This window comes from Pedobacter sp., from assembly GCF_037719805.1.
Lineage (GTDB): Bacteria > Bacteroidota > Bacteroidia > Sphingobacteriales > Sphingobacteriaceae > Pedobacter.
The window spans coordinates 692058-922743 of the sequence record NZ_JBBJLZ010000001.1; the positions used below are offsets into that span (position 1 = coordinate 692058).

Below are 230686 nucleotides of genomic sequence, written 5' to 3' on the forward strand. Positions count from 1 at the left end.
CTAACCAAGCTTTGATCAACAGAGAAAATCTTTTTGTCGATACCCATTTGGATAGTTGATTTGGGCGCAGTGATGGTCACCTCATTTAAAGCCGTCCCTTTCGAGGGCTTCATATTGATAGTTCCGAACTTAATTTCTTTGTTGGTGTCAGATATAGAGATCGAATCTCTTACCATTGTTTGATAGCCTAAATAACTTACTTTGAAACTGAAAACGCCTTTTGGTAAACCAGTAATTACCAGGTTGCCATCTACATCCGTTTGTGCGCCTTTTACTACAGCCTTAGTTTTTCTATCGATTACAATTGCCGAGGCAAAAGGAACAGTTTGGTTATTGGAGGCATCTACAACTTTTGCGGTAATTTTACCCTCACCGGTACTTGTTTGTGCGTATCCTGTGACTGCATTGATACAAATAGCAAGTGTTAAAAGCACGGCATTGCGTACGGAATTCTTCATCTCAGATCTTTAATTTTCGTAATTATAATGGAGGGACAAAGAAACGGCCAGTTGGTTTAATAAAATAGGGCGTAACTATTTTATTACAGGTTCATTCCCTAAATGGAAGTAAAATGTTTGTGGTACTAATCTACTGATACCGTAAGACCTTCTTGCTGAAGAATTTTTCGATAGATCTCCATCTCGGTGAATGATCCTTCTAATACAGGACATTTCCCCTTGTTGTGAACCTCCCAGGCTATTTTCTCCGCCTGGTGCTCTGTATAGTCAAAGTATTTCATCATGCAATGGATCACATGTTCAAAAGTGTTTACATCATCATTCCAAAGTATCAATCGGTGAATCGTTTTCAACGAGCTCATGATTTCTTCCAATGTGAATGTTTCTTCTTTCGTTTCTGTTGACATACCGCAAAAATAGGGTTATTTCAAAATAATGTTGTAGTTAAAGTTATTTTTGACTAAAATTAATAAATTCGATTATGATGCAGCGTTCTAAAATTGCCGGTATCGGTTATTACGTTCCAAAAAATGTGTACACGAACACTGATCTTTCCCAATTTATGGAAACCAGTGACGAATGGATTCAAGAGCGGACAGGTATTAAAGAACGCAGGTTTGCTGACCGACTCGAAGAAACCACCACCACAATGGGAGTTGAGGCTGCCAAAATTGCTATCGAGCGTGCAGGTATTACCGCCCAGGATGTGGACTTCATCATATTTGCGACCTTAAGTCCCGATTATTACTTCCCCGGCTGCGGTGTTTTGCTACAGCGGGAAATGGGGATGAAAGAAGTTGGCGCGCTTGACATCAGAAATCAGTGCTCTGGGTTTATTTATGCGCTTTCTGTAGCCGATCAATTTATTAAAACGGGTATGTATAAGAACATACTGGTCGTAGGCAGTGAAAAACATTCTTTCGCCATGGACTTCGAAACCAGAAGCCGGAACGTTTCCGTAATATTCGGGGACGGGGCTGGAGCAGTAGTGCTCCAGCCTACTTCAAAAGAAGGTCAGGGTATTTTGAGCACCCACTTGCATAGCGATGGGGCAGATGCAGAATTGCTTGCGATGTTCTATCCAGGATCTAATGCGAATAAATGGCTTAAGGATAAACCTCCTTACCCAGATCAGGAACTTGGGGGATTATTTTTAACTAGAGAGCAGCTAGAAGGTGGCGCAGCGCTACCCTACATGGATGGTCCTGCCGTATTTAAAAAAGCAGTAGTTAAGTTTCCGGAAGTAATTAAAGAAGCTCTTGTGGCGAATGGTAAGAGCGAGAAAGACATTGACCTCTTAGTTCCACACCAGGCAAACTTGAGGATCAGCCAATATGTGCAACAACTGCTTGGGCTGCCAGATGAGAAGGTTTTTAATAACATTCAGAAGTATGGCAACACAACTGCGGCATCAATTCCAATAGCACTTTGCGAAGCCTGGGAAGCGGGAAAGATTCAAGAAGGTGATCTGGTTTGTCTTGCCGCGTTTGGTTCAGGCTTTACATGGGCCAGCGCGTTGATCGAATGGTAGGGGAATTGAAAAGTTTAACTTCCTTTCGCTGATCTTGTCATCTGTTCAAAAGCATCCCACATGTCATCGTCAATGGCTTCCATTCCATTAAACTGGCCTGCACCCTGCAACCATTCACCGCCATCAATCGTAATGACCTCACCATTAATATAACCAGAAAAATCACTGACAAGGAATGCTGCTAGATTCGCGAGCTCCTGGTGTTCGCCAACTCGTTTTAGTGGAACCCTATTTTTGAAGTTAAATTTTTCTGCTAGATCGCCAGGCAACAATCTTTCCCACGCACCTTTCGTAGGAAAAGGTCCGGGTGCAATCGCATTAGTTCTAATGCCGTACTTTCCCCATTCCACAGCCAATGAACGGGTCATGGCCAGTACTCCACCCTTTGCACACGCAGAAGGCACAACATATGCAGATCCAGTAAAGGCATAGGTCGTAATGATATTTAAAACACTTGCCGCTTGTTTTTCCTTAATCCAATGCTTACCAAAAGCCAGTGTACAATTTACCGAACCTTTCAAGACAATATCAATAACTGATGAAAATGCGTTTGCAGACAAACGTTCAGTTGGCGAAATAAAATTACCTGCCGCATTGTTCAATAACGCATCTACCTTACCGAAAACCTTTAGACTTTCAGCTAATACCTCTTCAACCTGGCTGTATTCGCGAACGTCACATGCCATCGCCAGAACTTTCCCTCCGGTTTCCTTCTCCAGTTCTTCCGCTGTCTTTTGCAGCACTTCAAGCTTCCTGCTCGTGATTACCAAATTTGCACCCAATTTTAAGAAGTAGGTGCCCATTGCCTTACCAAGGCCTGTCCCGCCGCCGGTGATAACTATAGTTTTTCCTTTTAGTGCATCATCACGCAACATTGGCTCATTATACATCGCTATTTTCTTTGGAGGTTATCAATGATAGTTTTTAAAATACTTCTGGTGGACGGTGACCACCATTGCGTCAGCATTTGAGCAAGTGCTTCACTTTGATCTGCACTGGTCGCGGCTATTAGACTTTTTCGGATGTTCAATTTGCTTTGCTCCCAGGTATTCCTCTCCATCGCCATGTATTTTCTGATCTTACGTTCTGCTGCCGTAAGTATACTTGCCGGATTAACAACTTCATCTATCAGGCCTATGCTCAAAGCTTCTTCCGGATTAAATAATCTGCCTTCCAATAAGCTTCGTGAAGCGTTTGCCTGACCAATCCAAAAGGAGTAAAGAACAAATATACTTTCTGGAACTATGATGCCAACAGGTACTTCATTTAAGCCAATAATGTACTTCCCTTCAGCCATAATGCGATAGTCGCATGCCAATGCAATCACACAGCCCCCAGCCGGACTATGACCATTGATCGCAGCAACCAGAGGTTTTTTAAACGAAGTGATCGTTGACGTAAAATTCAAAAATTTATGCCAAAAAGCCGCCGCCTCTTCCTGCGAATAATTGTAGAGCTCGATCAGGTCCAGGCCAGCTGAAAAGAAGTGCTCCTTTCCCGTAATGATCGCGCCGGCAATGTTCGAATCACCAGCTATATTTTTAAGAATGTCATCCAGCTCGGTAATCATCTCCCCATTCATAGCATTTGACTTACCACGGTCAAGGGTGATGATCGACAGGTGATCTTTAATGGTGACTTTAATTGTATTCATAATTCGCTTGCAGCTTACTTAACAGTATAGGTGTAAACTGTTCTGGAAAGGTTCCCAAACATATCTATACCTTCCAAAACAATACGATGTGTGCCAGGTTCATCAGAGCAATAATAGGTAAACTGGCTATTACCTGTCTTGTTAGTGGCAATCAATGGATCCCAGAAAATAGTAGATCTAAAGTCAGCAGCGCTGTCAGTAGACTCCGGACTGTATTTTGGAGAATAGAATACTCTGCTTACATTGTATCCCTTAGGGACAAACGTCGTAATTCCCTCAACAGACACTGGGGAATTAAATGCACTTCCTCCACCGCGTTTGGTAGTAATAATTAATACCCCACCACCGCCTCTTGAGCCATATATTGCCGTATTTCCAATGCTTTTCAAAATCTCTACGGTTTCAACATCATTGGGAATAATATTGTCTAAAAAGTCGGCTTCCATATACATACCATCAACTATAAGTTGCATTGGAGCCCCGTTATTTCTCATAAGCGAAGGCACGCCATTTCTAAACATCAAACCTGCTACCCTTCCCTGTAAACATTGAGACAAGGTCACGCAACTTTGCAATTGCTCTGCAGTGATTACTGCGTCCGCATTCCCGCCACCATTTAAATTTGCAGAATTCTTTACCTTGGTTCTCGTATCAGTGATTTTTACTTCTTTTAGCGTCAGACTCCTTTCAAGCAGACCTCGTCTGGTCAGTTCGTCAAAATAGTTTTTGCTTTGTTGCAGGTAACCTGAGAGTGCATCGTTGACATTGACAATCACATCGCCAGTGTTTTTATTTTTAGTTACAATTTCTCCGCTTACCACATCCATTTTGAAATCAACATTGCGTTTGCCCTTTAACGTACGGGCCTGGATAATAAACTTGGTGCTGTCTCTAAAAGCCAAACTGTCAAAATTGAACCTACCATTATTATCTGTAAGCGTATCCAATGACAAGAATCCTCCGCTTGTAGAAAATAAAGAAACCTTAGTTTTCGGAATCATTTGGCCTCCCGTAGTAGCAATTGCACCAGAAACAGCCAAACTACTTTCACGCTTATAACGGATATTAGGCGACAAATTACTAATGACATTATTCCAGATGATACGTCTCCAACCTTGAGTAAGCAGGAGGTTATCTAAATTGGAACGGGTTTCCGCATCGTTGTTATTTAAGTAATAGTTTGGTTTTTCGACGTAACCAACCAGATCGGAAGTAAGGAGTAGGGTAGTAAAAATGTTGCTTTCATTGAGTTCATCAGGCGTAACAGATTTAGTGTTTGTCACTGAAACAGAAAAACTTCCTTGTACAGGCTTTGCCTGAAACTGAGCGTTTATGTCAACAGTAACCTTTTCTCTGGGACTATAACTTTCTTTGTCTGTCTTTATCGTGCTGACAATTTTATCTGAATCGTTGTTAACAAACATCAGACGTTCACCAACAGGTTTGTTCTCTCCATCGAATAACGTAAGCTGAACAATGCCCGTCGGCAGGTCTTCTTTCTTGATCACGGTGGAAATCACCGGCTTTGTCGAATTAGATCTGGTTGCAAAATAGACATTGCCATTGTGCTGAGTGACTAATTTCAACTCACCTTTATTTAGCAAGCCCTGTGAAACCAGTATTTTTACCTGAAGATTATCTGCATTATTTACAGCAGATATCACATAACCCTGAGGGAGTGCTTTAGGCAACTCAAATGTTTTTTCTGAGCCATCCTTAAAGGTGATCTTTGCCTTATAAACTTTTCCAGGTTGCGGATTAACGACGAAATTGCCCATACCAAGGTGCGTGCTTTTTAAGCTGTTTACTTCCTGCCCATCATTATCTATAATTACGCCAGTGATGTCCTCGCCAAGGCCATCTGAATTTACTGCTTTAAAGCCTACTTTACTTGGTAATTCTTCGACAAGGTTTCCGCTTTCAGGGAAAAACTGTACATCAACCTCATTACTGGTTGATTTAATTAAAATATCTTTAATAGCCTTTTTGCCATCAGGTAAGGTCAGCGTAGCAGTGATCTTACCTGATTTATAAATACCAGGTTGTGCATTTACAAACGTAAGATTAATTTCGCCTTGTTCATTTGTCGTCGCTTTCCCTTTCAAGATACTTCTAAAACTTAACTGGACATCGTAGTTTAGATTGGCTAATGCATAGGGCTTGCCATCCTTATCGGTAAATTTCACCAAGGCATTTACCTGTTGGGCCGCATTCTTTTTTTCAAAAGTGTAGCTTGCATTAGTAAACACCTTGTTCGACCATGAATTTCCAATTTTGATTGTCTTATCAAAGAAAAAGTCTGTTCCGGCGTTTCTCATCCATTGCGTATAAGCTCTGATCCTGTAGTTACCTTCGGTGAAAGATTCAGGTAACTTGAAGTCTCCAGCCCCAATCCCTGAGACAAGAGGCAACTTCAATGATTGTTTAACAGAATCTTTTTCATTGAGCAGCTCAACGTACAGCGCTCCGCTGATTTCAGAAGGCTTTGAGGTTTGTGCGTTCACGACGTAAGCTTTAAACCATATGTCGTCCCCAACCGCATAATAGGGTTTGTCAAGGTGAAGATAAACTTTTTCCTGCTGATATCCATTTGCATAGACCTCCATCTTTTTAAGGATAGCACTAAATGGATCATCCTGGTAACGAAAAGCAAACACTGCCACCAGACTCAAAGTCAGTAGCGAGAAGAGGGATAATTTATACTTCATATGGGGGGCTTTAAAACTTATTCTTCCACATCATACTCTCAACAGGTTTTGTGGTTTTATTACTGTATTTCGCATTTGCTTTATTGTTATACATGGTTTCAATGTCACCTTCCACCATAAAATAGATCAATTGGCCAATAGGCATCCCCGCATAGATCTTCACTGGCTGTGTGCAGGAAATCTCTAAAGTCCAGGTGTTGCAAAAACCAACATCACCCTTTCCGGCGGTAGCATGAATATCGATACCTAATCTTCCTGTACTCGACTTACCCTCTAAAAATGGAATATGCGCATGAGTTTCTGTATATTCTAACGTGACACCAAGATATAAAGTGCCTGGATGAAGAATGTATCCATCTTTCGGAATTTCAAAGTGTTCAATTTGATTGTGTGCCTTTGCATCAAGGATCCGGTCTTTATAAGTTGCAAGGTATTTTCCAAGGTGCACATCATAGGAATTAGTGCCAAGGGAGCTTTCGGTAAATGGCTCAATTATAATCGTTCCCTTCTCAATTTCCTCAAGAATTCGTTTGTCTGACAGGATCATTTGTAAAGTATTTGGACTAAATTATGATTATTTTAAGATACTTTTGCATTGTATTCTAAAAAGAAGATGCCCATAGTTTTTAATAAAAGAATTGACGACGACACCGTTCTTGCTGTTTGGAAGATTGAAGAAACTGAAGAGCAACTGATGTCAGGCTTACAACTAAAACAGCATGAGCTGGATGTGATCGCTTCTTTAAACAATGGCAAGCGATTGCTCCATTGGTTAAGCACCAGGCTGTTGCTTCGAATGATGCTGAACACATCAGAATATATCGACTGTCAGATTGATGAGCATGGCAAACCATACCTGCCTAACTCCGGCTATCACATCTCCTTAAGTCACTCTTACGACTATGCTGCAGTGATTATTGGAAAGACACGAAAGGTAGGCGTAGATATTGAACTGATCAAACACAAAATAAAAACTATAAAACATAAGTTTCTCTCTGATCTTGAGCTTGCACAAAAGCAAATTGGCGACAATGTCAATGGTCTATACGTATGCTGGTGTGCCAAAGAAGCTATATTTAAATGGAACGGCAGAAAAGGCCTTGAGTTTAAGCAGCACATACATATAAAGCAATTTAAACTGAAAGATGAGGGAGAACTAACAGCCCTTGTGGAGCTCCCTGAAGGAACTCAGGAGTTGAATATTAAATACTTCAAAACCGCTGACGGTTATATGCTTGGTTACGTAGTGGCATAATCCCAATGAATAAAAACGTAAAATTTCTCGACTGGGGCCTGCTGGATTATCAAAGTGCCTGGGATCAACAAGACGCTATCTTCGAGAGCACTGTTGCGCTTAAGACACAAAACAGAACCAACGGAACTACATTCGCCACCCCTAATTACCTTGTCTTTTGCGAACATCGTCACGTTTATACATTAGGTAAAAGCGGTAAGCCGGAGAATTTACTGTTGGATGAGCGGGGACTTAACGACAAGCAAGCTACTTTCTATAAAATTAATCGAGGAGGTGATATTACCTATCATGGGCCAGGGCAAATCGTAGGTTACCCAATTCTTGATCTGGATAATTTCTTCACTGACATCCATCTCTATTTACGAACCCTAGAAGAGGCAGTAATTCTTACTTTAAAAGATTACAGCATCAATGCCGGTCGCTATCCCGGCTTTACGGGTGTATGGATTGATGCAGATAATGATAAAGCGCGTAAAATATGTGCGCTGGGAGTACGCTGCAGTAGATGGGTAACCATGCATGGCTTTGCCTTTAACATCAATACAGATCTCGAATATTTTAATAATATTGTGCCATGCGGTATTGACGATAAGGATGTGACTTCCATGAAGCGGGAACTGGGGTATGACCTGAATATGGATGAAGTCAAAGATAAATTGAAGAACCATATCGCTGTACTTTTTCAAATGAAGCTTATCTAAATCTTGACAACTGGTTTTCACGTATATCCTGCGTAATGAAAACATTGTATTTTATTCTTGGATTTTTGTTGATATTGGCTTGTAAGAAAGTTGCGGTCGTTGACGTAGAGACCCCGGTGACTATTACGCCTGTGAAACCTACTGATACACCGGTAAAACCAATTGATACTTCAAAAAAGCCTGTGGATACCGCAAAAACACAACCTCAAAATCCCAATAAAGGTAAACAACTAAACTACCTCGCTCTTGGCGATTCTTACACCATTGGCGAATCGGTTCCAGCTTATGAAAGCTTTCCACTTCAGTTGTCCGCTCAACTTAAAACTAGCGGCTTAATTGTCAATCCTCCGACAATCATCGCAAGAACGGGCTGGACAACAGCTGAGCTTCAGGAAGCAATAAAAAGCTCTGGCGTCATCCAGAAATTTGATTTTGTAACTCTGTTAATCGGGGTTAATAATCAATACCGAAATCAATCTAAAGACGTATATAGAAAAGAATTCAAGGAACTACTAAAAATTGCGATAGATTATGCCAAAGGTAACAAGGCGCATGTGTTTGTGGTGTCGATTCCGGATTGGGGAGTAACGCCTTTCGGTAAAAACAGCGGCAAAAGTCAGCAAGAGATCTCCGTTCAGATTGATGCCTTCAACACCATTTGTAAGGAGGAAACCCTCGCCTTGGATGTCAGTTACACGGATATCACCCCCGCTTCCAGAAATGCCGACACAGATTTAAGTCTGGTAGCAAAGGATGGATTGCACCCTTCTGGTAAAATGTACAATAGCTGGGCTCTAAATGTTACCCCGATTATTGTTAAGGCATTTAAGCCTTAAAGGAGGTTAAATGATTGTAGTCCTTTACGACAGCATTTAAAAACTCAAGCTCATTCATGTCCTGTGGCTTGCTAACACCTATCAATTGAGCAGTTTTAGGACCCATAGTAAGTATCAATTCTCTATTTCCTGTTTTATAAAATGTTCCAATAACCTCATAGATCAACTCCACATCACGGTCAGTTAATTGCTGAACAGTCGGAAACATTGGTATATAGTTTGGATCAACTTCATGCGGATGAAAGGCAATGTGTTCCATTGTAGTTCTCGGAACCATCTTGATCACTGTCGTTCCAGCAACAACATCGCCAATCCGCTGTTTATTTTCTGTGACTGCAATGGAGATCAATCCTCCGGTTTGAAGAGTAAAGACGAAGTCAATTAGTCGGAACAGCCACCGGATAAAATATTGCCCAAGAGTCGGCTGACTTCCATCAAGGCTTATCACCTTAATTTTCAAAAATCTTTTCCCAATACTCTGTCCATTAAAAAAGATCTCAAAGATGAGATTATAAAAAATGTATCCTGCAAAATAGGCAATCATCAATACTAAAATCACGACTTCGCCTTTAATGGCAGCAGAGATTAGACCCATCAAAATGAATAGTATGTATAGGATAAGGAAAAACAAAAGATCAATCAATCGTGCTGCAATTCTCTCGCCCAATCCAGCAACGGGATAATCGATAGCCACATTCTGACTAGTGTTTACTTTTATGGTATCCATACTCAAACATAATAATTACTAATATGGAATTTATTATAGGGTTAAATTAGTTTTTGTTAATTTGACAAAAAATTACTCCTTACGCTCAATATGAGAGAAGCACTGTTCGTCAAGCAAAATTCTGCAAAGTGGAAGGCCTATGAGCAACTTCAAACCAACAACCCGGACGACATAGCGGATCGGTTTATTGATATTACCAACGACCTGGCCTACGCCAAAACCTTTTACCCAACGTCTAAAACAACTGCCTATCTAAATGGGGTAGCCTCTGTGCTACACCAATCTATCTACAAGAACAAAAAAGAGAAGACCAGTAGGTTCATTACTTTTTGGAAGCTGGAGCTTCCCACTCTTTTCTATACCTACAGGAGACAACTGTTATACGCGTTCTTATTCTTTGTAACCTTTGCTTTGATCGGAGCACTGTCGGCTAAATATGACGATACGTTTATACGTCTGATCCTTGGTGAAGGGTATGTAAACATGACAAACGAAAACATTGCGAAAGGAAATCCTTTTGGCGTATACAAACAATCCGGCGAGTTTGAAATGTTTTTTAGGATAGCTGCGAATAATACGTATGTCACGCTGGTTACTTTTGTGACTGGAATTTTCCTTGCCATTGGACCAGTCTTCGCCATGATGCGAAACGGTGTTATGTTAGGCTCTTTTGAATACTACTTTTTCAGCAAAGGCCTGGGGATGGAGTCTATACTCGTCATCTGGATACATGGCACCCTGGAGATTTCCGCAATAATCGTTGCCGGAGCCGCAGGCCTGGTGCTAGGACACGGTTTATTGTTCCCAAAAACATATACGCGGGCACAGGCATTTATATCAAGTGCCAAAGACGGAACAAAAATAGCTGCAGGGATCATCCCCATTATAATAGTGGCCGCATTTCTGGAAGGCTTCATAACCCGGCATACCGGCATGCCGGTCTGGCTTAGTGTAAGCATTCTTACCCTCTCCTTAACTTTTATGATCTGGTACGTGATCATCTATCCAAATAAACTAAATAAACGCAATCAAAAGTCAACCCATGAGTAACCATTTAGAATTTAGAAAACAGAGAGAATTCGGCGAGATTATCAGTGACACTTTTCTTTTTATTAAACAGAATTTTAAACCATTATTGAAAGTTTTCTTTTATTTATGTGGCTTTTTTATCCTGGCATCAATACTTTCTGCAGTCACACACCTAATAAATGTAAGTGATGTTCTTATTGACAGCTCCCGGCGGCCACAGCAGGCCTTTAGCAAAATGTTTTCCTGGAGTTATTTCCTGGTAATTCTGTTATACCTTATTACTTACTCAGCAATTACGGTTACTACTTTGAGTTACATAGCTGTATACATTCAAAAGGAGAATGTTCCGCCTTCTCCAGAAGAAGTTTGGACATACTTTAAATACTACTTTTTGAGAGTTTTAGGCAGTACTATCCCTATAACTTTATTAATGATTGTAGGTTTTATTTGCTGTATAATACCTGGAGTCTACATATTTCCTGCATTGTCATTGTTCTTTGCAGTAATGGTTCTTGAAAACGGCAGCTTTGCCTATTCTTTTGGAAGAGCCTTCAAGCTCTCTCATAAGGATTGGTGGGCTACAGCAGGTGCAATGTTCATTATATGGATCATCACTTACGCGGCATTTTTAATACCAAGTCTGCCAGGCATTATACTTGGTATGATTATCGGATTCACACAAGGTGCTGCCTCTATATCAAAAGTCTGGTTAGTTATTGCAACAGTAGTTCAGTACCTCTCTTATGTGTTCATGATGATACCGTTAATAGGCGTGGCGCTTTGCTATTTCAATCTTGCAGAACGCTTAGAAAGTGGTGGATTGCTAGCGAGAATTGATACCTTAGGTAAGCAAAGCACTTCCTCGGATACCCCGGAAGAATATTGATATGTCTATAGCGTTCTCAAAAGTTGATACCGCCATTGTGGTCCAGTTAAGACACTTTGACGCCCGGAAGCTGAAAAGCTATACGGCCGATAGTGACTTTAAGTATGACGATGCTCCTGTAAACACCGATTGGTGGGGCAGGTTTTGGAGGTGGTTCTGGCAGCTTCTTGAAGACGCGCTTGGCAATGGCCCTTCAAGCAGGATTGTAGGATATTTAGCTTTATCAATCCTAATTGCATTTGCGTTGTTTATTGTTTTTAGAATCTTGGGCGTTGATCTTAAGATCTTTTCAGGAAAGTCAAAAACAGTCGATGTTCCATACATGGAGGTTCAAGACAATATTCATGAAATGGACTTTACACTGGAAATAGAAAAGGCAATCGCAGCAAATAACTTCAGGCTTGCAGTTCGTTTATTCTACCTGCGTATTTTGAAGCAGTTAAGTGATGCGGATCAAATACATTGGCAACCCGAAAAGACAAATCAAGCCTATATATCAGAGATTACTGATCCTTCCAGAAAGCATGCTTTTAAATATTTGACTGATCAGTTCGAATACGTTTGGTATGGTGAATTTGCTATCAACAAGCAACAGTTTGATCAGATGAAAACAGGATTTGAAAACTTTAAATCTAAGTCTGCATGAAGGGGTTAAAGTTGTACCTGGTGATTAGTGCGGTTTTTGTCGTTGTGTACGTCGTTGCCCAATATTACAAGCCCAAACCTACGGACTGGACTCCGACTTATTTAAAAGAAGACAAACTCCCGTTCGGGCTTTTTATATTAAATAAGGAAATTGGATCTTTATTTCCGAATGCAGTAGTACGGTCCTCAAGAGAGCCGGTTTACAATACTTTGAAAGGTGTGAATTACCGCAACTCTAATTACCTGCTTATTGCAGGTAGTTTGAATCTTGATAAGCTCGACTATAGAGAATTGGATCGCTACTTAAGAAATGGTAACGATGTATTCATTGCGACCTTTGAGTTGGGTAAGGTTTTGAGAGGCAGGTTAAAAATTCAAACTGATGTGGTTTATGGAATTGCAGAGAAAGAGAGTGTCCCTATAAACTTTGTGAATCCCTCGCTTAAGAGCAAGAAGGCCTATAGGTTCAATAAAGGCTTGGGCGATCAATTTTTTAGCCACTTTGACAGCACCCGAGTGACTATACTTGGTAAAAACAGAAATGGGCAGGCTAACTTTATTAAGTATTCCTTCGGTAAAGGCAGTCTTTATCTTCTTCCAAATCCTCAACTCTAAACGAACTATAACTTAATCAGGCCAGATGGGGCAGATTATGCAGCTAAAGCATTGTCTTATCTTAAGCCTGTACCCACCGTAATCTGGGATGAGCGCTATACTAAAGGCAATATTGAGGACGCTTCATTACTTCGGGTGATCTTTAAGAATGATAAACTTCGTTGGGCTTACTATATTGCGTTGATCAGCCTGGTCGTATTTGTTCTGTTTGAAATTAAGCGGCGACAAAGAATCATTCCTATAATCCCAGCCCTGACAAATTCATCCGTTGAATTTGTAAAGGTTGTTGGTAGCGTCTACTACGAACAACGCGACAATACAGATATCTCGCAAAAGAAAATCAGTTATTTCCTGGAGTTCATCAGGAGCAATTTCCGTTTAAAAACACAGGAGCTCGATGAGGAGTTCAGTGCAGCCTTGGTTCACAAGACAGGTTTGCCAGATGAGGCGGTACGTTCAATGATTCAGCTCATTAATGGCATCATGGCTTCAAAGAAAGTAACAGATCAACAACTCATATCGCTCAACAAAAGCATCGAACATTTTTATAAACAAGTCCAATAAATATGGAATCAGAATTATACAATACACGTACTGACCTCACAGAGCTAAACACTGCAGTTACACAGATCAGAGCATCACTGGCTAAGATCATCGTTGGACAAACAGAGACAATAGATTTTCTTATTGCAGGCTTGTTGGCTGGAGGGCACATTCTGATCGAAGGTGTCCCGGGAGTGGCAAAAACGCTGACGGCAAAACTTGTAGCGAAAAGTATTGATGCAACGTTCTCAAGAATACAGTTTACACCAGATCTGATGCCATCAGATGTCATTGGTACTTCCATATTCGATCCAAGATCTTCATCTTTCGAATACAGGAAAGGGCCAATATTCGGGCATATTATTTTAATTGATGAGATCAATCGGGCTCCTGCTAAAACCCAGTCGGCATTGTTTGAAGTCATGGAAGAGCGGCAGATTACTGTTGATGGCCACACTTACCCTATGGAGGAACCTTTTATGGTTTTGGCTACACAGAATCCCATTGAACAAGAAGGTACTTACAGACTTCCGGAAGCCCAATTGGATCGTTTTCTGTTCAAAATAGAGGTTGGTTATCCTACCTTGGAAGAAGAAACTCAAATACTCGTCAACCAACATCAGCAGCATTTGGGTGCTGAGATTGATCACATACTGCCTATTCTAAGCATAGCGCAGGTTAAAGCCTGTAGAAATGTGATCAAGGCCCTACATGTCGAGCCGAAGTTGCTTGCCTATGCTGCACGAATTACTCATGAAACACGGAACAGCAAATCACTATATCTGGGAGCTTCTCCAAGGGCTTCGTTGGCAATGATAAATGGAGCGAAGGCAATGGCGGCCATGGCTGGGCGCGACTTCGTAACACCTGATGACATTATCAAGGTCGCTGCACCAGTGCTCGCTCACCGGATTATGCTCACGCCAGATAAGGAAATGGAAGGGCTTACCGCAAAAGATATTGTTGCTCAGATTATTCAAACGATAGAAGTACCAAGGTAAATTGAAAGCGTTCTTCAAAACATATTATACTAATCTCTTCATTGGAAAAGCAACTTTTGCGGGTTTGGCTATTTGCGCAGTACTTTTTCTATTCTCCTTTTTCTTGCCATGGCTTGGGGATCTTCCTTATTTCGTCTTATCGCTACTAGTTATATTGATCATCGCTGATTTGATCCTTTTATTCAGAATCAAGCGAGGCGTTTTTCTCCGCAGAGATCTTCCTGAAAGGCTAAGTAATGGCGACGATAATGAGATCCGCATTTACATCGAAAATTATTACCCCTTCGACTTGAACGTGGGCATCATTGACGAAATACCTTTTCAGTTTCAGAAACGGGATCTGTGGTTCAAAGCCCGACTGAAGCCAGGCTCGCACAAAGACCTTATTTATAAGCTTCGTCCTACAAAACGAGGTGAATACCTTTTCGGTTCCGTCCATGTTTATGCAGCCTCGCCACTCCGGCTGCTTAGCAGAAGATTTAAATTTTGTGAAGAAACCTCTGTCGCCGTCTACCCATCGTTTCTGCAGCTACGCAGGTATGAACTGATGGCGATTTCCAATCGTCTAACTGAGATCGGTATCAAGAAAATTCGTCGCATCGGCCATAGCCTGGAATTTGAACAGGTAAAGAATTATGTGGTGGGCGATGATTACCGAACGGTCAACTGGAAAGCTACCGCAAGAAAAGGGGAGTTAATGGTCAATTCCTATACGGATGAGAAGGCACAACATGTTTACTGCATCATCGATAAATCAAGATCCATGAAGATGCCATTTGAAGGCCTAAGCTTATTGGATTATGCCATCAATGCAAGCCTGATCCTTTCCAGCGTTGCCCTGCTTAAGGAAGATAAGGCTGGGTTAATTACCGCGGCAGAAAAAATTGCAACCATTGTGCCTGCTGATCGACGTCCCGCGCAGTTGGGGAAGATAATGGCCGCGCTCTACAAGGAGAAAACCAGATATCTGGAACTCAATATGGAAGCGGTATATAGCGGAGTGCGTAATGTGATGAAGCAACGCAGCCTGATTGTATTTTTTAGCAATTTTGAAAGTATGTCCGCACTACAGCGACAAATGCCTTTCCTTAATAGGATTGCCAAATACCACCTGCTACTGGTCGTATTCTTTGAAAATACAGAACTAAAATCCCTAACTGATACGCCTGCTGCGGACGTTGAGGGAATCTACATCAAGACTATTGCAGAGAAGTTTAGCTATGAAAAAAAACTAATGGTTAAAGAGCTAACAAAACATGGGATCCTTAGTGTGCTAACTCCACCAGATAAATTAACGATCAATGTAGTGAACAGTTATCTGGCTATCAAAGCGCAGCAAAAAATCTAACACTCCGGTAAACTGATTGGAATGTTTGTGGCCAGTCCGCCATCCGACGTCTCTTTGTATTTTGAGTTCATATCAAGTGCAGTTTCCCACATTGTGTTTACAACCGCATCTAAACTTACCTTTGCCTTATCAGGATTGCTTTGCAAAGCTAGCTGACTGGCGGTGATTGCTTTAATTGCTCCCATTGTATTTCGTTCGATGCAGGGAATTTGAACTAAGCCACCTATAGGGTCGCAGGTTAACCCCAAATGATGTTCCATGGCAATTTCTGCAGCCATTAATACTTGCCGCTGAGAACCACCAAGACACTCCGTTAGCGCTGCTGCCGCCATTGCAGAGGAAACTCCGATTTCTGCCTGGCAGCCGCCCATTGCTGCAGAAATTGTTGCGCCTTTTTTAAATATGCTTCCAATCTCAGAAGCACAAGTAATAAACTGGATAATTTTGTCTTCAGAATTGCCATCGCAAAAGATAATGAAGTACTGCAATACCGCAGGAATAACGCCAGCTGCACCATTAGTAGGTGCAGTAACTACGCGGCCAAATGAAGCATTCTCCTCATTCACAGCCAGAGCAAAACAGCTCACCCAATCTAAGATATAGTTAAAACCATTTCCACCCTTTCTGATCGCTTCAATCCAGCTGTTGTAGTCGGAATAATCGCAGGCCGCGACTAATCTTTTATTCAAAGCAGCAGCTCGTCTGCCTACATTCAATCCTCCAGGTAAATATCCCCCAGTATGACAACCACGGTAAATACATTCCTGCATCACTTTATAATGCTGTAAAATACCTTTCTTCGTTTCCGTTTCCGTTCTCCAGGCCGATTCGTTCTCCAAAACGACCTCTGAAACTTTCAGGCCAGTACTTAAGCACCAATGCAACAGATCGCTTGCTTTTTCAATTGGGAAAGGAAGATCGACCATTTCTTTTTCGCTGCCTGTTTCTCCCTCTTTCACCACAAAGCCTCCGCCAATAGAATAATAGGTCTCCGAAAAAGCTTTACCCGTATTCAAAAATGCCTGAAAAGTAACGGCATTGGGGTGAAAGGGTAGGCTCTCAAAATATAGAAAGGTCAGGTCGTTGTCGTACGTAAAAGATATCAGCTGTGCGCCACCTAGCTTTATAAGCTCTTCTTGCTTAATGGTTGCAATGGTATCATCTATCGCATTAACATCGAATGTTACCGGATCAGCGCCCGATAGGCCAAGTAATATGGCCACATCTGTACCGTGACCAACTCCAGTTTTAGCCAGCGATCCGTACAAGAGAATTTTTACTTGTTCTACAGACTCCATTAACCCTTTCGCAGTTAGTGATGCTGTGAATTGTTGCGCAGCTCTCCATGGGCCAAGGGTATGTGAACTCGACGGGCCGATGCCTATCTTAAATATATCAAAAACTGAGATCTGTTCGCGCTGCATATTTACAAAGCTAGTTAAATGATGGCTAAGAAAAGCCATGCCCGTGACATTCTAAACGCAAAAAACCCGCTACTGGAGCGGGTTTTCTTAAGCTATAGCGCAAATGATATTACATCATTCCGCCCATACCGCCGCCACCCATTGGAGGCATACCTGCACCTGCAGGAGCATCATCCGGATCATCAGCCAATACACATTCTGTTGTTAATAACATTGCTGCGATTGAAGCTGCATTTTCCAAAGCTACACGACCAACTTTCGTAGGGTCAATAACTCCGGCAGCGATTAGGTTTTCATATACATCAGTACGTGCGTTGTAACCGAAGTCACCAGTACCTTCTTTAACTTTTTGAACAACGATAGAACCTTCGATACCAGCATTTTGGCAAATTTGACGTAAAGGCTCTTCTACTGCACGTTTAACGATTGCAATACCAGTAGTCTCATCATCATTTAAGCCTTTCATACCTTCCAATGCTTCAATAGCACGGATGAAAGCTACACCACCACCAGCAACGATACCTTCTTCAACAGCCGCACGGGTTGCATGTAAAGCATCATCAACACGGTCTTTTTTCTCTTTCATTTCTACTTCAGAAGCAGCACCTACGTAAAGAACAGCAACACCGCCAGCTAATTTAGCCAAACGCTCTTGTAATTTTTCTTTATCATAATCAGATGTAGTAGTCTCGATTTGAGCTTTGATCTGGTTAACGCGGGCTTTGATATCTTCAGAAACACCAGCACCATTGATGATCGTAGTATTGTCTTTATCAACAAGTACTTTCTCAGCAGTACCTAAGTAAGAAAGGTCAGCATTTTCTAATTTGAAACCTCTCTCTTCAGAGATCACAGTACCACCAGTTAAGATAGCGATGTCTTCTAACATTGCTTTTCTTCTGTCACCGAATCCTGGTGCTTTAACAGCAACTACTTTCAGAGATCCACGGATCTTGTTTACTACCAATGTAGCAAGAGCTTCACCATCTAAATCTTCAGCAATGATCAATAACGGTTTACCAGTTTGAACTTGTTTCTCCAAAACAGGCAACAATTCTTTCATGTTGCTGATCTTTTTGTCATAGATCAAAATGTAAGGGTTTTCTAATTCCGCTTCCATTTTGTCAGCATTAGTCACAAAGTATGGAGATAAGTAACCACGGTCGAATTGCATACCTTCTACTGTTTTGACTTCAGTTTCAGTTCCTTTTGCTTCTTCAACAGTAATTACACCATCTTTACCTACTTTACCCATTGCTTCAGCGATCAAAGCACCAATAACTTCGTCATTGTTTGCAGAGATAGATGCTACTTGTTTGATTTTGTTGTTGTCTTCTCCAACAGTTTGTGATTGAGCTTTAAGGTTCTCAACAATAGCTGCAACAGCTTTATCGATACCACGTTTCAAGTCCATTGGATTTGCACCAGCAGCTACGTTTTTGATACCTGCAGTTACAATTGCCTGAGCCAATACAGTTGCAGTTGTTGTTCCGTCACCTGCAATATCAGCAGTTTTAGAGGCAACTTCTTTAACCATTTGAGCACCCATGTTTTCAATTGGGTCTTTTAACTCTATTTCTTTAGCTACCGTAACACCATCTTTCGTGATGGAAGGTGAGCCGAATTTTTTGTCGATAATTACGTTACGACCTTTAGGTCCTAAAGTTACTTTAACTGCATTAGCCAAAATGTCTACACCTCTTTTCAGGGCGTCACGGGCTTCTACGTTATATTTTACTTGCTTTGCCATTTTATTTTAGTTGATTCTTTGTTTTAAGATTTAAGAGACCGGCCTTAACCTGTCAGTTCAGAAGATTAAAGGGAATTAAAGAGTTCCTAAAATATCAGATTCTCTCATAATTAAATACTCTTTACCTTCGATGGTAATTTCTGTACCACCGTATTTGCTATAAAGCACTAAATCGCCAACTTGAACAGTGGGTACGATCAAAGCTCCAGTGTTGTCCGCAAATTTACCAGGACCAACAGCAACTACTGTTCCTTGTTGAGGTTTCTCTTTAGCGGTATCCGGAATGTAAAGACCAGATGCTGTTCTTTCTTCTGCAGCGGAAGTTTCAACAACCACTCTGTCTGCATTAGGTTTAAAGTTTAAAGCCATAACTTGTTATTGTTTTTATTTAGTTTTTGTAAAATATTTATTTAATTACGCCAAGTAGGAACTATCAGTTTTTATGCCAAGCCACAATTGCTTGACAAATTTTCACAGCATTGTCAGCTAATGAATAGGGGACGCACCAATTGTGTCAGAGTGGCAGAATGCTAAAAGCCCGGTAAGTTTTACCTTACCGGGCTTTTAGCATTTCTGTTAAACAGAATTATTTTTTTGTAGTATCAGCAGAAGGTGTTGCAGGTGCAGGAGCTGGTGTAGCATTCTGACCTCCTAGAATAGAAGGAGAAGCAGTTTTATCCAGTTGTTCCTGAATTTTCGAACCTGTTCCAGTAGATGAATCACCAGATTTAGCCATAGTAGTGATTGATAACGTAACCACAACGATCAGCGCAAGTAATACCCAGGTGCCTTTCTCAAGTACGTCCCCTGTACGTTGTACACCAAACATACTGCTGCCAGCACCGCCAGTAGCTAAGCCACCGCCTTTTGGGTTTTGTATCAAAACAAATAATGCAAGCGCGATGCAAATAATGATTAATAGAATAATTAAAAACAGCATAGTATGTTATGGTATTAGATTTTCTTTTTGATCGATTGAATAAGGTCGGCAAAGTAACGGCTTTTTTCTGGAAACTTCAAACTTAATTTTTCGTAAGTCTGTATCGCCTTATCATAAAGCATTTGCTCAATATATATCTTTGCTAAGGTTTCGGTAACCATGTCGTTATGGTCTTCAGCACTCTTTCTGGCCTTATTATCGTTGTTAATTTGCTCTGCCCTCGGCGTCCGGATCTGAGGCTCATTCTTAATGAATTTCTCAATGATATCACTTCCTCTGTGCAACTCCCTTTCATGCATTGGTCCACCAAGTAATTCCTCCGCATTAAAAGGTGTTTGTAGATGAAAAATATGCTCTACATATTGCTGTTGTAGTTCACTGGGCTTTACAGACGTGGAGGGTTGCTGTGCTGTTTGCGGCGATACCTTGCCTTGTTTAGGTGAGGCATAAGGCTGGAAGATCTGCTGATGTTCCTTTCGGGTCTTAGCCAGCCACCATAAAAAGGTGTAAGGTAATTTATCATCATCATACTTACTGATAATCGTATCTTCTGGAGCCGCCAGTGCCAAAGCTTCAGCCTCTGCAGATTCCTGTTCTTCAATTTCAGGAATAGATTCCACCTGGAAGTTTTCCTGAAAGGCGAAAAAATCTGTAGCAACAATGTTTTCTAAAACCAGGTCTTGTTCCAGTTTATCTTCTAAAGAAATCGCTGGCTTGTAATCTTCAATATTAATTTCACCAATTTCATCGAAGACTTCCTGTTCGTCAACCTCATTGATCAATGCTTCGTCCAGCTCAATCGGCTGCTCGGTTTCTGGATCCCCAACCGTTACTGGTAATTCGTAGACAAAAGAAGTCCTTAAAAGCCCTTTCGGTTGATGAAGGAGCGTATGCAAAATCTGTCCGTTCGTATACAAAGCGGCCGATGCCAGCGATTCAACTTCTGTCTCGGTACCAAGACTGGCTTTCGCAAGTAATAACCTCAAAGGCTGAAAGTAAGGATACTCCGCTATCAGATCCCTTAGTGCAGGGACGTCGTTGGCGCCGATCTTTTCAGGCTCCGCAAGGAAGGCCGTTATGTTAAAAACACCTACCACTGCGCAAAGGCTCTGTTAAAAACGTCTTCAATAAGTTGCTGCGTAACTATTCTAATCAAGGCGGGCTCTTGCGCTTGAAGATTTCCGGTAAGCCTGAACTCGGTAAAGCGTTCAAATGGTTCTTCAAAGCTTTTTGTGGGATCTAGATTGTTAACGTATTTGACATTTATCCGTATTGTCAATCTGTTCGCGCCAGCAACATTCTGCCTGTTGGCATTGTCTTGAAGGGCAACCGGTCTGATGTCATACCCGGTAATGTTTCCCGAAAAAGTAGCCTCAGGATCATTATTGGTAAGGCTCAGTTTAGTTTGGTTTCTAATCCTTGTCTTAAACTCTTCCGTAAGCTGGGTGCTCAAAGTGGACACCACCAAAGGTGCATTGTTTTCAAAAACAGTAACGTTAACTGTTTTCATGCCGGGCGGTATAGATATTCCTTCTAAGCTAACCTTACAGCCGCTGATCAGAAACAAAAACATAACGATATATATATATCTCATCATTATAGGTTAAGTTCTTTAATTTTTCTATAAAGTGTGCGCTCCGAAATGCCTAGCTCCTGTGCAGCGAATTTACGTTTTCCCTTATGCTTTTTTAAAGCTTTTTTGATCAAGTCAGACTCTTTATCTATCAATGATAACGATTCTTCGACCTCCTCGGCATCATGGGTATAGTTGTAATCTACCGGTGCATTCTGAGATGGTTTTTTAATCGTGAGCTGTGGCGGCTGCGGATCATGGTTCATCGTTTGGTCCACATCCTGATAGAGCTGGTTAATGTAGTGCGTGTTATCCTCCATGATATGGGAAGTATTTCCTCCATTCTGTAGGATTTCAGCAACCAGTTTTTTCAACTCCATCATGTCCTTTTTCATGTCGAAAAGAACCTTGTACAGGATGTCGCGCTCGGTGTAATCTTCCTTGTTGTTATTGCCGTTAATCGCCATCGGCAAGTTGCTGCCGCTCTCATTGGGTATGTAGTTCAGGATGGCTGCAGCAGAAACATTTCGCTCCTTCTCTAACACACAAATTTGCTCCGCTATATTCTTAAGCTGGCGCACGTTTCCCGGCCAGCTATAATTACTTAAAATCTGAATGGCATCGGGTTCCAGCTGAATCCCCGGACTCCGGTATTTATCACTAAAATCCGCAGAAAACTTTCTGAAAAGCAAGAATATATCCTCTTTACGTTCATGTAAAGCCGGTATCCGCAGGGGAACCGTATTTAATCTATAATAAAGATCTTCTCTAAATTTTCCTGATTTTACCCTATTGTACACATCAACATTAGTCGCCGCAATAATTCTTACGTCTGTTTTTTGTACTTTGGAAGAGCCAACCCTCAGGTACTCTCCACTCTCCAGGATACGAAGCAGCCGGGCTTGAGTTCCTAAAGGAAGTTCTGCTACTTCATCAAGAAATATAGTTCCGCCGTTGGCAACTTCAAAGTAACCCTTACGTGCCTCATGAGCGCCTGTGAAAGACCCTTTTTCATGGCCAAATAATTCTGAATCAATAGTGCCTTCAGGAATTGCCCCACAGTTCACCGCGATAAAAGCACCATGCTTTCTAGTGCTCATCTGATGTATGATGTGAGAAAAAACCTCTTTACCACTCCCACTTTCACCAGTAATGAGAACTGACATGTCCGTAGGGGAAACCTGTCTCGCAATATCGATAGCCCGGTTCAAAAGGGGCGATCCCCCGATTATACCAAAGCGATTCTTTATATCTTGTATATCCAATGTCTCAATTGTTAAATTAAACCATTTCAGGCTCCTCCACGATCACTGTGCCCAGTAATGTGGCAGATGTACACCTGTCAACGAAAACGGTAACATATTGTCCCGCCACTACACCCGCTACTGCCGGAAAAACAACCATCGCATTTTGGTCATTCCGGCCACAAAAGTCTTTGTCAGATTTTTTAGAGGTTCCTTCCACTAAAATTCTCATGGTTCTTCCAACAAACTTTTCTAAACGGTATAACGACGACTCTTGTTGCTTCAATAAGATTTCTGCAAGTCTCCGTTTTTTCACTTCTTCAGGAATATCATCAGCAAATTTCCGCGCGGCAAGTGTTCCTGGCCGTTCAGAGTAGCTAAATGTGAATGCGAAGTCGTAACCCACATAGTCCATCATGCTCAAGGTTTCCTGATGTTCTTCTTCCGTTTCTGTGCAGAAACCAGCAATAATGTCCGAAGAAATTGCACAGTCGGGAATGATGTTTCTAATTGAATCTATGCGATTGATGTACCATTCCCTAGTATAAGTACGGTTCATCAGCTCTAAAATTCTGCTGCTCCCCGATTGAACAGGAAGGTGAATGTAGTTGCAGATGTTATCATGCTTAGCGATGGTGTACAACACCTCGTCTGTAATGTCTTTCGGATGTGAGGTAGAAAAACGGATTCTTAAGTCAGAACTGATCAAAGCCACCTGTTCTAGCAGCTGAGCGAAATTAACTTCAATATCAGCATTTTCCAGAGCATCCTTGCCTTTCCATTTATAAGAATCAACATTTTGTCCCAGAAGCGTCACTTCCTTGTAACCACGGTTGTGTAGATCCTGAGCTTCCGCTAGAATAGAATGCGGATCGCGACTGCGTTCTCTTCCACGAGTGAAGGGTACCACACAGAAAGAACACATGTTGTCACAGCCCCTCATGATGGAGATAAATGCGGTAATGCCATTTCCATTCAGACGTACAGGACTAATATCGGCGTAGGTTTCTTCCCGTGACAAAAGCACGTTAATTGCTTTATGACCACTTTCTACCTCTTCAAGGAGCTGTGGTAATTCGCGGTAAGCATCTGGTCCGACCACCACATCTACCAACTTTTCTTCTTCTAAAAATTTAGATTTTAAGCGTTCTGCCATGCAACCTAAAACGCCGACTATCAATTTTGGGTTGCGTCGTTTCTCTGCGCCAAACTGCGACAAGCGATTGCGTACTCTTTGCTCCGCATTTTCTCTAATTGAACAGGTATTTATGAATACAACGTCAGCTTCTTTATAGTCCTTAGTGGTTTCGAAGCCCTGATCAAATAATATAGAGGCAACGATTTCACTGTCTGCGAAGTTCATCTGACAACCGTAGCTTTCAATATAGAGCTTTCTTCCGTTCCTTACTTTTGGTCCATCGATTACCAAAGCCTCTCCCTGGCGCTCTTCATTATGTGTCTTATCGTTCGGCTGCAAATCAATCATCATATCTTAACTTATATCGGGTCTCAAAAATACGGAAATTTTTACAAATGACAATGTGGCAGATTGCCTTTTTCATATTTGGTTCTCTTTCGGTTTTCGCTGTAGGTTGAAGCGGCGTTGGTCCGGTGTTGAGCCGGGGTTGGTCCGGCGTTGGTTCGTCCTAGGCCGGATCAACACCTTGCCAATAACGAAGCAATACCTAGTCAAGTATCAAGGAATATTAAAAGGAGCTAAAATAGCAATCCATCATTTGTTGATAGTACACTAGTTGAGTTGTGGTTTGATCAAGTGCATATTAAAAGGGAGTTTAATCAAATGCGAGTCCAATTTTTACCGGTGTAGATTGGACTTGTAATGCTTTTACATTGGACTCACATTGGACTTGCCCAAACTTCATCTAGACTAGTGACCTAATATTTAGGTTCCGTCTATCTGTATCTTTCCGGAATCTTTCTTGGTAGTTTTTGTGCATCCGTAGTCCGTCAGCGCATTCGATGGAAGAATTTTGATCTAAAGTCGCGTAGCCTAATTTCACGTCAATTTATTATCAAATACTTATTATCAGAAACAGCAAAACTATTTTGATTAGTGGAATGGGTTTATGATAATCAGCAAAAAGAAAAAAGATATGTACAGCTTGATAGGCAAAGATTTGCTTGGTTGAAAGGATGAACCTTCGGTTACAATAAACTACCAACAAATGAGGAATAGTGATAGAGTTCCAATCTACTTAGGTTGGGTGACTGCAGATTCTTTTAGTAAATTACAGTAGATCAAATTTTGAAAAGCCATGGACAGTTTCATTCTTTTCAAATACTTAGGGACATATTATTATAAGTCCTATTTAGGAAAGGTCATTTAGCACGTAACTTAGATTTTTATTATCTCGTCAAACCCGTAAATTTATTACATGAAGCATTTGTATCTTTTAGTTTTCGCCCTTTTATTTCCGCTTTTGACTAAATCACAACACCTCCAGACATCACTAATTTATACATCGGATATCGACCGTTTTTGGATAGCCTATGATAGTGTAAAGACCACTATTGACACAGCCATTCAGAGAAATTATATGCAAAAGCTATATATAGATAAAGGATCTGAAGGACTACAAGCTTTTATGAAGGCGCGTGATTATGACGCAGAACTTTGGGTTCACATTATAAATAAATATCCTAAGTTTTGGACTAGCATAAGAAAAAACACTTTGCAAGCTAAAAGGGATGCTAAGCGCATTGAAGTAAGCATTAATCAATTTAGAAAACTTTATCCAGAATTACGTCCTGCTAAGATGTATTTCACTATTGGAGGATTGCGGTCTGGTGGCACAACAACAAATGATATGGTTTTGGTGGGAGCCGAAATTGCGACAGCCGACCAAACAACTGATGCTGCAGAATTAAGCGATTGGTTAAAAAATGTTTTTAAAAATCAGCAGGGAGCCAATTTAGTTAGCGTAAATGTTCACGAGTACGTTCATACTCAACAACAACCAAAAGGACAGACTTTACTTGCCCAGAGTATCAGAGAGGGTTCTGCAGACTTTATTAGCGAAGTAGTAACCGGAAAAATAGATAGCAGTGCTTATACTGTGTATGGAAGACAACATGAAGCCCGATTAAGGGAATTGTTCAAACTAGAAATGTTCAGTACTGAAACGTCTAATTGGTTGTATAATGGCTCTAATGCACCACATGCCGACTTAGGTTACTTTATGGGATATGCTATTTGCCAATCTTACTACAAAAACCAGCCAGATAAGAGAAAGGCCATAAAAGATATTATTGAGCTGAACTACCAGAATTTGCAGCTTTTGAACGATTTTTTGACGGCTTCTAAATATTATGACAAGCCTTTGAACCCAACCGAATTGCTTAAAGATTTTGAAGCCCTGAAACCCTCTGTTGTAAACCTCTCACCCGACATTAATTTAAAAACTGACGTGGATACAACTTTAACTGAATTAACATTCAATTTTTCTCAAACGATGGGAGAAGGAAAATCTATCACTTTTGGTAAAGGAGGTAAAGATCACTTCCCACTTACTAGTATTATTGGCTTCAGCGAGGATCGAAAATCTTTCAAAGTTAAGCTTGCCTTAGTGCCAGACAAAGATTATAATTTTGTAATTACTGGTAAAGGATTTAAGTCCAAAACTGGACACCCGCTTAAAGAATATACTGTTCAGTTCAACACGAAGAAGGCTAGATAATTCTGCATATACAGCTTCCCTCATTCCTCAGTTCAGGCGTTTAGTTAAATCAACATGCCTGTCAAGTAGCCGACTATTCATTTTTTTCCATACATGACTAATGAGGTGTCGATTTTAGGAATGGACAAAAATTAATTTCTAGGACCCTATAGGACTATTCATAATTCCCATTGTCTTGTATGCAGAAATTGGGATAAATAGATGTTCAACAACTTGTTTACTAAGCGCGCAAATAATACTTCTGGATGGTTCGGGGATTATCCCACATGGGCTTCTGCGAGTGCTGTTGCAGGCGGTTATGATTCAAACGTCATCTTGAATACAACTAAAGAAGCCATTTTAAAAGTTAAGAATGGTGAAGCTGTTTATGAGCGCGATTCGGTCATCTTCGATAAAAAACAATGTCCTTATTCTCTTTTGGCTTATTTGCAATTGAGTGCTGCTTTAAAAAAGACCGCTATACATGTGCTTGACTTCGGAGGTTCCCTTGGCAGTACTTACTATCAGATCAAGGAATACCTTACAAAAGAAGTTTGTGCTAGCTGGAATGTAGTAGAACAAGCGCATTATGTAATCTGCGGAAAAGACTTTTTCGAAGATGAAATACTGAAGTTTTATCCAAGTATCGAAGCCTGTAAAGCGGCAAAAAAGATAAGTCTGGTTGTGCTCTCCGGTGTCGTTCAATATCTGGAGAAACCACATGAATTTTTGAAACAACTGGTTAATCATGGCTTTGACTTCCTGATTTTTGATAGAACAGCTTTTAATAATAAGAACAATGATAGGTTGACCCTACAAATTGTGCCGTCTGAAATATACCCTGCATCTTACCCTTCCTGGTTCTTTGACCAGAAGCTTTTCCTAAGTCACTTTACAGAAAACTACAGTACCGTTGCTGAATTTCCTTCTTATGTTGAAGGGGAGCAAGTAATGAAAATAAACAATAAGCCCGCGGGCAGCGATAGTGGTTTTTACTTCATTAACCGATCGTTCCATGCTTAATTTCTGCACACTATTCAACACGACGTATTTATCTCGTGGACTAGCAATGTACCAGTCACTCGAGAAACATTCCGCTAGCTTTCACCTGTATATCGTAGCTTTCGATGACCATTGTTTTGATCTTTTGAACAGGCTTGGTCTGGAGTGTGCGACGATCATCAGCTTGAAACAGTTTGAAAATGAACGGCTGCTGGAAGCAAAAAAGGGAAGGACTACTGGCGAGTATTGCTGGACCTGCGGCTCATCAAGCATAAAATATTGCATAGAAACATACAATCTTGACCACTGCACTTATGTTGATGCAGATCTTTTGTTCTTTAAAGATCCATCTGTATTAATTGAGGAAATGGGAGAGAAATCCGTCTTAATCACTGAACACCGATTTTCGTCCCGTTACGAGCAGTCTGCGAACAATGGGAAATATTGCGTTCAATTTATGACATTTAGAAATACCTGGGGGGGTATGGAAGTGCTTAACTGGTGGGTTGATGCCTGTATTACATGGTGTTATGACCGCATTGAAGATGGTAAATTTGGAGATCAAAAATACCTTGACGATTGGACCACCAGATTTAGTACTGTCCACGTGCTGCAACATCTGGGGGGTGGCGTTGCCCCCTGGAATGTTCAGCAATACGACTTCAGACCAAAGGGCACACAGGTGCTTGGCAGGGAAACTGCAACCAAAGAGAAATTCGATCTTGTATTTTATCACTATCACGATTTCCATTATACGACAAACAATACCTACAGTCTATCCAATAACGCTTACCAGTTGGGACGAAATCATGTGAGGTATATATACCGTGCTTATGGTACAGCTTTATCTGAAGCAGAGAAAATAATCAGTGCGTATAACAAACAAATTGTCTCTCACGAAATCACTGACGATATCCGCTGGGTTAAAAAAGGTCCAGCCAGATCCCTACTCTTCTTTTTAAGGGGGTACTATAAAAATATCTACAAAAAAAATGCACTAGAATATGGCTTCCTTAGTTGATCTAAAAACATTTACTGACAATAGGGGAAACCTCACGGTGATTGAAAAGGTAGTGCCTTTCGACATCAAAAGGATCTTTTACATCTACGGCGTTGACGATTCAGCGCGCGGTGGCCACAGACATTACGAAACAAGGCAGGCGGCGATCTGCATTCGTGGAAATTGTACGATCTACAATGACAACGGAACAGAGGATTCTTCTATCTTACTAGACAGTCCTGACAAGTGCCTACTCATTGAGCCGGAAGACTGGCATACTATGCACAGTTTTAGCGACGATGCGATTTTGATGGTGCTTGCTTCGGAGTACTTTGCTGCAACTGATTACATCTATACGCCTTATCAAATTAAATGCGCAATATGATAGAGTACGAGAATTTGTTTCTACTGAACGCGCCTTTTATGGAGAGCTACAAAGAAAGCTTCTCCGATAGCCTAAACAAAGGCTGGTTTGTGCTGGGAAACAAAGTAAGTACTTTTGAACAAGAGTTTGCGGCCTACTGCGGAAGCAAATATGGAGCGGGTTTAGCATCGGGCCTGGATGCGTTAGTGCTTGCGCTAAAATACTTTGATTTTCCAGAAGGATCAGAGGTTATTGTTCCTTCAAACACTTACATTGCTACAATTTTAGCTATCTATAATAATGGTTTGGTTCCAGTATTGGTTGAGCCAGATTTAAATACCTATAACATTGATCCCTCAAAAATTGAGGAAAGAATTACGGCTCGTACTAAGGTCATTATGGTGGTGCACTTGTATGGTAAATCTTGTGAGATGCATCCAATTATGGATCTTGCCCATAAGTTTGAGCTTAGAGTAATCGAGGACTGCGCACAGTCACACGGAGCCAGTTACAAGAGGAAAAAAACAGGGACTTTCGGTGAATTTGGTGCCTTTAGTTTTTACCCTACGAAAAATCTTGGCGCTTTAGGCGATGGTGGAGCATTACTCTCCAACGACCTTGAAGCGATCACTAAAGTGAAGGCTTTGCGCAACTACGGTTGTCATGAAAAGTACTACAACAATTACATTGGCATCAATTCAAGATTAGACGAGATACAAGCCGGTTTCTTGTCTGTTAAACTAGCGCATTTGGATGCGATTAATTCACACAAGAAGAAACTTGCCGCACTTTATCAGCAAGGCTTGAAGTCTGATTTCATATTACCAGTTGTTAATGAAGACCACGAGGACGTATTTCATATTTACGCAATCAGACATGCAAAAAGGGATAAATTACGAGCGCATTTGCTTGCAAACAATATTCGTACAGAAATACATTATCCAGTTCCACCACACCAACAAAATGCGTTAAAGAGCAAGCTTCTTAAAGGGGCTTACCCAATTTCAGAATTAATACACCAAACAACACTAAGTTTACCCATTTCGTTCTACCACACCACAACACAGGTAGAAGAAGTCATAGAAACGATGAACGCCTTTTAAGGGGCGTTCATTTTCTATTGAAAATTAGTATTTTAGCCCTTAGGTAAAATACTGAAATGATACAAAGTTGGATTAAGGGAGTGGTAAGGCTATGTTTAGCGATTCTGCTCTTATTTTTAGGAGCGTGTAAAAAGGAATCGAGTGCAGAATCGGCAAAGGTAAAGCCTCCGGTTCGAATATACGTAGTTACCGCACGTGCGGATAAGAAAGGTACCAATAGCAGCTCTGCAGGCACTGCCGTGCTCAAAGGCCAATATGATGAAGAGACAAAGGTGCTGAGTTACAGCATTGAATATACCGATATTGAACCTCAAGTGATGACTTTGAGGTATGGACCAAAGGGTTCAGCAGGAACATTTGTTAAAGAACTATATAATATAAACAGAGGAAAATTAAGTGTAATCAACGGAGGGTTTGAATTAACACCCTTGCAGGAAAGAAACTTGTTAAAGGGACTTTGGTTTGTTGCGGTAAATACAGCGATAATGACGCCTGAAATATCTGGAGTACTAACTTATAAACAGCAATAAGTTGGGCACATGGTAAGGCAAATATCCGTAGTAACAGACGAAGATCTGGATGTAATTGATACGCTCAAAACGCGTGACAAAAGGCGGTTTGAAGTGTTTTATAAAAAGTATTACAGGCCGCTATTTACTGTTGCCTACCGGTATGTTGGGCATACAGAAGTGGCTGAGGAAATAGTGCATGACGTGTTCATAAATATTTGGAACAAAGCCGATCAACTAAACATTCAGACTTCCATGAAAAGTTATCTGTTCAGGTCTATCATCAACTCCTCCTTAAACTATATTAAGAAGGAAAAGGCGCAATTGGAAAAGCAATCGGCATATAAAATTGTTCATGATCAAGAGCTGGCAACCCAGGAGGATGATGTTACAGAGTCAGAGGAGGCGTTATTTAAGGGACTGGAGGACGCCCTTGCGCTCTTACCCGACAAGTGTAAACAGGTGATGTACCTGAGCAGGTTCGGTAAATTGAAACAGCAGGAAATAGCCGATCAACTGGAGATTTCGATTAAGACAGTAAAAAATCACTTAACCTATGGATTCAAAAAGTTAAGGGAGCATTTGGAAAAACATAAGCAACTTACAATCTGGGTAGTATTGCTTTTAAATTTATAACGCGTTAATCTCAGTGAAATGGCAGAGTATCAAAACAGTGAAGAATTAATTTACGAACTAATCATAGAAGACCTGGACGAGACCATTTCTATGACCGATAAACTGATCCTACAGCAGTGGAGAGCGGCTGATGTCGCAAATGAACAGACTTATCTTGAGTTTCTAAATGTGCAGAAGGGTATTGATAAACTTTATGGCGTCCATGGTAATGCTGATGCTTCCTGGGAATCGCTTGAGAAAAAGCTATCTGTAGCAGATAATGATACTTATGAGCCGAAAGTAACGAGAGGCAATTTTGGATTTTATTTACGAATTGCAGCAGTTCTTTTGTTAATATCTTCACTAGGTTACTATTTTGTGTCTCAGGGAAAATATGCAGTAGTAAGCACATCGGAGAGCGCTGGCGTAACCCGTATTGTATTGCCTGATGAGACTGTTTTAAACCTGAATGCAGGTACCAAAATTAGATATGACAAAGAAAATTTCTTGTTGAATAGGAATCTAGAAGTGCTGGATGGAGAGGTTTTTATTCAAGTCGTAAAACATGAGGGTGCGCAATTTAGGGTTGTAGCCGGGGATCTTGAGGCAGAAGATATAGGCACCAGTTTCAATGTTGAAAATAGAAAGGATAATGTTTCTGTAACCGTTGAAGAAGGCAAGGTCGCTCTAAGGCATAAGGATACGAAGCAAGAATTAATATTGATTGCAGGTACGGTGGGGACATTTAATGCCAATAGCAAACGGTTGGCTATGAACAACAATGCAGATCCTAATTATAAATCATGGCTTGATAAGCGCTTTACCTTCAATGGTATGGCACTTTCTAAAGTAGCTTTACAATTAGAAGAGGTTTATCAGGTGCCTGTTCTCGTTAAAGGAAATGTGTTAAATAATAGGAAATTTACTGTAGCCAACCTTCATTATCAAACAATTGATAGTGCATTAGCTGTTATTTCTGCATCTTTGCGGTGTAAAATAACCAGCGAAAACGGCACTTATGTTCTATCGGATAATTAAACGAGTTAGTTTCTTAATTACTCTTCTATTATTCTTATGTACTTCAGAACTAATTGCACAGGTCAAAAGCTCGTTAAGGCAACCTATTACGCTCCAAATAACGCCTGATTCATTGATCAAGACCCTTTTAAAGCTTGAACAACACACCGGATTCAATTTTGCATTTGAACCTGATCAGCTACAAGAAAAAAAAGCAGCATCTTATAATTTTGTGCAAACTCCACTGGAAACAGTATTGACCAAAATACTTTTTGGTACTGGCCTAAGGTTTTCTATCATAGGAAATGACATCGTTATTGCTCCGGGCCGGATTTTCCAACGTACGATCAGTGGTCGTGTACGGGATCAGGCAAATGGAGAAGAACTCATTGGGGCCACCGTTCAGATCCAGGAACTCCGTGTAGGAATTGCAACGAACCAATATGGTTTCTACTCGCTTTCAGTTCCTGAAGGAGACTACAAAATGCTCATCTCTTATGCAGGATATCAAACACAGCAATTAAGCCTGCATCTTGATAGGGATGTACATGATGACATTGAATTGTTTCTTCAGAATAATAGGCTGGAGGAGGTCGTAATCAATAAGTCGACGCAGACGCCCAATCCGATTCTAATGAATGAGCAGAACTTCAGCATTAAACAGTTAAACAGTGCTCCTTATTATTTAGGCGAAACAGATGTGCTGAAAAGATTACAGATGCAAAATGGAATAAAGGCAATCTCAGAGGGAAGTTCGGGTCTTTTTGTCCGTGGTGGTAATGCAGACCAGAATTTGATTTTATTGGATGAAGCAATCGTTTACAATCCTTCTCATCTGTATGGGCTCGTATCAGTTTTTAATTCAGACGCCGTCAATAATGTCCAGCTTTATCGGGATTATATGCCTGCTAATTATGGTGGACGGCTTTCTTCCGTCATTGTAAATCGTATGACCGAAGGGAACAGCAAAGAACATCACGTAACCGGGGGAATCAACTTGATGTCTGCCAGGCTATCGGCCGAAGGGCCCTTGGTTGCGGACAAAGGATCGTTCTTAGTGGCCTATCGAAGAAGCCTTCTGGATGTGTTTCAAAACAAGTTTAAGCTTTTCAATCCGCGGTCGGTATATTATGATATAAACGCAAAAGCCAATTACAAAATAAATACCTCGAATAGCCTGTTCTACTCTATTTATTATGGTAAAGATCACTTGCTGTCTGAAGAATCGTTCGCTAATGATTGGGGGAATGTCACTTCTACACTTCGCTGGAATCACCTGTTGAATTCAAGTGTTTTCCTTAACGTTTCTGCAATTTACAGCAATTACAACAATCTGCTGGACTTAAATGCAGACACCTTATCTCAAAAAAGTCAGTGGAGCACAGCAGTGAAAGACTTGACTTTAAAAGCAGATTATACCTATTACAGGACGCCTAATAACCAGATTAAATTCGGAGCCGCAGCGACCTACCATCGTTTTATGCCAGGCGAGTCTTACCGCCTGCAAGAACCGGAGTACAACATACCGCGAGACAAGTCAGTAGAATCGGCGCTATATTTTACGCAGCAACTGAATTTTAAAGATGCTTTTGAGATAAACTATGGATTGCGGCTAGGGGGATTCTATAATGTTCAGGAGCGGCGAAATGTATATGATCAGACAGGAAATCAAATAAAGGCGGATGAAACCTCTGTCTTTGTAAATCCTGAGCCGCGCATTAATATCAGTTATTTACCTGCAAATAACCAGCGGGTTTTTGTCAGTTATAACTTAAATTATCAATATCTGCAACTTATCCAGACAAGTACCCTCGCCTTTTCTTCCTTAGAACCTTGGGTGCCTGCTTCTAGGAAAAATAGGCCACAACGGTCTAATCACGTTTCGTTAGGTTACCGTTTTGCGCCTGAAAAATACATTTTTTCTGCAACTGGTTATGTAAAAAGGCTGGACCATCAACCAGAATTACTTGGACATGCGCAAATTATACGCAATCCAGATGTGAAGAGTCAGATCAGGTCTGGATCGTCTGATGCGTACGGATTAGAATTTGAGGTAAACAAGACGGAGGGTAAATTGTCAGGAACTGTTGCATACAGCTATTCCCGTGTGTACAGAAAAATTCCCGAGATCAATTCTGGAAACAGATTCGTTGCTAATTATGATATTCCACATGAGCTAAAGCTTACTGCTAATTATGAATGGAGTGAAAAACTGTCTTTCCAAAGCTTTTTCATTTATTCAACGGGCAGGCCACTCACAATGCCAGTCGGCTATTATCAGCATGACGGACTGAATGTCCCTATTTTTGAAGGAAGAAATACGAGTCGCTTTCCTGATTTTAGCAGGGTAGATATTTCGGCAAAATATAAGTTTGAAAGCACGCTCTCGAAGAAACGTGCCATGGATCATGTTGTTTCTATTGGAATCTATAATTTATATAATCAGAAAAACCCTTTATATTACCGTTTAACTTCCTCGTCAATTGAAACAAGAAAGACAGCTGTTGAGTACGGTTTCGGCTTCTACCCCTGGATCGCTTACAGCTTTAAAATTTAATATGAAAGGACTGCGTTGCCTGTGGTGTTTGTTTTTGGCGCTGGCTCTTGCTGGTAGCGCCTGTAAGAAAAGTAATCTGGAAGAAGAGTTTTTTCTGGGACCAGGGAAGCGGTATGATCTCGCTTTAGAGGGAGGATTTAATACGCTTACAATAAATCAATATATACGGCTAACTAAACCTTCCATGCACCCGGATTCTATACCTACGCCGATTCGTAATGCCTCTGTTGTCGTGAACGACGGCCGGGTAGATATTGTGTATAAAGAATCGGCTATTCCAGGGACTTATGTTGCTGCTTTTCGCGGTGATCCTAACTATAATAATGCCTATAAGCTCACCTTGAAGTATGATGGAAAGACATATACAGCAGTAGATACCCTTAGGCAGGTAGTTAATGTTGTGGATGACTTTCTGCCACTATCTACCCGTATCAATGAGGCGCAAAATGTGGAGGGAAATATTCCTAAACATACCTTTGGATATCTGAATCCGAACAAGTGGTACATCTCCTACAAGGACATACCATTCTGGAATCCATCACAATTTGATCAAAGCAAATACTACAGTTATACCCATTTTTTGGGCTCACCCAATTCACTGTATCCGTTAAATAATTTAAAGCGGGCGTTTACCCTTGGTCCTGAAGAATACATCTATATCTATAAGATCTCGCTTTCGGCGAAATATTCACAGTACCTGTATTCCGTCTTTATGGAGACCGATTGGAACGGACTGTTTTCGGGTGTACCAGTAAATGGAGAGGGCAATGTATCTGGAAATGTTCAGGGTTTTTTCTCCGTAACTGATGTCGATTCCAGGCGCTATCGGGCTAAGGAATTATAGCTCAAATTGTGGCCTTGATATTGTATGCGTAATGAACATTATGGAGCAGAATAAATCAGGTAAGTATAAAGTTTTAAAGTGGGTTGCCGGTATATTAGGATTGCTGATCGTGTTGGTTGGAATAGTAGCAATCTACCTAAGTGCCAGATGGAAACCTCTGGTTACTGAGAAGTTGAAAGAAGGCGTTTACAACGGTTCTAAAGGTTTATATAAGCTGAACTTTGAGGATATTAATCTAAACCTGATCACCGGTAGTGCTACACTACATCAAGTATCTTTAACACCTGATACGGCGACTTATAATCAGTTAAGATCAAGAAAAGCTGCTCCTGCAAATTTATACGAACTCAGGCTGGAGAATCTACAGATCAACAGGGTAGCCATCCTGAACGCTTATTTCAAAAAGAAATTAGAGCTGAATTCAATCATCTTTGATCATCCATCCATCAATATACTTCACTTTAATGTTCCTAAAAAGGCCGATCCATTGAAGGAAGAAAAAACGCTCTATGAGCAGATTGCTAAGTCACTGAAATCAGTTCATGTAAGAGCGATCAGAATTGTAGATGCTGATCTGGACTATATGAACGGGGAAACCGGGAAAGTCTTAAATTCAGTGAAGCATTTGGACATCAACGTTAACGATTTTTTAGTGGACTCCTTATCTCAATATGATTCCACCCGTTTCTACCACACGAAAGACATCAGCTTTGTGTTAAAGGGCTACAAGAGTACCGGGAAAGATAAGATGTATACGACAAAGGTAGATACGATCACCGGGTCGACTGAAAAGAAGAACATAAGGGTTGTTGGGTTACAAATGATTCCACTTCATCCTGATCTGGAATTCAGCAGGATGTATAAGTATGGAAAAGACAGGTATGACTTGAAACTCGACCACATAACTTTTGCAGGAGTTGACTTTCTGAGGCTTGATACGGATGGGAGTCTTCATGCCAGTTCCTTAAGTATTGGGCCGGCTAAAATAAATATCTTTGTAAACCGTGAACTTCCACCTCCACCAGGTTTGGACAAAGCCCGTAACTTCCCTCACGTCGCTTTGAAACGCTTACCCATTCCTGCAGTGATTGATACACTTAAACTAAGAGATCTAGATGTTGCGTACACGGAGTATAATCCAATGAGTTTAAAGAAGGGCACTATATTCTTCGAAAACTTTGGGGGAAACATTTACAATCTGACCAATGACTCTTTACAACTCACAAAAAACAACCATGCTTTAGCCAAGTTGCATGCAATGGTTATGAAAACGAGCCGGCTTGACATTATTATAGATCTCAACCTTACCGCAAAGGATGCTGCCTTTACTTATAAGGGGAGCGTTGGCGCAATGGACATGAAGGTTTTGAACACAGTGGCCAAGAATATGGGATTGGTAGAAATTGAGAGCGGCAAGATGCAGAAGACGACGTTTGACATCAAGGCTAACAAGAGCGGTTCGTCTGGGACTGTTGCATTTTACTATACCGATTTAAAAGTCAAGTTGCTGAAAGATGGTGAGCTGGGCCAACCTGCTAAAAAGAAAGGTTTGTTGTCCTTCATTGCTAATACTATTTTGATCAAAGACGACAATCCTACTAAAAATGACCCTCCAAGGATCGCTAGTATCACGTTCCAGCGAACACCAGCTGCATCATTCTTTAATCTACTTTGGAAGGGTGTGTTTATAGGAATGCGGGAAACCATAGGACTAGGAATCGTACCTATAAAGACTCCTGAGCAGGCAATGAAAAAAGTGATCGAGAAGAAAGAGGATCGAAAGATTAAGCGTCAAAAGCTAAGAGAAGCGCGTAAAAGAGACAGAGCGCGTAATAATAAGCGTTAAAAAGCAGAATTGGGCGTTAATAATGTATATTGTATGCAACGTTTGCGCCTATGCGGGGGAAAAGCCGAAAGAGTTTTAATACAATAAAATGGGTAATAGGACTTCTGATAGTTCTTGTTTCTGCTGTAATTCTCACTGCGAATTATTTTGCGAATAAGCTACAGCCAATTATCAAGGCTGAACTAAAGGATCTTGTTCTTAATGCTACAGACAGTCTCTATAGTGTTGAGTTCTCAGATCTTAGCCTCAATCTGCTAACTAAGGGGGCTTCCATAAGTGATGTGAAATTCATACCAGATACTAATGTTTTCAAGCGGCTGATTGCCTTAAAGCGCGCACCAAACAATGTTTACTATATCCGGCTGAAGACCCTGTCTATCAAAAATTTCAAGCCAAAGAACCTCTTCAAATTTAAAAGGCTGAATGTAGATCTGCTACTCTTCGACAACCCGGACGTAGTAATGGTAAATACACAGTTTGATTTCAATGAGAATAAGCCCTCTTATTTACAGAAGTCCCCTTACGACTATATCTCTAAATATCTTCATGAACTAAGGGTAAATGAAATCTCTTTCCGCAATGTGAAATTCAAGTACATTGACAACAATGGCAAAGTGCCGGAAATTGATTCGGTCAACAATTTAAACGTTAACTTACAGGGTTGGTTGATTAACAAGAATTCGGATAAGGATCCTGGCCGACTCTACGCATTGGAAAATGTAATGATTGATCTGAATAACTACTCTTATGCCACGCCCGACAGCCTATATCAGGTAAAGTGGGATCATTTCAATTTTAGCTCTGCTTCTGGAAAGCTGAACATCAGCAATTTTAATGTCGAACCCCGGCTATCTGAGATGAACTTTGCAAAAACGATAGGTTATGCTAGAGAGCGCTACCGCATCTCTATGAGCAACATTGATCTGGAGGGGATAGATTTTCCGTTGTACATCAAAAAGAGAGAGTTATATGCGACACAAATGAGTATTAAAGATGGCGCGTTAGATGTGTTCAACAATAATGAACTTTCCAGTAAAATTAAGATCAAAAACGGCAAATATCCGCATCAATTGCTTCAGCAGTTGAAAGCTGCGATCACCGTAAAAATGTTAACTCTTGCAAATGTTGATATCAGCTATGCAGAATTTGATAGAGATAGTAAGAAAAAAGGAACAATATTCTTCAAAAGGACTTCTGGAACGATAACTAACATTACTAACGTTCAAAGGGTCAAAACAAAGAGTCCATATCTGTTTGCAAAAATGACCACGCATATGATGGGTAAGGGTAAACTGGATGTGAATTTTAGATTTGACCTGGATGCTAAAGACGGTGCGTTTTCTTACTCGGGTGAGTTGGGTAATTTGGATGGAAGGGTATTAAACGGAGTTACTATGCCGCTTGGAATGGTACAGGTCAAGCGTGGAACGGCCAAAAAACTGACTTTTAAAGTGAAAGCCAATGATGAGACGGCCAATGGATCCATAAAGTTTGCCTATAATGATTTGTCGGTCGCTCTGCTCAAACGGGATAAGGACGAAAACAAGTTGGTGAAGCAGGGACTGATATCACTTTTAGCAAATGCAATGGTGATCAATTCTGACAACCCTGGCAGGGACGGAGTCTTGATTGTTGCTCCTATAAGTTATCGGAGGCCAGAAACTGCATCCTTCTTCAGCTTTATTTGGCGAACGCTATTTGTAGGAATCAAATACAGCGTGGGTATTACTCCAAAAAAAGAGCAAGAGATCACAAGGAAGATTGAGAAGTTTGAGCAGATTAAGATTGACCGTGATAAACGACGGAGTATCAAAGAAAAAAGAAGAAGAGGCAATAATTACCGTTAGTCTTTAATCAATTTGAAAACCCTTACATAGTCCACATAATATTTCTGCGGAAAGATACTGTCATCAATTACTCCACCCCATTCTCCTCCTACAGCAGTATTAATAAGGAGATATAATGGTCCTTTAAAGGAGTTTTTAAAGGCGGTTTCCGGTGCCTTAACTTTTAAATAAACCTGATCGTCAACAAAGACACTTATAGAATCACCGCGGCGCTCCAGTCCGTAAACATGATAGTTAGTATGCAGATCAGAAAAATTAATGGTACTTCCCTTAGAGGATTTGTTACTGGGTTGTGAGGAAGCTGAATCCCACCAGTGAAGATTAGCATGTACCGTGTTTTCGGTGTGACCAACGAATTCCATGATGTCAAATTCTACACATTTTGGCCATCCTACGTCATTGATGTTTGTTCCCATCATCCAAAGGGCAGGCCAGATCCCTTTACCGGCAGGTAGCTTTGCTTTAATTTCCACTCGGAAATTACCCTCAAAACTTTGCTTGCCTAAGGTATTGATGCTAGCAGAAGTATACGCGGCTCCCTGATAATCTTCTTTGAGGGAAGTAATGATAAGATTTCCGTCCTTTACTTCTGCATTTTCCAGCCTGTCTTTTGTATAATATTGCTTTTCAGAGTTTCTGACCAAACCGGTCTCATAGCCCCACTTCTTTGGGTTCGCTAGCCCTTTATAATTAAATTCTTCGCTCCAAATTAACTTTCTTTTAGGCGATTGGGAATATGCGTGTAGCGTCGTTACCGCTAAAAGTATTACTCCGATTGCTGCTTTACTTAGAATACGGCTCATATTATTTTAATAATTCCTCAGGAATGGGTTTATTAAGCAGATTTTGATAGTAGAATCTGATCCTTTCCGCCTTGTCATGAGGTGCTTTGATTATCCCGAAACCATGCCGACTGCCTGGATAGATCATCAATTCAAAGTGCTTATTTGCGTTCTGCAGTTTGTCGATCAGTTGTATTGTATTTTGAACATGAACGTTGTCATCCATATCGCCATGCATAATTCTCAGCAGGCCTTTGTATTTATCGACATAAGTTAATACTGATCCATTCTTATAACCTTCGGGGTTCTCCTGGGGAGTATCCATAAAGCGCTCCGCATAATGTGTGTCGTACAGTTCCCAACTGGTTACTGGTGCTCCTGCGTAACCAAAATCAAAATCATCGGCTCCCATAGTCAGGGCCATGCAAGTAATGTAGCCGCCGTAACTATGACCGGTGATCAGTAGTTTTTTGTTGTCTACCCAAGGCTTTGATTTTAGCCACCTTGCGGCAGTGGTATAATCTTTCATCTCCCATTTACCAAGGCTACGATGCATTAGAGCAACACCTTCTTTGCCAAATTGCCCAGAAGCGCGATGGTCAACCGCAATCTGTATGACCCCTTCGTTTGCCCACCATTGGTTGCCTGTTCCTTTCCAGGAATCTGTCACCGTTCCAGCATTTGGGCCGCCGTAAATACTCATTACCACAGGATAGCGTTTGGTCTGATCAAAGTCTGTAGGGTAGGTGATCACCGCAGGAAGGTTATAGCCATCATCTGTTGGGATGGTGATCATTTCCGTCTTGCCGAAGGTAAATGTTGCAAAGTCGGACGACTTACTATCACTAAGCTCTTTAATGATCTTGCCTTTGTTGTCAACCAGCGTCCGTTTTGGTGGCGTAGAAACATTGGAATAAGTGGCAATAAACTTAGAGCCATCCGGGGACATTTGAATAGAATTTGTATAATCACCAAAAGTAAGTCGCTTAAGGTTTTTACCGTTATAGTCTACGCTGTAAAAGTCTGTTCTAGTTGACGCCTCTTTACGAGCGGTAAAATAAACCTTCTTATTTTTTTCGTCAACTTTCACAAGCTTAGTAACCTGCCATTTTCCACTGGTAATCGGGTTAACAAGTTTGCCTGCCAGGGTATACAGGTAATAATGAGCCCAACCCGTCTTATCGCTTCGAAGAATATAATGTTTTTTATCTTCCAGATATTCAATTCTTTCATCAAAATCCAGGTCAACCCATGAGGATTGCTTCTCGTCATAAATCTCTTTTTTCACACCTGTAACAGGGTTAACCGAATAGAACTTAAGGTTGTCTTGTCCACGGTTCATCCATTGCACCATAAGGTTGCTTCCATCAAAGCTCCAATACGGTGTGCCGAAATATTGATCGTCTTTCTCGTTAAAATCCGCCCAGGTAACTGCTCCGCCTAGTGTTGGTACAAATCCTACTTTCACTTCTGGATTTGGATCGCCAGCTTTAGGGTACCTGGTTTTCTCCGTATAACCATGCTGGCCTGTTGAGCCATTGATTGGAAACATTGGAACTTTAGTATCATCAAATCGCATAAATGCCAGGTGCTTGCTGTCAGGTGCCCACCAGAACGCTTTGTAGTTGGTGGCGCGACCAAGGATCTCCTCAAAGTACACCCATGAAGACCAGCCGTTATAAATTACATCAGTAGCATCTGTAGTATATCTTAACTCCTTTAGCGTTTCTACCTCCACTGCATAAAGGTCATTGTTGCGTGTAAAGGCCACAAACTTGCCATCAGGCGACAAGGTGGGGTTCTTTTCTTCGTCTTTATTACTGGTTAGTCTCTTTGGGGCTTCTACACCGTATTGAATGTATACGTCGGTTTCTTTGCTAAATACTTTAACGTTGCTTGTTGGAGGTGGCGTGTAAGGAGATTTGTTTCCGCTTATAATGTCTACAGCAAATCTAGCTCTTGCTTTATCCAGTTCTATGTAATGGCTGTTGTCACTCCACCCGGTGATATCATTTACAGGTTGAGTCAATGATGGGATGTTGTCATAAATTTGCTGTTTACTCAGCTTTTTCAGCTGTGCCTGTACAGCGGCATTGAGAGATAGAGACATCATTAAACAGAGGATAAAAGATTTTTTCATGAGAAAAGTTGGAGTTTTTTGATCTTAAGAAGAAGGGTGGAAGGTACAAAAAAGGCGCCTTTGAACAAAGGCGCCTTTTTAAAACTAGTATATAAAGTATGTTACAATACCCAGTTCCAACCAAACTCATCAGGGATTAAGCCGTAACGGATATCGTTTAGTGTTTTCGCTATCTCCATCGAGACAGTTCTGGTAGAAGGATCTGTCAGGGTGTAGATCTTACCGTGGTATCCGATCTCTCCAATTGGTGTAACCGTAGCTGCGGTACCGGCGGCGAAAGCGTCTGTAACACTTCCATTTTCAATACCATCTAATATTTCTTTAACGCTCACACGTCTTTCTTCAACTTCGATACCTGCATTTTTTGCAAGGGTAATAATGGTGTCTCTGGTAACGCCATCTAACACGGTGCTTCTTATCGATGGTGTAACTAATTTACCATCTATTACAAAAATAAGATTAGCGGTTCCAGCTTCCTCAATGTACTCATGTGAAACAGCGTCCGTCCAAATCAATTGGTCGTAACCTTCTTTTTGTGCTTCAGCAAAAGGGTAAAGAGACCTGGCATAATTACCAGCAGTCTTTGCAAAACCAACTCCACCTTCATCAGCTCTTGTAAATTCAGTTTCTATCTTCACCTTCAAAGCCTTACTATAATATGGTCCTGTTGGTGTGGTTAAAATTGCAAAAGTATATTTGTCAGACGGCTTTACTCCAAGATAAGGGTCAGTCGCAAACATCACAGGACGAATATAAAGGGAGTATCCATCCTGAGCCGGCACCCATTTCTCATCGATCTCAATCAGCGAAGCAATGCCCTGCATAAACACATCAACTGGTATCGAGGGCATCGACATACGTGTTGCCGACTTGTTGAAACGTTCAAAATTCTTATCTCCGCGAAAAACACTTATTTTTCCGTTGTCCTGACGATATGCCTTCATGCCTTCAAAAATTGCCTGACCATAATGCAGCGCGGATATTGCAGGACTCATCAAAATAGGTCCGAACGGCAGCACTTGCAGGTTGCCCCACTCGCCATTGTCGTATTCAGCAATAAACATGTGGTCTGAAAATACTTTGCCAAATGGCAATTGCGAGAAATCCGTTACTGTTAATTTACTCTCCTGTGCTTTAGTTATCGTTATATCTAATGTTTCGTTCATCTGGTAATGCTTTACTGCAAATCTAAGTATAATTAGTTTTATTTAAGACCTCTATGACCCAACCCTTACCCCATTCCTCTTTTTGCTGGTCTGTCCACAGAAAGGGGTAAAATATTCTTTTTTGAAAGCGCGGAGGCAGATATTTCTGCCAATTCGTACCCCCTGTTGCAGCGATGTCTATTGGATCGCGCTCCAGGTAACGGACGGCAGATTTGTAATGAGACAATGGCCATTCTACATTGACATGCAAGTCCAGTTTTCTCAATTCCTCTGCAAGCCCGGTAACATCCTGACCCTCTAACTCAAGTTTATGGTACAACGCGGTAAAATTGCTGTACTGCCTTTCTTTGATTAAGCTGAGAAATTGATCTGCATATTTTGTAATGAATTGTTTGAGCGTTAATGTTTGCTTCCCACTTGCAAGTTCTGTTGCCCCAAACTTCCAATAGATATGTTCAAACTGCTCCTCGATCGAAGCATGTTTTAATTCCTCTCTTTTGCTTTTATCAACGAGCCTGATGAAATCAGTAGCGCAGATCTCAATCATTCTATACTGGCCTGACTGGAAGCCACTGGCAGGTAAAAGGGACATTCTGAATTTTAAGAACTGCTCTCGTTCCATCCCGTTGACCATAACCTCAAAGGATGAAACCAGCGCGCTGAAGTAGGCGTTGATCCGTTTAACCCGGTTGCTAAAAAACGCGGCTGTCAGTTCCTTGTGGGTAGCGATCTGCTCACATTCGTGAAGAGAAAGCTTGAAATATAGTTCCGTGATCTGGTGATACATGATAAAGATCTCTTCATCAGGAAACGGTGTTTTCGGACTTTGCAAGCTAAGAAGTGTGTCCAAATGAATATAATCCCAGTAGGTCAAAAAGTCTGCATATAACAAGCCATCCAGGTATGCCGACATATCCTGCCCCATTGCAGCATACTTCTCTTGTAGTTTGTCTAATTTATCTTTAATCTCCGGGGTGAGTTCCATAATAAGGGCTAATAAAGTACACGAAACTTGATGGTATGTTCAATCTTTTTCAAAGACTTAAACAACTGATCATCATACTGTGCGTTAATATCTGTGATGGCATAACCTATAACAGGATTTGTCATTAGAAATTGTCCTACTATGTTTATATTATGTTCCGCGAAAACGGTATTGATCTGAGCCATGATGCCGGGTACATTCTTATGGATATGAATTAAGCGATGTGACTTGTCAATGCGTGGCAATTGCAAATTAGGGAAATTGTTACTGAGGTGTGTAGTTCCCGTGTTCATGAAATCGATCATTCTTTTAGGAATAAAATTTGAATGGCGTGGATTTCCTTTGCCGTCATCGAAAACAACAATTCCTTTCTGCGTGCAGGCTTTGATGTCAAGCTTGTTCTTCGCATTCCCAAGATAGCCGATCGTCTTTAATTTAACTGCCCGATCCAATTGCTCTAATTCAATTTTTTCTCCTTCTGCAAGGAGCATCATATGCACGTCGGCGACATACTTTTCCTCAAAGCTGATTTTATGTCTTATGGAGAAGCCATCTTTTTTTAACATCTCAACACTTTCCGTTGGCGCATCACCAATTACGAGGCAAAGAATTCTGTTTTTGGGATAAGAAATCGCCCTCGGAAGATTGTTTACATACAGGAATTCATCAAAACTGGGTGTAACGTGATCGGCCTTTTCCACAATACTTGCCCGGGAAATATTTTCTGTGAAGGCGTAGAACTTTTTAATTAAGCCGCTCTCCCTAAGTTGGAAGTCCGAATATCCATCTCCAATCCCGTATAGGTTACCTTCAAGGTTCATCTGACTTACCAGCTTGACTTTACCGCCTTCTTCGCTAAGCGGATTAGCATGGTCATAGTCGATGATATTACCATCACCCGTAGTAACGAAGGTGTTTGCATATATGTTTTCTTTTTTGATATGATACTGGCTTACAACGGGTGTAATAAACTCTTTAAAACCGCCTGAGACGATTAGTACTTCATCAGCATGTGCTTTAAAAAACGCTGCATTTCTAGAGAAAGAAGCAGAAACTTTCTTTTTTAAGCGGGTAACCAACTGTTTTAAATGGTCTTCATTTGCTTCTAAAAGTTTCACTCGCTGCGCAAGGCTTTCGCTGAAAGATAGCTTTCCTTCCATTGCGAGATTGGTGTAGTCTTCAATTTTCTTGAAAATAGCTTCTTTATCTGGATGCTTTTTTAAAGATATGCGTGCGAGTTCATCTAATGCCTCCACTTGTGTGAAGGTACTGTCGAAGTCAATGATGTAGTAGTTTTTTTGGTTCATTTTAAATGGTTTTTAACGTCTCACAAGTTTCCTTTATAGATTGCTTAAGAGATTTAAATTGTATTCCGGTTGTAAGTTTGATTTTTGCATTGTCATAGAGACTTTCGTTCATGCTGCTCCTTGCCGCATCACTCGTAAGTGCTGGCGGTTTAGAGCTAAACAAAGCAGCAATTTTAGCTGCTCTCCAGGCGACGCCTAACATCCAAGGCTTCGCCTCTTTGACCGGAGGCTTCACTTCGAAACCATCGGCGATCTCTTTAAAAAACTCTTTATAGTAATAATTTTCTGCTGAAATGGTAAAGCGTTCGCCTTGCACAGTGCTTTCCATGAGTAAAACCATACATTTTACGACATCTTTTACCTCTACAATTCCTGTGGCACCCTTGGTATAATAGGAAAGTCCCTCTTTAACCAATTTGAAGATTGCTCCACTGCCTAGATAGCCTGAGTTGGCACCTATGATCACCGAAGGATTGACAATAACTGCTTCAAGACCTTCGGCGATGCCCCGCCAAACTTCCATTTCTCCTTCATACTTTGAAATGGCATAACTGTGAACTTTAGAGTCATATTCCCAGAAGTCTTTCTCCGTAATAAGCTGACCTTTTTTAGCATTTCCTAAAGCAGCTACCGAACTGACATGAACAAGTCTAGCCTGGTTGGTCAGACATAGGTTTACAATGTTGCTCGTTCCCTCGATGTTAATAGTTAAAAGTCTTTTTTTGTCCTTTGGATCAAATGATACTAATGCCGCACAGTGATAAACTTCTTGGATATCCTCAAAAGCATCTTCTAGTGTAGCAAGATCCAGGATGTCGCCGACAAACCACTCGATTTTGTTATTATTTTGAAGGAGCGCTGGTATTGCTGAGTGTTCGCGCTTCATCGCGCGCACCAGTTTGCCTTGGGTGGTAAGCTGATGAACTAATTCTGATCCTAAAAATCCAGTAGCCCCGGTTATTAATATCATTTCATTTTTTTTAGGACTGTTATTCAAAAGTATGAGCTCAAAAATAGATATTTGAGGCCATACATTTAAGTGCTATATGTCTTTATCCGATTTTTTCTCCCCAGTAAACCTTGAGAAATTCACCCCAAAAAGGGGTTTTTACACGAGTCAGCTAGGCTTGAAAGCAATGTTTTTTCAGGACGTTTTTCCTGATTTACAGGAGGGAAAATATGACATCGCTATAGTCGGAGTTCTGGACGACAGAGCTGCAGTTAATAATGAAGGATGTGCTTTAGCACCTGATTACTTTCGGGAGCAGTTTTATACGCTGCATGAGGGCCCATACACTACACGGCTGGTAGATCTTGGGAACATTAAGGCTGGCGCATCCTTGTCGGACACCTATGTAGCGCTAAAAATGGTGGTTTCTGAATTGGTGAAGCTGAATATTCTCCCTGTGATTATTGGTGGTGGGCAAGACCTTACTTATGCACAATACCTTGCCTACGAATCGCTTGAACAGAAAGTAGATTTGGTTGTAGTTGACAGCAAGTTCGATCTTGACGAAGAGGATCAGGAGGGTTTAGCAGCTAAATCTGATACCTATTTGAATAAGATACTCTTGCATCAGCCAAACTACCTTTTCAATTTTAGCAATATTGGATACCAAACCTATTTTGTGAATCAGGATAGTCTTAAAGTAATGAGTAAACTTTATTTTGACGTCCATAGGTTAGGGGAATTTAGCGATGATATGGCTTTGGCTGAACCTATTGTACGCAATGCGAACATGATCAGTTTTGATATTGGGGCGATCCGTTCCTCAGATGCCGGTGCTAATGCCAACGCCAGTCCAAACGGTTTTTATGGTGAACAGGCTTGTCGCATTTCACGTTATGCGGGAATGAGTGATAAGCTAAGTTCTATAGGGTTTTATGAGTTCAATCCTGCCTTTGATCAAAACGGCCAAACTGCGATGTTGCTTGCGCAGATTGTATGGTACTTCATGGATGGCTTTTACAACAGAAAGAAAGATTTTCCGTTAACGCCGAAGTCGCAGTACATCACCTACAGAGCAAGCTTGAATGACGGATCTGGCGAGATGCTATTTGTTAAAAGTAAGAAGTCGGACCGCTGGTGGATGCAGGTTCCTTATCCTACCGGGATATCTAAGAACGAGCGCTTTCACCTTGTTCCGTGTCGTTATGAAGATTACGCGACGGCTGTCACAGGTGAAATGCCTGATCTTTGGTGGAGAACGTTCCAAAAACTACTTTAATTTTACACTTATCCCTTACCTTTAATACGTTAACTAGTTATATTTGAGTTATTACTACTGAACCACAGTTGTAGTTACAAATTAGTCTTAAAATTATATGAAAAAGATTGTTCTTAGTGCGATGTGCTTACTGCCCCTCGCCTCATTTGCGCAAAAGGAATTTACCTTAAATGGAAAAGTTGGGACGCTAAATGCTCCTGCAAAAGCATATCTGAGTTATAGAGCAGGTGCAGAGCAGGTTCTTGATTCTGCTGTTTTAAAGAATGGTGAATTTACCTTCAGAGGTAAGCTTACCTCTCCAACATCTGCAAACATTAGAATCAAACATGATGCTACCCCAGCTGATCCAACCAAGAGAACAGTGATTGACGGGCTAGCTTTATATCTTGAAGATGCGGCGATTAGCCTTTCCTCTCCTGATTCGGTTAAAAATGCAAAGATCACTGGGTCTAAAATTAATGCAGATAACGAGCGACTTAAAGAAAGCTTAAAACCATATACATTGCAAATGAACGCTTTGAATGTGGAGTATATGAGTAAAAGTCCTGAGGAGCGTAAGGATAAAGCCTATATGGATGGTTTGAATGCTCGTGCGGAAGCGATTGGCGTTAAAACAACTGAAGTTAATCGTGAGTTCGCGTTCGGCAATACCAAATCTTATATGGGGTTGGTTGCTTTTAGAAATTACATGGGTTATGATATTGATGCCGCTAAGTTAAGCCCCGAGTTTGACCGCTTCGCAGCGAACCTGAAGAGTACGACATTAGGAAAAGCGATTGCTGAGCAGTTAAACGCTGCAAAGATGAGCGGTATTGGATCGATGGCAATGGATTTCACTCAAAATGATGTGAATGATAAGCCAGTGAAACTGTCTGATTTCAAAGGGAAATATGTATTACTTGATTTCTGGGCGTCATGGTGCGGACCATGTAGAGCAGAGAATCCTAATGTAGTTCTTGCCTATAATACATATAAGGATAAGAACTTCACGGTATTAGGTGTTTCTTTGGATCAACCGGGTAAGAAAGACCTTTGGTTAAAAGCTATAGAAAAAGACGGACTGACCTGGACGCACGTTTCGGATCTTAAATTCTGGGATAATGCAGTAGCCAAAAAATACGGAATACAGTCGATACCTGCGAACTATTTAATCGATCCTACTGGAAAGATAGTTGCGAAAAATATCAGAGGTGAAGAGTTGCAAAGTAAGTTAGCGGAGCTCCTCAACAAAGGAACAAAATAACCGTTCTCTTCATCCGCTAGAATCTTTGGCCCTGAAGAAGGGCAAACATTCTGAGGCGTCTTCAGAGAAGGTAATTTTGTCTCTGGAAATGGTAAAGTGATAGATAAAGAACTATATAAGAGATAAAGGGATAGATAACGGAAAATATTATATAAGGCAAATTGCCTTAATTTTAAAAGGAGGGTACTAGATGTATCCTCCTTTTTTAGTATAATCATTTTCTGCTTTCTACTTTGGCATTTCGGTACATCTTGTTCAGGGTAAAATTTAGTGGCTGAAAGAGGGCCTAGCGTTGTTTCGCTTCTTCAGCGAAATCATGCAGCCCGATAGCAGATCACTCAATTTTAATTTCTTGATATTTCAACCCTTCTGTTCAACACTCTTCCAGCCTCAGTTGTATTATCTGCAACTGGTTTAGACTCTCCGTTACCATTGATAGTGAAATTACTTCCATCTAGGCCTCCATTCACAAGGTAGGTTTTTACAGAGTTCGCACGGTCGATAGAAAGGGACATATTGCGCTCTGGAGATCCTTCGGCAGATGAGTTACCGTTTAATGTAAACTTAGCGGTGGGCTCTTTCTTGATCTCAGCAATCACTTTGTCTAGTATTGCATAAGACGAAGTTTTCAAAACATCAGAATTGAATTCAAATTGAACCTTCTGAAAATTGAAGTCTGGTTTAGCTACTGGTGCTGGTTTTTCTACTTCTTGTACAGGTGGTTTCTCAGGTTGTTTTGTTTCTACAGGAACTTCTTTAACGACTGGTGCAGGTGCTGGTTTAGCTGCTAATTTCTTTGTTTTACATGAAAAGAGCGAGATGCTCAATAGGGTAAATAGTAAGGGTAATAAAATGCTTTTTGTTAATTTCATTTTGTGTGTTTGTTTAGATTAATTGATTTACAGCGTGTAATGTACGCCGATAAGTGGGTGATAAAAATTGTAACATTATAATGATATAACGGACTTGGGTGTATTTTCTTACATATTGGTATGTTGGTTTTCCTTATATCCTATTCTTCGAAATTAATATATATTCTTAGGAAGCGATTGAGATGGCTGTTTTTTTAAATAATTATTCTTAGGTTTAAGAAGCCGAATAATAGACTAATGACCAGATTTCTAATTGTATGCATCATCGCCATTTACTCAAATGTTGCTTATGATAACACTAATGTTTATGGTGTAGGGGCTTTTTTACTTGCTGTCAGCGAATTGTATCAATTGAATAAAAAATAAAGTCATTTATGCCTCTTCTTAAAATCTCGAAAGCCCTCCTGTTTTGCGCCACATTTCTTAGCAGTCTAACCTTTACCAATGCATTTGCTCAAATTACTGCTAAGCCTGTATTGGAACCAACGGTTAAAGAACGGATTCATCCGGTACGGATCGTATGGAAAAGTGAGACAGGTAATCGCATTGCGAACGCTGAGAGTTTATTGAAAAAAGGCAATGGTCAGGCTGATTTGAACTCAGCGAACCTGTGTGTCCTAAGGAGCGACAAAACTAATAAACCAGGCCTTTTGTTAGATTTTGGAAAGGAGCTTCATGGAGCAATTCAGCTCGTTACTGGCATTTGGCCAGGAAATAAGCCCGTTCGTGTTAGAATCAGACTTGGCGAATCCGTAAGTGAGGCGATGTCGGACGTCAATTCCTCAAGCGCAACAAATGATCATGCACTTCGTGACTTTGTGACCGCTTTACCCTGGCTTGGAAAGCTTGAGTTTGGTAATTCAGGGTTCAGATTTGCTAGAATAGATGTAGTGGATACTAATACCACCGTTATACTAAAAGAGGTAAATGCATTGGCGGTATACCGAGATATCCCTTACCTGGGATCCTTCAATAGCAGTGATACCCTACTTAACAAGATTTGGAAGACAGGTGCTTATACTGTGCATCTGAACATGCAGGATTACCTCTGGGATGGTATTAAACGCGACCGGTTAGTTTGGGTTGGAGACATGCATCCTGAGGTAACCACGATCAATGCTGTTTTTGGGGATAATGAAGTGGTGGCAAAGAGCCTGGACCTTTCACGGGACATTACACCACTTCCACAATGGATGAACGGAATCAGTGCCTACTCCATGTGGTGGATCATTATCCACAGGGATCTTTATAAGAATAATGGCAACCTGGCTTATTTAAAAGAACAAAAGGAGTATATGGTAAAGTTGCTCGATCTGCTGGTAACTAAGATAGGGGACGACAATACAGAAAATTTAGAAGGGAAGTTTCTGGACTGGCCATCCAGTGAAAATAAACCAGCTATCCATGCTGGCTTACAGGCACTCATGGTGATGTCGTTGAGCGCCGGAGCGGAACTGTGTGTGGTTTTGAAAGAGGAAGCTTCTGCAACTAAATACAAAGCGGCAGTTGAGCGATTAAAGAAAAACATTCCGGACATTAACGGTTCAAAGCAAGCGGCAGCCTTGTACGCTTTGGCTGGACTTATGTCTAACGAAGATGCGAACAAGGTGTTATTAGATGGTGGAGCTAAAAACTTCTCGACATTTTACGGATACTATATGCTGCAAGCCATGGCTAAAGGAGGCAATTACCAACAAGCAATGGATGTTATTCGCACTTACTGGGGAGCGATGCTGAAGTTGGGGGCTACTACATTTTGGGAAGATTTTAATATGGATTGGCTTCCAAACGCAGCGGGGATTGATCAACTGGTGCCTGCCGGGATGAAAGATATACATGGGGACTTTGGCGCCTATTGTTACGTTGGCTTTAGACATAGCTTGGCGCACGGTTGGGCATCAGGGCCAACGCCATGGCTGACGGAGCATGTGTTAGGCATAACCGTTGTAGAAGCAGGGGGAAAAGCGATCAGAATAGTTCCTCATTTGGGAGACTTAAAGTTTGCGGAAGGAACGTTTCCAACAAAATACGGAATAGTTAAGGTTAAGCATACCAAACAGTCGAACGGAAAGGTACAGTCTGACATCACTGCTCCGAAAGAAGTTCGAATTATTAGAAACTAGATTAAACACGCGCTCCGGTTCATATTTCTGGTGCCCCTGAGTTTACCACGCATTCTGAAGGGATCAGGGTCAGTGTAAAATAGATGTGGATTGATAGCTCTTGGAAATACGAAGCGGCATTTTGTGTTTACTTATCTCATTATTCCTATATATTTGCTTCATGAATATCTTAATTTTAGGTTCGGGAGGAAGAGAAAGTGCTTTCGCATGGAAAATATCACAATCCGATCTATGTACGCAGCTATTTATCGCTCCGGGTAACGGGGGGACAGGTGTATATGGCAAGAACATAAAACTAAATCCGAATGACTTTGAAGCTGTCAAGGCTTTGGTTCTCAAAGAAAACATCGAAATGGTTATTGTAGGTCCTGAAGAGCCGCTGGTTAATGGAATCCACGACTTCTTTTTAGCAGACATAGCATTAGCTCATATACCGGTGATCGGACCAAAAAAAGAAGGTGCTATATTGGAGGGAAGTAAAGACTTCTCTAAACAATTCATGGCCCGTCATGGAATTCCAACTCCCGGTTCGCAATCTTTCACTAATCAAACATTGCAGCAAGGGTTAGATTATCTAAGTAACCATAGTCTTCCTATAGTACTTAAAGCTGATGGACTTGCTGCGGGTAAAGGAGTAGTGATCTGCCAGACAGTTCAAGAAGCCCAGGAAGAGTTGAAACTAATGCTTGGAGGAAAGTTCGGTGCTGCTGGCTCGTTAGTGGTTATTGAAGAATACCTGACAGGAATAGAGCTGTCTGTTTTCGTTTTAACAGATGGCGAAAACTATGTGATCCTGCCTGAAGCGAAAGATTATAAGAAAATCGGTCAGGGAGATAGTGGTTTGAATACAGGGGGCATGGGCTCGGTTTCTCCGGTGCCCTTTGCAGATGAAGCTTTTTTAAAAGAAGTGGAAAACAGCATCATCATTCCAACTGTTGAGGGTTTAAAAAAAGACAATATTGACTACAGCGGTTTCATCTTCTTTGGCTTATTTAAAGTAGGGGATAAACCTTTGATCATAGAATACAATTGCCGTATGGGTGACCCGGAAACTGAGAGTGTAATCCTGCGAATAGAGAACGACCTTGTGGAAATGTTTAAGGCGGTGGCCGATAAAAAATTGAAGGACTATAAACTGAATATCAGTACTAAACATGCCGCTACAGTGATGGTAGTTGCAGGTGGTTATCCGGGAGACTATGAAAAAGGTAAAGCCATCACAGGCATTGATAACATCCGTCAATCTACTGCTTTTCACGCCGGTACAACGCTGGAGGGCGGTGTAATAAAAACAAACGGAGGTCGTGTGATTGCGATCTCAAGTCTGCAAGACACTCAGTTTGATGCATTGCAGTCTGCAACTGCGGATGCCGCGCGAATTTATTTCGACGGTAAATATTTTAGAGAAGACATTGGCTTTGACCTTATTTAACAACGTTATGAAAAAACTTTTAACTATTGCACTCACCTTTTTGACATTCACTGCTATGCAATCTTATGCTGCTGCTAAAGACTTTTATCAAATCAAGATTTACCATCTGAAGAACGCTGAACAAGAACAAATAGTAGAGAACTATTTGGAAAAAGCGTATTTACCTGCACTTCATAGAGCAGGTATCTCGAAAGCAGGTGTCTTTAAAAATATCAAATCTAAAAACGCAGATAAAAAGGACGAGCTTTTGATCTATGTTTTTGTGCCTTACAAATCTGTCGGTGACCTTTCTAAAATTGAAACCAAGTTGTCAAAAGACAAAGTGTATAGTCAAGATGGTTCGGCTTATTTAGATGCAGCTTATAATAAAACACCATATGACCGGATAGAAACCATTCTGATTTCCGCATTTGAAATGGCACCGCATTTTGCACTTTCAGCCGTTACTGCTCCAAAAGCAGAGCGCGTATATGAATTGAGAAGCTATGAAGGGCCTACAGAAAAATTGTACCTGAGTAAAGTAAAGATGTTTAATACAGGAGATGAAATCGGTCTTTTCAAGCGTCTGGGTTTCAATGCTGTTTTCTACGGAACTGTCATCGCAGGTTCAAGAATGCCGAACTTGATGTATATGACCACCTTCGCGAACAAAGCAGATAGAGATAAACATTGGGACGCTTTTAGTAATGATAGTCAGTGGAAAACCCTTTCTGCCCTGCAAGAATACAAGAACACGGTATCTAATAGTACGACAACCTTCTTATACCCAACCCACTACTCTGACATCTAACCGGCTTCTTTTTTCTAGCCGCAGATTTCAATATGTAAAAGATTACAGGTAGATTTGCGGCTTAGATGAGACACATAGTAACTTTATCCCTCGTTTTTTTTAGCCTTACGCAATTGGCAAGGGCAGAGCGTGTCGAAGGGTTACGGATTCTGACCAGGCAATACTGCGATAAGCAGCAAACCAGTACAGTCACACCTTCTTTCAGTCAGTGTCATCCTGATGACCCAAGGTTTCCTTTTTTTCTTTCTTATAGTGAGTTGACAATCATTGGTGTTGCTCCTCAGCAATGCGCAATAAGCTACACTATCGACAATCAGAACATCGCTGATCTTGCAGTAAAGGAAACCCCGAAGAACAATAGTCCTTAGCTCTTTTTTTCAAACATAGGCAGTCGCACACCTTACAACTGACATTCCAGGCTTTTAAGCGGAGTGATGTAGTTGTAATAAATTCCATTTTGATCATCATACATTAAACACAAAATATAGAACATGTTAGGATTTTTAACCAAGATTTTTGGAAGCAAATCAGAAAGAGATATTAAGGTTATACAACCTATAGTAACTAAAATAAATGAAGAATATGCTAAGTTATCATCGCTCAGCAATGACGAATTGCGAAGCAAGACAGGATATTTTAAAGAAGTAATTGGTAAAGCACTGGCGGAAATTGACGGTAAGATCAGCGACTTAAAAGCTGAAGGTGAAAACCAAGAGTTAGCTTTATCAGAAAAGACTGGTATTTACGATCAGATAGATGCCCTGATTAAAGACCGAGATAAGGAACTGGAAGTAGTTTTGATGGAAATCCTGCCCGAAGCGTTCGCTGTGGTAAAGGAGACCTCGAGACGTTTTGCAGAAAACGAGTCATTGGCAGTAACGGCTACACCGTTTGACAGAGATTACGCGGCTAGAAAAGCGAACGTTGTTATTAAAGGCGATCAGGCATTATGGGCAAACAGATGGGATGCTGCAGGTACTGAGGTGCTTTGGAACATGGTTCACTATGACGTTCAGCTAATTGGCGGTGCAGTTCTACATAATGGTAAGATCGCTGAGATGGCTACTGGTGAGGGTAAAACCCTTGTAAGTACATTGCCGGCTTACTTAAATGCGTTAGCCGGACAAGGAGTTCACATTGTAACAGTGAATGATTACCTGGCACGACGTGACTCTGAGTGGAACGGTCCTATATTCGAGTTCCACGGATTAAAAGTAGATTGTATTGATCGACATGAGCCGAACTCCCAGGAGCGTAGAGATGCCTATCTTGCCGATATCACTTACGGTACCAATAACGAGTTTGGTTTCGATTACCTGAGAGATAATATGTCGCAAACACCTGATCAACTGGTTCAGCGCAAGCTGCACTTTGCCATGGTGGATGAGGTCGATTCAGTACTAATTGATGATGCGCGGACTCCGTTGATCATCTCGGGACCTGTGCCTTTTGGAGATCAGCATGAATTCCATGAATTAAAACCACGTATCGAAAGACTAGTTACTGCACAGAGAGAGTACGTGACCAGAGCTTTAAACGAGGCTAAGAAATTAATGAATGATGGTAAGGCTGGAACCGAAGAAGGTGAAGGTGGTTTAGCGTTATTGCGTGCTCACCGTGGTTTGCCGAAGAATAAAGCATTAATCAAATTCTTAAGTGAAGGTGGTAACAAGCAGACATTATTGAAAACTGAGAACCATTACATGGCTGATCAGTCCAAAAATATGCCTAAGGTTGACAGCGAGTTGTTCTTTTATATTGATGAAAAAAACAACCAGGTTGAGCTTACCGAAAAAGGAATTGAGCTGATCACTAAATCTGGTGAAGACGCAAATTTCTTCGTATTACCTGACGTAGGTACATCAATTGCCGATATCGAGAAGTCTGACTTAAGTAGTGAAGATAAAATCGCTCAGAAAGATGCCTTGATGCGTGATTATTCAATAAAAGCAGAAAGAATTCACTCGGTGAATCAACTACTGAAAGCATATACTCTATTTGAAGTCGATGTCGAATATATCATTGATGAAGGGAAGATTAAGATTGTTGATGAGCAAACAGGTCGTATCATGGACGGTCGCCGTTACTCAGACGGTCTGCATCAGGCAATAGAAGCAAAAGAGAATGTGAAAGTAGAAGATGCTTCACAGACCTATGCTACTGTTACATTGCAAAACTTCTTTAGAATGTACCACAAACTATGTGGTATGACGGGGACAGCAACAACTGAGGCTGGTGAATTCTGGTCTATCTACAAATTAGACGTGGTGGAGATTCCAACAAACCGTGCTATTTCGAGAACAGATCATCAGGATTACGTGTATAGAACAGTACGTGAAAAGTACAATGCGGTTGCAGAAGAGATCGTTAAGCTAACACAAGCAGGAAGACCAGTTCTAGTAGGTACAACATCTGTTGAGATCTCTGAATTGTTAAGCCGGATGCTAAAATTAAGAGGCATCAAGCATAATGTGCTAAATGCTAAAATGCACCAGAAGGAAGCTGATATCGTTGCAGAAGCAGGCCAACCCGGACAAGTTACCATCGCTACCAACATGGCCGGTCGTGGTACAGATATTAAATTAGGTGCCGGTGTTAAAGAAGTCGGTGGTCTAGCCATCGTCGGTACAGAGCGCCATGAGTCTCGTCGCGTCGACAGACAGTTGCGTGGTCGTGCTGGTCGCCAGGGTGACCCTGGATCTTCACAGTTCTTTGTTTCATTGGAAGACAACCTGATGAGGTTATTTGGTTCTGAACGAATCTCTAATGTGATGGTGAGAATGGGTATTGAAGAAGGAGAAGTAATCCAGCATTCCATGATCACCAAATCTATTGAGCGTGCCCAGAAGAAAGTGGAAGAGAACAACTTTGGTATCCGTAAACGTTTATTGGAGTATGATGATGTCATGAACTCACAACGTTCTGTAATCTATGCAAAACGTAAAAATGCATTGTTTGGCGAGCGTCTTGATGTAGACATGAGCAATATGGTGTTCGACGTTGCAGAAGATATTGTAACAGAATACAAAGAAGATGGAAATTACGAAGGCTTTAAGCTAGAGGTTATTAAGAACTTCTCTGCAAATACAACCATTGATGAAGCTGAATTTGCATCAAGAAATATACATACCCTAACTGATAAATTGTTTGATGAGGTTACTGCTTTCTATGCGAGAAAGTCTGATGCAATCATCAATCAGGCAATGCCGGTATTGGTACAGGTGTATGATGAAAGAGGTGAGCAGATTGAGCAGATCCTGGTTCCTTTTACTGATGGTATCAGAAGCGTTCAGGTTCCTGTAGGGCTTAAGAAAGCAATTGACAACAAAGGCAGAGAAATCACTAAATCTTTTGAGAAAACGATTGTACTTGCGCTAATCGATGAGACCTGGAAAGAACACTTGCGTGAAATGGATGAGCTGAAACAATCGGTTCAGAATGCCGTTTATGAGCAAAAAGATCCTTTGATCATCTATAAGATGGAGGCCTTCAACTTGTTCAAGAATATGTTGAATGCGGTAAATAAAGAAGTGGTGAGTTTCTTGTTTAAAGGAGGTATTCCGGTACAGACAGATCCAGAGGACGTTAGGGAAGTACAAGCTCCAAAGCCTACTCCAAATAAGCTTAAAATGTCTAAGCCTGAATTCGCACAGACAAGCAGTACAGGTATGCCCGAAATGGAAGATACCCGTGAGGCAGTTCCTCAACAACCGATTCGTAAGGAAGTAACTATTGGAAGAAATGAACCATGTCCTTGTGGAAGTGGTAAAAAATATAAAAACTGCCACGGTGCAGGAATGTAAATTATAGATTGCTGATGAAGATTAGACTTGTTGTTGTTTGCTGTTTTGTCTCTGCTGGCTTGTCTGCACAAACCAGAGGTAGGGTTACCATTGAGAAAGATCCGCTTATCGATAGTCTGATTGCCAAAAGACTGGAATTAAGTATAGCGCCCCCAAAAGCCACGGTTAGCGGGGTGCTGCCTTCAAAACCTGGAGTCATTGTTGCCCAGATGGGCTACAGGGTCCAGGTTTTTTATGGCTCGGACAGGCGACAAGTGTTTAGTCAGCAGGCAATGTTTAACGGACTTTATCCTGCTCACAATACCTATATTACCTATAAACAGCCTAACTATTACCTTAGGGTTGGTGATTTCAGAACCCGGCTTGATGCACAAAGGTTTATGAATGAACTTCGCCCAACCTTTCCAACGCTTTTCATATTTAGAGAGAAAATTAACGCTCCTAGTTTAGATTACAGCAATGATAGATAAAGAAAAGATTCAGGCGCTCTCCGGTGAGATCTTCGAAAAGGTAGTTGGTTTTCGCCAGCACATACATGCAAATCCGGAACTTTCCTATAAGGAGTTTGAAACCTCTGCTTACATTAAAAGTCATTTAACAGAATGGGGCATTCCTTTTTCTGACATGGCAAATACAGGAGTCGTTGGCCTGATTACTGGGCATCTTGCTTCAGATCAAGTTGTAGCTTTGAGAGCCGATATGGATGCCCTTCCTATTCTGGAAGAAAATGATAAGCCTTATACATCGAAAAATCCAGGCGTAATGCATGCTTGTGGACACGATGTTCATAGCTCGTCGTTACTAGGTGCAGCGTTTATATTAAACAGTCTGAAAGCAGAGTTTGGCGGAACCGTGAAGTTGATCTTTCAACCTGCGGAAGAACTACTGCCAGGGGGAGCAAGCATCATGATTAAGGAAGGCGTTTTAGAGAATCCAAAGCCACATGCGATCATCGGACAGCATGTAATGCCTATGATTGAAAGTGGTAAAGTAGGTTTTCGTTCCGGGGTCTATATGGCCTCAACCGATGAGCTCTATGTTACCGTGCATGGTAAAGGTGGTCATGGCGCACAGCCACATCAAAACATTGATCCGGTATTGATTACTGCTCATATCATTGTTGCGCTACAACAGATTGTTAGTCGCAATGCAGACCCAAGGTTACCATCGGTACTTTCGTTCGGCAAAGTGCAGGCTAACGGTGCTACCAACATTATACCAAATGAGGTAAAGATGGAAGGGACCTTTAGAACGTTAAATGAAGACTGGAGAAAAGAGGCTAAGCGTTTGATGAAGAAAATGGCAGAAGGCATCGCCGAGAGTATGGGCGGAAGTTGTGATTTCAGAATCGTGGATGGTTACCCATTCCTGATCAACGAAGAAATACTAACGGCAAAGACACGTGCTCATGCGGAAGACTATTTAGGTAAAGAAAACGTTTTAGACTTAGATATCTGGATGGCTGCGGAAGACTTTGCTTATTATTCTCAGGTAACCGATGCCTGTTTTTATAGATTGGGAACTGGCAATAAAGAAAAAGATACCATGTATTCTGTGCATACTCCAAAGTTTGATGTTGATGAAGATGCATTGAGAATTTCAACAGGGCTGATGGCGTATGTGGCATTAAAACAATTGGGTAATTGAAAAAAATCGCACTTTCCGCGCTACTAGCCATGCTGATGCTTCAGGGCTTTGGGCAAGCTATAGATCGTTTCAACCCGGATACGATCCAGACGATCGAACTTGATTCTACGGTCAAGATTACCGCCAGAAAATTTGGAATAGAGACTTTCATCGATGCGATCATTACTGATGAGACTTTCTATCAGGCCTTCCGCAATATGAAGAAATATACCTTCACTGCCGAGAACCGCATCTACACTTATGATAAGAAAGATAAGGTTGAAGGTAAGGTCTACCGGAAGATCAGGCACAATAACGATGGGCCATATAAGATGGAATATCTTGCTAAGGAAGATGCCGGAAAGCTTTACAAGAAAAACGGCAAATACCAATTGTATACGGTAGAGATGTTCGATTACATTTTCATGAATCCATACAATTCTGATTTGCTAACAGAAGGTCCGATGACCACCGGTGCTAAAGGAAAAGGTGCGAATGAAAGCTATAAAGACAAGCTGAAAACATTAATATTTACCCCCGGACGACCGATAAAAGGTTTGCCGTTTATTGGTGATAAAACACAGATCTTTAGTGCCAACATGCGCCAATACTACGACTATTCATACGACAGTGGGACCTATCTTGATTCTATTCCTGTATACCGCTTTAAGGTAGCCGTTAAGAAAGACATTACCGGCGGTACAAGAGATGGCTTAATGATTAAGACTTTAACTACCATTTTCGATAAGCGAAACTTCGCCATCTTAGGCAGGTATGTTGATATGAAATACAGCAATATGATCTTTGATTTTGATGTGCAAATGAATATTGAGATGAGCTATTTTGCTGGAGAAAAATTGCCAACTAAGATTACCTATCAGGGAAATTGGGACTATCCTTTTAAGAAAGAAGAACGCGCCAGCTTTCTGATTGTTCATAAGGATTACCGCCTTGGAAAAGGCAAGTAATTTTATAACTTCGTGTACACTGCTAATCGGCAGCCTTAAATAAAATTAAAACCTTGTCAAATGAAAACGTTATTCAAATCGATGGCATTCCTGTCTGCATCATTAGTTGTTGTTCTTTTTACGGCGATGAATTTTAAGCCTAAAAAAATCATATTCTTTGGTGATTCCATTACTCAGGCGGGTGTTCAACCGGGTGGTTATGTAGACCTGATTAAAAAGGCGCTTGATCCTACCAAATATGAAGTGATCGGAGCAGGAATAGGTGGAAATAAGGTCTATGATCTTTTCTTTAGGATGGAAGATGATGTATTGACAAAGAAGCCTGACCTAGTAGTGATCTATATCGGTGTGAACGACGTGTGGCACAAAGCTTCCAGCAGAACAGGAACTGATTACGACAAGTTCTCCAAATTCTATCAGGGCCTGATCACCAAGATCCAGAACAATGGTGCTAAGGTGGTTTTGTGTACACCTGCCGTTATTGGAGAGAAAAAGGACGGTGGTAATGAAATGGATGCTGATCTTGACAAGTACTCAGGTGCAATCCGCGAATTGGCGACTAAAAATAGCTTGCCTTTATGTGATTTGAGAACAATGTTCAAAGAATATGATGCTGCGAATAATCCAGACAATAAAGAAAAAGGGATATTGACAACTGATGGTGTGCATTTGAACGCATTGGGAAACCAAACATTGGCAGATAAATTATTGCCCTTAGTAAAATAGTATTACGTGTTGTAATACCAGTAATCTCAAGAATACACCCTATGATTAATCAGGATACCATAAACAAGATCATGGACACTGCCCGGATCGAGGAAGTGGTTGGTGATTTTGTGGCCTTAAAAAAGCGCGGTACAAGCCTGATTGGCAATTGTCCTTTTCACAATGAGAAAACCCCTTCTTTCCATGTCTCGGTAACGAAGGGTATTTACAAGTGCTTTGGCTGCGGTAAGGGCGGCGACTCCGTCCATTTCGTAATGGATCATGAGAAGTACTCCTATCCTGAGGCACTTAAATTCCTCGCCAATAAGTATAATATTGAAGTCGAGGAGACGCTGCAGTCGCCTCAAAACATTGAAGCACAGAATGCCAGGGAAAGTTTGTACATCGTTTCTGAATACGCAGCTAACTATTTTGCGAATGAGCTTTTCACTGGCGATGAAGGTCGTGCTATTGGCCTTAGCTACTTCAAAGAACGCGGTTTCAGGGAAGACATTGTAAAGAAGTTCCAGCTCGGTTATTCACCAGATGTATGGGATGCTTTGATTCAAAATGCGCTTGCTGCAGGGCACAAAGAAGAATACCTGGAGAAAGCCGGCTTAGCGATACGAAATGACAAGGGCAAAGTCTACGACCGTTTCAGAGGTCGTGTGATGTTTCCTATCCACAACTTTACCGGCCGGATAATTGGTTTCGGTGGGCGGACTTTAAAGACAGACAAAAACGTTCCCAAATATGTCAATTCTCCCGAGAGTGACATTTATCATAAATCGAACGTTTTGTATGGCCTCTTTCATGCAAAGAAGGCGATCAGAGATACTGATAATTGTTACCTGGTCGAGGGTTATGCCGATGTGCTCGCTGTTCATCAGGCCGGCATCGAGAACGTAGTGGCTTCGTCAGGAACCTCATTAACAGTGGAACAGATCAGGATGATCGGTCGTTTTACTGAAAATGTGACTATTTTGTATGATGGAGATGCAGCGGGAATAAAAGCTTCTCTAAGAGGATCAGACATGATCCTGGAAGAAGGCTTGAACGTTAAAGTTGTTTCCTTTCCGGATGGGCATGATCCCGATTCTTATATGCACCATATGGGTGCTGCTGCTTTCAAGAACTATATAGAGAATTCAAGAAAAGACTTTATTCTATATAAGGCAAATATCCTCTTAAAGGAAGCCGGCAACGATCCCATTAAGCGGGCTGGAATTATAAAGGATATAGTTGAAAGCATTTCGAAGATACCTGACGATATCAAGGCTTCCATATTCATTAGAGAATGTAGCAGTTTGTTGCAGATAGAGGAAAGGATTTTACTTTCTGAACTCAACAAAATGAGGGCTGCGAAGTTTAAGAAAGCGAGCAACAACAACAATGCTGCACCTTCTTATAATCCAAATCAGGAAGGCCCTCCAGATAATCTCTTTGAAAGTCCGGATTCATCAACATCTTTAGTTGCCACAGAGACAGCAACAGATAATGATTCTATCCAAGAGCAGGAGATCGTGAGGTTACTGCTTGCTTTCGGTCATGAGCTTGTTAATTGGGATAAGATTGACAACATGTATATTGGTTCGTTCATTATGCAAAACCTTTCGGATGTGACGTTTGAAGATGCCTTATGCGGTCGTGTTATCGAAACCTATCGGGAGGAGATTGAGAATGGACACCTTCCGGTTGCAAATCAGTTTATAAAGAGCGAAAACAGGGAGATAGCGGATCTCGCTATTACCTTATCTACTTCGCCATATATGCTCAGCGACAACTGGTACAATAAGCATAAGATTTATGTGCGCGACGAGACGGTCAACTTGAAAGCGACTATTCTTGGGGGCATTTATCATTTAAAAAAGCGTAAGGTAGACCGTATGTTATTTCAGCTTTTGCAGGAAATAAAGACAGAGGAAGATCCAGTGAATCAAGAGATCTTGATGTCACGTTATTCTTTCATTAAAGGAGTTGAAAAAGAGATCTCCAAATTCCTGGGGTCGGTTATCCTTAAATAATGGCCAGCCACAATGAACTTGGTAAGAGAGGTGAGGAGATCGCAAAAGAATATCTGGAAAACAAAGGTTACCAAATCTTAAAGATGAATTGGCGTCACAAACGTGCGGAGATTGATTTGATAGCAAAGCACGATGGCACGTTAGTTTTTGTAGAAGTCAAAACAAGAAGCTCTGCTAACTTTGGAAACCCTGAAGAGTTTGTAGACTGGAAAAAGGAAAAGCAGCTTGAGTTTGCTTCTCTATTTTATATTGAACAAAGTAATCATGAAGGAGAAATACGCTTTGATATCGTGGCAATCACCATGGATACTAAGAAAAGCTATAGTGTTCATCACATTGAAGATGCGTTCTGGCCAAGTTAATACCGCTAGTTCTGGTGAAAGAACTAGCGGTATGGAAGATCTTATTTTGAAGCAAGCGTCGCAGGGTCGCTAATATAACCCGTATAAGTGATGGTTTGTCTGTTATTGCTGATCACACTTAAGGAAGCGTAACCCTTTTGACTGATATTCAACGTCATAGATAACACATCAGATTTTGTGTCCGCAGGCCTGATCGTAACTATATAGTTTCCTTTTTTCTTTTTGTCAGCTTTATAGCTAAACTCTTTCGTATTGAACTTTATTCCACCTTCATTAGGGTTTCTTGGAGCCATATAAGACCGGCCATAATATGGCAGATAAGCATCTACATTGTCCTTTGCTACCGTAAGTTGATACACATCACCTCTCAATGGAACTACTCCTGCACCAACTGATCCCGGCATTTTGCTTAGTATTGCGTTGATCTCCGAAGAATTCATCGGCTGCGCACTTGTTGCATTAAAAATGAAGTTCTTGCCCTCTACCAATTTTATTGTAGTGGCTTTATCTGTTTGAGCTGATACTTGAACTGTAAAGAACAGTATCGCGATTAATAACATGTTTTTTAGCGTTTTCATAATACTTGGTTGTTTATGTGAATATACGGAATTCTTTTGACTTCTAATAAGAGAACAAATTAGAAGTCAAAAGGTTACGCTACTGTGAGATTATTCGCGGAAGACAAAACTTATCTCCAGTTCTTGTATTGATTGATCAGACCATTGGTAGAACCGTCATGACTGGTTACCTCAGCATCGTCTGCTAATTCCGGTAAAATACTTTTGGCAAGTTGCTTTCCAAGCTCGACACCCCATTGGTCAAAGCTGAAGATATTCCAGATAACGCCCTGTACAAAGATCTTATGCTCATAGATCGCGATAAGGTTCCCTAAACTAAACGGAGTGACTTTTTTAAGTATAATCGAGTTCGTTGGTCTGTTGCCTTCAAAAACTTTAAACGGCGCCAATTTCTCGATCTCTTCGGCAGACTTGCCATCTTTCTCTAATTCCGCTGTTACCTGCTCCTTCGTCTTACCGTTCATCAGCGCTTCTGTTTGTGCAAAGAAGTTAGATAGTAGAATTTGGTGGTGATCTCCAAGTGGATTTAGACTTTGCGCAGGGGCGATAAAGTCGCAGGGTATTAATCTTGTACCTTGATGTATCAGTTGATAAAAAGCGTGCTGACCGTTAGTACCAGGTTCGCCCCAGATAATCGGGCCAGTTTCATAACTCACCTCGTCGCCATTTCTGTCCACATGTTTACCGTTACTTTCCATGTCTCCCTGTTGGAAATAGGCTGCAAAACGATGCATATATTGGTCATATGGTAGGATAGCCTGTGTTTCTGCACCGAAGAAGTTGATGTACCATACGCCGATCAACCCCAGGATAACCGGTATGTTAATCTCAAACTCCGTTACTTCAAAATGTTGATCTGCAGCGTGTGCACCCGCAAGCAGCTGTTTGAAATTATCGAAACCAATACTCAAGGCGATAGGTAAGCCGATTGCACTCCATAAGGAGTATCTTCCGCCGACCCAATCCCAAAACTCAAACATATTTTCAGTATCAATACCAAAAGCAGCAACGTCTTTTGCGTTTGTAGACAAAGCGGCAAAGTGTTTTGCAATATCTGCTTCTTCAGCGCCATGATCCAGGAACCAGCTGCGTGCAGTATTTGCGTTAGTCATCGTCTCCTGGGTAGTGAAAGTCTTTGATGCTACTAAGAACAAAGTAGTTTCCGGATCTACAAGCTTCAAAGTTTCTGCAATATGGGTTCCGTCGATGTTAGAAACAAAGTGGAGTTTCAAGTGGTTTTTATAGGCTTTAAGTGCTTCTGTTACCATCACCGGACCAAGGTCTGACCCTCCGATACCGATATTAACAACGTCGGTGATTGGCTTGCCTGTGTAACCTTTCCAATTTCCTGAAATGATCTCCCCAGTAAACTTTTCCATCTTGACGAGCACTGAATGGACATCCGTCACTACATTTTTGCCATCTACTTTAATCTCCCCATTTGCCGGTTCCCTAAGAGCTACATGAAGTACTTGCCTACCTTCAGTCTCATTTATCTTTTCACCACTAAACATGGCCTTTATCGCTTCGTCCAGCTTGCACTCTCTCGCCAGCTGAATTAAAAGCGCCAGGGTAGTATCGTCAATCCGATTCTTCGAATAGTCAACGAGGATATCTTCAAAAAGAAGGGAGTATTTCTCAAACCTTGCACTGTCTTCTTCGAAGAGCTGCTTCAGGTTTTTTTCGTTGATGCTGATGAAATGGTCAGCAAGATATTTATAGGCTTCTGTCTCTGTAAAATTTATAGTTGGGAACATATGGTATTGTGTTTTTTGTAAATGTAATGGTTTATTTTATTTGCTAAAGTTGAATCCTGATAATTACTACTTAACGAAATTACCCGCCTATAAATACTATATTTAAAATATAAACATCAGACAATGAAGAAACTTTACTTTATGTTGCTTGTGCTCAGTTCTGTTAACGCCTTAGGACAAAAGAATGTTTTAAGAAAGGCGATCTCCAGTAAGGCTTTAAGTATTGAGCAAAAGGTAATTGCATGGAGGAGGGACCTTCATGAACACCCTGAGTTGGGGAATAATGAAGTGCGGACTGCTGCCATCATTGCCAAGCATTTGCAGTCGCTCGGGATAGCCGTAAAAACAGGCGTAGCAAAAACTGGAGTAGTGGGTATATTGAAAGGGGGAAAGCCCGGTCCTGTTGTTGCCTTAAGGGCAGATATGGATGGTTTACCGGTTACCGAACGGGTTAATTTACCCTTCGCCTCTAAAGTTAAAACGACTTACAACGGTCAGGAAGTAGGCGTAATGCATGCTTGTGGACACGACACGCACGTCGCAATTCTGATGGGCGTTGCTGAGGTACTGGCCTCCATGAAAAATGACATTTCGGGAACGGTTAAGTTTATATTCCAGCCTGCGGAAGAGGGCGCTCCGGTGGGCGAAGAAGGTGGGGCGGAACTCATGGTGAAAGAAGGCGTGCTGGAGAACCCTAAAGTAGAAGCCGTGTTTGGCTTGCATATCAATTCTCAAACCCCTGTTGGAGATATTACTTATAGGCCCGGTGGAACCATGGCTGCAGTAAACGATCTGAAGATCACAGTTACGGGCAGACAGGCGCATGGTGCTTATCCATGGAGCAGTATAGATCCAATTGTAATTTCATCACAGATTGTAGGCAACCTGCAGACCATCGTTAGCAGAAATTTGAACGTTACGGAAAACCCCGGTGTGGTAACCATAGGTGCTATAAATGGAGGCGTAAGATCTAACATTATCCCAGAAAAGGTGGAGATGCTGGGCACCATAAGAAATTTCAGTAAAGAAGATGAGACGATGTTCATAGAACGTGTTAAAACCATTGCAACCAAAACCGCCGAAGCTGGTGGCGGCAAGGCTGAAGTTCTCTTACCTTACAGCTCACATTATCCGGTTACCTTTAACGATGTTGCGCTTACGGAAAAGATGCTCCCCAGCCTGGAAGCGACTGCGGGAAAGGCCCATGTTAAATTGAAGCCACCGGTTACTGGTGCAGAAGACTTTTCGTTTTACCAGGAAAAAGTTCCAGGCTTGTTCATCTTCCTGGGAGGAATGCCGTTAAATGGTAATCCTAAAACGGCGCCTTCACACCATACACCAGATTTCTTCATTGATGAAAGTGGTTTTACACTCGGCGTCAACGCCCTTTGTAACCTGGCAATTGATTATATGGTGTTGAAAAAGTAGGCCTGTTCGACACTTCAATCAGGTATTAATTAACAATTTTAGTTAAGTTTGTGACTATGACAAAAGAACAAATTCAGGATTTAAGGGACAGAATAACGTCGCTGAGGAGGCATCTTTGACGTCGAAACACGTTTAGAAGATATATATGTTGAGCAGCAAATGACACTGCAGCCCAACTTTTGGGATGATCCCAAAAAAGCAGAACAGCACATCGCACAGATCAATTCAAAAAAGGTCTGGACGGATGCCTGGCAGGAAGCGAATACTTTACTGGAAGATACACAGGTAATGTTTGAATTCTTTCAGGGCGGAGATGCTTCGGCGGAAGAGATGGAGGAGCAGTTTGATCTGTGTAAAGAAGCTGTTGAAACTTTGGAGCTGAAGAATATGCTCAAAAACAAAGAGGATCAGTTGCCTGCTGTAATGCAAATTACCGCTGGTGCCGGGGGTACGGAGAGCTGCGACTGGGCTTATATGCTCATGCGTATGTACATGATGTGGGGTGAAAAGAACGGTTATAAGATCTCTGAGCAGGATTATCAGGAAGGTGAGGTAGCCGGACTTAAATCTGTGACCATTCAGTTTGTAGGTGAGTTTGCTTATGGGTATTTGAAAGGAGAAAATGGGGTGCATCGATTGGTAAGAATATCGCCATTTGATTCAAACGCCCGCAGACATACCTCCTTTGCATCTGTTTACGTTTACCCACTCGTTGATGATACGATTGAGATTGAAGTTAAAGACTCTGAGATCGAATTTGAGACGTTCCGCTCAGGTGGTGCCGGTGGTCAGAATGTAAATAAAGTGGAGACCGCTGTTCGTTTGTATCACAAGCCTTCAGGTATTGTGATCAAGAACCAGGAGTCCCGTTCACAATTGCAAAATAAAGAAAACGCGATCAGGTTATTGAAATCGCAGTTGTATGAAGCAGAAATGCGCAAACGAATGGAAGCAACTGCATTAATTGAAGGGAACAAGAAGAAGATTGAGTGGGGTTCACAGATCAGGAGTTACGTGCTGGACGATAGGAGGGTGAAGGATCACCGAACCAATTTCCAAACTTCCAATCCGCAGGCCGTACTGGATGGGGATATCAATGACTTTTTAAAAGCATACTTAATGGAATTCTAATATGAAATACTTCATTGCTGTACTTATGATCGTTGGCTTATTTAGTACCTTAAAGGGACAGGAAGTGATCAAACTTTATAAAGGTACGGTACCGGGCTCAAAGCCTGCACCGGCAGATTATAAAGAAGAATCGCCGGTTGGCGGAGATAAGATCACCCGGACAGCAAAGGTGACGGAGCCTACTATGATCGTCTACAAACCTGAAAAGGGGAAAGCGACGGGTGCCGCTGTAATCATCTGCCCAGGCGGAGGTTATGGTATCTTAGCAATCGATCATGAAGGGTTTAACGTGGCCAAGCGCTTCACTGAGATGGGAGTCACTGCTTTCGTGTTGAAATACCGCTTACCAAGTGATGCCATCATGGTTGATAAATCTTTCGGGCCGTTAATGGATGCAGAACAGGCGATATATCTGGTTAGAAAGGATGCAGTTAAATGGGGCGTTAACCCTAAAAAAATAGGCATTATGGGCTTCTCTGCAGGGGGGCACCTTGCAGCCACACTTACCGTCCATTATAACGATAGTAAGATAGAGAACAAGGAAACGATTAGTCTTAGGCCTGACTTCTCTATTTTAGTATATCCCGTAATTACTTTTGGCAAGTATACCCATGGGGGCTCAATGGCCAATTTACTTGGCCCAAATCCTACGGATGCTCAAAAAGAATATTTCTCTAATGAGAAGCATGTTACCTCAGACACACCTCCAACATTTTTAGTACATGCAAACGATGATGGCGCAGTTCCAGTCCAGAATAGCATGGATTTCAATGCAGCACTGGTTGCGCACAAAGTGAAAGGCGAGATGCACATTTACCAGGGTGGCGAACATGGATTTGGTTTAGACAACAAAACTACGTCGGACGATTGGTTTGAGCGACTGCACAACTGGATGACCAGTAATCAATTTTTATAGGTCAGTATTCACTAAAATGTCCTGAAGCTGCTTAAGCTCTTCTACCTTTTCCTTTGAGCCTGCGTTCTCATATGCGGAAATTAAATTCCTAATCACACGCCGTATGATCTCTACATTGCTACAGGGGGCATAAAAGCCCGGCTGAGGATCAAGGTTAAGCTGACGAAGAAACTGGTCTACGTCGTGCTTTCCAAATATCGCACCTTTATTAAATGCGTTGATGTAAAACAGCACACCAAATTCATGTTCCTCCCTTTTGCTTTCATCGATATACCCTAGTATAAAATGTTGTGGCAAGTTGACGCCATAAACAGGGATATCAAGCTTCTGCGCGAGTGTGGAATAAATAATGGCCAGGGAGATCTGATTTCCTTTTTTACTTTCCATAACCTGGCTAATAAAAGAGTTTTGCGGATCAAGGTGATTTTTTGTGTTACCTCCGAAGCCAAATACGTTATAGAAAATATGGTTGATCAGCTTAATTTTCTCAATGGAACTCATCTCATATTGTAAACCAAGCCATATTTCGCGCTTAATCTCTTCAATCTGTAAGATGATCTTCTCCTCATTTAAATCCGGATACTGATAACGGTTGATTACTAATGCGCCCTGAAGTAAATCAAACGCTCCACTTTGATACCAAAGATTTAAATCTTCCTTTACGGTATTGAATTGAATTTTATGAACAATGTTTTCAATCCTTTGTTGTAGCAGTGCATCTAACGAATGTTCCCAAGTGTCTTCTAGAAAATCAACGACCTCATTGCCGTATTCCAGTAACTTTTCTTCCACATGCTGGAAAACCTCTTGGTCCGGGTCATCTAACAGTTTGACTAATGCACTTATTTCTTTAACGTTTTCCATTAAACATCCAATTTTGAATCCCTACTTTTGCGATTATGGTCTTTAATTTTATTAGCGATTACGTTAAGCATCGCCTGACTTCAAAAAGCAGGCATGGAACCCACTCTCCGTTTGTTTATAAATTGACTGATGAGGTAATTTACGATTTTAAGTCTAAAGATGATTACAAAACCATAGAGGCTCAGCGAAAAAAACTTTTGAATGACGATTCCATGGTTAAGGTAACTGACTTGGGTGCCGGCTCACATTTAAATAAGAATCGGACCAAGAAGGTGCGTCAAATCGCAAAAAATGCATTGAAGAGTCCCAGACTTGCCCAGTTAATTTATCGCCTCGCGAAGGATAACGATCCAAAGAGCATTATCGAGTTGGGAACATGTTTGGGTATCACAACTGCATATCTTTCTAAAGCTTGTCCGGATGCCGATATTATTACCATTGAAGGGTGCCCAGAAACGGCTAAAGTGGCTTACAATAACTTTCGCCAGTTAGACCTTGACAACGTAGAGCTGCAGGTAGGAAACTTTGACCATTTGCTTCCACATGTTATTGCAGAGCAGCCTCAACTTGACTTTGTGTACGTGGATGGTAACCACCGGAAGGATGCAACCATTAATTATTTCAATTGGTGCCTTCCTAAGGTGCATGAGGGATCATTACTGATCTTCGACGATATTTACTGGAGTGAGGGAATGAAAGAAGCATGGGAAGAGATTAAGGCAAATCCCCAGGTTACTGTTACGATTGATCTCTTTTGGATCGGTTTGGTGTTTTTCAGGAAGGGCCAGGTTAAAGAGCACTTTAAAATTAAATATTGAGCTTCCGGCATTGCCTAAAGCGTTTCATGCGAGCATCATCTGTGCGCTAGTATAGTTAAGGAATCAGGAACATTCCGAGATACTGACTAGTGCTTCTTTGCTTTCGGTCTTCGGTTACAAAGCCGAGATAAACGTGAACTTCTGCTCCTTCGAAATCTTCTCCGAGTTGCAGCATTGCTTTACCCTCTACTCTTTTTGCTAAACTGACGTCATAATTGGCTTGTTTGCCATTGATGTCGTAAGCTACAGCAATCGCGCGATCGTTATAGGCGAAAGGACCTGTTGTATCCCAACTGAAATTTACGATTCTCTCCGCTGTTACCTCCGCTTTGAGTCCAGTTCCTGAATAAAGAGAGCCATGGCTGATACATGCCAGAGCCGGATCTACATAATGAAATGGATCCAGGCCGAAGACGGCATTTTTGCTCAAGAACGATTTGGCGCCATTAAAGCCGTGACAATTTTCCATGTAGCCGGCAAAGCCGATTCTTAAGACTTCAGTTAATGGCTGTAACCAAGTCTGGGAAGTCTTGAATTTCCATCGGTTAGCTGTTTCTTTCTTTGTAGGTTCGGTGGACCTCAACTCGGAGATGCCTCGCATGATATCTTGTTCCATCAGGCGATACCCCACAACGGCTCCTGCTTTTCCTTTGAATCCTCCAAGAATCCCCTTTTTAATTACTGCCATATCGACTTTATATTTGGTTATAGGTGAAATACTAGCAAGCTTTTAATAGGCCCGGACTTAACAGGCATTTACCTGGGAGTTAAAAGGGAGTTGATAGGCGCAACCTCCCTATTAAGTCCCTGTCACCTCCCTGTTATGTCCCTGTCGGGTCCTTGTCAATCCAGACCCTATCCTAGCCTTATTAACTGCCTTGTTAATCAGTGGTTTAAAAACGTTATACGTAAAGTTAAACATTTTTAATGAGTTGTTTCATTTTTGTTTAACACATCATCTTCCTGAATTTATTTCAGAACCTCGGCATAGTATTTATAGCAAGTCCGAGGTCCCGGCATCCGCCGGGAGGACGATGGTCAAGACTTTTAAAACGCTTCCGCAAGACTGATATAAAAGCCGGTTTGGCGCTTTTCGTTTGCACGTTTTTCTCCTATACCGTAATCAACCCTTACGCTTAAGCCTTTTTCAGGGTCGAAGAAATACCTTCCACCACCACCGTAAGATGGCTTAAAGCTTTTCATTGCGAAGTCTTTGTTATCGAAAACCTGACCAGTTCCTGCAAATAGGACCAATCCAAACCGGTTGTTGTAGCGATAACGAAGTTCTGTCTGGGCCGCCAGCAAATTGCGGTCCCTGTATCGCCCGGTATAATAGCCCCTCATGATCTCATCATTACCCAATTGTGGAAGGAGATAAAATGGAGTGTTTTTCCCCTGGATGGAATGAAACAATCCGTTTACACCCAAAACGAACTTACGAGACAAAGGCCAGAAATTACGGACATTTACCTTGAACAAACTTCCGTTGAAATTATCCCCTCCAAAGAAATCCGGCGCATATTGATAAGTGATCCTGCCCATAAAACCTTTGGTTGTATAATTGTTTGAATTTCTAGTGTCGTAGCTTTGGGATAAACCGGCATAAAAAACCGATCCACCCACTTTGTGTAGCAATGACTGGTCAGTTGTAAAGATTCCCCCAACAACCTTGTCGTCAAAATGATAGTTTTCAAATCCTAAAGAGAATCCTGTGTAGGCATTCCTTAGAAGCATCTTTTCGGCTTCAAATACCACTTTTACGGAACCTTGAACTAGTCTGTCTTCTTCACTCTCCAGGGTTTTGTTCCCGATGCCGTAAAAATCAAAGGGCATCTTTCTGAAGCGTGTTTCTGCTATGTAATGGTGCTTGTTGCCCTTTGTCCATATGTCGCTTTTGAGCGAAACATTGTATTGCCCTTTTGTAGAGACAGAAACAACGCTTGAAAAGTTGGAGCTCCTGTTAGTCAGGTCTTCCCGATCCAGATAAGTAGAAAACAAGGCTCCAAGACCGAACTCCATTCCTATTTCCTGGGTGTATCTAAAAACGGGTACCGGCATAAAACTGGCCTTCCTTGACGAATCAGTTTTGTCGGATAAGTAGCGTTCGATTAATTTCTTTTGCCCAAAGACGTTTGCAACGATAACAACTAATAAGGTGCAAAGCGAAATTTTCTTCATTGGCCTAAAATAATGGAAAGTTTTAACAACTACAGCCGTTTAACAACTTTGAGGCCAATAATAGCAATTAGAGACTTAATCAGAAATATGCTATTTTTGCGGCAAGAAAATTGGAAATGATGAGTACAACAAGAGGACCTATATCTCAATTCATGGAGCGTAACTACCTCCATTTTAACGCTGCGGCTATGATGGATGCAGCTAAAGGATACGAAACTCATTTGGATGAGGGTGGTAAAATGATGATTACGCTAGCAGGAGCAATGAGTACTGCAGAGCTGGGAATCTCGTTAGCAGAAATGATCCGTCAGGATAAAGTTGCAATAATTTCATGTACAGGAGCAAATCTTGAAGAAGACATCATGAACCTGGTTGCTCATTCACACTATAAAAGAGTACCTAATTACAGAGATTTAAGTCCGCAGGATGAGTGGGATCTTTTGGAGAACCACTATAATCGTGTTACTGATACCTGTATTCCAGAGGAAGAAGCCTTCAGAAGGTTGCAAAAACACATTCATAAGATCTGGAAAGATGCTGATACAGCAGGAGAACGGTATTTCCCTCATGAATTCATGTATAAAATGCTACTAAGCGGAGACTTGGAACAGTATTATGAAATAGACCCTAAAAATTCATGGATGCTAGCAGCAGCGGAGAAGAATCTTCCGATTGTTGTTCCAGGATGGGAAGATTCTACAATGGGCAACATTTTCGCTTCTTACGTAATGAAATCTGAGTTGAAAGCAACTACCATGAAAAGCGGTATCGAGTACATGGGCTGGCTGGCTAACTGGTACATTGCTAATAGCGACGGTAAAGGGATTGGGTTCTTTCAGATTGGCGGCGGTATTGCGGGAGATTTTCCGATTTGTGTTGTTCCTATGCTTTATCAGGACATGGAAATGGAGAACATTCCATTTTGGAGTTACTTTTGTCAGATTTCTGATTCGACAACTTCCTATGGATCGTACTCTGGAGCAGTGCCTAATGAGAAAATTACCTGGGGTAAACTTGACATTCATACCCCTAAATTCATTGTAGAATCAGACGCAACGATCGTTGCTCCACTGATGTTTGCATGGATATTAAAAATGTAATTCATAATAACAAATACATCTTAACGGATGCGTAAATGAGAATCAGCAAATTTGAGAAAATTGCTGATTTTCGCTGTTTAAAGGCCGTTAGGAGAACTATTTAGATTGATTATAAATTGTATTTACTGTCATTTCTTTGTCACTGGTAAGTTATTAAATTTTACTTTTGTGGACGTTTTGGTGGGGAGCTTCACTTCTGTCCTCAATCGTGTCAAACAGATTTTTTAAAAAAAAGCATAAAATACTCATTATGAGGAATATCTCATTGATCGTTAAAAGAGTTATGAAGTCTGCATTCGTTATTGCGGCTCTCTCTGTTTTAACTGTTTCTGCAACACAGGCGCAAGATGTAGCTGAAGGCAGGAAACTTTTTAAAGAGAATTGCAGCTCTTGTCACCAGTTAACCAGCAATAGTGTAGGCCCTGCGCTTACACCTAAGCTTACTGAGCTAGATGAGGCGTATGCAATTAAGTGGATTAGGAACTGGAAGGCTCTAGTTGATGCTGGCGATAAGCAAGCGATTGAAGCTTCAAAGTTCTCGCCGGCGGAAATGACAACCTTCCCAAGGTTGAAAGACGAACAGATCAAAAGCATTATTGCTTATGCGAAAGCAGGTGAGCCTAAGAAAGCTGCTGAAGCGGGTGCTGGTTCTGGAGAAACTACCTCTGAAACTCCATCTACGTTTTCGATAGCAGGTATCGTAGCCATCATTTTGATTTCAATTTTAGTGCTGGTAATATTAGGCCGTGCGGCTAAAATGTTAGAGCGTCTGATCTTACAAAAGCAAGGTGTTGTTATTGTAGAGGAGGAAACGATTCCATTCAGTACAGGAATTAAGGCACTGTTCAAAAACAAGAAATTTGTAGGGTTTGTAGTCCTTCTATTGTTAATCAGTTTAGGATCGTTTGGTTGGATGGGTATGTGGAATACAGGTGTACATACAGGTTATCAACCAGCACAGCCGATCAAATTCTCTCATGAGTTGCACGCAGGAACAAATCAGATTGATTGTCAGTATTGTCACCAGGGTGCATTCAAGTCAAAGAATTCAACTATTCCATCAATGAATGTTTGTATGAACTGTCATAAGTCGGTCCAGGCAACAGAGAAGTACGATGGTCAGATCTCTCCTGAGATTCAGAAAATTTATGCAGCCTTAGGATACAATCCGGAGACTCAAACTTACGATCAATCTAAACAGAAGCCTGTAGAGTGGGTACGTGTTCACAAACTTCCTGATTTTGCATATTTCAACCATTCGCAGCACGTTGTTGTTGGTGGGGAAGCAATCAGAAAAGAAAAAGGATTAAAGCCTGAAGAACCTGTTTGTTTTGCTTGCCATGGTCCGGTAAACACTATGGAAGAGATCTATCAATATTCTCCTTTAACCATGAAATGGTGTATCAACTGTCACAAAGACACAGAATTGGTAGATGCCAAAGGAAATGCATTCTATGATAAGATCATTGAGGCACATGATAAGATCAAGAAGGGCGAGAAAATAACCCCTGCTGCTTTAGGTGGTTTGGAGTGTGGCAAATGTCACTATTAATAGTTTATTAGAAAGAACGTTCGATAAAAGTAATAGAGCTTAAATGGAAAGCAATAAAAAATACTGGAAAGGCTTGGAAGAGTATAAAAATACTCCCGATTTTGCTGAGGTCAGCAAAAACGAATTCTCAGAGCCACTTCCTATAGAAGATGTTTTAAACGAGGCAGGGTTAAGTACAGTTACTCCGCGCCGTGACTTTCTAAAAGCTTTAGGCTTTGGATTAGGAGCGGTGACTTTAGCAGCTTGTCAGACTGCCCCTGTTCACAAATCTATACCTTACTTAGTTAGGCCTGAAGAAGTAGTTCCTGGAATTCCAAATTTCTATGTTTCTAGCTTCAACGGCCAGAGTGTTATTGTTAAGACAAGAGAAGGTAGACCCATTAAAATTGAACCTAATCTTAATGCCGGTCCTTTCAACCGCGGTACTGATGCACTAGCACAGGCATCTGTACTTGATCTTTATGACGTCTCGAAATTAAGAGATCCGATCATCAACAAAAATGAGAAGGCCAGCTGGTCTGAGATCGATACTTTCGTAAAAGCTGAGCTTACTAAAGCACAGGCATCGGGAAAGAAGATAAGGATCATATCCTCATCGATCACTAGTCCGTCATCCTTAGCTGTTGTTGCAGACTTTACAGCCGCTTACCCTGCCACTCAATTGGTTCAATATGATGCTGTGTCTTATACAGGAATCATCAGAGCAAATGAGAATAGCTTTGGTAAAGCGGTAGTTCCAAAATACAATTTTGATAAGGCTGATCTGGTAGTAAGTTTTGCTGCAGATTTCTTAGGTACCTGGTTAAGCGGAGAAGAATTCACTGCACAGTACGTATCAAACAGAGATTATAAATCTCTGAGTAAAGGAAAAATGTCACGTCACTTCCAATTCGAAGCTGGGATGAGCATGACAGGTACTAATGCGGATACAAGAGTACCTATTAAGCTTTCTGAAGAAGGACCCGCGTTAATCACTTTATATAATGCAATAACAGGGGCTAATTTAGCTGGTGCTTCACTACCAAACAATGTAACTGCCGATAAGGCATTGAAATTGATTGCTAAAGAATTAGTACAAAATAGAGGTAAAGGCCTTGTTGTTAGTGGATCTAATGACGTTTCTACTCAGATTTTGGTCAATGCGATCAACTCTGCCATTGGAAGTTACGGTACTACCATTGATCTTGATAATCCTTGCAAACGTTACTCAGGAAACGATGCTCAGTTTACAGAACTGATCAACGAGATGAATCGCGGTGAGGTTGCTGCGGTTATGTTCTTGAACAGCAATCCGGCTTATGATGTTGCTAATACTAAAGCCTTTAAAGATGCTTTAAGTAAAGTGGCTTTAAGATTGTCGTTCTCAGACAGATTGGATGAGACCGCTGCATTGTGTAATGTAATTGCTATTAACCATAACTATTTAGAGTCATGGGGTGATGCCAGTGCTTACGAAGGTTACTACTCTATCGTTCAACCAACTATCAATCCGGTTTTCAATACCCGCCAGGCTGAAGAAAGTTTATTGATCTGGGCTAATGCACCAGTGAAAGAATACTATCAGTATGTGCGCAACAATTGGGAAGCAACAGTACTGCCTGCTTTAGGTAAAACATGGAAAGATGTTTTACAAACAGGAGTATTTATTGCTGCACCTAGACCTGCTGGAGCTTATACCTTCAGTTTATCTCTTGCCGCAGTTATTCCGTCCATCCTGGCAAACAGTAAAGCTTTGGCTAAGGACATTGAGCTTCAGGTTTACGAAAGTGTACCTATGCGCGACGGAAAGCATGCAAACAATGCATTTTTACAGGAATTACCTGATCCGGTATCGAAAGTTACCTGGGATAATTACATCGCCCTTGCGCCTAAGTTTGCTGAAAAGTTAGGCTTCAAAGAATTCGACGTCGTATCTATTAAGGACGAGAGAGGTTATACGATTGAATTACCAGTGCTTATCCAACCAGGACAAGCTCAGGGTACTGCTTCTATTGCGTTAGGTTATGGGCGTACTATGGTTGGTAAAGCAGGAAATAACGTTGGTCAGAATGCTTTCCCTTTTGTAAGCTTTACTAACGGTACCAACAAGTATGCTACTACGGTTAAATTAGAAGGTACCGGCAAAAGAGAAGAACTGGCGCAAACACAAACGCACCACTCTTTTGAAGGAAGAAATATTATTCGTGAAGCTTCCTTCACGGAATACAAAAAGAATCCTGCAGCAGGATCTGGAAACGAGCATGCGAAACATAAAACTTATGATTTATGGGACACTTACGAGAAGCCAGGCAATAACTGGGTAATGGCAATTGATTTAAATGCCTGTACTGGTTGCGGATCTTGTATTGTAGCATGTAATGTAGAGAATAACATCCCTGTAGTAGGGAAAGATGAGGTTCGCAGGCGAAGAGAAATGCACTGGATCCGTATCGATAGATACTATAGCTTTAATACAGAGGGTGGAGAACATGCAGAAGAAGCTCATGGTGAACATAGCACTGGCATCAGCTCTGTAAGTAAAGAAGATGACATCGCTCATCTGGAAAATCTTGATAACGTATCTGTTGTGCATCAGCCGATGTTGTGTCAGCACTGTGATCACGCACCATGCGAGACGGTATGTCCGGTATTGGCGACTGTTCACTCCTCAGATGGCTTAAACCACATGGCTTATAACCGTTGTGTTGGTACACGTTACTGCGCAAATAACTGCCCATATAGAGTTCGTCGTTTCAACTGGTTCAATTACTGGAATGATTCACGTTTCGATAACTACTTGAACAATGAGTTCACTCAGTTGATGTTGAATCCGGATGTAACTGCTCGTTCAAGAGGTGTTATGGAGAAATGTACAATGTGTATCCAACGTATTCAAGGAGGTAAGTTAAAAGCAAAGCTAGAGCGACGTCCACTAAAAGACGGTGAGATCAAAATGGCTTGTCAGGAAGCTTGTTCTGCAAATGCGATCATCTTCGGTGATGGAAATGATCCTAACTCGGAAGTTTCGAAAGCACTACGTAGTGAACGTGTTTACTATGTATTAGAAGAGATCAACACACAACCAGGTATTGGTTATATGACAAAAATTAGGAACACAGGTACTACAGTACAAGCGTAAGCTGATATTAAAAGAAATATAAATTATGTCAGGACATAAGGAATCAATTTTAAGAGAACCATTAATCACCGGTAGTGATATCACGTATGCAAAGATTACGAATGATATTTTATTGCCAGTAGAGAATAAGCCAAACAAGGCTTGGTGGATCGGATTTATACTTTCACTTTGCGGTGCTACTCTTTGGGTGGTTGCTGTGAGTTACACCTTCTGGTTCGGAATTGGAGCCTGGGGTTTGAATAAGACGGTAGGATGGGCATGGGATATCACCGGTTTCGTATGGTGGGTTGGTATTGGTCATGCTGGAACACTAATTTCCGCAGTACTTTTACTCTTCCGTCAGAACTGGCGAAACTCTATTAACAGGTCTGCAGAGGCGATGACTATCTTCGCCGTTATCTGTGCAGCTACCTACGTAGTCTCACACATGGGAAGACCATGGTTAGCGTATTGGGTATTGCCATTGCCGAATCAGTTTGGTTCACTATGGGTAAACTTTAACTCACCGCTGGTTTGGGATATGTTTGCGATCTCCACTTATTTCTCGGTATCACTGTTGTTCTGGTATACAGGCCTTTTGCCTGATATTGCTTCTATCCGTGACCGTGCGACTGGAATGAGACGTAAAGTATATTCTATCTTTTCTTTTGGCTGGACTGGTAACGTTAAAACCTGGCAGCGATTTGAGACGGTATCGTTAATTCTTGCAGGTATCTCGACACCTCTTGTACTTTCTGTACACACGATTGTATCGATGGACTTTGCAACATCTGTAATACCTGGATGGCATACAACAATCTTCCCTCCATACTTTGTGGCTGGAGCGATCTTCTCTGGATTTGCGATGGTGCTTACTTTATTATTGGTTGCACGTAAAGTATTGGGTCTGGAAAACTACATCACCATGTTCCACATCGAATCTATGAATAAGATCATCATTCTAACAGGATCTATTGTGGGTGTAGCTTATATCACTGAGTTCTTTATTGCCTGGTATTCTGGTTCTGAATACGAACAATACGCATTTATCAACCGTTCAACAGGACCGTACTGGTGGGCGTACTGGATGATGATGACTTGTAACGTAATCTCTCCACAGTTGTTATGGTTCAAAAAGATCCGTACCAGTATTCCTGCTACCTGGATACTTTCAATTGTAGTAAATATCGGGATGTGGTTTGAGCGATTTGTAATTATCGTTACTTCACTACACCGTGACTATCTTCCTTCAAGTTGGGCGATGTTCTATCCGACCTGGGTGGATGTGAGCGTATTTGTTGGTTCAATCGGACTATTCTTTACTTTATTCCTATTGTTCTTAAGAGTACTTCCTTCGATTGCGATTGCAGAGGTGAAACTATTGTTGAAGAGCGCAAGTGAGCAAGCTAAGTTAGAGCAAATTAAAGATGGTCATTTGGATAAAGAACAGGTTACGGAGTACGTAGAGTCTTTAGAGAAGTTTGATAGTGTTAAACAAGAACAATACGCAAAAATATAACAATGGGTAATATCAAATATATTTTAGGCAGCTTTGGTGATCCTGATGAAATGATGCATGGCATCGAAAAGCTTCAGGAAAAGAACATCTCCATCCATGATGTCTATACGCCAATGCCTATTCACGGCATAGAAGCTAAGTTAGGATTGAAAAGGTCGAGGTTAGATATACTTGCATTCTTTTGCGGTATTGCTGGAACGGCCTCCGCTTTTGCATTGATCTACTTAACATCAGTAGTGGACTGGAAACATAACATTGGTGGTAAACCAGCACTGGCGCTTCCAGACTTTATTCCAATCATGTTTGAGGTGACTATTCTGTTTACCGCGTTTAGTCTTGTCGGTGCTTATTATGCATCAACCCATCTTTTTCCAGGAAGAGCTCCAAGGGTGATGGATTTAAGAGCGACTGACGACAGGTTTATCATAGCTATCGATGCGCAACAAAATGTTGAGCATACAGTGATTGATGGTTTATTAAAAGATGCAGGTGCTTTGGAAGTGAAGTACAATGAAAGGAAGTATGTTAGCTATGAATAAGAATAGAGTTGTTTTGGCATCATTTTGTATTCTTGCAGGTGCTGTAACGTTTTCAGCATGCAGGGATAAGCAAAGCACGGGATTGGAATATGCAAGAAATATGTATGATCCGATTGCACCCGATTATGATACGCCTATATCTACAGATAACGAGCTGTTAAAAAGTTTTAATGGCCATACTGCACAAACCCCTCCTCGAAATACATCGCCGATTGGCTTCGTTGAAGAGGATACGTATTCAAATACTAAAGAGGGTTATGAGGCAGCTGGCGTAAATCTTACCAATACAGTGGTTCAGGCAACAACAGATGAACTTTTGGAAGGTAAACACTTATATAGAGTGATGTGTGGTCCTTGTCATGGTGAGAAGGGCGATGGACAAGGACATCTTGTTAAAATAGAGAAGTTCAATGGTGTGCCATCTTTTAATGATCCGGAAAAAACTTCTTCGAGAGGCGGTTTGATGAAGGACCTTCCTGCAGGAAAGATCTATCACACTATAAAATATGGACTGAATGCAATGGGATCATATGCGTCCCAATTGACTCCAAAAGAGAGATGGAAAGTGGTAATGTATGTTCAACAATTACAAAAAGGAAAACAGTAAAGAAGAAATAAATGGGAACTCATAATTATAATTTAACTGAGCAGTTTGAGTTTACAGGTAAAGCAAAGACCTTAAGTATCGTCGCCATTGTATTAGGCGTACTTTCTATAGGATATGGCTTTTCTGCAGAGGCGCTTCATGAGCGTACTTTTGCAAACTTGTTACTTATGGCTTATTATTTCGCTTGCGTTTGTATGTCCGGCGCTTTCTTTCTGGCTGTTCAATTTGTAGCACAGGCAGGTTGGTCGGCATCTATTCTTCGCGTACCTCAGGCTATGGCAAAAACACTTCCTATCGCGGTTGTCATTTTGTTAGTAGTTATAGGCGCTGGTCTTTACACACATAATTTGTATCATCATTGGAATGCACCTGGTCTGACCGTTAAAGGTGATCCAAACTACGATAGTTTAATTGAAGGTAAATCTGCCTTCTTGAATGTGCCTTTTTTCATGGCACGTCAGGTCGTGTTCCTTGGAGTATATAGCTTCTTTGCATTGCTTTTAAGCAAGCTTTCCAGCAACGAAGATTTGGCAGGAGGCTTAACCTCCTACACAAAGAGTTTTAAATATTCTTGTATATTCCTTGTGATCTATGGTTTCACTACGCCAATATTTGCTTTCGATACGATAATGTCTTTAGAGGCACATTGGTTTTCAACGATGTTCGGTTGGTATAATTTCGCTGCAATGTGGGTTAGTAGTTTGGCTACGATAGCAATCATCATCATCCTTTTAAGGAAAGCAGGATATATGGGCTGGGTAAACAACAGTCACTTACACAACTTAGGACAATTCATATTTGGTTTCTCTATATTCTGGACTTACGTTTGGTTTGCTCAGTTTATGTTGATCTACTATGCGAACATGCCTGAGGAAACGGTATACTTTTATAAAAGATGGGAGAGCTTTGAGTTCTGGTGGTATCTGAACTTGGTATTAAACTTCTTAGCTCCTGTTTTATTGTTAATGGATAGGGATAATAAAAGACACGAAAATATACTGCTGACGGTATCTATTATTGTTTTGTGTGGTCACTGGGTAGATTACTACCAAATGATTATGCCAGGTACAGTAGAAGAGCACCATGGATTTGGCATCATTGAGATTGGTACTGCTATTGGTTTCGTTGGATTGTTTACCTTTACGGTATTGCGCTCTCTAAGTAAAACGCCTTTAATAGCGAAGAACCATCCGTTTTTACAAGAAAGTTTAAATCACCATTTGTAATTGGTGATTAGATAGATAAATAACTAATAGTATAGTAGAAATACAGTGTTACTACTTTTAAAGAAATGAGTTTAAGAAAATATATACATAGTAAAACAATAGCGGCACTAGCAGTGATTGTAACAGCCTTTGCTAACACGTCTGCTTTTGCGCAGGAAGCTGCAGCCGGTGCTGCTGCTGCCACCGCTGATAAGCCAGTTGATATGGGCCCGGTTTACAAAACGGCTGCCTTTTATGTTCTGGGATTTTTAACGCTATGTCTTTTTATCGCGATTGTTGGAAAAGCACTTAAGGTATATGAGTTAACGCGTGAGGCTCAGGATAAACCAGAAGGGATCAACTGGAATGTTGTTAACGGTACCTTGTTCGTAATCTTCCTTGTGGTAGGTTTATACGGTGTTTACTGGGAATATACAGTACATGGTAACATGATCTTGCCAGAAGCGGCTTCAGAACATGGTAAGAAGATTGATAGCATGTTCAACATCACATTGATCATTACTACTATTGTTTTTATTGCTACACATATCGTTTTATTCGCTTTTGCTTACTTCTACAAAAACACAGGCAAAAGAAAGGCTTATTACTATCCACATAACAATGCGTTAGAAAGAATCTGGACGATTGTTCCGGCTTTAGTTCTTACAGTGTTGGTTTTGATGGGTTTCTTAACCTGGAGATCCATATTTTATAAGATTAAAGATCCTAACAACAAGCCTTTGAGCATTGAGGTTACTTCTTCACAATTTGCCTGGGCAATTCGTTATCCAGGAGCGGATGGTATTGTAGGGATTAAAAACTATAAACTAATTGATGGTAACAACGCGTTGGGTGTTGATTTAAAGGATGCGAATGCTTTAGATGATCAGATTGCTGACGAGGTTGTCCTTCCAGTTAACAAACCGGTTCGTTTCATTCTGACCAGTAAAGATGTTCTTCATAGTTTTTACATGCCGCACTTCAGGGTTCAGCTGAACACTGTTCCTGGTATGACTTCATTCTTTGAATTTACGCCGACGATCACATCTGCTGATATGAAAGTAAAGACGAATGATCCGAAATTTGAATACGTTCTTCTTTGTGCTAAGATTTGTGGCGCAGGACACTATAACATGCAGAGAAAAGTAAGAGTTGTATCTCAGGAAGAGTATAATGCCTGGATAACAGAACAAGGCACTTATGTTACTGACGATCTTAGAAAGCAATTTAATCTGCCTGTGGCAACCCCTGCTCCGGCCGCTACGCCCGCTGACACAACTGCAACAACAAATCAAATAGCTTCAAACTAACTACAATACTGGAATAGCACATTATGTCAACTATATCATTACACGATACACATAACCACGATAACCATGATGATCATGGACATCACAAAGAGACTTTTATAACGAAGTACGTCTTTAGCCAGGATCATAAAATGATTGCTAAGCAATTCCTTATTACGGGAATTATTATGGCTGTAATTGCAATGGGACTGTCAATTTTGTTCCGTATGCAACTTGCGTGGCCTGATAAAAGTTTCCCATTACTAGAAACATTTCTAGGAAAGTGGGCCGCTGGCGGAAGGATTCAACCAGATTTTTACCTTGCATTGGTTACTATACATGGTACCATTATGGTATTCTTTGTACTTACAGCGGGTTTAAGCGGTACTTTTAGTAATTTACTTATTCCACTTCAACTTGGTGCACGTGATATGGCTTCGCCATTTTTGAACATGCTATCCTACTGGTTTTTCTTTTCTGCCTGCGTGATCATGATGAGTTCCTTCTTTATTCAAACGGGGCCTGCAAGTGCTGGTTGGACTATTTATCCGCCATTATCTGCACTACCAACTGCGATTAAAGGATCCGGACTAGGTATGACACTTTGGTTGATCAGTATGGTTCTTTTTGTTGCCTCTTCTTTGATGGGGGGTATCAATTACGTGAGTACTGTGTTAAATATGCGTACAAAAGGTATGGATCTGTGGAAAATGCCATTGACCATCTGGGCTTTCTTCCTAACAGCTATTTTAGGTATTCTATCTTTCCCTGTATTAGTTGCAGGAGTAGTGTTATTGGTATTTGACCGTAGTTTTGGTACCAGTTTCTATTTATCCGATATTGTTATTGGTACTCAAGTTCTTCCTAATGAAGGTGGATCTCCAATACTTTGGCAACATTTATTCTGGTTCCTGGGTCACCCCGAAGTGTATATTGTAATTATGCCAGCTCTGGGTATTTCTTCCGAAATTATCTCAGTGAACTCGAGGAAGCCTATTTTCGGTTACCATGCCATGATCTACTCCTTGATAGGTATAACCATCTTGTCCTTCATTGTATGGGGTCACCATATGTTTGTTACGGGAATGAATCCATTGCTGGGAGGTGTATTTATGATCACCACATTGATTATTGCTGTACCATCCGCAGTAAAAACTTTCAATTATTTGGCTACACTGTGGAGAGGTAATATCAGGTTTACTCCTGCAATGTTGTTCGCTATTGGCTTGGTTTCGTTCTTTATTTCCGGTGGTTTAACCGGGATCTTCTTAGGGAATGCAGCTTTAGATATTAACTTACATGATACCTACTTTGTAGTTGCCCACTTCCACTTGGTAATGGGCTCTGCAGCAATATTTGGTATGCTTGCCGGTGTTTACCATTGGTATCCTAAAATGTTTGGAAGAATGATGAACGCCAAACTGGGTTACCTTCACTTTTGGTTAACCTTCATCTCTGCCTATCTTGTGTTCTTCCCGTTACACTTCTTAGGTTTAGATGGTGTACCACGTCGTTACTATGCCTTTACTGAATTTGAGTTTATGCAGAAATGGCTTACCGTGAATGTGTTTGTAACATGGGCTGCAATTATGGGTGCATTGGCACAAGTGGCATTCTTATTTAACTTCTTCTATTCTATATTTAAAGGTAAGGTAGCTCCTCAAAATCCATGGGAAGCAAATACCTTAGAATGGACTACTCCAGTTGAGCATTTACATGGTAACTGGCCAGGCGAGATTCCAACAGTTTATCGTTGGCCATATGACTATAGCAAGCCAGGTGCTGAAGAAGACTTCATTCCTCAAACCATACCTTTCTCTCAAACGATGACCTCGAACATGCCTCATGACTTTGAAGGAAACTCTGAATCAGAACGTATCCAAAGAGATTGGGAAGAGAATCATGCTGTAGAGACAGCAAATGGAACAAAAATCGACTAGTTAACAGTTATAATAAGGTAAGGTATCTGCGGTAGGTGAATACTTACACCAGATACCTTATTTTTTTAACCAAGAACACCCATGGTTTCTAAATCTGAAAAGAGATTTATCAGGCTTAACCTTCTTACTATCGTGGTCACCCTATTGCTCATATTAGCAGGGGGTATCGTCCGAAGTACCGGTTCCGGTATGGGTTGTCCGGATTGGCCAAAGTGTTTTGATCAGTATGTCCCGCCGACTTCAGTTTCTGAATTACCTACAAACTACAAAGAAAAGTATGTTGCAGAACGGATAGCTAAAAACGAACGTTTTGCGAAGGTTCTTGACCGTATGGGTAAAGTTGAAATAGCGGATAGCATTCGCCATGACCAATCTATTTTAGTACCAGAGACTTTCAACGTCGCCAAGACGTGGACGGAATACCTAAATAGATTAATGGGGGCGATTACTGGTGCGCTTTTGCTCTTACTGGTGATCTTCTCTTTTGTGTACAAGAGGTCTGCAACCAGAATCATCATCTTGAGTGTGGTTAACCTAATCGTTGTTGGTTTTCAAGCTTGGTTGGGATCAATAGTAGTTTCAACGAATTTATTAGCCTGGGTGGTGACCATTCATATGCTGTTGGCCCTGGTAATTTTAGCAATACTGATCTATACCTATCATTACGCGGTTTCACTCGGCACTAAACCGGCTATTGTGGTGGCGAATATAGGCTGGTTGAAACTATTAACACTGTCTACTATTGCAGTAAGTATTCTGCAGATTGTATTAGGAACGGAAGTTAGAGAAGCTGTAGATGCGATATCTAAGCGGCTTGCATTTGCCCAGAGGGAGACGTGGTTAGCAGAAGTTGGAAAGGTTTTTTCTTATCATAGGGATTTAGCCATATTAGTATTGGCATTGAATGTTTGGGTATACAAGGAGGTTAAAGATAAGTTTAGCGGTAAGCAGGCCTTACTGATCGGAAACTCTGTCGGCATAGTATTGCTTATTCAGGTTGGAACAGGACTGATATTATCTAACTTTGCTCTGCCTCCATATGCACAAGCACTGCATATTTTATTTTCGACCACCTTATTTAGTCTTCAGTATTACTTGTATTTGCTGATTTATCGCACAAGTACTTATGAACAAAGGACATAATTAACATCATATTGAAACAGTTTTTAACAGATTTTTCGAAGCTCATAAAATTCAGATTAACCTTTCTGGTCGTTTTCTCTGCGTCTGTTACGTTCCTGATTGGATCTAAGGTTCCGATTGAGGGAGTAATGTATGGCATAGACTGGTCGAAATGGTTGATTCTCATTGCTGGAGGATTCCTGGTTACTTCCGCAGCAAATTGTTTTAATGAAGTAATTGAGGTCGATCTCGATAAATTGATGACGAGAACTAAAGACAGGCCCATGCCTGCAGGTCATATGACGACCGGGCAAGGATTGGTATCTGGTTTGGTAATGGGATTAGTTGGCACCTGGCTACTAGGCAAGTTGAATATTGAAACTGGGTTACTATCTGTTTTCTCGATATTTTTATACGCCTTTGCGTATACGCCGCTGAAGCGTAAGTCGCCCATTGCGGTCTTTGTGGGTGCAATACCAGGTGCATTGCCACCACTGATTGGTTATGTGGCAGCTCATGGCCGGATTGACAAGATAGCGGTTATATTATTTCTTATCCAGTTTGTGTGGCAGTTTCCACATTTCTGGGCAATAGCCTGGGTGTTGGATGACGACTATAAAAAAGCAGGTTTTAGGTTGTTACCGACAACAAAACGGGATACTATTAGTGCCTGGTTTGTTTTTCTAAGCACATTAATTCTAATTCCTGTTAGTTTATTACCAGTTTGGTATGGTTTCGGTGGGTATTACATTGCTGCTGTTTCTATCCTTGCAGGTGTGCTTTTTAGTTACTATGCTTTAGTATTGGTGGCAAAGCAAGATATTCCAAGTGCAAGAAAAGTGATGTTCTGCTCTTTCTTTTATTTGCCTTTGGTTCAATTGGTTTTATTTTTTGATTTTATTAAATAGATAGTTATGGTTCAATCCATTAAACAAGAAGGAATGGGTCTTGAGTTTAAGGCCAAAAAGTTCGTCATCTGGCTTTTCGTGGTTTCTTCCACGATTATGTTTGGTGGCTGGACGAGTTACTATATTGTATTCTCTGCATCAAAGGGTAAGGGACATGGACTGGTACTACCGGAAATGTTCATTTACAGCACAATAATTCTGCTTTTGAGCAGTGTGATGTTATTTTTAGCATCTAGAGCTTTTAAGGCTGGGAATGTTTCATTACAAAGAATTTTGCTTGGAGCAACAATCCTGGCAGGAATCGTATTTGGTGTGATGCAAGTGGATGCCTGGTCAAGCATGGTGCAAACCGGCGCTTTTTTTAGCAACAACAACGCAGCGATATCTTTAATTTATGTGGTTTCAGGTTTCCATGTGCTGCACATTTTCGCAGGTATTTGTATCCTCTTAAATGCATTGTATGGGACTTACATAACGGCGTCATTAGAGAAGCGGAGTTACCAGATGGAAATCGCTTCAATTTTCTGGCATTTTATAGATATATTATGGATATATCTGTATGTTTTTTTACTTTTGAACAGTTAGATTTTTTAACAAACTATTACTATTTACGAAATGAGTTCATTATCACAATTAGATCAGGTAAAAACTACTCCCTGGAGTGGTGGTCGCTCACCATGGTCGTTAGAATATGGTAAAATCATGATGTGGTTTTTCCTGGTTTCTGATGCTTTCACTTTTTCTTCGTTATTGATCTACTACGGGGCACAACGTTTTTCGAAAGGCGCATGGCCAGCACCAGATAAGGTTTTTCAATCTATTCCGGGCGTAATGGAACATGGAGCACCCTTGGTGTTCGTAGGTATCATGACCTTTATTCTAATTATGAGTTCTGTTACTATGGTGTTAGCTGTTGAGGCAGGACATAGAAGGTCAAAGAAAGAAGTAATTGGATGGATGATAGCAACTATCATTGGAGGTTTTATGTTCCTTGGCTGTCAGGCTATTGAATGGACTCACCTTTTCCACGAAGGCTTTCATTGGGGAGAAATTCCTGAAAAAGCAGAATTGGCACAGTTTTTCAACGGACCAGTATCTGAGGTTTCTGCGCAGCAGTTCGCTAACTTGTTCTTTACCATCACAGGATTCCACGGGTTCCACGTATTTAGCGGTGTAATCATCAACATCATCATTTTGTGTATGACTATAAATGGGACTTTCGAAAAAAGAGGACACTATTTAATGGTTGAAAAAGTTGGTTTGTATTGGCACTTTGTGGATTTAGTATGGGTGTTTGTATTTACATTCTTCTATCTAGTTTAATTACCATTTTATAATATATCATATCATGTCAGAAAATCATTCACATACCATTGAAGGACACGAACACGACGATCATGCAGGTTTATCAGTAGGTAGAATTTGGCAGGTCTTCGGGATTCTTTTGTTGATTACCGTTGTTGAATTTATCATCGCGCTATGGCTTATTCCTAACGGGTATTTAACTCAAAAAGTAGGTAACTATATTTATATCGCATTAACCTTATTGAAAGCATTTTACATCGTTGCTTACTTTATGCACCTTAAGTTTGAGAAAAAAGGACTTCAGATTACACTGATTGTTTCCTTTGTCTTCATCTGCTACTTTATTGTCCTAATGATGATCGAAGGTGGCTACCTTAATGACCACATGCCTAAGGTTTAATGAAGGGCAAAAGTACTTCTATAAAAAAGATTTTAATCCTGGTCACCATATTAGCGGTACCAGGATTTTTATATTATCTACTGCAGGAAAAAGGTAAGAATCGCTACAGGCCTCTTCACATTTACGGTCCAAAGCAAGTGGCTGCTACCTTCCATTCCGTTCGTGGTAAGCAAATTCCTGATACCATTTATCACGAAGTAAAGGATTTCAAGCTAGTAAATCAGGCAGGAGATTCGATAAGCTTTGCAAGCTATAAGGGTAAGCTTTTAATACTGAACTTATTTTACACGCAGGGAAATAATTATGCAGTGAATTTCGCTAATAAAGCCATGCATGCATTCGACTTTACTTACGAGAAAAACAAGGCAATACACTTCCTTAGTTTAAGTATTGATCCTGTAACGGACCGACCAGATGTACTTGCCGACTACGCTAAAAAGCAACAAGCGGTGGCCGGCAAATGGGATATGGCAACTGGCGATAGCACTCAGATCTACGACCTCATTAATAAAGGATTACTAGTTGACGCGCTACAAGAAAAGGTGGCAGGTAAGAAAAAGTTTACCTATAGCAATTTGTTTGTGTTGCTGGATACGCATCATAGGATTCGTGGATACTACGAAGCCACTACACAAGAAGCGTTGTCTAAGCTTGACGATGAGATTAAAGTTCTTCTGGCAGAAGAATTAAGAAACATACATGACGGGCGTTAATTGCCTAATACTAAACTATGACTTTGAACGATAAGTTTTTTCTAAAATTAATTTGGGGTGTTACTGCATTTGTATTACTAGTCGTAATCGCGCTAAAAGTAGTTCCTCCTCCACAACCAACACCTTCATTCATCTATTTATTTCCTCACATTATTGGCGGAATAAATGCTATTTGCTCAGTATTACTGATCATCTCTTTAATCTTTATTAAACGTAAGAATATACAGGCGCATAAGATCACTAACATTATCACCTTCATATTATCCGCAATATTTCTGATTTTCTACATTGTGTTTCACTTGTATGAGAAAGACACGAAGTTTGGAGATATGGACCATAATGGCGTACTCTCTCAGGTAGAGCTGGCAGCTGTTGGAACCACCAGATATATCTATTTCTTCATACTTGCTACTCACATCCTGTGTGCGATAATTGTGTTGCCGTTGATACTTATTAGTTTTTTAAGAGGTTTTAGCATGCAGATCGAGCGTCATAAAAAGATTGTTCGTTGGGCATATCCTGTTTGGCTATATGTAGCTGTAACCGGTGTGATTGTTTATGTGATGATATCTCCTTACTATAATTTTTAACGAATCACCGCGTTAATAATGACAAGAGCATTGCACCTTGAAAACCATTTAAGTATGCAAATTGTTATCTTTGTGTCCGGTATTTAAATCTAAGAATGAAAAAGCTAGCTTTTATTATCCTACTATTAGTAATCTGTGCGGTATCGATGCCTGCACAAGTTTCAGCCCAGTGCTCGATGTGTTCGATTAGTGCCGATCAAAGTGTTAAAAACGGCAATACTCAAGGCGTAGGGCTTAACACCGGTATTATTTATCTTCTGGTGATACCTTACTTGCTGATTTCTGGAATTGGCGCCCTATGGTACTTCAAATTCCGCAAAAAGGCACCTGCATATGCAGCGCATAGCTAATCACTTCAAGCAAAATGGCAGGTGATCACATCGCATACAGAAGTGACTTTTCTTACCCCCTAGCATGATAAAAGCAGAAACACTACAATTTATTAAGGATGTTGCAGCAAACAATGACAGGGATTGGTTTGCGGAGAATAAAGACAGATACGAGACTTCCCGAACGGACCTGTTTGAATTTATAGCCGAGTTAATACCCTTGCTTGCAGCAGCAGATCCGGCCTTTCCTATAGAAGCTTCTGCTAAGAAATGTTTAATGAGGATCTACCGAGATGTAAGGTTCAGTAAAAACAAAGATCCGTACAAGAATAACTTTGGGATATCCTTTAATGGAAAATCTAACGGCATTCCTAACCCTGAGTACTATTTGCACCTTCAACCTGGAAAAAGTTTTTTCGGCGTAGGTTTCTGGATGCCAGACGCAGCTATCTTAAAAAAGATTAGAGAAGAGATTGACTACAATACGGAAGAAATAGTAGAGATTCTGAACGCCGATAGCTTTAGCAAGAGCTTTGCTTTAAGTAAAGAGGATACCTTGAAGAATGCGCCCAAAGGCTATGAAATCACCCATTCTCAAATAGAGTTGCTGAAATTAAAAAGTTTTATTGCCATCTACCCACTGACAGATAAGGAGATCTTAAATTCCACAATTGTAGAGAAGTTGAAAAGTGCTTTCGAAAATATACAGCCATTTGTGTTATTTTTGAGAAATGCTGTTGCGCAATAAATAAGCTAGCGCTGTTTTTATTCAGCCTGGAACAACACCCTTAATTAACATCATGAAAAAGATATTTCTATTTATATTCGTTGGAATGCTTGCAAGTGCATTCAGTTCTTGCGTGGTCCTATCACCTAAAAAATATAAGGCGTTGCTTTCCCGGCAGGATTCCCTAAGTAAGGGATTAAGTGAATCGCAATTGATTAATAATGATCTTCAAAACCTGATCGCAAGATTAAGGAAAGATACTACAGGTCTCAGCTCTGCATTAGGTGACCTTAAAAACAGGTATTCGGAGATAGATAGCAATTATACCAAGCTTAGAAGTAATAGCTCCACAGAAATTAATAAGTTGTCTGCCGACTTGAAAAAGCGTGAACAACGACTCAAAGAAGTTGAAGAAGTTCTACGTAAGCGTGATGAGGCGACCAATCAATTGAAAGAAAAACTTCAACAGGCATTGTTGGGCTTTACAAAGAATGGTTTAACGGTTGAGATTAGGAATGGCAAAGTGTATGTGTCTTTAACAGATAAATTGCTATTTCCGTCAGGGAGTATCATAATTGATGAGAAAGGCAAACAGGCCTTAACGCAGCTTGCTGAAGTATTGAAGCAACAGCCTGAAATTAACATCGCAGTTGAAGGACATACCGACTCGCAGAAAATTACTAACCTGGGTCAAATTAAAGACAACTGGGATCTAAGCGTACTGCGGTCTACCTCCGTTGTTCGTTACTTAACAGAAGTAACCAAAGTAGAGAGTATTCGTATGACTGCGACAGGGAGAGGAGAATTTCAGCCACTAGGACCCAATACAAATGCAGATTCCAGAAGCAAGAACAGAAGGATAGAAATCGTTCTGTCGCCGAAACTGGATGAACTGTATGATTTAATCAAGCAATAAAAGAGTAGGGTTTCTTATTTGCTGTCTACGTATTCCATTAAGGTTCTAAAGGCGACAAATTTATTAGCAAATTTCTCGTTTAGATCTGCCTGAAGTACTGGAGCAAAATCATCCTGGTACTTATTGTAATTCTCCATGTTTTCAGCCACATACTGGGCGCAAAAGGTCACCCCTTCGTTGGGTGAATCAACCACTTTTAGAAGGCGTGAGGATACAAACATACCGGTCTCCATTACTTGTGGTATATGTATTTCCTGCATCCAGTCCAGCCATTTATTGGCCACTTCATCTTCAATAATAAGGGTTACATTGTATAAAAGCATTTGGCAAAGATAAGAATTAGGTGCCAATATTATCGCCGCGTAATGTTCTGAAGCGCTTACGGGCCTCCGCTGAAAACATACTGCCAGGATGGTCGTTGATTAACTTCTGATAAAAGGTTTTAGCCTGCTCCATGTCTTTGACATTTTTCTCATATAATTCTCCCAACGTAAATAGCGCATCATCATTCCAAATGCTGCTATTGTATGTTTCAACCAGTTCCTTGAGCATCCCTATTGCATTTGTGATGTCGCCGGCTTTAGTATAGATCCTGGATTTAGACAGAAGTATATCATCAGCCAGCGTATTATTGGGAAAGGCGATGTTAATGCTGTCGAGTTTCTTTAAGGCAGCGGGAGACTGGTTCCTAAATTCAAGCATTTCTGCGTCTGCATACATTTTCAATGCATTGCTATCTAGTGGCGTTTGCAGATTGTCTTGAATGATCAGGCTTAGATTTAATGCGTCATTCGCGATAAGCTGAGTGGTGGAGGCTTTGAGTACATCAGCCTGCGACTTTGCATAGGCAAAGTTTCCCTGATAAAAGGAAAGTTTTGCAGACCGGTAATGCGCTTCATTACCTATCGCCTGGCTTTCGAATTGCTTGGCAACCTGTTCATAGATTAAAAATGCCTCCCAGGGTTGTTCTGTAAGTATATAAATGTCGCCAAGATCTAATTTAATCTGGCCCAGGTCTACTGCAGCAAGTCCGGGGATAAGTAATGCAGACTCCAGCGCTTGTTCTGCCTTGGGAAGATCGTTTAAATAGAAAGCCTGTAGATTTGCCCAGCGCCTCAATGCAAACACGGTTCGTGCTGTTTTGCCAAATTCTTCCAGTATTGAATTGTATTCATTGGCAAGCTCCGAAATTTTCGTTTTATCGAACTGATTAGAGACTACGAGTTGGTATTTCGCATTGATCATTTCTACTTTAGCCTGCAGGAAATAAGGATGGTCCTTACCTTTGCTTACAATGTACTCAAACGCTTTGATAGCGGTAGTATATGCTTTGTTCTCTAAAAATGTGTTTGCAGAGGTATAGAGTATAGATCCGTCGTCTTTAATTCTTTTATCCTGGGCGATGAGCTGCCTTAAGGCCATCTCGTATTCCTGTTGCTGAAGGTATTGCCAGATCAACAGTTTCGTGTAGACTTCAACCTCCGGTTCTTTCTGGATCTTTTTTAACAAAGCAGTCTGAAGGATGCTGTAGTCGGACTTTTCTTCAAACAGGGTGGCCAACACACTTTGGGCTTGAAGCAATAATTCAGGGGTTGAGGCTAAGGCTGATATATATTCCTGTACCAGCATATTCTTATCTTTCTTATACCTGTAAATGCTCAGGAGCTCATAGGTGAATAGTTTGTCATTGTTCAGGATCTTTCTTCCTTCAATAAAAGTTGATATTGCAAGTTCATAAGCTTGGAATCCATAGAAACGGTTGGCTACATCACGGATCTTAAATTCATCTGCCGGAAGGTTACTCAGTACTTCAGCGTATTTTTTAGTGGCTGCTTCCGGTTGCCCCCTTTCCTGATAGATGCGTGCAAGCCCGATACTAAAACTCAGGTTTTTAGGGTTGTCTTTTGCCAGCTTTTTAACCACCTTTTCCGCCTCGTCGAACTTTTTAATCTTTAAAAGTGAGTTTAAGTACATGTCGAAGTAAGCATCGTTCTTTGTTCTGGTAAAGATTTTTTCCAATAAAACACTTGCTTCCTGATATTGCCCTTGTTGATAATACTGATAAGCCAGGGCGTCATCCATCGTGTTTTGCGCAACAGAAACGCTGCTTGCTAAACTCAGTAATAAAATGATTAGTAGATTCTTCATCTGGGCTTGACCTCTTGATGTTCTAAATTAAGAAATTAGACTGTAACTCCGGGAGTTTTGCCACAAGATAAATATAGAAGCGTATTTTAAATGTTACCAAAATTAATTAGTCATGTACCCTAAAATAACTAATTTCATTGCAATCATCATTGTTGCTGTCAAGGTAACAATGTTAGTGAATATTAATTTTAGAGCAGGGGTTATCTAACTTTGTAGCCTCAAAGAGCATGATGTTATACAAGAAATATTTCTTTTGTTTATTGATGTTGTTTTGTGTGGCTGCCTGTAATCAGGATAAAGCTGGCAAGATCATACCGGTAAACGATTTTTTCAAGTCACAGGAGCGGATGACCTATAGGATATCTCCTGATGGAAAAAACATATCATACCTGATGCTTGATGGAAAAGATCAAAATCTTTATCTCGAAGATGTCAACACGGGCAAGAGTTCGCAGATCACCAGCATGGCAGGTAAAAAGATTAATTTCTATTTCTGGGTAAACAGCAATGAGCTTATTTATTACAGAGACATTGACCCGGTTTTAAAGAGATCTGATATTTTCATTATCAATAAAGACGGAAGCAATGAACGCCAGTTGACTAACAATGAAAAGAGTAGAATCCGGGTGCTGGAAGATCAACTCATTGAGGATAGGTATCTGATGGTTTCTTCGAATAAACGAGATTCTACTGTATTTGACGTTTATAGATTGAATGTGAGAGACGGAAAGATGGAGATGGCTGCACGCAACCCAGGAAACATTACCAACTGGATCACCGATGGAGATGGAAAACTAAGGTTAGCTACTAGTAGCGATGGTGTGAATGAAACCTTGCTTTATCGGACTGCCGAGAATGAAAACTTCAGGCCTATTGTTACAAATAATTTCAAGACCACCTTGCGGGCTATTGCCTTTGCCCCTGAACGTCAGAACATCATATATGCAATTTCTGATGTCAATAGAGACAAAAGTGCCCTGGTGGAACTGGATTGTAATACAGGGAAGGAGTTGAAGGTTTTGTATGGCAATGATAGCGTCAATGTCACAGACGCTCAGTATTCCCGTAAGAAGAAGAAAATGTCCTTCGTGGTTTATGAGTCTCAGAAGAAGGAGAAATTCTTTCTGGATGATTCCACGAGAATGCTTTATAAAGATCTGGATAAACTTTTGCCCAATACGGAATGCAGAATAATCGACAGAGACAAAGCTGAGGATATTTTCATTGTGCGAACCTTTACTGATCGCAATCCCGGCTCCATTTACCTCTACTTCTACAGGACGGGCAAACTCAAAAAGCTTAACGACCTCAACCCGGGTATTAAAGAAGAAGAAATGAGTCCTTTGAGGCCTATATCTTATACCACAAGAGATAGTCTTACTATTCACGGTTACCTGACCCTTCCATTGAACAAGAAGGCAGAACGGCTCCCTGTGGTTGTATTGCCGCATGATGGTCCAGGTGCCAGAAACAACTGGGGATACAATCCTGAGGTTCAATTTCTTGCAAATAGGGGATATGCGGTACTGCAGGTTAATTATAGGGGCTCTGCTGGTTATGGCAAGGCATTCGCCGCCGCTGGGTTCCGGCAATGGGGCTGCAAGATTCAAAATGACATTACAGACGGGGTGAACTGGTTAATTGCAAAGAAGATTGCAGATCCTAAACGCATCGCGATTTATGGTACCGGATTTGGAGGCAATATTGCATTGAATGCCCTGTATGCAAAGGACCACAATTACGTTTGTGCGGCATCAAACTCGGGAGTAATAAATCTGTTTACCTACCTCAAATCAATACCTCCCTACATGAAGCCTAACCTTCAGATGTATTATGAAGTAATTGGCAATCCATTGACCGATGTGGAACGGATGAGGCATTCCTCTCCATTATTCCAGGTAGATAAAATCAATAAGCCTGTGTTTATCACTCAAAACATTAAGGACCCTGTCATCAATTCTGGAGAGACAGTACAATTTGTTAAGAACCTTCAGAAAAAGAATGTACCGGTAACTTACTTAGAGAATGATGGAGACTTCTCGTTTGGCAAAAACATGGAGCAGCGGCAAGAACTTTACACTGCTTTGGAGCAATTCCTTGAAGTAAACTTAAAAAAGAAGTAAATTCATAGAATGCCTGCAGAGAAAAAGAGCGGTTACCGTAAGAATTTTCCTTTGATCCTTACTTTCCTGGTTATGATGACGGTTCTCTTTGGGTTATCATTGTTACTTGCCTATCGGTTTAGTACCAAGTTCATAGAAAATCAGTTCGTCTCTGAGAAAGTAAACGTCCTGGAGAAAAGCATTAAGCCTTATAACGATTTTTTTCAAAAGAAGTTGCCGGAAGTGTCTTATTACAACGGGTACCTGGACTCCGCCACTGCTTCTAATTTCGTAGACACTTTGCTTCTGGAATACCCCTTCGTTTCGAAAGTTATATTCTATGACTCGGAAGTTAGAAATTCACCTGTTCGTGACGGACTTAATACTGGGAAGTTTTCCTTCGGCCCTAAAAGCATCTATCAATTTGGCACAACGGTTCCGATAGACTCCGTTGAACTTTTCTCAAGGGATAATACTAAGAACTTCATTGTGGGCGATGATTTTAATTCGCTTGCCTTGAAGCTTGCTACCTACATCGAGAGTCTGGACACGAGTAGAACACCAAGTCAGGATGAACTGTTCAGCAATTTCAGCAATGTCCGCTCCAATAAGATCACTTACCTGAACATTCCCAGGCTGGAGGACCTAAAGACGTATAAGATGATGATCAGGAAGGGGCTGAAGGCGCAGGCGGTTTACCAGCAGGATATGCTCTCTTTTCAACTCGATCCCTACAAAATACAGATCATCAACTCCCGTCCGTTACTCTACCAGCATATCCGTATAGAACCACTTACCTATGATCCTCTTGAAACGGGCGCCGCTTATATCACCACAGAAATAACACTCCCGGGACCATTCTCAGATTATAAGTTGTATTTCATTTCTTCACAGTCATTTATCGACAAGGAAATCTTTAACTACTTTTTGCCCCTTGCACTCGGGATATTAGGCTTTTATAGCATTGTGGTGTTGGTAGCTTATTTAATTTACCGAAATCTGAATATCAACGAAAAGATGTTTAAGCTACAGTATGACTTCATGAATAACCTGACACATGAGTTTAAAACGCCGGTAAGTGTGATAAAGATTGCGGGTAATAATATAAAAAGCGCCGCGTCACTGACGGAAAAGGAGCAGAAGATGTACGGAAAAATACTGGATGAGGAAGCCGATAAACTTAATGGCTTAATGAACAAATTGCTTGCATTTACTCAAATTGAGAACAAAGCAATTAAGCTCAATGAAGATGAGGTAAATATTATAGACTTTATAGAAAGTACGATCGACTCTCACCGGTTAAAGCATCCGGACTTCAATTTTACTTATGAAGTTAGTGGGTTCACAACTTTCATAACCGATCCAGTACTTTTAGGCAGCTTGTTTGATAATCTTGCAGAGAATGCTTACAAATATTCTCCACCTGAAAGGAAGATGTTACACATTAGTGCAAAGCTTATTAAAGGAAAAGTTGTTTTAAGGTTTACGGATCAGGGAATAGGGATTCCCGCTTCAGAAATAAATAATATATTTAAGAAGTTTTTCCGCATTCAGAATCAATATAACCAAAATGGTAGTGTAGGCCTCGGTCTGGCATTTTGTAAAGAGCTTGTTAATTATATGGATGGCGAAATAACCGTGAAGAGTAAAGTGGATAAAGGCACGGAGTTTAAAATAGTATTACCCTATAACGATTAAAGATATGCCTAAAGAGATTAAGATACTGATAGTTGAGGATGATGAGAACCTTCGTTTCCTGGTTGCGCATCGATTAAAAGCAGAAGGTTACGATATCTTAGAAGTTGGCGATGGTGATGCTGCAGAAAAAGCAATACTCGAAGAAAAACCAGATATCGTACTTTTGGACTGGATGCTTCCCGGCAAAGAAGGCTCGCAGGTTTGTGAAGACGTGCGTAAGCAGGGTTTTGAAAACCTGATTATAATGATGACGGCCAAAGCCCAGGACGTAGACAAAATAGATGCGTACAACTTTGGAGTATCAGACTATGTTACCAAGCCATTCAATATGGATGTCCTTGTTGCCATGATTGAGAATAAGGTAAAATTTCTTGTCAATAATGACCGTTCTGAGATCCATCGGTTCGGAGATATGGAACACCACCCTAATGTGCATACTTTATTCAGGAATGGTAAGAAAATAGAGTTGACGATCTTAGAAAATAGAATTCTATTGTATTTCTTGAGGAACCCGAATAAAGTGATTAACCGCGATGAGCTGATGCTTGTGGTCTGGGGATATAATTCAGACGTAAACACAAGGACGCTAGATATGCATATCGTTAGATTACGCAAGAAAATTGAACTGAACCCAGATAACCCACAGTTATTGCAAACGGTTAGAGGGATTGGGTACAGATTTAATCCAGGAACCTAGAGCGTAAAGAGGATACTAAACAATACTAATAAAAGGTATTGAAGCAGCATCGTTCCGTCCAGGTATAAGAAGTAGTAATACTCGTTTTTCTTAATGTTCGACTTAAAAATCAGCCAGCCTGTTACCGCTAAGTTCAATACCACGGCGGCAATGTCGGGATAGGTTGCTTGTCTGAACAATAGCAATAACAAGAGATAACCCAGCAGTAAAAACTGACAGAATAAATAGGCACGTTTTTCACCGAGTATCACCGGTATTGTTTTCAGTGCATATAACTTATCCTGGAAAAGGTCTCTGATATCGAATGGAACTGTTATTGCCGCAACAAACAAAAACCTTTTGATAACTAGTAGCAGGGTATCCCCGGGCTTGATGTTAACCTGATGACTATGCTGCAATTCCATAATCGGCAAAAGAACGCAACTTACTGCCCAGACCATAGCAATTAAAAAAAGCTTTATGCCTGGAATGTTTCTCAGACCAATATTCTGATTGTTCAGCGTTAGAAAAGGAATATTGTAGCCAACAGCCACTAATCCCGTAAAAATCATTAGTAATTTCGATTCGATGCTCAGGTAGAGAAGAAACAGGGGGATCAGGCATAGCATCGAAATCAAGGTAATGGAGATGATCATCCGATGGTGCGAGAAGATCCATCTCACCCTCTTATAAGGCGATTCTTCTGGCTTTTTGGGCTTCGCCAGGAGCATACTAAAATTGTACAATCCAATCGTGGCAAAAAATACAAAAGCTAATACATATTTGTCGGGCGGAACCTTTAAAAGGTGATAAGTGATCAAACCTTGTGCTACAGCGCAAACCGCAATAAACAGATTGCTAAAAAGCAAGAAGTCGAGGACGGAATAAAATACCTTTTTGAGCACTTTGTCAGGCGGGTTTTATGCTCGCCTTAACTCAAATATCGTTATTTCCGGTAAAATTCCAACTCTCCCGGGATACCCTAAAAAGCCGTAACCCACGTTGACGTAGAGCTGCTGTTTATTTTCAGTATAAAGCCCGGCCCATTCGTTATAAATGTATTCAACAGGGCTCCATTGGAAATCTTTAGTTCTTACGCCGAACTGCATTCCATGCGTATGTCCGCTGAACATGGCATCAATCTGAGGATACTTCTGTAGTACTTCGGCCCTCCAGTGTGAAGGGTCATGAGAAAGCAGCAGCTTTACTGGTAAGTCGTCGGTGTCTTTCGTTGCCAGATCCATCCTGCCATATTTAGGAAATCTACCCATGCCCCAGTTTTCAATTCCTAGGACACCAATTTCCTGACCGTCCACTTTCAACCTACGATGCTCATTCATCAATAAATCCCAACCCATGCGCTCATGAGTTTTGATTACATTTTGTAAGTTTCTGGCCTTTTCCGGTGATCCTTCTTTTCCAAAATGATAATCACCATAATCGTGGTTGCCTAAGGATGAATAAACACCTAAAGGTGCTTTCACTTTTGCGAAGATATCCTGATAGTCCCGCATTTCTGTGGCCATATCATTAACAAGGTCGCCTGTAAAAAAGATAAGATCAGGTTTCTCTGCCAGTAGCATATCTACACCCCCTTTAACAGCCCTGGGGTTATAAAAACTGCCAGAATGTATATCGGAGATCTGGCCTAACTTCATGCCTTCAAATGCTGAAGGAAGGTTAGGCAGGATCAGCGGCTTTCGTACCACTTTGTAATCGTATGCTCCGGTAGCTATGCCCCAGGTAAGAGAAGTTAGCGGTACAGCAGCTGTAATAAGTCCTGCTTTAATAAGGAATGCGGACCGGCTGATAGGGTCAGCAGGCGAGACAGCGTGTTCTGTTCTAGTTTTATCTCTGATAACTAAGTTTCTGACTTTCAACAACAGGCGCCTGAGATCGTCAATCAAAAGAAAGGGCAGAAACACAATCTTACAGGCCAATGTTAAAAAGAAAGCCACTAAAATGACGGATCTAATCCCTAAATATGCACTTGGAATGGTGATAAAAATGGATACAAAAACACCAATAATAAGAAAGGCGGAGTAACTCCACCATACTATTGCAAATAGACGTCTTGTTCGTGACGTCCATCCTTTGAATACCGCTAAGATTGCCTTGAAACAGTAGTAGTCAAATGCAAGAATGAAAACAGATAATAAGATCAGTACAGGGAGTCTGCCCATTTAAACTTGAAAGTTATAACTATCTGAAATCAATATCATCTTCATCATCTTCAACTCCGGTGTTAAACAAACTTTCAAACATGTCTGAAAATCCAAAGCCACCATCAAGGTATTTTTTGCTTAATTGTGAATGCTCTGCTAGACCATGCAAGACAAACTCCATAAGCAATAAGGTCTGGTTCTCACTTAGTTTTGGGTGGAACTTCTTAACAAGGTCGAATAGCCCTGTAACGCGCATCAACTCTTTTTTATACTTTACACCACTTAGGGCGTCAGATAAATCAAGTGTATTGCCCTCGGTAAACCATTCCGTGATTAAATTGTAAGGGTTTGCTGTTTTGCTTTTTTTAGATTTCTCAGGATCCGGAAAGTACCTGACAAATAATGTTTTTATAGCCTTGCCGATCAGCGTATTTGCAACTTTCGCAGGACCCTCCAATTCACCTTCATAAACCAACTCAATTTTCCCGGTAACTGCAGGGATAATTCCTACAAGATCAGATAGTCTTACAGAGGTCGTTTTCTCACCGTTAATCAGCATTCGTCTTTCAGCACTACTGATTAAATTTTCATAAGCTGATATCGTTAGCCTTGCAGAAACACCAGATTTCTGATCGATGAACTCACTTTGGCGCGCTTCAAATGCAACTTGTTCAACAAGATCTTTCACCAGACCGTCCGACTCAATAGCTTTTTGCTCTTCGGTAAGTTTAGCCTCCTGAAAAGTGATCTTTCTTGAAATGCTGATGGTCTTTGGATAGTGAGTCAATATTTGACTTTCGATCCTGTCTTTCAATGGAGTAACAATTGAACCTCTATTGGTATAGTCTTCTGGATTTGCTGTAAATACAAATTGTATATCTAAAGGTAAGCGTAGTTTGAATCCTCGAATTTGAATGTCTTTTTCCTGAAGCATATTGAACAATGCTACCTGAATTCTTGCCTGAAGATCTGGCAATTCATTGATCACGAAAATACTTCTATGTGCTCTCGGAATTAACCCAAAGTGGATCACTCGCTCATCATTATAAGTTAACTTCAACGTAGCGGCTTTAATTGGGTCCACATCGCCAATTAAATCAGCGACTGTTACGTCTGGCGTAGCCAATTTCTCCGTATAACGCTCAGATCGGTGCTGCCAGCTAATTGGAGTTTCATCTCCATGAATAGAGATCTGGTTGTTAGCAAACCAAGAAATCGGATTCAATGGATCATCGAAAATCTCACTGTCTGAAACATATGGAATATATTCATCTAACAAGTTACCCAATAAACGGGCGATTCTTGTCTTTGCCTGACCCCTTAACCCAAGCAATAAAATATTATGACGAGAAAGGATCGCAGTCTGCAGCTCCGGAATTACCGTTTCATCGTAGCCCAGAATTCCTTCAAATCCCTCCTCTTTGTTTCTTAACTGCTTAATTAAGTTTTTTCTTAACTCATCTTTTACAGACAAGCTTTTATAGTTAGAAGCTTTTAAGGCTCCAAGTGTTTTTATATTGATGTGATCCATTTAATTGTTGAGTTATCGTACTGTCTTTCTTCTGTTCTTAATGTAGTCTTCAAAAATGTATTCTCCGAGGCCTGTAAGGGAGCTATAGAACGCTCTTCCACCGTTAACCTGGGTAAATTCGCGCACAAATTGTTGTAAATATGGATCTTGAGCGATCATAAAAGTGGTAATTGGAATATTCAGCCTTTTGCATTGAGCGGCCATGTTTAGCGTTTTGCTAATCACTTTTCTGTCCAGTCCCATACTGTTTTTGTAGTACCTTCCATTCTCTTTCAGACACGTTGGCTTACCATCAGTGATCATGAAGATTTGTTTATTATGAGTCTTGCGTCTGCGTAAAAGATCCGTAGCAAGCTCCAGTCCGGCAAAGGTATTGGTGTGATAAGGGCCTACCTGAAGATAGGGGAGGTCCTTTACGGATATTGGCCAGGCATCATTGCCAAATACAACAATGTCAAGGGTGTCTTTCGGGTATCTTGTCTTGATCAACTCCGCTAAAGCCATCGCAACTTTTTTAGCAGGTGTAATGCGATCTTCCCCATACAAAATCATAGAGTGCGAGATGTCGATCATTAATACGGTCGAGGTAAGCGTCTTATAATCTTTTTCCTCCACCTCAAGGTCGCGCTCCGTCAAGGTAAAGTCTCCAAGCCCATGGTTGATCAAGGAGTTTTGAATAGAAGCAGTCATGTCGATTTGATCCAAACTGTCGCCGAAATTAAACTCTCTTCGGTCTGCATTCTTTTCTTCACCAATACCAGAAAGATTGCTGTTGTGGTTTCCTTTACCGGCTTTCTTAAGCTGACCGAAGATTTCCTCTAAAGCAGACTTTCTGATGGTCTGCTCCGTTTTGCTGGTAATTTTTAAGTCGCCATTCTTAGGGTCCTCCTTGATATATCCTTTTTCCTTCAGATCTTCAAAGAAGTCACCAACGCCATAAGTGTTATTAGTAAATTTGTATTGCTTGTCGAGTTCAGTCATCCAGGCAATTGCTTCCCCTGCGTCCCCCGCTGTATAATTGAGTAGTTGTGTAAAAATTTTTAGTAGTTCGTCAAACCCACCTTTTGGCAGATCATCAGGCACAAAATCGGAAAACTGGAAGCCTCTCATATATGAAGATAAACGAATTATCGAAGGTAAAAGTTTAAGGTTTCTCGAATGTTATCCTGTTGTAAAAATAGCCCCTACTTTGGTGAGCCGCTGGCTAAAGCACTATTTGCCCTTTTTACTGCCAGTCGCTCCCTCCATTTGGCATAAGGAGCTTTGAAAACCATCTTTAATACGCTGTCAACAGCACCTTTCAGCGCCAGATTGGATACGCTTTGGATTTTTCTGCCGATTGATGCATCCCAGGCTCTCAAGCTTAAGGAAAATGATCCATCCAGGTACTTCATCCAATGCCACATACCAGTTGGCATAAACAAGGTGTCACCATGTTCAAGAAATACTTCGTAGCCTTCTACGCCCTTTAAGGCAGGAAACTTTTCAAAATCAGGGTTCGCAACGTCATAATCTTCTAGCGCATAGGTCGCATTCGGAATACAGTATAATCTCTTTTTCCACTTGTTGTCAAACAGAATGATGTGTTTACGACCGCCAAAATGGGTGTGAAAAAGATGAGGCAGGTCAATATCGTAATGTAGAAAAGTGACTGAGTTTGATCCTCCAAAAAACATCGCTGGCATGCTCTCTATAAAGCCACCCATCAGGTCCTTCGGAATGACGATATCATTTACCAATCCAGGAACATGCTTAAACAGGTTAAAGAAAAATATTCGCAGTTCAGTAGGCTTGGATTTAATCAGGTCAAGATAGTCGCCAAAACGCATAGTGGCAACTGAAGCATTGATCGGTTTAGAGGGGTCTGCTTTCGAATTGTCCATCAGGCTTACAGTTACGTCACCTGCAATCTCTTTCAAATAATCAGTTGTCCATTTTTCCCTTGCCGGCCATGTTTTGGTTAATCCTTTAATGATCAGAGGACGCCTGGCGTCGAGGTAATTCTTTTTGAAATCAGCAGGGCTAATCTGCTCTACGGTATCAACCGGCTTTAAAATAAAGCTCATAAGCTAAACTAGGATACTAGAGAATGACGATATGCCATCAAACCGATCCTATATCGCACAAACATATAAAATTTCCAGCATTTATTGTGGAATGGCTTTCGAGGGCTTAGATTTGAATTATGAACAGAAAAAATCTATTCTTGTCATGCCTGCTCTTTGTCTTGCTGTTCTGCAGTTGCAAAGAGCGATTCGATAGGCGCAACGGACAAGAACAGTGGTCCGAATATCTGGGGGGACCTGATCGTAATCATTATTCCTCCTTGTCTCAGATAAATGTTTCTAACGTCGGTAAACTAGCGAAGGTTTGGGAGTACAAATCGGGTGATTCTGGTCAGGTTCAATGTAACCCCATCATCATAGACGGGATACTTTTTGGCGTTACTGCCTCTAACCAGGTTTTCGCGCTCAATGCAGCAACCGGACAACAGATATGGAGATATATTCAACCTGGTGAAGGGACATCGAACGTAAACCGAGGGGTTACTTACTGGCAGGAGGGCACTGATAAGCGGATATTATACGATTACAATTCAGACCTATATGCGCTTAATGCAGAGACCGGAGGACTGATTAAAACTTTTGGAGACAGTGGAAAAGTCAGTTTAAGGCTAGGACTGGAATCCAACGCCAAAGATAAATTCGTTGGTTCAACCACTCCAGGTACCCTGTTTGAGGATTTGATCGTCATGCCTATTCGAGTAGGGGAAGGTAACGGTGCTGCAATCGGATATATCCAAGCATTTAATGTTAAAACGGGCAAGCTCGCCTGGGTCTTTAAAACGATCCCTGATAAGGGTATGCCTGGGGCAGAAACCTGGCCAAACACTATCAAAGAGAATGACGAGGTAGGGGCTGCGAACAATTGGGCCGGAATGGCGATTGATAGAAAGCGTGAAATAATTTATATTCCAACAGGATCAGCGGCGTCTGATTTCTATGGCGGCAATCGGCTTGGGCAAAACTTGTATGCCAACTGCCTGATCGCCCTGAATGCCAGGACAGGGAAATATATCTGGCACTATCAAATGGTACATCATGACATCTGGGATAAGGATTTACCTGCACCACCTAATTTAATCACAGTACGGCGCGAGGGCAAATTGATCGATGCAGTCGCGCAAATCACCAAGCAGGGCCTTGTGTTCTTATTTAATAGAGAAACAGGTACGCCGCTTTTCCCTATTGAGGAGAAGCCATTTCCAGCCTCCATACTTCCGGGCGAGCAAGCCTGGCCTACTCAGCCGATACCAAAGTTACCAGCCCCTTTTGCAAGACAAACAATTACAGAAGGGCAGATTAGCACGATTGCAGAGAATCATAAAGAGTTACTGGAAACGTTTCGAAAGTCGCAAAAGGGTCTTTTTCAACCTTTGGGCTTAACACCAACCATCGTATTACCTGGCGCAGACGGCGGCGCAGAATGGGGTGGTGCTGCTGCAGATCCAAACGGGATTCTTTATATCAACGCCAATGAGATGCCATGGCTCTTTAGCTTAAGTCCGACAGATGACCTCGCTTCATCTTCAAAAAACCTTACGCAAGGTCATTCACTGTACAATACCAGGTGCATTACTTGTCACGGACCAGAACTTAAAGGGAATCCAGCAAGTGGTTATCCTTCGCTCTTGAATGTAAAGGAACGGCTTGGCAGAAAGGAGATATCCAGACTTATTACCAGTGGCAAAGGGATGATGCCCGGTTTCAGTAACATTACCGAGTTGCAAAAGCAAAATATCATAAACTTTCTATATGGCGAAGAGAAAGTTGAAGCAGCTTCTCTATTAGCAGGTGCCAGAAACAAAAATCCTGAGGGGCCTTACAAGTTCGACGGTTATAATAAGTTTCTCGACAACAATGGTTATCCTGGAATCACTCCACCCTGGGGAACGCTAACCGCAATAGATATGAACACAGGGAAACATCTTTGGCAGAAGACCTTAGGTGAATTTAAAGAACTAACCGCAAAAGGTATCCCTCAAACCGGTACCGAAAATTATGGCGGACCGGTTGTTACGGCCGGTAATCTTCTTTTTATCGCAGCTACCAAGGATGGCATGTTTAGAGCATATAATAAATCTACAGGCGAACTGCTGTTTGAAACTGCGCTGCCTGCAGCGGGTTTTGCGACGCCAAGTACCTATCAGATCAATGGCAAACAATACGTTGTAATTGCTTGTGGCGGCACCAAACTTAGCACAAAAAGTGGCGATAGCTACGTGGCGTTCGCTTTGGCAAATTAATCTATTCGTAGATATCCGGCTGTATAACCGTCATTGATATTGTCTGCTAACAAAAGCGTGTCCCCGGTTATAGTCAAAATATTTCCCGTTTCGGTGGAGTTGACTTTAGGATCAAATTTGATGGCATTGTCAATCTTACCAGTATAAATGCTTTTTGCTTTGCATAACGCGTAGACGCCTTGAAACATAGGCTCACCATTGGTATAACGCACATACTTTCCTCCCTTAATAAATTCAATAACGCTTACCATGTTATGCTTTGCCGTTTCAGTACGCCCGGCAGAGCCGCCGCTTTGGCCTGTATATTTCCACCTCCCAATTAATTGTTTATCAAGCTCATTACCGGTAACATTTTTAGTCGCCGCTTCAGAAGTAAACAGTAGTAAGGTCAATGCTGCGTAGACGAGTGCTTTCATAACAATGGGTTTTCTTTATAAACGCTGTCCATGCCAAAAGTGCTACATTTACAAGCTAAAGGACCGAAGGATATTGCATGAAACATTTGATTAGCATACTCAGCCTATTTTTTACACTCCAGCAAAGCTCCGCTCAGAACGTAGACTCGCTTCATCGGAAAATGGTGGGAACCTGGGAGCTGATTAATTATCTTTCAACAAACAATGGCACAGGGAACGAAAGTCCCGACAAAATCAAACGGGTTAAAGTAATGACGCTATCGAACTTTTCACTGAGCCTGTACGATGTGAAGAGCAAAAAGTTGAGTGGTAAAATTACAGGAAGCTATGGCCTGTCAGCCGCTAAAATAAATGATTTTACCTATCAGGAGAAAGTAATTAGCGCAACGCCCGAACTTGACCCAACACAATCGAAGCTGATTAAAAAGTCGGTTTCTATTGATGAAGCTGATCGCATGATATTCATTTGGACTAATAACTTTATCACGTATACTGAAATCTGGTCGAGGCTTCCTGAAGAAAAGCACCAGGCCGCTTCTAAAGCAAATTGACTGTTGATTCTATTGTTAAGCTTTTGTTAACCCGGGCATTTGATTAATCTTTTTGGCGTTTAATAGGTCATACCCCTATAACACTAATTTGAAAAAATATGAAAGCATCAGTTAAGATCATTATTACTTGCTTATCAGTGCTCTCCCTCACCCTTTTGGTTTCATCGTTCAAAAACGATAGCATTCCATATAAATTGTCGTTTCCTTATAAAACGGCAGGATTAACTGAGCGGCAGGCGGCAGCCCATCTCCTTAGTAGATTTACATACGGCGCAAAGTCTGGTGATGTCGATGCGGTGGTTAAGGAGGGACTGGAAAAATGGTTTCAAAGACAGGTTGGTGGCGACATGTCTGATCAGGAGCTGGAAACAATGCTAGCGCCTTATGAGGATATCAACCTCAGCAATGAAGAAGTAGAAAACAAGTATCCAAGACAGCCAAAAGTGCTCCGCATGGCGATAAAGGAGGGCGTAATTAATAAGGACTCTGTCGGCAAAAGCGATAAGAGCGTATACAGACGACAGCTTCAGGATTTCAGGAAGTCCAAAGGATATGGACAAGAGCAAGACCTGATACGTCAGTTTATCAATCAAAAGGTACTTAGAGCAACCTACACTAATAACCAGCTTCATGAGCTTCTTACGGATTTCTGGTTCAACCACTTCAATGTTTCTCTTACTAAAAATCAGTGTGCCGCCTATGTGCCAGCGTTTGAAAGGGACGTCATCCGTCCGAACGTCACGGGTAAATTTTCTGAATTACTTATGGCTACTGCTAAGTCTCCAGCAATGCTAATCTACCTGGATAATTATACCAGTTCAGGAAAGCCTCTTGCAAATACAGACATGAATGGAATGCAAATGGGCATGTCTACCTTAAAGCCAAAACAAACTAAAGGCCTGCAGCCTAAAAAACAAGGCTCCGGCTTAAATGAAAATTACGCTCGCGAGGTAATGGAACTGCATACTTTGGGTGTAGATGGCGGATATACACAAAGTGACGTTACCCAGGCAGCCAGGGTTTTGACTGGTTGGACTCTTGCTCCTCTTGGCGAAGACGGTGCCTACGGTGCTGCCTATAAAAAAGTAATAGAGCGGATCGGAGAAGCCAATCTTGCTAAAAATGGGTTTGTGAAAGATGGCGATTTTCTTTTTGTACCGACCAGGCACGACAATGAGCAGAAAACGGTACTGGGGAAGACCTTTGCTGCTAACGGCGGTTATGAAGAAGGTGTAGAATTATTAAACATGCTAGCCCATCACCAGGCTACGGCAAAATTCATTTCCAGGAAGCTAGCTACCCGATTTGTGAACGATCAGCCAGATCCAAGACTGGTTGATAAAATGGCTAAAGCCTTTTTAAGTACAGACGGTGACATTAAACAAGTTTTGATCACCATGGTATCCGCTCCGGAGTTTTGGTCCTCCAAATCGCTTCGTGAGAAGACTAAATCACCCTTTGAACTCGCTATTAGCGCTGTTAGAGGATTGGATGCGCAAATCACTCAGCCGTATCAATTGTATAATTGGATCAATAAAATGGGCCAGAAAATGTACTATTATCAAGCTCCTACTGGCTTTCCAGATCGCGGTCAGTACTGGATCAACACAGGTGCATTACTTAATAGAATGAACTTTGGACTGGCTCTGGCAGCTCAGAGAATTCCAGGAGTGAAGATTAATTTGTTGGCGCTAAACAATAATCATGAGCCAGAAAGTTCGGAAGCTGCATTGAGTACCTATAGCACGCTGATCATGCCCGAGCGAGACTTGTCGAAAACGATAGAAAGATTAAAGCCACTACTTAACGATCCGGAATTAACGGTTAAAGTGGCTAAAGCTGCGGACAAAACCATTGCACCTCAGTCAATGGGCAATTCAACCATGGCTACAACAAATACTAATATGCTGGCGCAAGTAGTCGGCGTAATTATCGGCTCTCCAGAATTTCAACGTAAATAAAATCATCATGACATCAAGAAGAGGATTTGTTAAAGGAGGTGGCCTTGCCTTATTTGGAATAGGCATGGGGGGAATACCTGGGTTTTTAGCGGATGCAGTGGCAGGTACCCAAGACCCGGGGCTTTTTAAGCGTAAGAAAATTATGGTCTGTATCTTTCAACGCGGTGCGATGGATGGTCTAATGGCCGTTACGCCGTTTACGGATGAGTATCTGAAAGCAGCGCGGCCAACATTATTTATGTCGGCAGCAAAAGGTTCTTCGGATAAACCATTAATTGATCTTGATGGAAAGTTCGGTTTGCATCCGTCAATGGCTGCTTTCGAGCCTATGTTTAGGGATAAGCGAATGGCCATTGTTCATGGTATCGGATCACCAAATAATACCCGCTCACATTTTGATGCGCAGGACTATATGGAATCAGGAACTCCTTTCAAGAAAGGTACAGAAAGCGGTTGGCTGAATAGAGCGGTCGGCTTGCTTGGTCATGAGGCTGCAACTCCGTTTCAAGGCGTGAGTTTAACTACTTCTCTGCCCAGATCATTTTACGGTAACAACGCTGCGGTGGCGATAAATAATTTGCAAGACTTCAACTTGCAAATGAAAGGAAATCCATCTTCAGTGAATATGGCGGCTAAAAGCTTTGAAGACCTTTATGATCAAACCTCCTCTAACTTATTGAAGGATACTGGTAAAGAGAGCTTTGATGCCATTAAAATGCTTAAAAAAGCAGACATTAAAAACTATAAACCCTCAAATGAAGCTGTATACCCCAATACAGCACTTGGCAACTCGTTGAAGCAGATCGCTCAGTTAATTAAGATGGATGTTGGGCTTGAAGTTGCGTTTACAGAATCAGGCGGCTGGGATACCCATTTCAATCAGGGAAAAGAAACTGGCATTTTTGCTAGAAATGTCAATGACCTTAGCGAAAGCATGATGGCTTTTTGGACCGACATGGGGACTTTACAGGATGATGTGACCGTGATGACGATGACCGAGTTTGGTCGGACTGTTAAACAAAATGGAACTGGAGGAACGGATCATGGAAGAGCATCCTGTAATTTTATACTTGGCGCAGGCGTTAATGGCGGCATTGTACATGGTACCGTAAACCCGCTTTCTGTGGAGAATCTCGAGGATGGTCGGGATCTGGCAGTAACAACAGATTTTAGAAGTGTTTTCAGTGAAGTAGCCGACAAGCACCTGGGTATCCATAATGATAAGGTTCTATTTCCTGAGTGGACTGGAAAAACTATTGGGGTGATGACGTAGATTTATCTGTGATCCTCAGCCGATAAGAATAGTTCTGACGCAATATAATCCGCAAACAGTTTTCCGTCATTGGTTAACTTTAGGTGATTATCTTCATTCACTAACCATTGTCGTTCAATGAAACTCCCTATGGTTTTCAGTGTGTCAGCTAAAAAGAACTTTCCAAAGTCCTGTTCAATTTTATTGAGGCTTGTTCCCCACATTGTTCTTAAGGAGGTCATCACATATTCATTAAATCGATCGTACAAATCCAGTTCCTCTATGGTTTCAGGGACTTTTCCCAACTCCATACTACTTAAATATGCGGCGTTGTTGGCAACATTGAGATACCGGACATTCCCATTAAACCCATGCGCCGACGGTCCTATGCCCAGATAAGTTATGCCACGCCAATAATTGGTATTGTGTACGGCATATTTACCAGGCTTACTAAAATTGGAAATCTCATAATGTTCGAAGCCACCTTCTTTTAGTTTGTCGATCAGCGTAATAAACTGGGAAGCGCTTTGTTCATCGTTCATTGGAATATCTTTTCCGTGTTTGATCGAAGACGCTAATGCCGTTCTAGGTTCAACCGTTAGAGAATAGGCGGAGATATGGGGGGTCTCGAATCCTATTGCTTTGTTAATATTCTGAATCCATTTGCTGTCTGTAAGAAGCGGATACCCGTAAATCAGGTCTATACTTAAGTTTTCAAAGCCGGCATCCTGGCTTCGTTTAATACAGGTCTCTGCTTCTACAGCGTTGTGCGCCCTGTTCATCCAAATTAAATCCTCTTCAAAAAACGATTGAACGCCTATACTAAAACGATTTACAGGTAAATGCCTTAATTCTGAAATCTTCGCTGCGGTTAGATCGTCCGGATTGGCTTCAATAGTAATTTCTGCATTTGAAGAAACAGAATAGTTTTTAGTGATCGTATCAAAGATCTTTACAAAATGTTTCACAGGTAACACCGATGGCGTACCGCCGCCAAAATAAATCGTCTCTACCTGATCTGTGATTCTGTCTTTCTTCTTTACAATTTCCAGGCATATCGCATCAACCATCTCGTCGACATATTTTAAGGAAGTGCTAAAATGGAAATCACAATAGGTGCAAGCTTTTTTACAAAATGGTATGTGGATATAAATCCCTGACATGCGGTAGGTATTGGTTAATAAAGTAATCGGTTTTTGAGAAGCAGCTTCGCAAAGGTAATGCAATTATGGATTTTACGATTAATGAGAAACGTTATCTTTATTGTGCTTTTTTACCCAGGATTTCGGGGAGACGCCTTTAAAGAGACAACAAGTCATATATGCATGTTAAAATAGCACACGAATTTGCAGAAATACTGAAGACAGGATAGGATTGGATTTAGTATTTTGCAGTCTAACCAAATATTCATTATGCTAAGAACATCCCAGTTTCCTTCCGGTGTTTATTTAACACTCTTTTCATTACTATGTTTTTTTTATTGGTTATGACTTAATATTTTTTCTAACCAAATCTCCCGTTATGAAAGCCGTATTAAAAAAATCAACGACTACCCCGGATCACTCCTTTAATATTCATAAGGATGTTGGTATTCAAATGCTTAGTCCCTGGCATTACCACCCCGAAATTGAATTACTGCTTGTCAAAAGAAGTGCAGGGAATTGTCTTGTAGGGGACTATGCAGGACCATTTAGTAACGGCGACACCTTCTTGTTCGGCGCCAACCTGCCTCATACTTTCCGTCATGAAAAGAAGTACATGGAAAGAGCAGATGATAAAATAGGTGAGTCCATTGTGGTCCTCTTTCAGCAAGAACTTTTAGGAGCTCATTTTCTAAACCTGCCGGAAATGAATGCAGTAACCAGGCTGCTGGAAACTGCCAAGCTTGGCTTACGGATCAATGGGGCAACAAGGAAAAGGATCGCACCCTTGATTGAAGAGATGCTAGTGGTTTCTCCGGCAAGGCGGCTTATATTGTTACTATTAGCGCTTGAAATTATTGCTGCCAGTCAGGAATACGACAAAGTATCCAGCCACGGCTTTTTCCCCGATATCAATTTACTCGACAGGACACGTATGAACAAAGTCTTCGAGTACACCTTCAATAATTTTAAGCAGAAAATTCTAGTTGAAGATGTTGCTGGCCTCATATCTATGGGAAGCCATTCCTTTTGTAGATTCTTTAAAACCAAGACTAAAAAAACCTACGTAGACTTCTTGATTGAAGTCCGCATTGGCCATGCTTGCAGGCTGCTTGTGGAAAGGGATTTGAACGTTGGTGAGGTTGCCTATGAATGTGGTTATAATAACATATCTCATTTTTACCATCAATTTAAGGCCATTACCGAGAAGCATCCTCTGGAATACAGAGCCAGCTATTTAGTCAGCAATACCGTCTAGGGACCTAATAGAGCATTCGTTGTTAATATACCACACAGTTTTGCAGAAATACTGAAAGTTTAGAATTCTTCGCTTCAGTAATTTGCGGAATAACAATATTCATCCAATAACCAAATTAACTCTATGCAACGAAGGTTTACACTATCCAGAAGGGGTATTCTTTTTCTGATGATGATTTTAGGGCTCTCTTTTGAAGTTGCCGCACAATCAGCCATTACCGGTAAGGTCATCGCCGGTGATGATAACATGCCCATCATTGGTGCCACCGTTAAGAAGAGGAGTGGTGCCGGAGGAGCTACCACAGACGCCAACGGTAATTTCGCAATCTCCGCACTCCCTACAGACGTATTAATTTTTTCATTTGTTGGCTATACAACCAAGGAGGTTACTGTAGGGCAACAACGAACCCTTCAGGTTACACTTGAGGCCAGCCAGAACAGCTTAACAGAAGTTGTCGTAACTGGTTACACCGCCCAGCGTAAAAAAGACCTTACAGGGGCTGTATCCGTGGTAAATGTCGCCCAGCTCAAGTCACAGCCTGCGGCGAGTGCCGTCGAATCCTTACAAGGTAGAGCACCGGGCGTTCAAATTGTAAATGATGGTGCTCCAGGATCTACGCCACAAATCAGAATTCGCGGAACGAGCACTATAGGAAACAATGATCCGCTGTTCATTGTGGATGGCGTACCGTTTGAGGGCAATCTTTCCTGGCTGAATCAAAATGACATCGAAAGCATGCAGGTACTGAAAGACGGGTCTTCTGCATCCATATACGGAGCCAGAGCCAACAACGGCGTAGTCATAATTACAACCAAGAGGGGGGTGGAAGGACCTCCCAAAATTACCCTCGATACCTACTATGGTATTCAAGCGCCCAGAAAGGACAATTTTCCAAAAATGATGAATCCTCAGCAATACGCTCAGTATTTGTTTGACGGTTACAGAAACGCAGGATTACCACCATCAACAGGTACAAATTATGGTACCGGAACAAATCCTACATTGCCGGAATATCTACTTGCTGGATCAGTAACTGGTCAGAATATTACACCCGCAGATGCAGATCCTTCTAAGTATAATTATTCCCGTGACCCGGCAACTTTCTACCAAATTACAAGAGCAAATCAGGCAGGTACCGATTGGTTCGATGAAATCACTGAATCCGCGGCCATTCAGAATTATCAGCTTAGCGCAACCGGTGGTGGTGAAAATGCTACTTATGCTTTCTCAGGTGGATTTCTTGATCAGAAAGGAACAGTAAAACACACAGGCTTTACACGTTACAACTTGCGAAATAACTCGCAGTTTGCTGCGCTAAATAAAAAAGTGAGGTTCGGAGAGAACGTCCAATACAGCTATTCTGAAGGGTATGGCCTTGGTGTAAATCCACAGGTGGCCGGAGAATATCAGGATGAAGGAAGTGCAATCAGCTGGGCCTACCGGATTCCTACGATCGTACCAGTGTACGATATCAACGGTAACTTTGCTGGTTCCCGTGGTAGCGGACTCGGAAATGCCGAGAATCCTTTAGCCGTGTTATACAGGGCTAAGGATAACAAGAATAAAAGTAATTTCTTTTTCGGCAATGTCTTCGGTGAGGTTGATGTCATACCAGGCTTGGTTGCCCGCACAAGTTTCGGTTTGCGTTACGAGAACTATAATGGGTTGTCTATGCGGTATCCAAATCTTGAGTTCCTGGAAGGAAACAACTCGAACAACTTGAATGAATATCAAGGATACAGAACGGAATGGACCTGGACCAATACCTTGAACTACGCAAAAGTAATGGATAAACACCGGATAAATCTACTTGCTGGTGCAGAGGCCATTCGATCCAGAACAAGGGAGCTCAACGGAGGTAGAAACGACTTTTTCGTTCTTGGAAACCCCGATTATTACTACCTGGGAGTTGGCGCATCCAACATTAGCAACAACAGCACCGGTAACATCGGCTCCATTTTCTCCCTTTTTGCAAAGGCCGACTATTCCTATAATGACCGTTACCTTGCCAGCATCACCATTCGTCGTGATGGATCTTCGAACTTTGGTGATGAAAATAAATATGGCTATTTCCCAGCAGCAAGTATTGCCTGGAGATTGTCAGAGGAAGACTTCTTAAAGGATTCCGAGTTGTTTAGCGACTTGAAAATTCGTGCAGCTTATGGTGAAACCGGAAACCAAAGGATCAGCAGATTTCAGTATGTGAACAGATTTCAGAGTTCATTAGTAAATGCAGGTTATCCGATTAATGGTGGAAACAATGTGGCTTCAGGAGTATATCAAAATGCGTACGGGAATACTGAAGTTAAATGGGAATCCCTTCGCTCCATCAATCTTGGTTTAGACTTTACGTTGAAAAGTGGCGCTCTGGATGGATCCCTGGATTGGTATAGTCGTAAAACAAGTGATATGCTTTATCCTGTTCCTCGCCCTTCCACTGCCGTTGGTCTGGGCACATCGCCCTTTGTTAACGCTGGAGATATGAGCAACAAAGGTGTGGAATTAACCCTTGGGTACCACTACGGACTAGCTAGCGATAGTGAGTTTAAGTTTGATGCGGTTGTGAATCTTTCCAGAAATGTAAATAAAATCTTAACACTTGCTCCAGGCATTTCTCAACAACCGTACGGCGCATTCAGAAGTTTAACAACTAGTATTCTTAAAGAAGGAGAGGCTTTTGGCTCATTTTACGGGTACCGCGTTGCTGGTATCTATCAAAATGCGGGTGACATCAGCAGTCGACCTTCTTATACTGGGGCAAGGGTTGGAGGATTTGTGTACCAGGATATAGATGGCGATGGAGCAATCACTCCAGCAGATAGAACGATTATCGGCAATCCAAACCCTGATTTTCTATATTCTTTTAATTTAAACGCATCTTATAAAAACTTCGACATCATCACCTTCTTCAACGGCGTACAAGGCAATGATCTTTATGAATCTACGCGTTACTTTACTGATTTTCCAACTTTCGATGGTGCCCGAAGCGTGAGGTTGCTCGATGCTTGGAGCCCCTCTAATCCTGGTAGTATGGTTCCATCTTCTTATGTTGGGGTTTCTGATCTGGAGTATGCTTCGTCGAGCTATTATGTGCAAAGCGGTAGTTTCTTCCGGATGAAAAATCTGCAGATCGGTTATACTTTGCCTGCAAAGGTGTTTAAGTCAAGCGCAGCGATCAGCAAAGTGAGATTCTATGTAAGCGCAACAAACATTTTTACCATTACTAAATACACAGGACTGGATCCAGAAGTCAGCCAGGAGACAGAAACTTTCTCTGCCCTGGGCGTAGACAGAGGGATTTATCCTTCGCCGCGTCAGTTCTTATTAGGTCTAAGTGTTGGCTTTTAATTTAATGATATAACGATATGAAAACTTTTAGATATATAATCCTACTGCTAGTTCTATGCAATGTTACAGCTTGCAAAAGAGAATTTATTGAAGGAAATCCCCAGGGAGAATTAACCATTGATCAACTCACGTCTCAGCAGGGAGTTGACGCACTGCTCACAGGGGCTTACGGCTTATTAAACGGAAATGTTAACGGTACCTGGGGTAACTATGGTGCGGCGCCAAGTCAATGGCTTTTTGGCGAGGTAGCGTCCGACAATGCCCACAAAGGCAGTAGCAACGGGGATCAGCCAAATATGAACCTCATTGAACAGCACTCGCCAACCAGCACAAATGATAACCTTGCTAACTTATGGGACAGGTGCTTTGAAGGCATTAAGCGCTGTAACAATACGCTTAAGGTCCTTTCAGCTTTGCAAGCCGGTGCTCAGGCATCAAGGTTCCCAGATCAGCGTGCCCGCGAAATTGAAGGTGAAGCTAAGCTGTTAAGGGCCCACTACTATTTCTTCCTTGTCCGGGTGTTTAAGGCTGTTCCTTTTATTGATGAAACCACCACGGAAGATGGCGTAGCAAATGATAAGGATATCTATCCTAACATTGTTGCCGATCTCCAGGTCGCAGTAGCTAATCTTGGGACCACCAAGCCGGCTTCTCAGGTAGGCCGGGTTGATAAATATATTGCTCAGGCTTATCTTGGTAAGGCCCTGTTATACCAGAAAAAGTATGCGGAAGCTTATCTGCAGCTCAATGCTGTGATCACAGCAAAACCTGATCTTGTGACGCTTCCATTTAATGACAACTTTGACATTTCAAAGGAAAATGGCCCAGAATCTATATTCGCTGTTCAACATGCTGTTGGAACGGATGGAACCGGAGGTGATAATGGTAATGTAGGCGATATGCTTAACTTTCCTTATGCAGTAGCTTGCTGTGGCTTTTTCCAGCCAACAATAGACTTAGCAAATGCGTTTAAAGTTGACGCTTCTGGCCTGCCATTACTTGATGGCTCCTATCGTACAAATCCATATGTTTCCGACTTCGCACTCACAGATACAGCGAAAACAAACTACAAAGTAGACACCAAACTTAGCTTTGATCCTAGGATAGACTATACCCTAGGAAGAAGAGGAGTGGATTACCGCAAGGGCTACGGACCTATGCCGGGCGATGCCTGGATCCGTGATGCCAGCAATGCAGGTCCCTTTGTTGTCGTCAAAAATGTGCTTGATGCAGATCAGGTTACTACGGGCACGGCTCCTGGTAGCACCAACGTCTCTGGTCTGAACACCAACTTAATCCGGCTTGCCGATATTTACTTAATGGCTGCGGAGTGTGCCATAGAACAAAGCGATTTACCCAGGGCTTTATTTTTAGTAAATAAGGTAAGGGCAAGGGCTGCTTTATTGCCACCTAAGACGGTAGCAGGCGGAGCTGTAGCTGCCAGATATAATGTAGGATTATACCCTGTTTTCTCAAGTCCGGAATATGCAAGGAATGCCGTAAGGTTTGAGCGAAGACTGGAACTTGCGCTTGAGGGACATCGGTTCTTTGACCTGGTAAGATGGGGCACCGTGAAAACTACCATGGAAGGGTACTTCGGTTTTGAAGGTGGATTCTTCCAATATTTAAAAGGGATAACAATTGAGCCAAGAGACTCTTATTTCCCACTTCCTCAAGACCAAATTGATAGAAGTCAGGGTATACTAAAACAAAGCCCTGAGTATTAAAAAACTTGTTTATCGATAGATGGAATAAGGAAGCTGAACTCTTTTCAGTTATACTTATTTCATCTATCTTATTTTCAGGTCCTAACCGGTTACTTATTTCCAAATAGATTTTACAGAGTATACCTCAAGATCTTTCACTTCTATGTTATTACCCCAAAAATGCAGTCCTTCTTTGTTGTACTTATCAGGTTTGCGTTCCATTGAATAAGAATATTTACCTCCATCGATAAATACTTCGATCGATGTTCTATCGACATAAATGTCTGCAGTGAGCTCCATCCCCACAATACTTTCTGGCGAATAAAACACGCCATTGATAGTATTATTATTCATGTCATAATCCAATACCCGTTGTGCGAAAAGATTAAAGCCTCCACTGGTGGCATGGGATAATTTGATAGTAGCTTTTACCCTGAACCGGTCCAAGCTATAAAATTCCTTAAGGTTTTTATTTGCTTCATCAGAGCTCAAGCTCGACCAGGATTTTACTTTTTCAAAGAGCTGCTGCATTTCTTTTACTGGCACCGAAAATAACCTTGGTCCGTCTTTCGTCGTTCGCAAAGTTAATTCAGTGGGCATTAACATCATGTTATTGAAAGGCATGCCCGGTTGTTGCACCCGTCCCCAACCTATTTGAATCCTCCGGGGATCTGTTGTCGGCATATTCGTAAAGGTCTGCGCAGCATAAATCGTTCCTGTTACATAATAGAATTTTCCGGCCTCAGGTGTGAACTTTTTCCCGTCGAAGGAGCCAATCATGTAGCTGTTCGAAGCCCCATACATCACCCATTTAGTATGATGTTCATCACCATCTATCGGGAGTTCAAATAAATCCGGACATTCCCAGAATCCTGTGGTATGGCTTTGATAAGTCCATTCTTTGAGGTTCCCGGAAGTATAGATGGAATGACCGTCCCGTTCATTAAGCACCATTACCCAGTGCTTTCCGGGTTTATACCAGAATACCCGGGGGTCACGCGTGTCCACACTGTTCCATTTTGCCTTTGAATCGATCACCGGATTCTTTTCATATTTTGTCCAGGTACGGCCTTTATCAAGACTATAAGCCACGCACTGGACTTGCCTTTCTTGCGTAAAGGCAGTATATAGCGCAACCATTGCAGGAGTTTTGCCTTTATTAAAGCCGGCAGTATTGTCGTAATCGATCACTGTAGATCCAGAGAACATTGTTCCTAAGTAGTCCGGACTAAGTGCTACCGGCAGCTCGTTCCAATGAACCATGTCTGGACTAACTGCATGACCCCATGACATATTTTCCCATTCTCTTTCATAGGGATTATGCTGATAGAACAAATGATATTCCCCTTCGAAAAATATCATACCATTCGGATCATTAATCCAACCCCGCCTGGAAGTAAAGTGGAATTGAGGTCGATTTATTTCATGATACAAGGAATCTTGACCATTAATCTGATCATCCTGATAAATCTTCGCCAGACCATCTTCTTTTCCGTCATAGCTGATCTGAATTGTTTTGCCTTTGAGTGCAGAGACGTCCGTGAAAACCCAATATTCCGGATCAGCTGCCAATCTGATTTTAAATGACCGCTCTGATTTGCCTGCAATATCAAATTTCATTGTGCCTTGATCTTGTTTCTGTGACACAGGAAGGTTCAAGTATCTTTTGTTAATTTTTATGGTTAAATCGGCAGAAAATACCTGGCCAACTATTGTTAACATAAAAACAGAAGTAGACAGGCCTTTGATAAGTGTGCTCATCATGTAGTTTATTTTGGTTATTGGTATCTATTGTTTGCTTCGGAAATGTACAGCTTTTATTTGTCTATTTTCAATTTACAACGCCGAGCTAAGGCCGTGCTGGATGAACATTTGCTAGCCAACGCATCATTGGTTATTATTCATTGTTCACATTGTTGATTGCTGAATATCAATACACTACCTTTAATTAACCAAATATAAAACTTATGCGCCTTCAATTTACATGGCTCCTATTTGTGATAGCTGTTGCAATGCTACTCGGTTGTAAAAAAGATGCGGATGTGAAAACGGAACCCAATGTCCCTTTGAAAATGTTGTCAAGGATCATTGAGCTTGATAATGATAATAAAGTAACTTTTACAACCTTTCAGTACGATGAGGAAAAAAGGCTAATAGGGAGAATAAAAGGGTCAGAGCAGCGGGTGTCATTAAGTTACAATGGGGGTAAACTTTATTCATCAGAATCTATTTTTGGGGCCTCCAAGAATCAATACACCGTCACTTATACGGGGGATAGGCCAAGTCTTGAAGTGCTTAAAACCTATACAAACGGTACGCTGATAAAAGAATATATGTTCAGTCCAATTTATAACGGCGATAAAGTTACCGAGATGCATTCGAAGCTTGACGGAGTAGTCTTTTCCATACAAAAATTTCAGTATGAAGGAGATCATATGATTAGAAGCGAGACTACTCAAGAGGGAACATTGATCATATCTGAGAAGAGTTATGATGATAAAAAGAACAAGTTTTATAATGCGCCATTGCACTATTTCCTATATCTCGACAATGGAGAAAGATATATTAAGAACAATGTGCTCAAGGAAAGACTCATTTATGATAATGGCACTTATGTAGACATCATAAATACTTATACTTATGATAAAGATGGCTTTCCAGTTACTCATGTGAGAAAATCGATAGGTTCCACTGGAAACGATCATGGAACCTTTAAATACACTTACGAATACGTTGAACTTTAGCCATGGGTATACATACGCTCGGGTCTGGCTTTGGGTGAGGCCACCATGCGGCCGCAGTGAGGCCACGGTGAGGCCGCCTTTTGCTAGAGAAAAGGTGGCCTCATGGTGGAATTACTATTCGAGAACAGCGGCCTGAACCAAAGCCAGACCCGAGCGTGAACAACACTAAGGCCTTAGCAAGAATACAAGTTGTTGATGTCCTTGTGAAAATCGACAGGTTTGAAAACAAAAGATACTTTTAAAAATATTTTAATTGCTTGTCCCCAATCAATGTTCTTCAATTGCCTTTACTATTATATAGCCAAATATAAGACCTTCAAGATACGGAAGCGCTCTCTTCTCAGCATGCTGTCATCACAGTATGACGCAATTAGATTTGTTCCAAAGGATGACGATCCTTTGGAACATCTGGTTGCTGTAAACTAGCTTAATGCTTCCTTTTACTAAAAAATGCAAATCCTGCGGTTACTACTAGTAGGAACGAGGCGAACATAGAAATCTTATCCCCAATCAAGTAGGATTTCGGTTCAAATTTGAACTGCACCTGATGCGCTCCTGCAGGAAGCTTCATCGCCCGAAGAATATAATTTGCCCTGAAGTAAGGCACTTTCTTTCCATCAAGATAAGCATTCCATCCCTTATCGTACCAGATCTCTGCGAACACTGCAACTGCCTCCTCACTATTAGTATACTTATAAAGTAAGTCGTCCGGATGGTATTTTATCAGTTCAATTGAAGCTGTAGTGTCTCGTTTTGAATTAATCTTTCCAACCAATGAAGCAAAGCTATTCTGAACAACTGCGGTGTCTCCAGGATGGAAAGCGGTAATTGCTTTCATCTCAGCATCTGCTCCTTCAACGTATTTTACATTGTTTACAAACCATGCATTTCCTAGCGCTGAGGTACGTAATACAGGTTTTAATTGCCCTGGTACACTGTCCGGCACTATAAAATATTTGGTGTTTAACATATCCAATACAGGGGCATTCAATTTGGAAGTAAATTGCGAATTGATCAACTCTTCAAAACGTTGCAGTCGTGCAGAGTGCCTTCCGCCAACAGATTTGTGAAAATAGGACGGCGCTGCATCAAAGAATGGATTTTCTTTACTCAAATCAAGCACACGGTAGTCCAATGCCGGATCTTCCAGTATTTGTAGGTCTGCCGTTGTTGCCTGAAAACTCTGGCTTATTTGATCTTCGTCGTAAAAGTTGGCGTTATTTAAATATCTACGGTCCACCCCCCACATATCGATTAAAATGGCTACTCCGATGATTAGTACAGCTGTCTCCGTCTTAATCTTAGCTTTAAGCATATACCATGTCGCCGCAAATGCGATCAATATGAAAATTAGTGACCTGATGGCATCTGTCCGGGCCAATGAAATACGGTCTGCTACTAAGCCATTGCTTACCACATTTGCAATATTGCTATCAAAGGCTTTCGCAATAGAAGCCAAAACTTCAGCATGATAAGAAGCTTTGAAGTCAAAAATCAGTGTAGGAAAAATTATAATTAGTGCTAGAAAACCTGCAGTGATGTAAAAGGAATGCATTAGTCTTTTTGAAAGGTCTTTTCGGACATCCCTTTGGGTGATTAACTCATTTAGCCCAAGAAATGCCAATAGTGGAACTAAAAATGCGGGCACTGCAAGTGCAAAATCAACAGACCTGAATTTGTTGTACATCGGAAAATGATCGAAAAATAGATCTGATACCAACGGGAAGTTCTTCCCGAAAGAAAGGAAGATGAAAAGAAAAGATGCAGTTACGATCCACCACTTTAGCCTGGTATTGACGATATATAATCCAAGTACAAACAGAAACATGACGATGGCTCCAAAATACCAGGATCCCCTGGTGCCGGGTTTATCGCCCCAGTAAGGACGAAGGATGTTCTGTTCATTAAGTTGAGCAAACAGTCCTTGTGCCTGAGCCTCTGGAAGACCTGCTTTTAGAAGACCCTCAGTAATTTCCGACTTCCCTTCTGGAAATCGATCAGACGAGGCACCCCCATATAAGTTTGGGACTAAGAAGGTGGCGATCTCACCTACTCCCTGACTGTACTCATAAGCATAGCCCCTTGCCAGACCCGAATTTGCTTCTGTGCTGCTTCTGGTTAAATTGGCTTTACCGCGGATCGACTCCTGGCCATATTCCCAGGTTGACCAGAGGCTTCCGGCATTGATGGTTACGGCTAGCACTGCCGCTGCGGCGAGGTAGGCTAAGGCTGTAAAGAAAGGCTTGCTCTGTTTGGTGGAAATTGCGTGATAGCCTTCGATGACGATGAATACGATCAATATCATAAACAGGTAGTAGGTCATCTGTATGTGATTGGTCCGAATCTCGAGCGCTAGAAAGAATGCCGTAAGTACGGCGCCGCGAAGCAGATATTTACCTCCCCTTAACGTCAGTAGCATGGATCCGAGTATCGGGGCGAAGACCGCCATCGCCATTGCATGGTTGCTATGGCCGGCAAGAATATAAATAAAGTTGTAAGAACTGAAAGAGAAAGCAACAGCGCCGGCGGCTGCAACCCATGGCTTCATTTTTAGTACGCTTAATAAGAAGTAGGATCCTAGCAAAAAGCTTACAATAATATCAATAGGGTCAGGAAATACCGTCTTCATGAAACTAATCACATAGGTTAGCATATTGCCAGGATACTTGGCCCAAATTTGGAAGGAAGGCATTCCTCCATACATGGAATTGGTCCAAAGGGGACCATGTCCTGTTGCAGCTTTAACCTCCATAATTTCCCGGGACTGCGCTTTGGCCTCCATCACATCACTTTGATAAAGAATTTTGCCTTGTAGTGCCGGACTAAAATAGATACAGCAGAGGGCGATAAATAATGCTATGATCAGGAGGTGCTGACTATTTGAACGGATCCAATTCTTCATGCCGGTAAAACTAAGAATTTAGCGCTAAATTAATAAGCTCTAGTATGGTTGTTAGTTTTTAGCTAGTTTTGCGACAATGATCTCCAGACTTGTATGTGTAATCACTTTATTTTTGCTATTAATTGGCAGTGAAGCGGGTTATGCGCAGGACTTAGTTCCGGCTGTTGATAGCATACCTAATGCAGCTGTGCGGATCAGTTATCGACAAAGGTTAGTAAGGGATTCTATCTATAACGCGAGGCGAGATTTTGTGACGGATTCTGTGATGAAAGCCACCTGGCTTTTCCCTGATTCTATGATCAACAGGCACATGATAATGGATAGTATTTTCAAGGCAAATACAGTTGGAAGATCTAATCTGATTAACAGGTATAAGGACTATGCTTCTGTACCAAGAAGCAAGTATAAATTTGGCAAGCCATTACCGAAAGGGCAGCTATGGGTGCTTGGAGTTGTCGTGTTTTTATTGCTGTTATTCGCAACGTTAAAGATCTCCTTTACGAAACAATTACAAACCATTGTTCAAAGTTTCTTTAGTAATCGGGTGTTGAACAACTTAAATAAGGAAGATAATTTGTTCACATCCTGGCCTTTTTTACTTTTGTTTGTTCAGTTTGGATTTACTATTGGGATGTTCTTTTATCTGGTATCACAGTTCTACCACCTCGCATTTTCTGGTACTGGTTTCCAGTTTTACCTGAGCATTTCTGTCTTGATTGTGCTGCTTTATTTGTTGAAAATCGTCATCTTAAGGGTAATGGGACATTTGTTTAATGTACAAAAGCCTGTGAATGAATACATAACAATTTTGTATCTGAGCTACTTCAACCTTTCCCTGATATTCATTCCCCTGGTGGTAGCATTCGCCTTGTCGCCGTTGAAATACGCTCCTATTTTTATAGCAATTTCATTTATTCTTTTAGGAACCATCTTTGCGTTCCAAATAATAAGGGCTGGAGTTAACATTTTGTCGAATAATCGATTTTCAAAAGTCTATTTGTTTTTGTACTTTTGTGCCCTCGAAATTTGCCCTATATTAATTTTAATCAAGGCAATAGGATTATAACGCTGTAAATTGTAAAAAGCAAAAATGGTTGAAGATAGGATGCGTAAGGTAAAGAGTATATTGATCACTTTGCCAAAGCCGGAAACAGAAAAATCACCGTATTTTGATTTGGCAAAAAAGTACAACTTGAAGATTGATTTCAGATCGTTTATCCATGTAGAAGGGGTGCCGGCGAGAGATTTCAGAAAGGGAAAAATCACCTTAGGTGACTTCACCGCGGTAGTGTTTACCAGCAGAAATGCGGTGGATCATTTTTTCAGGATTTGCGAAGAGATGAGATACGAAGTCCCAGCAGATTTGAAGTATTTTTGCATCTCAGAATCAACGGCATTATACCTTCAGAAATACATTCAGTACCGGAAGCGCAAGATCTTTTTTGGTAAGCAAACGGCGGCAGATTTAGCTGAAATTTTAAAGAAACATGCGACAGAGAAATTCCTTTATCCATGCTCTGATGTTGCTACTGAAGACACCATGAATTTCTTACAAAAGAATAATTATGATGTGACGCCTGCAGTATTATTCAAAACTGTGGTTTCAGACCTTTCGGATCTTGCAGAAGTGTTTTATGATGTGATTGGTTTTTTTAGTCCTTCAAGCATCCAGTCTCTATTTACAAACTTTTCTAATTTCCAACAAAATAACACCCGGATTGCAGCGTTTGGACTTAACACACATAAAGCTGTTAAAGACGCGGGTCTACAAGTTGATATCGCTGCTCCTTCACCAGAAGCTCCTTCGATGATCATGGCAATAGAAAATTATCTTAAGAAATCTAACAAGTAGCCATTTCCCTCATTTTTCGCTCAAGCAGATATTTCAGTAGGAATAGTTGTTAATTCCAATCATAATTAATAAAATTGTTATTAAATTGCTTGACGTAATTATGAGAAACTTATACCTATTATGTTTTTTGATTGTAGCGGCACTTCTATCTAGTTGTAAAGGAGGGGGGCAAGGTGAGCTGGTTGGTGTTTACAATAAGAAATTCAGGAACAACAGAATTCCTTTGGGTATGGTTTATATTCCCCCTGGCAGAACGCTGATAGGAATATCTGACGAAGACATCATTAGCAACCAAACTGCTCCAAGCGCCATGACTTCATTCAGCGCGTTTTTTATGGATCAGACAGAAATATCAAATTCTGAATACAGACAATTCGTAAACTGGGTAAGAGATTCCATTGCAGTAACTACTTTAGGTCCTACAACAGCTCCTGCCTTTTTTCTACAGCCGAAAGGTGATCAAAATGTTGCTGCTACCGGAGCAAACAGGAATATTGACTGGAAGAAGGTTGGTAACGGAAGTTTACTTTGGAGCAATAAGAACAACGGTTTTGGTTCAAAGCTGACCGATATGTATTATACAGGTGCGGATGCTATTCCAGGCCGAAATGAATTGGACGTCAGAAGATATAGATATGCGTATAGCTATATAAATTCTGACTTAGCTGCTGAGAACAGAAAGGATCCTTCTAAAAAGAGACAAGATGCGATTGTAACGTATACAGACCTTCCTGATCCAAATAATATTAATCAACATCCTTCGATCCCGGTTTATCCTGATACACTAGTTTGGAAGGTTGATTATTCATATTCCCAAAATGATCCAATGGTTAAAGCTTATTTTAATCATCCTTCTTATGATGATTACCCGGTTGTTGGGGTGAGCTGGGAGCAGGCTTCTGCCTTTTGTGTATGGCGAACCAGACTTTATGAATCGGTGGCAGTAGCAAGAAAGCAGCCTTTAAGTTCTCGTCCTGAATATCAATTACCAAGCGATGCGCAGTTTGAGTATGCTGCGAGAGGTGGCAATGTTAAAACGAAGTACCCATGGGGAGGACCTTACGTCCGCAATACCAAAGGATGTATGCAGGCTAACTTCAAGGTTGGACGTGGAAATTACTCTGATGATGGGGGACTGTATACCGTAAACGTTAAGTCTTATTTCCCTAATGACTACGGCTTATATAACATGGCCGGCAATGTTGCCGAATGGACCGTTACTGCATATAACCAATCTGCAGCACCTATGCTTTTAGACTTCAATCCAAACTTTACTTATGTTGCAAAGACAACTGACAGTAAGTATATGAAACGTAAAGTAGTAAGAGGGGGTTCCTGGAAAGACATCGGGTTTTTCCTTCAAAATGCAGTAGGTACTTATGAATATCAAGATCAAGCCAGGTCTTATATTGGATTCAGATGTGTTTCTTCATATCCTGGAACCGACATTACTTACAGAAACTAACGTAAAACATAAAACATCTATCCTTATTTAATTCAGTATGGCAGCAAAAGCAAAATTTGATTGGTTACACGTAGCGATATCCTGGGGTGCCAGTATAGTAATTTTAGGAGCGCTTTTTAAAATTTTACACATTGGCGGCGCCTTTGGCAATTATGCGATTGGTATCGGACTTGGCGTTGAGGCCTTCTTATTCTTTCTAACTGGTTTGAGACAACCTGAACAAGAACTTCCCTGGGAAAGAGTTTACCCGGAGTTGCGCACTGATTTTACAGGGGAACTTCCTAAAGCAACGACCAGACCAGTTGCACCCGCACCGACTGGATTTTCGTCCACAGCGGCATTAGATAAAATGTTAGTTGATGCAAAGATTGGTCCTGAGCTTATTGAAAGTCTTGGAACAGGACTTCGCACGTTTGGAGAGAAAGTAGCCAATATTTCTTCTGTGGCCGACGCTTCATCTGCAACTACCGAGTTTGCGGTGAAAGTCAAAGGAGCTACTGCAAGTTTCGATAATCTAAATACAGCTTTTTCTAAAGCAACCGCCCAACTTGCAGAAATGGGAGAAAGTAACGCTGGTGCAGCGGCATATCATGATCAGGTAAACGCCCTGGCTAAAAATCTATCTTCTTTGAATGCTGTATATGAGTTAGAGCTTCAAGATTCAAGCGCGCACTTGAAATCAATGAATAAATTTTATCAGAACCTATCTTTAACGATGAACAACTTTAATGAGTCAATGGAAGACTCTAAACAGTTTAAAGATGAAGTTGGTAAGCTTGCTAAAAACTTAGCGTCATTGAATGCTATTTATGGTAATATGCTTACTGCAATGAACCAGCCACGGGTATAATTGGTGATCAATTATTAATTAAACAAAGGAGACCAATTAGATGGCCGGAGGAAAAGAGACAACGAGGCAGAAGATGATCAATATCATGTATTTGGTATTGCTTGCTATGCTTGCCTTAAATGTGTCGGATACGATATTAAATGCTTTTAAGAACTTTAACGACAGCTTAGTTTCATCTAAGAATAACGTGAGTACAAGCATAGAGCAACTATTTACATCTTTTCAGAATACAAAGCTAAAGGATGAGCCGGGAAGGGCACAGCCGATCTGGGAAAAAGCAAACAAGGCTAAAGCTTACGCTGATGACTTGAACAATTATGTTCAAAAACTCAAAGATCAGTTCAATACAGCAGGTAGAGGAATTGATGAAGAAACCGGTGACCTGGTGGAACGTGCCAATATGGATATTGCTCAAGGTATCATGATCAATCAGAAAGAGGGTGAGAAGTTGAAAAACAAGATCAATGACACCCGCGAAAAACTGATTGGGTTATTAGAGACAAAAGATCGTGCAGGAATTACGTTCACTCTGGAAGCGAAAGACGCTGCTAAGAATGTTAACGGCAAAAAGAACTGGGAAGATATCAACTTCGGTGAAGGTATGCCTTTGACTGCCGCAAATACAACATTGAGTAAGATTCAGTCGGACGTCAGAAATGCGGAGGCAGAGATCGTGAAGAAGTTATTTGGAAACATGGATAAATCTCTGGTGAACCTGGATCAATTTGCGGCTGTCGCAGTGGCTCCGAGTTCATATGTCATTCAAGGTCAACCCTACACTGCTCAAGTTTTCCTGACAGCGAGCGACTCGAGATCAGTACCACAAATCTCAGTGGGGGGTAATTCTCTAGCTGTTAGAGAAGGAAAAGGAACTTATAGTGGCGGTACAGGAAGTGTAGGTGTATTTACATGGAGAGGATCCGTAAGAGTTGTTCAGACGGATGGACAAGTAAAAGAATACTTGACACCTGTACAAACTTACCAGGTTGCTAAGCCATCTTCTACCGTCTCTCCGGATAAGATGAATGTTATCTATGCAGGGATTCCTAACCCGTTCTCTGTATCTGCTGCTGGATTTCCATTGGAGAGCGTTAGAGCTTCCATAGATGGTGGATCTATTTCCGGTAGTAATGGAAAGTATATGGTTAATGTTGGTGGTGGGCAAGTTGGTAAAACACTTAGCATCAATGTGAGCTCGAACGCAGGAGGAAAAACTTTGAACTTGGGTTCTCAACAATTTCGTGTAAAAGCTTTACCTACACCGAGGCCTTACGTTAAAGGAAAAGCAGGCGGCAGTGTTCCACTTGAGTTTATTGAAAGCGCAGGTGTGATGGACACACAACTTGAAGACTTTGTTTTTGATGTCAAGTTTAGAGTGATCCGGTTTGCAGTGACTTTTATTAACCCTAGATCTGATGCGGTAACCATACAAAATAGTGGAGCGGGTTTCAGTTCACAAATTAAGGGAGCTTTGAACTCGTTAAAGCCGAATGCAACAGTTATATTTAAGGATATCGTTTGTGAAGGACCTGATGGTAGACAAAAGGTGTTAGACGGAATTACATTTTTAACAAAGTAGATTATGAAAAAAGTGCTGGGCTTTGTGGTATTCCTAATGATGGGTTTGAGCGCTGTTGCTCAGAATCCCGTCACTCCTGTACGGACGGATTCTGTTAAAAAAGCTAAAATCAAGACTCCGCCTAAGGATGGTTTTACGGTACGTGTTGACGTAGACAGCAGTGTGTTGGTTCCATATGCCGATGTTCGTGACGAGGATGTGTATTATGCCAAACGCATTTGGCGTGAGTTAGATTTAAGAGATACAATCAATTCCGTACTTAGGGCGGAAAGCGCTAAGTTGATCGATGTACTGTTAGAGGCTGTTGGCAATGAAGAGCTGACGGTTTACTCCAATAAAGATACTACTGCAGGTAAACTGCTGGAGGATAACGATTCCTTTAAGATTGCTTTGACCGCTCAAGAGGCACTGGCAAGTGCCAGGGGACTTACTGAAGGTGTTGCGGATTCTACTACAGGAAAGGTAGCTGACCCTACGCTTAGAAGGTTACGCTCGGAAGAGTTCATGAAATACCGGATAAAAGAAGATTGGATTCTTGATACGAAGCGTTCCATATTTGAACCGAGGATTGTTGGTATCGCACCAATGAAAATGGTTGAAGGTAACTGGCAACCGGTATTTTGGGTCTATTACAATGATGCACGCGAGTTGCTTAGCAAGAAACGGATGGTTAATCCAGGAAATGATGCTTCTACGTTAAGCTTTGACGATTTCTTTGTAAGAAGGCTGTTCTCGAGTTATGTGGTTAAGCAAACAAATCCAGGTAACAAGAACATCGTGGAAATGCTGGGTTTAACTGACCCTAAAGACATAAGAAAGTTGCAAGAGTCGGAAGCAATAAAGAAAACACTTGCTGATTTTGAGCAGAGTTTATGGGAGTATTAGCTCGTTCGGGGTTAAGCTTCCTCTTCTGTACGGAAATAATCTAATAGCGTTTTTACTTGTGCTTTATTAAGCAACGTTGCTAGTTCCTCTTCTTTCGCTTCCCGTATTTTCTTTACTGACTTAAAATGCCGCAGTAATTTATCTGCTGTAGTCTTACCTATTCCTACTATCTGTTCAAGTTCTGTTTTTAGCGTTCCCTGGTCTCTTTTCTTCCTGTGAAAAGTGATTCCAAAACGATGTGCTTCGTCCCTTAACTGTTGTATGATCTTCAAAGTCTCAGATTTTTTATCAAGATAAAGCGGGTAGGAGTCTCCGGGATAGTACAGCTCCTCCAGTCTTTTCGCGATTCCAATAACGGTAACCCTTTTCTCAATACCTAGTTTCTTAAGGCTGGTCATAGCAGAGGAAAGCTGCCCCTTGCCGCCATCAATAATGATCAACTGAGGTAATGTGTCCTCTTCCTCAAGCATTCGCTTATATCGCCTGTATACTGCCTCTTCCATGGTAGCAAAGTCATTCGGACCTTCAACGGTTTTCACGTTAAAGTGTCTGTAGTCTTTTTTAGATGGTTTGGCATCTCTGAAGACCACAATTGCTGATACTGGATACTTTCCTTGAAAGTTGGAGTTGTCAAAACATTCAATGTGTTTAGGGAGCTGCGTTAGTCGTAAATCCTTTTGCATTTGAGTAAGGATTCTATCTGTACGCAGGTCTGGATTCAACTGTTCGTATTGGTTCAGCTTTTCGCGTTTAAAAAACATCACATTTTTCTCGCTCAGTTCCAGAAGCTTTTTCTTTTCACCAAGCTTCGGAACGGTAAATTTGAGGGAAAAATCCAGAAGCGTAATGTCAAATGGTACAATGATCTCTTTCGAAGTACTATTGAACTTTGTGCGAAATTCCGTGATCGCTATGGTAAGCAGTTCTTCATCGCTCTCATCCAGACGCTTTTTTATTTCAATGGTCTGTGTTTGAATGATGCTGCCATTCATTACCTTAAGGTAATTCACAAAAGCATACCGCTCATCAGAAGCTATGCTGACCACGTCTATGTTGGTGATTGCACTATTAACAACTGTAGATTTGCTCTGGTATTTCTCCAGAACTAACAGCTTCCTTTGATACTGGTGTGCATATTCAAAGTTCAATTGCTCTACAGAAGTTTTAATGACGTTCTTAACGTTTTTTATAACGGTTCCGATTTTTCCGTTTAAGATATCTTTAATCTCCTCAATATTATTGTCGTAATCTATCAGAGATTGATAGGCCTGACAGGGCCCTTTACAGTTTCCGATCTGAAATTCTAAGCAAACTTTAAATTTACCCGCCTCAATATTAGGGGGCGTAAGCGGAAGGTTGCAAGTTCTAAGCGGATAAGTCTCCTTAATAAGGTCTAGAATCACGTGCATCATTCCTACGGAGGCATATGGACCAAAGTACGTCGAACCATCCTTTATCATGTTTCTAGTCCAGAATATCCTTGGGAAAGGCTCTTTCTTAATGATGATCCATGGATAGGTTTTATCATCCTTAAGCATGATGTTATACTTAGGCTGGTGCTTTTTAATCAGGCTGTTCTCTAACAGCCAGGCATCAATTTCGGTATCGACGATAGTGAACGTTATCTTTCTGATGCGGGATACCAAAACCTTGGTCTTCCCATTCATCTGTGTGTCACTATTGAAATAGGAGCCGACCCGGTTTCGCAGATCTTTTGCCTTTCCTATATACATCAGTGCCCCCTCGGTGTCCCAATACTGGTAAACGCCTGGTTTATGAGGAATATCGGCTAATGCCTTTTTGTGATCGAAAGCACTCATGAGCAAAAAAGATCTAAAAGGTTAAAAGCCTAACTTTTCATCCAGTTCAGTTTTCTGTTCCTGCTGCTGGTATTGATTGCAATCGTACGTGATAGACACTCCGCTCTTTGGCGGCTCGAAGTCGGCTTTTGATATCTTTAATTTTGGATTTGCATAAACGCGCTTCATAAAGCCTGCATATATCGGAAGGGCAGTAGTTGCGCCATCACCTTGTGCAGTACTGGTGAAGTGGAACGCCCGATCTTCGCAACCGGTCCATACGCCGGCTACCAGCTGCGGACTAATGCCCATGAACCAACCATCTGAATTATTCTGAGTTGTTCCGGTTTTACCTCCAATAGGGGTTTTAATTCCGTATTTTGTAAGTCGCCAGCCAGTTCCATTGGTCACCACCCCACGAAGCATTCGTGTCATCACATAGGCCACTTCCTCATTCATTGCTGGCACAGGAATCGCTTTTTCACTATGTAATACCACCCCATTTTTATCTTCTATACGAAGTATATACGTTGGTTTAGTGTAAATACCTTTGTTTGCAAATACGCTGTAGGCCCCAACCATATCATATACTGATGCATTGAAAGACCCCAAGGCTATAGAAGGATATGCAGGAACGTCTGAACTGATACCCATCTTCTTTGCTAATGTGGCAACTGCCGTAGGACCTACTTGCTTCATCAGGTAAGCTGCAATATAATTTTGAGAAAGTGCAAGACCTTTCTGTAAGGTCAGGTATCCCGGAACAGTGCCCGACGAACGTGGTGTCCAGCTTGGACTTCCCGGAACTTCGATCGTTACTGGCTCATTAAGAACAGTGAAACATGGAGAATAGCCGTTTTCAACAGCTACAGAATAGGTGAAAGGCTTTGCCGTTGAGCCAACTTGTCGGGTACCCATTTTAACCTGGTCATATTTGAAATGCTCATAGTTGATCCCACCAACCCAGGCTTTCACAAAGCCCGTTTGAGGATCCATTGCCATCATTGCGTTCCTTAACAACATTTTATAGTATTTCACGGAATCAATTGGCTTCATGAGTGTATCGATGTTACCTTTCCAGGTAAAAATGCTCAATTGGGTAGGAGTATTGAAATCAGTTTTAATCTCGTCTTCAGACTTTCCCTCAAGTTGCAGCGACTTATACCGGTCTGAACGTTTCATGCCCTGCTCTATCAACATTTCTTTGCCTTTATAAGGATTACGGCCTTTCCAACTCTTAATGAACGACATCTGAAGCGTTCTCATATACTCTTTCTGCGCTTCTTCTGCATACAGCTGCATATCGTAATTGATGGTCGTAATAATTCTTAGACCATCTCTGTCTAAATCGTAAGGTGTTCCATCGGGTTTGGTAATGGAGCGTTCTTCAAATAGCCTACGGATGTCATTTTTTAAAACCGCTCTGAAATAAGGCGCGATGCCGTCATTAACTGTGGCGGCACTAAACACCAACCCTAATGGTTTCTCTTGTTCTGATTGAAGGTCCTGTTCTGTTAAAAGCTCTGCTTTCACCATTAAACTCATGATGGTATTCCTACGGGCTAGTGCCCTTTCCGGGTTACGGGTAGGAGAGTATCGCGTAATGCCTTTAAGAATACCGACTAATGTTGCGGCTTGCGAAACGGTCAGCTTATCTGGCGTAGTGTTAAAATATACCCTGGCTGCTGATTTGATCCCATAGGCCTGGTTGCCAAAATCGACTGTATTAAGATACATGACGATAATTTCTTCTTTGGTGTAGTTTCTTTCCAGCTTAACAGCAATTACCCATTCTTTGAACTTTTGTAACACACGTTTGAAGAAGTTGCGTTGACGAAGTTCATCAGAAAAAAGGTTGAAGGCAAGTTGTTGCGTAATGGTACTGCCACCTTGTTTTTTACCAATAATGTTGTAGAAAAAAATGGTGAATGTTCTTTTGAAATCTATCCCGGAATGTTCGTTGAAACGAATATCTTCCGTAGCGATTAAAGCATTCAATACGTTTGGCGAGATTTCCGGGTAGGTGACGTTGGAACGATTTTGAACAAAGTAGGTTCCAAGAACACGACCATCGTCTGTCACGATTTCTGAAGCCTGATTACTTTTGGGGTGCTCGATGTCTCTGAATGATGGGAGTGGGCCGAAGACTTCATAACCGATAAGTACTATAAATAATGCAAAAAAGGCAATGGCACCGATCAATATTTTCCACAACGTAAAATTATAACTTCGAATATCTTGCTGTGAAAGAGGTTTCTTCATTTTAATAACTGTTTTTATAAAATTCTACATATTTATCCAGCAAAGCCTGACTGTTAAGCTTATCAAAGTTTTCTTTGCTTATGATGAAGCTGGTGTAGATGTTAACGGGAACCTTCATTATTTGTTTTAACTGAGGTACTATTCCATTAGCATAATTGTTAGCGTCCTCAAAACTACTAAAGTTCCCAACATAAATTAGTTGATCATTGTCAAATTCTTTTAATTGATGGCGCAAATTGCTGCCAGAGAAGTTCCCGCGATTGAATTGCCCAATACCAAATCTTGATGAGCTGAGCGTCAACGAAGCATCTGCAACAGCAACGATAAAATAGTAGACATTTGATATCGCATTATTGAAAGTTCCATCAGTTTTGACGCCGGAGGAGGCGGAAGAATTAGCGACTGGTATTACGGGGTTATTTTGAGCGACAGGGGGGCTGTCTGGCAGTACCGCTACAGGTTGAATAGTATTTGGCACAGGTGCCACCGGAGGTCGATTGAGTACAATTGGTTGAGGGATGCTTTTAGCTACAAATGGTGGCTCGTTGGGGTCGAAGTCTACCAACGCAATGCTTCTCTTTTTGAACTCTTCGAGATGTACATTAATGTATTGTAGGTGCTCTTTAGTAAGGGGAGCAATTAGCTGGTCACTGGGATATAAAAGTATAATGCGGTTAAAGGCCGTTAGAAGACTGTCTACCGGATAACTTCTTCCTATTGAAATTGCTTTTAAATAGGCGAGTTGAGGAGACAAATAATTTTCATTTGACTCCTCAGTCTTTTTGACGCTTTGGATTACGTTCCGGAAATCTTTCTTTAGGTATTGCTCAAATATGACGTTGTATTGTTTGGTAACAGCGGCCTCAGCTTCAGATTGTTTGATCGTAAACGATGGGTCGGTTATCGTCTTGGCATAGACTGAGCTTGGAAACTCTAACAATATTTGATTTTTATAGCGGTCAGCTTGTTTTACATCAGTAGTTCTGTTGATCAGGTACAGGCTATATAGTGCTGCATCAAGATGATTGTTGCCAGGGAATCTTCTGATCAATGTTAAGTAGGCTTCTTCAGCCTCTTCCGGATCGTTAAGTTCCTGTAAGTAGAAACTAGCGATCTCAAAATAAGCGTCAACAATTTTTTGATTGGAGACTTTCAGAAGCTGTTCCGATATTGGTAAAGAAGCAGCATATTGTTGGAGTAACAATTCTTTATCAACAGAGGCTACCGCAGTTGTGTCTGAACCAGCAGTAACGCTGGTAATTGTTCCTGCTATATCTTGAGAAGTTGCCTGCGCCGAAGTTCTGATGCTCTGACGCCAGTTCGCTTCAAGTTTACGATTGCCCCATTTCTTTTGGAAGTCGGAATACCCTATACTTATTGCTGCTGGATTTCCAAAATAGAAAGCGCTTGCAGGAGTAGCATTTCTATTGCTCAGCGGTTGATAGTTGTAATCGACAGCGGTCCCAGCAGCTGTTGTCGGAATTCTAACATCAGGATTTACGATATTTCGGATTCTCGCCAGGCGACTTGACTCTGGTAGTTTTGCAATGGCTTGAAGGGTGTCTTCCAGATTAATGGTTTCATATCTCTGCGTTAGATACTGCAGGTTCAGGCTTTTTTTCAAGATAGCCTCATAGCCTGGGTAACCCTTAGGAAGTGTATTTACCGTGCTGTCATAGTAGGACTTAGCTTTTTGGTAATTTCTCAGGGATTTAAAGTTCAAGTCGGCTATCCTTAGAAAGGAGAGCCCTTTCTGATACTGATTTGATGTACTGGTTTTAATCGCTGTCAGATAGTTGTTTTGTGCCTCTTCAAATGCACCGGAGTCGTTTAAGTTCTCCGCAATTTGAAAATACACCTGATCGTTGTACTCGATGTTTTTGTCGTCTTTTAAAAGTGCAAGCAACAAGGCCTTTCTATCAATAACTTTTCCTTGTTCCGAGTTCAACCTAATCTGACTTAGCTTGGCGTTGAAGTACATTTCGAAAGGAGCATTGCTTTTCTGTACTTTTTGATATTGGGTTAAGGCATCAATATAATTCTTTTGCTTTTCATAGAGCTGAGCAAGGACATAAGTCCAGCGAGTTTTTTCCTGGCGGACGTTGCTCGACTTTATAGCATCTAATATATAAGATATTGCCGTTGGGACATCGTTTTGATAGATACTCATCTGAGCCATTGTAGCGTAAGCTTCTGCAAGATTGCTTCCTGATTTGACCTGAGGCAATACTGCTTCCAGACTGTCCAGAACGGTGTTTGCAGATGAAAATCTCCTGATTTGCATCAAGCTACGTGCTTTCCAGGTCAATGCTTTTACATGACTTGGAATATTTGTTCTAAAAGCTGTCGCAGCATAATCAAGGTATTCAGATGCGCTGAAGTAATTTCCATTGAAGTAGTTTGCTTTTCCAAGCAAAATATAGGCCTCATCTAAATAGTTGCTGAAGCTTTTATCAAGTATGATGATTTGGGCTTTTTTGATTATCCCATCCATACCTTTTATATTTAGAGAGGTGTTGAGTTGAGTATTGTCGACTTCTGGGCCCAGGTAGACCGGTATAGTCTGATCATAGTTGTCTTTATAGCTTTCGTTTAGCTCAGTTTGATGGTTCAGAAGTGCCAGGTTGGCATTATAAATGTAGTTGTAGCGGGCAGTCAGATTTTGCATGCTCCGGCTTGTTGCGGTATCCTTTTGAATGCTACAAGAAAATATTGTGCAAATGCATAAGGCAAACAGGGAAAACTTTAGCATATATAAATCAGAACTTTTCAAAGACGGTGATTAGATTTAATGCTTAAAATTACGAATTAAAAGCAAAAGTAGTTTATACCTGATAAAGTACTGAAATATTCAACATTTATAAATTAAGCTTATGGAGGAGAAAAAAAAGCAAGTAAACAGTTTCGCCAGGTATTCATCCATTAGCTTTCAAATGCTAGCTACGATCGGGGTATTTGCATTTTTGGGTTATAAGCTGGATGAGTATAATAATACTAAAGCACCGATTTACACGGCAATTCTAAGTTTGATTGGTGTTATAATTTCTTTATACCAAGTGGTAAAGCAGCTCAATAAGAAGACAGATTAAAAGTTTACCGTTGTAAAACTATACTTTTGTTAAAAACCGGGCTTTGATACTTCAAAAATTTACCCTTCTATATACTATTTACACTGTTCTTCTTGCAGGAATTGCTTACACAATACAACATGCTTTGCCAGATGTTCAAATCTTAGCCAGTAAGTTTTGGGTGGTGTTTATTTTCCTGGCAGCAATCACTTTTATAGCATATATAGTTGCTGATATTGGCATCAAAAGAAACCCAGAAACGGGAATCATGGCGATTATGGGCTCGATCGCTTTGAAAATGATTTTCTCAATGGCTTTCGTGCTGATTTACAGCCTGAATAGCAAAGAAAAGGGGATGGTATTTGTACTGAACTTTTTTTCTTTATATTTATTGTTCAGCTTCTTTGAAATATACGCTCTGTTACGTAACTTGCGCCACCAAAATAAATAGTAAAAATCTGCGACTAAATGGATTGTAGCCACGTTTTTGAGTATAAAGTTAAACGGTTAATTGTTGTTCTTACGCTTTTTTTAGCGTGTTTTTCGGTTTCAGAGGCTTTTGCGCAAGCTGATTCTACTCATGTTACTGAAGAAGCTCATGCCGGCACTGAGAAAAAGAAATTTGATATAGGAACGTTTGCGTTACACCACATTGCGGACTCGCATAGCTGGCATGTAATTGGGGATACTTATATCAGTCTTCCAGTTTTCTTATATACAAAAAATGGATTTGTGAACTTCAGTTCTGGCGACTTTCATCATGATGATGAGGGGGCTTTAGTAGTTGAGCGTAAAGGGCTTCGTTTTGTTAAAGTCCATGAAAAGATTTACTATGCATCCGAAAAAGCAAATGCTCACGGTCTGTACGTTGATCTTGATGAGAAACACCATCCTACAAATGCCCGTCCTTTAGACATCTCTCTAACTAAAAACGCTTGTACATTGTTGCTTTCTATGGTGGTGATACTTGCCGTGTTTTTAAACGTAGCGAATGGTTACAAAAAACGCATAGGCAAATCGCCAAAGGGATTACAGTCCTGGATGGAACCTATTATCTTATTTGTTCGTGATGACATAGCTAAACCCAACCTGGGTCATAAGTATGAGCGTTTCATGCCTTACTTGTTGACTGTGTTTTTCTTTATCTGGTTTAATAATATGTTAGGTCTTGTTCCTTTCTTACCTGGAGGAGCTAACCTAACAGGAAACATTGCGGTGACTTTAGTTTTAGCGACAGCTACATTTTGTTTAACTGTATTTAACGGTAACAAAAATTATTGGAAGCATATTTTCATGCCTGATGTACCTTGGTGGATGTACATTGTAATGGTACCGGTAGAGCTCTTTGGTATTTTCACTAAGCCAATCGCGTTGATGATTCGTTTGTTTGCAAATATCACTGCGGGACACATCCTGGTGCTTTCTTTAATTTGTCTTGTGTTTGTATTTGATAGTTTATATATCGCCCCGATATCTGTTGCGTTTGCTGTATTTATTGGAGCAATTGAGCTGTTGGTAGCGTTTATTCAAGCGTTTATATTTACGATCTTGTCTGCCTTGTTTATAGGTATGGCTATTGACGAGCATCATTAATTAGAATTATTTTTTAACAACTATAATATATAAAATCATGATTACAGGAAGTATTGCTGCAATTGGTGCAGGATTAGCTGCGATTGGCGCTGGTCTGGGTATCGGTAAAATTGGCGGTTCCGCTATGGATGGTATTGCCCGTCAGCCGGAAGCAGCCTCTAAAATCCAAACTGCGATGTTGATCGCTGCAGCTTTCGTTGAAGCTGTTGCTTTATTCGCGGTAGTAGTTGCCCTAATGGGTAATGGCTAGAACTAATTTGTACCAGGCGTTTGGCCTGGTACATTTTTTTATTAAGATTAAAAGAATAAAATATACATAGATGGAATTATTAGTACCGGAATTTGGCTTGGTTATCCTTCAAACGATAGCGTTCTTATTACTCATGTTCTTATTAGCAAAATTTGCATGGAAACCAGTTTTGGCTGCCATTAAAGAACGTGAACAGTCTATCGACGAAGCTTTGAATAAAGCTGAGCTTGCAAAACAAGAGATGACACGTTTAACTGCTCAGAACGAGGAGTTGATGAAAGAAGCGCGTTTAGAGCGTGACCGTATTTTAAAAGAAGCTAAGACTCTAAAAGACAGTATTGTTCATGAAGCAAAAACTCAAGCTCAAAACGAAGGGGCTAAGCTGATTGAAAAGGCAAGGATTGAAATTGATAACCAAAAGAAAGCCGCATTGGCTGAACTGAAAAACCAGGTTTCAACATTGTCGCTTGATATCGCTGAGCGGGTTCTGCGTAATCAATTGCAGGATAAAGCTACACAGCAGGCCTTTGTAACTAACCTGTTGAAAGAAGTTGAATTAAACTAGTCGGCCTCTATAACTAAAGAAAATGTCACAAAATAAAGCAGCATCAAGATACGCCAAATCTCTTATTGACCTTTCAAATGAGCAAAATACATTTGAGGTGATTAAAGGTGATATGGTTTTGTTGGCTAAGGTTATCGACGAAAACTCGCAGCTTGAGGCTATTCTCAACAATCCGATTGTTCCTTTGGATAAGAAAGCCGGTATCCTTAAAGCCGTTTTTGGTAGTACCGTACAACCGCTTACAAGTACTTTTATGAAACTTGTGGTTGCTAAAGGGCGTTCTGCAATTTTATTTGCTACTGCTAAATCGTTTATTGAGCAATACAATGCCATCAAAGGGATCGTTACTGCTGAAGTTACGTCTGCTACTGAGCTGACTGAATCTAACAAAGCAGAGATTGAGGCTATAGTGAAAAGAGAAACCAATGCAAATCAGGTGGTGATCAAGTCCAAGATCAGTGAGAAATTGATTGGAGGCTTTATACTGAAGGTTGGTGACAAACAATTTGATGCAAGTATTGCACACGGCTTAAACAAACTAAAGAAAGAATTTGCACAGGGTGTCGTTTAGACTACTTTGCAAACAACAAAAGATAATATTTACTGATTACAAAAGAAATATATAAATTATGGTAGAGGTAAAACCAGACGAAGTATCGGCAATTATCAGGCAACAATTGGCGGGCTTCAAATCAGAAGCAGAACTTGAGGAAGTTGGTACTGTATTACAAGTAGGTGATGGTATTGCCCGTATATATGGTTTAACTAAGGTTCAATCAGGAGAGTTGGTTGAATTTGAGACCGGCTTACAAGGTATTGTATTGAATCTTGAGGAAGATAACGTTGGTGTGGTACTATTAGGTCCATATGACGAGATTAAAGAAGGTGATACCATTAAGCGTACGAAGAAAATTGCTTCCATTAAAGTAGGTGAAGGCATGTTAGGTCGTGTGGTTAATACACTTGGAGAGCCTATCGACGGAAAAGGACCGATCATCGGCCAGACCTATGAGATGCCTATCGAACGTAAAGCTCCCGGCGTAATCTATCGTCAGCCAGTTACTGAACCTCTGCAAACAGGTATAAAAGCTATTGACGGAATGATTCCAATCGGTCGCGGTCAGCGTGAGCTTGTAATTGGAGATCGTCAGATTGGCAAGACTGCGGTTGTAATTGATACCATTATCAACCAAAAAGAATTTTACGAAGCGGGTAACCCTGTTTATTGTATATACGTGGCTTGCGGTCAGAAAGCAAGTACAGTAGCAAACATTGTACGTACTCTTGAAGAAAATGGTGCGATGCCTTACACAGTAGTTGTTGCTGCTTCTGCTGCTGAACCTGCTCCACTTCAGTTTTACGCTCCGTTTTCAGGTGCTGCGATTGGCGAGTTTTTCCGTGATACGGGTAGACCAGCTTTAATTGTTTATGATGATTTGTCTAAACAAGCAGTTGCTTACCGTGAGGTTTCGCTACTGTTACGTCGCCCACCGGGCCGTGAGGCTTATCCAGGAGATGTATTTTATCTACACAGTCGTTTATTAGAGCGTGCAGCGAAGATCAACTCGAATGACGAGATCGCTCAGGCTATGAATGATCTACCAGAGTCCTTAAAAGGAATCGTTAAAGGTGGAGGTTCATTAACTGCATTGCCAATTATTGAAACACAAGCAGGTGACGTTTCTGCATATATTCCTACCAACGTAATTTCAATTACGGACGGACAGATCTTCCTTGAAAGTAATTTGTTTAATGCTGGTATTCGTCCTGCAATCAACGTAGGTATTTCGGTATCCCGTGTAGGAGGTAATGCTCAGATTAAATCAATGAAAAAAGTTGCAGGTACGTTAAAACTGGATCAGGCACAATACCGCGAATTAGAGGCCTTCTCTAAATTCGGTTCTGATTTAGATGCAGCAACCAAATCAGTGTTAGACAAGGGTGCTCGTAACGTGGAGATCCTTAAGCAAGGTCAGTTTTCACCAATGACTGTTGAGAAGCAAGTTGCGATCATTTATATTGGCACTAAAAATCTAATGCGTTCAGTTCCTGTTAATAAAGTAAGGGAATTTGAGGCAGAATATTTACAGCAACTGGAATTACGTCATCCTGAGACTTTAAAGGCACTGAAAGCTGGAAAACTAGATGATACCATTACTGGGGTATTAGAAACTGTAGCAAAAGAGCTTTCGGGCAGATACTAACAACATACAATGGCAAATTTAAAAGAAGTAAGAATTCGTATAGCGTCAGTACAGTCTACTCAGCAGATCACTAAAGCCATGAAAATGGTTTCGGCTGCTAAGTTGAAACGTGCTACCAATGCTATTATACAATTACGTCCGTACGCTACTAAACTGAAAGAGATCTTAGGAAACCTTTCAGCTAGTCTAGAGGGATCATCTTCTCCTTTTATTCAGGAGCGTGAACCCAATAAGGTGTTGGTGATTGTAGTTTCTTCTAATCGTGGGCTTGCAGGTGCTTTTAACATGAATGTGATAAAAGCAACGAACAATTTGATTGCCAGCAAGTATAGTGAGCAGTATAAAAACGGAAAAGTAAGCATCGTTGCCATTGGTAAGAAGTCTCAGGATTTCTACGAAAAGCGTAATTATAACATTATTGGGAACAATAACGAAGTATATACAGAGCTTACTTTTGAGAATGTAACTAAGATTACCCAATCAATAATGGCTGGATTTGAGAAAGGTGAGTTTGATGTAGTTGAACTTGTCTACAATAAGTTCAAAAACGCAGCAGTTCAGATCTTGACTACCGAGCAATTACTGCCATTGCCAAAGAATGCGACGACTGATGAGCTAATTAAGCCAGCTAACATTGACTATATTTTGGAACCTTCTAAAGAAAGTATTGTTGAGCAGCTTATTCCAAAGTCTATTAAAATCCAGTTGTATAAAGCCGTTCTAGATTCTCATGCTTCTGAGCACGGTGCCAGGATGACATCAATGGACAAAGCAACGGAAAATGCCGGAGACTTATTGAAAGCATTGAAATTGTCTTACAACCAGGCGCGTCAGGCTGCGATTACAACAGAGTTAAGTGAGATTGTAAGTGGTGCGGCAGCACTAAACGGATAATAATATATTGCCGTTTGTACATACAGGATTACAAATATTATATTATTTTTGACCATAAATTATTACGAAATGGAAAAGACAACGAACAACAGTACAGAAGAAAGCATGAAAAGGGCTAATGAAACGTCAATATATACATTGATTGTTGCAGGTGTACTAGTGAGCATTGTTGGTGTTTATCTTCGTTTTGCTTTTGATTCCACTACTTTATCAATTGTTTCATGGGTAATCCTTTTTGTAGGAGCATTTATTGCTTGTAAAGGAGTATTTAAAATATTGGCTGCTTAGTTCTAAAGTAGCCACATCAAAAGTCCTTATTGGTTTCTAACCTTTAAGGACTTTTTTTATGAAATAAAGCCTCCCTATATCAGCCAGTACGGTTTAAGGTTACCTAATAAATATTTTTGTATTAAGGGAAAATCTTAATCAATTCGAATATGAAAAAGTATCTGGTTTTACTATTAGTTAGTGCGGCCTTCCTTGGCTGCAACCGTGAAAAATCATCGTTCGGCGAAACTGCCGATAATACAAGTACATCGCTTGAAAGCTCTGACACCATCCTAACGGAGAAAATAGTCAAGACCGCAGATATGAGATTTAGAGTAAAGAGTGTTCAGCAGACAAAAGAAAAATTGAGTGCTGCTATAAAAGCCGAAAAAGGATCGGTAGCACAGTTCACTGTTCAAAGTAACATTCAAAAGTCGGAAAAAGTAAGATACTCTGCTGATTCGCTTGTTGAACTCACATCTTACCGAACAGAAGGGTCGATAACCGCCAGAGTTCCATCTGATAAAATAGATGAGTTCACTAACAAAGTGGCGAAAATGGCAGTCTTTATTGACCAGCAATCCATGACAATGGATGACCAAAGTATGGCGTATCTTGATAACAAATTAAAGAATGATAACAGAGTAGAAGCCGTCGAGCAGCTAAATAAGCATGCTAACAAAAAGAGTAACAATGTAGAGACCGCCCTCTACTTGAAAGATAGTTATGTCGATAAGAAGATCCAGAATATGCTAATTGACTCTCAGGTAAGCTACAGCACAATTATTCTAAGCTTTTATCAAGATAATACCTTACAGAAATTGGTAGTAGAGAATGACAGGCTTGAAGATTTCCGACCTGACTTTTTCAATAGACTTTGGTTAAACCTGCAAAATGGATGGATGATATTTATGGAATTGATATTGGCAGTTGCAAATCTATGGATGCTCGTAGTACTATTCGCACTTGGTTACTTTACCTATAAGTATTACCAAAGAAACAAGTCCTTGCAGCAAAAGGCTATTTAACGCGTTTCTTGTTGTCTTTAGCAAACGCTTCCCAACCAGAATACGACTTGCCGGTGCCTGATGTTGATACTCTTTGAAAAGAGTGACAAACGGCGACGGCAAGTCCATCTGTCGCGTCTAGAAACTCAGGTGTCTCTTTAAAATTCAGTAAACGCTGCAGCATGGCTGCTACTTGTTCTTTACTTGTATTTCCGTTACCTGTTATTGATTGCTTAATTTTTCGCGGAGCATATTCTGCAATCGGAATATTCCTTGAGAGCGCAGCCGCCATCGCTATGCCTTGCGCTCTGCCAAGCTTCAACATTACTTGAATATTCTTCCCATAAAAAGGTGCTTCTAAGGCAAGGACGTCAGGTTTAAATTCGTCAAGCAGTACGATCGTCTTTTCAAATATGCGCTGTAGTTTTAAGAAATGATCATCAAGGTGATCCATACGTACAATGCCCATCGTAATCAATTCTATTTTGCTACCCCGCTCTAGCACAACCCCGTAACCCATTATAGACGTACCAGGATCGATACCCATAATCACCCGCTCTTTTTTTTCGATCAACATTACCACAATATTAAGCATATTTGCAGATAGTAAACCGAACAAAGTGACCACCAAGTACAAAAAGATTTTCTCCGTTCTTATTAAATCCGGCATCGTGTCATTTGCGTTTTGGTTTATTTATAATAAGCTTACAACCAACCAGAATCTTCGGTTATTCGGAAATCTGCTAAGCGATATTCCCCAATTAGAAATCATTGTTGTTTTGGGTGTGGTAGTCACCTTAATGTTTGTGAATTGGGGGTTAGAAGCGTTGAAATGGAAGAGTTTAATTTCCAGTGTAGAACGTATATCGGTATGGAGAGCGATAGAATCGGTGTTCTGTGGACTAACATGGGCAGTGTTTACACCAAATAGACTGGGAGAATATGGCGGCAGAGTTTTCTTCTTGTCACCTAAGCGAAGAATAGTTGGCGTTGTAGCTATGGCAGTTGGAAATATAGGTCAGATGGTGTTGACCAATGTCTTTGGAGCAATTGCACTCTGCTTTTACATCTACCGTTTCGCCGATCTTGATTACAGGCTGTTTTATGCGTTATTGGTGCTCTCAATAATGTTTTGCGCTTTTTTCATCATCTTCTATTTTAACATAAAGTGGTTAAATGGGTTACTGCTCTCTATGAGGATCACACGGAAGTATAAGAAATTTTATAGCATCCTTGGAAGATATCAGAAAATTGAATTGCTCAAAATACTGCTTTTTTGCCTGGCGAGATACGCCGTATTCAGTAGCCAGTATTTCATCTTATTTTACTGGCTTATTCCTCAGATTCATTATCTGGACATACTAATGATGGTCAGTATTCTCTTTTTTGTCCAGTCTACTTTGCCTTCTTTGGACCTGTTCGATATTGGGGTCAGAAGCGTTACAGCCTCCTATTTCTTTAGCTCAGTTACTGATCAGGATGTGGCCGTCATTGCATGTACAGCAAGCATTTGGCTGATAAATATTATAATTCCTGCTATCTTAGGCGCATTCTTTGTGATTAAACTCAACTTTTTTGGAAATACTCAGCGCAATTAGCTTTTTCTCCTATCTGCTTACCTTGATATATGTGTTAATCGTCTGCTCTTTTATCAGAGGATGGAGCCGGTTGGCAGATTTTGTTAAACCTACCGAACACGTAGGATCGACTATAGTCTCGATCATTGTAGCCGCAAGAAACGAGGAAGAGATTATCTCCAACACCATTGAAGATCTGCTTTGTCAAAGCTACCCAGGACGTTTGACTGAAATCATTATTATTGATGACCATTCAACGGATAATACCGCTAAAATAATATCTTCCTATGCCGCACAGGGCGTCACGTTGATTTCCCTAAATGAATCCAATGCTTTAAACTCTTATAAAAAGAAAGCCATTCAAACCGCGATTGGGCAGTGCAAAGGCGACTTGATTGTTACTACAGATGCCGATTGTAGAATGGGTAAGGACTGGCTGGTTACTATTGTAGCTTATTACGAGCAAAACGACTTCAAGATGATCTCGTCGCCAGTAGCCTATTTTCAAGAGAAAAGCTTTTTTGAGCGGGCTCAGTCACTCGAGTTTCTTTATCTGATCGGACTTGGAGCCTCAACTATAGGCAACGACCAACCATCGACATGTAACGGAGCAAACCTTGCTTATGAAAAAAAAGCTTTTTATGAGGTCGGTGGTTTCACTGGTATCGATGATCTTGCCTCCGGCGATGATGAGTTGCTGTTGCACAAAATGGCTGCGCGCTATGGCAACAAGATTGGTTTTCTGAAAAGCAAAGTAGCAATAGTATATACTCATGCTAAATCTACCCTGGGTGAATTTATACAACAGCGGAAAAGATGGGCTTCTAAAAGTACTAGATACAAAAACAAGGGCATCATCGTTCTTGGTGTAACGGTATGGGTTTTTAACGTCAGTATCATCCTGAATTTGCTGGCAGGCATTTTTATCTTTGAGCTTTTCAAAGTAGCGGTTATACAGCTTCTCATCAAGATAGTATTCGAGTTTCTATTTTTACTTGGTGTAACAAAGTTTGCTGGCCGACAAAAACTTTTGGCACTGCTTCCAATTCTAAACATCATGCATATCCTGTATATTGTTTATATTGGCATTGCTGGTAATTCAGGTAAATACAACTGGAAAGGTAGGATGGTAAGGTAATGAGTCAAGATAACAGCCCCTCGCAAAAGATATGGAAACGTTTTAAAAAAGACAAGTTCGCTCTGGCCGGTCTTACTTTCATATTAATTCTGATCCTGATGGGTATTCTGGGCTATCTAATCACACCGGACAAGACCCCCCAGGCAAACACCATGCATTTACAATTGAGTAACAGAAAGCCAGGTCGCAGCTTTCAATTCCTTATCGTTAGCAGGAATCAAAGCATCAGAGAAGTTAATATTTTAGAGAAGATGCTTTATGGTCAGGAGCTCAACTATAAAAGTATTCCTGTTACTTCTGTCAGGAAACAAGGCAGCTATATTTATGCAAGGGAATATATCGGAGACGATGAACAGGCGGAAGAGAAGGCTTATCCATTGGTCTCCGGGGAATACCTTTACCAGCAAAAATTCCTGTTAGGCACAGATATCTATGGTCGTGATTTGCTTAGCCGGCTTATTCTAGGAATTAGAGTATCGCTTTCTGTAGGCTTGATGGCGGTGCTGATCTCCTTATTTATTGGCGTTGGACTGGGCGCGATTGCGGGTTACTTTGGGGGCAAAGTTGATGCGTCTATCAGCTGGCTGATGAATGTAATCTGGTCTTTGCCTTCCTTACTGCTCGTCATTGCAATTTCATTTGCTTTAGGGAAGGGATTTTGGCAGATCTTTATTGCGGTGGGACTATCTACCTGGGTTGATGTAGCCAGGCTTGTTAGAGGTCAGGTAATGTCTCTTAAGGAGGTAGAGTTTATAGAAGCATCTAAAGCCCTTGGTTTTTCCACAACAAGGATCATCATCAAGCATATTCTGCCTAACATTGCGGGACCGATACTGGTGGTTGCCTCTGCCAATTTCGCTGCTGCTATTTTACTGGAGACTGGACTCAGCTTTTTGGGTTTTGGAGCACAACCGCCTATGCCAAGCTGGGGAACTATGATCAAAGAGCATTACGGCTACATCATAATGGATGCCGCATACCTTGCTATACTTCCAGGAACGGCGATTATGCTTACAGTTTATGCATTCAACCTGCTTGCAATAGGATTGAGAGACGCTTTCGATGTAAAATCTCAAAATATTTCGGTTTAGACGAATATTACTAACTTTGTGCTATGTTGTTGAATTGCTATCAGGAAGATTTGTTGGAGGCGGGATGTGATGAAGCAGGAAGGGGTTGCCTCGCCGGACCTGTTTTCGCAGCGGCGGTGATTTTGCCAAAAGGTTTCGATCCCGGTGAGCTCAACGATTCAAAAAAACTTACGCACCAGCAACGCTGTGCGCTTAGGCTGATCATAGAAAAGGAAGCAATTGCCTGGGCAGTTGCAGCGGTTGATAATATCGAGATTGACAAGATCAATATTTTAAACGCATCTTTTCTCGCTATGCACCGTGCCGTAGAGAAGCTGGCCATTCAGCCTAAACACTTAAGCATCGACGGAAACAGATTCCATGCTTATCCAAATATTTCTCATACCTGCATAATTAAAGGGGATGGCAAATACTTAAACATCGCTGCAGCATCTATTTTAGCGAAGACCCACCGTGATCAGTACATGGCGGATATTTCTTTGCAGTACCCTCACTATCAATGGCATCAAAACAAAGGGTATCCGACAATTATTCATAGAACAGCCGCCCTGGAACACGGGCTATCACCATATCACCGTAAAACTTTCACAATTTCAGATCCCCAACTAGAACTCTTTTTAGAAAGCGAAGGATAATTAGTATTTTCACTCTAAGTGAAGACGCTTATTCTTACAAATAGAGTCCCTTTTCCACCTAATAGTGGGTATCCGATAGTTGTTTACAATACTATCAAAGGATTATTGCGTCTTGATGTTGAAGTCACTTTATTCAGTATTAATCCCCTCAAGAACAAAGTAGATGTAGAGGATATTTACGACCCGGTATTCGAAAACATCAAGTTTCACTCCTTCAGTCTGGATACAGATGTAAACATTTGGGGCGCGCTATTCAATATCTTTTCCAATCAGTCCTACAATGTCTCCCGTTATTTTGATGAAGAAGCAGGAAAGCTCCTGGAAGATATTTTAAGAGAAAACGTCTTTGATATTGTGCAATTCGAAGGTCTTTTCGTGGTCCCTTATCTTGACATTGTCAAAGGAAATAGCGCTGCGAAGATTATCTACAGGGCACATAACATTGAGTTTGACGTGTGGGAGCGGGTAGCCATGATTGAGCGGTTTACCCCGAGACGCAAATACCTTCAGTTCCTTGCGAGACGGCTAAAGGTTTACGAAACGGAGCAGATCAATCGTTTCCATCATGTTTTTGCAATCAGTGAACAGGACAGACAAAGCATTCTTCGTTTCGGGTGTGCGGTAGGCATCGAAGTGTTTCCTGTTGCACTTGACTTCGACAGGTACATTATCGGTGAAAGTAAAAACACTTTTCCAACGCTTTTTCATTTGGGCGCGATGGATTGGCGACCAAATAAAGAGGGCTTGGAGTGGTTTCTTGATGAGATATGGCCCGACATTGAACCGCTAAATAGCGAGTTAAGGTTTTATATTGCCGGGAAAAATATGCAGCGTGAATTCTTTAATTATGATTCTGAAAATATTGTAGTGGAAGGAGAGGTCTTTGACGCGGTAGAATTTATAAATTCCAAAGACATCATGATTGTTCCTATGCTTTCAGGAAGTGGAATGAGGGTAAAAATCATTGAGGGTATGGCGATGAAAAAGTGTATTATCGCTACCAGTATGGCCGCAGAAGGGATAAAGTGTAACCCTGGCAAGGATATCCTGATCGCAAATACAGCTGATGAATTTTACAGGTCTATACTCCAGTGCCTTACGAATCCAAATAAGTGGCGTGAGATTGGTGAAAATGCTAGAAAAACTGTTGAACGCGACCATGATATTTCGAAGATTTCTCAAAAGATGCTGAATATCTATCAAAAACTGATAAGTGCTTAAATTTTCATTAATTTCGCCCAAGTTTTACAGATACTTCATATGAACACTACCGCACTTACAGACAAACACATATCACTTGGCGCTAAAATGGTGCCCTTCGCAGGTTATAACATGCCCGTTCAATATGAAGGGATTAATGTTGAACACAATGCGGTTAGAACAGGTGTGGGTGTATTTGACGTAAGTCACATGGGTGAGTTCATTTTAAAAGGTGAGCATGCATTGGATCTTATTCAGCGTGTCACAAGCAATGATGCTTCCAAGCTCTATAATGGTAAAGTACAGTACTCTTGCCTTCCTAATGAAGATGGTGGTATAGTAGATGACCTTCTGGTCTATCAAATTGATGAGAAAACTTATATGTTGGTTGTGAATGCTTCCAATATTGAGAAGGACTGGAATTGGATCCAAAAATACAACACAAAAAATGTTGAGATGCACAACATCTCAGATAAAACCTCACTCCTTGCTATACAAGGTCCTAAGGCCGCAGAAGCTTTGCAAGCGCTCACCGATGTCGACTTAGCTTCCATGGAGTATTACAGTTTTGTAAAAGGCACTTTTGCAGGTGTGAATAATGTGGTTATATCCGCAACCGGCTATACAGGGGCAGGAGGATTTGAGATCTATTTTGACAATGAGCATGCCTTTAAAATCTGGGATGCTATTTTCGAATCAGGAGCTTCACTGGCGATCAAACCAATTGGTTTGGCTGCAAGGGACACTTTGCGTTTGGAAATGGGTTTCTGCTTGTATGGCAATGATATTGATGACACTACTTCGCCTATTGAAGCCGGACTGGGTTGGATCACTAAGTTCACAAAGACGTTTACCAATTCTGAAGCACTGCTTGCGCAAAAAGAGGCAGGCATCAAACGCAGGCTTGTCGGGTTAGAGATGATTGACAGGGGTATTCCACGTCATGATTATGATATTGCTGATGCAGATGGAAATATCATTGGTAAGATTACTTCAGGCACTCAGGCTCCTTCATTGCAGAAAGCGATAGGCATGGGTTATGTGAATAAAGGCTTTGATAAAGAAGGTACAGAGGTTTTTATTGTGATCAGAAATGCCAACATCAGAGCCAAAGTAGTAAAGTTTCCTTTTTATAAATAGGCCATCGCTATATGGAAAAACGTCTGGAGGTTTGCCTCACTCCCGCTTTACTAGATCTCTATTCAATTGAAGATAGCATAGTCGTTGTTATTGATATATTAAGAGCAACTTCATCAATAGTCTACGGGATCGATAATGGCGCCACTGCGATTATTCCTGTTGCACAAGTTGAAGATTGTCTAGCGTATGCAGACCAGGGATTTCTGTTAGCTGCAGAGCGCAACGGAGAAGTGGTACAAGGGTATGACTTCGGAAACTCCCCCTTTTCTTACGCCAAAGATAAGGTCGCAGGAAAAACAATTGTATTGACCACAACGAACGGTACTAAAGCTTTACATCTCGCCAGGGAACGTGCCCATCAGGTTGTAATTGGCTCCTTTCTAAATCTCGAAGCACTATGTTCCTGGATCAAGTTGCAGAATAAAAGCGTTTTACTCTTATGCGCAGGGTGGAAAGATAATTTCAATTTAGAAGATACTTTGTTTGCTGGTGCTGTCATATCAGAGCTTAAACAACACTTCAATCATTTTGATGATGCAAGCGTTGCCGCAGAAGACTTATACCAGCTTGCTAAACCAGACTTAAGGGCTTACATCAATAAATCATCACATAGCCATAGACTTGCTGCGCTAAATATTGAAGAAGATGTTAAGTTTTGCCTGCAATATAACATCTGCAAAGCCATTCCTGTATTGGACGGAACTCGGTTGGTAGCGATCAGCGCTTAGCTATGGTTTTTCAATCGGTTTTTTAGCCAGAAACTTCAGACTTTCGTTGTTCTTAATCGTCTTTAAGGTCTCTTCATAAGCAAGCCAATAAATGGTTTCCGCCTTGTTCATGTCAAACGTATTAATCTCGCCCATACCTTTTGGTTCGATCAAGACATTACAAAACGATGCTTTCTCTTCCATATCCTTGTTGATAGACATGATACTTGCGCGGGTAATCAAAGATGTAATATTGGTAATCTTATTCACAGATTTTAAATGGTTACATGACGAGCCAATAATAAAGTCGCAATCTTCCATAAGGGGCTCTACAGGGAAGTTATTTAGTATACCACCATCGACATACATCTGATCATTAATCATAATTGGCCTAAAAATCCCGGGGATACAGCTCGACGCCTGAATGGTTCTGATCAGGGGGCCTTTGTTAAAGTAAACCAATCTGCCCTCACTAAAATTGGTGGCAGCTATAGTTAATGGAATTTTTAAGCTCTCAAAGCTATCATCAGGGAGATAGTCTTTAAGTATCTCAGAGGTGTGTTCAATGTTAATCAAGCCCAGAGCACTAACTGCTGGCCTGATGAATCTTAATAGCCTTGTCTTTATAAATATATTCAGTCCCTCTTCGGGGTCAATCCCTGCAGCATAAAAGGCTCCTGCAATAGCGCCTGCACTTGTGCCACTAATATGGCTAAATTTAATGCCCGCATTGATAAAGGCTTTTAATACACCTAAATGTGCGATTCCTCTAATCCCTCCGCCTGATAAAACTATTCCAACTTTCATACTCACATCATTTTGGTTTGTACTTTGAACCGGTCAGAATAATTTGTGCATCCCTTTCGGCCATTAGCTGCTGGAGTGTAACGTCCTTATTCTCTTGCATATATTTCTTAACGATCTGCCAACCCATCCATACGCCCAATTTAGGGGCAGACTGATTTTTGTCTCCAAGGCCCGGCGTAAATGGACCCTCACTTAGGTAGACCTGGATCTTCTGGTAATCTGTTTCAAATAGCAGGTCATTCTCCAGAAAGAACCCCCATATATCCGCCTCATAGGTTTTACACCATTCAATTTGTTGAGATGTGTAGCCGATCTTTAGACTGTCGGATAACTCTTCATTCAGTACCTGATCCATAAAATATAAAATCTTTCCATTGTGGATCATTTTTGAAATTAAAGTCCTGTCTTCATCACGCTCAGGAAAAAGTTCCTCACGGGCAAAGGTTTCCGTTACTCTGGTGGGCACATATTCTGGGGCGAAGCGGCGGGATAGGTAAGCAGGGACGCTCCGTATAATTCCTTTATAGAATGGACTGTTCTTGCCCATAAACATGTCTAAGCCGATACCCAAATATTGATCCCCAATTGGCGTTTGTACTGCAAAGCCAGAAACAAAGGAGATAAATCTAGGGGTTTTGCTTTTAGGATAATAGTATTTGATGTACTTGAAAACCTGTGTTAAATCGCCCTCAATATTTGCAATATTAGCAAATGCGCCTTCTGCTTCTTTGTTCAGATCACTGTAAGCCTTGTCATTATAAAGCGTAGATAAGATCTGCGGACCACTGTAATTGCCATCACCGACGATTCTTTCCACATAGTCTCTATAAAATATGCCGTATTTTTTACTTAGGAAGGCGTCCGTCTGAACAATGTCTTTTCCTTTGCCTGCAAAGAGATCTTTATCGAATCTTTCTATTTTTACATTTACAGAAACTTCTCCTACATCAGGCCTGTTGTGCTGTTTACACGACATAAGTACAGATAGCATCACAAGAAGAACCAGGCGATCACCAGCGCAGCGCTTAATAGCTTTTAAAATAAAAAATAGATAGCTTTGGCGGTGTATGGGTTTGTACGTCATTACTAACAAATATAATTATGAAAAGAACATTTATTGGGTTAATGCTTTTGTTTTTTACGGGTACAGTCTTTGCTCAGGACCCCTCTTCTCCATACTATGGCTTTAGATTGGGGCTTACAGCGCATCCAACTATTGGCTGGGTAAAGCCAGACATTGGTAAAAGCAATGGTGTTTCACTTGGGTTCTCCTACGGAATCATTGGCGATTTCAACTTTACTCAAAATTATAGCTTCGCTACAGGCCTTACCATAACAACTGTAAATGGTAAAAGCACAGAGGTTGTTGTCATTAATAACGATCCAGGACCAGACTCCCAAGCAGAATATGGGCTGAAGTATAAGATCCAATATGTAGAGCTTCCACTTACGTTAAAATTGAAGACAGTAAAAATTAACGAAGTGAGGTACTACGGCCAGTTCGGATTGTCTAATGGGATTTTAATAGGTGCTAAGCAAGATGCTGACATGACTAACGGAACCTCAATGAAAGACATCAATATAAAAGACGACATCAAATTTTACCGTGCCGGGTTGATCATAGGGGCGGGAGCAGAATTTGAAGTTTCAGGTAACACAAGCCTTACTACAGGCATAACCTTCAATAACGGATTTACCGACATCACAAGTTCGAAAAGTTCGACCGTGAGAAACCATTATATAGGCATTAATCTTGGCGTGTTTTTTTAAGAAAGTTTTATGAAGATAGCACTGGCGCAACTGAACTACCATATTGGAAACTTTGAAGCCAATACAAAGAAAATAATAGATCACATACAACTGGCTAAAAGTAAGGGGGCTGATCTTGTTGTTTTTGCAGAACTTGCTGTCTGCGGCTACCCGCCAAGAGACTTTCTGGAGTTTGACGAGTTTATTGAACTGTGTCACAGTTCTGCATTAGAGATTGCCGAGCACTGTCACGGAATTGCTTGTATCATTGGTCTTCCTATCAAAAATGATCAGATCGCAGGGAAAGATCTTTATAATGCTGCTTACTTCATCGAAGAGGGAGAAATAAAAGCGACTGTAAAAAAGGCGCTATTACCTAACTATGATGTCTTCGATGAATACAGATATTTTGAACCAGGAGTAGAGTTTGATTGCATTCACTTTAAAGGCAAAAAGATTGCCTTAACCATTTGCGAAGACCTTTGGAACATCAATGACAATCCATTATATGTTTCAAATCCGATGGACCAATTGATTGTTCAACAGCCAGATCTGATGATTAATATTGCGGCCTCACCTTTCTCTTATTTTCATGATGACAGAAGGATGGTTGTGTTAGCGAACAACGCTAAAGCGTATAATCTGCCTTTGTTGTATGTTAATCAGGTAGGAGCTCAAACGGAAATTGTATTCGACGGTGGTTCCCTGGTATTCGATAGGTCAGGAAACCTTTTGGACGAGATGGCATATTTCAAGGAAGACCTTCGTTTGTATGAACTTGAGGGTACTGATATTATCGGTTTTACCCCAAGACAACACACGCCGCCAGCAGATATTGAACAAATCTACAGTGCTTTGATCTTAGGTATTCGCGATTATTTTGTTAAATCAGGTTTCAGTAAAGCAGTGCTTGGGCTATCAGGTGGAATAGATTCTGCTATTGTCTGTGCGCTTGCATGTAGAGCACTTGGTCCTGAAAATGTGATGGCTGTGCTGATGCCCTCGAAATATTCTTCGGACCACTCTATTCAGGATGCAATGAATCTGGTAAATAACTTTGGATGTATGCACGAGGTTATTGCGATTAAAGAAACCGCGGATGCTTTTGAACATGTGCTGAAACCAGCATTTAAAGATCTGCCTCAAAACCTTGCGGAAGAGAATATTCAAGCCAGGTGCCGTGGCATCATCCTTATGGCGATGTCAAACAAGTTCGGTTACATACTTCTCAATACTTCTAACAAAAGTGAATGTGCCGTAGGTTACGGTACTCTGTACGGCGACATGTGTGGAGCAATTGGCGTGATCGGCGATCTATATAAAACACAAGCATTTGAACTTGCAAGGTTTATCAACAAGGATAGCGAGATGATTCCTTTAAATTCTATTGTAAAGCCGCCTTCAGCAGAACTCCGGCCAGATCAAAAGGATTCAGATTCACTACCTGAGTACGACGTGCTGGATAAGATCTTATTTCAATATATCGAGTTGAAACAAAGCTCTTCTTCCATAATTGCTCAAGGTTATGATGAGACATTGGTAAGAAAGGTTATCAAAATGGTTAATACTGCAGAGTTCAAGCGCTACCAAACACCACCCATTTTAAGAGTGTCGCCAAAAGCGTTTGGTATGGGAAGAAGAATGCCAATTGTGGGTAAATACTTGTCTTAAGCTTTCTTTACCCAGCGTCTGTAGGGTATGATTAGTATTAATACCGCGCCTAGCAAACACAATGTTTTTGGTATGTAATCTCCATACAACACGTAAAAGCTGAGCTCGTCATTTAAGTTAATGTCGCCTTTTAAAGCCGTTTGCGTCCACCATTTACTTTGCTGCGTGATATCTCCACGTTGGTTGATAAAACAGGATATACCCGTGTTTGCAGAGCGAACAACGTATCTTCTAGTTTCGATAGCTCTGAGTTTCGCATAGATCAAGTGTTGGTCTTTCCCTGAGGTGTTGCCCCACCAGCCGTCATTTGTGATTATCGCAATAAATTGAGCACCGTTTCTAACCGCTTCTCCAATCCAACCTCCCCATAAGGACTCATAGCAGACTACCGGAACTACGCCAATGCCGCTGTATGCATAAAATACACCTGGCTTATCTTGCCATCCCCAGCCACCAACTGTTCCGCCGAAACCCTCAAAGACCGGTGCTAAGAAGGCAAGAGCCGTCGGAAAGGGCATTTTTTCAACACCGGGAACAAGCTTAGACTTATGGTAAAACTGAACATTTGCAGTATTCTCTATCTGCACTGCCGTGTTAAAGTTGTCATAGTAATCGCCGCTTCCGGTCGGTTTAGCTGATGTTGTCTCTTTGTCTCGGTAGCGTTTTACACTCTCAATGCCTGTGATTAGCGTTCCATTCTTATATTTATTCAAGAACGATTGTGCTGTAATATAAGAGGCACTACTTCTAATTTGATCTTCCTCAGTAGCTTGTGGTATGGCGGTCTCGGGCCAAAGGAAATATTCGGTGTTTGGTTGTCCTAAGGAGTCAGAAAGTTTAATTAAGGTATTCAGTTGCTCCATTGCGCTGATCCGGTCAAATTTGTCATTCGGATCAATATTCGGCTGAACAGTAACCACATTTACAGGTACTTCCTTTTCCTTGTATTGGAAATATCGCGTCATTGAATATGCCGCGGGCACTATCACTACTCCAAGCCATATCAATGCAGGCCTTGATTTACCAGGAGTTGTTTGACTGCCGTATACGGCATAAGCTTCATAAGCTAGAATATTGCTCAATAAGATCCATACAGAACCCCCATAAACGCCCGTATATTCATACCATTGTGCCAGTTGATGCATGCCTGACAAGCCGTTGCCTAGTGTCATCCAAGGGAATGAAAGATCCCAGGTTTGGTGTAAGAATTCCATAGAGATATAAAAGGCAATCAGCCCTGTATATGCGATATACTTGTTGGTAACCCTGTCCAGGCGATAATATAACCAGAAAGATCCAGTCATCAATAAGGCGCCGAGTCCGTATGGTATCAATGACACCAGGGCGGCTACCCATGGATCATTTACCTGAACTATCGCATTATAAACCCAGTAAATGCTTGCCGTGTTCCACACTAAAAACGTTAGTCCGGCAGTTAGAAAGACCCGTTTACCTTTCTTAATTGTTTTTCCTTTTTTGATCGCGTTATACGCAACTAAAAGAGGAACCAATCCAACAAGCAATAGTGGCGTCGTGTATGGAATAGGAGGCCACCCAAGCCACATTAAAAAAGCACTTAAGAGGGCAAGGAGCAATGTTTTCTTGGGGTTCATTCAGAGAGTTGTTAAAAATATCAAAGTGTATCAAGAATATTCGCCTTCTTGGCGTCATACTCTTCCTGAGTTATCAGTTGCTTATCAAACAAAGTCTTAAGTTTTCGTAATTTGAGCGTAGCTTCATCTTCCGGTTCTTCAACTGCAGGCGCAGGAGAGGGCGTAGGAGCTGCAACGATTTCTGGAGGAGTATAAAAGGAAACACTTTCTTCCACCACTTCCAGTTTCTCTTCCCGTTCCGTCTGTTTCTGTTGTTCTTTAAAACTCTCCAACTGTTCGTTCGCAATTTGATACAGTTTGCGTGCCTGTACTTTCGGTATATATTCAGTAGCAATATTCTCTCCTTGCTGCGGGACACAAATGAACTTCGATCCGAATAATTCCTCTTTAAACGACACTTCTTTGATGCTTTTCCAGGATATATCTTTGAAGTTCATCGTAATGCCAAAGTTGCCAGGTTCGCAATAGAATATTCGTCTATTGCTAACAGCTATACAATCTGGTAACAAATTGACTGCTGGTTTCTTTTGAACTGCAATATAGATAAGCTCCTCATTGCTGCCCAGCATGTCATTCAGCTTACCTAGCACGCGCTCAACTGCTTTCGGATCTTGTTCGTCGCTTAAAAATTTATCAATAAATGTCATCGTCTTGTTCTTTATCAAAGTTCTTTTTGCTTGCCTTTTTAGGCTCGCATCCGGCAATACAAATTACAAATTCTCCCTTTAGTATATTATTCTCATAATATAATTTGATCTCTTCTAACGTTCCTCTTACTGTCTCCTCATAAAGTTTAGTGAGCTCCCTACTTACCGAAGCCTGCCTGTCGGCACCCAGATACTGTCCAAATTCTTCAAGGGTTTTTAACAATCGATGGGGACTCTCGTAAAGGACCATTGTTCTCTCCTCCTCGGCTAGTTTTTTAAAACGCGTCTGTCTCCCTTTTTTAACTGGTAGAAAGCCTTCAAAGACAAAAGAATCTGCAGGCAACCCAGAATTTACTAATGCAGGTACAAATGCGGTAGCGCCGGGTAAGCATTCCACTTCCAACTCATTTTTAATGGCTTCTCTAACTAAAAAGAACCCAGGATCTGATATTGCAGGTGTTCCCGCGTCAGAAATTAGCGCAACGTTTTTACCTTCTTTTAAAAATTTAATGATCTCTGATGTGGCTTGATGCTCGTTGTGCTGATGATGGGAATATGCCTTTTTATCGATTCCAAAATGCTTCAACATTGGCGCACTGGTACGGGTGTCTTCTGCAAGAATAATGTCCGCTTCCTTTAAGATTCTTATCGCCCTGAAGGTCATATCTTCGAGGTTTCCAATAGGGGTGGGGACAAGAAATAATTTACCAATCACAGTTATGTTATTATCTTTGGTTCAAAATATAAAATAATGTTGCAAGTTAACTATATCCGCGAAAATAGAGAGAAAGTTTTAGAACGATTGAGCGTCCGGAATTTCAAACAACCTGAACTAATTGATGAAATTATAAACGTTGATGAAGAACGCAGACAACTTCAAACTTCGCTGGATAATCTTTCCGCCGCGGCGAACTCCAGTGCTAAACAGATCGGTGAGTTGATGCGCAACGGTAAAAAAGAAGAGGCTGAGGCACTTAAAGGACAAACCGGCGCGAATAAAGAGCAACATAAAACACTGTCAGACCAGCTTACTGCTGCTGAATTGAAGCTCCAAAATCTGATCGTGCAGTTGCCTAACCTTCCTCACCACCTTGTAAAACCTGGAACCACTGCAGAAGACAACGAAACAATATATGTGCACGGTGAGCCTGCAGTTCTTCCAGAAAATGCACTACCGCACTGGGAACTGACAGCTAAGTATGATATCATCGATTTTGAACTAGGAACCAAGATTACAGGTGCAGGTTTCCCTGTCTACAAAGGCAAAGGGGCAAAATTACAACGTGCGCTGATCAACTTCTTTCTAGACCGTGCAACAGAAAAAGGCTATAAAGAAATGCAGGTGCCGCTTTTGGTCAATGAAGCTTCGGGTTTCGGAACGGGTCAACTTCCCGATAAGGAAGGACAAATGTACCACTCAGGGATAGACAATCTTTACCTTATTCCTACCGCAGAGGTCCCGGTTACCAATCTCTACAGAGACGTAATTCTTAAGGAAGAAGATCTTCCCATTAAGAATACTGCATATACACCATGCTTCCGTCGTGAAGCTGGCTCTTACGGAGCGCATGTGAGAGGATTAAACAGACTACATCAATTTGATAAAGTGGAGATTGTACAAGTAGTACACCCGGAAACTTCTTACGACGTTTTAGAGGAGATGAGTGCTTATGTACAATCGATCTTACAGGAACTTGGCTTGCACTACCGCGTACTTCGTCTTTGCGGAGGTGATACCGGTTTTGCAGCTGCAATGACTTATGACATGGAGGTCTGGAGTGCTGCACAACAAAGATGGTTAGAGGTATCATCTGTTTCAAACTTTGAAACCTATCAAACCAACCGCCTTAAGCTTAGGTTTAAGGGAGCAAGCGGTAAAACGCAGCTGGCGCATACTTTAAACGGAAGCGCCCTGGCCTTGCCGCGTATAGTAGCGTCTATCCTGGAGAACAATCAAACAGAGAAGGGGATCAGAATCCCAGAAGTGCTTGTGAAGTACACAGGCTTCGAGTACATCAACTAACCTAGGCAAAAAATATACTGCCTTCACCGGTTTTCAAACTGTATTAAATAAAAAAAGCTTCCATCAAGGAAGCTTTTTTTATACTGGAGTGGATATAGAAATATTCTATAAAATTAAGATCAACAAAAGGATGATGATAATGATCGCACCAACTGAAAGATAAACACCTCCGCCTACAGCACGAGCTTGTTTTTTCAATTCTTTCAATTCACCTTTCAATTCCTTTTTCTCAACTTTAGTTAAGTTAGACTTATCCATAGCCTTGATTTCTTCAACACGATTAGTAATTCGTTGAAGTTGAACTTGCTGCTCAGCAGTCATTTCTTTTTTGTCTTTGTTGTCGGCAGCTGAAACTGTGTTTGCACTGATGGCTAGTGTGAAAACCAGCACTAAAGAGTAAATTAGTTTTTTCATAATGTTTGAGGTTTTTGGTGATATGTTAGCTAATAGCAAAAAGCCTACCAAAGTATTTAGTAGGCTTTAAACGATGTTTGAACATAAACTTGAATGCTTAAATGAGCACTACTTGATCTCAAATACAGTATTCATTGTATAGTTAAGCTTAATTTTCTTGAAGTCTATATCTGCAGCTGCAGCTTCCGCATTTACATCAGCCATTGCACTTTTCATCATCATGTTGGTGCGATAGATTGGTTGAGGATACTGCTCATTGTTTACTTCCTGAATATCAATTACACTTCCAAGCTTATCGCCCAGTGCTTCAACTAAATAAGATGCTTTGATTTTGGCGGCCTGCAATGCTTTTACTTTTAAATCTTTTTTTAACGCTTCGATTTTTGAGTAATCATAACTCTCAATGTTCGTGTAAGCAATGCCTTTGGCATCTACAGCGCCGATAATATCATTCCATTTGTTGAGGTCAGTAACTTTCAAACGATACTGTTTGCTAGCTAAGAAGTCAGGGTTCTTTTTTTTCTCAGTTGCATAATTATAGCTTGACAAGTTGTTAATGGTCAAATTATCTTTATCTAGTCCTGCTTTTTGTACAGCGGTAAACAACTGATTTTCTAAGGTAGTGATGTCTACCTTTTTCTTATTACTATTGTCTTTGAAGTATTCCTTTAAAGATATGCTTAGGTAAATGATGTCTGGCGTAACCTCCATCTCCGAAGAACCACTTACACTAATTTTCTTTCTTAAATCAACTTGTTGTGCACTTGCGCTTAAACTAAGTACAGCGGCAAAGGCGATGGCTAATAACTTTTTCATAATATTTAATTTCATTTGTGTTTGATAGATAGATGTAGTTTTTCTATCAATTCCACACAGGATGTTGAAGAATGGAGAGACTATTCTTCAACCACCTCATTATTAGGGCCTATTTCTTCATGAAGTTCTTCCTTGAAGTAGGTTTTTTGAAAGATAAGAATGATGATCACTCCCACAGATATAGCAGCATCGGCAATGTTGAATACCGGCCTGAAGAAGATAAATTCTTCTCCTGCCCAGATTGGAAACCACGTAGGAAAGTGCCCCTCCAGAATAGGGAAATAGAACATGTCCACCACCCGGCCATGGAATAATTCTGCATATCCGTAGATCTTACCATAGAATACCGAGTCAATAATATTCCCGAGCGCCCCTGCAAATATGAGTGCTACATTAAGGATCAATCCTCTATGATACTTCTTCTGAATCAGGTAATGTAGGCCATAACCGATACCAGCAACCGCAAATATTCTAAATAACGATAATGCAAGCTTCCCAAATTCACCGCCAAATTCAAGCCCGAAAGCCATCCCGTTATTCTCCGTAAAGTGGATAATACACCAATTGCCAATAATTTTAAACTCCTGGCCTATGTACATATTCGTCTTAATCCAGGTTTTTAAAACCTGGTCAGCCAATAGCACGAGAAAAATAATAAGTAAAGGTTTAGTATATCCTTTCATTACGACTGCTTCAGTTTAGCTTCCATACTTAAAGTAGCATGAGGAACCGCACGTAAACGTTCTTTTTGAATCAGTTTACCCGTTTCTCTACAGATGCCATAAGTTTTGTTCTCAATACGAACCAATGCTGCCTCTAAGCTTTCGATAAACTTCTTTTGACGCGCTGCCAACTGGTTTAGCTGCTCCTTCTCTAAAGTTGCAGAACCATCTTCAAGCGTTTTGTATGTGCCTGAAGTGTCTTCAGTACCATTTGAATTTGGGCTACTTAAAGAGCCTGTTAAATCAAGAAATTCCTCTCTTGCCATGCGTAATTTACCCTGAATCAGCTCTCTAAACTCTTGTAATTCGCTATCAGAATACCTTGTTTTTGTCGGTTTTTCCATAATTATTTATTGTTTTGTAACCGAAATCTGTAGCTCAACGTCATCGATTACTATTTTGTTTGCACTGTTTATATCATCCACTAATAGGAGGTCGTTTGCCAGGATTTCGGAACAAATGTAGTTCTTATTTATTCCTACTGCATTAGTGATTAGATTATGGTTTTGTAACCTGACGTTAATTCTATCCGTCACTTCAAAATTCAACTCCTTACGCAAATTTTGTATTCTGTTGATCAGCTCACGGGATAAACCTTCCTGTTTCAGCTCTTCAGTAATGGTCACGTCAAGGGCCACAGTCAGATTTCCCATATTAGTTACCTGCCAGCCAGGAATATCCTCTGCCATAATCTCCACATCAGATAGGTCGATTTCGTAAGAAGTACCAGGAATGCTGTATTTTCCATCTGCTTCGAACTGCGCCAACTGTTCCTGATCCAGTTTTGTAATCACCTCAGCAACCAGCTTCATGTCTTTACCAACCTTAGGCCCCAGCGCCTTGAAATTAGGTTTAATTTTTTTAGTGATGAACCCTGCAGTGTCAGTGATATACTGTATTTCTTTAATATTGGTTTCCGATAAAATCAATTCCTTAACCAATTCAACACGGGAAGCGAACTTATTGTCCAATACCGGTATGAGGATTTTAGCTAAAGGCTGACGGACATTAATGCTCATCTTTTTACGTAGCGACAATACCATAGAAGAAATGTCTTGCGCCAGGTGCATGCGCTCATTCAGTTCTGTGTCAATTAAGGAAGTGTCAGCCTCGTTCCAGATTGATAAGTGAACGGACTGTACCTCATTACGTTCATCACCTGCAGTCAGGTTTAGAAAGAGCCAGTCGGAGAAGAAAGGAGCAATAGGAGACATTAACTGCGAAACCGTCATTAAACAGCTGTACAAGGTTTCATATGCAGCCTTTTTATCAGCTGTCATCTCGCCTTTCCAGAAACGGCGACGGGATAATCTGATGTACCAATTACTCAGGTGCTCATCTACAAAGGTTTGAATAGCTCTGGCTGCCTTTGTTGGCTCATAAGTATTATAGCTTTCGTCTACTTCTGCGGTTAGTGTTTGCAATAACGAAAGAATCCAGCGGTCCAGCTCAGAGCGTTCTGAAACTGGTGTCTGGTTATTTACATCAATTTCGAATTTATCGATATTTGCATATAATGCAAAGAACGCATAGGTGTTGTAAAGCGTACCGAAAAACTTACGGCGTACCTCATCCAAACCTTCCATGCTAAACTTAAGGTTATCCCATGGTGAAGCATTGCTGATCATATACCAGCGGGTGGCATCAGCGCTGTAAGTGTCAATGGTCGAAAATGGATCGATTCCGTTGCCAAGACGTTTAGACATCTTATTACCGTTTTTATCCAGCACCAATCCGTTTGAAACTACATTTTTGAAAGCTACCCCGCCATTGTTAATCCTCTCATTGATTGCTTTTATCTCGTCACTGCTTTCACTTAACATCACTGCAATAGCATGTAGGGTGAAGAACCAACCACGAGTCTGATCGACCCCTTCGGCAATGAAATCTGCCGGATAAGCGTTCTCAAATTCTTCTTTATTCTCGAAAGGAAAGTGCCACTGGGCATATGGCATCGCACCGCTATCGAACCATACATCGATCAGATCTAATTCACGGACCATTTTTTCGCCCTTAGGCGAAACAAGGATCACATCATCCACGAAGGGACGGTGCATGTCTGTTAATTCGAAAGAAGCTTCCATAAAACCAGCTTCAACAGATTTGGCGATCTCAGCATTTAGCTCAGCAATAGAACCAATACATTTCTCTTCAAGGCCATCTGCGGTACGCCAGATTGGTAAGGGTGTACCCCAATAACGCGAACGGGATAAGTTCCAGTCTACCAGGTTTTCAAGCCAGTTGCCAAATCTACCTGTTCCCGTAGCTTCAGGCTTCCAGTTTATCGTTTTGTTTAAAGCCACCATTTTCTCTTTTACAGAAGTAGTTTTTATAAACCAACTGTCAAGTGGATAGTAAAGGATCGGCTTGTCTGTTCTCCAGCAATGCGGATAACTGTGCTCATATTTCTTAACGTCAAATGCCTTGTTGTCTTCTTTAAGCTTTATTGCTAACAAGACATCAGTAGATCTAAAATCTGGCGATTTGCGTTCTTCGTCACTATAATATTCTTCTTTCACATAGCGGCCGGCGAAATCAGTTACCTCAGCTACAAATTTACCTTGCTTATTTACCAAAGGAAGCTCGTTTCCTTGCTCATCTTTGATCATCACCGCAGGTATTCCGCTTTCTTTTGCCACCCGGAAATCGTCTGCACCAAATACGGAAGCAATGTGAACTATGCCCGTACCATCGTCCGTAGTTACATAGTCTGCAGGAATCACACGGAATGCATTTTCATCCAGTTCCACACTGGTGACGTAGGGCATTAATTGCTCATAACGTAAGCCAACCAATTCTTTACCAGTAAACTCTGCCTTAACCGTCCATGGGATCAGTTTGTCACCTGCTTTATAATCTTCAAAAGAAGTGTCTTTCGCTTCGGCCTTGAAATGCTTGTTCAGCAGATCTTTTGCTAAAATAACATTTATAGGCTGGTAAGTATACTGGTTGAAAGTCTGCACTTGCACATAAATGATCTTTTCACCTACAGCGAGTGCACCGTTTGATGGCAAAGTCCAAGGAGTAGTGGTCCAGGCAATGATGGCTGTATCTTCTGTAGGCTCGCTAAACAGAATTTCTGCTAAAGGATGCTGTTGATCTTTCTTTAGGAAAAACTGTGCAGTGATAGATGTATCCTTTAACATTTTATAAGTACCAGGCTGGTTCAACTCATGCGAGCTTAATCCTGTGCCAGCAGCGGGTGAATACGGCTGTACCGTATATCCCTTATAAAGTAATCCTTTGTCGTAAAATGACTTTAAGATCCACCACAAACTTTCAATGTATTCGTTTTCGTAAGTGACATATGGGTTTTCTAAATCTACCCAGTAGCCCATCTTTTCGGTAAGATCATTCCATACATCAGTGTACTTCATTACCTCTTCCCGACAAGCGGTATTGTATTCTTCTACAGAGATCTTTTTACCAATATCTTCTTTAGTGATTCCTAATTTCTTTTCTACAGCAAGCTCGATGGGAAGTCCATGGGTATCCCAACCTCCTTTACGTTTTACCTGGAAGCCCTTAAGTGTCTTATACCTGCAAAAGATATCTTTAATAGCACGCCCCATTACATGGTGAATGCCAGGCATTCCATTTGCCGAAGGTGGGCCTTCATAAAAAGTGAAGGGGTTAGATTTTGGGCGACTTGAAATGCTTTTCTCAAAGATATTTTCAGACTTCCAAAACTCCAGTACCTCTTTACCTATTTTAGCTAGTTCTAACTGTTTAAATTCCCTATACATCAATTAAATATCTCCAAAAATTAAAGGATGCAAAGTTATGATATTTGATTGAGAAATTGAAGTTATGGCCTCTCTTTGGTTTGATTTTTGATCATGAGCGTAGTATAATCAAAATCTGTTGCCATGATAAAGGTATTGAAACTTCAAAAAGCTGTGATCGCATTCATATTAGGAATACTAGCACTGGTAGCTTATGGTATCATGAGCGCTAATAAGATGGAAGAAAGTTCTTATGTACTTACATTGGCGGGCCTGCTTTTTGTAGCAGGGTCATTGATGGCGATTTATCCAATTCTATTTGCCAAGAAAGATAAAAAAGGGAAAGTGGAGCTTGATCCTAAGAAACATGAGTTAATGGAAGAAGAGCCAAAAGGCGCTACTTCTTAACTGTAATCACTCGTCCCGTAACAAGTGTAAAGGTATATATCCTATATAAACCGTCGTCTTCGATTTCGATCTTTTCCACCAATCCTGTCTTGCTAAAAGTATCTGTTACCAGATTACCTTCTCTAACATCATGTAATACTTCAGACGGTGTGTCTTGATTTAGTCTAATCATTTTAGTTTTTTATTATTTGGTAGCTTGTCACTAAGTTAGGTTTTCTAGATCGTTGAATCGGCATTTAGTAGGGATTGCTTCGGCTAGGGATAAGCCAACCCCTACTCAACCCACCATTTACCTTATTTAATGGTAATAACGTTAACGAAATTATTAAAGCAACCAAGCCAAATAAGGTGAATTATGGCTTTAAAGTGGGTGTTGGAATTCAATTTAATGCTATTGAAATGAATATAGATTATCGGATACTGACGCCCTATGAATTCAAAAATAGCTTGGGCACAAATCGAGCTTCCTATAACACTTTACAACTGGGTATATCATATAGATTCAAAAAGTAGTTAGATCTTTTAATTGGAGCGAATACTTATCATATTGTTTAGCATGTTTTCAAGTGAGCCAGATGGTGTTCACAATGCCAGGCATATAGCAAAACTTTATAACTTTTTATCCAAATTCTATAAACTATTACAGCAGAACTAGCATACATTTGTATGTAGTGTTTCTCTAAAATACTTACCTTTAATATACAATGAAAAGCTTTTTATCCATACAATCCAAAGCTGCCTTTTTAACCGTTGTATTCCTGTTGAATACAATAGTAGGGTTTGCTTGTGCTATAAGTACGGATATGGGTATTAAAAATGATCATCATCGAAAGCCGGAAATTAGTGTTCATAGCCACAAACATGATAATGGCCATAAGCACGAGCATAGACAACCTGCGGCTGATCATCATGCACCAAAAAAATCAAAAGACAATTGTTGTAAGGAAGAAGTAGCAAAATTAACCAAGGCGGATAAGCTACAACAGTCTAGCTTTGACTACAGCCTGCTGTCATTGCCTTCTTTCATTTTGCCCGTTGCACTTCACAATTTTCGCAGCACGTCAGGTATAGTTTCGGTAAATATTCCCAATTCGTACTTCGCGAGGCATTGTCGGCCTCCGATTGCAGACGTTCGAATTGCGATTCAAAGTTTTCAGATTTGATTTTTAAGATTTAATTTTTTATTCCGGTAGTAAGGTCTATCCGGCCAAATTATTATACACTTTAAAATCACGATAATGAAAAAGATATTTCTATTGGTTGCCTTTCTTGCAACCGCCTTTGTGCAAACTGGCTTTGCACAACAAGACCATGCGCAAACTTCGGCGGTACTTCCTTTATATTATAACGTCAAAGATGCCTTAGTAGGCGGAAACTCGAGCCTTGCGGCTTCTAAAGCTGGCGATCTGATTAAAGTCTTGAACAGTACGGATGCTAAAGCCATGAGTGAAGGTAACCGTAACGGATTACTGGAACACGCTGCAAAAATTGCCAAAAGCAAAGACTTGAAAATTCAGAGGGAACATTTTGCGGGGCTTTCGACCAGTATGATCGCCTTAGCTAAAAATTCCAAATTATCTGCTCAGCCCGTTTATCAAATGTATTGCCCTATGAAAAAGAGCAATTGGTTAAGTAGTGAGAAGGCTGTAAAAAATCCTTACTACGGCACCGCCATGCTGACCTGCGGAAATGTAGTTGAAACTATAAAGTAATTTTGACTATTGCCCCAAGCGATCGCTTGGGGCTTTCTTACTATCTAAAAAAACACATGAAACAGGTCTATCCAAATGATATTAGCAGGATTTACACTTTGCCGGGTAATACTCATATACAGCCTGTGGATTGGTGGCTAGCCGCTCACAAAACCTTTTTCCAGTGATAAAGAACTGTACCCAGTGGATAGAAACGGTGAAAGACATACTTTCAAAAATGAAATAACAATGAAAAAGTTAATATTATACATCTTATTGATGGTTTTTTATGGGTTTGCATCAGCGCAACAATCCCGCACAACACCAGCTCAAAAAAAGCAAAATTCAGTAAGCTACACCTGCCCTATGCATCCTGAAATCCATAGCAGCAAGCAGGGAAACTGTCCAAAATGCGGGATGAAACTGGTTGCTGAAAAGCAAAGCAAGGTTAAACAGGCGAAACCATTACCGGCTAAAAAAAGCGGGACGTCAACAGTGGGCAATAGGAATATTCCTCAGCAGAAAAAGCAGACTGCTAAACCGGCACCACAAACGACCTATCCTAAGAGTAAAGGACAACTGCACCAGGGTATGGAGATGCATGACAAGGAAGTTCCTGCAAAATCTGGTGGAGCTGAAGAAATAGAAGGCATGCAAATGGAAAATGAGGCCACCATGGACAACATCAAAAAGGCAAAGGCAAATCTTGGACCTATAAAGACCATATCTGCTAGTTCTTCTCCCCGCACTGTGCGGTATGACTTATATGTTGCTGACACCACAGTAACTTTTGGGAACAAGTCTAAACGGGCCATTGCCGTAAACGGGCAGATTCCTATGCCAACACTAACTTTTACGGAAGGGGATACGGCAGAAATTTATGTTCACAATAACCTGGATGAAGAAACTTCATTGCACTGGCATGGCCTGTTCCTTCCTAATAAGATGGATGGCGTACCATTTTTAACGCAAATGCCAATTAAGCCGCACAGCACTTATGTGTACCGTTTTCCAATTGTACAGCATGGCACGCACTGGTACCATAGCCATACCGGGTTACAGGAACAAATTGGTATGTACGGTGCTTTCATCATGAATAAACGAAAAGAATGGGATATCCCTACTTTACCAGTGGTGTTAAGTGAGTGGACCAATATGAATCCCAAAGAAGTTTATCGGAGCCTGAAAAGTGCGACCGATTGGTTTGCCGTACAAAAAGGCGCTACACAAAGCTATGCCGAGGCCATCAAAAGTGGGCACTTCAAGACCAAGGTAAACAATGAGTGGAAGCGCATGAATGCAATGGATGTCAGCGACGTGTTCTATGATGCATTCTTAATTAACGGCAAAAATCAAAATGAACAGCCCCAGTTCAAAGCTGGAGATAAAGTAAGGCTGCGCATAGCCAACGGTGGTGCATCCGACTATTTCTGGCTAAAATATGCTGGCGGAAAGATTACCGTAGTTGCTACCGACGGAAATGACGTAGAACCGGTAGAAGTTGATCGGTTGATCATTGCAGTATCGGAAACATACGACGTGGTGGTAACCATACCTGAAAACAAGAGTTACGAGTTTTTAGTCACACCTGAGGACCGGACCAAGTCGGCTTCCTTGTGGTTAGGAAAAGGTGAAAAGGTTCCAGCGGCCAAGCTTCCCAAGCTCAAGTATTTTGCCGGTATGAAAATGATGAATGAAATGATGGATATGCGGGGCAATATGATTGAAATGGAGGGCATGAAGATGCAAAACCAGATCATGGATATGAATACAGTCATGTACCCTGAGATCACTGGCGAAGAGAACCCAAAGTCAGACAGCAAAAAGACAGAAGAAACAGGTATGAATATGTCGAAAGACAAAAGCATGGCTGGAACGAATATGACTGAAGACAACCCGGATCTTGTAACCTTAAATTATAATATGCTTCGGGATCCAAAAAAGACAACCTTACCGAAAGGTCCATGGAAAGAACTAAAGTTTGACCTTACCGGCAATATGAACAGGTATGTATGGACCTTAGACAATAAAACGGTTTCAGAAAGCGATAAAATCCTCATCAAAAAAGGCGAAAACGTCCGTGTTATCATGTTCAATAATAGCATGATGCGTCATCCAATGCACCTGCACGGCCATGATTTCCGGGTACTCAACCAGCAGGGTGAAAATGCACCAATGAAAAACGTCATTGACATTATGCCTATGGAGCGTGATACAATCGAATTTGCTGCCACAGAGCCCGGTGGAGACTGGTTTTTCCATTGCCACATCCTTTACCACATGATGAGTGGCATGGGTAGGGTCTTTAGTTATGAGAATTCAGCACCTAATCCTGAAATTCCAAATCCTAAGCTTGCACAAAGAAAACTGTTTGCTGACGACAGGGGATTTCATCCAATGGCTAGCATCGGACTGGAAAGCAATGGTAGCGATGGGGAGCTTATGTTCTCCAGCACCAGGTACCGCCTTTCGACCGAATGGAGGGTTGGGATTAAGTCAGCCCACGGTATCGAGAGTGAAACCTATTTTGGCCGATATATCGGTACAATGCAGTGGCTGTTTCCTTTTGTTGGATTTGATTACCACTACAATAGCATGAATGATGAGAAAGAAAACAACTTATTCGGCCAATTAAGTAACCAGAGAAATAGAAAAGAAGCTGTAATCGGAGTTCAATATACCCTTCCAATGCTGGTGACTGCTGAAGCAAGGCTAGATAGTAAAGGAAAGCTCCGTTTCCAGCTCATGCGGGAAGATGTACCTCTGACAAGTAGGCTTCGGTTAAACATTATGGGCAATACCGACAAGGAATATATGGCGGGTTTTAGATATATCGTTACTAAATACTTCTCTTTATCTACCCATTATGATAGTGATATGGGTTACGGCGGAGGAATAACATTAACTTATTAAAACAGATCATTATGAAGCATACCAACAGTAAGGCTGCCCGCAGCCTTACTGTTGGAGATCATAAAATATGGCTCTCCTGCCCCACCCGGTTTCATACTAAGAAAACGCACGCAGCTGCTCATCTGCAGCCGCACGGTTCTCCGCTCGTTTGCTCAGTTCCGCGTGTTCCAATGCTGCTTTCAATGCGTCTTTATCCAAATCATGGCAATAAGCAGGTACGCCAGGCTCTTGTCTCCAGGATTCTGAAAGGGAACCACAATCAATTGCATCAAAGCCCATGGCATCGATCAGTTGCATAACAACTTGCTTTTCGGATTCATCATCTCCTGCAATGGAAAGAGCGATCCGATTTGGGCTTCCCGCCGGAACACCCTTTTCTGCCAGGCTTGCAGCAAAGATGTTGTTGAAAGCTTTGATCACAGGATGACCAATCACGCTGGCCACCCAAGCGCTATCTGGCAGGCCTGCGACGATCTCTTCAAGTTCCCCGTCACGGCTCGGATAGTAATTACCGGTATCAACGATAATAGCCTTCGAGGCTGAAAGAACAGAGATCGGCAATTCTGGTATCGCTTTTTCGGGAATGGTAACAATAACCAGATCTTCTGCCGCCGCTGCCTGTTCGGCAGTTGCTGCGGTAGCACCTGTCTCTGCTGCAAGTTCAGTTAAAGTTTCCGGTCCTCGTGAGTTGGCGATCTTGACTTCATGCCCAAGTTTTGTCAGGTGGTGTACAAGTGCAGTACCAATATTTCCTGATCCAATAATTCCTATTTTCATATCTCTGTGAATTTGTTAAATATGCTGATGTGCAAATTAAGTCAACTCAAAAAACCGGTCATTAGTTTTGTTTAAAATAGGCTTTGCATAATAGAATACATAGTTTCATTGCCCTTAATCCTACTGTAAGCCCGGGGACTCGTTACAGAAACAAAAAGCAAAAAAGATATAAACTCCATATAAAAAGGAGGGTTGCCGTATCCTTGCTGTATGCTCGCCGTATCATTGGCGTATCCTAGGGATACAGCAACCATATGGCAAGGATAACCCAACGATACGGCAAGGATACAGCAACCCTTTCGTTTACTTGTATTTGCTATTTAGTTACTCCATTGTTTATATACGCTTAATTCGGTTTATCTCAAATTTAGTGTTAACTTGTTAAAAAACAAAAAGTTATGGGAATTTTAAAACATGGGCCTAATGGCCATCTTAGCGGCAGAGTAGGTAAAATAGTCTATTATAATCTGAATGGGCAAAATGTATCAAGGGAAATTGGAGTCAAGACCAAAGACTGGTCATCTGCACAAATCGGTGTAAGAAGCAAAACGTCGGTATCCAGTAAGTTGTTCACACACTTTAAGCCGTTTTTCAATGTTGGGTTCAGTATAGTGACTAAAGACACTACTATGAACCCCTTCAATATGATGGTGAAAATCAACAGACCGAAAATGTGGACAGGGGATGATCTAATAGTAGATTATTCGAAGCTTGAGCTCAGCAGAGGTGTGCTTCAACCCGGGGAAAACCTGCAGGCTTCTGCTACTAACCAAACTATCGATTTCGCTTGGGAGGCGAAGGATAAAATGCCCTGGCCTGAGTCTACAGATCTCGCCATGATGATTGCTTATTTTCCTGAGAAAGAAAGGGTAGTGGTTAAGATAGGAGGAAACGCGAGAAATAGTGGCGGAGACCAGTTGCAGCTTCCTCCAAGTTTGAAAGGATTACATGCAGAAACCTATATCGGCTTTGTGGCCGCGGATAGAAAGCAGGTTTCTGACAGTACTTACCTTGGCAGTTTAGAAATACCAATCGCATAGTTATGGGGATTTTACCATCGGGAATATTAGGTCCCATTAAAAATAAGACCGGAGCTGTTATTGGAAGAATACACCGGGGCCAGAATGTGATTACGCAGTTGTATAAGAAGCGTAAACGTAAAAGGGTACGTTCAAAAGCCCAATTGGCCTCTGAGTATCGTCTTGGCCAATTAAGCAGTTTTCTAAGTCAGATCCAAGTTTTGGTCGATAGCGGATTTAAAAGCAAGGTCAAACACAATACTGCGGTTAATGCTGCGCTTTCTTACAATTATGATCACGCCTTTATCAAGGTTGGAGCAGATCTGGAGCTCAATTATGCTAAACTGGTTTATAGCCTTGGAGAGGTAGAGGGTCCGGAATCTCCCGAGATGGCTTACAAAGATGGATTCCTAACGCTAAGTTGGTTCGATATGCCGCAGTCAGAATATTGCCAGTTTTCAGATAAAGCCACAATACTAATTTATGAACCTACTAGCCGTTCTGATATCATTTTTAAAGTGGCTTGTCAGCGTTCAGATTTAAATGTGCTGCTAGATATTCTTCCCTTCATTGACAAAGAAGTACATTGTTACATCAGTTTCGCTTCTTCAGATGGGAAGCGTCAGGGTAATAGTGTTTATCTGGGTCTAGTTAAGACGAGTATTTAGTCGTATTAGACTTAATTGCATCTAAGTCTTCAATAACGCACAAAAAAAGGGTTGCAAACCGTAGTAATGCAACCCTTTCCCATAAAATATTACTGTTATTTTTTCTCAGGCAACAACACGAAACGGATGTAATTGTCTTCATTTAAATATTTTTGAGCCGCAACTTTACTGGTCTCAACCGTTACTGCGTTTACTTTTTGAACATAGTTCTTAAAGGATCCCATATCTTCTCCAAACTTCAGTCTCGAAGTGATATAGTTTAACCAGTAACCATTCTGACGAAGGCTTAGTTCATGCTGACGTTGCTCTTCGGACTTAAATTTGCTAACATCATCTGTAGAAGCTCCACTCGTTTTAATTTTAGCTACCTCATCTAAAGACGCAGCAATTAGCTTCTCTACATTTGCAGGCGCACAGCTAAACGAAATGGTGAAGTAGTAATGTGCATTTGGCTCTTTTTCTACGCTTAAGCCGACATTCGGACTATAAACACCACTTTCTTTTTCACGTAAACGCTCCAGGATCTTAATTTCAAGAGCAGCTTTTACAGCATCAAGCTGGATATATTCAGTCTCGCTATAATTATAATCCCCATGGATGTACAATTGTACCGAAGCTTTGTCTTCCAATCCCTTGTAAACAGTTTTGCTTACTTTTCCTTTTGGAGCACGAATGCCATTGTCAACATAAGCTTGAGTCTTACCTAAAGAAGGAAGACTAGCGATATACGTTTCAATTAAAGGCTTAATAGTCGCCATATCGAAAGCACCAACAATTACAAATACTTGTTCGCTATTGTCAGCAAAGCGATCTTTGTAAAATGCGTAGGCTTTGTCCAAGGATACCTGATCAAGGTCTGAAACCGTAGTTGGCATTCCGCGCTTGTGGTAGTTGTTCAATACTGCTTGTACCGTGTCAGAAAAAACACTTCCTGGAGCTGCATTCTTATTTGCCAGGATTACTTTAGTGTCGCTGATGTTTTTATTAAAGATTTCCGTATCCTTTCTTGGATTGGTGCCATAGGCGTATACCAGTTCAAAAGCTGTTTTTAAGTCCTTCGGCGAAGCACTTCCACCAAAGCCCTGGTAAAGTTCGTCGATATATGCACCGGAGCGGGCAGTATTTCCTGCAAGCAGTTTATTCAACTGGGTAGGATTAAAATCACCAACACCGCTTTGAGAAATAAGACTTACCATTTGTGCAGATTGGAAATCAGCGTCGCTAGCCAAGGACAATCCTCCTTTTGAAAAAGAGCTAAACAATACCTGATCATTTTTGAAATCAGTTTGCTTCAAGACTACTTTAATGCCATTGCTCAACTTTAACTCTGTTGCGCCAACTGCATCCAACTTGGTTTCTGAAACTATTTTTCCAGCAACCGGAGCAACAGGAATCAATGGTTTATTAACCGTATTGTCCACATATGCTACTACTCCAGCACTTGCGTTCTTAGCTGCAGCGATCATCTGTGCTTCTGTTGGCAAAGTCGCCTTATCCTTTTCAGGCGCCTGAACAACAATTATTTGGTTTTCTTTAGTGATTAACTGTTTAGCAACAGCATTTACCTCAGCTAGTGTGGTGGCATTAAGTGTTTTCTGGGTCTCGGCGTAATCATAGTCAATGGAAGGGATAGCACTTCCGCTTAAGAAATTACTCAAATACTCCTGAACAAACTTTGAAGATGATGTTTTGTCTTTTTCTTTAAACTGCTTTTCGTTGGCTGCAAGTATATTTTTTCGTGCTACGTCTAGCTCTGACTGGAGGAATCCGAATTTGCTCATGCGCTCGTTTTCTGCCAATGCTGCCGTAAAGGCTTTCTCTAACGCAGCGCCGGAGTTCGCCGCTACAACAGTCTGGAATGCACTCACTCCAGAGACTAAACCGCCTTGATAGGGTCCGTAGTTGCTTTGGGCAAACAAAAACGGGGCATTCCCTTTTTGTAGGATCTCCTGCAATCTAGCGCCCAACATGCTGTTGATCATGCTGTTGATTAAATCTTTCTTATAATCACTCGTTGTCTTAATCGCGCCGCCCTTATGCTTATACATAATCATTGCGATGTTGTAAGGCTGCTCAGGATCAGTTATAATTTTGATTAATGGTTCTTTGTTTTCAGGTAAGCCATAAGTCTCTCTTGGTCTCGGACTAGCTGGATTGGCTAAATCACCAAAGTTGGTTTTTATCAATTGTTCCACTTCATTAACATCGAAATCTCCAACAGCTATAATCGCCTGCAGGTTCGGACGGTACCAGTCTTTGTAGAAACTTTTAATCTTGTCGTGGGTAAACGTGTTCAAGATCTCGGTTTTTCCAATAGGAAGACGGTTTTCATACCTTGAACCTTTTAAAAGCAAAGGCAACAATTGTTTACTCATACGCTCGCCGGCATTCTTACCGCGCTGACGATCTTCTTCGATGATTACACCCCGTTCTTTGTCGATTTCATCACCTTCCATTAATACTTTTCCAGCCCAGTTTGCAAGGATTTTAAAGCCTGATTTGAAAACAGCCGCACTGTCGGTAGGAATCGGTAGTTGATAAACGGTTTGCTCAAAACCTGTATACGCATTTAGATCTGCTCCAAAACGAACGCCAGCTTTTTGCAGGTAATTGATCATTTCATTTTTAGGAAAGTCTTTTGTACCATTGAATGCCATGTGCTCTGTGAAGTGAGCAAGGCCTTGCTGATTATCTTCTTCCATCAAAGAGCCAATCTTATTAGCTAAATACAATTCAGCCCTTTTGTTGGGCTCCGTATTCTTTTTGATGTAGTAAGTTAATCCGTTGGCAAGTTTGCCAATCTTTACACTTGGATCATTAGGAATGACAGATCCGGATTGTTTCTGTACTGTAGTCAGCGGTTTCTTCGCTGCAACTGGTTTTTTTTGTGCCGAAACAGGACTGCTTAACACTAAAAATGCTAAAACTCCTGTTGCTAGAACGTGTATTGTCTTTTTCATTGAATGATCAGTTAATTGGGATAAAAATAATCTTTTATCCCAATTAACTGATCACAATTATATAGTATTAGGTGTATAAACCTTGATTACACCATCTCCCTCACTGCTAACCAGTAATAGACTTTTTTTCGTGGGGCTATCTTTCGCTGGAATGAACAATAAACCTTCTGGAGCATCGCCACACTTAACCAATTGAAGAAACACTGGTTTCGAAGGCACGGTAACGTCATATATTGCCACTGCATCTGCTCTTTCCATACCGACAAATGCTACTTTTTTATTGCCAACCTTTCCAATGGTGATGCCTTCAGGCTCCACGCTTTTATCATCGCTTCTTCCATCATCATATACGCCGGCAGTAACACTGACCTTGTCAAGCTCGTTTTTACTATCGAATACCTGAGCTCCTGTATTGCCATTCCAAACACTGAACGAGCGTGATCCCAAAGAATACAATTCGTCGAGGTCAACATCACCATCTTTATCACCTAAAGTTGTGGTAACATTTAATCGTCCTAAATTGGCATCTAATTTTAAATTAATAGCGTCTGGAAAAGCGGTAGCATCTAATTTAACATCCTTATTTTTAACACGTAACATTTCAGTGAAAGCAGTATATTCTCTGGAGTCACCTTCATTGGCAGTAAAAAGAAATGGAGTTCCATTGTCTTCTAATAGGGCGATTGCATCTGGAAGATACATTCCTTTCACATTCCATTTTGCTGGTTTATATACTTTATCATCATCACTCATATCAACTTCATTACCAGCCAGATTGTAGTCTTTAAAGCCTAAAGGAAATATATTTGTGATTGTTTTAGATGCGATATTAATCTTAGCGATTCCATTGTTTTCCTGTAAAGTAACCCAAGCTGTTTTTGAGTCGCCTGAAACAGTGATGTATTCTGGCTCTATGTCTTTTACGAATGAAGCGCCAAGTCCAAAGATCCTAAAACCTTTAGATTTTAGATCTGCCTGCTGACCTGCCATTGAAGAGAAGTCGATCGTAGTTACTGCATAATTTTCAGTCACAGAAATTATTGAAACCGTTCCAGAAGGATCAGTTTTATAGTCAGCACTAGGTTCACCTTCGTTAGCAGATAAAATGAATTTTCCATCTGGTGAAAAAGTAACCATGTCTGGCAACGCACCTACTACAACCTCAGCTATTTTACTATAATCGCTGGTTTTGAAAACCACTACTTTACCATTAGCCTGTTTATCGGTTGCTTGAATAGCAGCGGCAAGTTTTCCGTCATAAACGGCAACACTATTCACGGCACCACCATAAGGAAGCATGGCAATGACACCAATTGATTTCATGGTTGAAGGATTACTGAAATCAATCACTTCAATTTGATTTACCTGATTTGCAAGACCTTCATTTTCGTTTCTCACTACAAAAAGTCTTTTCGTGATCGGATCAAATGCTGTGATTTCTGCAGCACCAGTTTCGCCCACATCAAATGAGGCAGTTTCAGCAAATGTCGAGGCATCTTCATTTACAAAAAACTCAGGCTCAGTAGTTTTAGGGCTATCTTTCTTGCAGCTAATCAAAGCCATTAGCAAGAGGCTAAATAGTAGTGTTCTTTTCATAATTTAGTTTCTAATAGAGGGCGAATCTACCCTTGCGACGTTATCCTAGTTTAAGGTTTACATTACTAAATTGTTAAACCTGAAAGAGATGTTTCTTAACTTTATGCTTTGTTAACAGGTAATGAACTTTTTTGTAACATATAGCCGATAACTTAGCCCCTGTGAAAAGAATACTACTCGCAATACTTTCCTTGGTTTGCCTCGGCGCAAATGCACAATCGGTCAAGAAGACTGAAAATTCAGGCCATAGTCATAACGATTACAGCCAGAATATTCCATTTTATCAAGCTTATTATGCAGGAATGGGCTCAATTGAAGCTGATGTTTATCTTAAAAATGGTAAGCTATTGGTCGCCCATAACGAAGAAGATACCGATCCTTCAAAGGATTTAACATCTTTATACTTGGTTCCCATCGCAAAGGCCTTTGCAAAGAACAAGGGCAGGGTCTATGCAGATAGCTCCCGAAAGTTGCAACTATTGATTGACATCAAAGCTGGGCATGAAGAAGTTCTGGCAGCGTTGATTAAAGAGCTGCAACCTTACCTCAGCTTTTTTGACCCGCAGCAAAACAAAAATGCAGTTCAGATTCTGATCAGTGGAGATGTCCCACCTGCCGCCAACTTTAAAGATTTTCCTGAATATATAAGCTTTGACGGCCGCACTACGAATACTTACACGGATGAGCAGCTCAAAAGAATCAAACTTGTAAGTGAAAGCATCGCATCGTTTACGAATTGGAATGGAAAGGGAACACCAACGCCTGCCGATAAGCTCAAACTGGTCAATGCAATCGCTATTGCGCATAAATGGAATAAGCCATTTAGGTTCTGGGGAACAAAAGATAATCCAAATACCTGGAAAGAATTGGAGGGTATGGGTGCAGACTGGATTGGAACGGATCATCCTGAAAAGCTCCAAGAATTTTATAGTGGTCGTGACAAGCTTGAATATCAGAATTCTAAGCCTTATCAGCCCTATCAACCATCCTACAAAACCGATGGAGCGCAAAAGAGGGCGAAAAATGTTATTCTTTTAATTGGTGACGGCATGGGTCTCGCGCAGATTCAAGCTGGACTAACTGCCAACTTTGGCTTTTCAAATCTGATGACTTTTAAACACCTCGGTCTATCAAGAACCGAAGCAGTGAATTCAGATTTTACAGACTCTGCGGCAGGCGCAACAGCCATGGCAACAGGCGAAAAGACGAATAACCGATACATCTCCGTAGATAGCAATGGCAAGAGCTTACCATCACTGCCGGAAGTGCTGTACAAGCAGGGTATCCTAAGTGGAATCATAAGTAGTGGCGACATTACTGATGCAACTCCTGCAGCCTTTTATGCGCATCGGAATGAAAGATCTCTTACGCAAGAAATAGCCGCTGATTTATTGAATAGTCCAGTTTCCATAATGGTCGGTTCAAAGCGCAAAAGTTTCACAGAAAATAAAGACAAGACTTTGATGACTGCCTTAAAAGCACAAGGCTTCAACTATTCAGAAACATTAGCGGATTTTCAAAAAGCAAGTTCTCAAAAGCAGTTGGTGTTACTCGACGACTCTGTAACCAGGAGGAAGCTTGAGGGTAGAGGAGAAATGCTCAAAAATTCCCTGAATAAAACTATAGAGTTGCTATCAGCCAATAAAAAAGGCTTCTTCATCATGGCAGAGGGCGCACAAATTGATCACGGCGGACACTCAAATGACTTGCCTTTCGTTGTTACAGAGCAACTGGACTTCGACAGGTTAGTGGGTGAGGCACTTAAATTCGCCGACAAAGATGGTGAAACCTTAGTCATTGTTACTGCAGATCATGAGACGGGCGGCTTGTCATTATTGGATGCTTCAGCAAAAACAGGAATAGTCCGTGGCAACTTCAGTACGGACGACCATACCAACATCATGGTTCCGGTCTTTGCTTATGGTCCTGGCGCAACCAATTTCATGGGCACTTTCAATAACAATGAAATTTATAAAAAGATCCTAAAAGCATTTTCCCAAAAGTAGCCAACTATCGGTAGTGCTCATTGTTATCATAACATGAAAAAGAGCTTTGGTATTTTGTTGTTCAGAAGGAGGCAAGAGCTTGAGTTTTTGCTGGTTCATCCAGGTGGACCATTCTGGAAGAACAAAAATAACGGCACCTGGTCTATTCCAAAAGGGGAAGGGGAGGACTTTGAAGAGCCGTTGGTAACGGCGAAGCGAGAATTTGAGGAGGAAGTTGGTCTCCTGCCAGATGGAGAATTTATCGAGCTCGAACCAATCATTCAGAAAGGTAATAAACAGGTTTACTGCTGGGCAGTAGAAGGTGACTTTGACCCGACAAAAACAATGAGCAATGTCTTTGATCTGGAATGGCCACCAAGGTCCGGTAAGTTTATTACTGTTCCAGAAATAGACGAGGCAAGATGGTTTAAGTATGCCGATGCGGTTTCGCACATTAACGAACGACAAAAAAAGCTGCTCGATGAGTTAATCCAAATACTCGTATAACTTTGATTAATTTAGCTTTTATGGAAAGTCAAATTAACAAATTCAAGGCAGGAATTCTTTTAGCGCTCTTATTTTTAATCGCTGTTCCGTCTTTCGCTCAGAATTACAAAGCCGGGCTTGAAAAGCATCGTGAAGAATACAGACAAGCGTTTTTGAGTGAAAAAGGATCGCCATTGAAGCAACAGGATTTAATTAACCTTAGTTTTTATGAGCCAGACAGCACATATTTAGTTCATGCAAAGGTCGAAATTCTTACTGGAGAAGAGCCTTTCCTCATGCCTACTTACAGCGGAAACGCCCAGCCCTACATCCGTTATGCGAAATTGAAGTTTAGCTTAAAAGGGAACCCGCAAGAGCTGACTTTATATAGAAGCATTAGGTTGTCTAAGCTTTCAGAGTTTAAAGATCACCTGTTCTTGCCTTTTACTGATTCCACAAATAGCAAAGAGTCATACAGTGGTGGAAGATACATTGACTTGAGTAACAAGGAGATCGAAGGTGAGGTAATAAAGGTAGATTTCAATAAGGCATACAATCCTTATTGTGCATACAGCGACGGTTATCAATGCCCTAAGCCTCCAGCTGAAAACGCAATTAGGGAACATATAAACGCCGGAGAAAAAGCTTTCTCCGGCGCTAAAAAAAAGTAATGCTATTTTTTTATTGACTTATTTCTTTTGCTGAGATAAGAATGTGATCAGCGAAGCAAATTCTTCGTAAGAAAGTGAGTTTGCAAGACCGGCAGGCATCATAGACGTTTCAAGCTCCTTGCGGGAGGTGATATCAGAGGTCTTAATACTGCTTACCTGACCGGCAATGTCTCTTAATGTTACCTTTGCTGCAGTTTCTGCTGTTACAAAGCCCATATAAGTATTATCGCCTTTTGCTTCAATCAATACGGTCGCAAAACCTTGAGAAATTGAGGCATTAGGTTTAAGAATGGATTCTGCTATTTGCTCTCTGTTCATAATCGAACCAATTTGACCCATGAACGGCCCTTTTAAAGGTTCTCCTTTATTCAAGCTATGACAAGCAATACAGCCCTGCTTGGAAAACAAGGCTTTTCCTAGAGATGCCTCACCTTTGATCTTAGCCATAGCTAGCATTACGTTCTCAATGGAAGACTCACCAATTTGTCCTTTTTTACTTTTGATTTTCTCAAGGTCAACGGTTACTTCGTCTCTTGGCGCCTCAGCTTCTTCACCGCCAAATTCGAGGATACCCATTTGGTTTTTAGCATTTAAGTCGGCATAGAATTCTTTCCCGGCAGCACCGGCTTTCAGCCATTCTGCTCTTAAAAATTCTTTAATTGCTGGCGATGCTTCCCAGTCTATCGCTGCATAGTATGGACCATGACCATCTGGTCTTGTATTCCACCATGTTAATCCCTGATACGGCTCTTCAACTTTGTATAGACGCGAAAGCGTTACCAAAATCTTATCTTTCAGAGCCTTGTCAGTAGTTTTGCTATATGCAGCCATCAGGCCATTTACCGCTTTTTGGTCGTGCATGTAACGGAGTGCCCATAACGCAAGGTCAGAGTTAGCAGTTCCAATGGCGTTGACTGTCTCGTCCACAGCATTTAAGCTTAAAAGCGAACGCACCGCAAGGTGAGCGTTGATGATTGAGGAATTAGGTGTCGCATGTGGACCTTCACTTCCTTTTTTCGGTGCTACAAATGATGCGGGTACTTTGATCTGAAGTAAAGCTGCAATAGCTTCTGGTTTACCAAGGCGACCAAGGCCGATGATTGAAGTTGCCTGAACTCTTAACGAAGCGTCTTTTAACCCATCAAGAAATGGTTTTAAAGGAACGTTTTTAGTTAGCGCCTTCCGATCTGCCAGTGCACGCAAAGCAAATTCTTTGACGTCATTATCAGCGGTCAATGCAATTAAATTTTCAATACCGCCTTCTCCTGCGGCCTGCGCATAAGTAAAGATACCTGCTGCACGGTTGTACAATGGTAATGCCTTATCTGAAGCAATCGCCCATGATGCTTTGACGGCATCTTTTGAAGGACGGGTTAGTAATTCCTGTTGCGCATTTAAACGGGCAACAGCACTGTTGGATTTAATGAGCGCAGATAGATCTTTCACTGATGCCTTTGTCAGATCAGGAAAAGATTTATATTTCCAATTGTTGGGAACTGCTCTTACAATAAATCCCTTATCAGGGCTACCGGAGTAACCTGCCCCATCCCAGGCGGATAAATATAGTCTTCCAGAACCATCCACATCAAGGTCAGTAATTTGGTTCAACTTGATGAACTCTTCGTCTTTCTGAGTAAAGCTGGCTCCGTCAGCAGTAACGCGATGAATGTACAACTGGCTGTTTCCCCAATCGGCCATCATTGGCACGTGGTTGTATTTTTCTGGCCAGGTAGGTTCGTCCATGAATAATGAACCGGTACCAGAACCACCACCTACATCAACAAGACCAGGAAGTATTTCTTCTGTGAAGTTCTTGAACAATAAAGGGTAGCCGTATTCTCCGGATTGGATATGATGACTGAAACGAATGTTCCAACCACCACCATCGTTAGTGTTGTCTCTCGTAAAGATGTTCATGAAAGGGTCAATCGCCACATCATATATGTTTCTGGTACCATGGGTATACAGTTCCATTTCTTTACCATTTGGCCTCACACGTACGATTCCACCACCATGCAAGGTTAACTTCGTGCCTTCACGGTCTACTGCGTTGTAAAAACCAAAGTCACCGGCAGCAATATAAATCCAGCCGTCGATACCCATCCTAATGCCATTAGTGGCATGATCTGTACCGCGACTCTGAACGAACTTAGGTGAACTGATATTTTGAATAAGCGGCTGAGATGGTCCATCTGCTACGCCGTCATTGTTTTTATCTTCAAATACCACAAGGTCCATTCCACTGGCAATACCGGTTTCTTTGTTGAAAGTAGTATGCAGCACATAAACCTTATTTCCCATGGAAATAATGCCGCGTGGATTATCTACCTGAGCAAATATGGTATGCTTATCTACTTTACCGTCGTTGTCGTTGTCTACCAGCTTGACAATACTTCCTTTTCCAGGTTCTTTTCCAAGAGAGCCGATTCTATCTACGCCGATATACACCTCGCCGGTAGCTGCAACAGCAAGACATGCCGGGCTGGGTGTTAAGTCTGAAGCTGCAAAATTTGTTAGCTTCAACTCTCCGGGCCATTTCGATGCATTTCGTAAAGTATCTTTTTTCAAAAAGGAGGTTGCGGATTGGTTAACCTCCGCCTGCTTCACGTTCCAGCCAAATCCAAGGAGGATCAGGAACGCGTACGCAAGTACTAATTCAATTTTAAACATGGTTCCATTATCTAGTTAATCAAATGTAATTAATTTAATTCCCACGAGCAATGCAAAACATTTTACACTAAGCCAGCCATAAGTGGGTCTGAAATGGAGTCAAGGCCAGTTTCCACGTGACCTGCATATTGTTTCACAAAATCAGGAAAGCCATCGATTTTAAGCGTAAGGTCGTACCAGCCCTGTGTTGCCTGCAGGTCGGTTTTAACCTTCAAATTCCCTTTTCCAGGGATGTCAACGATCCTTACCTTGTCGTTTTCATAGCGATTAGTAATGGCTAGCTTCACTGGTTCAGGACCAATGTTCTTTATTGTAAAGTTGATGTTACCTGTGAACCTGTTGCTAAGCAATCCACGGGTTTCATACTCTAAGTTCATAATTAAACGAGGATCACCTTTGGTCCCTCTGAAATGACGATAGAAACCATTAGGGCCGCTTATGTTAAGGTCATATATATCTTTAGAGAACTTTGAAAGGTTTAGTTCATCAATCAAAATATCTCCTGCTGATACTGCATATGACCAGGTCTTTCCAATTTGACCGTTATATAAATTGCGAGAATACATAGAAAAAGGAGCACCTGCATAGCGCATTTCCTGTCCAAATTTGTGTCCGGATGCACTTAGGCGTATGACGACAATCCCCTGCTCATCCAGCTCACATTCTGCACCCAATAAGTAAGGTAGCGCACAGGCTTTCCGGGTTCCTGTTTCCTGTTTAGGCATGTAATTTCCACTGGTAATTTCTGTGGGAGTTAGCGGTGTGGGTTTTAATTGCGCAGGCTTATTCTTTGCATTTTGTATATTGGTCAATACCTGTCCTTTTTCCAAGGGAGCTACAGCTGAGGATCGTTCCGCGTTTTCCGGTCTGAAAGCTGAAGTCAAGTCGCCGCAGATCTCCCGCCTCCAGCTACTGATCTGATTACTTTTGATGCGCTTCCCGGTTTTATGACTGAACAAGTGTTCCAAAAACATGATGGTAGAAGTATGGTCAAAGACCTGTGAGTTTACATAACCGCCTCTACTCCATGGCGAGGCGATCAGCATAGGGACACGATAGCCTAAGCCAATCGGACTGTTTGTCTTAACTTCATAATCCGCAGAAACATCAATATTTGCCGAGACTTTTCCGCTGCTTGAATCGCCAGGCTTAGGCACTACGTAGGGTGGGATGTGGTCAAAGTATCCATCATTTTCATCATAAGTCAAGATAAAGATGGTCTTTTTCCAAACCTCCGGATTCTTAGTCAGGATATCAATCGCTTCAGAAACATACCATGTTCCATAAAGTGGCGAACTGGTATGATCAGAAAATCTTTGGGGAGCAACAAGCCAGGATACTGCAGGCAGCTTTCCGCTGTCTACATCTGATCTGAACTGGTAGAATATATCATTCTTAGGGATGTTTAAGGTCTGAGCTACACCATGATCGTCGGTATAGTGGAAGGGCGCAAGTTCCAGATAATTAAAAGGGGCGTTGATATTACTAGCAAAAGCCTTATCAATCAGGTTTTTTTCATGTTGAGAAAGTTTATTGTACTTATCTGTAACCTCTGCGGCGCTAAGCTTAGCTTTTGGATCTCCGTGTTTTCTAAAGTATGCCGATAGCTTTACATTATAGCGCTTCACATATTCAATGGCATTGTCTCCATAGTTACCCATCCAGTCATCAACGTCTTCTCCTTTTACATCGGCTGTCCAGATTTCGTTCTGATAGATCTTCCAGTCGATTCCATTGTCTTCCAATACCTCAGGGAAAGTTTCCCAATCCACGTAAACATCATCCCTGGACTCTGCTTGTGAGTTGTTTACAGCAGCCGGGGAAGTAGAATTTAGGCCTGCTCTGAGATTGCCGGTCCACATAAATAACCGGTTTGGCGTGGTTCCCGTTAGTGAAGAGCAGAAATTATGGTCGCAGATGGTAAACGCATCAGCCATCGCATAGTAAAACGGAATATCGAGTCGGTCGTAGTGCCCAAGGCACATCAGCGATTTTACTGGGAGCCATTGGTCGTACCGGCCGCCATTTCTAGCCGCAATCTGGTCTGACCAGGAGTGAGGCAGCCCACCTTGCCAGGTGATCTTCGTTTTATTGATATCAATATGAAAAGGAGCATAAGCGTTACCGGCTGCGTCTTTTTGCAGCCAAACCGGATCCTGGTCGGGAAGTGTAAATGGTCTTGGATCATTGAAGCCACGAACCCCCTTCATGGTACCAAACATGTGATCAAATGAGCGGTTTTCCTGCATCAGGATAACCACATGCTCTGCATCGTAGAAGGTTGAGTTGGGATCGGCTTTAATCGCCAATGCCTTCTGTATAGACATGGGAATAACATTAGGCAATGTTGCCGCTCCGGAGAGCAAGGCTGCCTTTTTCAGAAACTCCCTTCTTGCATTCATAAAAGTTTTTTAACTATGTAATGCCTTCCAGATTACGTCGTATACATCTGTCGCTTTAATATTCCCTGGATCAATACCGGCATCTTCGAGCAAGTTACCATTTGTTATCAATACCGGATGATATCCTTGTGGGGTATTCACACTTCCATGTGATCCTTTAATGAGTGTCGCATCTAAAGGGATAACATCCATTATGTACCTAAACCCAGCTTTCTTACGCAAAAGTTTGTAGGCTGCACGTGGCTTTGACGACATAAACATTTCAACAGGATCATAACCTGGCTTCTTGTGTATGTCTACGCATCTCGCATAATCAGGTGCAACTGCATCATCAAGCCAGAAATAATATGTGAACCATGCATCAGCATCTGCAACGAGAACAAAGTCACCAGCGCGGTCATGGTCCATACCGTATTGTTTTTTTCCTTCTTCGTCCAGAATTAAGGCAACTCCAGGTACCTTTTCGAGCAGTTCTTTTACCCTTTCTTTTACTTCAGGGTCATTAATGTAGATATGCGCAACCTGATGATCCGCTACTGCGAAGGCTTTCGAGGCACCAGCATCAAGGAGCTCCAGACCTCTTTCCACACGAATCTGAAGCAAGTTATTTTCCCTAAGCATCCTGTTGATGTGGATAGGTTTGTGAACAGGTACAATGCCGTATTCTGAAAGTATAATCACATTGGCACCTTTCTTTTCATAATAAGTCACCAAATCTTTGATCACTTCATCTACTTCTCCAAGTTCTTTGCTGGTACGACTAAAATCTGAACCAAACTTCTGTAAGCAGTAATCCAGATGCGGAAGGTAAATCAATGTCAGCGTCGGATCATGCATTTCATCAGTCAGCATCGACGCGTCCGCGATCCATCTGGTTGACTTAATGTTGGCTCCCGGACCCCAAAACTGAAACAGTGGAAATGTTCCCAATTTCTCTTGTAAAGTATCTCGTAGCTCAGCTGGCTCAGAATAGCAGTCAGGCATCTTTCTGCCATCAGCCAGGTAATTGGGTCTTGGTGTCACCGAGTAATCTGCGTTAGAATACATATTATACCACCAAAACATCATTGACGAAGTGAAATTGGGGTCTTCTTTTTTGGCCCGGTCCCAGATCTTTTCAGCCGAAACCAATTTATTGGATTGCTTCCAAAACTTGATCTCAGAATCTATCTTGTCGTACCAGCCATTTCCAACAATACCATGTTCTGTAGGCGTTTTACCGGTTAAGTAGGTTGATTGAACAGCAGTAGTAACGGCAGGAAGCATGGGCTCAATGGCGGAGAGCTTTCTGCTTCTGATATAAGCTGACAAAAAGGGCGTATGTTCTCCAATTAGGTTCGCCGACAATCCAACTACGTCTATTACTACTGTCTTTTTCATATCAATGTTTCTAGTTTAATTGATCAATCACCCATTGCAGTTCCTTGCTTATAGACTGGGTAATGGGTAACTTTAACTGTTCCGGAAGTACCTCCCAGGTGTAAGTTTCCACCTCGAGGTGGTTAGTAAAGGGTCTTGATTTTTGTAATTCCAGCACCTCTATAATGTCACTTTGTGTTGATTCCAGCACGCCAATTTCTTGAGTAGAAATTGGAACATGAAAATGGGCACGCCATTGATGCACGTTCGGATGATCAAAATCTTCGAGGGCTGCAGGAAGATCGGGATACCTCAAAACAGAGCCGTCATTGGTTAACGCGACTACCTGATGAAGGTATGTTGGCTCATTAAATTTGCTGAAAGCGGTTTTGATGCTTGCTCTCTGTTCTGTATTTACCTGCAGGTCGCCTTTCAAAGCAGCACTGATCTGAATCTTGCCAACCCTAATATTCTTCTCCGCAAGCGCGTTTAAAACAGTTTCATGATTTTCATAGCCAATAGCGAAATGGCAAACATCATAACATAAATTCAGGTGGCGCTCCAGCATTTCTTTAGCTTCCTCAGAAGAAACATTAAAAGAGTTCTCCATTTCCGGGATGCCCAATAAGAGAAAGTCACCTTCAAACCAGTCTATAAATTCATTGCCCGTTTCCAGTATGCCATCTGGTTCTGGCTCAATGTCCAGGTGCATAATTACACCAGTTTTCTGATGAATGTGAACGAGTTCCTTTACAACTGTTATGATATTTAACGTAGCACTGCGCGTTGCTACCTTTAGCTCTTCTGGTGTATTGAACCAGTGCCTGTAGCTTAGCGGCGAGGTAGAGATTCCACCGTCCATGCCTTCAGGTAACAGCTTTTCTAAAATGTGGAACAGTCTGATTGTGTATTCTCTGCGGTCGTCTGTAGTCCAGTCGGGCGTATGCACGTCTTCCTTAACTACCGTATTATGAAACTCCCCGTAAGGGAAGCCATTCATTGTAAAAACGTAGGCCTGGTTAGTTGCCAGCCATTCCTTAAACTCCATTAACGGTGCATCATGCATTAAGCTCAGGCTTGCTTCATTCGACAATCTCAGACCTAAACCTAAAGCTTCATCAGGTGAAACCGTTGCCTTAATTAACGGAAAGTTCTTTTGTAAAGCAGCAAAATCCTCCAGCCAGTTCTTTCCAGCGTGGATGTTTGTGCAATAGGTTAAATGACCGGTATTAACTTTCATAACCTGCAGATATTAAGCTTTTTTGTGTAAAATCATTCACATAACTACTTGCCTTGATCAGTAGCTCATGATCCATTTCATTTACTTCTTTACCCGTTCCAAGATCAGTTAGTAAGGTGATGGTGAGTCTGCCACCCAGGTGTTCCTGAAACTCAGAAAGGCCTTTTAGTATAGGTGATTCGAGATCATTAATCTGGATATAAGGATTAGAAATGTCATACCCCAACTGTAGCAATACCTTTAAAATCCGGTGTAGCTTTTCTTCAGTAAGCATTCCCTTTAGATACGAGTAAGTGCTGTCTAAGGCAATACCCATTGCTACCGCTTCTCCATGAAGGACGCTAAAATTACTCAGCTGCTCTAGTTTGTGTGCCGCCCAGTGACCGAAGTCAAGCGGACGGGCTGATCCAGTTTCGAAAGGATCGTCACCTGCAATATGATTAAGGTGTAACTGTGCACATAGTTTGATCAGGTAATTCATGCTGACCTTGTTCCTTGCTACCAATTCATCTACATGCTCCTCTATCCAGTCAAAAAACTCCGGATTCTTAATCAGCGATACCTTAATTGCCTCAGAAATGCCTGAACGATAATCTCTGTTACTGAGTGTGTCTAAAAAGTCATCATCGTTAAACACCACAGCTGGGGGAGCAAAGGTTCCCAGAAAATTCTTTTTACCATTATAGTTGATGCCGTTTTTCACGCCGATACCAGAGTCGTTCTGTGACAGCACCGTAGTTGGTATTCTGATGTGCTTAATGCCACGGTGTGAAACCGCTGCAGCATAACCCACCAAATCAAGTACAGCGCCGCCACCAATTGCAGCAACGTAGGAATGCCTGTCAATTCCGAATTGGTTAACCGCCTCAACGATCTTGTCAAATAGGTTTGTATCATTCTTGGCTGCCTCGCCACCGGTGATCACCAACACTTCTTTGATTAACTGAACATCAGTGTGGGCACTGAAATATTGGGTAATGTCGTTGATCAGATTTGGATGCGTTTCTGCAACCCCCTGATCTACTACAAAGAATATTTTGCGTAAGGATTCAGATGGTTTCTGTTTAAAGAAATCAGCAAGTGTATTGTTATTTATCTCAAATAGTGAAGAAGTGAAGAAGATTTTATACTCAAATTTCACACTAAAAGATTGTTCCAGGTAGTTCATGTTTGGTTATGATTAACACTAGGTTACTGCAAATGCTTTGCCCAAACCCAGTGATATTGGTAATAAAATAACGATTATTATGGCAAGCGGCCAAATGCCGAAAGCGACAGCCCAGGCAGCGTTTAATAAAATCAGGGCAATAACGCCTGCTTTTACCGCCTTGCCAATATTTGGCCCAATCGGCTCTTTTATGGCTTTGATCAGCGGCTTTATGATCATAAAAGTGAAGGGGACCAGGAATATCATTGTAAGTGGCACCTGTCGGTTACCTGCAGCAAAATATATGACACTGGCGATTACCAGGCCATATAATCCTATCGCAAAGTAGAGGGTATTTTTACTGCCCCCGTGAACTTCACCACGACTGATCATTGTAATGGCGGCAATATATACAATAGGTACAATGGCCAGGTACCAGTAGCGTTCTACCTGCTCCGGAATAATGCATATCCCTAATAGAAGGTTTAAACCGCGACAAAGACCCATATTGATAGGCCCAAAAATAGCGCTGTGCTTTAAAAACCGGTTGTAGATCAGACAGCAGATCATAATGGCTACGGCAAGGTATTGTGCATTCCTCCCCAAGAGTCCTGCCGTAAAAATGCCGATGAAAAAGCAGATTCCGCCAAATATAGTTGCTGCATTTTTAGTGATCAAGCCGCTTGGAATGGGACGTTCCGGACGTTCGACCGCATCGAGCTGAGCATCAAAAACGTCATTCAAAATGATGCCACCGCTGTACAAGCCGATCGTAGATATACATAATAATATTACAGGAAGCCAGGGTAAGTTTGCGCCATTGTAAGCGCCCCAGCCATAAGTAGTATCCGCAACAACCAGGTAACCTGCTATCGCTATTCCCGCCAACACATCTGCAACCGAGGTAACCACGTTTGCAGGTCTCATCAACCTAAGGTATCCAGTTAGTTTCTTCAAGTTCTTAAGAAATGATAATTGAGTTCTTGTCTATTCTGGGCTGCTGACCGCCTCTCAAAATTGAGTTGCTTTCAAACTTCTGACTTTGGTCGATGGTCTTTACAGCATTGAAATCATTCTCGTCAATTTGTCCGCTTTGTCCGAACGCTGTAATCGCATTGCGGTAACTTACAAGTTCTATGTCTTTTACAGAGATGCCCGATTGTACCATCAGCGCAGCTGTTTTTGGAACTGCTAATGGATCGCTAATGCCCCAATCAGCAGCAGAGTTGATCATTACTCTTTCAGATCCATACTGTTTTACCACCTCAACCATTCGCTCATTGCCCATCTTTGTAAACGGATAGATGGTAAATGCGGCATAAAAACCTCTGTCCAACACATCTTTAACAGTCTCTTCGTTGTTGTGGTCAATGATGACCATATGAGGAGCAAGTCCATGCTCTATAGCAATGTCCATACTGCGTTGAGTGCCTTTCTTCTTATCGCGGTGCGGGGTGTGTATTTGGACAGGTAAACCTGCTTCTAGAGCAAGGTCTAGTTGAAGTCTGAAATACTTTTCTTCTGCAGCAGTTTGGTCGTCAAATCCTATCTCTCCAATTCCCACTACTCCTTCTTTGAAAATGAAGTTAGGTAGGATTTCCATCACCTGCTCCGCAAGTTTCTCATTGTTTGCCTCACGGGAGTTCAAGCCAATGGTGCAATAGTGTTTAATCCCGAATTGTGAAGAACGGAACCTTTCCCAGCCAATCAGGCTGCTATAATAATCCGTAAAACTGTCTACACCCGTTCGCGGCTGTCCCAGCCAGAATGCAGGTTCAATTAATGCAACAACACCTGCGTCGGCCATTGCCTGATAATCATCAGTGGTACGCGAGGTCATGTGGACATGCGGATCAAAGAACTTCATTCCGCTTATCAGGTTCAGATCAAGGGTAGTTTGAATTTTCTCACCTTCACTTCTTTCTTGGAAATTTTCATTACAGCACATAATTCAATAGTTATATTGTCTGATTCTTTAATTCAATTAAACGATAAATGTTTGGCTCAACAGTACGATGAGCAGCAGTTCTTTCTGCAACATAATCGCTTAGTGTATCCTGCAAAGCCTTATTTATACGGGTGTTTAAGCCGGTTATCCTGGTCACATCTTTTTCCGTGAAGAATGCTTTTAACACCAGTTGATTAAAAGAGTTTTCTGAAAGATAAGTTGCAGCAAATGGATTATGATACATAATTGCCTCTAGCACTGTGCCTATATTGCTGCGAATGCCATTTTCAGCCCATGCGATCCATTCTTCCGGATAAGCATAAAAAGGCAATGCGGAATATAAGGCGACTTGTTCATTCATCTCAGAAGCGGTGAATAGTGCGCTAATCTTCTTAAGATAGGCGTCTTTGTCTGCTGGAGAAACCTGCATCAATAGCCATACTCTGGCCAGCCTGTCAATGCTCCAGCCTTCTAAGGAAAACCCCGGCAACAGAGCTACAAGTCTATTTACATTTTCCTCTGCGATTATCACTAAGTTTCTGCCGGCATGTTTTGGCAATTGAGCGAAAGCCTGATTAAGTTGAATAGATTTTTCCTCCGTTTTTACCCCATCAGCCTTGGTGTTAAGCCAGGCGAATGCATCCTCAGAAAGATTGTTTTTAATAATAGATAAAAAAAGAGGGTCGAGCTCATTGAGCTGCGATGTACTTGATGAAGACATGTTTTCTAACTTAGTTAACGGCCACAAAATAATTGATGGCAAGTGCTCCGCTGATAATCAGCAGTCCGAAAAATTCCCTCGTTTTTTCAATGTAGGGCTTCGTCGCCTGCATGCTTTCTACCAGGCTCGGACTCTTATACTTTTGAATCCAGTCTCGCACACCATCCTTGGAAAAGAACAAAATGATTGCATAAATCAAGTAGAAAGATATCGCTCCTAAATAGACATTCGGATAGAATTTGTTAAATATGGCAAATCCACAACAAATTGAGGCGACCATGTAAATGGGAACCCAAAGCCAAGGGTCTACGTCATTCAAATTGAGATAAGCGAATACAACAAAAGAAAGGCAAAAAAATGCATTTAAAATGCTCAGCAGCATGGTAATGAAATTTAATTTGTGTGTTATTTGATTACTTAACACAAAGAAACAGATAATTAAGTCGATTTAATAATAGGCCAGTGTAAAAAAAGGGATATATGACAAGGCTTTGTGTATTAAGTCGTATTTTGATCAGAAATTGATAAAGCTCCCGGCACATCAAGTAACCAAATAGTTGAAAACCATAATGTTGAAAAAAGGTCCTCTGTTAGTAGTAACGCTATTTTTTCTAATTTCCTGCGCAAGCAAACAACCTTCTGTTAAAACATCTTCCAGCAAACCCATTTCTTCCCTGGAGACCAATTTTATAAGTCCTCCAGAGGCCATCCAGACTAGTATTTACTGGTATTGGATGTCGGATAACATTTCTAAAGAGGGGGTGATCAAGGACTTGCATGCCATGAAATCTGTGGGTATTAACAGGGCGTTTATCGGAAACATAGGATATGAAACCACACCATATGGCAAGGTTAAATTATTCTCAGAAGAGTGGTGGGACATTATGCATACTGCATTAAAGACCGCGACTGAACTGAACATCGAGATAGGCATTTTCAATGGCCCCGGATGGAGCCAGTCTGGCGGTCCCTGGGTTAAACCTAAAGAGTCCATGCGTTACCTGACATCTTCCAAAATCAATGTTGTTGGCCCTAAAACTCTTGAGCTAAAACTGGAAGAGCCGGAAGGTGATTTTCAAGATGTAAAGCTAATCGCTTACAAAACTCCCAAAAGCTATTTCAATACGCTGCGGGCTTTCAATCCTACATTGAGCACTTCCTTAAAACTGGAAAATGCAGAACGACTAATCGACGGGAATTTAGATACAGAAGTCCGGATCCCTTCTTCAGAAAACTTTAGCATTGACTTCGATACAGATAAGGCTTTTACTGCCAGAAGCCTGGTTATTTATCCTGGCAAGCGAGGAGTGAACCTTCAGGCGCAGCTTCAGATAAAACAAGATGGAACTTATAAAACGATTAAATCGTTCGATATCAATAGGAGCAACGACAACCTGAATGTAGGCTTTAAGCCATACGGTCCTATCGCAGTGTCTTTTCCAACAGTGACGTCACGTAATTATCGATTGGTATTTAGCAAGACCGGCGACTTCCTGATCAAGGAAATCCAGCTGTCTTCAACCCCTGTAGTAGGAAGCTTCATTGAGAAAACACTTGCGAAGATGTACCAGACACCACTGCCGTATTGGAATGAATACCAATGGGCAGATCAGGCAGTTGTAGACGACCCGCAGCTGGTGATCGATCCCTCCACTGTAGTTGACATCTCAAAATCCATGACTGCTGATGGAGTCTTGAAATGGACGGTTCCGGAAGGAGACTGGACCATCATGCGCACGGGGATGCTGCCTACCGGAGTACAAAACGGACCAGCTTCGCCAGAAGGGACTGGTCTGGAAATCGATAAAATGAGCAAAGCACACGTGGCCACTCATTTTGATGCCTTCATGGGACAGCTGTTGAAAAGAATTCCAGCAGCTGACCGTAAGACCTGGAAGATTGTAGTCGAAGACAGTTACGAGACCGGAGGCCAGAACTGGACTGATGGGATGTTAGAGAAGTTTAAGTCAAATTATGGCTACGATCCAATGCCCTATCTTCCTGTTTTACAAGGAGAGGTTGTGGGTACGCAAGATAAATCCGATCGCTTTTTATGGGACCTGAGACGATTTATTGCAGATCGGGTAGCCTATGATTATGTCGGTGGCTTAAGAGAAGTCAGCCATAAACATGGCTTAACCACCTGGCTGGAAAACTATGGTCACTGGGGCTTTCCCGGCGAGTTCCTGCAGTATGGCGGACAATCTGACGAGATTGGTGGCGAGTTTTGGAGTGAAGGAGAATTGGGAAATATTGAAAACAGGGCGGCATCTTCGGCAGCACACATTTACGGTAAAACGAAGGTCTCTGCAGAATCTTTCACCGCGGGTGACCAGCCTTATAAACGATATCCGTATGTGATGAAACAAAGGGGTGACCGTTTTTTTACAGAAGGAATCAACAACACCTTACTTCATGTATTTATTGAACAGCCGAGTGAGGATAAAGTGCCGGGTATCAATGCAAACTTCGGAAATGAATTCAACCGTCACAATACCTGGTTCAGTTACATGGATCTGTTTACAGTCTATTTAAAGCGTACTAATTTTATGTTGCAGCAAGGAAAGTATGTTGCAGACGTGGCTTATTTCATTGGCGAGGATGCACCAAAAATGACAGGTGTAATCGATCCTGCGCTACCCTTAGGATACGCTTACGATTATATCAATGCGGAAGTTATCAATACAAGGGTAAAAGTAGTTGACGGGAGGTTGGTGTTGCCGGATGGTATGTCTTACAAGATGCTCGTATTACCCAAGCTAAAAACAATCCGCCCGGAATTGTTAGCTAAGATCAAATCTCTGATTGCGCAAGGTGCAGTAGTCATGGGTCCAGCACCAGAACGTTCACCAAGTCTCGCTAATTTTCCGGAGGCCGATAATATAGTAAAGAAATTAGTTACCGAAATATGGGGGGATGTAAATGGTACTTCTGTGAAATCCAGAAATCTGGGTAAGGGAAGAGTGATGTCGGGCATGGACATGCAAACTGCCTTCAATGAACTTTCCATCGTTCCTGATTTCAGTTCCAATACAAAAGATCAGATACTCTTTATCCATCGCAGTTCAGCGGAGGGAGAAATTTATTTCCTAAGCAATCAGAACGAAAAGGAAGTTAGTTTCAATCCCGAATTCCGAATACAAGGCATGCAACCAGAGATCTGGGACCCTGTTACAGGAGGGATCCGTGCCTTACCGGACTTTACCCAAAATGGAAAGGTAGTCGTGGTACCATTAACGCTAGCGCCATTGCAAAGTGCATTTGTCGTTTTTAAGAAGTCATCAGATCATCGGGCAACTACCGCTACTAACTTCCCTTCATCTAATGCTACCGCAGAAATAAAGGGTCCGTGGAAGGTTGAGTTTGAGGAAAAGATGCGAGGACCAAAGGAGCCTGTGGTCTTTGAAAAGTTAGTTGACTGGACCATGAGGAGCGAGGAGAACATCAAATATTACTCTGGTACTGCTGTTTATAACAATAGTTTCGAGGCAACGAAGTCAGCGGCTGGTGAAAGAGTTTATTTGAATCTCCCCGACGTTAAAGTGATGGCTAAGGTAAAAGTGAACGGCGTTGCTGTAGGGGGTGTTTGGACAGCGCCATGGAGAGTAGACATTACTGATGCCGTACAAAATGGAAGCAATACATTGGAAATATCAGTGGTGAACACCTGGGTCAATCGACTCATTGGTGATAGTAAATTGCCAGAAGCGCAAAGGAAAACATGGACGAACAACAACCCTTACCGCCCAGATAGCAAACTGGAGGCCTCTGGATTAAAAGGTATAGTTACTATCAGCAAGATCAAATATTGATATTACCTACAGCGTTACAGATTTTTATAAGTGTAGCTGATCATGGTTTTATATTCCACTTTCGATGGTGGATCAGTATCTATAACTATTGCACTTAAAGGCATTCCGTCAGTGTCATAAGTATAGTTAAACGTTTTCTGATGTTTCACTCCACCAGATTCCGTTTTAATTTTCAGGATTTCATTAGTGGAAACACGGTCTACCGTTTCAATTCCAAGCGGCCATCTGATCGATGCATTAAAAAAGACGTTTTTTCTCTCGCCGTATTCGAAGTCATAATTAACAAATACACGATTTGCGATCTCAATTGTTGATATAATGTTTGCGTTATTGTATTCGTAATAAAGCCTTCTTGTGTTGTTTCCGGTTTCGTAAATATTGATCTGTCCGGTTTGAGAAAGGCTACTGATATAATCATAGTTCAATGTTCTTTTCAGGACTCCATCCGTGTAGATCTTAGAGACTCCTTTAGAAGGGTAATTGTCCTTATAGGTTATTTCTAAGACTGTATTCACATACCCATCATTAACTTCAATATTCGTTAGCTTGTCGCCTGTGTAAGAGTATGTCGTTATAAGGTTGCCTGTTTTGATGGTAGACAGTCGTCTTAGCTCGTCATACCCAAGTGTTGTAATTGTGGTAGCCGTTCCTTTTACCTCGGTGATCTGGACCAGGTGCCGCTCAGAGGTATCGATTACCAAATCCTGATTATTTTCTTTCGTGCAAGAAAGTAGGCTAATGAAAGTCAGCAATATTAAGATCAGTTTATTTCCGCTCATTACAAAGTAGGTGTAGATTAAAAATACGGAAATTTATTTGGAAGTAAAAAGCGGTATTTCTACAATTCTATCTTTAACTGCAGCTCAATCGCTTTAAAAGTAGGGCGCAATACTACCACTTCATCGTGACAACGCTCTTGTAGTTTTTGAAGATTAGCTAGTATCAGGCTTCTAGGATCAATATTGCATAAATTGATTAAGTCGGCCAACAAATAACCGAATGCCCGTACTTCAATCTTTTCGATAAGGGAGTTCTCATAAAAGCTGGCAGCGCCGAAATCACTGAACAAAGTGTTACAATCGGCATCAATTAAGATATTATGCGCATACAAATCGCCATGCATAATGTTCTTACTATGCAGTTGTGCAGCTACTGAAGCAATGGTGCTGGCGATTTTCAGCGCCTGTTCTGGTTCCAGCTTAAGCCCTTCACGGAATAGGTCGCGGGTACAGGACTCTAAACTTGGCGGATCTCCGAGGTTGTGAAAACTAGCAGGTATAAGCTCCATTACTAAGCCCTTTTTATCCTCAGGATGGTTGCTGATCTGACCAAGCAATTCCACCAGGCCAGAATGGTGTCCGGCAGTAATGCAAGTATTCATTTCATCCTGGGGCAGTCCATCACTCGTGACTTGTCCTTTAAACAGTTTCACTGCCAGGTGTTTTTTAATATCCTCCCGAATCCACTGTGCCTGATAAATGATGCCTGAAGCACCCTGCCCCAAGACGTGGTTTAGTTCGAGTTCATCCCAGCTTATCAAATCGAGGGGCTTGATTTCAGGTGATTCCACGAATGGATTTCCTGAAAAAGCAAGCCAGGAAAGTTTAGGCATATTGAGCAACCACTCCGGCAGGCGGTCTATTTGATTCGCAGAGATTCGGAGTAATCCTAAATTCCGACAGTTTTGAAGCGTATGGGGCAGTTCTGTTAACCTATTGCCAGCAAGCATAAGCTTCTGCATTCGGGCGCAGTCACCTATTGTAAGCGGTATGCTGTCAATCTTGTTATTGGTTAGAATCAACCACCTCAAATTGGGATTTATAGATTTTGGTAGAACGGTTGTGATGCGGTTAGATTTAAAACCTACAATATCCAGCAATGGGCAATCAGAGAGTACCTCGGGAAGTTCGGTGAAGTCATTATCGGAGCAAAAGAAGATCTTCAACTTTTTAAGCAAGCCGAAATGGTCTGGCAATCTACTGAGCTTGTTGCGAGAAAGATCAAGTATTTCCAGCGTATCTGCCAATTGAAATATCTCTTCGGGGAATGTTGAAAGCTGTTCAGAAAGCTTCAGCGAGGTTGCTCCGCTTAATTCACCATTTTGTAATTGTAGTAATGTTTGCATATAAAGATGGTGCTAAATATAGAAGAAAGAATCTAAGTTTAGCACCATCGTTGGTTGAATTGTTAAGCTCGCGTTATTGTAAGTTAACATAGATTTAATCAATTTTGAACAGTTTAATTACATTAGGCGCTTACTTTTGCGGCCGGACGTCTGCCCCTAATCCGGACTTAAACATCAGCACAAATGAATAGAAGATCACTCTTAAAAGGTAGTTTGCTAACAGGTCTTGGCCTGCCATTTTTATCAGCAAAAGATATTATCGCTAATCCCCTTACGAGTCTTAAAGGTAAGAAAGCGAAGAACATCATCTTCATGGTGAGCGATGGGATGAGTACCGGTACCTTAAACATGGCAGATATCTATTCAAACCGCATATTAGGGAGAGGCACGAACTGGCTTCAATTGTATAGAGATTCAAAGGGAGCAAGAGCGTTGATGGACACTGCATCTGCGAATGCATTGGTTACAGATTCTGCGGCTGCCAGTTCTTCATGGGGTGGTGGAATGAGGGTTAATAATGGCTCGCTTAATGTTGGTCCAAAAGGCGAAAAGCCGCAACCTATCCTCCAGAAGTTTAAAGAAAAGGGAAAGAAAGTAGGTTGTGTAACCACTGTTCCGATTACTCATGCAACACCTGCTGGATTTTGTGTAAACGTAGATGGAAGGGATGACCAGGCTGAAATTGCCAGTATTTATCTTACTCTAAAGTTTGATGTTATGATGGGTGGTGGAGCGAAATACTTCGGTGCAAAGAGAAAAGATGGCAGCATTCTGCCTAAGTATCTTGCACAAGGTTTCAATGTTGCAGAAAACACGCAGCAAATGTTACGTTACAGTAACAGCAAGCCACTGCTTGGTCTTTTTGGTGAAGATGGCATGCCATATGAAGTTGATCGCAAGAACGATCCCCAGTTGTTGAAGAATGTTCCATCCTTAGCAGACATGACGGTTAAAGCCATCGACTTAATGAAAGATCATAAGGATGGATTTGTATTACAAGTAGAGGGAGGTAAGGTAGATTGGGCAGCACACGCTAACGATGTGAGCGGGTTGATCTTTGATCAGCTGGCTTTTGATGACGCCGTAGGAAAAGCGCTGGAATTTGCTGAAAAGGATGGTGAAACTTTAGTTATTATTACTACCGACCATGGAAACGCGAATCCAGGCTTGTTTAATTCTGCAAACACCAACAATAAGTTTGACAAACTACAACAGTTTAAACACAGCAACACCTGGGTATTAGGCCAGTTAAATCAGTCTTCAACAGTGCAACAAGTAAGAGATTTAATAAAAGAGGGACAGGGAATTGAATTGCGCACTGAGGATGCACAAGGTTTAATGCTGCATTTTAAAGACATCATTCCAGGGCAGATTTATAATGATAAGAATCTTCCATTTTACGAATATGGTAAGATGTTGGGCAAATACACAGAAGTTCAATGGGCAGGTATGGGTCATAGCGGCGATTATGTAGAGCTGGCGATGTTTGGTCCGGGAAGTGAAACATTAAAGCCATTCGTAAAAAACTACGAACTACACAACCTAATGTTAAAGGCCGCTCAAATGATACCTGCTGGCTAATCCCCGTTGGCCAGTCTGGAGAAGTGCTCAAAATATTCTTCAGACATCTTCTTCCAGCTAAAGTGATCAGCGGTATATTCAATGATCTGATCAGCAGTAAGCTGTGCTGGTGCTTCATTGGAGAAGGCGCTATTTAACACGGCCGACCAGGTCTTTTCATCACCTGGCGGCAAAAGTATCCCATTTTTACCATCTTCGATAGCGTCAGTGATCCCTCCGGTAGCAGAAGCAAATACGTTGGCGCCTTGCATGCATGCTTCGAGGCAAACCAATCCGAATCCTTCCATGTCTCCTGGGACCTCAATGTTCGGCATAACAAAAGCATCCGCCACCCCTAGTAGTCGATTCATTTCGATTAAGGGAAGCTTGTCAGTTCTAATGACCTTAAGGATTTTGCCAGGTAGCGTTAATTGTTTCTGAAGCGCTGTTTCATCGCTGGGCGAACCTAGAAACAGCTCAATCTTATCCTTTAAAAAAGAAGGAAGGCGCTCCAGGAGCAGAGCAGAAAAAGGCTTTCGTCCCTGAACAGGTCCAATAAGCAACAAGACCACATCAAAGTCTAGTAAGGGCATCACCTGATCGATAAACCAGGAGAAGCCTTTTCGTTTTACAGGTCTTCCAATGGCTATCAACAATCGCTTCTCCTTAAAGTCCAATCCGTATCGGGTTGATAATTCTTGATTAACGTCCGCCCGCTTTGCTGCTATGCGTGTGCTTACATCCACGCCATTGTTTACCACCCTAATTTTCTCAGTGGCGATCCCTCGGGCGCTACAGGCATCCGCTGTCGCTTTACTCACCGCAAATACCAAGTCGAAATTGTTAAACCTCGGAAAGATCATCTTTTGGAAAACACAGGACGGAAATACTACGTCGAGCCCGTGGAAAGTCACGGAGCGCTTTAGGTGTTTGTAACCACCATGAATCAAGCTGGCTGCTGCCATCAGCCCATCATTATAGTGGATGATTGAAATCCCGGGATGAGTAAGCAACATCTGTTTGATGCGCCTGGACAGCTTTATAAAAAAGCTTAACCTGCTTTCCTTGCCTTCATAGATCAGGGTATGGACTCTGGCGAGGGAGCTTAAACCTTTGATCAACTCAAAGCTCTGCTTTTCCATCCCTCCGGTAGCGGGAGGATATTTATGACTTACCAGTAAAAGTTCCATGCTACGTTTGGAGTGCAGGTTTCAATCGGTGGAACATTAAGAAATAAACCAGTATTCCAAAGCCTGCCCACACGATTTGCCTTGCTCTTCGAAGGATAGAAGCAGAGATCCATATCTCAGTTCCGGGAATGCCTATAGCCAAAAGCATAATCTTATTTCCATATTCCTCTACACCCAATTGTCCGGGTATAAAAGCTCCGGCGGCTTTAAAGAGGATCACACCGAGGTCCACCAGCAGTGCCTGCATTAAACTTACTTTGAGACCTAAAAACTTCAGAATAAAATAGAACTCTAATGAGCCGGCGAGCCAATGCAGCAACGCAAAACCACAGGCCATAGTCATCAGTTTGCTGTGAGCACTAATCATGTGTTTCACATCGGTACTAAGCGCCTTAAGCTTTTGCGTTAGTTCGGTTCTGCTGATCCAGCCAAAAGGCAGAGCGCCTAATTTTAATGTGGAGAAGCGGCCGACTGAACTTTCTGGATGTTTAAATACGAGATAGCAGGTAGTTGCAGAGAGTAACAGCAGTTGCGTAAGAATCATAATAATCCTCGAGACCAATACCGAGAGCAGCACTGTTTTTTTGTCTATATCATACTTTGCAAGCAACATACCTTTTAACGCGTCGCCTCCAAGTATGCTGGTGGGATTAAACCATGCGACAGTTTCGCCGACATGCCTGATCAGAAAGAGCCGTGTTAGGGAGACCTTTTTTACATCCGAACCTAACGTATATTGCCAGCTGAGTGTGCCTAATAGATAAGCTATAAATGTAATGATCAGCAATAGATAAAATCTATAACCAATCATAGATATCAATTCAAGCGCCTTTGTCAGGTCTGTTTCCTGAATAAAGATCAACAAAGAAGCCAGAATGCATAGCGCAACTACTATGAAGAGGCTTTTTTTCTTCATGCCGGATCTTTGGACAGCTTATGCGACAAGGTGGAGCTGAGTTTTGTAAGTTCATTAAAATATTCTAAAGAGAGCTGTTCCCAACTCAAGCCGGAACTCCACTGCAGACCCTTGTCGATAAATTGCGTTCTAAGTATTTCATCGCCTAACACCTGAGAGACTCTTCTGAAATAATCTTCTTCATCAAAAGGGCCGCACTTGAAACCATTATCCCCTTGTTCAATGAAATCAGCAGAGCCTCCTCCATTTGCAATTACACAAGGAAGACCAGAAGCCATCGCTTCTAAAACTACATTACCATAGGTTTCAGATACTGAAGTAAAGAGAAAAACATCGCTGCTGGCATAAAGCATGGATAGGGTTTCGTGGTCTACTTTGCCGGTAAAGATTGCATTTTTCATGTATTGCTTACATGCTTTTGAAGCAGCTCCGTCACCTGCAATAAGGAGATTGACCTTTAGTGCGGAATGCTGTATCCGGTCATAGATCTTAAAAAGGGTTTCCATATTCTTTTCCCATACCAACCTGCTCGCAAAGATGATGGTTGGATAGCTGTTGCCGGTAAGTCTGTGTAAAAATGCTTTGTCAGCCTTTTCCGGATTGAATAGGTCCGTGTTAATTCCCCTCCTCCAGATCTGCATTCTTGAACTTTCAACACCCATCTCGGCCAGTTCCTGTTTTATACTTTCTGCTGGAATATAGACGACATCACAATGGTTGTAAAAATTCTTTTGGGTTCCTGCAATTGCTTGTTTGACCTTACCAATAAGAAAAGGGGCATGTTTAAAGTAGTAGTCGATATACGAGACAAAGTGTGTGTGATAGATCGAGATCACAGGGATGTCCCTTAAGTTTGCATGCTTGAGCGCAAAAGCACCTAATAACGACGGTGTTGCAATATGTATAACGTCAGGCCCGAATTCCAGCAACCGCTTCTTCAATTTCTTTTTGGCCAATGCCGGAAGTGCCATGGTATAATTGGTATTCAAGGGCAAGCTAATCACCGGTACTTTCATACAATCGTAACCCATGATCCGATCAGGACCAACGCCACATATAAACAGAAAATCAAAACGCTTGGAATCAATTCTCTTAATTAGCTGGAACATGGTGCGTGAGGCTCCATCAAAATCCTCAATCAATATTTCCGCAAAGAATGCAACTTTTATTCTTTTCATAATGTATGGTATAGATCTCAAGAATGGTTATTCGTGTAGTACCAGGATCGCTTTAACAGATTTGTTCATTACCTGATTCACTGTGCTCGTTGTAAACATTCTGTAAATGATATTGTGATGGTGCTTGACCAGGCAGAGGATGTCTGTATGATTGGATTTTATGAAATCCATGATCCCATTAGGAGCGCTGTTGTCTTTGATGTAATTAAAGTCAATGCCCACATTCGGAAAGAGGCTTCTGATTGCTTCTTCGCCCGTTTGAATGTGCGAAACGTCTGACTTCTCCGCAACATACAGCACTTGCATCTTTTGCGATACTGCGCCTTTTAACATTTCATTCAATGCGTTTACATCTTTTGCAGACAGTTTTGTTTCATAGTCTGTTGCCAGAGTAATGATTGGGAAACTCGGGAAATTACTTTCTAAAGGAACAATGAGTGTCGGTATCCGCATTTTAGTTACCACCATACTAGCATTGCTTCCGACAATACCGGTGATGCCGGTAGAGCCCGTAATCCCCATTACCAAGAGTTCAACCGGATTGTCTTTTACGTATTTCGAGACTACAGTCTTAAGAAAACCGACATCGCAGAGGGTAGTCACTTTCACCTCTTCTGCATAACTCTTCGCCAGTAACCGTCCTGCCCACTCGGCGAGTGCTTCGCGCTTTTTGGCATAATAGGCCTCGATAAAAATCGCATTATAGGTGCTGTTGTCGATCCCTTCAGTAGGATGAATGGCATGAATAGCCACGACATCCATGTGGAGAATCTTAGCTAAAGCGATGGCGTAGGTCATCGCATTGCCCGCACTTTTTGAAAAATCGGTAGCAACAAGGATCTGCTTCATGTCTGGTTAGATGAAAAGGTGGAAAAGCATAAATAATGATGCCGATACTATAATTGAAACAGGAAGAGTAAGTACCCATGCCAGACCTATATTTTTTAACGTTCCATTATTTAAATTCTTACGTCCGCCAGATGCAACCATTGCTCCGGCTATGCCGCTTGATAAAACATGGGTGGTGCTAACCGGGAGGCCAAAAGCAGTACTTAAGCCAATGGTCGAGGCTGCTACAATTTCAGAAGTAGCTCCTTGAGCATAGTTCAAATGTTCGTTGCCAATTTTCTCTCCAATAGTCACTGCAATTCGTTTCCATCCAATCATTGTTCCAAGACCCAATGATATGGAGATTAAAGCGATTACCCAGATTGGAGCAAATTCAATCACCTTTGATAGTTCACTGCCAGAGTCCGAAAGCGTTTTTCTGTCGGCTCTTGTTAGCTTCAATGCTTTATTATCTCCTGCTTCCTTAATTGAAGCGATCATGCTGTGAAGCTGCTTTCTAAACTGATAGGTCCTTGCTTTATCCGTTTCGCTTTTTAAAAGCAGGTGGGCTTTAGTTGACGCAATCGCTGTGTTCAGACTGTCGTAGCTAATTTTTGATTGCTGATCTAAGACTGCGCTTTTTTTAAATATCAGCTCTGCCTTATTTAATTCAGTAACTACCTTGGCGTTTGGTATAGAGTGATTTATAGCAAATTTGGCAGGAAGAAATGCGATAAGGATCAGCATCATCAGTCCAACGCCTTTCTGTCCGTCATTACTACCATGAAAGAAGCTTACCAGGGTACAAGTCAAAATTAAGAGGCCTCTGATCAATAAAGGCGGCCGGTCATTTTCACCATGTGGGATATGAAAAAGTGAATGCGATTTAACCACATGCTTTAAAAAATACATGAGTAGCATGGCGAGTCCGAAACCCACGATTGGTGATAAGATCAATGAAAGTCCTATCTCTTCTGCTTTAGACCAGTTGACCCCAGCTCCTCCGTAGTACCAGGTAAAGGCAAGGCCGGCGCCGATCATAGCACCTATCATGGTATGTGAACTTGAGCAGGGTATACCAAAGTACCAGGTCCCAAGATTCCATGCAATGGAGGCCAGCAGGATAGAAAGTACCAGTGCGGCGCCTACACCTACAGGCATGGATACCAGGGCGTCTAGCGGGACTAACTTTAATATCCCCATGGCAACAGCAATACCGCCTGTGAACACACCCAGGAAGTTCCACAAGCCCGACCAGGGTATAGCGATTGCCGGTTTAAGTGCTTTGGTATAAATAACGGTAGCGACTGCATTGGCAGTGTCATGAAAGCCGTTTACGAACTCAAAACCTATAACTGCCAACAGGCAGAGTGCAAAAACGAATACTAAAGGAGTGCTCAATGCTACCTCCCCGAAAAATGGAATAACAGTACAGAAAACTAACGACATATGTTTTTAGAAACCCAGCAGACGTCAATCATCTGATATCCAAATAACCAACTATAGTGTTGATTTAACATGGGTTTAACATTACTAAATTGTTATTTATGAAGCGAAGATTTTAAGGGAAGGGAATTGCGCTTACCTTTAGTAAATAGGAGATGCGGAATGTATTGGTATGAAGACGAAGTAAAGCGACTGGAAAGAGATCGCCTGAAAGAGGGGTATAACCCCGAAACCATATTTTATGGAAGCTCAAGCATTCGTCTATGGGAGAGCCTGTATAACGATTTTCCGTCAAGCCGGGTTACTAATCTAGGCTTTGGTGGCTCTACGCTGGCAGCCTGTGTATGGTTTTTTGAAAGAATTATGTATCACTATAAGCCGAAGATATTACTGGTTTATGCCGGAGACAATGACCTTGGCGATGGCAGGAATCCGGAAGAGATCTTCATTTTCTTTCAACAGCTGATGGTTAAAGTAGCGCATCGTTTTGGAACTATTCCCTGCTATTTTATTTCTCTAAAGCCAAGTTTAAGCCGGTGGCACCTGGCAGATCAATTTAGTTATACCAATAATCTGATTGAAAGTGAGATCATAAAATGTAACGGCAACTGGAAGTTTATCAATGTGTATAGAGCAATGCTGACTAAAGACGGCCAACCGAACGCTACTTATTACGAAAGTGATGGGCTTCATTTAAGCGCAGAAGGTTACCGTCTATGGAAAAGTATTATTCAGTCCCAGATCATTGCCCAGTAAAAACATAAGGTTAATATTCAACGCTAATATTTCGCAAGGCTAAGTTTAAACATATGAACAGGGAATACCATAAGTGGTTTAGCGAAAGGCTTGGCCGGGACATGGAACTTTTAATCTTTGGTACCGGTGGTCGGGCGGTTCTGTTTTTCCCAACTCGGATGGCCCGGTTCTATGACTATGAAAACTGGGGGATTGTTCACTCACTTCGGGACCAGATCAACCGGGGCGAGCTGCAGTTGTTTTGCATTGACAGCGTGGATGCGGAAAGTTTTTACAATACGGGCGTACATCCTCAAGTGCGGATCGCGCGCCATATTCAGTATGAAGGCTATCTGATCAACGAAGTGATTCCACTGATCCATGCCAAAAACCACGATGGGTATATGGAGACTGCAGGCTGCAGCATGGGAGCATACCATGCCATTAACCTGGCTATGAAATATCCCTGGTTGTTTAGGAAGGCAGTAGGCATTAGCGGAAGATATGATCTGACCAAAGCGCCAGGTAGCTTTAGAGACTTGCTTGATGGTCACCACAACGACAATGTGTATTTCAATATGCCTCAGCAATATTTGTCTAACCTGAACGACGGTTATTTACTGGATGCCCTCAAATCTTTAAACATCATACTGGCAATCGGAGAAACGGATTCCTTCTTTCAATCTAATAAAGACCTCTGTAATCTTTTATGGAGCAAAAATATTGCAAATCAGTGCTATATATGGAGTGGGGAAGCCCACAAGCCACGTTACTGGCGCCAAATGTTACCGTTATATTTATAAATAATAATAATTGAGTTATGGAAAGAAGATCCGCATTAAAGGGTTTAGGAGGTATGTTGCTGTTGCCTTCAATAGGCATAGCCACTAGTCCGACAGCTAAAAAACCAGTTCTCCGGATTGCTCACCTTACCGATGTCCACTTAAAGAACGAGTTGGGCGCTCCTGGCAAGTTCGTGAAATGTTTGCATCATGTTCAACAGCAGGTTCCTAAGGTAGATTTTGTGTTGAATGGGGGTGACATCGTTTTCGATATGAACAAGGAAAATATTGGAACCATCAACGCACAATGGAAATTGTATGATGACGTCATCAAATCAGAAAGCAGCTTGCCAGTTCATTATTGTTTAGGTAACCATGACATCTGGTGGAACGAAGACACAAAAAAGGATACTTTCTATGGCAAGAAGTATGCAATGGATAAGGTCCATCTTTCCAAACCTTATCATAGCATGATTAAAGGGGGCTGGAAATTTATTATGCTGGACAGCGTCCATCTTGATATTGATGGGACCTGGTATATTGGTAAGCTTGGGGAGGAGCAGTTCAACTGGTTGACAAATGAACTAAAGGATACTAAGCCGGATATGCCGGTGATGGTCCTATCTCACATCCCTATTCTAACTGCTTTATTGATGATTGAGGACAATATTGTCAACAAGTGGGAAATGCTGGGAGGAGACATGCATACGGATACCTCCAAAATTATCAGCTTATTCTACAAGTATCCTAACGTGAAGCTATGCGTAAGCGGACATTTGCATATGCGCGATAAGGTCGTTTATAATAATGTGACTTATCTCTGTAATGGGGCTGTGTCTGGTGCCTGGTGGAATGGAAATAGAAGAGAAACTGCGCCAGGTTACGGTTTAATCGACCTCTTTGAAGATGGTAGCTTTGAAGAAAAGTACATAAATTATTAATTTTACTTTAACATTTTGCCTTGCACTGCGTCCAAATGGAAACTAAGACTCAGATCATGAAACACCTGTTTACTACTGCAAGCGTATGTCTCCTGGCATTTTCTATTTCCTCATGCGATAGGGCGCAATCTAACGTACAAACTTTATATACCAGCAACTGCGGTGTGAGCTGGAAGCTCATTAAAGCCGGAGAGACCTTGCCCAAGGGAATCGGGATGTGTTCTTACAAGGTTACAGTACCGGATTACCCGATGCAAGGGGAGAGCATCTTTAAATCTGCTTTTAAAAACAGGGTAATGGCGAAGATCGAAGTTACTTACGATTACTCGATCCTTGATGCAATTAAGTACGTTGGAGAGGCGAAGTATCTTGGCAAGATCAATTCTGATAGTGATGATGAAGTGAATTCTTCGAAAGCTTACGAAACTGCTGAAAACTCGGTGATAGACAAGAGAATTAAAGAAGTTGCAAGAGACCTCTTGATTTCAGAAGATATAGTAGATTTCTCTCAGGCAGAATTTGAAACTAAGCTTTTAGAATCTGTAAACGAGTTGCTGAAAGCGAAAGGAGTGAAGATCAACTTTCTTTCCTTCGTGCCAATTCCAGAAGAGCAAACCAGACAGGCGATTGACGTAGTAACAGCAATGAAGATCTATGAATCTAAAGGGCTAACTGAAGTAGGTAAATCTGTTACTTCAGCAAGGGCAGGTGCAACAAAGGTTGAAGTTACTGTTCAAAAAGAAGATAAGCCTGTAGTTGAAGATTAATTACTCCTTAAACATTTTGTTTAAGGCTTGCTGAACCTTAATTACGTCGCTTTCGATGGTCTTCTTAACTTTAGCGTCTTTAACGTCGGTAAGATCGCTAGTAATTGCAATACTGTCTGTGTCATTGACAACGACCAGCTGAAACTTATGGTCGCCAAACTGAAAGGAGATGGTGAGTCCGTTGATTTGTTTAGTAATGGTTTTTACAAACTGATAGCTACTGCTTAAGGTATCGAAGCAGTCTTTTACGGCCTGAAATACAAAGTCTGTTTCGATGCTCAAGCCATTCACTACGACGGTAGTGGACGACAGCGCGCCATACAGTTCTTTTTGTGATTCGGTTCCTTCCTCTATATTCTGCAAAGTTTCGAGAAGATCTTCACTATAGAGTATTTCTTTTTTGTCGGTAATCTGAATAGTGATGGCGCCCGAAGCATCTGTTACCTGCTGAAGATGAATCTGATCATTCCCGTCTTTTATAACGGCTACACTTTCCGATTGCTTATCGAGTTTTGCATCCGCTATTGCAGACTGAATTTTATCTGAAATGTAGGCTAAAACGGGGTGTTGTTTGATCTCTGACATGTAGGCAAAGTTATCATATATTTCCAGATGCAAAAAGATAAGATTGCAATAATAGCGCTTACAATTTTTTGTCCCAGTTCGCTATCGCTTGCTCGAAGGCAGGATGAGCTTTATGTAATACACCTGCTAATTCCTTATCGTTCAACTTTGATTTAGGTATTAGTAAAGCTCCCCACAGATTGGTCATAGTAGCGACACCTCCAGAATCATAAATTTGTCCCGCTAAAGAATGAAAGCGGCATTGATACCAGCCGTAATTGTCTGGATGATTTTGTGCAAGATCATTGTAGTTAGTTTCAAAATCTTCCAGCTTGGTGTATGTTAGTCTCTCTTGAGGAAACCCAGCAACGGTTACTTTGGGAAATACGGTAAGCGCAGGTAAAAGTTTTGCATTGTTCTCAGCAATAAACGTATGAAGCAACACATTGCAAAGCAGTTCATTTAACCAACTCCGTTGCATCTTCATTCCCGCCGCGAGCTGGAAAGCATGTCCCAGTTCATGCACAGCGAGAAGATCAAAGAAATCTGTTAAAGCTATTTCTCCGTTGTTATCCGAGTATGCATCTTTTAGCTGTTTGGCAAGCTCTTTAGGAATTTTATCAAGAGGCGGGGTATTTCTTTTCCAGAAGTTATTGTTTTCAGAAGCTACCACAAGTCTGCCATCCGGTAAATAATGTGGGATACCATAGATTGCATTTGGATGCGCGAACTTTTTCCAGTCTGATGGGGAGAGAACCAACAATGTGTAATTTGGATGAACCTTCAGGTGCTTCTCAAAGTAGGTCTCCGCTGTTGCAACGTTAGCCAAAATCTTTACCGCGCGCTCTCTTGCATTATTACTAAAATAGACAGCTTGAGTTACCTTATCTAGTTTCTGGAGGCCATCATACGTTTGAGCAGAAACACGATTTGTTAGGAATAGGAGTGTGAAAATGAGTAGCTTATGTTTCATAAAAGTTGATCTAAATAAATTTAAGCATTTTGATTAATACAACGCAGAATTTTTTTTACGTTGGTTAATAATAATGATTCTTTTCACGATTAACCTTATGTTAGCATTGTGAGTAAGATAGTTACCGGTATGAAACAGGATATAATTCAGGTACAAGACATTGGATTTTACAGGGATCGCCTATTTAAGTTACTCCTCTATTGCCTGGTTCCAACCGGACTTATAGCACTGGTTCCCGGTCTATTTATGGCGATAAAAGCTGGGACGACGACAGGTTATCTGGTAGCCGGAGTAGATACTTTGATCGCAAGTGCGTTGTTTTATGTGATCTGGTCTAAGCGCATTAAGATCCATGTAAAAAAGATCGCAATTACCGGTTCTCTGTATGCGCTTGCTATATTTTTAATGATATCGTTAGGCTCCTTTGGTCCCGGTATCATTTATATTTTACTCCTAACCGTGTTGATGTCGCTCCTGTTTTCCAGTAAGACTGCCCAACTTTCTATCTGGTTCAATTTGATTGTTTGCGTTATTCTCGGAATAATTGTGGAATTCAAGTTGTTCGATTCCATATTGATCAAGCAGTACCATTTAGCGGACTGGCTAGCTTATTCCAGTAATGTTATGTTGTTTAGTGTGATCACTTTTTTACTTATCAATCACTTAATAAAGAGTCTGGAGGGAAGAATTAAAGAGTTATCTGTCAGTGAATCCAGGCAACTCGGACTGCTTGCTTCTCAAACGAATTATGTGATCAGGACAGATATGAGCGGGAAGTACACTTATGCAAATGACAAATTCATCCGTGACTTTGGATGGGTCAATGATGACGAAAGCATAATTGGCCACGATGCTCTGGGTTCCATCTTAGATTACCATCATCAGCGTCTTTTTGAAATGGTGGACCGGTGCGTTGCGCATCCCAACGAGGTGTTCCAGGTTTCACTCGACAAACAAAAGCAAGATGGTGGGGTGATGACGACCCTATGGGATATTATCTGTATGACGGATGAACTGGATGCGCCGAGTGAAATACAATGTATAGGCATAGATATTTCAAAACGTATACAGGCAGAACGCAAACTGGAACTATCATTAAAAGACTTGTATACGCACAATAAGGAGCTTCAAACCTATGCTTATGTGATTTCTCATAACCTGCGAGCACCTATTGCAAATGTACTTGGGTTAGTGTCTTTGATAGAAGTTGATCGGGATGATGCGGGAGCAATGAACGAGTACATCAGGGATTTGAAAGAGTCTGCATTTAAGCTGGATCAGGTGGTGAAAGACTTAAGCAAGGGCGTATCTATAGCCGGCCATACTATAGGCTTAAAGGAGGAAGTCAATCTTGTAGAGATATTTAATGCAATAAAAGAAGATTTGAACTGCCTTATTAAGACGACAAATACTAAGCTAGTGCTACCAACTCAATCCATTTATTTGCGCTCAAGCAAAGCGTATCTGCATATTATTTTCAATAACCTACTTCACAACGCAATTCAACACCATGCTGAAGATCAGCAGCCAAAAGTTACCGTTACGATAAGTGAAGACGCACAGCATGTAACGGTAGCGGTGACCGATAACGGGATAGGAATTGACGTTGAAAAGCAATTTGATGATTTGTTTGAACCTTATAAACGACTCAACACTACCCAGCCGGGTAAAGGTTTGGGGTTATTCTTTGTAAAACGGCATACTGATGCTTTGGGCGGTACCATCCAGGTTGAGAGTAAACCTGGAAGCGGATCTACATTTAAAGTTGTGCTTCCAAAGCAGTAGTGAATGGAGGCATTTGCTTTACATTCATACCTATCGGACTGCCCCTCTCGCTTTGATTAGGTGTGCCTTGATTGGTGCTCTTTAGCACTTTAATGGCATAGATCACAACGATTATCACCGCAATGACCAATATTATTTTAAGGATTTTGTTTCTCATGGTCTAAGGTAGAGTTGCGATATGACCGAAGGTTTAATGCTTTTTAAAATTTTTGGGCTATTGTCTGTTGCACTACTTGCCAAGGAGTTCCTATTTTTGCAAACCGCGCTGTTTAACCATCTCAGAGACCTAGCTGTTACCTAGCAGAGACCAAGGAATGACCTAGTTGGGGAAACCTCTAATCAACCAATTGGTTAGTATAGGTATATGGAAAGCTAGTTAAAGAAGTTTTGGCTTTTAAAGCTTCTTAACTTTGTGTGGAAAAAGAAACGGGGATCGATCATGACGACCAACCCCCGTTAAATTAACGCTCTCGATGTAAAAATAGAATCTTTTATAAAGACAGACAAAACTTTTTGCTATATATAATCTTTCTCAATTACTCTGTTCAATATTCCGCAACAGCGTTCGGCTCGTAGCACTATTGTTTTAATAATTCTGTTAACGCTAATTCTATCTTAATTAAACTTACGCCATTGAACAGTCGAAATGGTTGACTTTGATCCCCATCCCGTTATTTTTCGAGTAGTGATTGATCAGGTAACCTTTCAAAACGTACCTGCCTAAACGAAGATTGAGCCTTATTTCCTTTACCCTCCAGGCTTTCGTCGTGCTGTAACTAAGTCTGAGTAGCGTTCTAAAAGATCGATATAACGATTTTGCCAATAGGCATCACCATTTGGCGTTGAAGCTTCTTCAGAAGATCTATAGTCTGTTCGGTCAATTACAGTAGGCTTCTCGGTATTTGCGTAGAAATCGTAGACAATTACGCCTGAGATCCTTTGCATGGTAACTTCGTCAATTACTTCCTGCTTAAACCAATTGTATAAGGTGCGACGGGTTATTTTTAATGCAGCGGCCAGTTCACTGATGTTGATGCTTTTTTTTCTAATTACTTTTTCAAGCAACTGACCCATATGGATCTTGTCATTCAAGTATATTTGCAATTTTTGAGCGGAGATTTAGGTCCGTAATCTAAGACTTTAACCTGACATCATTTCATTGATAGGAGAATTGTACAATTTTGTACAAAATGATTTGTGGAGAATAGGTGCAAGGTGTGGCCAAAGGATTATTAATAAAGGAGCCACTATGGGCAAATTGACCGGTTTACGATATTTGTCCTTGTGGCTCCTGTTATGTATGAAATTAGTATCCCGGATTTTGATCGGTGGATGTTATAGCTTTGTTGTAAAGGACTTCAGAATTTGGAATTGGCCATAACATATGTTTATCGGCTACTACAATACTTTTTACCTGTAGAATTCTTTCTTTTGCAATGCCCAATCTTTTGAGGTCTAACCAGCGTTTACCTTCATACATGGTTTCAAAGCCACGCTCTTCTATTACCCTGTTCAGGAAGGTTGCCAGTGTAAAGTCGCCCAGTTTAAAGTCAACAACCGATGCTGTTTTTGATGGATAGCCATAAGCACGGCGATGTATCTGGTTTAAGCTTTCCAATGCTGCAGTTGTAGGTATACCATTTGCCCGTGCATCAGCTTCTGCATGGAACAGTAACAGGTCTGCATAGCGGTACCAGGGGTAATCGTTTGCACCACCTACGTTAGTAGCCTGTCTGTCTCTAAACTTCCTGAAAAGAACAGAAGTAGGGCCTAAGCCTATGTCAACATTATAAAATATATGTGTTTTACGAAGATCGCGGTTGTCCCAATTTTTGATAATTGAATTTGTCTCTAAATCGGTGTATTGTGCATAAGCGCCCCCAGGGCCATAGTAATTATATACGCTCGTTGTTCTGTGCGCATAGCTGAGGATGCCAAAACCCTGCTGACGATTATACTTGAAATAGAATATTTCTTCAGGCGTATTCACGATCTCAGGACCAAATATTTTTTGGAAATCCTCTGATGTTGCAACCTCAACCAATGAATATTTTTTCGAATCAATAACTTCTTTAGACTTTGTAGCGGCAGAGCTCCAGTCATTGAGGCTTAAGTAGATTTCAGTCAGCAACGTCTTGGCAGCCCATTTGGTTGGCCGTCCAATTTCAGTTGCTGCGTCTCCCAAGCCAGCTTCAGCCGCTAAAGCATCTTGTAAAATCAAGTCATATACATCTTTCACAGGAGATCTTGGAACATCTGCGACGATAATATTGGCTTCCGTTCGTAGTGGAACAGCTCCCCAGTTACGTACCAATGCAAAATAGGTGAGCGACCTCAAATACTTGGCCTCGGCCAAAGCACTGAGTTTGTCCTGCTCGGTCAGCCCGCTTGCTTTGGGTACGTTAGCTATTACCAGGTTTGCATTACGTATGGTTTGAAAAAAACTGTCCCATATCACACCAACGCGGTTGATGTTTGTATTGTCTAGTCCCTGATAAAGGCTCACCGGAGTTTGTGTGCCACGTGAATATCCATAATCTGCCATACCCTCCAGTTGTGCAGGGTAATTTAGACTTACGCCATTTGTGGTGCGTATTGGACCATAGATGGCATTTATAGCCGCTCTAACTTCTGGAATAGTATTATAAAAATTTTCTGAGGCCAATGACTTTGGTTTCTCATCCAATACTTTAGAGCATGATGATGCTATACACAATAGCATGATACCGATTATTATTTTTTTCATCTTTAGTATTAATTTAATGATATCATATTAGAAACTTGCGCGTACTCCAAAAGTTACAGTCTTAGCCGTTGGATACACATAATGATCAACACCCTGCACAATAGAATTTGAACTTCCATAAGAGTTAACTTCAGGATCATACCATGAGTAGTTGGTAATCGTAAGGAGATTTTGCCCACTCACGTAAATCTGACCTCTAGTCAAGCCTTTGATATTCCATTTTTCTATTGGCAGATTATAAGTGATCTGAATATTCTTAAGTCTCAGGAATGATCCGTCCTCAATAAAACGGTTTGACATTTGTGCTTGTGATAATGCTTTTATAACCGGGTACTTTGCATTCACATTAGTTGGGGTCCAGTGGTTATAATAAACCTCTTTGAGCATATTTAAGCCTTGTCCATAATCATAGTTTTGACCCTGAGCACTCAGGTTGTAAATGTCATTACCCTCAGTTCCCTGTACAAAGATTGAGAGGTCAAAGTTTTTATAGGACATATTGGAAGTTAGGCCATATGTGAATTTAGGGTTTGGGTTTCCAATAATCCTTTTATCACCGGCATCACGGATCCCATTATTATTGAAATCTTCATAAGCTATCAACCCATTCTGATCAAATCCTTTTTCCACATATCCATAAAAAGAACCTAACGGATAACCCTCTCTAAGTATGTTCGCATTGTCGCTTAATGCAGCGCCTATGGTTTCGCCCAAAATGTCGCTACCATTGTTTAACTTAATTACTTTGTTCCTGTTAATCGAGAGATTTCCTCCCAACTGCCATTTGAATTCATTAGTTAATACATCAGCAGATACAGACATATCTATCCCTTTGTTCTGAATTTTTCCAATATTCTGTACCGTATAAGCGTAGCCTAATGAGGATGGAAGCGACACGTTATTGAGCAGGTCACGTGTATTTTTTACATAAAGATCTAACGTAAAGCTTAATCGGTTATTCAAAATCCCTAAATCCAAGCCGACATCGGTCTGTGTAGTAGTTTCCCATTTTAGCGGTCCGGCTAAACGGGTTCCCGGAGCATAAGACGTAGTTAGCGCATCACCGAAAACAACTTGACCAGAGGCAAGCTGATTCAGCGTATAATAGGGGTTGATGGCCGTGTTTCCTGTTTCACCATAGCCAACTCTAAGTTTTAAATCGGAGATAACTTCATACTGTTTAATAAAGGACTCTTGTGACAGGCGGTAGGCCAATGCCACAGAAGGAAAGTATCCCCATTTCTGTCCTTCACTATATCTGGATGAACCATCTGCACGAAAACTTATAGTAGCAAGTAATTTGTCATTGTAATTGTAATTGACCCTTGACAAATAAGAAAGCAGGGCCCATTTCGTATAATATGATGCTGGTACGCCCTGTGTTGCTGCTGCGCCGATATCGTATGTTTCCTGGTTGTCACTTATAAAGCCGTTACCCGAAGCAAGAAGACTTGTAGAAACATAATCCTGATACGTAAAACCTGCTAAGGCCGAGAAGGTGTGTTTACCCAATGTTTTTTGGTAATTAACAGTATTCTCACTTAATAGACTGGTAACGCTTGGCGTAGAAACGCTGGCAAAACCTGTAGAATTCACGAACTTTGTAGTTCTGTAAATATCGTTACGATCATCCGTGTTTTCAATTCCTGCCAGAGTTTTGAATATCAATCCTTTTATAGGTTCAAAACTTAGCGAAGTATTTGTTAAAACCCGGTTGGACCTGGTTACATCCTTATATTGATATATAAAATTTAGCGGGTTGATAATGACATTTGAACCCCAGGTATAGGCTTCTGCTAACTTTGTATAGGTTCCATCCGGATTATATAGTCCAACAGTTGGATATCCTGAAAGCGCTGCCGATAATAATGAGCCGCCACGGTTTCCTCTATCCAAGTTCTTTCTTTCTTCATTAACCCTAGTTAAAATTGCACTGACATCAAACTTGAACATTTTACTGATTTCAGAATTCAAGTTTAACCTGAGTGAGTTTCGAACATAGTCACTCCCAATGACAATTCCATTTTGGTTGAAATTACTTGCAGCTACCGAAAACCTGGTCTTTTCAGTACCGCCACTCACGGTAACTGAGTTGTTCATCATAGGTGCTCGCTGGAAAATAGCATCCTGCCAATCAGTTCCCTCTCCAAAACCATTGATCTGATCTGGTGTGAAACGAGGATTCGCCTTGTCGTTTGCTGCCTGTTCATTATAAAAGTTAGCGTATTCAGTAGCATTCATGAGATCTAACTTTTTGCGTAGTGTCTGCATGCCATAATATCCATCATAGTCTACCACCACCTTACCTGCTTTACCTTTTTTTGTAGTAATCAGCACAACTCCATTTGCACCCCTCGAGCCATAAATTGCTGTTGCTGATGCATCCTTTAAGACCTCTACAGATTCGATATCTGCATTGTTAAGTAAAGTTGGTGAGGATGAATAAGGAAACCCATCGACAACATACAAAGGTTCGTTGCTACCTTGAATAGAGTTGGTACCTCTGATCCTAACGCTTATCGCCGCACCCGGAGCGCCCGTGTTTTGAGAAACATTTACACCCGAAGCCCTGCCTGCCAACGATTGTATAACATTTGTTGACGGTACTGAATTTAACTCTGACCCCTTTATTGAAGCTACAGATCCGGTTAAATCACGTTTTCTTGCGGTTCCATAACCCACTACAACAACCTCATCCAAATCGCTTTGTCCTGAGGTTAACGTAACATTGATCACGGTTTCGTTGCCCACCACAACCTCTTTAGGGTCGTAGCCGATTGAACTAAACACCAAGACTGACCCTTTCGCGGCGCTGATACTATATTTACCATCGCTATTCGTGGATACGCCTCTTTGAGTACCTTTTACAAGCACTGAAACTCCGCTTAATGGACCAATATTGTCAGACACCTGTCCGTTAATATTGACTTGTATTTTTGAAGCGATGTCACTGGTACCTTCCAACACTTTTATATTGAATGTACGCTCAGTTAGCATGTCATTTGATACGCTGGCTAATGAATGACTATTTTTTTTGTGGTTATCGTAGGCATTTGCCTGTATACTTATTACCAATAGCAGGCAGGATGCTCCTGCAAAACGCAATAGCTTGCAGCACCGGTTTTTACTTAACGGGTAAGTATTTAAAGTATTTTTTTTATACATATTAGTAGGTTTAAATTTGGTTTAATGTGCTTATTGTTAATACCCATCCATTTACTGTGAAGGCGATTGGATACCTTTGCCAAGTTAAAGCTTAGAATTAATTTTTCGAGATCATCCCCCTCCTCTAATTTCGTAGTATAGTGTATCCATTACGTTATTGTTAGCAGGTTGTGTGCAGGGCGCGGAGATTTGGAATAATAAATTTCCATACTGTGTATCAAACAGCATCAACAGAAACGCTTTTTTTCCGTCCATCCCTTTGAAAAAGGAAAAGATGACTTTGTTCATAATTTGGTTAGAATAATTGTTTGTCAGCAGTAAATAGGATCTACCGTTTCGTAGACAAGTTTACAAAAGCTCTGCATTTCACCTGGATTAAAATGTATCAACATGTATTAAAATCCTATCAGATTTCGGTTTTTGCGTAAACACGTAGGAAAACTCAATAGAATGGACATAATGCTAGAATATTCATAAAGATTGAAACGATTTTAGTTATGATTTTGGCCCGCGTTCCATACATTGTACTTTAGCCGAATGCAGGTTAGTAGTCAATAAATTATCAACCTTATATGAAAATGGATTTTAAGCTTTACTTTCCTGTTGCTGTCAGATTATTTGCGGGAATGATACTCATCTTTCTCTCCCTAGACACCACTGCGCAACTTAGGATTCCCAATATTTTTACGGATGAAATGATCTTGCAAAGAGATAAGGAGGTGAATATTTGGGGATGGGCTAAGCCTGGAATAGAGGTAGAGGTGCAATTAGGTAAAGCTAGCTATCGAGCAACTGTAAAGGAAGATAGTACCTGGAGCGTAGTAATACCATTCCATCGCGCGGGTGGTCCATATCTTCTTACGGTTAACTCCTCAGGGGAGCAAATAAAGCTTAAGGACATTTATTTTGGCGACATATGGTTTTGTAGTGGACAGAGCAATATGAGCTTTCAGGTAGCTCAAGCGAATTACTATGAGGCAGAATTGAAGGATGCTGAATATCCTTTGATTAGGGAACTCGGCCTTGCTTTAGAGTCAACACTTTATCCCAAGCACGATATTAAGGAAACGTCATGGAAAAAGGCCAGCGCGGGCACGATAGGTAAGTTTTCTGCTGTAGCCTGGTTCTTTGCTAAAGAACTTTATCATAAAACCAAAGTTCCAATAGGAATCATCCATTCTTCCTGGGGAGGCACACCGATTGAGGCGTTTATGGATGATAAAACTTTGCAGGTTTTTCCAGCAGCGAAAAAGAAGATGGATTTGCTTAGCCCTGAGTTCATTAAAGCCACACAATTGAAAAATATACAACTGGTTGAATCGTCAGGGAATCCCAATCCCAAAGGTTTTATCAATATACGTAACGGTTATCCAACGCTGGTTTACAATGCAATGGTTGCGCCCTTTTTTAATTTCCCTGTGAAGGGTGTCTTGTGGTATCAGGGAGAAGCTAATTCCGATATCCCGGCCTGTTTTCAGTATGAAAAGTTGTTGACTGGTATGATTACTTCCTGGCGAACATCTTGGAAAGAGCCAGATCTTCCTTTTGTTGTCGTACAGTTAGCCAACTACAGGCAAAAGGTTAGTACCGTATCCCCAATTTCGGGTTGGGCAGTGTTGCAGGAAGCACAATATCAGGTTTCTCAAACCCTTAAAAATGTGGGAATTGTAATAACAAATGATATAGGAAATCCATTTGACGCTCATCCAAAGAATAAGCAGGACGTTGGCAAGCGTTCCGCGGCAGTTGCTTTAAATAAGTTTTATGGGTACAAAAGCTTAGTAGCCAGCGGTCCGTCTCTGCGCAATGCAGAAATTTTAAAAGATAAAATGATTCTTTCATTTGATGGAATAGGTAGCGGACTGACTGCAAAGGGTGGAGGTGATCTTTTAAATGGTTTCTTAATTGCTGGTGAAGATCAGCAGTTCTACGAAGCAACAGCCAGGATTTCTGGAGATCAGGTTGTGGTGTTCCACAAAGATATACTGAGCCCTACGTTTGTTAGGTATGCATTTAAAGACAATCCTCCAGCAGTAAATTTTTACAATAAAAACGGCTTCCCAGCTGTACCTTTTAGAACAGATACTGAGAAGCGTTTAGATGTTAAGTAGGTACGACCGGATTTAGCGTTTCAAATAATCACTTGCGTTTTTCCCGTAGTATTTTTTGAAGACAGTGCTGAAATATTTTGGATCAGAAAAGCCGACCATATAGGCCACTTCGTTTACATTGTGATTCCCACTTACCAACAGTTCCATCGCTTTTTTAAGACGGTATTGCTGGATAAATTCTAATGGTGTTTTGCCGAGTAGGCCTTTAAACTTTCTGTACAAACTGGCATGACTCATTCCGATCTCGCGCTCCAGATCCTCAATTGCGAAATCTGGATTTCCAATATTATCTTCTGCAATTTTAGTTGCCTGATCAATAAATTTCTTGTCCAGTAGAGATAGATCTTCATTAATCGGCAATTCGTTTTTGGCAAAACGCTCCTTTAATCGTCTTCTATTCTCTAAGAGATTGTCGATACAGCTTCTTAAAAGATCTAAATCAAATGGTTTTTCAAGATAAGTGTCGGCACCTATCTTATAGCCTTCAATTTTATTTTCATTGCTTCCTAAAGCTGTTAGTAAAATAAAAGGAATATGACTGGTTTTGATGTTGTTCTTTATTTCATAACAAAATTCAGTTCCATCCATCGTTGGCATCATCACATCCGAAACAATAACATCAGGAACAACTTTAGCGGCTACCGATAAACCTTGCTGCCCGTTCTCAACCTGATAGATCTGATAAAAACTATCTAGGTTTTTGATCATCAGGTTCCTTAGATCATCGTTATCTTCTGCTATTAAGATCTTTGGCTTTTTACCGCTGCTAGTCTTTGTCTGTTTTTCCGGGCTAAGCTCGCTCATATTGTCGACCGGTGGGGTTTCCAATAGTTCTTCTACAATACACTGAGTTTCTGGTATCGGGAACTTTATATGAAAGGTGGTGCCATGATTCAAATGGCTATCAAACCAAATGTCTCCGTGATGCAGTTTAACCAGTTCTCTGGTAACCATCAGCCCGATGCCAAAGCCAACTTCATTCGAATTAATCACATTCTTTGCCCTGAAGTATCTTTTAAAAATGAGTTTTTGTTGCTCTTCAGGTATACCCAATCCACTGTCCCTGATTGCTATGTGATAGAACTTATTAAACACATTGGTGCTCATATCAATCTGTCCGCCTTTCGGTGTATATTTTACGGCATTTGACAAGATGTTGAAAATGATCTTATCGAACTTATCTTTATCAACCCTCAATATACTTGAGCTATGTTTATGGTTTCTGGTTAGTATGATTCCTCTTTGTTCCAACAGTGGAATAAAATCATTGCAGATCTTATCCAACGTTTTCTCAACGGCAATGGTAGCGATGTTCATTTTGATCTTCTTGAAATCCGCTTTTTCAAAGTCTAATAATTGGTCGATCAGACCGTTTAGCCTGGACGCATTGTGGCTGGCAGTTTTAAGAATCTCTTGAGTTTCTACGGAGAAATCATTTTTCTTGAGGGCAATGGTGAGCGGTGATTTAATTAAGGAAAGCGGTGTTCTAATGTCATGAACAATGTTTATGAAAAACCTGATTTTATCTTTTGCATGGAGTTCACTCAACTGTACATGATAGAATTTAATTCCAGAGTAAATTAAGGATACCGCCAAAATAAAATAGAGTAGGTATGCCCAGGTTGTAGCCCAAAAAGGTGCAGAGATGTTGATGTCAATCAGCCGCTCATTTTGTTCAAATTGTGAGCCCATTCCAGAATTTGCCCATTGCACTTTAAACTTATAATCTCCCGGCTTTAAGTTGGTATAGTTTGCAGCATGTTCACTGGTAGCAGGCGACCATTCCTTATCCAGTCCTTCCAACTTCCATCTGTATAAATTGGCTTCGTTGGTATAGTTAACCGAGCTGAAGTCAAAGGTGATCGCATTCTGATTATATTTTAATTCAATCTTCCTTGTTTCGTCAATCGCTTCTTTTAATGGGGATGTCTTGATGTTGATGTCGGCAGGCCTATTAAAGATCTTGAAATCTGTAAATATCAGTCTCGTTCTAAAGTTTGTGCTTATAATATCCTTCGGATTGAAGATCACGATACCATGGTTTCCGCCAAAAGCAAGTTCTCCTGTTGACAATTTTGCACAGGCTCCATAAGCAAATTCTTTCAAACCCAATCCATCGGCAATGCTATAGTTTCTAAAAGTCTGTTTCTCCAGATTAAAACAGGATAGGCCTTTAGTTGTACTCAACCATAGATTACCCAGGTCGTCGGTTAGGATTCCGTAAATCAAGTTGGATGGCAGACCATCTTTTACGGTATATTTTTTAAATTTTCCGTTGCTGTATTTGATTAAACCCTGACCTTCAGAACCGAGCCATATTTCCTCTTTTATTGGCAAAACACAGAAAATGGAGCCTATCTTATATTTACTCGCATTGAAAGTGGTAATGATGCCGTTATTGTCGATGATATGCAAGCCATTGTGACCACCGGCAACAATTCGGTTGTTGTTTTTTGTAGCAAGTGACAGGACATTTGATAGTGGGAAGGTCTTTACAGCACCGGTTTTAAGGTTCTGTCTTTTAAGAAAAACGCCAGCACCTCCCGACCAAAGTTCGCCTCTATCCAACAATAAACTATTTACGTTATTTCTGAAGGTAACGTCCTTTTCTTTACTGAGGTGCACTACCTTCTGATTTGCAATGCTATAAATCCCATTTTGATAGGTGCCGGCAATAATTTCATTGTTTTCACCCTTTATCAAGGCGGTAATCTTATTGCTGATTTCCCTATTGCTAGTATTCGAAGTATTTAAATAAGTCCAGTTTTTGCGATCTGCTTTAAGCACACTAATGCCATAATTTGTACCTACCCAGAGGTTCCCCGATATATCTTCAACAACAGACCGGATGGAGTTATGCACTAAGCTATTTTGATTGTTAATCTGATGACTATACATTTTAAACCTCAGCCTGTTGGTGTTGAGGTAAGAAATCTCATGCCCGGCAAACCATACTTTGTTCTCATTGTCAATAAAAATATCTAATGCTTCGTTTTCTGGCAGTGATGCCGCATTGTTGTTGTCAGTAAGGTAAGACTGTCGGACCTGCAAACTTTTGCTGATTTTATAAGCGCCTTTACCTTCCGTAGCAAAATATATTGATCCTTGCTGATCCGGTAAGATCTTGGTTATTTCCACCTTGCTGATACTTTGATTTAGGGTTTCATTAGATTTCAATCTGAAATCGCCGATGCGGAAAGTGGAGATGTTGCCTGTAGATCCTATATAAATGTTTTGATTGGCATCGACGCCAATGCTGGACAAGCTCAGTTTGCCAATTTCCTCTATTAAGCCAGGACTTAGCAACTGGTTGACCAAAGCGTCTGATTTTAAGTCCAGGAATTGGATGCTATTTTTTGAAGCCAGCAGGAGATATTGATCGCTGTATAGGTCTAGGCCAATTAAAGTACCCGATATATTTTTGTAGGTAGTAGTTTTTTTCGAACGGTAGTTGTATTTGATTAATCCTTTATCTGTAGCAATATAAAGATCGGCTTTTCTGTCATCGATATATAAGTCTCTGATCGTGTTTTTATCGGCAACAGCATAGATGAATTTAAAGTTGTCCTCTTTAGTTTGGTAAACAAAAACGTCCGAAAAGTTATTCACCCAGATTTGTTTTTTAGAATCGACATTAAATCGATTTCGTCTTAGTCCATATCGTGTAAGCAGGTCTGCCGAATATAGATTGTAGTGTTTATAGCCAGATCCGTCATACCTGTCTATTCCCTCCTTGGTAGAGAACCACATCAATCCCTTCTGGTCCTGAGCTATGGCAAAGGTAGTGCTGTTACTTAACCCGTCTTCTACTGAAAGGTTATGGAATTCTTGCGCCAAGCCTAGCTTTATCCATAAAATTAACAGTGCGGTTAATAATACTTTCATCTCGATTTATATTGGTTGGGTAGTGGGTAAGGGCAATAATATTTACTTTTCAGGCTAAAATATGAAGTAAAGCCATCAATTGAGGCCTTTTGATAGAATATTAATAAAGGTTGATAGTAAATTAAACTACCTGTTAACGGCTCTTTTGTAAAATTGCTTTGTGAATGTCAGCCGGTAAACAGCTTGAGATTTGATTAATAACTAACCAGATATAATATGAGTAAAATCTTTACATTCCTTTTAAGGGGTGTCGATAAGAAGAGGGCACTCTGCCTTATCTTAACTTGCAGCTTAACGGCAAGCACTATCCAGGCCCAAGTTCCTAAAACAGATCCAACGCCTCCTAAGAAGGAAGCGGCGGTGTTGTACACGATCACCGGGACGGTTTCCGGAGATGGGGTAACGATTCCAGGAGCCACCGTAAAAAACAAAAAATCCAATATTACTGTCATCACAGATCAAAATGGAGTTTATAAGATTGGAGTTACGGCGCCAACAGATATCTTAACCTTTTCGTATTTAGGTTTCCAAAACGTAGACCGTGTTGTAGGTACCTTAAAACTACTTAACATCACAATGGTAAGCGTCACGAATGAACTTAAAGACGTGGTAGTTGTAGGATATGGTTCTGCAAGGAAACGCGACATCACAGGGGCTATTGTTTCGGTAACTGCTGAAGACATCGAGAAACGTACCCCAACAAATGTGTATGAAGCACTTCAAGGTTTAGCACCGGGTGTACAGGTAACCTCAGGTTCAGGTCAGCCGGGAGAAAGTGCTTCGGTAGTGATCCGTGGAACCTCCACCATGAACAATGATGGTATTGGTCCGCTTTGGGTAGTTGATGGTGTTCCAACCACAAATGTGGATGCGATCAATCCCTATGATATTGCGTCGATGGAGATCTTAAAAGATGCTGCGTCTGCCGCGATCTACGGTTCTAGATCGGCCAACGGTGTAATTATTATCACTACTAAGAAAGGTAGTGCAAAGGCACCGGTGATTGAGGTACGTTATCTTCATTCTCTAAATGAACTCACGCATACCATGCCGCAGATGAATACACCACAGTATAGAAATATGCAAAGAGACTTGTCGAGATACATACAAGGTGAAGGTCGGTTATTGGTGCCTACGGCTGTACAGAATGTGCTGGCTTCTCAAATGGCAGATTCATTAAACTTTCTGTTGAATGCCGATAATGATTATCAGGATATTGCTTTCAATCCGGCTCATAAAAACCAATTGGATATGAGTGTAGGTGGCGGTTCGGATAAATTAAAATACTTTATTGGTGGCGGTTACCTGGGTGAAAAGGGAATTATTACCAACACGTCTTATGATCGCATCACCTCCCGCGTTAATGCTGATTATATCCCTAATGATAGGTTGACACTAGGTTCACGATTTAATGTGAGCTATGGCAAGAAGAAAGGGATTGATGAAGGTGGATTTCTGAATTCCTTATTAGCCAGGAAGCCAAATCTATCTTTATACTATCCGGATAACTCCATTATTGGAACCCTATGGGGGAACAGTCCGCTGGCGTTGAACCTGCAGACTAATTTTTCCGACATCTATAATGCCTCTTTCTATCAGATGGCAGAATACAAGATCACTAAAGACTTGAAGTTTACCACTAATATAAATGGTGTAATTGCGTTGAACCGGTACAACTTTATGCGACCGACGTTATTAAGCGATGGTTATCTGAACAATTTCGGTTCTCATACCAGTACAATGAATTGGAATTGGTTGAACGAGAATTACTTGAACTACACTAAATCCATTGATAATGTGCATAATTTCGGTGGTTTGCTCGGCGTAAGTGCGCAGGGTTGGCGCACGGAGATAGATGGATATAGCGGCAGAAATTCGGCCACTGATGCTATCTACACACAGAATGCATTTGCGGCTAATTTTGATTTAACGAGAACCGGAACTACAGCGTCTGCACACACCTTGGCTTCCTTATTTTCAAGGTTCACTTATAACTACAAATCGAGGTACTTATTTACTGCTAACTTGAGAGCAGACGGTTCCTCCAGGTTTGCGAAAGACAAAAAAATAGGGTATTTCCCGTCTGCATCCGCGGCATGGCGCTTCTCTGATGAGTCCTTTATGCAATGGACCAAAAAGCTAACGATAAGTGATGCGAAATTGCGACTGAGTTACGGGGTAACCGGAAACGAAAGTATAGGGGATTATGAATCCATTCTATCTTATGGCACTGGCGGTATTTACGATGGGGTGGCGGGAGTAACTGCTGCGCGTATTGCTGTAGACAATCTAGGCTGGGAGCAAACTGCTCAATCTAACTTAGGTCTTGATGTGGCTTTCGCCAATAACAGGTTTCAGTTAACAGTCGATCTTTATAATAAATCGACCAGTAATCTGCTTGCCGCTTACGAGATACCAAAGGAATGGGGGTTTAATACCGTACGAAAAAACATTGGCTCTATTGTCAATAAGGGTTTAGAGATAGGTTTGGTAGGCGATGTCGCTAAGACAAAAAACACCACTATCAACCTGGGAATAAACGTTTCCTTCAACAGGAATAGAATCAATGAGATCGCTGGAGGAATTCCATATCTCTTTAACGATACCTGGTGGATTTCAGAGGGTAAGCCTATAGGCGACTTCTATGGCTACCGCTCTCAGGGGATCTTTGCTTACGACCAATCAAATGCTTTTAGTAGCAACTGGGAACAACTGACCCCTGTATTTCAAACGGATGCGAGCGGGCAAATGTTGAAAGATGCAAACGGGAAATATGTATTGGTTAATTATACTTTAGGTGGCGCAAACTACACGGGGACGGTTAACCAGAAGAAGCTGGCTGACGGTACGCCATTTAGAGGTGGGGATGTGAACTGGGAGAACGGAGACCTTGACGCGAATGGAATAATTACGGATAAAGATAGAATGGTGTTGGGCAATGCACAACCTGACTTCACCGGTGGTTTTAATTTCAATATCCGCCACAAAGGTTTCACATTATTTGTGGCTTCCTATTTCTCTATAGGCGGCGAGATTTACAATGCAGCGAAGTATAATCTGGTGCAGGGTAGTATGAACGGATTGTCTACCGTTCCCTCTTTCGATTTCCAGAATAATTTCTGGATCCAGCAGGGTGATGCGGTTGATTATGCCCGTCCATACTCTGACCGTTTCCAGAACGCTCGTAATGTGAGTTCATTTTATATGGAAGATGCCACGTACCTAAAGATCCGTAACGTCAGGCTGAGCTACCTTTTGCCCGCGAAATGGACATCAAAAGCTAAGCTAAGAGGGGTGAACATTTATAGCTACGTTAACAATGCCTTTACGTTTACCGGATATTCAGGTTATGACCCAGAATTTTCGTCCTACAGTGCCTTAGGAATTGGAATGGATATTAATCGTTATCCGAGAAAAAGAGAATTTGGTTTGGGGTTAAATGTTAATTTTTAATACTCATGAAATTAGATAAAGAAAATAAGATGAAAAACTTAAATAGCAGATTGGTTTACCTTTTACTGTTGGTGGTAACCATTGCAGCAACATCTTGCAAGAAGTTTTTGGAGGTGGACCCGATAAGTGAGATACCAGAACAAAAGATGTGGCAGAACCAACGGGATGTGAATTCAGGCATTGCCGAAATCTATTCCTCATTTCGTACAGCGTTAAATGCCAATTATTTCTCCTGGGGAGAAATGCGCTCAGATAACTTTGTATTGTTTAGTGAGCAGCCGACAGAGAATGGTAAGTTGATATTAAATCAGCTGACGACTGATATGGCTAGCTCCAACTGGAATACACTTTATAAAGTAATCAGTAACGCAAATTTCGCCATAAAGAATATTCCTAATGCGGACATTACGGACGCTGTGTTGAAAAATGATTATTTAGCCCAAGCTTATGCCATGCGTGCTTTAAGTTATTTCTATGCTGCCAGGGTTTGGGGCGATGTTCCGGTATATCTTGAGCCAATAGATAATATTGATAAAGGAGAGTTTAGAGCAAGAACCGCTATGAGTACCGTATTGAGAGATGTGGTTATGGCAGATCTGAAAACTGCTGAGCAATTGATAAATCCAGGTAATCTGGAACGCAAGCGCATATCCCGTCAGGCCATTTACGCCATCCAGGCTGATGTTTATATGTGGATGGAGGATTATGACAGCGCTGATAAGACGATAGATAAACTGCGTTCAAACGTAACCAATACCAACTTCCAGCCAGATATGTCATTGATGAAAAAGCAATTTGTTGATGACTTGAACAATAAGGTTAATGATAATGACCCTACCAAAGATGAATACGGTCCGGGTACAAATGAAATGATCTATGTCATTCACCAGAACGTTTCTGAGGCAGGATTAAATAACTATAGTTTGATCTGGTTATTGTTAGGAAGTGGTTCCGGACAAGGTTCTACTGTGGTGCTTTCGCCAAAATTACAGGCCATATTTACTGCGGCAAAAGCAGCTACGCCTAGCGATAACCGTTACGACAATTACCTGGCGCCATCGGGCGGTGGTACAACAACTTTTCAGGTCCATAAGTACATTGCAAACGGCACCGCTTTGCCCTATCAGAACTTTATTAATTGCCAGATGGCTTATCCGGTTTATCGTTTTACAGACGTATTGCTGATGCAGGCGGAAGCAAAAGCAAGATTGGACAAATGGCAGGAAGCTTTGGATATTATCCGTACTACAGTGAGAACAAGAGCAGGTGTTGCGGCTAGTACGAGAGCTTTAAGTACCTTTTCCTCAAGAGCGCAAGTGGTAGATTATGTGTTGAACGAACGCCAGATAGAACTGGTGGGTGAGGGCAAGCGCTGGTTTGATTTGGTTAGGACCAAAAAAGCAGTAGCCGTGATGCAACCAATTAATGGGATGAGCAATGTTAATCAAACCCTGTTTCCCATTCATCAGAGTTTAATCAATCAGAATCCGAACCTGGTACAAAACCCTGGTTACTAAATTTAAACGCTAGTCAAATGAAAAAGAATATAATTACCCTTAGAAGCTTGCTGTCTATACTTTCGGTTCTTTGCCTACTCGGCTTTGCCAGC

Annotated in this window: 195 protein-coding genes (2 of these 195 only partly in view); 116 read left to right on the forward strand and 79 right to left on the reverse strand. The window is 41.2% G+C overall.

Annotation, left to right across the window (positions count from 1 at the left end; genetic code table 11):
- Positions 1-458, reverse strand: the 5' end (the start) of a protein-coding gene (locus WKF66_RS03145) for a TonB-dependent receptor (RefSeq protein WP_489672947.1). It extends 2044 nt beyond the left edge of the window; the window shows 458 of its 2502 coding nt (coding positions 1-458); the start codon lies at positions 456-458; the stop codon falls past the left edge of the window.
- 125 nt (positions 459-583) lie between these two features.
- On the reverse strand, positions 584-865 hold the full coding sequence (locus tag WKF66_RS03150) for an ATP-dependent Clp protease adaptor ClpS (RefSeq protein ID WP_489672948.1): 282 nt from the start codon (positions 863-865) through the stop codon (positions 584-586).
- 74 nt (positions 866-939) lie between these two features.
- On the opposite strand from WKF66_RS03150, the gene WKF66_RS03155 reads away from it, so the two are divergent.
- Entirely contained in the window at positions 940-1989 is a 1050-nt protein-coding gene (locus WKF66_RS03155) for a 3-oxoacyl-ACP synthase III family protein (RefSeq protein WP_489672949.1), read from the forward strand.
- A gap of 14 nt (positions 1990-2003) precedes the next feature.
- Here WKF66_RS03155 and WKF66_RS03160 read toward each other — a convergent pair whose 3' ends face one another.
- From WKF66_RS03160 to dcd, 4 genes are read right to left on the reverse strand one after another with little or no spacing between them, the layout of a single operon-like run.
- Complete coding sequence (locus WKF66_RS03160; protein ID WP_489672950.1) at positions 2004-2879, reverse strand: SDR family oxidoreductase; 876 nt, start codon at positions 2877-2879, stop codon at positions 2004-2006.
- 2 nt (positions 2880-2881) lie between these two features.
- On the reverse strand, positions 2882-3643 hold the full coding sequence (locus WKF66_RS03165) for an enoyl-CoA hydratase/isomerase family protein (RefSeq protein WP_489672951.1): 762 nt from the start codon (positions 3641-3643) through the stop codon (positions 2882-2884).
- Between the two features lie 14 nt (positions 3644-3657).
- Positions 3658-6351: a TonB-dependent receptor plug domain-containing protein gene (locus tag WKF66_RS03170; protein WP_489672952.1), complete on the reverse strand. Its 2694-nt coding sequence runs from the start codon at positions 6349-6351 to the stop codon at positions 3658-3660.
- Positions 6352-6361: 10 nt separating this feature from the next.
- Positions 6362-6898, reverse strand: coding sequence for a dCTP deaminase (gene dcd / locus WKF66_RS03175; RefSeq protein WP_489672953.1), 537 nt, complete (start codon positions 6896-6898; stop codon positions 6362-6364).
- Between the two features lie 66 nt (positions 6899-6964).
- Here dcd and WKF66_RS03180 point away from each other — a divergent pair, with 66 nt between their 5' ends.
- Genes WKF66_RS03180 through WKF66_RS03190 form a run of 3 tightly spaced genes read left to right on the forward strand, consistent with a single transcriptional unit; the run spans position 6965 to position 9143 of the window.
- Positions 6965-7606: a 4'-phosphopantetheinyl transferase family protein gene (locus tag WKF66_RS03180; RefSeq protein ID WP_489672954.1), complete on the forward strand. Its 642-nt coding sequence runs from the start codon at positions 6965-6967 to the stop codon at positions 7604-7606.
- A 5-nt stretch (positions 7607-7611) separates the two neighbouring features.
- Positions 7612-8307 carry a lipoyl(octanoyl) transferase LipB gene (gene lipB / locus WKF66_RS03185; RefSeq protein WP_489672955.1) on the forward strand — a complete coding sequence of 232 codons (696 nt, stop codon included), beginning with the start codon at positions 7612-7614 and terminating at the stop codon, positions 8305-8307.
- 35 nt (positions 8308-8342) lie between these two features.
- A complete protein-coding gene (locus WKF66_RS03190; protein WP_489672956.1) occupies positions 8343-9143 on the forward strand; it encodes an SGNH/GDSL hydrolase family protein in 801 nt (266 codons plus the stop codon).
- Here WKF66_RS03190 and WKF66_RS03195 read toward each other — a convergent pair.
- Positions 9133-9870, reverse strand: coding sequence for an RDD family protein (locus WKF66_RS03195; protein ID WP_489672957.1), 738 nt, complete (start codon positions 9868-9870; stop codon positions 9133-9135). The genes WKF66_RS03190 and WKF66_RS03195 overlap by 11 nt on opposite strands.
- A 90-nt stretch (positions 9871-9960) precedes the next feature.
- Here WKF66_RS03195 and WKF66_RS03200 point away from each other — a divergent pair, with 90 nt between their 5' ends.
- Genes WKF66_RS03200 through WKF66_RS03230 form a run of 7 tightly spaced genes read left to right on the forward strand, consistent with a single transcriptional unit; the run spans position 9961 to position 15937 of the window.
- Positions 9961-10920, forward strand: coding sequence for a stage II sporulation protein M (locus tag WKF66_RS03200; RefSeq protein ID WP_489672958.1), 960 nt, complete (start codon positions 9961-9963; stop codon positions 10918-10920).
- Complete coding sequence (locus WKF66_RS03205; RefSeq protein ID WP_489672959.1) at positions 10913-11785, forward strand: hypothetical protein; 873 nt, start codon at positions 10913-10915, stop codon at positions 11783-11785. Before WKF66_RS03200 ends, WKF66_RS03205 begins: the two co-directional genes overlap by 8 nt.
- 1 nt (position 11786) lies before the next feature.
- The gene (locus WKF66_RS03210) at positions 11787-12431 is read left to right on the forward strand and encodes a DUF4129 domain-containing protein (RefSeq protein WP_489672960.1); all 645 of its coding nucleotides are present in this window, start codon (positions 11787-11789) and stop codon (positions 12429-12431) included.
- Positions 12428-13045 (forward strand): DUF4350 domain-containing protein, encoded by a 618-nt coding sequence (locus WKF66_RS03215; protein WP_489672961.1) that lies wholly within the window; start codon positions 12428-12430, stop codon positions 13043-13045. Before WKF66_RS03210 ends, WKF66_RS03215 begins: the two co-directional genes overlap by 4 nt.
- A gap of 51 nt (positions 13046-13096) precedes the next feature.
- Positions 13097-13609: a hypothetical protein gene (locus WKF66_RS03220; RefSeq protein WP_489672962.1), complete on the forward strand. Its 513-nt coding sequence runs from the start codon at positions 13097-13099 to the stop codon at positions 13607-13609.
- A 2-nt stretch (positions 13610-13611) separates the two neighbouring features.
- A complete protein-coding gene (locus WKF66_RS03225; RefSeq protein ID WP_489672963.1) occupies positions 13612-14589 on the forward strand; it encodes an AAA family ATPase in 978 nt (325 codons plus the stop codon).
- Position 14590: 1 nt separating this feature from the next.
- A complete protein-coding gene (locus WKF66_RS03230) occupies positions 14591-15937 on the forward strand; it encodes a DUF58 domain-containing protein (protein WP_489672964.1) in 1347 nt (448 codons plus the stop codon).
- On the opposite strand, the gene WKF66_RS03235 is transcribed toward WKF66_RS03230, so the two are convergent.
- From WKF66_RS03235 to miaB, 8 genes are all read right to left on the reverse strand, one after another.
- The gene (locus WKF66_RS03235) at positions 15934-17361 is read right to left on the reverse strand and encodes an L-serine ammonia-lyase (protein WP_489672965.1); all 1428 of its coding nucleotides are present in this window, start codon (positions 17359-17361) and stop codon (positions 15934-15936) included. The genes WKF66_RS03230 and WKF66_RS03235 overlap by 4 nt on opposite strands.
- Before the next feature lie 109 nt (positions 17362-17470).
- The gene (groL, locus tag WKF66_RS03240) at positions 17471-19111 is read right to left on the reverse strand and encodes a chaperonin GroEL (RefSeq protein ID WP_489672966.1); all 1641 of its coding nucleotides are present in this window, start codon (positions 19109-19111) and stop codon (positions 17471-17473) included.
- 75 nt (positions 19112-19186) lie between these two features.
- The gene (locus WKF66_RS03245) at positions 19187-19480 is read right to left on the reverse strand and encodes a co-chaperone GroES (protein WP_489672967.1); all 294 of its coding nucleotides are present in this window, start codon (positions 19478-19480) and stop codon (positions 19187-19189) included.
- Between the two features lie 217 nt (positions 19481-19697).
- Entirely contained in the window at positions 19698-20051 is a 354-nt protein-coding gene (gene secG / locus WKF66_RS03250; protein ID WP_489672968.1) for a preprotein translocase subunit SecG, read from the reverse strand.
- 14 nt (positions 20052-20065) lie between these two features.
- Positions 20066-21148 (reverse strand): DUF8458 domain-containing protein, encoded by a 1083-nt coding sequence (locus tag WKF66_RS03255; RefSeq protein ID WP_489672969.1) that lies wholly within the window; start codon positions 21146-21148, stop codon positions 20066-20068.
- Complete coding sequence (gene lptE, locus WKF66_RS03260; RefSeq protein ID WP_489672970.1) at positions 21142-21561, reverse strand: LPS assembly lipoprotein LptE; 420 nt, start codon at positions 21559-21561, stop codon at positions 21142-21144. The genes WKF66_RS03255 and lptE overlap by 7 nt, the downstream gene beginning before the upstream one ends.
- Before the next feature lie 86 nt (positions 21562-21647).
- Positions 21648-22889 carry a sigma-54 interaction domain-containing protein gene (locus WKF66_RS03265; protein WP_489672971.1) on the reverse strand — a complete coding sequence of 414 codons (1242 nt, stop codon included), beginning with the start codon at positions 22887-22889 and terminating at the stop codon, positions 21648-21650.
- A 16-nt stretch (positions 22890-22905) separates the two neighbouring features.
- Positions 22906-24354, reverse strand: coding sequence for a tRNA (N6-isopentenyl adenosine(37)-C2)-methylthiotransferase MiaB (miaB, locus tag WKF66_RS03270; protein ID WP_489673335.1), 1449 nt, complete (start codon positions 24352-24354; stop codon positions 22906-22908).
- Between the two features lie 910 nt (positions 24355-25264).
- Between miaB and WKF66_RS03275 the strand changes: the two genes are divergently transcribed.
- The 12 genes from WKF66_RS03275 to WKF66_RS03330 all read left to right on the forward strand — a co-directional run bounded on the left by WKF66_RS03275 (position 25265) and on the right by WKF66_RS03330 (position 39249).
- Positions 25265-26566: a DUF2268 domain-containing putative Zn-dependent protease gene (locus tag WKF66_RS03275; RefSeq protein ID WP_489672972.1), complete on the forward strand. Its 1302-nt coding sequence runs from the start codon at positions 25265-25267 to the stop codon at positions 26564-26566.
- Positions 26567-26767: 201 nt separating this feature from the next.
- Positions 26768-27568, forward strand: a complete 801-nt coding sequence (locus WKF66_RS03280) for a methyltransferase, TIGR04325 family (protein WP_489672973.1) — start codon at positions 26768-26770, stop codon at positions 27566-27568.
- Positions 27561-28568 (forward strand): glycosyl transferase, encoded by a 1008-nt coding sequence (locus WKF66_RS03285; RefSeq protein ID WP_489672974.1) that lies wholly within the window; start codon positions 27561-27563, stop codon positions 28566-28568. Before WKF66_RS03280 ends, WKF66_RS03285 begins: the two co-directional genes overlap by 8 nt.
- Entirely contained in the window at positions 28552-28932 is a 381-nt protein-coding gene (locus WKF66_RS03290; protein ID WP_489672975.1) for a sugar 3,4-ketoisomerase, read from the forward strand. Before WKF66_RS03285 ends, WKF66_RS03290 begins: the two co-directional genes overlap by 17 nt.
- A complete protein-coding gene (locus WKF66_RS03295; RefSeq protein ID WP_489672976.1) occupies positions 28929-30014 on the forward strand; it encodes a DegT/DnrJ/EryC1/StrS family aminotransferase in 1086 nt (361 codons plus the stop codon). The genes WKF66_RS03290 and WKF66_RS03295 overlap by 4 nt, the downstream gene beginning before the upstream one ends.
- Positions 30015-30070: 56 nt before the next feature.
- Positions 30071-30544, forward strand: coding sequence for a CHRD domain-containing protein (locus tag WKF66_RS03300; RefSeq protein ID WP_489672977.1), 474 nt, complete (start codon positions 30071-30073; stop codon positions 30542-30544).
- Between the two features lie 9 nt (positions 30545-30553).
- Positions 30554-31159: an RNA polymerase sigma factor gene (locus WKF66_RS03305; protein WP_489672978.1), complete on the forward strand. Its 606-nt coding sequence runs from the start codon at positions 30554-30556 to the stop codon at positions 31157-31159.
- A gap of 18 nt (positions 31160-31177) precedes the next feature.
- On the forward strand, positions 31178-32176 hold the full coding sequence (locus WKF66_RS03310; RefSeq protein ID WP_489672979.1) for a FecR family protein: 999 nt from the start codon (positions 31178-31180) through the stop codon (positions 32174-32176).
- A 112-nt stretch (positions 32177-32288) separates the two neighbouring features.
- Complete coding sequence (locus WKF66_RS03315) at positions 32289-34712, forward strand: carboxypeptidase-like regulatory domain-containing protein (RefSeq protein ID WP_489672980.1); 2424 nt, start codon at positions 32289-32291, stop codon at positions 34710-34712.
- A gap of 1 nt (position 34713) precedes the next feature.
- Positions 34714-35556: a DUF4249 domain-containing protein gene (locus tag WKF66_RS03320; RefSeq protein ID WP_489672981.1), complete on the forward strand. Its 843-nt coding sequence runs from the start codon at positions 34714-34716 to the stop codon at positions 35554-35556.
- Between the two features lie 40 nt (positions 35557-35596).
- Positions 35597-37402, forward strand: a complete 1806-nt coding sequence (locus WKF66_RS03325; protein ID WP_489672982.1) for an AsmA family protein — start codon at positions 35597-35599, stop codon at positions 37400-37402.
- Between the two features lie 29 nt (positions 37403-37431).
- Positions 37432-39249: a hypothetical protein gene (locus WKF66_RS03330; RefSeq protein WP_489672983.1), complete on the forward strand. Its 1818-nt coding sequence runs from the start codon at positions 37432-37434 to the stop codon at positions 39247-39249.
- Here the strand turns inward: WKF66_RS03330 and WKF66_RS03335 are convergent.
- The 6 genes from WKF66_RS03335 to WKF66_RS03360 all read right to left on the reverse strand — a co-directional run bounded on the left by WKF66_RS03335 (position 39246) and on the right by WKF66_RS03360 (position 46599).
- The gene (locus WKF66_RS03335) at positions 39246-40052 is read right to left on the reverse strand and encodes a glycoside hydrolase family 16 protein (RefSeq protein ID WP_489672984.1); all 807 of its coding nucleotides are present in this window, start codon (positions 40050-40052) and stop codon (positions 39246-39248) included. The genes WKF66_RS03330 and WKF66_RS03335 overlap by 4 nt on opposite strands.
- A gap of 1 nt (position 40053) precedes the next feature.
- The gene (locus WKF66_RS03340; protein WP_489672985.1) at positions 40054-42171 is read right to left on the reverse strand and encodes a S9 family peptidase; all 2118 of its coding nucleotides are present in this window, start codon (positions 42169-42171) and stop codon (positions 40054-40056) included.
- Between the two features lie 101 nt (positions 42172-42272).
- The gene (locus tag WKF66_RS03345) at positions 42273-43337 is read right to left on the reverse strand and encodes a branched-chain amino acid aminotransferase (RefSeq protein ID WP_489672986.1); all 1065 of its coding nucleotides are present in this window, start codon (positions 43335-43337) and stop codon (positions 42273-42275) included.
- 22 nt (positions 43338-43359) lie between these two features.
- Positions 43360-44322 carry a tryptophan 2,3-dioxygenase family protein gene (locus WKF66_RS03350; RefSeq protein WP_489672987.1) on the reverse strand — a complete coding sequence of 321 codons (963 nt, stop codon included), beginning with the start codon at positions 44320-44322 and terminating at the stop codon, positions 43360-43362.
- Between the two features lie 8 nt (positions 44323-44330).
- Positions 44331-45629: an HAD-IB family phosphatase gene (locus WKF66_RS03355; protein WP_489672988.1), complete on the reverse strand. Its 1299-nt coding sequence runs from the start codon at positions 45627-45629 to the stop codon at positions 44331-44333.
- 1 nt (position 45630) lies between these two features.
- Positions 45631-46599: an SDR family NAD(P)-dependent oxidoreductase gene (locus WKF66_RS03360; RefSeq protein ID WP_489672989.1), complete on the reverse strand. Its 969-nt coding sequence runs from the start codon at positions 46597-46599 to the stop codon at positions 45631-45633.
- A 76-nt stretch (positions 46600-46675) separates the two neighbouring features.
- Here WKF66_RS03360 and WKF66_RS03365 point away from each other — a divergent pair, with 76 nt between their 5' ends.
- Positions 46676-47857, forward strand: a complete 1182-nt coding sequence (locus WKF66_RS03365) for a formimidoylglutamase (RefSeq protein WP_489672990.1) — start codon at positions 46676-46678, stop codon at positions 47855-47857.
- Positions 47858-47954: 97 nt separating this feature from the next.
- Positions 47955-49100 carry a redoxin domain-containing protein gene (locus tag WKF66_RS03370; RefSeq protein WP_489672991.1) on the forward strand — a complete coding sequence of 382 codons (1146 nt, stop codon included), beginning with the start codon at positions 47955-47957 and terminating at the stop codon, positions 49098-49100.
- Positions 49101-49444: 344 nt separating this feature from the next.
- Here WKF66_RS03370 and WKF66_RS03375 read toward each other — a convergent pair whose 3' ends face one another.
- Positions 49445-49972: an OmpA family protein gene (locus WKF66_RS03375; protein WP_489672992.1), complete on the reverse strand. Its 528-nt coding sequence runs from the start codon at positions 49970-49972 to the stop codon at positions 49445-49447.
- A gap of 374 nt (positions 49973-50346) precedes the next feature.
- Between WKF66_RS03375 and WKF66_RS03380 the strand changes: the two genes are divergently transcribed.
- From WKF66_RS03380 to WKF66_RS03430, 11 genes are all read left to right on the forward strand, one after another.
- Positions 50347-52095: an alpha-L-rhamnosidase-related protein gene (locus WKF66_RS03380; protein WP_489672993.1), complete on the forward strand. Its 1749-nt coding sequence runs from the start codon at positions 50347-50349 to the stop codon at positions 52093-52095.
- Between the two features lie 160 nt (positions 52096-52255).
- Positions 52256-53527 (forward strand): phosphoribosylamine--glycine ligase, encoded by a 1272-nt coding sequence (purD, locus tag WKF66_RS03385; protein ID WP_489672994.1) that lies wholly within the window; start codon positions 52256-52258, stop codon positions 53525-53527.
- Positions 53528-53534: 7 nt separating this feature from the next.
- Positions 53535-54317 (forward strand): NIPSNAP family protein, encoded by a 783-nt coding sequence (locus WKF66_RS03390; protein WP_489672995.1) that lies wholly within the window; start codon positions 53535-53537, stop codon positions 54315-54317.
- A gap of 65 nt (positions 54318-54382) precedes the next feature.
- Positions 54383-54685 (forward strand): hypothetical protein, encoded by a 303-nt coding sequence (locus tag WKF66_RS03395; protein WP_489672996.1) that lies wholly within the window; start codon positions 54383-54385, stop codon positions 54683-54685.
- Between the two features lie 123 nt (positions 54686-54808).
- Positions 54809-58120: a preprotein translocase subunit SecA gene (secA, locus tag WKF66_RS03400; RefSeq protein ID WP_489672997.1), complete on the forward strand. Its 3312-nt coding sequence runs from the start codon at positions 54809-54811 to the stop codon at positions 58118-58120.
- A 14-nt stretch (positions 58121-58134) separates the two neighbouring features.
- The gene (locus WKF66_RS03405) at positions 58135-58590 is read left to right on the forward strand and encodes an SPOR domain-containing protein (RefSeq protein WP_489672998.1); all 456 of its coding nucleotides are present in this window, start codon (positions 58135-58137) and stop codon (positions 58588-58590) included.
- Positions 58580-59767 (forward strand): M20 metallopeptidase family protein, encoded by a 1188-nt coding sequence (locus tag WKF66_RS03410; RefSeq protein ID WP_489672999.1) that lies wholly within the window; start codon positions 58580-58582, stop codon positions 59765-59767. The genes WKF66_RS03405 and WKF66_RS03410 overlap by 11 nt, the downstream gene beginning before the upstream one ends.
- Positions 59764-60714: a hypothetical protein gene (locus tag WKF66_RS03415; RefSeq protein WP_489673000.1), complete on the forward strand. Its 951-nt coding sequence runs from the start codon at positions 59764-59766 to the stop codon at positions 60712-60714. The genes WKF66_RS03410 and WKF66_RS03415 overlap by 4 nt, the downstream gene beginning before the upstream one ends.
- A gap of 60 nt (positions 60715-60774) precedes the next feature.
- A complete protein-coding gene (locus WKF66_RS03420) occupies positions 60775-61440 on the forward strand; it encodes an SGNH/GDSL hydrolase family protein (RefSeq protein WP_489673001.1) in 666 nt (221 codons plus the stop codon).
- A 41-nt stretch (positions 61441-61481) separates the two neighbouring features.
- Positions 61482-63443: a DNA primase gene (dnaG, locus tag WKF66_RS03425; protein ID WP_489673002.1), complete on the forward strand. Its 1962-nt coding sequence runs from the start codon at positions 61482-61484 to the stop codon at positions 63441-63443.
- The gene (locus WKF66_RS03430) at positions 63443-63805 is read left to right on the forward strand and encodes a YraN family protein (protein ID WP_489673003.1); all 363 of its coding nucleotides are present in this window, start codon (positions 63443-63445) and stop codon (positions 63803-63805) included. The genes dnaG and WKF66_RS03430 overlap by 1 nt, the downstream gene beginning before the upstream one ends.
- A 41-nt stretch (positions 63806-63846) precedes the next feature.
- On the opposite strand, the gene WKF66_RS03435 is transcribed toward WKF66_RS03430, so the two are convergent.
- Entirely contained in the window at positions 63847-64383 is a 537-nt protein-coding gene (locus WKF66_RS03435; RefSeq protein WP_489673004.1) for a DUF4251 domain-containing protein, read from the reverse strand.
- Between the two features lie 110 nt (positions 64384-64493).
- The gene (gene pgi, locus WKF66_RS03440) at positions 64494-66140 is read right to left on the reverse strand and encodes a glucose-6-phosphate isomerase (RefSeq protein ID WP_489673005.1); all 1647 of its coding nucleotides are present in this window, start codon (positions 66138-66140) and stop codon (positions 64494-64496) included.
- 123 nt (positions 66141-66263) lie between these two features.
- Between pgi and WKF66_RS03445 the strand changes: the two genes are divergently transcribed.
- From WKF66_RS03445 to WKF66_RS03455, 3 genes are all read left to right on the forward strand, one after another.
- Positions 66264-67568 (forward strand): amidohydrolase, encoded by a 1305-nt coding sequence (locus WKF66_RS03445; protein WP_489673006.1) that lies wholly within the window; start codon positions 66264-66266, stop codon positions 67566-67568.
- Positions 67569-67624: 56 nt separating this feature from the next.
- Positions 67625-68699 (forward strand): peptide chain release factor 2 gene (prfB, locus tag WKF66_RS03450; RefSeq protein ID WP_489673007.1). Its coding sequence is split into 2 segments (ribosomal slippage): positions 67625-67684 and positions 67686-68699, totalling 1074 coding nucleotides; the frame shifts between segments, so codons are not numbered across the junction.
- 1 nt (position 68700) lies between these two features.
- Positions 68701-69615, forward strand: a complete 915-nt coding sequence (locus tag WKF66_RS03455; protein WP_489673008.1) for an alpha/beta hydrolase — start codon at positions 68701-68703, stop codon at positions 69613-69615.
- Here the strand turns inward: WKF66_RS03455 and WKF66_RS03460 are convergent.
- On the reverse strand, positions 69610-70479 hold the full coding sequence (locus tag WKF66_RS03460; RefSeq protein WP_489673009.1) for a transglutaminase-like domain-containing protein: 870 nt from the start codon (positions 70477-70479) through the stop codon (positions 69610-69612). The genes WKF66_RS03455 and WKF66_RS03460 overlap by 6 nt on opposite strands.
- Before the next feature lie 35 nt (positions 70480-70514).
- On the opposite strand from WKF66_RS03460, the gene WKF66_RS03465 reads away from it, so the two are divergent.
- Positions 70515-71297 (forward strand): O-methyltransferase, encoded by a 783-nt coding sequence (locus WKF66_RS03465; RefSeq protein ID WP_489673010.1) that lies wholly within the window; start codon positions 70515-70517, stop codon positions 71295-71297.
- A 55-nt stretch (positions 71298-71352) separates the two neighbouring features.
- On the opposite strand, the gene WKF66_RS03470 is transcribed toward WKF66_RS03465, so the two are convergent.
- Both WKF66_RS03470 and WKF66_RS03475 read right to left on the reverse strand, forming a co-directional pair.
- Positions 71353-71985 (reverse strand): DUF6266 family protein, encoded by a 633-nt coding sequence (locus WKF66_RS03470; RefSeq protein WP_489673011.1) that lies wholly within the window; start codon positions 71983-71985, stop codon positions 71353-71355.
- Positions 71986-72344: 359 nt separating this feature from the next.
- Positions 72345-73475 (reverse strand): BamA/TamA family outer membrane protein, encoded by a 1131-nt coding sequence (locus tag WKF66_RS03475; RefSeq protein ID WP_489673012.1) that lies wholly within the window; start codon positions 73473-73475, stop codon positions 72345-72347.
- 119 nt (positions 73476-73594) lie between these two features.
- Here WKF66_RS03475 and WKF66_RS03480 point away from each other — a divergent pair, with 119 nt between their 5' ends.
- The 19 genes from WKF66_RS03480 (at position 73595) to WKF66_RS03570 (ending at position 93333) form a co-directional block, all read left to right on the forward strand.
- Positions 73595-74575, forward strand: coding sequence for a deoxyhypusine synthase family protein (locus WKF66_RS03480; protein WP_489673336.1), 981 nt, complete (start codon positions 73595-73597; stop codon positions 74573-74575).
- Between the two features lie 250 nt (positions 74576-74825).
- Positions 74826-76127 carry a c-type cytochrome gene (locus WKF66_RS03485; protein WP_489673013.1) on the forward strand — a complete coding sequence of 434 codons (1302 nt, stop codon included), beginning with the start codon at positions 74826-74828 and terminating at the stop codon, positions 76125-76127.
- A gap of 43 nt (positions 76128-76170) precedes the next feature.
- Entirely contained in the window at positions 76171-79245 is a 3075-nt protein-coding gene (locus WKF66_RS03490; protein WP_489673014.1) for a TAT-variant-translocated molybdopterin oxidoreductase, read from the forward strand.
- Between the two features lie 25 nt (positions 79246-79270).
- Complete coding sequence (nrfD, locus tag WKF66_RS03495; RefSeq protein WP_489673015.1) at positions 79271-80743, forward strand: NrfD/PsrC family molybdoenzyme membrane anchor subunit; 1473 nt, start codon at positions 79271-79273, stop codon at positions 80741-80743.
- A gap of 2 nt (positions 80744-80745) precedes the next feature.
- Entirely contained in the window at positions 80746-81282 is a 537-nt protein-coding gene (locus WKF66_RS03500) for a DUF3341 domain-containing protein (RefSeq protein ID WP_489673016.1), read from the forward strand.
- A complete protein-coding gene (locus tag WKF66_RS03505; protein WP_489673017.1) occupies positions 81275-81889 on the forward strand; it encodes a c-type cytochrome in 615 nt (204 codons plus the stop codon). The genes WKF66_RS03500 and WKF66_RS03505 overlap by 8 nt, the downstream gene beginning before the upstream one ends.
- A gap of 11 nt (positions 81890-81900) precedes the next feature.
- A complete protein-coding gene (locus WKF66_RS03510; RefSeq protein ID WP_489673018.1) occupies positions 81901-83115 on the forward strand; it encodes a quinol:cytochrome C oxidoreductase in 1215 nt (404 codons plus the stop codon).
- 65 nt (positions 83116-83180) lie between these two features.
- The gene (locus WKF66_RS03515) at positions 83181-84404 is read left to right on the forward strand and encodes a cytochrome c oxidase subunit II (RefSeq protein ID WP_489673019.1); all 1224 of its coding nucleotides are present in this window, start codon (positions 83181-83183) and stop codon (positions 84402-84404) included.
- 23 nt (positions 84405-84427) lie between these two features.
- Positions 84428-86323, forward strand: coding sequence for a cytochrome c oxidase subunit I (locus WKF66_RS03520; protein ID WP_489673020.1), 1896 nt, complete (start codon positions 84428-84430; stop codon positions 86321-86323).
- An 81-nt stretch (positions 86324-86404) separates the two neighbouring features.
- Positions 86405-87466 (forward strand): COX15/CtaA family protein, encoded by a 1062-nt coding sequence (locus WKF66_RS03525; RefSeq protein WP_489673021.1) that lies wholly within the window; start codon positions 86405-86407, stop codon positions 87464-87466.
- Between the two features lie 11 nt (positions 87467-87477).
- Positions 87478-88353, forward strand: a complete 876-nt coding sequence (gene cyoE / locus WKF66_RS03530; RefSeq protein ID WP_489673022.1) for a heme o synthase — start codon at positions 87478-87480, stop codon at positions 88351-88353.
- Positions 88354-88359: 6 nt separating this feature from the next.
- Positions 88360-88938 (forward strand): cytochrome c oxidase subunit 3, encoded by a 579-nt coding sequence (locus WKF66_RS03535; RefSeq protein WP_489673023.1) that lies wholly within the window; start codon positions 88360-88362, stop codon positions 88936-88938.
- Between the two features lie 30 nt (positions 88939-88968).
- Entirely contained in the window at positions 88969-89676 is a 708-nt protein-coding gene (locus WKF66_RS03540; RefSeq protein ID WP_489673024.1) for a cytochrome c oxidase subunit 3, read from the forward strand.
- A 25-nt stretch (positions 89677-89701) separates the two neighbouring features.
- The gene (locus WKF66_RS03545; RefSeq protein WP_489673025.1) at positions 89702-90058 is read left to right on the forward strand and encodes a cytochrome C oxidase subunit IV family protein; all 357 of its coding nucleotides are present in this window, start codon (positions 89702-89704) and stop codon (positions 90056-90058) included.
- Positions 90058-90771 (forward strand): SCO family protein, encoded by a 714-nt coding sequence (locus WKF66_RS03550; RefSeq protein ID WP_489673026.1) that lies wholly within the window; start codon positions 90058-90060, stop codon positions 90769-90771. The genes WKF66_RS03545 and WKF66_RS03550 overlap by 1 nt, the downstream gene beginning before the upstream one ends.
- Positions 90772-90788: 17 nt before the next feature.
- The gene (locus tag WKF66_RS03555; RefSeq protein ID WP_489673027.1) at positions 90789-91361 is read left to right on the forward strand and encodes a DUF420 domain-containing protein; all 573 of its coding nucleotides are present in this window, start codon (positions 90789-90791) and stop codon (positions 91359-91361) included.
- A gap of 95 nt (positions 91362-91456) precedes the next feature.
- Positions 91457-91711: a hypothetical protein gene (locus WKF66_RS03560; protein WP_489673028.1), complete on the forward strand. Its 255-nt coding sequence runs from the start codon at positions 91457-91459 to the stop codon at positions 91709-91711.
- A 64-nt stretch (positions 91712-91775) separates the two neighbouring features.
- Entirely contained in the window at positions 91776-92438 is a 663-nt protein-coding gene (locus WKF66_RS03565; RefSeq protein WP_489673029.1) for a DUF2461 domain-containing protein, read from the forward strand.
- Between the two features lie 52 nt (positions 92439-92490).
- A complete protein-coding gene (locus WKF66_RS03570) occupies positions 92491-93333 on the forward strand; it encodes an OmpA/MotB family protein (RefSeq protein WP_489673030.1) in 843 nt (280 codons plus the stop codon).
- 14 nt (positions 93334-93347) lie between these two features.
- Here WKF66_RS03570 and WKF66_RS03575 read toward each other — a convergent pair whose 3' ends face one another.
- Both WKF66_RS03575 and WKF66_RS03580 read right to left on the reverse strand, forming a co-directional pair.
- Complete coding sequence (locus WKF66_RS03575; RefSeq protein WP_489673031.1) at positions 93348-93656, reverse strand: DUF4286 family protein; 309 nt, start codon at positions 93654-93656, stop codon at positions 93348-93350.
- 16 nt (positions 93657-93672) lie between these two features.
- A complete protein-coding gene (locus tag WKF66_RS03580; protein ID WP_489673032.1) occupies positions 93673-95481 on the reverse strand; it encodes a tetratricopeptide repeat protein in 1809 nt (602 codons plus the stop codon).
- Between the two features lie 227 nt (positions 95482-95708).
- Here WKF66_RS03580 and WKF66_RS03585 point away from each other — a divergent pair, with 227 nt between their 5' ends.
- From WKF66_RS03585 to WKF66_RS03595, 3 genes are read left to right on the forward strand one after another with little or no spacing between them, the layout of a single operon-like run.
- A complete protein-coding gene (locus WKF66_RS03585) occupies positions 95709-97604 on the forward strand; it encodes a S9 family peptidase (RefSeq protein ID WP_489673033.1) in 1896 nt (631 codons plus the stop codon).
- A gap of 9 nt (positions 97605-97613) precedes the next feature.
- Positions 97614-99281, forward strand: a complete 1668-nt coding sequence (locus tag WKF66_RS03590; RefSeq protein WP_489673034.1) for a sensor histidine kinase — start codon at positions 97614-97616, stop codon at positions 99279-99281.
- Positions 99282-99285: 4 nt separating this feature from the next.
- Complete coding sequence (locus tag WKF66_RS03595) at positions 99286-99978, forward strand: response regulator transcription factor (RefSeq protein WP_489673035.1); 693 nt, start codon at positions 99286-99288, stop codon at positions 99976-99978.
- Here WKF66_RS03595 and WKF66_RS03600 read toward each other — a convergent pair.
- From WKF66_RS03600 to WKF66_RS03620, 5 genes are all read right to left on the reverse strand, one after another.
- On the reverse strand, positions 99975-100862 hold the full coding sequence (locus WKF66_RS03600) for a UbiA prenyltransferase family protein (protein WP_489673036.1): 888 nt from the start codon (positions 100860-100862) through the stop codon (positions 99975-99977). The genes WKF66_RS03595 and WKF66_RS03600 overlap by 4 nt on opposite strands.
- 15 nt (positions 100863-100877) lie before the next feature.
- Positions 100878-102140, reverse strand: coding sequence for a metallophosphoesterase (locus WKF66_RS03605; protein ID WP_489673037.1), 1263 nt, complete (start codon positions 102138-102140; stop codon positions 100878-100880).
- A gap of 19 nt (positions 102141-102159) precedes the next feature.
- Positions 102160-103653 (reverse strand): P-loop NTPase family protein, encoded by a 1494-nt coding sequence (locus WKF66_RS03610; protein WP_489673038.1) that lies wholly within the window; start codon positions 103651-103653, stop codon positions 102160-102162.
- A 12-nt stretch (positions 103654-103665) separates the two neighbouring features.
- On the reverse strand, positions 103666-104763 hold the full coding sequence (locus tag WKF66_RS03615; protein ID WP_489673039.1) for a vWA domain-containing protein: 1098 nt from the start codon (positions 104761-104763) through the stop codon (positions 103666-103668).
- Between the two features lie 74 nt (positions 104764-104837).
- Positions 104838-105719 carry a cupin-like domain-containing protein gene (locus WKF66_RS03620; protein ID WP_489673040.1) on the reverse strand — a complete coding sequence of 294 codons (882 nt, stop codon included), beginning with the start codon at positions 105717-105719 and terminating at the stop codon, positions 104838-104840.
- Positions 105720-105838: 119 nt separating this feature from the next.
- Here WKF66_RS03620 and WKF66_RS03625 point away from each other — a divergent pair, with 119 nt between their 5' ends.
- Positions 105839-107959 (forward strand): outer membrane protein assembly factor BamB family protein, encoded by a 2121-nt coding sequence (locus WKF66_RS03625; RefSeq protein WP_489673041.1) that lies wholly within the window; start codon positions 105839-105841, stop codon positions 107957-107959.
- Here WKF66_RS03625 and WKF66_RS03630 read toward each other — a convergent pair.
- On the reverse strand, positions 107956-108375 hold the full coding sequence (locus WKF66_RS03630; RefSeq protein ID WP_489673042.1) for a hypothetical protein: 420 nt from the start codon (positions 108373-108375) through the stop codon (positions 107956-107958). The genes WKF66_RS03625 and WKF66_RS03630 overlap by 4 nt on opposite strands.
- A 77-nt stretch (positions 108376-108452) precedes the next feature.
- On the opposite strand from WKF66_RS03630, the gene WKF66_RS03635 reads away from it, so the two are divergent.
- From WKF66_RS03635 to WKF66_RS03645, 3 genes are all read left to right on the forward strand, one after another.
- On the forward strand, positions 108453-108926 hold the full coding sequence (locus tag WKF66_RS03635; RefSeq protein WP_489673043.1) for a hypothetical protein: 474 nt from the start codon (positions 108453-108455) through the stop codon (positions 108924-108926).
- Positions 108927-109024: 98 nt separating this feature from the next.
- Positions 109025-110887, forward strand: coding sequence for a DUF1800 domain-containing protein (locus WKF66_RS03640; protein ID WP_489673044.1), 1863 nt, complete (start codon positions 109025-109027; stop codon positions 110885-110887).
- A gap of 7 nt (positions 110888-110894) precedes the next feature.
- Complete coding sequence (locus WKF66_RS03645; RefSeq protein ID WP_489673045.1) at positions 110895-112160, forward strand: DUF1501 domain-containing protein; 1266 nt, start codon at positions 110895-110897, stop codon at positions 112158-112160.
- Positions 112161-112162: 2 nt separating this feature from the next.
- Here the strand turns inward: WKF66_RS03645 and hemW are convergent, their stop codons facing one another.
- Positions 112163-113302, reverse strand: coding sequence for a radical SAM family heme chaperone HemW (gene hemW / locus WKF66_RS03650; protein WP_489673046.1), 1140 nt, complete (start codon positions 113300-113302; stop codon positions 112163-112165).
- A 358-nt stretch (positions 113303-113660) separates the two neighbouring features.
- Here hemW and WKF66_RS03655 point away from each other — a divergent pair, with 358 nt between their 5' ends.
- The 3 genes from WKF66_RS03655 (at position 113661) to WKF66_RS03665 (ending at position 119614) form a co-directional block, all read left to right on the forward strand.
- Complete coding sequence (locus tag WKF66_RS03655; RefSeq protein ID WP_489673047.1) at positions 113661-114539, forward strand: AraC family transcriptional regulator; 879 nt, start codon at positions 113661-113663, stop codon at positions 114537-114539.
- Positions 114540-114662: 123 nt separating this feature from the next.
- Entirely contained in the window at positions 114663-117887 is a 3225-nt protein-coding gene (locus tag WKF66_RS03660) for a SusC/RagA family TonB-linked outer membrane protein (RefSeq protein WP_489673048.1), read from the forward strand.
- Positions 117888-117904: 17 nt separating this feature from the next.
- Positions 117905-119614 carry a RagB/SusD family nutrient uptake outer membrane protein gene (locus WKF66_RS03665; protein WP_489673049.1) on the forward strand — a complete coding sequence of 570 codons (1710 nt, stop codon included), beginning with the start codon at positions 117905-117907 and terminating at the stop codon, positions 119612-119614.
- A 93-nt stretch (positions 119615-119707) separates the two neighbouring features.
- Here the strand turns inward: WKF66_RS03665 and WKF66_RS03670 are convergent, their stop codons facing one another.
- Positions 119708-121357 carry a glycoside hydrolase family 32 protein gene (locus WKF66_RS03670; protein ID WP_489673050.1) on the reverse strand — a complete coding sequence of 550 codons (1650 nt, stop codon included), beginning with the start codon at positions 121355-121357 and terminating at the stop codon, positions 119708-119710.
- A 203-nt stretch (positions 121358-121560) separates the two neighbouring features.
- Between WKF66_RS03670 and WKF66_RS03675 the strand changes: the two genes are divergently transcribed.
- Positions 121561-122337 carry a hypothetical protein gene (locus WKF66_RS03675; RefSeq protein ID WP_489673051.1) on the forward strand — a complete coding sequence of 259 codons (777 nt, stop codon included), beginning with the start codon at positions 121561-121563 and terminating at the stop codon, positions 122335-122337.
- A 427-nt stretch (positions 122338-122764) separates the two neighbouring features.
- Here the strand turns inward: WKF66_RS03675 and WKF66_RS03680 are convergent, their stop codons facing one another.
- Positions 122765-125239: a YfhO family protein gene (locus WKF66_RS03680; protein WP_489673052.1), complete on the reverse strand. Its 2475-nt coding sequence runs from the start codon at positions 125237-125239 to the stop codon at positions 122765-122767.
- Between the two features lie 76 nt (positions 125240-125315).
- On the opposite strand from WKF66_RS03680, the gene WKF66_RS03685 reads away from it, so the two are divergent.
- The 6 genes from WKF66_RS03685 (at position 125316) to porN (ending at position 131870) form a co-directional block, all read left to right on the forward strand.
- Positions 125316-126305 carry a DUF4271 domain-containing protein gene (locus WKF66_RS03685; protein WP_489673053.1) on the forward strand — a complete coding sequence of 330 codons (990 nt, stop codon included), beginning with the start codon at positions 125316-125318 and terminating at the stop codon, positions 126303-126305.
- A gap of 39 nt (positions 126306-126344) precedes the next feature.
- Positions 126345-127091, forward strand: coding sequence for a uroporphyrinogen-III synthase (locus WKF66_RS03690; RefSeq protein WP_489673054.1), 747 nt, complete (start codon positions 126345-126347; stop codon positions 127089-127091).
- Positions 127092-127191: 100 nt separating this feature from the next.
- Positions 127192-128556: a T9SS ring complex lipoprotein PorK/GldK gene (porK, locus tag WKF66_RS03695; RefSeq protein ID WP_489673055.1), complete on the forward strand. Its 1365-nt coding sequence runs from the start codon at positions 127192-127194 to the stop codon at positions 128554-128556.
- A gap of 37 nt (positions 128557-128593) precedes the next feature.
- Entirely contained in the window at positions 128594-129406 is an 813-nt protein-coding gene (porL, locus tag WKF66_RS03700; protein ID WP_489673056.1) for a type IX secretion system motor protein PorL/GldL, read from the forward strand.
- A gap of 40 nt (positions 129407-129446) precedes the next feature.
- Complete coding sequence (gene porM / locus WKF66_RS03705) at positions 129447-130985, forward strand: type IX secretion system motor protein PorM/GldM (protein ID WP_489673057.1); 1539 nt, start codon at positions 129447-129449, stop codon at positions 130983-130985.
- A gap of 3 nt (positions 130986-130988) precedes the next feature.
- The gene (gene porN / locus WKF66_RS03710; protein ID WP_489673058.1) at positions 130989-131870 is read left to right on the forward strand and encodes a type IX secretion system ring subunit PorN/GldN; all 882 of its coding nucleotides are present in this window, start codon (positions 130989-130991) and stop codon (positions 131868-131870) included.
- 11 nt (positions 131871-131881) lie between these two features.
- Here the strand turns inward: porN and uvrC are convergent, their stop codons facing one another.
- Genes uvrC through porW form a run of 3 tightly spaced genes read right to left on the reverse strand, consistent with a single transcriptional unit; the run spans position 131882 to position 138683 of the window.
- Positions 131882-133690, reverse strand: coding sequence for an excinuclease ABC subunit UvrC (gene uvrC / locus WKF66_RS03715; protein WP_489673059.1), 1809 nt, complete (start codon positions 133688-133690; stop codon positions 131882-131884).
- Between the two features lie 21 nt (positions 133691-133711).
- Entirely contained in the window at positions 133712-135931 is a 2220-nt protein-coding gene (locus WKF66_RS03720; RefSeq protein ID WP_489673060.1) for a transglycosylase domain-containing protein, read from the reverse strand.
- 1 nt (position 135932) lies between these two features.
- Complete coding sequence (porW, locus tag WKF66_RS03725) at positions 135933-138683, reverse strand: type IX secretion system periplasmic lipoprotein PorW/SprE (RefSeq protein WP_489673061.1); 2751 nt, start codon at positions 138681-138683, stop codon at positions 135933-135935.
- A gap of 121 nt (positions 138684-138804) precedes the next feature.
- Here porW and WKF66_RS03730 point away from each other — a divergent pair, with 121 nt between their 5' ends.
- The 10 genes from WKF66_RS03730 to WKF66_RS03775 all read left to right on the forward strand — a co-directional run bounded on the left by WKF66_RS03730 (position 138805) and on the right by WKF66_RS03775 (position 145800).
- Positions 138805-139020: an AtpZ/AtpI family protein gene (locus tag WKF66_RS03730; RefSeq protein ID WP_489673062.1), complete on the forward strand. Its 216-nt coding sequence runs from the start codon at positions 138805-138807 to the stop codon at positions 139018-139020.
- A 43-nt stretch (positions 139021-139063) separates the two neighbouring features.
- Positions 139064-139450, forward strand: a complete 387-nt coding sequence (locus WKF66_RS03735) for a hypothetical protein (protein WP_489673063.1) — start codon at positions 139064-139066, stop codon at positions 139448-139450.
- A 17-nt stretch (positions 139451-139467) separates the two neighbouring features.
- Complete coding sequence (gene atpB, locus WKF66_RS03740) at positions 139468-140592, forward strand: F0F1 ATP synthase subunit A (RefSeq protein ID WP_489673064.1); 1125 nt, start codon at positions 139468-139470, stop codon at positions 140590-140592.
- A gap of 40 nt (positions 140593-140632) precedes the next feature.
- On the forward strand, positions 140633-140842 hold the full coding sequence (gene atpE / locus WKF66_RS03745) for an ATP synthase F0 subunit C (protein WP_108553637.1): 210 nt from the start codon (positions 140633-140635) through the stop codon (positions 140840-140842).
- Positions 140843-140912: 70 nt separating this feature from the next.
- The gene (locus WKF66_RS03750) at positions 140913-141407 is read left to right on the forward strand and encodes a F0F1 ATP synthase subunit B (protein WP_489673065.1); all 495 of its coding nucleotides are present in this window, start codon (positions 140913-140915) and stop codon (positions 141405-141407) included.
- A 22-nt stretch (positions 141408-141429) separates the two neighbouring features.
- Positions 141430-141978 carry an ATP synthase F1 subunit delta gene (atpH, locus tag WKF66_RS03755; protein ID WP_489673066.1) on the forward strand — a complete coding sequence of 183 codons (549 nt, stop codon included), beginning with the start codon at positions 141430-141432 and terminating at the stop codon, positions 141976-141978.
- A 58-nt stretch (positions 141979-142036) separates the two neighbouring features.
- Entirely contained in the window at positions 142037-143611 is a 1575-nt protein-coding gene (gene atpA, locus WKF66_RS03760) for a F0F1 ATP synthase subunit alpha (protein ID WP_489673067.1), read from the forward strand.
- A 9-nt stretch (positions 143612-143620) separates the two neighbouring features.
- Positions 143621-144505, forward strand: a complete 885-nt coding sequence (gene atpG, locus WKF66_RS03765) for an ATP synthase F1 subunit gamma (RefSeq protein WP_489673068.1) — start codon at positions 143621-143623, stop codon at positions 144503-144505.
- Positions 144506-144574: 69 nt separating this feature from the next.
- Positions 144575-144793, forward strand: coding sequence for a hypothetical protein (locus WKF66_RS03770; RefSeq protein ID WP_489673069.1), 219 nt, complete (start codon positions 144575-144577; stop codon positions 144791-144793).
- A 149-nt stretch (positions 144794-144942) separates the two neighbouring features.
- Positions 144943-145800 (forward strand): DUF4349 domain-containing protein, encoded by an 858-nt coding sequence (locus WKF66_RS03775; protein ID WP_489673070.1) that lies wholly within the window; start codon positions 144943-144945, stop codon positions 145798-145800.
- On the opposite strand, the gene ruvC is transcribed toward WKF66_RS03775, so the two are convergent.
- A complete protein-coding gene (gene ruvC / locus WKF66_RS03780) occupies positions 145793-146356 on the reverse strand; it encodes a crossover junction endodeoxyribonuclease RuvC (RefSeq protein WP_489673071.1) in 564 nt (187 codons plus the stop codon). The genes WKF66_RS03775 and ruvC overlap by 8 nt on opposite strands.
- 43 nt (positions 146357-146399) lie before the next feature.
- Between ruvC and WKF66_RS03785 the strand changes: the two genes are divergently transcribed.
- From WKF66_RS03785 to WKF66_RS03815, 7 genes are read left to right on the forward strand one after another with little or no spacing between them, the layout of a single operon-like run.
- The gene (locus WKF66_RS03785) at positions 146400-147377 is read left to right on the forward strand and encodes a hypothetical protein (RefSeq protein WP_489673072.1); all 978 of its coding nucleotides are present in this window, start codon (positions 146400-146402) and stop codon (positions 147375-147377) included.
- Positions 147355-148494 carry a glycosyltransferase family 2 protein gene (locus WKF66_RS03790; protein WP_489673073.1) on the forward strand — a complete coding sequence of 380 codons (1140 nt, stop codon included), beginning with the start codon at positions 147355-147357 and terminating at the stop codon, positions 148492-148494. The genes WKF66_RS03785 and WKF66_RS03790 overlap by 23 nt, the downstream gene beginning before the upstream one ends.
- Positions 148494-149585 (forward strand): ABC transporter permease, encoded by a 1092-nt coding sequence (locus WKF66_RS03795; RefSeq protein ID WP_489673074.1) that lies wholly within the window; start codon positions 148494-148496, stop codon positions 149583-149585. Before WKF66_RS03790 ends, WKF66_RS03795 begins: the two co-directional genes overlap by 1 nt.
- A 23-nt stretch (positions 149586-149608) precedes the next feature.
- Entirely contained in the window at positions 149609-150220 is a 612-nt protein-coding gene (rnhB, locus tag WKF66_RS03800; RefSeq protein ID WP_489673075.1) for a ribonuclease HII, read from the forward strand.
- 18 nt (positions 150221-150238) lie between these two features.
- Positions 150239-151441 (forward strand): glycosyltransferase family 4 protein, encoded by a 1203-nt coding sequence (locus tag WKF66_RS03805; RefSeq protein ID WP_489673076.1) that lies wholly within the window; start codon positions 150239-150241, stop codon positions 151439-151441.
- Between the two features lie 39 nt (positions 151442-151480).
- Entirely contained in the window at positions 151481-152560 is a 1080-nt protein-coding gene (gcvT, locus tag WKF66_RS03810) for a glycine cleavage system aminomethyltransferase GcvT (RefSeq protein WP_489673077.1), read from the forward strand.
- A gap of 11 nt (positions 152561-152571) precedes the next feature.
- Positions 152572-153288 carry a 2-phosphosulfolactate phosphatase gene (locus WKF66_RS03815; RefSeq protein ID WP_489673078.1) on the forward strand — a complete coding sequence of 239 codons (717 nt, stop codon included), beginning with the start codon at positions 152572-152574 and terminating at the stop codon, positions 153286-153288.
- Here WKF66_RS03815 and WKF66_RS03820 read toward each other — a convergent pair whose 3' ends face one another.
- Both WKF66_RS03820 and gldB read right to left on the reverse strand, forming a co-directional pair.
- Entirely contained in the window at positions 153289-154074 is a 786-nt protein-coding gene (locus WKF66_RS03820) for a patatin-like phospholipase family protein (RefSeq protein WP_489673079.1), read from the reverse strand.
- Between the two features lie 7 nt (positions 154075-154081).
- Entirely contained in the window at positions 154082-155158 is a 1077-nt protein-coding gene (gldB, locus tag WKF66_RS03825; RefSeq protein ID WP_489673080.1) for a gliding motility lipoprotein GldB, read from the reverse strand.
- Positions 155159-155175: 17 nt separating this feature from the next.
- Between gldB and WKF66_RS03830 the strand changes: the two genes are divergently transcribed.
- Together WKF66_RS03830 and WKF66_RS03835 are read left to right on the forward strand one after the other, a co-directional pair.
- A complete protein-coding gene (locus tag WKF66_RS03830; RefSeq protein ID WP_489673081.1) occupies positions 155176-155844 on the forward strand; it encodes a porin family protein in 669 nt (222 codons plus the stop codon).
- A 9-nt stretch (positions 155845-155853) separates the two neighbouring features.
- Positions 155854-157494 carry an NAD+ synthase gene (locus WKF66_RS03835; protein WP_489673082.1) on the forward strand — a complete coding sequence of 547 codons (1641 nt, stop codon included), beginning with the start codon at positions 155854-155856 and terminating at the stop codon, positions 157492-157494.
- Here the strand turns inward: WKF66_RS03835 and lnt are convergent.
- From lnt to rsmI, 3 genes are read right to left on the reverse strand one after another with little or no spacing between them, the layout of a single operon-like run.
- Positions 157491-159107, reverse strand: coding sequence for an apolipoprotein N-acyltransferase (gene lnt, locus WKF66_RS03840; RefSeq protein ID WP_489673083.1), 1617 nt, complete (start codon positions 159105-159107; stop codon positions 157491-157493). The two genes, WKF66_RS03835 and lnt, sit on opposite strands and share 4 nt — an antisense overlap.
- Before the next feature lie 20 nt (positions 159108-159127).
- Complete coding sequence (locus tag WKF66_RS03845; protein ID WP_489673084.1) at positions 159128-159754, reverse strand: PH domain-containing protein; 627 nt, start codon at positions 159752-159754, stop codon at positions 159128-159130.
- The gene (gene rsmI, locus WKF66_RS03850) at positions 159741-160469 is read right to left on the reverse strand and encodes a 16S rRNA (cytidine(1402)-2'-O)-methyltransferase (protein WP_489673085.1); all 729 of its coding nucleotides are present in this window, start codon (positions 160467-160469) and stop codon (positions 159741-159743) included. The genes WKF66_RS03845 and rsmI overlap by 14 nt, the downstream gene beginning before the upstream one ends.
- A gap of 36 nt (positions 160470-160505) precedes the next feature.
- Here rsmI and serS point away from each other — a divergent pair, with 36 nt between their 5' ends.
- Complete coding sequence (gene serS, locus WKF66_RS03855) at positions 160506-161777, forward strand: serine--tRNA ligase (RefSeq protein WP_489673086.1); 1272 nt, start codon at positions 160506-160508, stop codon at positions 161775-161777.
- A gap of 105 nt (positions 161778-161882) precedes the next feature.
- On the opposite strand, the gene WKF66_RS03860 is transcribed toward serS, so the two are convergent.
- The 5 genes from WKF66_RS03860 to ileS all read right to left on the reverse strand — a co-directional run bounded on the left by WKF66_RS03860 (position 161883) and on the right by ileS (position 167475).
- Positions 161883-162191: a hypothetical protein gene (locus tag WKF66_RS03860; protein WP_489673087.1), complete on the reverse strand. Its 309-nt coding sequence runs from the start codon at positions 162189-162191 to the stop codon at positions 161883-161885.
- A gap of 108 nt (positions 162192-162299) precedes the next feature.
- Entirely contained in the window at positions 162300-163007 is a 708-nt protein-coding gene (locus WKF66_RS03865; RefSeq protein ID WP_489673088.1) for an SIMPL domain-containing protein, read from the reverse strand.
- A gap of 80 nt (positions 163008-163087) precedes the next feature.
- On the reverse strand, positions 163088-163690 hold the full coding sequence (locus WKF66_RS03870; RefSeq protein WP_489673089.1) for a lipoprotein signal peptidase: 603 nt from the start codon (positions 163688-163690) through the stop codon (positions 163088-163090).
- Positions 163690-164073 carry a TraR/DksA family transcriptional regulator gene (locus WKF66_RS03875; protein ID WP_489673090.1) on the reverse strand — a complete coding sequence of 128 codons (384 nt, stop codon included), beginning with the start codon at positions 164071-164073 and terminating at the stop codon, positions 163690-163692. The genes WKF66_RS03870 and WKF66_RS03875 overlap by 1 nt, the downstream gene beginning before the upstream one ends.
- 6 nt (positions 164074-164079) lie before the next feature.
- The gene (gene ileS / locus WKF66_RS03880; RefSeq protein ID WP_489673091.1) at positions 164080-167475 is read right to left on the reverse strand and encodes an isoleucine--tRNA ligase; all 3396 of its coding nucleotides are present in this window, start codon (positions 167473-167475) and stop codon (positions 164080-164082) included.
- Between the two features lie 123 nt (positions 167476-167598).
- Here ileS and WKF66_RS03885 point away from each other — a divergent pair, with 123 nt between their 5' ends.
- A complete protein-coding gene (locus WKF66_RS03885; RefSeq protein ID WP_489673092.1) occupies positions 167599-167862 on the forward strand; it encodes an isoleucyl-tRNA synthetase in 264 nt (87 codons plus the stop codon).
- On the opposite strand, the gene WKF66_RS03890 is transcribed toward WKF66_RS03885, so the two are convergent.
- On the reverse strand, positions 167852-168034 hold the full coding sequence (locus WKF66_RS03890) for a hypothetical protein (protein WP_489673093.1): 183 nt from the start codon (positions 168032-168034) through the stop codon (positions 167852-167854). The two genes, WKF66_RS03885 and WKF66_RS03890, sit on opposite strands and share 11 nt — an antisense overlap.
- 532 nt (positions 168035-168566) lie before the next feature.
- On the opposite strand from WKF66_RS03890, the gene WKF66_RS03895 reads away from it, so the two are divergent.
- The 3 genes from WKF66_RS03895 (at position 168567) to WKF66_RS03905 (ending at position 172466) form a co-directional block, all read left to right on the forward strand.
- A complete protein-coding gene (locus tag WKF66_RS03895) occupies positions 168567-169025 on the forward strand; it encodes a hypothetical protein (protein WP_489673094.1) in 459 nt (152 codons plus the stop codon).
- Positions 169026-169100: 75 nt separating this feature from the next.
- On the forward strand, positions 169101-169574 hold the full coding sequence (locus WKF66_RS03900) for a DUF3347 domain-containing protein (RefSeq protein WP_489673095.1): 474 nt from the start codon (positions 169101-169103) through the stop codon (positions 169572-169574).
- A gap of 228 nt (positions 169575-169802) precedes the next feature.
- Positions 169803-172466, forward strand: a complete 2664-nt coding sequence (locus WKF66_RS03905; RefSeq protein WP_489673096.1) for a multicopper oxidase domain-containing protein — start codon at positions 169803-169805, stop codon at positions 172464-172466.
- A gap of 96 nt (positions 172467-172562) precedes the next feature.
- Here the strand turns inward: WKF66_RS03905 and WKF66_RS03910 are convergent, their stop codons facing one another.
- On the reverse strand, positions 172563-173243 hold the full coding sequence (locus WKF66_RS03910; RefSeq protein WP_489673097.1) for an NADPH-dependent F420 reductase: 681 nt from the start codon (positions 173241-173243) through the stop codon (positions 172563-172565).
- A 398-nt stretch (positions 173244-173641) separates the two neighbouring features.
- Between WKF66_RS03910 and WKF66_RS03915 the strand changes: the two genes are divergently transcribed.
- Both WKF66_RS03915 and WKF66_RS03920 read left to right on the forward strand, forming a co-directional pair.
- A complete protein-coding gene (locus WKF66_RS03915; protein WP_489673098.1) occupies positions 173642-174283 on the forward strand; it encodes a DUF6266 family protein in 642 nt (213 codons plus the stop codon).
- A gap of 2 nt (positions 174284-174285) precedes the next feature.
- Positions 174286-174930: a DUF6266 family protein gene (locus tag WKF66_RS03920; RefSeq protein WP_489673099.1), complete on the forward strand. Its 645-nt coding sequence runs from the start codon at positions 174286-174288 to the stop codon at positions 174928-174930.
- A 95-nt stretch (positions 174931-175025) separates the two neighbouring features.
- Here WKF66_RS03920 and WKF66_RS03925 read toward each other — a convergent pair whose 3' ends face one another.
- Together WKF66_RS03925 and WKF66_RS03930 are read right to left on the reverse strand one after the other, a co-directional pair.
- Positions 175026-177890, reverse strand: a complete 2865-nt coding sequence (locus WKF66_RS03925) for a M16 family metallopeptidase (RefSeq protein ID WP_489673100.1) — start codon at positions 177888-177890, stop codon at positions 175026-175028.
- Between the two features lie 57 nt (positions 177891-177947).
- Positions 177948-179486, reverse strand: a complete 1539-nt coding sequence (locus tag WKF66_RS03930; protein ID WP_489673101.1) for a choice-of-anchor I family protein — start codon at positions 179484-179486, stop codon at positions 177948-177950.
- A gap of 161 nt (positions 179487-179647) precedes the next feature.
- Here WKF66_RS03930 and WKF66_RS03935 point away from each other — a divergent pair, with 161 nt between their 5' ends.
- The 3 genes from WKF66_RS03935 to WKF66_RS03945 are packed head-to-tail and all read left to right on the forward strand — an operon-like array spanning position 179648 to position 182628.
- Positions 179648-181492 (forward strand): alkaline phosphatase, encoded by a 1845-nt coding sequence (locus WKF66_RS03935; protein ID WP_489673102.1) that lies wholly within the window; start codon positions 179648-179650, stop codon positions 181490-181492.
- A gap of 33 nt (positions 181493-181525) precedes the next feature.
- Positions 181526-181978: an NUDIX hydrolase gene (locus WKF66_RS03940; RefSeq protein ID WP_489673103.1), complete on the forward strand. Its 453-nt coding sequence runs from the start codon at positions 181526-181528 to the stop codon at positions 181976-181978.
- 20 nt (positions 181979-181998) lie between these two features.
- A complete protein-coding gene (locus WKF66_RS03945) occupies positions 181999-182628 on the forward strand; it encodes a DUF1684 domain-containing protein (RefSeq protein ID WP_489673104.1) in 630 nt (209 codons plus the stop codon).
- An 18-nt stretch (positions 182629-182646) separates the two neighbouring features.
- On the opposite strand, the gene WKF66_RS03950 is transcribed toward WKF66_RS03945, so the two are convergent.
- The 9 genes from WKF66_RS03950 to WKF66_RS03990 all read right to left on the reverse strand — a co-directional run bounded on the left by WKF66_RS03950 (position 182647) and on the right by WKF66_RS03990 (position 194497).
- Positions 182647-185298, reverse strand: coding sequence for a DUF7133 domain-containing protein (locus WKF66_RS03950; RefSeq protein ID WP_489673105.1), 2652 nt, complete (start codon positions 185296-185298; stop codon positions 182647-182649).
- Positions 185299-185360: 62 nt separating this feature from the next.
- On the reverse strand, positions 185361-187700 hold the full coding sequence (locus tag WKF66_RS03955) for a phosphocholine-specific phospholipase C (protein WP_489673106.1): 2340 nt from the start codon (positions 187698-187700) through the stop codon (positions 185361-185363).
- 9 nt (positions 187701-187709) lie between these two features.
- On the reverse strand, positions 187710-189080 hold the full coding sequence (locus WKF66_RS03960) for an alkaline phosphatase family protein (RefSeq protein WP_489673107.1): 1371 nt from the start codon (positions 189078-189080) through the stop codon (positions 187710-187712).
- A gap of 10 nt (positions 189081-189090) precedes the next feature.
- Entirely contained in the window at positions 189091-190299 is a 1209-nt protein-coding gene (eboE, locus tag WKF66_RS03965; RefSeq protein ID WP_489673108.1) for a metabolite traffic protein EboE, read from the reverse strand.
- On the reverse strand, positions 190289-191467 hold the full coding sequence (locus tag WKF66_RS03970) for a 3-dehydroquinate synthase (RefSeq protein ID WP_489673109.1): 1179 nt from the start codon (positions 191465-191467) through the stop codon (positions 190289-190291). The genes eboE and WKF66_RS03970 overlap by 11 nt, the downstream gene beginning before the upstream one ends.
- 18 nt (positions 191468-191485) lie before the next feature.
- The gene (eboC, locus tag WKF66_RS03975; protein WP_489673110.1) at positions 191486-192403 is read right to left on the reverse strand and encodes a UbiA-like protein EboC; all 918 of its coding nucleotides are present in this window, start codon (positions 192401-192403) and stop codon (positions 191486-191488) included.
- 4 nt (positions 192404-192407) lie between these two features.
- Positions 192408-193394 carry a TatD family hydrolase gene (locus WKF66_RS03980; protein ID WP_489673111.1) on the reverse strand — a complete coding sequence of 329 codons (987 nt, stop codon included), beginning with the start codon at positions 193392-193394 and terminating at the stop codon, positions 192408-192410.
- A gap of 10 nt (positions 193395-193404) precedes the next feature.
- On the reverse strand, positions 193405-194115 hold the full coding sequence (locus WKF66_RS03985) for an EboA domain-containing protein (RefSeq protein WP_489673112.1): 711 nt from the start codon (positions 194113-194115) through the stop codon (positions 193405-193407).
- 10 nt (positions 194116-194125) lie between these two features.
- Positions 194126-194497 carry a transmembrane 220 family protein gene (locus tag WKF66_RS03990; protein WP_489673113.1) on the reverse strand — a complete coding sequence of 124 codons (372 nt, stop codon included), beginning with the start codon at positions 194495-194497 and terminating at the stop codon, positions 194126-194128.
- Between the two features lie 187 nt (positions 194498-194684).
- Between WKF66_RS03990 and WKF66_RS03995 the strand changes: the two genes are divergently transcribed.
- Entirely contained in the window at positions 194685-197927 is a 3243-nt protein-coding gene (locus WKF66_RS03995) for a glycosyl hydrolase (RefSeq protein WP_489673114.1), read from the forward strand.
- Between the two features lie 14 nt (positions 197928-197941).
- Here WKF66_RS03995 and WKF66_RS04000 read toward each other — a convergent pair whose 3' ends face one another.
- Positions 197942-198706 (reverse strand): hypothetical protein, encoded by a 765-nt coding sequence (locus WKF66_RS04000; protein WP_489673115.1) that lies wholly within the window; start codon positions 198704-198706, stop codon positions 197942-197944.
- 59 nt (positions 198707-198765) lie between these two features.
- A complete protein-coding gene (locus tag WKF66_RS04005) occupies positions 198766-200052 on the reverse strand; it encodes a leucine-rich repeat-containing protein kinase family protein (RefSeq protein WP_489673116.1) in 1287 nt (428 codons plus the stop codon).
- 183 nt (positions 200053-200235) lie between these two features.
- Here WKF66_RS04005 and WKF66_RS04010 point away from each other — a divergent pair, with 183 nt between their 5' ends.
- The gene (locus WKF66_RS04010; RefSeq protein ID WP_489673117.1) at positions 200236-201633 is read left to right on the forward strand and encodes an alkaline phosphatase; all 1398 of its coding nucleotides are present in this window, start codon (positions 200236-200238) and stop codon (positions 201631-201633) included.
- Here the strand turns inward: WKF66_RS04010 and WKF66_RS04015 are convergent.
- Genes WKF66_RS04015 through WKF66_RS04035 form a run of 5 tightly spaced genes read right to left on the reverse strand, consistent with a single transcriptional unit; the run spans position 201630 to position 207173 of the window.
- A complete protein-coding gene (locus WKF66_RS04015) occupies positions 201630-202802 on the reverse strand; it encodes a glycosyltransferase family 4 protein (protein ID WP_489673118.1) in 1173 nt (390 codons plus the stop codon). The genes WKF66_RS04010 and WKF66_RS04015 overlap by 4 nt on opposite strands.
- Position 202803: 1 nt before the next feature.
- Entirely contained in the window at positions 202804-203718 is a 915-nt protein-coding gene (locus WKF66_RS04020; protein WP_489673119.1) for a lysylphosphatidylglycerol synthase transmembrane domain-containing protein, read from the reverse strand.
- Complete coding sequence (locus WKF66_RS04025; protein WP_489673120.1) at positions 203715-204896, reverse strand: glycosyltransferase; 1182 nt, start codon at positions 204894-204896, stop codon at positions 203715-203717. The genes WKF66_RS04020 and WKF66_RS04025 overlap by 4 nt, the downstream gene beginning before the upstream one ends.
- 27 nt (positions 204897-204923) lie before the next feature.
- Positions 204924-205745: a universal stress protein gene (locus WKF66_RS04030; protein WP_489673121.1), complete on the reverse strand. Its 822-nt coding sequence runs from the start codon at positions 205743-205745 to the stop codon at positions 204924-204926.
- Between the two features lie 6 nt (positions 205746-205751).
- The gene (locus WKF66_RS04035; RefSeq protein WP_489673122.1) at positions 205752-207173 is read right to left on the reverse strand and encodes an inorganic phosphate transporter; all 1422 of its coding nucleotides are present in this window, start codon (positions 207171-207173) and stop codon (positions 205752-205754) included.
- 159 nt (positions 207174-207332) lie between these two features.
- Between WKF66_RS04035 and WKF66_RS04040 the strand changes: the two genes are divergently transcribed.
- The 4 genes from WKF66_RS04040 to WKF66_RS04055 are packed head-to-tail and all read left to right on the forward strand — an operon-like array spanning position 207333 to position 210395.
- The gene (locus WKF66_RS04040) at positions 207333-207926 is read left to right on the forward strand and encodes a GDSL-type esterase/lipase family protein (RefSeq protein ID WP_489673123.1); all 594 of its coding nucleotides are present in this window, start codon (positions 207333-207335) and stop codon (positions 207924-207926) included.
- A gap of 53 nt (positions 207927-207979) precedes the next feature.
- Positions 207980-208708 (forward strand): esterase family protein, encoded by a 729-nt coding sequence (locus tag WKF66_RS04045; RefSeq protein WP_489673124.1) that lies wholly within the window; start codon positions 207980-207982, stop codon positions 208706-208708.
- Between the two features lie 17 nt (positions 208709-208725).
- Positions 208726-209628 carry a metallophosphoesterase family protein gene (locus tag WKF66_RS04050; RefSeq protein ID WP_489673125.1) on the forward strand — a complete coding sequence of 301 codons (903 nt, stop codon included), beginning with the start codon at positions 208726-208728 and terminating at the stop codon, positions 209626-209628.
- A gap of 56 nt (positions 209629-209684) precedes the next feature.
- Positions 209685-210395, forward strand: a complete 711-nt coding sequence (locus WKF66_RS04055; RefSeq protein WP_489673126.1) for a hypothetical protein — start codon at positions 209685-209687, stop codon at positions 210393-210395.
- Here the strand turns inward: WKF66_RS04055 and WKF66_RS04060 are convergent, their stop codons facing one another.
- Both WKF66_RS04060 and WKF66_RS04065 read right to left on the reverse strand, forming a co-directional pair.
- On the reverse strand, positions 210396-210980 hold the full coding sequence (locus WKF66_RS04060) for a hypothetical protein (protein ID WP_489673127.1): 585 nt from the start codon (positions 210978-210980) through the stop codon (positions 210396-210398).
- Between the two features lie 58 nt (positions 210981-211038).
- Entirely contained in the window at positions 211039-211932 is an 894-nt protein-coding gene (locus WKF66_RS04065) for a hypothetical protein (protein WP_489673128.1), read from the reverse strand.
- Between the two features lie 129 nt (positions 211933-212061).
- Between WKF66_RS04065 and WKF66_RS04070 the strand changes: the two genes are divergently transcribed.
- The gene (locus tag WKF66_RS04070) at positions 212062-213717 is read left to right on the forward strand and encodes a sensor histidine kinase (RefSeq protein WP_489673129.1); all 1656 of its coding nucleotides are present in this window, start codon (positions 212062-212064) and stop codon (positions 213715-213717) included.
- On the opposite strand, the gene WKF66_RS04075 is transcribed toward WKF66_RS04070, so the two are convergent.
- The 4 genes from WKF66_RS04075 to WKF66_RS04090 all read right to left on the reverse strand — a co-directional run bounded on the left by WKF66_RS04075 (position 213692) and on the right by WKF66_RS04090 (position 219628).
- Complete coding sequence (locus tag WKF66_RS04075) at positions 213692-213874, reverse strand: hypothetical protein (RefSeq protein WP_489673130.1); 183 nt, start codon at positions 213872-213874, stop codon at positions 213692-213694. The genes WKF66_RS04070 and WKF66_RS04075 overlap by 26 nt on opposite strands.
- Positions 213875-214464: 590 nt before the next feature.
- A complete protein-coding gene (locus tag WKF66_RS04080) occupies positions 214465-214809 on the reverse strand; it encodes a hypothetical protein (protein ID WP_489673131.1) in 345 nt (114 codons plus the stop codon).
- A gap of 214 nt (positions 214810-215023) precedes the next feature.
- Positions 215024-216463: a RagB/SusD family nutrient uptake outer membrane protein gene (locus tag WKF66_RS04085; protein ID WP_489673132.1), complete on the reverse strand. Its 1440-nt coding sequence runs from the start codon at positions 216461-216463 to the stop codon at positions 215024-215026.
- Between the two features lie 27 nt (positions 216464-216490).
- On the reverse strand, positions 216491-219628 hold the full coding sequence (locus tag WKF66_RS04090) for a SusC/RagA family TonB-linked outer membrane protein (protein WP_489673133.1): 3138 nt from the start codon (positions 219626-219628) through the stop codon (positions 216491-216493).
- 572 nt (positions 219629-220200) lie between these two features.
- On the opposite strand from WKF66_RS04090, the gene WKF66_RS04095 reads away from it, so the two are divergent.
- The gene (locus WKF66_RS04095; protein WP_489673134.1) at positions 220201-221739 is read left to right on the forward strand and encodes a sialate O-acetylesterase; all 1539 of its coding nucleotides are present in this window, start codon (positions 220201-220203) and stop codon (positions 221737-221739) included.
- Between the two features lie 12 nt (positions 221740-221751).
- Here WKF66_RS04095 and WKF66_RS04100 read toward each other — a convergent pair whose 3' ends face one another.
- The gene (locus WKF66_RS04100) at positions 221752-225624 is read right to left on the reverse strand and encodes a hybrid sensor histidine kinase/response regulator transcription factor (protein WP_489673135.1); all 3873 of its coding nucleotides are present in this window, start codon (positions 225622-225624) and stop codon (positions 221752-221754) included.
- A gap of 216 nt (positions 225625-225840) precedes the next feature.
- Between WKF66_RS04100 and WKF66_RS04105 the strand changes: the two genes are divergently transcribed.
- The 3 genes in view from WKF66_RS04105 to WKF66_RS04115 are tightly spaced (at most 17 nt apart) and all read left to right on the forward strand, a layout consistent with a single transcriptional unit that may run on beyond the window.
- Positions 225841-229077, forward strand: a complete 3237-nt coding sequence (locus WKF66_RS04105; RefSeq protein WP_489673136.1) for a SusC/RagA family TonB-linked outer membrane protein — start codon at positions 225841-225843, stop codon at positions 229075-229077.
- 5 nt (positions 229078-229082) lie between these two features.
- A complete protein-coding gene (locus WKF66_RS04110) occupies positions 229083-230594 on the forward strand; it encodes a RagB/SusD family nutrient uptake outer membrane protein (protein ID WP_489673137.1) in 1512 nt (503 codons plus the stop codon).
- 17 nt (positions 230595-230611) lie between these two features.
- On the forward strand, positions 230612-230686 hold the 5' portion of the coding sequence (locus WKF66_RS04115) for a fasciclin domain-containing protein (RefSeq protein ID WP_489673138.1). 588 nt of this gene lie beyond the right edge of the window; only the first 75 of its 663 coding nucleotides appear in the window; it begins with the start codon at positions 230612-230614; its stop codon lies beyond the right edge, outside the window.

What these genes read in the sequence shown, in the direction of transcription:
- WKF66_RS03305 (WP_489672978.1), top strand. Translation starts at nt 30,554, where the DNA reads ATGGTAAGGCAAATATCCGTAGTAACAGACGAAGATCTGGATGTAATT.
- WKF66_RS03900 (WP_489673095.1), top strand. Translation starts at nt 169,101, where the DNA reads ATGAAAAAGATATTTCTATTGGTTGCCTTTCTTGCAACCGCCTTTGTG.
- WKF66_RS04085 (WP_489673132.1), bottom strand. Translation starts at nt 216,463, where the DNA reads ATGAAAAAAATAATAATCGGTATCATGCTATTGTGTATAGCATCATCA.
- WKF66_RS03555 (WP_489673027.1), top strand. Translation starts at nt 90,789, where the DNA reads ATGACTTTGAACGATAAGTTTTTTCTAAAATTAATTTGGGGTGTTACT.
- WKF66_RS03205 (WP_489672959.1), top strand. Translation starts at nt 10,913, where the DNA reads ATGAGTAACCATTTAGAATTTAGAAAACAGAGAGAATTCGGCGAGATT.
- WKF66_RS03455 (WP_489673008.1), top strand. Translation starts at nt 68,701, where the DNA reads ATGAAATACTTCATTGCTGTACTTATGATCGTTGGCTTATTTAGTACC.
- miaB (WP_489673335.1), bottom strand. Translation starts at nt 24,354, where the DNA reads ATGATTGATTTGCAGCCGAACGATAAGACACATAATGAAGAGCGCCAG.
- WKF66_RS04030 (WP_489673121.1), bottom strand. Translation starts at nt 205,745, where the DNA reads ATGAAGCAGATCCTTGTTGCTACCGATTTTTCAAAAAGTGCGGGCAAT.
- WKF66_RS03730 (WP_489673062.1), top strand. Translation starts at nt 138,805, where the DNA reads ATGGAGGAGAAAAAAAAGCAAGTAAACAGTTTCGCCAGGTATTCATCC.
- WKF66_RS03615 (WP_489673039.1), bottom strand. Translation starts at nt 104,763, where the DNA reads ATGAGAGGCTTCCAGTTTTCCGATTTTGTGCCTGATGATCTGCCAAAA.
- WKF66_RS03670 (WP_489673050.1), bottom strand. Translation starts at nt 121,357, where the DNA reads ATGATGAGCACACTTATCAAAGGCCTGTCTACTTCTGTTTTTATGTTA.
- hemW (WP_489673046.1), bottom strand. Translation starts at nt 113,302, where the DNA reads ATGTCAGGGATTTATATCCACATACCATTTTGTAAAAAAGCTTGCACC.
- WKF66_RS03335 (WP_489672984.1), bottom strand. Translation starts at nt 40,052, where the DNA reads ATGAGCCGTATTCTAAGTAAAGCAGCAATCGGAGTAATACTTTTAGCG.
- WKF66_RS03560 (WP_489673028.1), top strand. Translation starts at nt 91,457, where the DNA reads ATGAAAAAGCTAGCTTTTATTATCCTACTATTAGTAATCTGTGCGGTA.
- WKF66_RS03170 (WP_489672952.1), bottom strand. Translation starts at nt 6,351, where the DNA reads ATGAAGTATAAATTATCCCTCTTCTCGCTACTGACTTTGAGTCTGGTG.
- WKF66_RS03595 (WP_489673035.1), top strand. Translation starts at nt 99,286, where the DNA reads ATGCCTAAAGAGATTAAGATACTGATAGTTGAGGATGATGAGAACCTT.
- WKF66_RS03505 (WP_489673017.1), top strand. Translation starts at nt 81,275, where the DNA reads ATGAATAAGAATAGAGTTGTTTTGGCATCATTTTGTATTCTTGCAGGT.
- WKF66_RS03155 (WP_489672949.1), top strand. Translation starts at nt 940, where the DNA reads ATGATGCAGCGTTCTAAAATTGCCGGTATCGGTTATTACGTTCCAAAA.
- WKF66_RS03545 (WP_489673025.1), top strand. Translation starts at nt 89,702, where the DNA reads ATGTCAGAAAATCATTCACATACCATTGAAGGACACGAACACGACGAT.
- WKF66_RS03915 (WP_489673098.1), top strand. Translation starts at nt 173,642, where the DNA reads ATGGGAATTTTAAAACATGGGCCTAATGGCCATCTTAGCGGCAGAGTA.
- WKF66_RS03490 (WP_489673014.1), top strand. Translation starts at nt 76,171, where the DNA reads ATGGAAAGCAATAAAAAATACTGGAAAGGCTTGGAAGAGTATAAAAAT.
- WKF66_RS03575 (WP_489673031.1), bottom strand. Translation starts at nt 93,656, where the DNA reads ATGCTTTTATACAATGTAACCCTTATTATTGAAGATGAAGTGGCCAAT.
- WKF66_RS03390 (WP_489672995.1), top strand. Translation starts at nt 53,535, where the DNA reads ATGAAAAAACTTTTAACTATTGCACTCACCTTTTTGACATTCACTGCT.
- WKF66_RS04055 (WP_489673126.1), top strand. Translation starts at nt 209,685, where the DNA reads ATGAAACACCTGTTTACTACTGCAAGCGTATGTCTCCTGGCATTTTCT.
- WKF66_RS03345 (WP_489672986.1), bottom strand. Translation starts at nt 43,337, where the DNA reads ATGAACGAAACATTAGATATAACGATAACTAAAGCACAGGAGAGTAAA.
- WKF66_RS03610 (WP_489673038.1), bottom strand. Translation starts at nt 103,653, where the DNA reads ATGGATCACATCAATATAAAAACACTTGGAGCCTTAAAAGCTTCTAAC.
- WKF66_RS03860 (WP_489673087.1), bottom strand. Translation starts at nt 162,191, where the DNA reads ATGAAAAAACTAATTTACTCTTTAGTGCTGGTTTTCACACTAGCCATC.
- WKF66_RS03930 (WP_489673101.1), bottom strand. Translation starts at nt 179,486, where the DNA reads ATGAAAAGAACACTACTATTTAGCCTCTTGCTAATGGCTTTGATTAGC.
- WKF66_RS03395 (WP_489672996.1), top strand. Translation starts at nt 54,383, where the DNA reads ATGAGACACATAGTAACTTTATCCCTCGTTTTTTTTAGCCTTACGCAA.
- WKF66_RS03625 (WP_489673041.1), top strand. Translation starts at nt 105,839, where the DNA reads ATGAACAGAAAAAATCTATTCTTGTCATGCCTGCTCTTTGTCTTGCTG.
- WKF66_RS03950 (WP_489673105.1), bottom strand. Translation starts at nt 185,298, where the DNA reads ATGTTTAAAATTGAATTAGTACTTGCGTACGCGTTCCTGATCCTCCTT.
- WKF66_RS03480 (WP_489673336.1), top strand. Translation starts at nt 73,595, where the DNA reads ATGAGTACAACAAGAGGACCTATATCTCAATTCATGGAGCGTAACTAC.
- WKF66_RS03520 (WP_489673020.1), top strand. Translation starts at nt 84,428, where the DNA reads ATGTCAACTATATCATTACACGATACACATAACCACGATAACCATGAT.
- WKF66_RS03815 (WP_489673078.1), top strand. Translation starts at nt 152,572, where the DNA reads ATGGAAAAACGTCTGGAGGTTTGCCTCACTCCCGCTTTACTAGATCTC.
- eboE (WP_489673108.1), bottom strand. Translation starts at nt 190,299, where the DNA reads ATGAAAGTTAATACCGGTCATTTAACCTATTGCACAAACATCCACGCT.
- porN (WP_489673058.1), top strand. Translation starts at nt 130,989, where the DNA reads ATGAAAAAAGTGCTGGGCTTTGTGGTATTCCTAATGATGGGTTTGAGC.
- WKF66_RS03895 (WP_489673094.1), top strand. Translation starts at nt 168,567, where the DNA reads ATGAAAAGCTTTTTATCCATACAATCCAAAGCTGCCTTTTTAACCGTT.
- pgi (WP_489673005.1), bottom strand. Translation starts at nt 66,140, where the DNA reads ATGTTCCCAACTATAAATTTTACAGAGACAGAAGCCTATAAATATCTT.
- WKF66_RS03865 (WP_489673088.1), bottom strand. Translation starts at nt 163,007, where the DNA reads ATGAAAAAGTTATTAGCCATCGCCTTTGCCGCTGTACTTAGTTTAAGC.
- WKF66_RS03535 (WP_489673023.1), top strand. Translation starts at nt 88,360, where the DNA reads ATGGTTCAATCCATTAAACAAGAAGGAATGGGTCTTGAGTTTAAGGCC.
- nrfD (WP_489673015.1), top strand. Translation starts at nt 79,271, where the DNA reads ATGTCAGGACATAAGGAATCAATTTTAAGAGAACCATTAATCACCGGT.
- dnaG (WP_489673002.1), top strand. Translation starts at nt 61,482, where the DNA reads ATGATTAATCAGGATACCATAAACAAGATCATGGACACTGCCCGGATC.
- WKF66_RS03955 (WP_489673106.1), bottom strand. Translation starts at nt 187,700, where the DNA reads ATGAATGCAAGAAGGGAGTTTCTGAAAAAGGCAGCCTTGCTCTCCGGA.
- WKF66_RS03210 (WP_489672960.1), top strand. Translation starts at nt 11,787, where the DNA reads ATGTCTATAGCGTTCTCAAAAGTTGATACCGCCATTGTGGTCCAGTTA.
- WKF66_RS03910 (WP_489673097.1), bottom strand. Translation starts at nt 173,243, where the DNA reads ATGAAAATAGGAATTATTGGATCAGGAAATATTGGTACTGCACTTGTA.
- atpH (WP_489673066.1), top strand. Translation starts at nt 141,430, where the DNA reads ATGTCACAAAATAAAGCAGCATCAAGATACGCCAAATCTCTTATTGAC.
- WKF66_RS04110 (WP_489673137.1), top strand. Translation starts at nt 229,083, where the DNA reads ATGAAATTAGATAAAGAAAATAAGATGAAAAACTTAAATAGCAGATTG.
- purD (WP_489672994.1), top strand. Translation starts at nt 52,256, where the DNA reads ATGAATATCTTAATTTTAGGTTCGGGAGGAAGAGAAAGTGCTTTCGCA.
- WKF66_RS03460 (WP_489673009.1), bottom strand. Translation starts at nt 70,479, where the DNA reads ATGGAAAACGTTAAAGAAATAAGTGCATTAGTCAAACTGTTAGATGAC.
- WKF66_RS03550 (WP_489673026.1), top strand. Translation starts at nt 90,058, where the DNA reads ATGAAGGGCAAAAGTACTTCTATAAAAAAGATTTTAATCCTGGTCACC.
- WKF66_RS04075 (WP_489673130.1), bottom strand. Translation starts at nt 213,874, where the DNA reads ATGAGAAACAAAATCCTTAAAATAATATTGGTCATTGCGGTGATAATC.
- WKF66_RS04015 (WP_489673118.1), bottom strand. Translation starts at nt 202,802, where the DNA reads ATGGAACTTTTACTGGTAAGTCATAAATATCCTCCCGCTACCGGAGGG.
- WKF66_RS04020 (WP_489673119.1), bottom strand. Translation starts at nt 203,718, where the DNA reads ATGAAGAAAAAAAGCCTCTTCATAGTAGTTGCGCTATGCATTCTGGCT.
- WKF66_RS03635 (WP_489673043.1), top strand. Translation starts at nt 108,453, where the DNA reads ATGAAACATTTGATTAGCATACTCAGCCTATTTTTTACACTCCAGCAA.
- lnt (WP_489673083.1), bottom strand. Translation starts at nt 159,107, where the DNA reads ATGAACCCCAAGAAAACATTGCTCCTTGCCCTCTTAAGTGCTTTTTTA.
- WKF66_RS03525 (WP_489673021.1), top strand. Translation starts at nt 86,405, where the DNA reads ATGGTTTCTAAATCTGAAAAGAGATTTATCAGGCTTAACCTTCTTACT.
- WKF66_RS03300 (WP_489672977.1), top strand. Translation starts at nt 30,071, where the DNA reads ATGATACAAAGTTGGATTAAGGGAGTGGTAAGGCTATGTTTAGCGATT.
- WKF66_RS03320 (WP_489672981.1), top strand. Translation starts at nt 34,714, where the DNA reads ATGAAAGGACTGCGTTGCCTGTGGTGTTTGTTTTTGGCGCTGGCTCTT.
- serS (WP_489673086.1), top strand. Translation starts at nt 160,506, where the DNA reads ATGTTGCAAGTTAACTATATCCGCGAAAATAGAGAGAAAGTTTTAGAA.
- WKF66_RS03580 (WP_489673032.1), bottom strand. Translation starts at nt 95,481, where the DNA reads ATGAAGAATCTACTAATCATTTTATTACTGAGTTTAGCAAGCAGCGTT.
- WKF66_RS03355 (WP_489672988.1), bottom strand. Translation starts at nt 45,629, where the DNA reads ATGAACCAAAAAAACTACTACATCATTGACTTCGACAGTACCTTCACA.
- WKF66_RS03365 (WP_489672990.1), top strand. Translation starts at nt 46,676, where the DNA reads ATGTCTTTATCCGATTTTTTCTCCCCAGTAAACCTTGAGAAATTCACC.
- WKF66_RS04025 (WP_489673120.1), bottom strand. Translation starts at nt 204,896, where the DNA reads ATGAAAAGAATAAAAGTTGCATTCTTTGCGGAAATATTGATTGAGGAT.
- WKF66_RS04005 (WP_489673116.1), bottom strand. Translation starts at nt 200,052, where the DNA reads ATGCAAACATTACTACAATTACAAAATGGTGAATTAAGCGGAGCAACC.
- WKF66_RS03190 (WP_489672956.1), top strand. Translation starts at nt 8,343, where the DNA reads ATGAAAACATTGTATTTTATTCTTGGATTTTTGTTGATATTGGCTTGT.
- WKF66_RS03905 (WP_489673096.1), top strand. Translation starts at nt 169,803, where the DNA reads ATGAAAAAGTTAATATTATACATCTTATTGATGGTTTTTTATGGGTTT.
- WKF66_RS03225 (WP_489672963.1), top strand. Translation starts at nt 13,612, where the DNA reads ATGGAATCAGAATTATACAATACACGTACTGACCTCACAGAGCTAAAC.
- gcvT (WP_489673077.1), top strand. Translation starts at nt 151,481, where the DNA reads ATGAACACTACCGCACTTACAGACAAACACATATCACTTGGCGCTAAA.
- WKF66_RS03235 (WP_489672965.1), bottom strand. Translation starts at nt 17,361, where the DNA reads ATGCAGCGCGAACAGATCTCAGTTTTTGATATATTTAAGATAGGCATC.
- WKF66_RS03200 (WP_489672958.1), top strand. Translation starts at nt 9,961, where the DNA reads ATGAGAGAAGCACTGTTCGTCAAGCAAAATTCTGCAAAGTGGAAGGCC.
- WKF66_RS03565 (WP_489673029.1), top strand. Translation starts at nt 91,776, where the DNA reads ATGATAAAAGCAGAAACACTACAATTTATTAAGGATGTTGCAGCAAAC.
- WKF66_RS03150 (WP_489672948.1), bottom strand. Translation starts at nt 865, where the DNA reads ATGTCAACAGAAACGAAAGAAGAAACATTCACATTGGAAGAAATCATG.
- WKF66_RS03325 (WP_489672982.1), top strand. Translation starts at nt 35,597, where the DNA reads ATGGAGCAGAATAAATCAGGTAAGTATAAAGTTTTAAAGTGGGTTGCC.
- WKF66_RS03970 (WP_489673109.1), bottom strand. Translation starts at nt 191,467, where the DNA reads ATGAACTACCTGGAACAATCTTTTAGTGTGAAATTTGAGTATAAAATC.
- WKF66_RS03445 (WP_489673006.1), top strand. Translation starts at nt 66,264, where the DNA reads ATGAAGAAACTTTACTTTATGTTGCTTGTGCTCAGTTCTGTTAACGCC.
- WKF66_RS03585 (WP_489673033.1), top strand. Translation starts at nt 95,709, where the DNA reads ATGATGTTATACAAGAAATATTTCTTTTGTTTATTGATGTTGTTTTGT.
- WKF66_RS03890 (WP_489673093.1), bottom strand. Translation starts at nt 168,034, where the DNA reads ATGATTAGACTAAATCAAGACACACCGTCTGAAGTATTACATGATGTT.
- WKF66_RS03660 (WP_489673048.1), top strand. Translation starts at nt 114,663, where the DNA reads ATGCAACGAAGGTTTACACTATCCAGAAGGGGTATTCTTTTTCTGATG.
- WKF66_RS03485 (WP_489673013.1), top strand. Translation starts at nt 74,826, where the DNA reads ATGAGGAATATCTCATTGATCGTTAAAAGAGTTATGAAGTCTGCATTC.
- WKF66_RS03275 (WP_489672972.1), top strand. Translation starts at nt 25,265, where the DNA reads ATGAAGCATTTGTATCTTTTAGTTTTCGCCCTTTTATTTCCGCTTTTG.
- WKF66_RS03830 (WP_489673081.1), top strand. Translation starts at nt 155,176, where the DNA reads ATGAAAAGAACATTTATTGGGTTAATGCTTTTGTTTTTTACGGGTACA.
- WKF66_RS03245 (WP_489672967.1), bottom strand. Translation starts at nt 19,480, where the DNA reads ATGGCTTTAAACTTTAAACCTAATGCAGACAGAGTGGTTGTTGAAACT.
- WKF66_RS03435 (WP_489673004.1), bottom strand. Translation starts at nt 64,383, where the DNA reads ATGAAAACGCTAAAAAACATGTTATTAATCGCGATACTGTTCTTTACA.
- WKF66_RS03360 (WP_489672989.1), bottom strand. Translation starts at nt 46,599, where the DNA reads ATGATATTAATAACCGGGGCTACTGGATTTTTAGGATCAGAATTAGTT.
- WKF66_RS03375 (WP_489672992.1), bottom strand. Translation starts at nt 49,972, where the DNA reads ATGAAATTAACAAAAAGCATTTTATTACCCTTACTATTTACCCTATTG.
- WKF66_RS03690 (WP_489673054.1), top strand. Translation starts at nt 126,345, where the DNA reads ATGCGTAAGGTAAAGAGTATATTGATCACTTTGCCAAAGCCGGAAACA.
- WKF66_RS03640 (WP_489673044.1), top strand. Translation starts at nt 109,025, where the DNA reads ATGAAAGCATCAGTTAAGATCATTATTACTTGCTTATCAGTGCTCTCC.
- WKF66_RS03980 (WP_489673111.1), bottom strand. Translation starts at nt 193,394, where the DNA reads ATGTGCTGTAATGAAAATTTCCAAGAAAGAAGTGAAGGTGAGAAAATT.
- WKF66_RS03675 (WP_489673051.1), top strand. Translation starts at nt 121,561, where the DNA reads ATGCGCCTTCAATTTACATGGCTCCTATTTGTGATAGCTGTTGCAATG.
- porL (WP_489673056.1), top strand. Translation starts at nt 128,594, where the DNA reads ATGGCAGCAAAAGCAAAATTTGATTGGTTACACGTAGCGATATCCTGG.
- WKF66_RS03280 (WP_489672973.1), top strand. Translation starts at nt 26,768, where the DNA reads ATGTTCAACAACTTGTTTACTAAGCGCGCAAATAATACTTCTGGATGG.
- WKF66_RS03510 (WP_489673018.1), top strand. Translation starts at nt 81,901, where the DNA reads ATGGGAACTCATAATTATAATTTAACTGAGCAGTTTGAGTTTACAGGT.
- gldB (WP_489673080.1), bottom strand. Translation starts at nt 155,158, where the DNA reads ATGACGTACAAACCCATACACCGCCAAAGCTATCTATTTTTTATTTTA.
- WKF66_RS03405 (WP_489672998.1), top strand. Translation starts at nt 58,135, where the DNA reads ATGAAGATTAGACTTGTTGTTGTTTGCTGTTTTGTCTCTGCTGGCTTG.
- WKF66_RS04035 (WP_489673122.1), bottom strand. Translation starts at nt 207,173, where the DNA reads ATGTCGTTAGTTTTCTGTACTGTTATTCCATTTTTCGGGGAGGTAGCA.
- WKF66_RS03590 (WP_489673034.1), top strand. Translation starts at nt 97,614, where the DNA reads ATGCCTGCAGAGAAAAAGAGCGGTTACCGTAAGAATTTTCCTTTGATC.
- WKF66_RS03465 (WP_489673010.1), top strand. Translation starts at nt 70,515, where the DNA reads ATGGTCTTTAATTTTATTAGCGATTACGTTAAGCATCGCCTGACTTCA.
- ruvC (WP_489673071.1), bottom strand. Translation starts at nt 146,356, where the DNA reads ATGTTGATCGAAAAAAAAGAGCGGGTGATTATGGGTATCGATCCTGGT.
- WKF66_RS03165 (WP_489672951.1), bottom strand. Translation starts at nt 3,643, where the DNA reads ATGAATACAATTAAAGTCACCATTAAAGATCACCTGTCGATCATCACC.
- WKF66_RS03475 (WP_489673012.1), bottom strand. Translation starts at nt 73,475, where the DNA reads ATGAAGAAAATTTCGCTTTGCACCTTATTAGTTGTTATCGTTGCAAAC.
- WKF66_RS03430 (WP_489673003.1), top strand. Translation starts at nt 63,443, where the DNA reads ATGGCCAGCCACAATGAACTTGGTAAGAGAGGTGAGGAGATCGCAAAA.
- WKF66_RS04095 (WP_489673134.1), top strand. Translation starts at nt 220,201, where the DNA reads ATGAAAATGGATTTTAAGCTTTACTTTCCTGTTGCTGTCAGATTATTT.
- secG (WP_489672968.1), bottom strand. Translation starts at nt 20,051, where the DNA reads ATGCTGTTTTTAATTATTCTATTAATCATTATTTGCATCGCGCTTGCA.
- WKF66_RS03685 (WP_489673053.1), top strand. Translation starts at nt 125,316, where the DNA reads ATGATCTCCAGACTTGTATGTGTAATCACTTTATTTTTGCTATTAATT.
- lipB (WP_489672955.1), top strand. Translation starts at nt 7,612, where the DNA reads ATGAATAAAAACGTAAAATTTCTCGACTGGGGCCTGCTGGATTATCAA.
- WKF66_RS04070 (WP_489673129.1), top strand. Translation starts at nt 212,062, where the DNA reads ATGAAACAGGATATAATTCAGGTACAAGACATTGGATTTTACAGGGAT.
- porW (WP_489673061.1), bottom strand. Translation starts at nt 138,683, where the DNA reads ATGCTAAAGTTTTCCCTGTTTGCCTTATGCATTTGCACAATATTTTCT.
- WKF66_RS03655 (WP_489673047.1), top strand. Translation starts at nt 113,661, where the DNA reads ATGAAAGCCGTATTAAAAAAATCAACGACTACCCCGGATCACTCCTTT.
- WKF66_RS03665 (WP_489673049.1), top strand. Translation starts at nt 117,905, where the DNA reads ATGAAAACTTTTAGATATATAATCCTACTGCTAGTTCTATGCAATGTT.
- WKF66_RS03215 (WP_489672961.1), top strand. Translation starts at nt 12,428, where the DNA reads ATGAAGGGGTTAAAGTTGTACCTGGTGATTAGTGCGGTTTTTGTCGTT.
- uvrC (WP_489673059.1), bottom strand. Translation starts at nt 133,690, where the DNA reads ATGAGTGCTTTCGATCACAAAAAGGCATTAGCCGATATTCCTCATAAA.
- atpA (WP_489673067.1), top strand. Translation starts at nt 142,037, where the DNA reads ATGGTAGAGGTAAAACCAGACGAAGTATCGGCAATTATCAGGCAACAA.
- WKF66_RS03180 (WP_489672954.1), top strand. Translation starts at nt 6,965, where the DNA reads ATGCCCATAGTTTTTAATAAAAGAATTGACGACGACACCGTTCTTGCT.
- WKF66_RS03290 (WP_489672975.1), top strand. Translation starts at nt 28,552, where the DNA reads ATGGCTTCCTTAGTTGATCTAAAAACATTTACTGACAATAGGGGAAAC.
- WKF66_RS03570 (WP_489673030.1), top strand. Translation starts at nt 92,491, where the DNA reads ATGAAAAAGATATTTCTATTTATATTCGTTGGAATGCTTGCAAGTGCA.
- WKF66_RS03720 (WP_489673060.1), bottom strand. Translation starts at nt 135,931, where the DNA reads ATGAAGAAACCTCTTTCACAGCAAGATATTCGAAGTTATAATTTTACG.
- WKF66_RS03925 (WP_489673100.1), bottom strand. Translation starts at nt 177,890, where the DNA reads ATGAAAAAGACAATACACGTTCTAGCAACAGGAGTTTTAGCATTTTTA.
- WKF66_RS03605 (WP_489673037.1), bottom strand. Translation starts at nt 102,140, where the DNA reads ATGGGCAGACTCCCTGTACTGATCTTATTATCTGTTTTCATTCTTGCA.
- WKF66_RS04090 (WP_489673133.1), bottom strand. Translation starts at nt 219,628, where the DNA reads ATGTATAAAAAAAATACTTTAAATACTTACCCGTTAAGTAAAAACCGG.
- ileS (WP_489673091.1), bottom strand. Translation starts at nt 167,475, where the DNA reads ATGTATAGGGAATTTAAACAGTTAGAACTAGCTAAAATAGGTAAAGAG.
- WKF66_RS04105 (WP_489673136.1), top strand. Translation starts at nt 225,841, where the DNA reads ATGAGTAAAATCTTTACATTCCTTTTAAGGGGTGTCGATAAGAAGAGG.
- WKF66_RS03920 (WP_489673099.1), top strand. Translation starts at nt 174,286, where the DNA reads ATGGGGATTTTACCATCGGGAATATTAGGTCCCATTAAAAATAAGACC.
- WKF66_RS03875 (WP_489673090.1), bottom strand. Translation starts at nt 164,073, where the DNA reads ATGGAAAAACCGACAAAAACAAGGTATTCTGATAGCGAATTACAAGAG.
- WKF66_RS03835 (WP_489673082.1), top strand. Translation starts at nt 155,854, where the DNA reads ATGAAGATAGCACTGGCGCAACTGAACTACCATATTGGAAACTTTGAA.
- porM (WP_489673057.1), top strand. Translation starts at nt 129,447, where the DNA reads ATGGCCGGAGGAAAAGAGACAACGAGGCAGAAGATGATCAATATCATG.
- WKF66_RS03885 (WP_489673092.1), top strand. Translation starts at nt 167,599, where the DNA reads ATGATAAAGGTATTGAAACTTCAAAAAGCTGTGATCGCATTCATATTA.
- WKF66_RS04060 (WP_489673127.1), bottom strand. Translation starts at nt 210,980, where the DNA reads ATGTCAGAGATCAAACAACACCCCGTTTTAGCCTACATTTCAGATAAA.
- WKF66_RS03310 (WP_489672979.1), top strand. Translation starts at nt 31,178, where the DNA reads ATGGCAGAGTATCAAAACAGTGAAGAATTAATTTACGAACTAATCATA.
- WKF66_RS03295 (WP_489672976.1), top strand. Translation starts at nt 28,929, where the DNA reads ATGATAGAGTACGAGAATTTGTTTCTACTGAACGCGCCTTTTATGGAG.
- WKF66_RS03620 (WP_489673040.1), bottom strand. Translation starts at nt 105,719, where the DNA reads ATGAGCTTTATTTTAAAGCCGGTTGATACCGTAGAGCAGATTAGCCCT.
- WKF66_RS03960 (WP_489673107.1), bottom strand. Translation starts at nt 189,080, where the DNA reads ATGAAAAAGACAGTAGTAATAGACGTAGTTGGATTGTCGGCGAACCTA.
- WKF66_RS04050 (WP_489673125.1), top strand. Translation starts at nt 208,726, where the DNA reads ATGGAAAGAAGATCCGCATTAAAGGGTTTAGGAGGTATGTTGCTGTTG.
- WKF66_RS03380 (WP_489672993.1), top strand. Translation starts at nt 50,347, where the DNA reads ATGCCTCTTCTTAAAATCTCGAAAGCCCTCCTGTTTTGCGCCACATTT.
- WKF66_RS03795 (WP_489673074.1), top strand. Translation starts at nt 148,494, where the DNA reads ATGAGTCAAGATAACAGCCCCTCGCAAAAGATATGGAAACGTTTTAAA.
- WKF66_RS04065 (WP_489673128.1), bottom strand. Translation starts at nt 211,932, where the DNA reads ATGAAACATAAGCTACTCATTTTCACACTCCTATTCCTAACAAATCGT.
- secA (WP_489672997.1), top strand. Translation starts at nt 54,809, where the DNA reads ATGTTAGGATTTTTAACCAAGATTTTTGGAAGCAAATCAGAAAGAGAT.
- WKF66_RS04100 (WP_489673135.1), bottom strand. Translation starts at nt 225,624, where the DNA reads ATGAAAGTATTATTAACCGCACTGTTAATTTTATGGATAAAGCTAGGC.
- porK (WP_489673055.1), top strand. Translation starts at nt 127,192, where the DNA reads ATGAGAAACTTATACCTATTATGTTTTTTGATTGTAGCGGCACTTCTA.
- WKF66_RS03945 (WP_489673104.1), top strand. Translation starts at nt 181,999, where the DNA reads ATGGAAAGTCAAATTAACAAATTCAAGGCAGGAATTCTTTTAGCGCTC.
- groL (WP_489672966.1), bottom strand. Translation starts at nt 19,111, where the DNA reads ATGGCAAAGCAAGTAAAATATAACGTAGAAGCCCGTGACGCCCTGAAA.
- WKF66_RS03370 (WP_489672991.1), top strand. Translation starts at nt 47,955, where the DNA reads ATGAAAAAGATTGTTCTTAGTGCGATGTGCTTACTGCCCCTCGCCTCA.
- WKF66_RS03845 (WP_489673084.1), bottom strand. Translation starts at nt 159,754, where the DNA reads ATGACATTTATTGATAAATTTTTAAGCGACGAACAAGATCCGAAAGCA.
- WKF66_RS03340 (WP_489672985.1), bottom strand. Translation starts at nt 42,171, where the DNA reads ATGAAAAAATCTTTTATCCTCTGTTTAATGATGTCTCTATCTCTCAAT.
- WKF66_RS03775 (WP_489673070.1), top strand. Translation starts at nt 144,943, where the DNA reads ATGAAAAAGTATCTGGTTTTACTATTAGTTAGTGCGGCCTTCCTTGGC.
- WKF66_RS03540 (WP_489673024.1), top strand. Translation starts at nt 88,969, where the DNA reads ATGAGTTCATTATCACAATTAGATCAGGTAAAAACTACTCCCTGGAGT.
- WKF66_RS03630 (WP_489673042.1), bottom strand. Translation starts at nt 108,375, where the DNA reads ATGAAAGCACTCGTCTACGCAGCATTGACCTTACTACTGTTTACTTCT.
- WKF66_RS03940 (WP_489673103.1), top strand. Translation starts at nt 181,526, where the DNA reads ATGAAAAAGAGCTTTGGTATTTTGTTGTTCAGAAGGAGGCAAGAGCTT.
- WKF66_RS03990 (WP_489673113.1), bottom strand. Translation starts at nt 194,497, where the DNA reads ATGCTGCTGAGCATTTTAAATGCATTTTTTTGCCTTTCTTTTGTTGTA.
- WKF66_RS03160 (WP_489672950.1), bottom strand. Translation starts at nt 2,879, where the DNA reads ATGTATAATGAGCCAATGTTGCGTGATGATGCACTAAAAGGAAAAACT.
- WKF66_RS03995 (WP_489673114.1), top strand. Translation starts at nt 194,685, where the DNA reads ATGTTGAAAAAAGGTCCTCTGTTAGTAGTAACGCTATTTTTTCTAATT.
- WKF66_RS04040 (WP_489673123.1), top strand. Translation starts at nt 207,333, where the DNA reads ATGTATTGGTATGAAGACGAAGTAAAGCGACTGGAAAGAGATCGCCTG.
- WKF66_RS03350 (WP_489672987.1), bottom strand. Translation starts at nt 44,322, where the DNA reads ATGGAACTCACCCCGGAGATTAAAGATAAATTAGACAAACTACAAGAG.
- WKF66_RS03870 (WP_489673089.1), bottom strand. Translation starts at nt 163,690, where the DNA reads ATGAAAGGATATACTAAACCTTTACTTATTATTTTTCTCGTGCTATTG.
- lptE (WP_489672970.1), bottom strand. Translation starts at nt 21,561, where the DNA reads ATGAAAACAGTTAACGTTACTGTTTTTGAAAACAATGCACCTTTGGTG.
- WKF66_RS03410 (WP_489672999.1), top strand. Translation starts at nt 58,580, where the DNA reads ATGATAGATAAAGAAAAGATTCAGGCGCTCTCCGGTGAGATCTTCGAA.
- WKF66_RS03420 (WP_489673001.1), top strand. Translation starts at nt 60,775, where the DNA reads ATGAAAACGTTATTCAAATCGATGGCATTCCTGTCTGCATCATTAGTT.
- WKF66_RS04010 (WP_489673117.1), top strand. Translation starts at nt 200,236, where the DNA reads ATGAATAGAAGATCACTCTTAAAAGGTAGTTTGCTAACAGGTCTTGGC.
- WKF66_RS03470 (WP_489673011.1), bottom strand. Translation starts at nt 71,985, where the DNA reads ATGGCAGTAATTAAAAAGGGGATTCTTGGAGGATTCAAAGGAAAAGCA.
- WKF66_RS03195 (WP_489672957.1), bottom strand. Translation starts at nt 9,870, where the DNA reads ATGGATACCATAAAAGTAAACACTAGTCAGAATGTGGCTATCGATTAT.
- WKF66_RS03500 (WP_489673016.1), top strand. Translation starts at nt 80,746, where the DNA reads ATGGGTAATATCAAATATATTTTAGGCAGCTTTGGTGATCCTGATGAA.
- WKF66_RS03285 (WP_489672974.1), top strand. Translation starts at nt 27,561, where the DNA reads ATGCTTAATTTCTGCACACTATTCAACACGACGTATTTATCTCGTGGA.
- WKF66_RS03770 (WP_489673069.1), top strand. Translation starts at nt 144,575, where the DNA reads ATGGAAAAGACAACGAACAACAGTACAGAAGAAAGCATGAAAAGGGCT.
- WKF66_RS03515 (WP_489673019.1), top strand. Translation starts at nt 83,181, where the DNA reads ATGAGTTTAAGAAAATATATACATAGTAAAACAATAGCGGCACTAGCA.
- WKF66_RS03680 (WP_489673052.1), bottom strand. Translation starts at nt 125,239, where the DNA reads ATGAAGAATTGGATCCGTTCAAATAGTCAGCACCTCCTGATCATAGCA.
- dcd (WP_489672953.1), bottom strand. Translation starts at nt 6,898, where the DNA reads ATGATCCTGTCAGACAAACGAATTCTTGAGGAAATTGAGAAGGGAACG.
- atpB (WP_489673064.1), top strand. Translation starts at nt 139,468, where the DNA reads ATGGATTGTAGCCACGTTTTTGAGTATAAAGTTAAACGGTTAATTGTT.
- WKF66_RS03645 (WP_489673045.1), top strand. Translation starts at nt 110,895, where the DNA reads ATGACATCAAGAAGAGGATTTGTTAAAGGAGGTGGCCTTGCCTTATTT.
- WKF66_RS03820 (WP_489673079.1), bottom strand. Translation starts at nt 154,074, where the DNA reads ATGAAAGTTGGAATAGTTTTATCAGGCGGAGGGATTAGAGGAATCGCA.
- rnhB (WP_489673075.1), top strand. Translation starts at nt 149,609, where the DNA reads ATGTTGTTGAATTGCTATCAGGAAGATTTGTTGGAGGCGGGATGTGAT.
- WKF66_RS04000 (WP_489673115.1), bottom strand. Translation starts at nt 198,706, where the DNA reads ATGAGCGGAAATAAACTGATCTTAATATTGCTGACTTTCATTAGCCTA.
- atpG (WP_489673068.1), top strand. Translation starts at nt 143,621, where the DNA reads ATGGCAAATTTAAAAGAAGTAAGAATTCGTATAGCGTCAGTACAGTCT.
- WKF66_RS03750 (WP_489673065.1), top strand. Translation starts at nt 140,913, where the DNA reads ATGGAATTATTAGTACCGGAATTTGGCTTGGTTATCCTTCAAACGATA.
- WKF66_RS03985 (WP_489673112.1), bottom strand. Translation starts at nt 194,115, where the DNA reads ATGTCTTCATCAAGTACATCGCAGCTCAATGAGCTCGACCCTCTTTTT.
- WKF66_RS04045 (WP_489673124.1), top strand. Translation starts at nt 207,980, where the DNA reads ATGAACAGGGAATACCATAAGTGGTTTAGCGAAAGGCTTGGCCGGGAC.